The 218,617-nt window shown below is 68.1% G+C and carries 225 protein-coding genes and 2 tRNA genes (2 of these 227 cut by a window edge); 137 read left to right on the top strand and 90 right to left on the bottom strand.

Features of this window, described 5'->3' with window-relative positions; all coding sequences use genetic code 11:
- On the bottom strand, positions 1–137 hold the 5' end (the start) of the coding sequence (locus CPCC7001_RS15865) for an HD domain-containing phosphohydrolase (protein ID WP_006909305.1). Its footprint begins 2,890 nt before the window's first position; 137 of the gene's 3,027 nt are visible here — the first part of the coding sequence; its start codon is at positions 135–137; the stop codon falls past the left edge of the window.
- 93 nt (positions 138–230) lie between these two features.
- On the opposite strand from CPCC7001_RS15865, the gene CPCC7001_RS13690 reads away from it, so the two are divergent.
- The gene (locus CPCC7001_RS13690) at positions 231–1,259 is read left to right on the top strand and encodes an alpha/beta fold hydrolase (protein WP_225867256.1); all 1,029 of its coding nucleotides are present in this window, start codon (positions 231–233) and stop codon (positions 1,257–1,259) included.
- Positions 1,256–1,786, top strand: coding sequence for an acetolactate synthase small subunit (gene ilvN, locus CPCC7001_RS13685; protein WP_006910483.1), 531 nt, complete (start codon positions 1,256–1,258; stop codon positions 1,784–1,786). Before CPCC7001_RS13690 ends, ilvN begins: the two co-directional genes overlap by 4 nt.
- Positions 1,787–1,842: 56 nt before the next feature.
- Here ilvN and CPCC7001_RS13680 read toward each other — a convergent pair whose 3' ends face one another.
- Positions 1,843–2,583, bottom strand: a complete 741-nt coding sequence (locus tag CPCC7001_RS13680) for a peptidylprolyl isomerase (RefSeq protein WP_006911681.1) — start codon at positions 2,581–2,583, stop codon at positions 1,843–1,845.
- Positions 2,580–3,152: a photosystem I assembly protein Ycf4 gene (locus CPCC7001_RS13675; protein ID WP_006911652.1), complete on the bottom strand. Its 573-nt coding sequence runs from the start codon at positions 3,150–3,152 to the stop codon at positions 2,580–2,582. The genes CPCC7001_RS13680 and CPCC7001_RS13675 overlap by 4 nt, the downstream gene beginning before the upstream one ends.
- A gap of 168 nt (positions 3,153–3,320) precedes the next feature.
- On the opposite strand from CPCC7001_RS13675, the gene psbD reads away from it, so the two are divergent.
- The 3 genes from psbD to CPCC7001_RS14165 all read left to right on the top strand — a co-directional run bounded on the left by psbD (position 3,321) and on the right by CPCC7001_RS14165 (position 6,762).
- Complete coding sequence (gene psbD, locus CPCC7001_RS13670) at positions 3,321–4,379, top strand: photosystem II D2 protein (photosystem q(a) protein) (protein WP_006909677.1); 1,059 nt, start codon at positions 3,321–3,323, stop codon at positions 4,377–4,379.
- The gene (gene psbC / locus CPCC7001_RS13665) at positions 4,363–5,751 is read left to right on the top strand and encodes a photosystem II reaction center protein CP43 (RefSeq protein ID WP_006911394.1); all 1,389 of its coding nucleotides are present in this window, start codon (positions 4,363–4,365) and stop codon (positions 5,749–5,751) included. The genes psbD and psbC overlap by 17 nt, the downstream gene beginning before the upstream one ends.
- Before the next feature lie 252 nt (positions 5,752–6,003).
- The gene (locus CPCC7001_RS14165) at positions 6,004–6,762 is read left to right on the top strand and encodes a YcgJ family protein (protein WP_006909572.1); all 759 of its coding nucleotides are present in this window, start codon (positions 6,004–6,006) and stop codon (positions 6,760–6,762) included.
- A 7-nt stretch (positions 6,763–6,769) separates the two neighbouring features.
- Here the strand turns inward: CPCC7001_RS14165 and CPCC7001_RS13655 are convergent, their stop codons facing one another.
- Positions 6,770–7,336: a nucleoside triphosphate pyrophosphatase gene (locus CPCC7001_RS13655; RefSeq protein WP_006909177.1), complete on the bottom strand. Its 567-nt coding sequence runs from the start codon at positions 7,334–7,336 to the stop codon at positions 6,770–6,772.
- Between the two features lie 30 nt (positions 7,337–7,366).
- Between CPCC7001_RS13655 and CPCC7001_RS13650 the strand changes: the two genes are divergently transcribed.
- The 3 genes from CPCC7001_RS13650 to CPCC7001_RS13640 are packed head-to-tail and all read left to right on the top strand — an operon-like array spanning position 7,367 to position 9,509.
- Positions 7,367–7,762 (top strand): Npun_F0494 family protein, encoded by a 396-nt coding sequence (locus CPCC7001_RS13650; protein ID WP_050757154.1) that lies wholly within the window; start codon positions 7,367–7,369, stop codon positions 7,760–7,762.
- A gap of 8 nt (positions 7,763–7,770) precedes the next feature.
- Entirely contained in the window at positions 7,771–9,264 is a 1,494-nt protein-coding gene (locus CPCC7001_RS13645) for a cobyric acid synthase (protein ID WP_006911061.1), read from the top strand.
- The gene (locus CPCC7001_RS13640; protein ID WP_006909558.1) at positions 9,264–9,509 is read left to right on the top strand and encodes a 2Fe-2S iron-sulfur cluster-binding protein; all 246 of its coding nucleotides are present in this window, start codon (positions 9,264–9,266) and stop codon (positions 9,507–9,509) included. Before CPCC7001_RS13645 ends, CPCC7001_RS13640 begins: the two co-directional genes overlap by 1 nt.
- Positions 9,510–9,517: 8 nt before the next feature.
- Here CPCC7001_RS13640 and mnmA read toward each other — a convergent pair whose 3' ends face one another.
- A complete protein-coding gene (gene mnmA, locus CPCC7001_RS13635; RefSeq protein WP_006910131.1) occupies positions 9,518–10,717 on the bottom strand; it encodes a tRNA 2-thiouridine(34) synthase MnmA in 1,200 nt (399 codons plus the stop codon).
- Positions 10,718–10,779: 62 nt separating this feature from the next.
- On the opposite strand from mnmA, the gene CPCC7001_RS13630 reads away from it, so the two are divergent.
- The 3 genes from CPCC7001_RS13630 to CPCC7001_RS13620 are packed head-to-tail and all read left to right on the top strand — an operon-like array spanning position 10,780 to position 14,537.
- On the top strand, positions 10,780–12,546 hold the full coding sequence (locus CPCC7001_RS13630) for an NAD(P)H-hydrate epimerase (RefSeq protein WP_225867255.1): 1,767 nt from the start codon (positions 10,780–10,782) through the stop codon (positions 12,544–12,546).
- A gap of 52 nt (positions 12,547–12,598) precedes the next feature.
- The gene (locus CPCC7001_RS13625) at positions 12,599–13,594 is read left to right on the top strand and encodes a sigma-70 family RNA polymerase sigma factor (protein ID WP_006911819.1); all 996 of its coding nucleotides are present in this window, start codon (positions 12,599–12,601) and stop codon (positions 13,592–13,594) included.
- Between the two features lie 28 nt (positions 13,595–13,622).
- Positions 13,623–14,537: a histone deacetylase gene (locus CPCC7001_RS13620; protein ID WP_006911218.1), complete on the top strand. Its 915-nt coding sequence runs from the start codon at positions 13,623–13,625 to the stop codon at positions 14,535–14,537.
- Positions 14,538–14,561: 24 nt separating this feature from the next.
- Here the strand turns inward: CPCC7001_RS13620 and pdhA are convergent, their stop codons facing one another.
- Positions 14,562–15,692 (bottom strand): pyruvate dehydrogenase (acetyl-transferring) E1 component subunit alpha, encoded by a 1,131-nt coding sequence (pdhA, locus tag CPCC7001_RS13615; protein WP_006909495.1) that lies wholly within the window; start codon positions 15,690–15,692, stop codon positions 14,562–14,564.
- 150 nt (positions 15,693–15,842) lie between these two features.
- Here pdhA and CPCC7001_RS13610 point away from each other — a divergent pair, with 150 nt between their 5' ends.
- The 5 genes from CPCC7001_RS13610 (at position 15,843) to CPCC7001_RS13590 (ending at position 21,860) form a co-directional block, all read left to right on the top strand.
- Positions 15,843–17,897 carry an ARC6/PARC6 family protein gene (locus tag CPCC7001_RS13610; RefSeq protein WP_006911686.1) on the top strand — a complete coding sequence of 685 codons (2,055 nt, stop codon included), beginning with the start codon at positions 15,843–15,845 and terminating at the stop codon, positions 17,895–17,897.
- Between the two features lie 92 nt (positions 17,898–17,989).
- Positions 17,990–19,474 (top strand): signal recognition particle protein, encoded by a 1,485-nt coding sequence (ffh, locus tag CPCC7001_RS13605; RefSeq protein ID WP_006910973.1) that lies wholly within the window; start codon positions 17,990–17,992, stop codon positions 19,472–19,474.
- Between the two features lie 102 nt (positions 19,475–19,576).
- The gene (gene rpsP, locus CPCC7001_RS13600) at positions 19,577–19,987 is read left to right on the top strand and encodes a 30S ribosomal protein S16 (protein WP_006909236.1); all 411 of its coding nucleotides are present in this window, start codon (positions 19,577–19,579) and stop codon (positions 19,985–19,987) included.
- On the top strand, positions 19,984–20,988 hold the full coding sequence (locus tag CPCC7001_RS13595) for a PhoH family protein (RefSeq protein WP_006910390.1): 1,005 nt from the start codon (positions 19,984–19,986) through the stop codon (positions 20,986–20,988). The genes rpsP and CPCC7001_RS13595 overlap by 4 nt, the downstream gene beginning before the upstream one ends.
- Positions 20,989–21,122: 134 nt before the next feature.
- Positions 21,123–21,860: a Bax inhibitor-1 family protein gene (locus CPCC7001_RS13590; RefSeq protein WP_043370199.1), complete on the top strand. Its 738-nt coding sequence runs from the start codon at positions 21,123–21,125 to the stop codon at positions 21,858–21,860.
- 105 nt (positions 21,861–21,965) lie between these two features.
- Here CPCC7001_RS13590 and CPCC7001_RS13585 read toward each other — a convergent pair whose 3' ends face one another.
- Complete coding sequence (locus CPCC7001_RS13585; RefSeq protein ID WP_043369171.1) at positions 21,966–22,493, bottom strand: hypothetical protein; 528 nt, start codon at positions 22,491–22,493, stop codon at positions 21,966–21,968.
- 92 nt (positions 22,494–22,585) lie between these two features.
- Here CPCC7001_RS13585 and era point away from each other — a divergent pair, with 92 nt between their 5' ends.
- Genes era through CPCC7001_RS13565 form a run of 4 tightly spaced genes read left to right on the top strand, consistent with a single transcriptional unit; the run spans position 22,586 to position 25,354 of the window.
- The gene (era, locus tag CPCC7001_RS13580) at positions 22,586–23,647 is read left to right on the top strand and encodes a GTPase Era (RefSeq protein ID WP_006910473.1); all 1,062 of its coding nucleotides are present in this window, start codon (positions 22,586–22,588) and stop codon (positions 23,645–23,647) included.
- Positions 23,648–23,685: 38 nt separating this feature from the next.
- On the top strand, positions 23,686–24,255 hold the full coding sequence (locus CPCC7001_RS13575; RefSeq protein ID WP_043369170.1) for a phycobiliprotein lyase: 570 nt from the start codon (positions 23,686–23,688) through the stop codon (positions 24,253–24,255).
- 5 nt (positions 24,256–24,260) lie between these two features.
- Positions 24,261–24,986, top strand: coding sequence for a tRNA (guanosine(37)-N1)-methyltransferase TrmD (gene trmD, locus CPCC7001_RS13570; protein WP_006910675.1), 726 nt, complete (start codon positions 24,261–24,263; stop codon positions 24,984–24,986).
- On the top strand, positions 24,980–25,354 hold the full coding sequence (locus CPCC7001_RS13565) for a YbjQ family protein (RefSeq protein WP_006910677.1): 375 nt from the start codon (positions 24,980–24,982) through the stop codon (positions 25,352–25,354). The genes trmD and CPCC7001_RS13565 overlap by 7 nt, the downstream gene beginning before the upstream one ends.
- A gap of 70 nt (positions 25,355–25,424) precedes the next feature.
- Here CPCC7001_RS13565 and CPCC7001_RS13560 read toward each other — a convergent pair whose 3' ends face one another.
- Positions 25,425–26,306, bottom strand: a complete 882-nt coding sequence (locus tag CPCC7001_RS13560; RefSeq protein WP_006911494.1) for an SPFH domain-containing protein — start codon at positions 26,304–26,306, stop codon at positions 25,425–25,427.
- A 62-nt stretch (positions 26,307–26,368) separates the two neighbouring features.
- Here CPCC7001_RS13560 and CPCC7001_RS13555 point away from each other — a divergent pair, with 62 nt between their 5' ends.
- The 5 genes from CPCC7001_RS13555 (at position 26,369) to larB (ending at position 29,486) form a co-directional block, all read left to right on the top strand.
- Complete coding sequence (locus tag CPCC7001_RS13555) at positions 26,369–26,821, top strand: NfeD family protein (protein ID WP_006910632.1); 453 nt, start codon at positions 26,369–26,371, stop codon at positions 26,819–26,821.
- A gap of 33 nt (positions 26,822–26,854) precedes the next feature.
- Complete coding sequence (ispF, locus tag CPCC7001_RS13550; protein ID WP_006909726.1) at positions 26,855–27,340, top strand: 2-C-methyl-D-erythritol 2,4-cyclodiphosphate synthase; 486 nt, start codon at positions 26,855–26,857, stop codon at positions 27,338–27,340.
- A gap of 176 nt (positions 27,341–27,516) precedes the next feature.
- Positions 27,517–27,885: a TIGR03792 family protein gene (locus tag CPCC7001_RS14160; protein WP_225867303.1), complete on the top strand. Its 369-nt coding sequence runs from the start codon at positions 27,517–27,519 to the stop codon at positions 27,883–27,885.
- A gap of 6 nt (positions 27,886–27,891) precedes the next feature.
- On the top strand, positions 27,892–28,773 hold the full coding sequence (locus tag CPCC7001_RS13540) for a methyltransferase domain-containing protein (protein WP_006911102.1): 882 nt from the start codon (positions 27,892–27,894) through the stop codon (positions 28,771–28,773).
- Positions 28,767–29,486, top strand: a complete 720-nt coding sequence (gene larB, locus CPCC7001_RS13535) for a nickel pincer cofactor biosynthesis protein LarB (RefSeq protein ID WP_006911703.1) — start codon at positions 28,767–28,769, stop codon at positions 29,484–29,486. Before CPCC7001_RS13540 ends, larB begins: the two co-directional genes overlap by 7 nt.
- Here the strand turns inward: larB and CPCC7001_RS13530 are convergent.
- The 4 genes from CPCC7001_RS13530 to CPCC7001_RS13515 all read right to left on the bottom strand — a co-directional run bounded on the left by CPCC7001_RS13530 (position 29,455) and on the right by CPCC7001_RS13515 (position 33,034).
- On the bottom strand, positions 29,455–30,426 hold the full coding sequence (locus CPCC7001_RS13530) for a DUF1517 domain-containing protein (RefSeq protein WP_006910017.1): 972 nt from the start codon (positions 30,424–30,426) through the stop codon (positions 29,455–29,457). The genes larB and CPCC7001_RS13530 overlap by 32 nt on opposite strands.
- Positions 30,427–30,451: 25 nt before the next feature.
- On the bottom strand, positions 30,452–30,700 hold the full coding sequence (gene thiS / locus CPCC7001_RS13525; protein WP_006909813.1) for a sulfur carrier protein ThiS: 249 nt from the start codon (positions 30,698–30,700) through the stop codon (positions 30,452–30,454).
- A 116-nt stretch (positions 30,701–30,816) separates the two neighbouring features.
- Positions 30,817–31,911: a thiamine phosphate synthase gene (locus CPCC7001_RS13520; RefSeq protein WP_006911570.1), complete on the bottom strand. Its 1,095-nt coding sequence runs from the start codon at positions 31,909–31,911 to the stop codon at positions 30,817–30,819.
- Positions 31,912–32,044: 133 nt separating this feature from the next.
- A complete protein-coding gene (locus CPCC7001_RS13515) occupies positions 32,045–33,034 on the bottom strand; it encodes a bifunctional riboflavin kinase/FAD synthetase (RefSeq protein ID WP_006910004.1) in 990 nt (329 codons plus the stop codon).
- Between the two features lie 77 nt (positions 33,035–33,111).
- Here CPCC7001_RS13515 and CPCC7001_RS13510 point away from each other — a divergent pair, with 77 nt between their 5' ends.
- Complete coding sequence (locus tag CPCC7001_RS13510) at positions 33,112–33,693, top strand: DUF3611 family protein (protein ID WP_043369168.1); 582 nt, start codon at positions 33,112–33,114, stop codon at positions 33,691–33,693.
- On the opposite strand, the gene surE is transcribed toward CPCC7001_RS13510, so the two are convergent.
- Positions 33,678–34,469: a 5'/3'-nucleotidase SurE gene (gene surE, locus CPCC7001_RS13505; RefSeq protein WP_043369167.1), complete on the bottom strand. Its 792-nt coding sequence runs from the start codon at positions 34,467–34,469 to the stop codon at positions 33,678–33,680. The two genes, CPCC7001_RS13510 and surE, sit on opposite strands and share 16 nt — an antisense overlap.
- A 59-nt stretch (positions 34,470–34,528) precedes the next feature.
- On the opposite strand from surE, the gene pheS reads away from it, so the two are divergent.
- The 4 genes from pheS to CPCC7001_RS13485 all read left to right on the top strand — a co-directional run bounded on the left by pheS (position 34,529) and on the right by CPCC7001_RS13485 (position 37,729).
- Positions 34,529–35,557, top strand: a complete 1,029-nt coding sequence (gene pheS / locus CPCC7001_RS13500; protein WP_006910418.1) for a phenylalanine--tRNA ligase subunit alpha — start codon at positions 34,529–34,531, stop codon at positions 35,555–35,557.
- A 68-nt stretch (positions 35,558–35,625) separates the two neighbouring features.
- Complete coding sequence (locus CPCC7001_RS13495; protein ID WP_043369166.1) at positions 35,626–36,543, top strand: NAD(+) kinase; 918 nt, start codon at positions 35,626–35,628, stop codon at positions 36,541–36,543.
- Entirely contained in the window at positions 36,540–37,208 is a 669-nt protein-coding gene (locus CPCC7001_RS13490; protein WP_006910925.1) for a response regulator transcription factor, read from the top strand. Before CPCC7001_RS13495 ends, CPCC7001_RS13490 begins: the two co-directional genes overlap by 4 nt.
- A complete protein-coding gene (locus CPCC7001_RS13485; protein WP_006911215.1) occupies positions 37,208–37,729 on the top strand; it encodes a DUF192 domain-containing protein in 522 nt (173 codons plus the stop codon). Before CPCC7001_RS13490 ends, CPCC7001_RS13485 begins: the two co-directional genes overlap by 1 nt.
- Here the strand turns inward: CPCC7001_RS13485 and CPCC7001_RS13480 are convergent.
- Positions 37,701–38,990, bottom strand: a complete 1,290-nt coding sequence (locus tag CPCC7001_RS13480; RefSeq protein ID WP_006909219.1) for a bifunctional cobalt-precorrin-7 (C(5))-methyltransferase/cobalt-precorrin-6B (C(15))-methyltransferase — start codon at positions 38,988–38,990, stop codon at positions 37,701–37,703. The two genes, CPCC7001_RS13485 and CPCC7001_RS13480, sit on opposite strands and share 29 nt — an antisense overlap.
- A 26-nt stretch (positions 38,991–39,016) precedes the next feature.
- Between CPCC7001_RS13480 and CPCC7001_RS13475 the strand changes: the two genes are divergently transcribed.
- From CPCC7001_RS13475 to CPCC7001_RS13455, 5 genes are read left to right on the top strand one after another with little or no spacing between them, the layout of a single operon-like run.
- On the top strand, positions 39,017–39,247 hold the full coding sequence (locus CPCC7001_RS13475; RefSeq protein WP_006909097.1) for a hypothetical protein: 231 nt from the start codon (positions 39,017–39,019) through the stop codon (positions 39,245–39,247).
- Between the two features lie 56 nt (positions 39,248–39,303).
- The gene (locus CPCC7001_RS13470) at positions 39,304–41,817 is read left to right on the top strand and encodes a GH116 family glycosyl hydrolase (protein WP_006910376.1); all 2,514 of its coding nucleotides are present in this window, start codon (positions 39,304–39,306) and stop codon (positions 41,815–41,817) included.
- A complete protein-coding gene (locus tag CPCC7001_RS13465) occupies positions 41,814–42,293 on the top strand; it encodes a DUF3122 domain-containing protein (protein ID WP_006909167.1) in 480 nt (159 codons plus the stop codon). Before CPCC7001_RS13470 ends, CPCC7001_RS13465 begins: the two co-directional genes overlap by 4 nt.
- A 10-nt stretch (positions 42,294–42,303) precedes the next feature.
- Entirely contained in the window at positions 42,304–43,455 is a 1,152-nt protein-coding gene (ribD, locus tag CPCC7001_RS13460; RefSeq protein ID WP_156796802.1) for a bifunctional diaminohydroxyphosphoribosylaminopyrimidine deaminase/5-amino-6-(5-phosphoribosylamino)uracil reductase RibD, read from the top strand.
- Positions 43,410–44,483 (top strand): mechanosensitive ion channel family protein, encoded by a 1,074-nt coding sequence (locus tag CPCC7001_RS13455; protein ID WP_006910553.1) that lies wholly within the window; start codon positions 43,410–43,412, stop codon positions 44,481–44,483. Before ribD ends, CPCC7001_RS13455 begins: the two co-directional genes overlap by 46 nt.
- Here CPCC7001_RS13455 and CPCC7001_RS13450 read toward each other — a convergent pair.
- Genes CPCC7001_RS13450 through CPCC7001_RS13440 form a run of 3 tightly spaced genes read right to left on the bottom strand, consistent with a single transcriptional unit; the run spans position 44,449 to position 45,846 of the window.
- Entirely contained in the window at positions 44,449–44,943 is a 495-nt protein-coding gene (locus CPCC7001_RS13450; RefSeq protein ID WP_006909306.1) for a DUF427 domain-containing protein, read from the bottom strand. The two genes, CPCC7001_RS13455 and CPCC7001_RS13450, sit on opposite strands and share 35 nt — an antisense overlap.
- A 13-nt stretch (positions 44,944–44,956) precedes the next feature.
- Positions 44,957–45,202 carry a Nif11-like leader peptide family RiPP precursor gene (locus CPCC7001_RS13445; RefSeq protein ID WP_006909875.1) on the bottom strand — a complete coding sequence of 82 codons (246 nt, stop codon included), beginning with the start codon at positions 45,200–45,202 and terminating at the stop codon, positions 44,957–44,959.
- On the bottom strand, positions 45,199–45,846 hold the full coding sequence (locus CPCC7001_RS13440) for an SOS response-associated peptidase (protein WP_006910292.1): 648 nt from the start codon (positions 45,844–45,846) through the stop codon (positions 45,199–45,201). The genes CPCC7001_RS13445 and CPCC7001_RS13440 overlap by 4 nt, the downstream gene beginning before the upstream one ends.
- Before the next feature lie 147 nt (positions 45,847–45,993).
- Between CPCC7001_RS13440 and ftsH the strand changes: the two genes are divergently transcribed.
- The 8 genes from ftsH to CPCC7001_RS13400 all read left to right on the top strand — a co-directional run bounded on the left by ftsH (position 45,994) and on the right by CPCC7001_RS13400 (position 54,344).
- Complete coding sequence (gene ftsH / locus CPCC7001_RS13435) at positions 45,994–47,877, top strand: ATP-dependent zinc metalloprotease FtsH (RefSeq protein WP_006909345.1); 1,884 nt, start codon at positions 45,994–45,996, stop codon at positions 47,875–47,877.
- Positions 47,878–47,969: 92 nt separating this feature from the next.
- Entirely contained in the window at positions 47,970–48,980 is a 1,011-nt protein-coding gene (gene argF / locus CPCC7001_RS13430) for an ornithine carbamoyltransferase (protein WP_006910527.1), read from the top strand.
- An 86-nt stretch (positions 48,981–49,066) separates the two neighbouring features.
- Positions 49,067–49,684, top strand: a complete 618-nt coding sequence (lexA, locus tag CPCC7001_RS13425) for a transcriptional repressor LexA (RefSeq protein ID WP_043370182.1) — start codon at positions 49,067–49,069, stop codon at positions 49,682–49,684.
- A 94-nt stretch (positions 49,685–49,778) separates the two neighbouring features.
- A tRNA-Ala gene (locus CPCC7001_RS13420) sits at positions 49,779–49,851 on the top strand.
- Positions 49,852–50,047: 196 nt separating this feature from the next.
- On the top strand, positions 50,048–51,241 hold the full coding sequence (locus tag CPCC7001_RS13415) for a hypothetical protein (RefSeq protein ID WP_050757153.1): 1,194 nt from the start codon (positions 50,048–50,050) through the stop codon (positions 51,239–51,241).
- A 181-nt stretch (positions 51,242–51,422) separates the two neighbouring features.
- The gene (locus CPCC7001_RS13410; protein ID WP_006910938.1) at positions 51,423–52,148 is read left to right on the top strand and encodes a MauE/DoxX family redox-associated membrane protein; all 726 of its coding nucleotides are present in this window, start codon (positions 51,423–51,425) and stop codon (positions 52,146–52,148) included.
- Between the two features lie 251 nt (positions 52,149–52,399).
- Entirely contained in the window at positions 52,400–52,780 is a 381-nt protein-coding gene (locus CPCC7001_RS13405) for a DUF411 domain-containing protein (RefSeq protein WP_006909339.1), read from the top strand.
- Positions 52,781–52,784: 4 nt separating this feature from the next.
- Positions 52,785–54,344 (top strand): multicopper oxidase family protein, encoded by a 1,560-nt coding sequence (locus CPCC7001_RS13400; RefSeq protein WP_006910310.1) that lies wholly within the window; start codon positions 52,785–52,787, stop codon positions 54,342–54,344.
- A gap of 6 nt (positions 54,345–54,350) precedes the next feature.
- Here CPCC7001_RS13400 and CPCC7001_RS13395 read toward each other — a convergent pair whose 3' ends face one another.
- Complete coding sequence (locus CPCC7001_RS13395) at positions 54,351–54,779, bottom strand: cupredoxin domain-containing protein (protein WP_006909547.1); 429 nt, start codon at positions 54,777–54,779, stop codon at positions 54,351–54,353.
- Positions 54,776–56,953, bottom strand: coding sequence for a copper-translocating P-type ATPase (locus tag CPCC7001_RS13390; RefSeq protein WP_006910974.1), 2,178 nt, complete (start codon positions 56,951–56,953; stop codon positions 54,776–54,778). Before CPCC7001_RS13390 ends, CPCC7001_RS13395 begins: the two co-directional genes overlap by 4 nt.
- Before the next feature lie 147 nt (positions 56,954–57,100).
- Here CPCC7001_RS13390 and CPCC7001_RS13385 point away from each other — a divergent pair, with 147 nt between their 5' ends.
- Positions 57,101–58,723, top strand: coding sequence for a tetratricopeptide repeat protein (locus CPCC7001_RS13385; RefSeq protein ID WP_006911192.1), 1,623 nt, complete (start codon positions 57,101–57,103; stop codon positions 58,721–58,723).
- A gap of 362 nt (positions 58,724–59,085) precedes the next feature.
- On the opposite strand, the gene CPCC7001_RS13380 is transcribed toward CPCC7001_RS13385, so the two are convergent.
- Positions 59,086–59,493 carry a MerR family DNA-binding transcriptional regulator gene (locus CPCC7001_RS13380; protein ID WP_006911815.1) on the bottom strand — a complete coding sequence of 136 codons (408 nt, stop codon included), beginning with the start codon at positions 59,491–59,493 and terminating at the stop codon, positions 59,086–59,088.
- A 56-nt stretch (positions 59,494–59,549) separates the two neighbouring features.
- On the opposite strand from CPCC7001_RS13380, the gene CPCC7001_RS13375 reads away from it, so the two are divergent.
- Genes CPCC7001_RS13375 through CPCC7001_RS13365 form a run of 3 tightly spaced genes read left to right on the top strand, consistent with a single transcriptional unit; the run spans position 59,550 to position 60,775 of the window.
- Positions 59,550–60,266, top strand: coding sequence for a DUF305 domain-containing protein (locus CPCC7001_RS13375; protein ID WP_006910758.1), 717 nt, complete (start codon positions 59,550–59,552; stop codon positions 60,264–60,266).
- 6 nt (positions 60,267–60,272) lie between these two features.
- Positions 60,273–60,494: a DUF3721 domain-containing protein gene (locus CPCC7001_RS13370; protein ID WP_043369164.1), complete on the top strand. Its 222-nt coding sequence runs from the start codon at positions 60,273–60,275 to the stop codon at positions 60,492–60,494.
- Positions 60,491–60,775 carry a hypothetical protein gene (locus CPCC7001_RS13365; protein WP_006911594.1) on the top strand — a complete coding sequence of 95 codons (285 nt, stop codon included), beginning with the start codon at positions 60,491–60,493 and terminating at the stop codon, positions 60,773–60,775. The genes CPCC7001_RS13370 and CPCC7001_RS13365 overlap by 4 nt, the downstream gene beginning before the upstream one ends.
- A 66-nt stretch (positions 60,776–60,841) precedes the next feature.
- On the opposite strand, the gene CPCC7001_RS13360 is transcribed toward CPCC7001_RS13365, so the two are convergent.
- The 3 genes from CPCC7001_RS13360 to CPCC7001_RS15400 form a co-directional block, all read right to left on the bottom strand.
- Entirely contained in the window at positions 60,842–61,261 is a 420-nt protein-coding gene (locus CPCC7001_RS13360; protein WP_006911319.1) for a type II toxin-antitoxin system VapC family toxin, read from the bottom strand.
- The gene (locus tag CPCC7001_RS13355) at positions 61,248–61,481 is read right to left on the bottom strand and encodes a hypothetical protein (protein WP_006909294.1); all 234 of its coding nucleotides are present in this window, start codon (positions 61,479–61,481) and stop codon (positions 61,248–61,250) included. The genes CPCC7001_RS13360 and CPCC7001_RS13355 overlap by 14 nt, the downstream gene beginning before the upstream one ends.
- Positions 61,482–62,455: 974 nt before the next feature.
- Entirely contained in the window at positions 62,456–63,259 is an 804-nt protein-coding gene (locus CPCC7001_RS15400) for a hypothetical protein (protein WP_156796801.1), read from the bottom strand.
- Between the two features lie 333 nt (positions 63,260–63,592).
- Here CPCC7001_RS15400 and CPCC7001_RS13345 point away from each other — a divergent pair, with 333 nt between their 5' ends.
- The 6 genes from CPCC7001_RS13345 to CPCC7001_RS13320 all read left to right on the top strand — a co-directional run bounded on the left by CPCC7001_RS13345 (position 63,593) and on the right by CPCC7001_RS13320 (position 71,997).
- Positions 63,593–64,150 (top strand): hypothetical protein, encoded by a 558-nt coding sequence (locus CPCC7001_RS13345; protein ID WP_156796800.1) that lies wholly within the window; start codon positions 63,593–63,595, stop codon positions 64,148–64,150.
- Positions 64,151–64,417: 267 nt separating this feature from the next.
- A complete protein-coding gene (gene hsdR, locus CPCC7001_RS13340) occupies positions 64,418–67,777 on the top strand; it encodes a type I restriction-modification system endonuclease (RefSeq protein WP_006909284.1) in 3,360 nt (1,119 codons plus the stop codon).
- A gap of 2 nt (positions 67,778–67,779) precedes the next feature.
- Entirely contained in the window at positions 67,780–67,971 is a 192-nt protein-coding gene (locus CPCC7001_RS13335; RefSeq protein ID WP_043369158.1) for a hypothetical protein, read from the top strand.
- Positions 67,971–69,434, top strand: a complete 1,464-nt coding sequence (locus tag CPCC7001_RS13330) for an N-6 DNA methylase (RefSeq protein WP_006909847.1) — start codon at positions 67,971–67,973, stop codon at positions 69,432–69,434. The genes CPCC7001_RS13335 and CPCC7001_RS13330 overlap by 1 nt, the downstream gene beginning before the upstream one ends.
- Positions 69,434–71,074, top strand: a complete 1,641-nt coding sequence (locus tag CPCC7001_RS15395) for a restriction endonuclease subunit S (protein WP_156796799.1) — start codon at positions 69,434–69,436, stop codon at positions 71,072–71,074. Before CPCC7001_RS13330 ends, CPCC7001_RS15395 begins: the two co-directional genes overlap by 1 nt.
- The gene (locus CPCC7001_RS13320; protein ID WP_006909716.1) at positions 71,071–71,997 is read left to right on the top strand and encodes a restriction endonuclease; all 927 of its coding nucleotides are present in this window, start codon (positions 71,071–71,073) and stop codon (positions 71,995–71,997) included. Before CPCC7001_RS15395 ends, CPCC7001_RS13320 begins: the two co-directional genes overlap by 4 nt.
- Positions 71,998–72,150: 153 nt before the next feature.
- Here CPCC7001_RS13320 and CPCC7001_RS15390 read toward each other — a convergent pair whose 3' ends face one another.
- A complete protein-coding gene (locus tag CPCC7001_RS15390) occupies positions 72,151–72,342 on the bottom strand; it encodes a hypothetical protein (RefSeq protein ID WP_006910620.1) in 192 nt (63 codons plus the stop codon).
- 821 nt (positions 72,343–73,163) lie between these two features.
- On the opposite strand from CPCC7001_RS15390, the gene CPCC7001_RS13315 reads away from it, so the two are divergent.
- On the top strand, positions 73,164–73,472 hold the full coding sequence (locus tag CPCC7001_RS13315) for a hypothetical protein (RefSeq protein WP_006909307.1): 309 nt from the start codon (positions 73,164–73,166) through the stop codon (positions 73,470–73,472).
- Between the two features lie 119 nt (positions 73,473–73,591).
- Here the strand turns inward: CPCC7001_RS13315 and CPCC7001_RS13310 are convergent, their stop codons facing one another.
- On the bottom strand, positions 73,592–74,239 hold the full coding sequence (locus CPCC7001_RS13310) for a hypothetical protein (protein WP_006909861.1): 648 nt from the start codon (positions 74,237–74,239) through the stop codon (positions 73,592–73,594).
- Positions 74,240–74,350: 111 nt separating this feature from the next.
- On the opposite strand from CPCC7001_RS13310, the gene CPCC7001_RS13305 reads away from it, so the two are divergent.
- From CPCC7001_RS13305 to CPCC7001_RS13280, 6 genes are all read left to right on the top strand, one after another.
- Positions 74,351–74,971, top strand: a complete 621-nt coding sequence (locus CPCC7001_RS13305; RefSeq protein ID WP_006910672.1) for a sigma-70 family RNA polymerase sigma factor — start codon at positions 74,351–74,353, stop codon at positions 74,969–74,971.
- Between the two features lie 223 nt (positions 74,972–75,194).
- Positions 75,195–77,666: an AAA family ATPase gene (locus tag CPCC7001_RS13300; RefSeq protein WP_006911728.1), complete on the top strand. Its 2,472-nt coding sequence runs from the start codon at positions 75,195–75,197 to the stop codon at positions 77,664–77,666.
- A gap of 1,604 nt (positions 77,667–79,270) precedes the next feature.
- On the top strand, positions 79,271–80,224 hold the full coding sequence (locus CPCC7001_RS13295) for an orange carotenoid-binding protein (protein ID WP_043369152.1): 954 nt from the start codon (positions 79,271–79,273) through the stop codon (positions 80,222–80,224).
- Positions 80,221–80,982 (top strand): fatty acid desaturase, encoded by a 762-nt coding sequence (locus CPCC7001_RS13290; RefSeq protein WP_006909635.1) that lies wholly within the window; start codon positions 80,221–80,223, stop codon positions 80,980–80,982. Before CPCC7001_RS13295 ends, CPCC7001_RS13290 begins: the two co-directional genes overlap by 4 nt.
- Positions 80,983–81,036: 54 nt before the next feature.
- Positions 81,037–81,363 (top strand): hypothetical protein, encoded by a 327-nt coding sequence (locus CPCC7001_RS13285; RefSeq protein WP_006909258.1) that lies wholly within the window; start codon positions 81,037–81,039, stop codon positions 81,361–81,363.
- 545 nt (positions 81,364–81,908) lie between these two features.
- Positions 81,909–82,322: a Crp/Fnr family transcriptional regulator gene (locus tag CPCC7001_RS13280; protein WP_006911814.1), complete on the top strand. Its 414-nt coding sequence runs from the start codon at positions 81,909–81,911 to the stop codon at positions 82,320–82,322.
- Here CPCC7001_RS13280 and CPCC7001_RS13275 read toward each other — a convergent pair.
- On the bottom strand, positions 82,298–82,717 hold the full coding sequence (locus CPCC7001_RS13275; protein ID WP_043370173.1) for a DUF1499 domain-containing protein: 420 nt from the start codon (positions 82,715–82,717) through the stop codon (positions 82,298–82,300). The genes CPCC7001_RS13280 and CPCC7001_RS13275 overlap by 25 nt on opposite strands.
- 140 nt (positions 82,718–82,857) lie before the next feature.
- On the opposite strand from CPCC7001_RS13275, the gene pdxH reads away from it, so the two are divergent.
- Both pdxH and CPCC7001_RS13265 read left to right on the top strand, forming a co-directional pair.
- On the top strand, positions 82,858–83,514 hold the full coding sequence (gene pdxH, locus CPCC7001_RS13270) for a pyridoxamine 5'-phosphate oxidase (protein WP_006911272.1): 657 nt from the start codon (positions 82,858–82,860) through the stop codon (positions 83,512–83,514).
- Between the two features lie 19 nt (positions 83,515–83,533).
- Positions 83,534–83,971, top strand: coding sequence for a hypothetical protein (locus CPCC7001_RS13265; protein ID WP_006909452.1), 438 nt, complete (start codon positions 83,534–83,536; stop codon positions 83,969–83,971).
- Here the strand turns inward: CPCC7001_RS13265 and CPCC7001_RS13260 are convergent.
- The gene (locus CPCC7001_RS13260) at positions 83,931–84,599 is read right to left on the bottom strand and encodes a methyltransferase domain-containing protein (protein ID WP_006909704.1); all 669 of its coding nucleotides are present in this window, start codon (positions 84,597–84,599) and stop codon (positions 83,931–83,933) included. The two genes, CPCC7001_RS13265 and CPCC7001_RS13260, sit on opposite strands and share 41 nt — an antisense overlap.
- A gap of 161 nt (positions 84,600–84,760) precedes the next feature.
- On the opposite strand from CPCC7001_RS13260, the gene CPCC7001_RS13255 reads away from it, so the two are divergent.
- Entirely contained in the window at positions 84,761–85,333 is a 573-nt protein-coding gene (locus tag CPCC7001_RS13255; RefSeq protein ID WP_006909266.1) for a peroxiredoxin, read from the top strand.
- Between the two features lie 161 nt (positions 85,334–85,494).
- Here CPCC7001_RS13255 and CPCC7001_RS13250 read toward each other — a convergent pair whose 3' ends face one another.
- On the bottom strand, positions 85,495–87,051 hold the full coding sequence (locus CPCC7001_RS13250) for an apolipoprotein N-acyltransferase (RefSeq protein WP_006910787.1): 1,557 nt from the start codon (positions 87,049–87,051) through the stop codon (positions 85,495–85,497).
- A 50-nt stretch (positions 87,052–87,101) separates the two neighbouring features.
- Between CPCC7001_RS13250 and CPCC7001_RS13245 the strand changes: the two genes are divergently transcribed.
- From CPCC7001_RS13245 to CPCC7001_RS13235, 3 genes are all read left to right on the top strand, one after another.
- Positions 87,102–87,452, top strand: coding sequence for a phasin family protein (locus CPCC7001_RS13245; RefSeq protein WP_006910024.1), 351 nt, complete (start codon positions 87,102–87,104; stop codon positions 87,450–87,452).
- A 28-nt stretch (positions 87,453–87,480) separates the two neighbouring features.
- Positions 87,481–88,107, top strand: coding sequence for an FKBP-type peptidyl-prolyl cis-trans isomerase (locus CPCC7001_RS13240; RefSeq protein ID WP_006909239.1), 627 nt, complete (start codon positions 87,481–87,483; stop codon positions 88,105–88,107).
- A gap of 143 nt (positions 88,108–88,250) precedes the next feature.
- Positions 88,251–88,850, top strand: coding sequence for a superoxide dismutase (locus CPCC7001_RS13235; RefSeq protein WP_006909411.1), 600 nt, complete (start codon positions 88,251–88,253; stop codon positions 88,848–88,850).
- Positions 88,851–88,860: 10 nt separating this feature from the next.
- On the opposite strand, the gene queA is transcribed toward CPCC7001_RS13235, so the two are convergent.
- The 5 genes from queA to lipB form a co-directional block, all read right to left on the bottom strand.
- Entirely contained in the window at positions 88,861–90,039 is a 1,179-nt protein-coding gene (gene queA, locus CPCC7001_RS13230) for a tRNA preQ1(34) S-adenosylmethionine ribosyltransferase-isomerase QueA (protein ID WP_006911682.1), read from the bottom strand.
- Positions 90,040–90,121: 82 nt separating this feature from the next.
- Positions 90,122–91,501 (bottom strand): dihydrolipoamide acetyltransferase family protein, encoded by a 1,380-nt coding sequence (locus CPCC7001_RS13225; RefSeq protein WP_006909264.1) that lies wholly within the window; start codon positions 91,499–91,501, stop codon positions 90,122–90,124.
- A gap of 29 nt (positions 91,502–91,530) precedes the next feature.
- The gene (locus CPCC7001_RS13220; protein WP_006911733.1) at positions 91,531–91,974 is read right to left on the bottom strand and encodes a YlqD family protein; all 444 of its coding nucleotides are present in this window, start codon (positions 91,972–91,974) and stop codon (positions 91,531–91,533) included.
- 77 nt (positions 91,975–92,051) lie between these two features.
- The gene (locus CPCC7001_RS13215) at positions 92,052–94,043 is read right to left on the bottom strand and encodes an AMP-binding protein (protein WP_006910198.1); all 1,992 of its coding nucleotides are present in this window, start codon (positions 94,041–94,043) and stop codon (positions 92,052–92,054) included.
- A gap of 46 nt (positions 94,044–94,089) precedes the next feature.
- On the bottom strand, positions 94,090–94,770 hold the full coding sequence (gene lipB, locus CPCC7001_RS13210) for a lipoyl(octanoyl) transferase LipB (RefSeq protein WP_050757151.1): 681 nt from the start codon (positions 94,768–94,770) through the stop codon (positions 94,090–94,092).
- Between the two features lie 54 nt (positions 94,771–94,824).
- On the opposite strand from lipB, the gene hpf reads away from it, so the two are divergent.
- The 5 genes from hpf to CPCC7001_RS13185 are packed head-to-tail and all read left to right on the top strand — an operon-like array spanning position 94,825 to position 99,579.
- Positions 94,825–95,412, top strand: coding sequence for a ribosome hibernation-promoting factor, HPF/YfiA family (hpf, locus tag CPCC7001_RS13205; protein WP_006910455.1), 588 nt, complete (start codon positions 94,825–94,827; stop codon positions 95,410–95,412).
- The gene (gene deoC, locus CPCC7001_RS13200; RefSeq protein WP_006909052.1) at positions 95,409–96,083 is read left to right on the top strand and encodes a deoxyribose-phosphate aldolase; all 675 of its coding nucleotides are present in this window, start codon (positions 95,409–95,411) and stop codon (positions 96,081–96,083) included. The genes hpf and deoC overlap by 4 nt, the downstream gene beginning before the upstream one ends.
- Positions 96,084–96,090: 7 nt before the next feature.
- Positions 96,091–96,885: a DNA repair protein RecO gene (recO, locus tag CPCC7001_RS13195; RefSeq protein ID WP_006910355.1), complete on the top strand. Its 795-nt coding sequence runs from the start codon at positions 96,091–96,093 to the stop codon at positions 96,883–96,885.
- 26 nt (positions 96,886–96,911) lie between these two features.
- Complete coding sequence (locus tag CPCC7001_RS13190) at positions 96,912–98,270, top strand: MFS transporter (protein ID WP_006911187.1); 1,359 nt, start codon at positions 96,912–96,914, stop codon at positions 98,268–98,270.
- 25 nt (positions 98,271–98,295) lie between these two features.
- Positions 98,296–99,579 (top strand): glycosyltransferase family 4 protein, encoded by a 1,284-nt coding sequence (locus tag CPCC7001_RS13185; RefSeq protein WP_006911201.1) that lies wholly within the window; start codon positions 98,296–98,298, stop codon positions 99,577–99,579.
- 29 nt (positions 99,580–99,608) lie between these two features.
- Here CPCC7001_RS13185 and CPCC7001_RS13180 read toward each other — a convergent pair whose 3' ends face one another.
- From CPCC7001_RS13180 to CPCC7001_RS13165, 4 genes are read right to left on the bottom strand one after another with little or no spacing between them, the layout of a single operon-like run.
- Positions 99,609–100,991 carry a 1-acyl-sn-glycerol-3-phosphate acyltransferase gene (locus CPCC7001_RS13180; RefSeq protein ID WP_006909158.1) on the bottom strand — a complete coding sequence of 461 codons (1,383 nt, stop codon included), beginning with the start codon at positions 100,989–100,991 and terminating at the stop codon, positions 99,609–99,611.
- Between the two features lie 15 nt (positions 100,992–101,006).
- Entirely contained in the window at positions 101,007–101,717 is a 711-nt protein-coding gene (pyrF, locus tag CPCC7001_RS13175) for an orotidine-5'-phosphate decarboxylase (protein ID WP_225867252.1), read from the bottom strand.
- 38 nt (positions 101,718–101,755) lie between these two features.
- Positions 101,756–103,063: a tyrosine--tRNA ligase gene (gene tyrS / locus CPCC7001_RS13170; protein WP_043370167.1), complete on the bottom strand. Its 1,308-nt coding sequence runs from the start codon at positions 103,061–103,063 to the stop codon at positions 101,756–101,758.
- A gap of 54 nt (positions 103,064–103,117) precedes the next feature.
- Positions 103,118–103,441 (bottom strand): DUF1825 family protein, encoded by a 324-nt coding sequence (locus CPCC7001_RS13165; protein WP_006911025.1) that lies wholly within the window; start codon positions 103,439–103,441, stop codon positions 103,118–103,120.
- Positions 103,442–103,770: 329 nt separating this feature from the next.
- Between CPCC7001_RS13165 and CPCC7001_RS13160 the strand changes: the two genes are divergently transcribed.
- From CPCC7001_RS13160 to CPCC7001_RS13140, 5 genes are read left to right on the top strand one after another with little or no spacing between them, the layout of a single operon-like run.
- Positions 103,771–104,472: a response regulator transcription factor gene (locus tag CPCC7001_RS13160; protein ID WP_043369146.1), complete on the top strand. Its 702-nt coding sequence runs from the start codon at positions 103,771–103,773 to the stop codon at positions 104,470–104,472.
- 45 nt (positions 104,473–104,517) lie between these two features.
- Entirely contained in the window at positions 104,518–105,222 is a 705-nt protein-coding gene (locus tag CPCC7001_RS13155) for a hypothetical protein (RefSeq protein ID WP_006909960.1), read from the top strand.
- A 3-nt stretch (positions 105,223–105,225) separates the two neighbouring features.
- On the top strand, positions 105,226–105,810 hold the full coding sequence (locus CPCC7001_RS13150) for a hypothetical protein (RefSeq protein ID WP_006910752.1): 585 nt from the start codon (positions 105,226–105,228) through the stop codon (positions 105,808–105,810).
- Positions 105,811–105,844: 34 nt separating this feature from the next.
- Complete coding sequence (locus CPCC7001_RS13145; protein ID WP_006909891.1) at positions 105,845–107,395, top strand: leucyl aminopeptidase; 1,551 nt, start codon at positions 105,845–105,847, stop codon at positions 107,393–107,395.
- A gap of 31 nt (positions 107,396–107,426) precedes the next feature.
- Positions 107,427–107,681 (top strand): hypothetical protein, encoded by a 255-nt coding sequence (locus tag CPCC7001_RS13140; protein WP_006910567.1) that lies wholly within the window; start codon positions 107,427–107,429, stop codon positions 107,679–107,681.
- A 35-nt stretch (positions 107,682–107,716) separates the two neighbouring features.
- On the opposite strand, the gene CPCC7001_RS13135 is transcribed toward CPCC7001_RS13140, so the two are convergent.
- The 9 genes from CPCC7001_RS13135 to CPCC7001_RS13095 form a co-directional block, all read right to left on the bottom strand.
- On the bottom strand, positions 107,717–107,926 hold the full coding sequence (locus CPCC7001_RS13135) for a hypothetical protein (protein ID WP_006909604.1): 210 nt from the start codon (positions 107,924–107,926) through the stop codon (positions 107,717–107,719).
- Between the two features lie 137 nt (positions 107,927–108,063).
- Entirely contained in the window at positions 108,064–108,666 is a 603-nt protein-coding gene (msrA, locus tag CPCC7001_RS13130; protein ID WP_006910545.1) for a peptide-methionine (S)-S-oxide reductase MsrA, read from the bottom strand.
- Between the two features lie 110 nt (positions 108,667–108,776).
- Positions 108,777–109,982 carry a lipid-A-disaccharide synthase gene (gene lpxB, locus CPCC7001_RS13125; protein ID WP_006910352.1) on the bottom strand — a complete coding sequence of 402 codons (1,206 nt, stop codon included), beginning with the start codon at positions 109,980–109,982 and terminating at the stop codon, positions 108,777–108,779.
- A complete protein-coding gene (gene lpxA, locus CPCC7001_RS13120) occupies positions 109,982–110,788 on the bottom strand; it encodes an acyl-ACP--UDP-N-acetylglucosamine O-acyltransferase (protein WP_006911223.1) in 807 nt (268 codons plus the stop codon). The genes lpxB and lpxA overlap by 1 nt, the downstream gene beginning before the upstream one ends.
- Positions 110,788–111,216 carry a 3-hydroxyacyl-ACP dehydratase FabZ gene (fabZ, locus tag CPCC7001_RS13115; protein WP_006909895.1) on the bottom strand — a complete coding sequence of 143 codons (429 nt, stop codon included), beginning with the start codon at positions 111,214–111,216 and terminating at the stop codon, positions 110,788–110,790. Before fabZ ends, lpxA begins: the two co-directional genes overlap by 1 nt.
- Positions 111,217–111,281: 65 nt before the next feature.
- On the bottom strand, positions 111,282–112,145 hold the full coding sequence (gene lpxC, locus CPCC7001_RS13110) for a UDP-3-O-acyl-N-acetylglucosamine deacetylase (RefSeq protein ID WP_006911485.1): 864 nt from the start codon (positions 112,143–112,145) through the stop codon (positions 111,282–111,284).
- Complete coding sequence (locus CPCC7001_RS13105) at positions 112,145–114,406, bottom strand: outer membrane protein assembly factor (RefSeq protein WP_006911069.1); 2,262 nt, start codon at positions 114,404–114,406, stop codon at positions 112,145–112,147. The genes lpxC and CPCC7001_RS13105 overlap by 1 nt, the downstream gene beginning before the upstream one ends.
- A gap of 44 nt (positions 114,407–114,450) precedes the next feature.
- A complete protein-coding gene (gene purC, locus CPCC7001_RS13100) occupies positions 114,451–115,218 on the bottom strand; it encodes a phosphoribosylaminoimidazolesuccinocarboxamide synthase (protein WP_006909865.1) in 768 nt (255 codons plus the stop codon).
- Positions 115,215–116,174: a hypothetical protein gene (locus CPCC7001_RS13095; RefSeq protein WP_006911726.1), complete on the bottom strand. Its 960-nt coding sequence runs from the start codon at positions 116,172–116,174 to the stop codon at positions 115,215–115,217. The genes purC and CPCC7001_RS13095 overlap by 4 nt, the downstream gene beginning before the upstream one ends.
- Before the next feature lie 190 nt (positions 116,175–116,364).
- On the opposite strand from CPCC7001_RS13095, the gene purD reads away from it, so the two are divergent.
- Positions 116,365–117,663, top strand: a complete 1,299-nt coding sequence (gene purD / locus CPCC7001_RS13090; RefSeq protein ID WP_043369142.1) for a phosphoribosylamine--glycine ligase — start codon at positions 116,365–116,367, stop codon at positions 117,661–117,663.
- Complete coding sequence (locus CPCC7001_RS13085; RefSeq protein WP_006911150.1) at positions 117,660–119,702, top strand: ATP-binding protein; 2,043 nt, start codon at positions 117,660–117,662, stop codon at positions 119,700–119,702. The genes purD and CPCC7001_RS13085 overlap by 4 nt, the downstream gene beginning before the upstream one ends.
- An 11-nt stretch (positions 119,703–119,713) precedes the next feature.
- Here the strand turns inward: CPCC7001_RS13085 and kaiC are convergent, their stop codons facing one another.
- Genes kaiC through CPCC7001_RS13070 form a run of 3 tightly spaced genes read right to left on the bottom strand, consistent with a single transcriptional unit; the run spans position 119,714 to position 122,630 of the window.
- On the bottom strand, positions 119,714–121,252 hold the full coding sequence (gene kaiC, locus CPCC7001_RS13080) for a circadian clock protein KaiC (RefSeq protein WP_006909204.1): 1,539 nt from the start codon (positions 121,250–121,252) through the stop codon (positions 119,714–119,716).
- A gap of 45 nt (positions 121,253–121,297) precedes the next feature.
- Positions 121,298–121,708 carry a circadian clock protein KaiB gene (gene kaiB / locus CPCC7001_RS13075; RefSeq protein ID WP_006910069.1) on the bottom strand — a complete coding sequence of 137 codons (411 nt, stop codon included), beginning with the start codon at positions 121,706–121,708 and terminating at the stop codon, positions 121,298–121,300.
- 19 nt (positions 121,709–121,727) lie between these two features.
- Positions 121,728–122,630, bottom strand: coding sequence for a circadian clock protein KaiA (locus CPCC7001_RS13070; RefSeq protein WP_006909510.1), 903 nt, complete (start codon positions 122,628–122,630; stop codon positions 121,728–121,730).
- 176 nt (positions 122,631–122,806) lie between these two features.
- Here CPCC7001_RS13070 and rplU point away from each other — a divergent pair, with 176 nt between their 5' ends.
- Positions 122,807–123,205: a 50S ribosomal protein L21 gene (rplU, locus tag CPCC7001_RS13065; protein ID WP_006911335.1), complete on the top strand. Its 399-nt coding sequence runs from the start codon at positions 122,807–122,809 to the stop codon at positions 123,203–123,205.
- Between the two features lie 49 nt (positions 123,206–123,254).
- Positions 123,255–123,518: a 50S ribosomal protein L27 gene (gene rpmA, locus CPCC7001_RS13060; protein WP_006910207.1), complete on the top strand. Its 264-nt coding sequence runs from the start codon at positions 123,255–123,257 to the stop codon at positions 123,516–123,518.
- A gap of 142 nt (positions 123,519–123,660) precedes the next feature.
- Here rpmA and CPCC7001_RS13055 read toward each other — a convergent pair whose 3' ends face one another.
- On the bottom strand, positions 123,661–124,422 hold the full coding sequence (locus CPCC7001_RS13055) for a bifunctional 2-polyprenyl-6-hydroxyphenol methylase/3-demethylubiquinol 3-O-methyltransferase UbiG (RefSeq protein WP_006910372.1): 762 nt from the start codon (positions 124,420–124,422) through the stop codon (positions 123,661–123,663).
- 49 nt (positions 124,423–124,471) lie between these two features.
- Positions 124,472–125,173, bottom strand: a complete 702-nt coding sequence (locus CPCC7001_RS13050; RefSeq protein WP_006911699.1) for a queuosine precursor transporter — start codon at positions 125,171–125,173, stop codon at positions 124,472–124,474.
- A 42-nt stretch (positions 125,174–125,215) separates the two neighbouring features.
- On the opposite strand from CPCC7001_RS13050, the gene truB reads away from it, so the two are divergent.
- Positions 125,216–126,103, top strand: coding sequence for a tRNA pseudouridine(55) synthase TruB (gene truB, locus CPCC7001_RS13045; RefSeq protein ID WP_006909251.1), 888 nt, complete (start codon positions 125,216–125,218; stop codon positions 126,101–126,103).
- Between the two features lie 36 nt (positions 126,104–126,139).
- The gene (locus CPCC7001_RS13040; RefSeq protein WP_006910944.1) at positions 126,140–126,976 is read left to right on the top strand and encodes a YebC/PmpR family DNA-binding transcriptional regulator; all 837 of its coding nucleotides are present in this window, start codon (positions 126,140–126,142) and stop codon (positions 126,974–126,976) included.
- Here the strand turns inward: CPCC7001_RS13040 and CPCC7001_RS13035 are convergent.
- A complete protein-coding gene (locus tag CPCC7001_RS13035; protein ID WP_050757248.1) occupies positions 126,973–127,755 on the bottom strand; it encodes a glucosamine-6-phosphate deaminase in 783 nt (260 codons plus the stop codon). The genes CPCC7001_RS13040 and CPCC7001_RS13035 overlap by 4 nt on opposite strands.
- Positions 127,755–129,140, bottom strand: coding sequence for a SpoIID/LytB domain-containing protein (locus tag CPCC7001_RS13030; protein ID WP_225867251.1), 1,386 nt, complete (start codon positions 129,138–129,140; stop codon positions 127,755–127,757). The genes CPCC7001_RS13035 and CPCC7001_RS13030 overlap by 1 nt, the downstream gene beginning before the upstream one ends.
- A gap of 92 nt (positions 129,141–129,232) precedes the next feature.
- Here CPCC7001_RS13030 and CPCC7001_RS13025 point away from each other — a divergent pair, with 92 nt between their 5' ends.
- Together CPCC7001_RS13025 and psbV are read left to right on the top strand one after the other, a co-directional pair.
- Complete coding sequence (locus CPCC7001_RS13025; protein ID WP_006909489.1) at positions 129,233–130,210, top strand: ribonuclease Z; 978 nt, start codon at positions 129,233–129,235, stop codon at positions 130,208–130,210.
- Between the two features lie 128 nt (positions 130,211–130,338).
- Positions 130,339–130,872: a photosystem II cytochrome c-550 gene (gene psbV / locus CPCC7001_RS13020; protein ID WP_006910074.1), complete on the top strand. Its 534-nt coding sequence runs from the start codon at positions 130,339–130,341 to the stop codon at positions 130,870–130,872.
- A gap of 139 nt (positions 130,873–131,011) precedes the next feature.
- Here psbV and CPCC7001_RS13015 read toward each other — a convergent pair whose 3' ends face one another.
- The 4 genes from CPCC7001_RS13015 to serA form a co-directional block, all read right to left on the bottom strand.
- The gene (locus CPCC7001_RS13015; RefSeq protein ID WP_006911597.1) at positions 131,012–131,434 is read right to left on the bottom strand and encodes a hypothetical protein; all 423 of its coding nucleotides are present in this window, start codon (positions 131,432–131,434) and stop codon (positions 131,012–131,014) included.
- 308 nt (positions 131,435–131,742) lie between these two features.
- Positions 131,743–132,042: a ferredoxin gene (locus CPCC7001_RS13010; RefSeq protein WP_006909701.1), complete on the bottom strand. Its 300-nt coding sequence runs from the start codon at positions 132,040–132,042 to the stop codon at positions 131,743–131,745.
- 165 nt (positions 132,043–132,207) lie between these two features.
- Positions 132,208–133,110 carry a 50S ribosomal protein L11 methyltransferase gene (gene prmA, locus CPCC7001_RS13005; protein ID WP_006909463.1) on the bottom strand — a complete coding sequence of 301 codons (903 nt, stop codon included), beginning with the start codon at positions 133,108–133,110 and terminating at the stop codon, positions 132,208–132,210.
- Between the two features lie 57 nt (positions 133,111–133,167).
- The gene (gene serA, locus CPCC7001_RS13000; protein ID WP_006909090.1) at positions 133,168–134,754 is read right to left on the bottom strand and encodes a phosphoglycerate dehydrogenase; all 1,587 of its coding nucleotides are present in this window, start codon (positions 134,752–134,754) and stop codon (positions 133,168–133,170) included.
- 69 nt (positions 134,755–134,823) lie between these two features.
- Between serA and CPCC7001_RS12995 the strand changes: the two genes are divergently transcribed.
- The 6 genes from CPCC7001_RS12995 to CPCC7001_RS12970 all read left to right on the top strand — a co-directional run bounded on the left by CPCC7001_RS12995 (position 134,824) and on the right by CPCC7001_RS12970 (position 139,128).
- The gene (locus CPCC7001_RS12995) at positions 134,824–135,342 is read left to right on the top strand and encodes a hypothetical protein (protein ID WP_043369139.1); all 519 of its coding nucleotides are present in this window, start codon (positions 134,824–134,826) and stop codon (positions 135,340–135,342) included.
- Positions 135,342–136,127, top strand: a complete 786-nt coding sequence (locus tag CPCC7001_RS12990) for a photosystem II S4 domain protein (RefSeq protein ID WP_006909148.1) — start codon at positions 135,342–135,344, stop codon at positions 136,125–136,127. The genes CPCC7001_RS12995 and CPCC7001_RS12990 overlap by 1 nt, the downstream gene beginning before the upstream one ends.
- A gap of 188 nt (positions 136,128–136,315) precedes the next feature.
- A tRNA-Val gene (locus CPCC7001_RS12985) sits at positions 136,316–136,387 on the top strand.
- A gap of 33 nt (positions 136,388–136,420) precedes the next feature.
- The gene (gene murD / locus CPCC7001_RS12980; RefSeq protein ID WP_006909819.1) at positions 136,421–137,842 is read left to right on the top strand and encodes a UDP-N-acetylmuramoyl-L-alanine--D-glutamate ligase; all 1,422 of its coding nucleotides are present in this window, start codon (positions 136,421–136,423) and stop codon (positions 137,840–137,842) included.
- 60 nt (positions 137,843–137,902) lie between these two features.
- Complete coding sequence (locus CPCC7001_RS12975; RefSeq protein ID WP_043370156.1) at positions 137,903–138,358, top strand: EVE domain-containing protein; 456 nt, start codon at positions 137,903–137,905, stop codon at positions 138,356–138,358.
- The gene (locus CPCC7001_RS12970) at positions 138,358–139,128 is read left to right on the top strand and encodes a hypothetical protein (RefSeq protein ID WP_006909711.1); all 771 of its coding nucleotides are present in this window, start codon (positions 138,358–138,360) and stop codon (positions 139,126–139,128) included. The genes CPCC7001_RS12975 and CPCC7001_RS12970 overlap by 1 nt, the downstream gene beginning before the upstream one ends.
- A gap of 70 nt (positions 139,129–139,198) precedes the next feature.
- On the opposite strand, the gene CPCC7001_RS12965 is transcribed toward CPCC7001_RS12970, so the two are convergent.
- Complete coding sequence (locus CPCC7001_RS12965) at positions 139,199–139,438, bottom strand: DUF2811 domain-containing protein (protein ID WP_050757148.1); 240 nt, start codon at positions 139,436–139,438, stop codon at positions 139,199–139,201.
- Between the two features lie 455 nt (positions 139,439–139,893).
- On the opposite strand from CPCC7001_RS12965, the gene CPCC7001_RS12960 reads away from it, so the two are divergent.
- Positions 139,894–140,811 (top strand): NAD(P)-dependent oxidoreductase, encoded by a 918-nt coding sequence (locus CPCC7001_RS12960; protein ID WP_050757246.1) that lies wholly within the window; start codon positions 139,894–139,896, stop codon positions 140,809–140,811.
- On the opposite strand, the gene CPCC7001_RS12955 is transcribed toward CPCC7001_RS12960, so the two are convergent.
- Both CPCC7001_RS12955 and CPCC7001_RS12950 read right to left on the bottom strand, forming a co-directional pair.
- Positions 140,747–141,166 (bottom strand): DUF1818 family protein, encoded by a 420-nt coding sequence (locus CPCC7001_RS12955; protein WP_071778322.1) that lies wholly within the window; start codon positions 141,164–141,166, stop codon positions 140,747–140,749. The genes CPCC7001_RS12960 and CPCC7001_RS12955 overlap by 65 nt on opposite strands.
- A 61-nt stretch (positions 141,167–141,227) precedes the next feature.
- The gene (locus tag CPCC7001_RS12950; protein ID WP_043369135.1) at positions 141,228–141,458 is read right to left on the bottom strand and encodes a DNA-directed RNA polymerase subunit omega; all 231 of its coding nucleotides are present in this window, start codon (positions 141,456–141,458) and stop codon (positions 141,228–141,230) included.
- Between the two features lie 72 nt (positions 141,459–141,530).
- On the opposite strand from CPCC7001_RS12950, the gene CPCC7001_RS12945 reads away from it, so the two are divergent.
- From CPCC7001_RS12945 to CPCC7001_RS12935, 3 genes are all read left to right on the top strand, one after another.
- A complete protein-coding gene (locus CPCC7001_RS12945; RefSeq protein WP_006910066.1) occupies positions 141,531–143,090 on the top strand; it encodes an Hsp70 family protein in 1,560 nt (519 codons plus the stop codon).
- 124 nt (positions 143,091–143,214) lie between these two features.
- Positions 143,215–144,006 (top strand): hypothetical protein, encoded by a 792-nt coding sequence (locus CPCC7001_RS12940; protein WP_006911484.1) that lies wholly within the window; start codon positions 143,215–143,217, stop codon positions 144,004–144,006.
- 68 nt (positions 144,007–144,074) lie between these two features.
- Positions 144,075–144,305, top strand: a complete 231-nt coding sequence (locus tag CPCC7001_RS12935; protein WP_006911672.1) for a ferredoxin-thioredoxin reductase variable chain — start codon at positions 144,075–144,077, stop codon at positions 144,303–144,305.
- Here the strand turns inward: CPCC7001_RS12935 and pyrR are convergent.
- Positions 144,302–144,886 (bottom strand): bifunctional pyr operon transcriptional regulator/uracil phosphoribosyltransferase PyrR, encoded by a 585-nt coding sequence (gene pyrR / locus CPCC7001_RS12930; RefSeq protein ID WP_006911449.1) that lies wholly within the window; start codon positions 144,884–144,886, stop codon positions 144,302–144,304. The two genes, CPCC7001_RS12935 and pyrR, sit on opposite strands and share 4 nt — an antisense overlap.
- A gap of 382 nt (positions 144,887–145,268) precedes the next feature.
- On the opposite strand from pyrR, the gene gpmI reads away from it, so the two are divergent.
- From gpmI to CPCC7001_RS15385, 6 genes are all read left to right on the top strand, one after another.
- The gene (gene gpmI / locus CPCC7001_RS12925; RefSeq protein ID WP_043370146.1) at positions 145,269–146,843 is read left to right on the top strand and encodes a 2,3-bisphosphoglycerate-independent phosphoglycerate mutase; all 1,575 of its coding nucleotides are present in this window, start codon (positions 145,269–145,271) and stop codon (positions 146,841–146,843) included.
- 36 nt (positions 146,844–146,879) lie between these two features.
- A complete protein-coding gene (secG, locus tag CPCC7001_RS12920) occupies positions 146,880–147,110 on the top strand; it encodes a preprotein translocase subunit SecG (RefSeq protein ID WP_006910548.1) in 231 nt (76 codons plus the stop codon).
- A 156-nt stretch (positions 147,111–147,266) separates the two neighbouring features.
- The gene (msrB, locus tag CPCC7001_RS12915) at positions 147,267–147,749 is read left to right on the top strand and encodes a peptide-methionine (R)-S-oxide reductase MsrB (protein ID WP_006911743.1); all 483 of its coding nucleotides are present in this window, start codon (positions 147,267–147,269) and stop codon (positions 147,747–147,749) included.
- 77 nt (positions 147,750–147,826) lie between these two features.
- Complete coding sequence (locus CPCC7001_RS12910; RefSeq protein WP_050757147.1) at positions 147,827–148,960, top strand: GSCFA domain-containing protein; 1,134 nt, start codon at positions 147,827–147,829, stop codon at positions 148,958–148,960.
- Positions 148,957–149,661, top strand: coding sequence for a hypothetical protein (locus CPCC7001_RS12905; RefSeq protein WP_006911693.1), 705 nt, complete (start codon positions 148,957–148,959; stop codon positions 149,659–149,661). Before CPCC7001_RS12910 ends, CPCC7001_RS12905 begins: the two co-directional genes overlap by 4 nt.
- Positions 149,662–149,790: 129 nt before the next feature.
- On the top strand, positions 149,791–150,111 hold the full coding sequence (locus CPCC7001_RS15385; protein WP_006909846.1) for a hypothetical protein: 321 nt from the start codon (positions 149,791–149,793) through the stop codon (positions 150,109–150,111).
- Between the two features lie 85 nt (positions 150,112–150,196).
- Here CPCC7001_RS15385 and groL read toward each other — a convergent pair whose 3' ends face one another.
- Together groL and groES are read right to left on the bottom strand one after the other, a co-directional pair.
- A complete protein-coding gene (gene groL, locus CPCC7001_RS12900; protein WP_006911407.1) occupies positions 150,197–151,831 on the bottom strand; it encodes a chaperonin GroEL in 1,635 nt (544 codons plus the stop codon).
- A gap of 116 nt (positions 151,832–151,947) precedes the next feature.
- Entirely contained in the window at positions 151,948–152,259 is a 312-nt protein-coding gene (gene groES / locus CPCC7001_RS12895; RefSeq protein ID WP_006910546.1) for a co-chaperone GroES, read from the bottom strand.
- Between the two features lie 242 nt (positions 152,260–152,501).
- On the opposite strand from groES, the gene atpD reads away from it, so the two are divergent.
- Positions 152,502–153,962, top strand: coding sequence for a F0F1 ATP synthase subunit beta (gene atpD / locus CPCC7001_RS12890; protein WP_006911300.1), 1,461 nt, complete (start codon positions 152,502–152,504; stop codon positions 153,960–153,962).
- Positions 153,963–153,992: 30 nt separating this feature from the next.
- On the top strand, positions 153,993–154,403 hold the full coding sequence (gene atpC / locus CPCC7001_RS12885; RefSeq protein WP_043369132.1) for an ATP synthase F1 subunit epsilon: 411 nt from the start codon (positions 153,993–153,995) through the stop codon (positions 154,401–154,403).
- Positions 154,404–154,691: 288 nt separating this feature from the next.
- Here the strand turns inward: atpC and CPCC7001_RS12880 are convergent, their stop codons facing one another.
- Positions 154,692–155,168: a 30S ribosomal protein PSRP-3 gene (locus CPCC7001_RS12880; protein WP_225867250.1), complete on the bottom strand. Its 477-nt coding sequence runs from the start codon at positions 155,166–155,168 to the stop codon at positions 154,692–154,694.
- Positions 155,169–155,269: 101 nt separating this feature from the next.
- Here CPCC7001_RS12880 and CPCC7001_RS12875 point away from each other — a divergent pair, with 101 nt between their 5' ends.
- On the top strand, positions 155,270–156,022 hold the full coding sequence (locus tag CPCC7001_RS12875) for a TIGR01548 family HAD-type hydrolase (protein WP_006911231.1): 753 nt from the start codon (positions 155,270–155,272) through the stop codon (positions 156,020–156,022).
- Here the strand turns inward: CPCC7001_RS12875 and CPCC7001_RS12870 are convergent.
- Entirely contained in the window at positions 155,994–157,301 is a 1,308-nt protein-coding gene (locus CPCC7001_RS12870) for an aminopeptidase P N-terminal domain-containing protein (RefSeq protein WP_006909630.1), read from the bottom strand. The two genes, CPCC7001_RS12875 and CPCC7001_RS12870, sit on opposite strands and share 29 nt — an antisense overlap.
- 116 nt (positions 157,302–157,417) lie before the next feature.
- On the opposite strand from CPCC7001_RS12870, the gene CPCC7001_RS12865 reads away from it, so the two are divergent.
- From CPCC7001_RS12865 to CPCC7001_RS12835, 7 genes are all read left to right on the top strand, one after another.
- The gene (locus CPCC7001_RS12865; RefSeq protein WP_006909490.1) at positions 157,418–158,434 is read left to right on the top strand and encodes a CNNM domain-containing protein; all 1,017 of its coding nucleotides are present in this window, start codon (positions 157,418–157,420) and stop codon (positions 158,432–158,434) included.
- Complete coding sequence (locus CPCC7001_RS12860; RefSeq protein ID WP_043369130.1) at positions 158,431–159,789, top strand: DUF697 domain-containing protein; 1,359 nt, start codon at positions 158,431–158,433, stop codon at positions 159,787–159,789. Before CPCC7001_RS12865 ends, CPCC7001_RS12860 begins: the two co-directional genes overlap by 4 nt.
- Entirely contained in the window at positions 159,786–160,370 is a 585-nt protein-coding gene (locus CPCC7001_RS15380) for a nicotinate-nucleotide adenylyltransferase (protein WP_043369128.1), read from the top strand. Before CPCC7001_RS12860 ends, CPCC7001_RS15380 begins: the two co-directional genes overlap by 4 nt.
- A complete protein-coding gene (locus CPCC7001_RS12850; protein WP_006911629.1) occupies positions 160,370–162,073 on the top strand; it encodes an NAD+ synthase in 1,704 nt (567 codons plus the stop codon). The genes CPCC7001_RS15380 and CPCC7001_RS12850 overlap by 1 nt, the downstream gene beginning before the upstream one ends.
- A 30-nt stretch (positions 162,074–162,103) precedes the next feature.
- Complete coding sequence (gene ald / locus CPCC7001_RS12845) at positions 162,104–163,255, top strand: alanine dehydrogenase (protein WP_006911741.1); 1,152 nt, start codon at positions 162,104–162,106, stop codon at positions 163,253–163,255.
- Between the two features lie 15 nt (positions 163,256–163,270).
- Positions 163,271–163,705, top strand: a complete 435-nt coding sequence (locus CPCC7001_RS12840; protein WP_043370140.1) for a 23S rRNA (pseudouridine(1915)-N(3))-methyltransferase RlmH — start codon at positions 163,271–163,273, stop codon at positions 163,703–163,705.
- Between the two features lie 110 nt (positions 163,706–163,815).
- Entirely contained in the window at positions 163,816–165,051 is a 1,236-nt protein-coding gene (locus CPCC7001_RS12835) for a serine hydrolase (protein ID WP_043369127.1), read from the top strand.
- Here CPCC7001_RS12835 and CPCC7001_RS12830 read toward each other — a convergent pair.
- From CPCC7001_RS12830 to CPCC7001_RS12770, 13 genes are all read right to left on the bottom strand, one after another.
- Positions 164,933–166,096 (bottom strand): DUF3326 domain-containing protein, encoded by a 1,164-nt coding sequence (locus tag CPCC7001_RS12830; protein ID WP_156796796.1) that lies wholly within the window; start codon positions 166,094–166,096, stop codon positions 164,933–164,935. The genes CPCC7001_RS12835 and CPCC7001_RS12830 overlap by 119 nt on opposite strands.
- A complete protein-coding gene (locus CPCC7001_RS12825) occupies positions 166,093–166,320 on the bottom strand; it encodes a hypothetical protein (RefSeq protein ID WP_006910890.1) in 228 nt (75 codons plus the stop codon). The genes CPCC7001_RS12830 and CPCC7001_RS12825 overlap by 4 nt, the downstream gene beginning before the upstream one ends.
- A 10-nt stretch (positions 166,321–166,330) precedes the next feature.
- Positions 166,331–166,660: a 2Fe-2S iron-sulfur cluster-binding protein gene (locus CPCC7001_RS12820; protein WP_006909281.1), complete on the bottom strand. Its 330-nt coding sequence runs from the start codon at positions 166,658–166,660 to the stop codon at positions 166,331–166,333.
- Between the two features lie 51 nt (positions 166,661–166,711).
- Entirely contained in the window at positions 166,712–167,425 is a 714-nt protein-coding gene (locus tag CPCC7001_RS12815; protein ID WP_006909636.1) for a TIGR02466 family protein, read from the bottom strand.
- Between the two features lie 141 nt (positions 167,426–167,566).
- Positions 167,567–168,520, bottom strand: a complete 954-nt coding sequence (locus tag CPCC7001_RS12810; protein ID WP_006909832.1) for a F0F1 ATP synthase subunit gamma — start codon at positions 168,518–168,520, stop codon at positions 167,567–167,569.
- Positions 168,521–168,533: 13 nt separating this feature from the next.
- Positions 168,534–170,051: a F0F1 ATP synthase subunit alpha gene (atpA, locus tag CPCC7001_RS12805; RefSeq protein WP_006909873.1), complete on the bottom strand. Its 1,518-nt coding sequence runs from the start codon at positions 170,049–170,051 to the stop codon at positions 168,534–168,536.
- 69 nt (positions 170,052–170,120) lie between these two features.
- Positions 170,121–170,669, bottom strand: a complete 549-nt coding sequence (atpH, locus tag CPCC7001_RS12800) for an ATP synthase F1 subunit delta (protein ID WP_006909590.1) — start codon at positions 170,667–170,669, stop codon at positions 170,121–170,123.
- Entirely contained in the window at positions 170,669–171,199 is a 531-nt protein-coding gene (locus tag CPCC7001_RS12795; protein WP_006910844.1) for a F0F1 ATP synthase subunit B, read from the bottom strand. The genes atpH and CPCC7001_RS12795 overlap by 1 nt, the downstream gene beginning before the upstream one ends.
- Complete coding sequence (locus tag CPCC7001_RS12790) at positions 171,196–171,702, bottom strand: F0F1 ATP synthase subunit B' (protein WP_006909470.1); 507 nt, start codon at positions 171,700–171,702, stop codon at positions 171,196–171,198. The genes CPCC7001_RS12795 and CPCC7001_RS12790 overlap by 4 nt, the downstream gene beginning before the upstream one ends.
- A 74-nt stretch (positions 171,703–171,776) precedes the next feature.
- A complete protein-coding gene (gene atpE / locus CPCC7001_RS12785; protein ID WP_006911576.1) occupies positions 171,777–172,025 on the bottom strand; it encodes an ATP synthase F0 subunit C in 249 nt (82 codons plus the stop codon).
- Between the two features lie 145 nt (positions 172,026–172,170).
- Entirely contained in the window at positions 172,171–172,899 is a 729-nt protein-coding gene (gene atpB, locus CPCC7001_RS12780; RefSeq protein WP_006911604.1) for a F0F1 ATP synthase subunit A, read from the bottom strand.
- 15 nt (positions 172,900–172,914) lie between these two features.
- Positions 172,915–173,214, bottom strand: coding sequence for a hypothetical protein (locus CPCC7001_RS12775; protein WP_225867249.1), 300 nt, complete (start codon positions 173,212–173,214; stop codon positions 172,915–172,917).
- A gap of 189 nt (positions 173,215–173,403) precedes the next feature.
- Positions 173,404–174,603, bottom strand: coding sequence for a bifunctional 2-polyprenyl-6-hydroxyphenol methylase/3-demethylubiquinol 3-O-methyltransferase UbiG (locus CPCC7001_RS12770; protein ID WP_006909555.1), 1,200 nt, complete (start codon positions 174,601–174,603; stop codon positions 173,404–173,406).
- Between the two features lie 137 nt (positions 174,604–174,740).
- Between CPCC7001_RS12770 and CPCC7001_RS12765 the strand changes: the two genes are divergently transcribed.
- The 7 genes from CPCC7001_RS12765 to CPCC7001_RS12735 all read left to right on the top strand — a co-directional run bounded on the left by CPCC7001_RS12765 (position 174,741) and on the right by CPCC7001_RS12735 (position 182,985).
- Positions 174,741–177,752 (top strand): phycobilisome rod-core linker polypeptide, encoded by a 3,012-nt coding sequence (locus tag CPCC7001_RS12765; RefSeq protein WP_006911742.1) that lies wholly within the window; start codon positions 174,741–174,743, stop codon positions 177,750–177,752.
- A gap of 394 nt (positions 177,753–178,146) precedes the next feature.
- On the top strand, positions 178,147–178,632 hold the full coding sequence (locus CPCC7001_RS12760; protein WP_006911806.1) for an allophycocyanin subunit alpha: 486 nt from the start codon (positions 178,147–178,149) through the stop codon (positions 178,630–178,632).
- Between the two features lie 42 nt (positions 178,633–178,674).
- Complete coding sequence (apcB, locus tag CPCC7001_RS12755; protein WP_006909433.1) at positions 178,675–179,163, top strand: allophycocyanin subunit beta; 489 nt, start codon at positions 178,675–178,677, stop codon at positions 179,161–179,163.
- Between the two features lie 35 nt (positions 179,164–179,198).
- Complete coding sequence (locus CPCC7001_RS12750; protein WP_006911188.1) at positions 179,199–179,399, top strand: phycobilisome linker polypeptide; 201 nt, start codon at positions 179,199–179,201, stop codon at positions 179,397–179,399.
- Between the two features lie 231 nt (positions 179,400–179,630).
- A complete protein-coding gene (locus tag CPCC7001_RS12745) occupies positions 179,631–180,869 on the top strand; it encodes an FtsW/RodA/SpoVE family cell cycle protein (protein WP_006910526.1) in 1,239 nt (412 codons plus the stop codon).
- Between the two features lie 9 nt (positions 180,870–180,878).
- Positions 180,879–181,607 carry a cytochrome c biogenesis CcdA family protein gene (locus CPCC7001_RS12740; RefSeq protein ID WP_006910815.1) on the top strand — a complete coding sequence of 243 codons (729 nt, stop codon included), beginning with the start codon at positions 180,879–180,881 and terminating at the stop codon, positions 181,605–181,607.
- 10 nt (positions 181,608–181,617) lie between these two features.
- Complete coding sequence (locus CPCC7001_RS12735; RefSeq protein WP_006909094.1) at positions 181,618–182,985, top strand: cytochrome c biogenesis protein ResB; 1,368 nt, start codon at positions 181,618–181,620, stop codon at positions 182,983–182,985.
- Between the two features lie 41 nt (positions 182,986–183,026).
- Here the strand turns inward: CPCC7001_RS12735 and queF are convergent, their stop codons facing one another.
- Positions 183,027–183,401 (bottom strand): preQ(1) synthase, encoded by a 375-nt coding sequence (gene queF, locus CPCC7001_RS12730; RefSeq protein WP_043370132.1) that lies wholly within the window; start codon positions 183,399–183,401, stop codon positions 183,027–183,029.
- 246 nt (positions 183,402–183,647) lie between these two features.
- Here queF and CPCC7001_RS12725 point away from each other — a divergent pair, with 246 nt between their 5' ends.
- Positions 183,648–183,986, top strand: a complete 339-nt coding sequence (locus CPCC7001_RS12725; RefSeq protein WP_006909858.1) for a P-II family nitrogen regulator — start codon at positions 183,648–183,650, stop codon at positions 183,984–183,986.
- Positions 183,987–184,015: 29 nt separating this feature from the next.
- On the opposite strand, the gene CPCC7001_RS12720 is transcribed toward CPCC7001_RS12725, so the two are convergent.
- Positions 184,016–184,900, bottom strand: coding sequence for a TlyA family RNA methyltransferase (locus CPCC7001_RS12720; protein WP_006910608.1), 885 nt, complete (start codon positions 184,898–184,900; stop codon positions 184,016–184,018).
- 233 nt (positions 184,901–185,133) lie between these two features.
- Between CPCC7001_RS12720 and CPCC7001_RS15635 the strand changes: the two genes are divergently transcribed.
- Together CPCC7001_RS15635 and purB are read left to right on the top strand one after the other, a co-directional pair.
- Positions 185,134–185,307: a hypothetical protein gene (locus CPCC7001_RS15635; protein ID WP_198006492.1), complete on the top strand. Its 174-nt coding sequence runs from the start codon at positions 185,134–185,136 to the stop codon at positions 185,305–185,307.
- A gap of 91 nt (positions 185,308–185,398) precedes the next feature.
- Positions 185,399–186,694, top strand: coding sequence for an adenylosuccinate lyase (purB, locus tag CPCC7001_RS12715; RefSeq protein WP_006909661.1), 1,296 nt, complete (start codon positions 185,399–185,401; stop codon positions 186,692–186,694).
- 62 nt (positions 186,695–186,756) lie between these two features.
- Here the strand turns inward: purB and CPCC7001_RS12710 are convergent, their stop codons facing one another.
- The gene (locus tag CPCC7001_RS12710; RefSeq protein ID WP_156796795.1) at positions 186,757–187,995 is read right to left on the bottom strand and encodes a polysaccharide biosynthesis/export family protein; all 1,239 of its coding nucleotides are present in this window, start codon (positions 187,993–187,995) and stop codon (positions 186,757–186,759) included.
- 227 nt (positions 187,996–188,222) lie between these two features.
- On the opposite strand from CPCC7001_RS12710, the gene CPCC7001_RS12705 reads away from it, so the two are divergent.
- From CPCC7001_RS12705 to CPCC7001_RS12695, 3 genes are all read left to right on the top strand, one after another.
- Positions 188,223–189,380 (top strand): GNAT family N-acyltransferase, encoded by a 1,158-nt coding sequence (locus tag CPCC7001_RS12705; protein ID WP_156796794.1) that lies wholly within the window; start codon positions 188,223–188,225, stop codon positions 189,378–189,380.
- Between the two features lie 9 nt (positions 189,381–189,389).
- Complete coding sequence (locus CPCC7001_RS12700) at positions 189,390–189,752, top strand: acyl carrier protein (RefSeq protein ID WP_006909045.1); 363 nt, start codon at positions 189,390–189,392, stop codon at positions 189,750–189,752.
- A gap of 140 nt (positions 189,753–189,892) precedes the next feature.
- The gene (locus tag CPCC7001_RS12695; protein ID WP_006909829.1) at positions 189,893–191,143 is read left to right on the top strand and encodes a beta-ketoacyl synthase; all 1,251 of its coding nucleotides are present in this window, start codon (positions 189,893–189,895) and stop codon (positions 191,141–191,143) included.
- Between the two features lie 28 nt (positions 191,144–191,171).
- Here the strand turns inward: CPCC7001_RS12695 and CPCC7001_RS12690 are convergent, their stop codons facing one another.
- Positions 191,172–193,193, bottom strand: a complete 2,022-nt coding sequence (locus CPCC7001_RS12690) for a 1-acyl-sn-glycerol-3-phosphate acyltransferase (RefSeq protein ID WP_225867248.1) — start codon at positions 193,191–193,193, stop codon at positions 191,172–191,174.
- 234 nt (positions 193,194–193,427) lie between these two features.
- On the opposite strand from CPCC7001_RS12690, the gene CPCC7001_RS12685 reads away from it, so the two are divergent.
- From CPCC7001_RS12685 to CPCC7001_RS12635, 10 genes are all read left to right on the top strand, one after another.
- Positions 193,428–195,509 (top strand): capsular polysaccharide biosynthesis protein, encoded by a 2,082-nt coding sequence (locus CPCC7001_RS12685; protein WP_006911198.1) that lies wholly within the window; start codon positions 193,428–193,430, stop codon positions 195,507–195,509.
- A 34-nt stretch (positions 195,510–195,543) separates the two neighbouring features.
- On the top strand, positions 195,544–196,299 hold the full coding sequence (locus tag CPCC7001_RS12680) for a cytidylyltransferase domain-containing protein (RefSeq protein ID WP_006909329.1): 756 nt from the start codon (positions 195,544–195,546) through the stop codon (positions 196,297–196,299).
- Positions 196,296–197,594 carry a DUF6716 putative glycosyltransferase gene (locus tag CPCC7001_RS12675; protein WP_043369124.1) on the top strand — a complete coding sequence of 433 codons (1,299 nt, stop codon included), beginning with the start codon at positions 196,296–196,298 and terminating at the stop codon, positions 197,592–197,594. Before CPCC7001_RS12680 ends, CPCC7001_RS12675 begins: the two co-directional genes overlap by 4 nt.
- The gene (locus CPCC7001_RS12670; protein WP_156796792.1) at positions 197,591–198,652 is read left to right on the top strand and encodes a DUF6716 putative glycosyltransferase; all 1,062 of its coding nucleotides are present in this window, start codon (positions 197,591–197,593) and stop codon (positions 198,650–198,652) included. The genes CPCC7001_RS12675 and CPCC7001_RS12670 overlap by 4 nt, the downstream gene beginning before the upstream one ends.
- Positions 198,649–199,965 carry a DUF6716 putative glycosyltransferase gene (locus CPCC7001_RS12665; protein ID WP_006909301.1) on the top strand — a complete coding sequence of 439 codons (1,317 nt, stop codon included), beginning with the start codon at positions 198,649–198,651 and terminating at the stop codon, positions 199,963–199,965. The genes CPCC7001_RS12670 and CPCC7001_RS12665 overlap by 4 nt, the downstream gene beginning before the upstream one ends.
- 84 nt (positions 199,966–200,049) lie before the next feature.
- Positions 200,050–202,374, top strand: coding sequence for an N-acetylneuraminate synthase family protein (locus tag CPCC7001_RS12660; protein ID WP_083782649.1), 2,325 nt, complete (start codon positions 200,050–200,052; stop codon positions 202,372–202,374).
- Positions 202,374–203,258 carry a sulfotransferase gene (locus tag CPCC7001_RS12655; protein WP_198006490.1) on the top strand — a complete coding sequence of 295 codons (885 nt, stop codon included), beginning with the start codon at positions 202,374–202,376 and terminating at the stop codon, positions 203,256–203,258. The genes CPCC7001_RS12660 and CPCC7001_RS12655 overlap by 1 nt, the downstream gene beginning before the upstream one ends.
- A 40-nt stretch (positions 203,259–203,298) precedes the next feature.
- Positions 203,299–204,414 (top strand): glycosyltransferase 61 family protein, encoded by a 1,116-nt coding sequence (locus CPCC7001_RS14670; protein ID WP_006910989.1) that lies wholly within the window; start codon positions 203,299–203,301, stop codon positions 204,412–204,414.
- Positions 204,415–204,427: 13 nt separating this feature from the next.
- Complete coding sequence (locus tag CPCC7001_RS14665) at positions 204,428–205,066, top strand: sulfotransferase family 2 domain-containing protein (RefSeq protein ID WP_006909593.1); 639 nt, start codon at positions 204,428–204,430, stop codon at positions 205,064–205,066.
- A 92-nt stretch (positions 205,067–205,158) separates the two neighbouring features.
- Positions 205,159–205,890, top strand: coding sequence for a sulfotransferase domain-containing protein (locus tag CPCC7001_RS12635; RefSeq protein ID WP_083782648.1), 732 nt, complete (start codon positions 205,159–205,161; stop codon positions 205,888–205,890).
- 111 nt (positions 205,891–206,001) lie between these two features.
- On the opposite strand, the gene CPCC7001_RS12630 is transcribed toward CPCC7001_RS12635, so the two are convergent.
- On the bottom strand, positions 206,002–207,246 hold the full coding sequence (locus CPCC7001_RS12630) for a class I SAM-dependent methyltransferase (protein WP_006909110.1): 1,245 nt from the start codon (positions 207,244–207,246) through the stop codon (positions 206,002–206,004).
- Between the two features lie 11 nt (positions 207,247–207,257).
- On the bottom strand, positions 207,258–207,782 hold the full coding sequence (locus CPCC7001_RS12625) for a dTDP-4-dehydrorhamnose 3,5-epimerase family protein (RefSeq protein WP_225867247.1): 525 nt from the start codon (positions 207,780–207,782) through the stop codon (positions 207,258–207,260).
- Between the two features lie 91 nt (positions 207,783–207,873).
- On the opposite strand from CPCC7001_RS12625, the gene CPCC7001_RS12620 reads away from it, so the two are divergent.
- Positions 207,874–208,887 carry a hypothetical protein gene (locus CPCC7001_RS12620; RefSeq protein ID WP_043369114.1) on the top strand — a complete coding sequence of 338 codons (1,014 nt, stop codon included), beginning with the start codon at positions 207,874–207,876 and terminating at the stop codon, positions 208,885–208,887.
- Here CPCC7001_RS12620 and CPCC7001_RS14155 read toward each other — a convergent pair.
- Genes CPCC7001_RS14155 through rfbF form a run of 3 tightly spaced genes read right to left on the bottom strand, consistent with a single transcriptional unit; the run spans position 208,851 to position 211,717 of the window.
- On the bottom strand, positions 208,851–209,849 hold the full coding sequence (locus tag CPCC7001_RS14155; RefSeq protein ID WP_050757145.1) for a hypothetical protein: 999 nt from the start codon (positions 209,847–209,849) through the stop codon (positions 208,851–208,853). The genes CPCC7001_RS12620 and CPCC7001_RS14155 overlap by 37 nt on opposite strands.
- A 3-nt stretch (positions 209,850–209,852) precedes the next feature.
- Positions 209,853–210,947: a CDP-glucose 4,6-dehydratase gene (gene rfbG, locus CPCC7001_RS12610; RefSeq protein WP_006911040.1), complete on the bottom strand. Its 1,095-nt coding sequence runs from the start codon at positions 210,945–210,947 to the stop codon at positions 209,853–209,855.
- Positions 210,944–211,717, bottom strand: a complete 774-nt coding sequence (rfbF, locus tag CPCC7001_RS12605; protein ID WP_006911126.1) for a glucose-1-phosphate cytidylyltransferase — start codon at positions 211,715–211,717, stop codon at positions 210,944–210,946. The genes rfbG and rfbF overlap by 4 nt, the downstream gene beginning before the upstream one ends.
- An 88-nt stretch (positions 211,718–211,805) precedes the next feature.
- Here rfbF and CPCC7001_RS14150 point away from each other — a divergent pair, with 88 nt between their 5' ends.
- Positions 211,806–213,443, top strand: coding sequence for a glycosyltransferase family 2 protein (locus CPCC7001_RS14150; RefSeq protein ID WP_006909519.1), 1,638 nt, complete (start codon positions 211,806–211,808; stop codon positions 213,441–213,443).
- On the opposite strand, the gene CPCC7001_RS12595 is transcribed toward CPCC7001_RS14150, so the two are convergent.
- Together CPCC7001_RS12595 and CPCC7001_RS15630 are read right to left on the bottom strand one after the other, a co-directional pair.
- Complete coding sequence (locus CPCC7001_RS12595) at positions 213,400–214,302, bottom strand: hypothetical protein (protein WP_156796791.1); 903 nt, start codon at positions 214,300–214,302, stop codon at positions 213,400–213,402. The genes CPCC7001_RS14150 and CPCC7001_RS12595 overlap by 44 nt on opposite strands.
- Positions 214,303–214,799: 497 nt before the next feature.
- The gene (locus tag CPCC7001_RS15630) at positions 214,800–215,855 is read right to left on the bottom strand and encodes a sulfotransferase family protein (protein WP_006910627.1); all 1,056 of its coding nucleotides are present in this window, start codon (positions 215,853–215,855) and stop codon (positions 214,800–214,802) included.
- A gap of 333 nt (positions 215,856–216,188) precedes the next feature.
- On the opposite strand from CPCC7001_RS15630, the gene CPCC7001_RS15375 reads away from it, so the two are divergent.
- Together CPCC7001_RS15375 and CPCC7001_RS15370 are read left to right on the top strand one after the other, a co-directional pair.
- On the top strand, positions 216,189–217,340 hold the full coding sequence (locus tag CPCC7001_RS15375) for a hypothetical protein (protein ID WP_006911625.1): 1,152 nt from the start codon (positions 216,189–216,191) through the stop codon (positions 217,338–217,340).
- A 447-nt stretch (positions 217,341–217,787) separates the two neighbouring features.
- Positions 217,788–218,090 (top strand): hypothetical protein, encoded by a 303-nt coding sequence (locus CPCC7001_RS15370; RefSeq protein WP_156796790.1) that lies wholly within the window; start codon positions 217,788–217,790, stop codon positions 218,088–218,090.
- 28 nt (positions 218,091–218,118) lie between these two features.
- Here CPCC7001_RS15370 and CPCC7001_RS14145 read toward each other — a convergent pair whose 3' ends face one another.
- Positions 218,119–218,617 carry the 3' portion of a glycosyltransferase gene (locus tag CPCC7001_RS14145; RefSeq protein WP_006910699.1) on the bottom strand. 356 nt of this gene lie beyond the right edge of the window, so the window shows 499 of its 855 coding nt (coding positions 357–855); the start codon falls outside the window, past its right edge — the gene reads right to left on this strand; its stop codon occupies positions 218,119–218,121.

Genomic DNA, 218,617 nt, shown 5'->3' with positions numbered 1-218,617 from the left:
TCGCGGTTCGCCTCCACCACGATCGTGCGGGCCCGCCCGTAGGCCCGAAGCGCCACGGTGATGCCAGTGGCCAGCACCACCGTGAGCAGCAGGCCAGAGAGGCCGACACTCAGCCGCAGTTTCCGGCGCTTTCTCATCCGTGGATCCAGACCCGTTACGGTCAACGTAATCAGGGTGCTCCGACCTGAACGCACCTGGCCGATCGCGCTCCGGCCCCTTCACCGCTCCCGATGCCTCCAGCGGACTCCCATGGCATGCCCCCGGCCGGCGATGGTGGCATCGACTGGGGTGAGCACAGCACCTGGACCTGGCAGGGTCTGGCCGTGCACTGGCGCCATCTGGCACCGGCGGATGGGGGTTCGGCCACGGCGGGCACTGTGGTGCTGCTGCATGGCTTCGCGGCCGCCAGTGGCCACTGGCGGCGCAACGCGATGGTCCTGGCCGGGGCCGGATGGCACGTGTTTGCCCTGGATCTGATCGGTTTCGGAGCCTCCGACCAGCCGGGGCCGCACCGCCGCCGCCGGCTCGACAACCGGCTCTGGGCCCGCCAGGTGCAGGCGTTCCTGGCCGAGGTGGTGGGCCATCCGGCGGTGCTGGTGGGGCACTCACTGGGGGGTCTGGTGGCTCTCACCTGCGCCACCCTGTTCCCGGGCTGGGTGGGCGCCGTGGTGGCGGCCCCCCTGCCGGATCCGGCCCTGCTGCTGGGGCCGCGGTCCTGGCCGCCGCGGCGACGCCCGTGGCGGCGGCGTCTCAAGCGCTGGGGGGTGATCGTGCTCTGCCGCCTGCTGCCGCTGGAACTGCTGGTGCCGCTCCTGGCCCACTCCCCCCTGCTGGCCCTGGGCATCCAGTCGGCCTACGCCCGCCCGGTGATCGGCGACCAGGAGCTGCACCGGCTGATCGCCCGGCCGGCCCGCCGGCCCGGGGCGGTGCGCTCCCTGCGGGCCATGAGCATCGCCATGGCCCTGCGGCCCCACGCCGCCACGGCCCCCACCCTGCTGCAGCGGCTGCAGCGGCCCCTGCTGCTGATCTGGGGCCAGGGGGACCAGCTGGTGCCCATCCAGGTGGCCGAGCAGATCCAGCGGCTGCGTCCGGACCTGCCGGTGGTGGATCTGGAGCACTGCGGCCACTGCCCCCACGACGAAGTTCCCGAACACTTCAATGCCGCCCTGCTCCGCTGGCTCGCGGCCACACCGGAGGTGAGGGCCGAGGGCCGAGCGGTAGTTTGGGCGGATCAGCCTGGCCCGCTCCCCAAGCCATGAAGCACACCCTGTCGGTGCTGGTGGAAGACGAATCGGGCGCCCTCAGCCGCATCTCCGGCCTGTTCGCCCGCCGGGGCTTCAACATCGAGAGCCTGGCGGTGGGTCCGGCCGAACGGGAAGGCATGTCCCGCCTCACCATGGTGGTGGAGGGGGACGATCGCACCCTCGCCCAGATGACCAAGCAGCTGGACAAGCTGATCAACGTGCTCGGGGTGATCGATCTCTCCAGGCTCCCCTCGGTGGAACGGGAGCTGATGCTGCTCAAGGTGGCCGCACCGGCCGAGCAGCGCAGCGCCATCCTCGATCTGGTGCAGGTGTTCCGGGCCAACGTGGTGGATGTGGCCGATGACGCCCTCACCCTGGAGGTGGTTGGCGATCCGGGCAAACTGGTGGCCCTGGAACAGGTGATGGAACCGTTCGGCATCCTTGAGATCGCCCGCACCGGCAAGGTGGCGCTGGAGAGGGCTTCAGGCGTGAACACCGCCTTCCTGCGGGTCACCGCCTCCAACAAGCGGGTGCCGGCCTGAGCCGTCGCCGCCATTCAGCCGACGCCTTCGAGCCGACACCTGCGAACCGCTCCGGTTCAGACCCCACCTTTGACCAGCTTGCCGCCGGACACCAGGCTCGCCTTGGTGATCTTGTCCCCCTGGCGGATCGTGTCGATCACCTCCATCCCCTCACTCACCCGGCCGAAGACGGCGTAGCGACCATCCAGTTCCGGCAGGGCCTCCAGCGCCACATAGAACTGGGCGCTGGCGGAATTCGGATCGGCGGAGCGGGCCATCGCCACAGCTCCCCGCTGGTGGGCCAGGGCGAGCTGGCGGGTCACCCCCGGAGCCGTGAGGGGCTCGCCGTAGCGCGGGCTGGGCTCGTCCTGCAGCTTCACCTCAAGGGGGATCAGCCGCGCTTCACCGGTGTCGGGATCGATGTAGCTGCCGGTGCCGTACTGGCTGGGCGGCACCACCGGATTGGCGCTGGTCGGGTCGCCGCCCTGCACCACGAAGGGGGTGGGATCACGCACCACCCGGTGGAACACCGTGCCGTCATAGGCACCCCGCTTCACCAGGTCCACGAAATTTCCCGCCGTCAGCGGAGCCGCCTCCCCGTCCAGTTGGATCGTCACGGCCCCCTTGCTGGTCTGCAGGGACACGGTGGCCGGGCCGTTCAGGCAGGGGGTGGCGGCGGTGGCGCAACCGAGGGCTCCCTGGTTGGCCCGGTTCGCACTGCAGGCCGCCAGGGCGATGGGGGCCAGCAGCAGCACCAGGCCGAGGGCGCAGTGCCGGCCCAGCCGTCCCAGCCTGAAGCCGATGCCAGGAGTCTTCATACCCCCTCCAGGGGCACACCGAGAAACCGGGCCAGCTGGGCGCCGGAACTCTCCAGATCGGCCAGGGGCATGGGCTCACCGACGCGGGTGAGAGGCAGATCCCGGCGCCCCTGCAGCTTCAGCGCCAGTCGCCGGCGCGGGTTGAGTCCGTCCCGGACCTCCACCTTCACCGCCTGGATCTCCCGCAGAGGAATGTCCACATCGATCACCTGGCGGAAGCCGCGGCGGCGGATCCTGGCCGAACCGGCGGCACGGTCGAAGCGGTTGCTGCCGGCGCCCACATCCAGACCGATCACAGTCCACAGGTAGGACGCCAGCAGCACCGCGGCCACGCCGTAGAGCCCCATCACCAGCCCCTGGGGCACATAGACCAGCTCGGCCGGGTGGCCGATCGGCAGCAGATCCATCCCCAGGTAGCTCGAGAGGCTCGTGAGGAGGAAGCCCACGCCGCCGAGGCTCACCACCACGGCCATGGCCAGATTGGAGGGTCGGCGGGAGCCGAGCACCGGCTGCTCGAGCACGGCGGACTGGTCCTGCGCATCAGAGGCCTTCACGTCGGAGGGAGGCATCCAGGAATGGGGTGAATGGCGCCCATCCTGGCTCTTGGCCCCCCGACTGGGGGCCAGGATTGGAAGAAATACCTAAAAGCCAGTTGCGACAAGGGATTTCAGCCCGTTGCAACCTGCCTCGCGATCCCCGGGAACATTGTTACCATCGCCCGGTATCCCGCTTCCTCCATGACGATCGCTGTAGGGCGCGCGCCAGCGGCACGGGGATGGTTCGACGTCCTCGATGACTGGCTCAAGCGCGACCGTTTCGTATTTGTCGGGTGGTCCGGCCTGCTGCTCTTCCCCTGCGCCTACCTGGCGCTGGGCGGCTGGCTGACCGGCACCACCTTCGCCACCTCCTGGTACACCCACGGCATTGCCAGCTCCTACCTGGAGGGCTGCAACTTCCTCACCGCGGCGGTGAGCACCCCGGCCGATGCCATGGGCCACAGCCTGCTGCTGCTCTGGGGCCCGGAAGCCCAGGGTGACTTCGTGCGCTGGGTGCAGCTCGGTGGCCTCTGGCCGTTCGTGGCCCTGCACGGCGCCTTCGGTCTGATCGGCTTCATGCTGCGTCAGTTCGAGATCGCCCGTCTGGTGGGCATCCGTCCCTACAACGCCATCGCCTTCTCCGGTCCGATCGCGGTGTTCGTCAGCGTGTTCCTGATGTACCCCCTGGGTCAGAGCAGCTGGTTCTTCGCGCCCAGCTTCGGCGTGGCGGCCATCTTCCGCTTCCTGCTGTTCCTGCAGGGCTTCCACAACTGGACGCTGAACCCGTTCCACATGATGGGCGTGGCCGGCATCCTGGGCGGTGCGCTGCTGTGCGCCATCCACGGCGCCACGGTGGAGAACACCCTGTTCGAGGACGGCGAGCAGTCGAACACCTTTAAGGCGTTCGAGCCCACCCAGGAGGAGGAGACCTATTCGATGGTCACCGCCAACCGCTTCTGGAGCCAGATCTTCGGGATCGCCTTCTCCAACAAGCGCTGGCTGCACTTCTTCATGCTGTTCGTGCCGGTGATGGGTCTGTGGACCAGCAGCATCGGCATCATCGGCCTGGCCCTGAACCTGCGCGCCTACGACTTCGTGTCGCAGGAGATCCGCGCGGCGGAGGACCCCGAGTTCGAGACCTTCTACACGAAGAACATTCTTCTGAATGAAGGCATCCGCGCCTGGATGGCACCGGCTGACCAGCCGCACGAAAACTTCGTCTTCCCTGAAGAGGTACTGCCCCGTGGAAACGCCCTTTAATTCCGGCCTGGTGAGTGTCGGGGGCAAGGACCTCGACTCCACCGGCTACGCCTGGTGGGCCGGCAACGCCCGCCTGATCAACCTCTCCGGTCGCCTGCTCGGCGCCCACGTCGCCCACGCCGGCCTGATGGTCTTCTGGGCCGGCGCCATGATGCTCTTCGAGGTGAGCCACTTCACCTTCGACAAGCCCATGTACGAGCAGGGGCTGATCTGCATGCCCCACGTGGCCACCCTCGGCTACGGCGTGGGTCCTGGCGGTGAGGTCACCGATCTCTATCCCTTCTTCGTGGTGGGGGTGCTCCACCTGATCAGCTCGGCCGTGCTCGGCCTGGGTGGTCTGTATCACGCCCTGCGCGGTCCTGAGATCCTGGAGAACTACTCCTCCTTCTTCTCCCAGGACTGGCGCGACAAGAATCAGATGACCAACATCATTGGTTATCACCTGATTCTTCTGGGCGTCGGCGCCCTGCTGCTGGTCTTCAAGGCCATGTTCTTCGGCGGTGTCTACGACACCTGGGCACCGGGCGGCGGCGACGTGCGCCTGATCACCAACCCCACCCTCAACCCCGGTGTGATCTTCGGCTATCTCACCCGCGCTCCCTTCGGTGGTGAGGGCTGGATCATCGGGGTGGACTCGATGGAAGACATCATCGGCGGCCACATCTGGATCGGCCTGATCTGCATCTTCGGTGGCATCTGGCACGTGATCACCAAGCCCTTCGGCTGGGTGCGCCGTGCCTTCATCTGGAACGGTGAGGCCTACCTGAGCTACAGCCTCGGCGCGCTCAGCCTGATGAGCTTCATCGCCTCGTCCTACATCTGGTTCAACAACACCGCCTACCCCTCGGAGTTCTACGGCCCGACCAACGCCGAAGCCTCCCAGGCCCAGAGCTTCACCTTCCTGGTGCGCGACCAGCGTCTCGGCGCCAACATCGGCTCCGCCATGGGTCCCACCGGTCTGGGCAAGTACCTGATGCGCTCCCCCACCGGCGAGATCATCTTCGGGGGTGAGACCATGCGCTTCTGGGATTTCCGCGGTCCCTGGCTGGAGCCCCTGCGGGGCCCCAACGGCCTGAGCCTCGACAAGCTCCAGAACGACATTCAGCCCTGGCAGGTGCGCCGCGCGGCGGAGTACATGACCCACGCCCCCAACGCGTCCCTGAACTCGGTGGGCGGCATCATCACCGAGCCCAACTCGGTGAACTTCGTGAACATCCGCCAGTGGCTGGCCTCCACGCAGTTCGTGCTGGCCTTCTTCTTCCTGGTGGGACACCTCTGGCACGCCGGCCGCGCCCGCGCCGCCGCCGCCGGTTTCGAGAAGGGGATCGACCGTCAGGCCGAGCCCACCCTGGCCATGCCGGACCTCGACTGAGTCCCCATCGGGGTTCTTCCCCATCGGAATCCCTTCCCTGGACCTCCGCCTTCCGGCGGGGGTCTTTTTTTGGCTTCGACCCCACGGCTAAGGCCCCAAGGCTTCAGGACCTGCCAGGTTGCTGGGGCGGGCCTGTCAGATCTGGTCAGATCTCGCGGGCTGCCGGTCATGGCTGGGACAGACAGGCTCCATAGCGTCGTGGGCGCGCCGCAGGACGTCCTGCCGGTCGCCACTCCCACACACCTGTCCACCATGACCACCCCCACTCCAACGATTCGCCAGCTGCTGCCGGAGCTGCGCGAACGGAGCCTCACCGCCCTGGCGGCCGGGGCGGCCGCCATCGCCGGCCTGCTCTGCACGGCTGCCCCGGCCGATGCCCTCCCCAGAGGCGTGTCCAGCCCGAGCGACGGCGTGATCTGTGATGCGGCGGCCCAGAGCTGCTACACCCGCGACGGCGTTTCGCTGCAGGACACCCGCCGCTACTTCGGGCCCCAGGCCGAGCGGCGGCTGTGGGTCGACCTGATCGGCCGCAGGCCCTCCCAGGAGTTCAGCCTCAGCAACGGCACCCGCTGCGATCTCAGGGAGGAAACCTGCTGGAGCGACAACGGCGGCCGCCGACGCCCGGAGCAGACCATGACCCGCGATCTGTTCGCCAAGGTGTCACGCCCTGACCGGGACGTGACCTCCTACCAGGGGCGTTGCAGCCTGGTGGATGGCACCACCGTGCTGCACAACGGCGACTGCGCGCTGCGGCTGGTGGAGCGCCGCAATGGCGTGACCCGCTACGTGGTGACCCAGCCGGATGGACGCCGCTTCAATTTCACCGACCGCAGCGGTCGCCTGGAGGTGACCGATGCCACCGGCACCTCGGCCGTGACCTTCATCGACCACGGCTACACCGGTGTGTTCCGCTGGCGCACGCTCACGCTGGTGGCCACGCGGGAGAACCAGGGGCTGCAGCGGGCTCGCAACGCCAGCGACGGCATCGGGGAGCTGTTCAGCGATCGCTGAGGGCCGCTCAGTCGAGCAGCCAGCGGCGCAGCAGCGGCAGGCTGAGGCCGATCACGTTGCTGAAACAGCCTTCCAGCCGCTCGATCAGCATCCCCCCGCGACCCTCGAGGGCGAAGCCACCCGCGCAGCGCAAGGGTTCCCCGCTGGCCACATAGGCGGCGATGGCCGCCTCCCCCACCGGGGCAAACACCACCCGGGTGGTGACCACCTCCAGCAGAGTGTTGCCACCCGGGCGGAGCAGACAGTGGCCGGTGTGGAGCTCCCCCCAGCCTCCGGCCATGCGGCGCCAGCGCGCCGTGGCCTCGGCGGCGTCCCGCGGCTTGCCGAAGGTCTCCCCCCCGAACACCAGCACCGAGTCGCAGCCGAGCACCGGTGATGCCACCGGCTGAGCCGCCTCGTCGGCGGCCGCCCATACGGCCTGGGCTTTCGCCTGCGCCAGCTGCTGCACCAGCTGGCGCGGATCGGGCTGGTGGATGGCCTCCTCATCCACACCGCTCACCTGAACGCGATGGGGAATGCCCGCCTGCTCCAGCAGGCGCCGGCGTGCCGGGGAGGCGGAAGCGAGAACCAGCATCGGCCGTGGCGGGTCAGGGAGAATCCCCCCATGAAACGACGGCCGCCCAACGGCACCCCTGCCCCCCATCAGGACGGCCGCTCGTGGGTGCGGGCCTCCCAGGCCCTGCGCTGCCTGCCGTTCCGCCGCGCGTTCTACGAGCTGGTGGCCTCCACCCCCCTGAGCAGCAGCGCCTTCTGCCGGCTGCCCGAGGCCGGCCGCCTCTGCCGCCGCCCGATGGGGGTAGCGCGGGTGGAGCAGCACTGGCTGTGGCTGATCCGGCTGGGGGTGCTGCGACGGGAGGTGGATGGCCAGGGCCTCACCGAACGGGTGCGGCTCACGCCGATGGGCCGCGACCTGCTGGATCAGTGGCCCGGAGAGATCCCGGAGGCCCCCCTGCTGGAGCGCCTCCACCACCAGCTGCGGCGCAGCCGGCCGCGCCTGTGACGGCGCTCATGGTGCTCGGAACCAGCAGCGGTGCCGGCAAGTCGCTGATGACCGCGGCCCTCTGCCGGGCGCTGCGGCGGCGGGGGGAGCAGCCCCTGCCGTTCAAGGGGCAGAACATGAGCAACAACGCCTGGGTGGACGAGGGCGGCGGCGAGATGGCCTACTCCCAGGCCCTCCAGGCCTGGGCCGCTGGGCTCGAGCCCCGCTGCACGATGAATCCCGTGCTGCTCAAGCCCCAGGGGGACAGCACCAGCGAGGTGATCCACCTGGGGCAAAGCGTGGGCATCGCCCGGGCCGAGCACTACTACCGCGACTGGTTCCGGCCCGGCTGGGCGGCGATCCGTCAGGGGCTGCGGGAGCTGCAGGCCGGCCATCCAGGCGGGCGGCTGGTGCTGGAGGGGGCCGGCAGCCCGGTGGAGGTGAACCTGCAGGCCCGCGACCTCACCAACCTGCGCCTGGCCCAGTTCCTGCGGGCCCGCTGCCTGCTGGTGGCCGACATCGAGCGGGGCGGGGTGTTCGCCCAGCTGGTGGGCACCCTGGCCCTGCTCTCTCCCGTGCAGCGTCCCCTCATCCGGGGGCTGCTGATCAACCGCTTCCGCGGCCGCCGCGAACTGTTCGACAGCGGACGTCAGTGGCTCGAGCAGCACACCGGCATTCCCGTACTCGGTGTGATGCCCTGGCTGGATGAACTCTTCCCCCCCGAAGACTCCCTCGACCTGCTGGAGCGGCGCGGCCGCAAACCGCAGGCGGATCTCCAGATCACGGTGCTGAAGCTGCCCTCCCTGAGCAACTTCTCCGATCTGGACCCCCTGGAGGCCGAACCCAGCGTGCAGCTGCGCTGGCAGAGCCCCGAGGAGCCGCTCGGCCAGCCCGATGCGGTGATCCTGCCGGGAAGCAAGCAGACCCTGCGCGACCTGGCCGCCCTGCACCGCCACGGCTGGAAGGAGCAACTGCAGGCCCATCTGCAGCGCGGCGGCCAGGTGTTCGGCCTGTGCGGCGGCCTGCAGATGCTGGGGCAGGAGCTGCAGGATCCCGAGGCCCTGGAAGGCAGCGGCCCCCAGGTGGGGCTCGGGCTGTTGCCCCTGCGCACCCGCTACGGCCGCAGCAAAGCGCTGCGGCAGCGGCACAGTCTGGCCCTGTGGCCCGCCGGCCCCGGCGCGGCGCAGGAGCTGCAGGGGTTCGAGCTGCATCGGGGCCGCACCACCACGATCCCCACCGAAGCCGAAGCCCGGCTCCCCCATCCTCTGGCGGCAGAGGGTGGACTGGGCTGGTGGCAGCCGGTGGGCACGCAGGGGGGCGTCGTGGCCGGCACCTACCTGCACGGCGTCTTCGACGCCGGACCCTGGCGCCGCCGCTGGCTGAACCTGCTCCGGCAGCGCCGCGGACTGGCCCCCCTGAGCGAACATCAGCCCAGCCATGCCCAGCAGCGCGATGCCCTGCTGGATCGGCTGGCCGATGCCTTCGAGGCCCACGTGGATCTGACTCCCCTGCTGAACCCCTGATGCCCCCAGGCCCCATCCCCATCCACTGGCCCGATGGCTCCTGCACCTCGGCGCAGCCCGGTTGTCCCTGGCTGGAGGCGGCCCAACAGGCCGGCATGATGATCCCCACCGGTTGCCTGGGGGGCAGCTGCGGCGCCTGTGAGATCGAAGTGAATGGGCGCGTGGTGCGGGCCTGCATCGCCACGGTGCCCTCGAGCCGCTGCGGCAGCCTCACGGTGGAACTGGCCACCGACCCGTACTGGTGAAACCGGCCTCAGGCCTGGATCAAGCCGCCGCCCAGCAGCACCTCGCCCGCGTAGAACACGGCCGCCTGGCCTGGGGTGATCGAAAACTGCTCCTCGGCGAACTCCAGGCGCACCCGGTGCGGGCGCTGGGCAGCCTGGTCCACCTCGGTGGCGGGCAGGGGGGTGAGCAGGGCCCACTCCGGCGCGCTGCGGTAGCGCACCTGAACCATCACCTCCAGAGGCGCGTCCGGAGCGGCCATCGACACCCAGTTCACAGCCCCCACCACGCAGTCGCCGCGGGCCGCTTCCCGCCGTGGCGCCACCACCACCCGGTTGAAGGCCGCATCCAGCCGCACCACGTGCAGCGGTTCGCTCCAGGCCACGCCAAGCCCCTTGCGCTGGCCGATGGTGAAGTGCTCGATGCCGTCATGCCGGCCTACCACCCGGCCGTCCTGGAGCACGATCTCGCCGTCGCGAGGGGGCAGGTGGGCATCGAGGAAGGCGCGCATCGAGCCGTGGTGATCGGCCAGGCAGAGGTCCTGACTCTCGGGCTTGTGGGCGGTACGCAGCCCATGCCGCTCGGCCTCCTGGCGGGTGTCGGGCTTGGTGAGCTCCCCGAGGGGGAACACGAGGCGCCCCAGCACCTCCTGGGGCAGGTCGTAGAGGAAATAGCTCTGGTCCTTGCGGGCATCGAGCCCCCGCAGCAGCTGATGCCGTCCCCGGCCATCGCCCGGCACGGGCAGAGGGTCGGCGGCATCGGCGCGGCGCACGCGGGCGTAGTGGCCTGTGGCCAGCCGCTCCAGACCCCGCTGCTCCCGGGCCCACGCCAGCATCGGAGCGAATTTCACCTCCCGGTTGCAACGGGAGCAGGGCAGGGGCGTGACCCCGGCGGCGTAGCCGTCCACCAGGAAATCGACGATCTGGGCGCGGAAATGGTCGCGGAAATCGACCACGTGGTGGGGTACCCCCAGCTGCTCGCAGATGCCCGCGGCATCCACCAGCCCTTCGGCGCAGCAGGCTCCCTTGCCGCTCATCAGCCAGAGGGTGAGCCCCTCCACCTCCCAGCCGGCCTCCACGAGCAGGGCGGCGGTGAGGGAGCTGTCCACGCCGCCGGAGAGCCCCACCGCCACCCGGTGCTCACCGGGCCAGTGGCGCAGCCGCTCCAGGGCCTCGGCGCCAGCGGGCGTGGCCGCACGGGCTGGGGCGGGCGCAGCGGCGCGGCACGGCACTTGGGCGGCGCTGGTCAACGGGCGACGGCAGGGGGGGCTCCCTCCATCATGAAGGGACGTCCGTGCGGGTTGCCGTGCCTGCCCCCTCCTCCCGCACCCCCGGGCCGCCTCGGGCGGCGATGGCCAGGGACTGGCCCGGCCGCGATGCCGCCCACCTGCTGGTGCGCGGGGAGCAGATGGCCGCCCTGGAGACCCAGCTGTTCGCGCAGGGCATGCCGATGGAGGCCCTGATGGAGAAGGCGGGGCTCGCCCTGAGCCAACGGCTGCTCACCGGCGACGCCCCGAGGCTGCGAAGCGAGGGCGCCGTGGTGCTGGTGGGCCCCGGCCACAACGGCGGCGATGGCCTGGTGGTGGCACGGGAGCTCCACCTGGCCGGCATCGCCGTGCGGGTGTGGTGCCCCTTCGAGCGGCTCAAGCCCCTCACCGCCGCGCACCGCCGCTACGCCGCCTGGCTCGGCATTCCGATCGCCGCCGAGCCGCCCGATCCCGGCGACCCCTGCCTGTGGGTCGATGCCCTTTTCGGCCTCAACCAGAGCCGACCGCCCGGGGAGAGCCTGGAGTCTCTGCTGGCGGCGCGGGAGCGGGAGAGACCAGGGGGCCTGGTGGCGATCGACGTGCCCACGGGCCTCTGCAGCGACAGCGGCCGCTGCCTGGGGGCGGCGGCGGCCCGGGCCAGTCGCACCCTTTGCCTGGGGCTGGTCAAGCTCGGCCTGATCCAGGACCTCGCCCTGCACTGGGTGGGGGCCCTGGAGATGGTGCCGCTGGGGTTGCCGGCGCCGCTGCTGGGGGCCTTGCCGCCCGAGCAGCCCCTGGGCCTGCGCTGGGAGGACCTGGCCGGCGCCCCCTGGCCCCGCCCGCCGGTGGCGGCGTCGAAATACGAGCGCGGGCGGGTTCTCCTGGTGACCGGCAGCCTGCGCTACCCAGGGGCGGCCCAGCTGGCCGTGCTGGGGGCCGGCGCCAGTGGCTGCGGCAGTCTGCGCATGGCAGCCCCGGCGGCCCTGGCTGAAGCCCTCACCGCCCGGGCCCCCCACCTGGTGCTGGAGCCGCCCCTCGACTGCGATCCCCATGGAGCGCTGCTGCTGGGCGGCCTGGCCGACCGTGACCTGGAGAGGCTCGATGCCGTGCTGGTGGGCCCCGGTCTCGGCCGGCTTGGGCTGGGGCAGGACCACCCCGCAGCCGCCGAAGAACGGCGGGCCTGGGGGCAGCTGCAGCGCTTCAGCGGCCTGCTGGTGCTGGATGCCGATGGTCTCAACCGTCTCTGCGTGGCGGGGGCCGGCGGCCCCGACACCGCGCCAGAAGCCTGGCTGCGCGGCCGGTCAGGCCCCACCTGGCTCACGCCCCATGGGGGGGAATTCGGCCGCCTGTTTCCAGCCCTGGCCGCGGCATCCCCGCCCCAGGCCGCCTGCCGGGCGGCGGCGACGGCAGGCGTGAGCCTGGTGCTCAAGGGCGCCCACAGCGTGGTGGCAGCCCCCGATGGCCGCTGCTGGCAGCTGTGCGAGGCCGAGCCGAGCGCCGCCCGCAGCGGGCTCGGGGATGTGCTGGCGGGCTACACAACAGGCCTCGGAGCCGTGGCGATCGCCGCGGGGCCAAAGGCGGACGCGGCGTTGCTGGCAACCGCCGTGCTCGCCCATGCCGCGGCGGGCGGACGGGTGAGACAGGCCCTGGGACCGGGGAGCTGCACGCCGATGGCGGTGGCCCAGGCGCTGGCAGAACTGGATCCCGAGCTGATGACAGCGGCACGCAACACGGAGACGACAGACGGAACGTGTGTAATCAGCCACATTGATCGTGTGCTTTTGCAAGCAAAAGCTGAAGGGTTATGGAAATAACATCGGATCTAGCCATTTCGAGCAGATAGTATTACTCCTCGACTGCTGACCCATGAAATCCTCGTCCCTGGGCGCCAGTACCAACGAGAGCAGTTCCAGCCAGAGCACTCCCATCAGGGGCGGAACCAGCCAGAGCAGTCGCACCAGCGAGAGCAGTCGCAGGCGCAGCAGTGATCCGATCAGCTGGTACCTGGCCAGCATCGGCCGGGAACCTCTGCTCACTCCCGCGGAGGAGATCGAGCTGGGCAATCAGGTGCAGGCCATGATGCAGTTGCTGGAGGCCGCCAAACCCAGCTACAGCGACCACGAGAAGAAACTGCTGCGGATCGGCAAGCGTTCCAAGCAGCGGATGATGAAGGCGAACCTTCGTCTGGTGGTGAGTGTCGCCAAGAAGTACCAGGGCAAGGGCCTCGAACTGCTCGATCTGATCCAGGAAGGATCCCTGGGTCTGGAGCGGGCCGTGGAGAAATTCGACCCCACCCGCGGCTACAAGTTCTCCACCTACGCGTTCTGGTGGATCCGCCAGAGCATGACCCGCGCCATCGCCTGCCAGTCGCGCACGATCCGCCTGCCGGTGCATCTGAGCGAACGGCTCAGCGCCATCCGCAAGGTGAGCCTGGATCTGGCCCACAAGCTGGGCGCCATGCCCAGCCGCCACGAGATCGCTGAGGCGATGGACATGCCCCTCGACGAGCTCGACGGCCTGCTGCGCCAGGCCCTCACCACCTCCAGCCTCGATGCGCCGGTGAACGGCGACGAAGGGCGCAGCTTCCTGGGTGACCTCATCGCCGACTCCAGCGAGGAGGAGCCCCTGGATCGGGTGGAACGGGGGCTCAACCACGAGCAGCTCGACCACTGGATGAACCACCTCAGCGAGCAGGAGCGCCATGTGCTCCAGCTCCGCTTCGGTCTGGAAGGCCGGGACAGGCACACCCTGGCGGAGATCGGCCGCCAGCTGGACGTGTCGCGGGAACGGGTGCGGCAGGTGGAGCTGAAGGCCCTGCGTAAGCTGCGCAACCTCACCCGCCGCCTGCCCAGCGGCATCTGACGCTCCCCCGGCGGAGCCCTCCGGCCTGGTGCGTCCGCCGCTCGTCTACCACCCCGCCTACTCCGCCCCGCTGCCGAGCAGCCATCGCTTCCCGATGGCCAAGTTCCGGATGCTGCTGGAGCGGTTGCTGCAGCTCGATCTGGCGACTCCCGCCGCGCTGCATCAGCCGCTGCCGGTGCCACGCCGTTGGCTCGAGGCCGTGCATCCCCGTGCCTACCACCAAGCCTTTGCTCGGGCCGAGCTCAGCCATGCCGACCAGCGGCGGATCGGCCTGCCGGCCACCCAGCCCCTGGTGCGCCGCACCTGGCTTTCGGTGGGGGGCACCCTGCTCACCGCACGCCTGGCCCTGCGCCACGGACTCGCCTGCCATCTGGCGGGCGGAACCCACCATGCCTTCCCCACCTACGGCAGCGGCTTCTGCATCTTCAACGATGTGGCCGTGGCCTGCTCGGTGCTGCTCCAGGAAGGGGCCGTCAGGCGCCTGCTGGTGGTGGACCTGGATGTGCACCAGGGCGATGGCACCGCGGCGATCTTCGCGGCAGAGCCCCGCGTGTTCACGCTCTCGGCCCATGGGGCCAGCAACTTCCCCCTGCGCAAGCAGACCAGCGACCTCGACATCCCGCTGAGCGACGGGATGGAAGACCAGGAGTACCTGGTGGCGATCGGCAGCCATCTGCCGGATCTGCTGGATCAGCTTCAGCCCGATCTGGTGCTCTACAACGCCGGTGTGGACCCCCACCGCGACGACCGGCTGGGCCGGCTCTGCCTGAGCCATGCCGGACTGATCAACCGCGACCGGCTGGTGCTCGAGGCCTGCCTGCGCCGCCGCATCCCGGTGGCCACGGTGATCGGCGGTGGCTACGGACCTCTGCAGGAGCTGGTGGAACGCCATTGCCTGGTGTTCCGCGCGGCCGCGGAACAGGCCCGGCTCCACGGCCTCTGATCTGGTCCCGGATCGCTCCTCGGCTCAGTCTTCGGCCCAGATGTAGCGGGTGAGCTCGGCGGGATCGGGCTCCGGAGCCTCGAGGGCGAAACTCACGCAGTCGGCGATCTCGGCATCGATCTCCTTGTCGATGGCCTTGAGCTCATCGGCCGTGGCCAGACCCTGCTCCACCAGGCTGGCCGCCAGGCGCTTGATCGGGTCGCGCTTGGCCCAGAACTCCTTCTCGGCCTCGGCCCGCAGCTCGTCGGGATCGGCCAGGGAGTGGCCGCGGTAGCGGTAGGTGAGGCACTCCAGCAGGGTGGGGCCTTCACCGGCCCGCGCCCGCTCGATGGCCCGCTGGGCAGCGGCGCGCACCGCCAGCACGTCCATGCCGTCCACTTCTTCGCCCGCCATGCCGAAGGCCGCGGCCTTGCGCCAGATCTCGGGATCACTGGTGGCACGGTTGTGGTCCATGCCGATGGCCCACTTGTTGTTCTCCACCACGAACAGGATCGGCAGCTTCCAGAGGGCCGCCATGTTGAGGCACTCGTAGAACTGGCCGATGTTGCAGGTGCCGTCGCCGAAGAAGGCGGCGGTCACGGCATCGCTGCCGCTATCGCCGAGGGCATCGCGCTTGTAGCGGCTGGTGAAGGCCGCGCCCAGAGCCACCGGGATCCCCTCGCCGATGAAGGCGTAGCCCCCCAGCAGGTGATGCTCCCTGGAGAACAGGTGCATGGAGCCACCGCGGCCCTTGCTGCAGCCGGTTTCCTTGCCGAACAGCTCGCTCATCACCTGGCGGGCCGGCACACCGCAGCTGAGGGCATGCACGTGGTCGCGGTAGGTGCTGCAGAACCAGTCGTGCTGGGCCCGCATGGCCTTGATCACCCCCGTGCTCACGGCTTCCTGGCCGTTGTAGAGGTGCACGAAGCCGAACATCTTGCCGCGGTAGTACATCTCCGCGCACTTGTCCTCGAAGCGGCGGCCGAGCACCATGTCCCGGTAGAGCATCAGGCCCTCGTCCCGGTTCACCGTGGCCGGAGTGGCCGGATAGAGGTTCTCGAGGCGCTCGGCATGGGGACCGGCCCCGAAGCCAGCGTCGGCGGAACAGCCCGGTGCGCCGCTTGCGGCGAGGCCTGAGGCCGCCGTGATGTCGCGACTGGTGTCAGCCTGGGTCATGTCGGAAAGCGCCTCAGAAACTCCCGCGAAGGGGCCTTTGGTCGTGGTGGATGCTGCCTGAACTGTACGGGGTCTGGCCGCAGGAACTGTTGGAAGGGCAGCCAACACCGAAGACCCTGACTACAGTCAACCTCCAGTGGCCAGCCCGGGTTGGAACTGCCGATCGATCACTTCCGGTTGCTCGGTGTTAGCCCGACCACGGATGCCCAGACCGTTCTCCGGACCCTGGAGCAGCGGCTCAACCGTCCGCCTGACCACGGGTTCACCCCCGAGACCCTGCAGGCCCGGGAATCGTTGCTGCGGCTGAGCGCCGATCTGCTCACCGACAGCGCCAGGCGCGAGGCCTACGAATCTGAGCTCACGGCCCTGGCCACCAGTGGCACGCCCCTCCAGGCCGGCCTGGAGATCCCCACCAGCCGGGAACTCGGCGGGCTGCTGCTCCTGCTGGAGGCGGATCAGCCCCTGGAGTGCTTCAACCTGGCGCGGCGGGGCCTCCAACCTCCCCAGGCGCCCACCCTCGGCAGTGGTCGCGAGACCGATCTGAGCCTGCTGGCGGGCCTGGCCTGCCTGGCCGGCGGGGAAGAACTGCAGCGCCACCGCCGCTACGAAGCTGCCGCCCACACCCTGCGGGAAGGCCTGCAGCTGCTGCAGCGGATGGGGCAGCATCCGCATCTGCGCCAGCAGATCAGCGACGAGCTCCGGCGGCTTCGGCCCTTCCGGGTGCTGGACCTGCTCAGCCGCAGCCTGGCAGCCGCCGATGAACGGGCCGAAGGCGTCACCCTGCTCGAGGAACTGGTGCGGGAGCGGGGCGGTCTGGAAGGCCGCGACGACCCCACCCTCACGCCGGAGGAGTTCCAGGCCTTCTTCAAGCAGATCCGGGCTTACCTCACCGTGCAGGAGCAGGTGGATCTGTTCAGCCGCTGGGCCGACAACTCCCCGGCTGCCGATTTCCTCGCCAGCACGGCCCTCACCGCCTCGGGGTTCGCCCAGCGGAAACCGGATCGCATCGCCGCAGCCATGCAGCGGCTGGAGGCCACGGGCCAGGAGGGGGTGCAACCGTTGCTGGCCTGTCTTCATCTGCTCCTGGGGCAGGTGGAGGCGGCCCAGCACGCCTTCCGGCAGGGGGCCAGCCCGGAGCTGCAGGAGTGGGCGGAGCAGCAGAGCAGCGATCCCCTGGCTCAGCTCTGTGCCTACTGCACCGACTGGCTGGCCCGGGATGTGCTGCCCGGCTACCGCGATCTGGAGGCCGATCCCGACCTGGAGGCCTACTTCGCCGACCGCGACGTGCAGGCCTACATCAACCGCCTGGCACCGCCCCCCCTGCCGTCCTCCGGCCCGGAGGCCTCTCCCTTCCCGGAGACCTGGACCCTGGACAGGGACGATCCGGGCGGTGTGCCCCCATTCACCTCCCAGGTCTGGAGCAGCACCGAGGAGCTCACCGGGGCGGGATCCGGGGGCGGATCCGAGGCGGAATCCGGGGCCGAATCCGAGAACGAACTGCTGGACGACGACGAGCCCTGGATCGGCGGCTGGTGGCCGCGCCGCTGGCGGCTGCCGGAGTTCCCGGAGCTGCCCTGGCCGCCCCCCCTCGTCCCTCGCCAGTGGCGGATCACCGCTGCCGCCACCGCCATCCTGCTGGCCGGTGGAGCCTGGCTGCTGCTCCGCCCCCAGCCGCAAGCCACCCCGATCCCGGTGGAGCCCAGCCCTGACGCCGAGGCCCCCCAACCCCCCGCTTCAGGCAGTCCAGACGCGGCCGCCGGCACACCCGCGCCAGGCGGCACCAGCCCCTCTGCGGCGCAGGCCACCGTGCCGCTCACGACGGCCGCTCCCACCGAGGCCGACCTGCAGGGCCTGCTGGAAACCTGGCTGGCGGCCAAGGCGGCGGTGCTGGCGGGCCAGCCGGGCCCACTCCCGCTCGAGCAGCTGGCCCGTCCCGTTCAGATCGACCGGCTCCAGCAGGAACGCCGGCAGGATGAGGCCCAGCAGCAGACCCAGAGGGTCGAGGCCAAGGTGGAGGGCCTCACGATCGAGGCCCGCAGCTCCGGGCGCATCGCCGTGCTGGCGACCATCAGCTACCGCGACCAGCGCCTGGATGCCGAGGGCAAGCCGACGGAATCCAGCGCCGCCCTCACCCTCCGCAACCGCTACGTGTTCGGACGTGATGGCGAGGCCTGGCGCCTGGCGAGCTTCGGCCCCGTGCGCTGATCCTCTCCCCAGCCACTCCCCCGGCGGCGCGGGTTTTTACGATCCGGGGCTGCGGCCACCGCCGCCCCACCCTCCCCTGCGCCCCCACCGCGATGTTCGACGAGCTTTCCCAGCGGTTTGAAGACGCCGTCAAGAACCTGCGCGGCCAGGGGGCGATCAGCGAGAGCAATGTCGAAGGCGCCCTGAAGGATGTGCGCCGGGCCCTTCTGGAGGCGGACGTGAGCCTGCCGGTGGTGAAGGACTTCGTGGACGAGGTGCGCCGCAAGGCCGTCGGCGCCGAGGTGGTGCGTGGCATCAGCCCGGATCAGAAGTTCATCCAGGTGGTGCATGAGCAGCTCGTCGACACCATGGGGGGCGAGAACGCGCCGCTGGCGGCGGGGGGCAAGCCCGGCGAGCCCTCGGTGGTGCTGATGGCCGGCCTGCAGGGCGCCGGCAAGACCACCGCCACCGCCAAGCTGGGCCTCCATCTCAAGGAACAGGGCCGCCGGGCCCTGCTGGTGGGGGCCGACGTCTACCGGCCGGCGGCCATCGAGCAGCTCAGGACTCTGGGAGGGCAGATCGGAGTGGAGGTGTTCAGCCTCGGCACCGAAGCCAGACCGGAGGACATCGCCGCCGCCGGAGTGGAGAAAGCCCGGGAGGAGGGCTTCGACACGGTGCTGGTGGACACCGCCGGCCGGCTCCAGATCGACACCTCGATGATGGAGGAGATGGTGCGGATCCGGGAGGCCGTGCAGCCCGATGAGGTGCTGCTGGTGGTGGATTCGATGATCGGCCAGGAGGCCGCCGAACTCACCCGTGCCTTCCACGAGCAGGTGGGCATCACCGGCGCCGTGCTCACCAAGCTCGACGGCGACTCCCGCGGTGGCGCCGCCCTCTCCATCCGCAAGGTGAGCGGCGCCCCGATCAAGTTCATCGGCACCGGCGAGAAGGTGGAAGCGCTGCAGCCGTTCCACCCCGAGCGGATGGCCAGCCGCATCCTCGGCATGGGCGATGTGCTCACGCTGGTGGAGAAGGCGCAGAAGGAGGTGGAGCTGGCCGATGTGGCGCGGATGCAGCAGAAGCTTCAGGAGGCCAGCTTCGACTTCTCCGACTTCGTGCAGCAGATGCGGCTGATCAAGCGGATGGGGTCCCTGGGGGGCCTGATGAAGATGATCCCGGGGATGAACAAGATCGACGACGGCATGCTCAAGCAGGGGGAGCAGCAGCTCGGAAAGATCGAGTCGATGATCAGCTCGATGACCGCCGCCGAGCGGGAGAATCCCGACCTGCTGGCTTTGATGCCGTCGCGACGGCGCCGCATCGCCAAGGGGAGCGGCCACACCCCCGCCGAGGTGGACAAGGTGCTGGCCGATTTTCAGCGCATGCGGGGCTTCATGCAGCAGATGACCAAAGGCGGCGGCATGCCGGGGATGCCCGGGATGGGGGGCATGCCCGGGATGGGCGGCGGATTCCCCGGCATGGGCGGCTTTCCCGGCATGCCGGGGATGGGCGGTCCGGCGGGCGCTGGCGGCCGCGGTGGTGGAAGCCGCAAGGCCAACAGGCCGCCCAAGAAGCGGAAGGGCTTCGGCGAGCTCTGACTGGCAAGCTCTGGATGGTGACCCCTGGATGCCGACCTCCGAACCCGAGCCTGTACCCCAGCAGGTACATTGGTTGTTTGGACACCTAACGGCACAGCCACGATGATCAAGCTCCGCCTGAAGCGGTTCGGCAAGAAGCGGGAAGCGAGCTTCCGCCTGGTGGCCACCAACAGCACCTCCCGCCGGGATGGGCGTCCGCTCGAGGAGCTGGGCTTCTACAACCCCCGCACCAAGGAAACGCGGCTGAACACCGAGGCCATCCGTGCCCGGCTGGCCCAGGGCGCCCAGCCCACCGACACGGTGCTCACCCTGCTCGAGCGGGGTGGCCTGGTGGAGAAGACCGTGCGCGCCTCGGTGACGGCAGGTCAGGCCAAGCAGGCCGCGGCCCGCGACGCTGCCGCCAAGCAGGCGGCCAGGGAAGCGGCCCAGGCCAAGGCCGCCGCTGAGGCTGAAGCTGCAGCGAGCAAGGCGGCTGAGGAGGCTGCGGCCGCCGAGCCCGCTGCCGAGGCTTGAGCTCCAGCGCCACCGCGGACCCTGGAGGGCGCAGCAGCACCTCCATCGCCCTGCCCAACTCCGCCGCCGCGCTGGCCCTGGCCGGCCCGGCCGAAGCCACTCTGCGCCAGGTGGAGGCCCTCACCGGTGCCTCCCTGGTCCTGCGGGGACTCGACCTCTGGATCGCCGCCCGCCCACGCCAGCTGCAGCGCGCCACGGCGCTGGTGGAAATGCTCAGGCCCCTGTGGGACCAGGGCCAGGCCATCGGACCGGTGGACCTGCAGACCGCGCTCCAGGCCCTCGACACCGACCGGGGCGAGGAGCACCGCGCCCTCGGTGAGCACGTGCTGGCCCGCAGCCAGAGCGGCCAGCTGCTGCGGCCCCGCACCCTGCGCCAGAAGACCTACGTGGAGGCCATGGAGCGCCACGACCTCACCCTGGCGCTCGGACCGGCCGGCACCGGCAAGACCTTCCTGGCCACGGTGCTGGCGGTGCGGATGCTGAATGAACGCAAGGTGCAGCGGCTGATCCTGACCCGGCCCGCCGTGGAAGCCGGCGAGCGGCTCGGCTTCCTTCCCGGCGATCTGCAGCAGAAGGTGGATCCCTACCTGCGCCCCCTCTACGACGCCCTGCACGCCCTGCTGGGGGCTGAGCGCACCTCCGCCCTGCTGGAGAAGGGGGTGATCGAGGTGGCGCCGCTGGCGTACATGCGGGGCCGCACGCTGGCGGACGCCTTCGTGATCCTGGATGAGGCCCAGAACACCACCAGCGCCCAGATGCGGATGGTGCTCACCCGGCTCGGCGAAAACTCCCGGATGGTGGTCACCGGGGATCCCACCCAGCTGGATCTGCCCCCCGGTGTCACCAGCGGCCTCAACGAAGCCGCCGAAGTGCTGGAAGGCGTGGAAGGGGTGGCCATCTGCCGGCTGAGCGCCGCCGACGTGGTGCGCCATCCCCTGGTGCAGCGCCTGGTCACCGCCTATGCCCAGCGGGACGCCCGCCGCCAGCCCAGGCGCCCCTGAGCAGGGGCGAGCGGATCCCCAGGCCGTGAGCCGCCGGTTCCCAGGGGGAGATCCGCACCTCAGGCGGGCCCTGAGGCTCTGTCAGGCCCCCTCCGCCACTGGCAGGATGGATGGAGTTCGAAACCTGGTGCGCCATGCCGGCCAGCAGCAATTTTCAGGAGGCCATCCGCGAGGCGCAATCCAGCGCCCTCGTGGGGCCCAACGTGGTCAACAAGGCCCTGCCCTACGTGGGTGGAGGCATGGTGCTCACCGCCGGCGGCGTGCTGGGCGGCCTCACCCTCATGGCCAGCAGCCCCGGGCTGTTCATGCCCCTGTTCTGGGTGGCCCTGATCGGCAACTTCATCCTCTTCTTCGTGGCCCAGAACGTGGCCAGCAAGGGGAACAACAGCACTGCGCTGCCCCTGCTCGCCGCCTACAGCCTGATCACCGGCTTCACCCTCAGCGGCATCGTGGCCTACGCCCTCAGCGTGGCGGGTGTCGGCGCCATCGGCACCGCCACCCTGGCCACGGGCATCACCTTCGTGGTGGCGTCGTTCACCGGCCGCCGCATGAGCGACAGCGTCGGTCAGGCCCTCACCGGCGTGGTGGGTCTGGGGATCGTCGGCCTGCTGATCGCCATGGTGGTGCAGATCGTGGGCAGCCTGTTCGTGCCTGGCATGTTCGGCGGCAACGGCTTCGAGCTGCTGATCGCCGGCTTCGGCACCGTGCTGTTCATCGGTGCCGCCTTCGTGGACTTCTACACGATGCCCCGCACCTACAGCGACGACCAGTACCTGGCCGGAGCCCTGGGGATGTACCTCACGTACATCAACCTGTTCATCTTCATCCTGCGCCTGATCATCGCCCTGCAGGGCGGTGGTCGTCGCGACTGACGACTGACCATTGCGGCCTGGCCTCAGCCGGCACCCGTGCATCAGCGCCCTCCGGGGCGCTTTTTTCATGGGTGACCGCGGCAGCCCGAGCAGCCGCTCGGAACCTCAGCCTTCCGCCACCGCCTCCACCGCCGCAGCGATCGCCCGGCGCTGGTCGGCGTCGTACCCCCAGCGATCGAGAAACGCCACATCCTCCCCCTCGCCACGGCCGGCGGCGGCCAGGAGGACTTCCAGCCGCTGCTTCACCGCATGGGGATCGAGCAGGCGCAGCAGTTCGGTGCAGCGGCTGGCCACCCGCTCCGAGGCGCTCTGCTGGGCCGCATCGCCACCACGGCCATGGTGCAGGGCCATGGCCGTGCTCATGGCCAGGTTGCGGGCCGAGAGATCCACCACCCCCTCGCCGGCCGCCCGCAGCTGCAGCACCAGCGGCTCGGGCAGCCGGTCCATCAGCGGGCAGTCGCCGGCAAGGCTCACCACGAAGAAGCCCCGGGCCCCATCGCGGGCGGCCACCAGTTCCGCCACCCGATCCGCCAGCACCTCGTCGCTGAGCTCGCCGTTCTCCCACAACCCCAGCCACTGGGCCGTGATCTCCATGGCCTGCTGGAAGGTGGGCTCAAGGGGCGTGGTGGTCATGGCGCCGGGACTGGGGAGAAGAAAGGACACGCTGCCCTAGAGGTTATGGACCCGGCGGCCCCCAACGGCCAGGGGCTGACAATCTGGACCCCATGCAGTCAACCGAGCCACCCGCCAACTCCCGTTCCGACGAGCCCGCCGCCGAGCGGGCTGGGGAGGGGGTGCTGCTGCCCGTTCCCGATCCGGCCGAATCGGCCCGCCTGCTCGGCGACAACCCAGCCGCTGCAGCGTTCCGCTCCGGCTTCGTGGCCCTGATCGGTCGGCCGAACGTGGGCAAGTCCACCCTGCTCAACCAGCTGGTGGGCCAGAAGGTGGCCATCACCTCCCCGGTGGCCCAGACCACCCGCAACCGGCTGCGGGCCATCCTCACCACGCCCACGGCCCAGCTGGTGCTGCTCGACACGCCGGGCATCCACAAGCCCCACCACCTGCTCGGCGAGCGGCTGGTGAAGACGGCCCGCGGCGCCATCGGCGAGGTGGACGTGGTGCTGCTGCTGGTGGACGGCAGCCAGAGGGCCGGCCGCGGCGATGGCTTCATCGTCGAACTGCTGCGCCACTGCCGCGCCCCGGTGCACGTGGCCCTCAACAAGCACGATCTGGTGTCTGGCGATCAGGCGGCGGCCCTGGCCCAGAGCTACCGCGACCTGCTGGGCGGTCGGGGCGATGTCGCCATGCCGGAGCGAAGCGAACCCCTGGACTGGCCCCTCCACCCGGTGAGTGCCCTCACCGGCGAGGGCACCGCCGAACTGGTGGAGGCCCTGAGCAGCGACCTGCCGCCGGGCCCCCACCTCTACCCGGCCGATGCGGTGAGCGATCAGCCCGAGCAGCTGCTGATGGCGGAACTGATCCGCGAGCAGGTGCTCAGCCACACCCGCGAGGAAGTGCCCCACTCGGTGGCCGTGAGCATCGACCGGGTGGTGGAGGACGGCCCCCGCACGGCCGTGCTGGCCACCGTGCTGGTGGAGCGCTCCAGCCAGAAAGGCATCCTGATCGGCAAGGGCGGACGGATGCTGAAGACGATCGGCCAGGGTGCCCGCCTGCAGATGGAGAAGGTGTTCTCCGGGCCGGTGTATCTGGAGCTGTTCGTGAAAGTGGTGCCGGGCTGGCGCCGCAGCGCCGCCCGCCTGGCCGAGCTGGGCTACAGGGGCGATTGAGGGAGGCGACTGAGCCAGGCGGCTGAGAGAATGGCCCCATGAGCGACACTCCTGCCTTTCCGCCCGAGGAGATCGGGGCCTTCCTGCGCTTCTGCGCCGGGGAGTGGATGAGTCTGCGCAGCGAATTCGCCCTGGGGGCGATCGAGGCGCAAGCCAACGGGGGCGAGGACGGCACGGCCCTAGGCGACGAAACAGCCCAGAGCGACGAAACAGTCCAGGGCGACGAATGGCACAGCAGCGAGCGGGGCGAGCTGCTGGTGACCTTCCTGGAACCCGCCGGCGGCCACGGCCCCGGTGGCCTGCGGGTGGGCCCCAAAAACAGTCCCCAGCGGGATCTTCACTTCCGCCCGGATGGGCGCTTTTCCAGCGGTGAGGCCGGCACCCCGGCCGGGGCCGCACCCCTGGAGGGCGACTGGGAGCTCTGGCCCGACGGGAGCCTTGAACTGCGGCTCGAGCAGGAGGGCCGCGAGGTGCGGGAGCGCATCTGGTTCACCAAGCCCAACCTGCGGCTGCGCAGCACGGTGGAGCGGCAGGGCGACGGCAGCCCGGGACGGGCCAGCTTCAGCTCCGAGATCCGCCGGGTGAGTCGCCCCGCCACCGGCAGCTGATGGCCATGCGGCTGGACGTGGTGAGCCTCACGCCCGAGGCCTTCACCCCGCTGCTGAGCCTTGGGGTGATCGGGCGTGCCTTCGCCGCCGGCATCGCCGAGCTGCATGTGCACAATCCCCGCGATCACGCCACAGACCGCTACCGCAAGGTGGATGACCAGCCCTATGGCGGCGGCGCCGGCATGGTGCTCAAGCCCGAGCCGGTGTTCGCCGCGGTGGAGGCGATTCCGGTGCTGCCCAGGCGCCGGGTGCTGCTGATGAGCCCCCAGGGGCAACCACTGCGCCAGGCCGACCTGCGCCGCTGGGCCAGCGAGGCCGACCAGCTGGTGTTCCTCTGCGGCCACTACGAGGGCTTCGATGAACGCATCCGCTCCCTGGCCGACGAGGAGGTGTCGATCGGTGACTTCGTGCTCACCGGAGGCGAGCTGCCGGCCGCCGTGATCATCAACGGCGTGGTGCGGCTGCTGCCGGGCACGGTGGGCACCGCGGCATGCCTTCAGGAGGAGAGCCACAGCACCCTGCTGCTGGAGCATCCCCACTACACCCGGCCGGCCAGCTTCCGGGGCCTGGAGGTGCCGGCCGTGCTGCGCAGCGGCGACCACGGCGCCGTGGCCCGCTGGCGCCAGGAGCAGCAGCGGCAGCGCACCGCCGAACGTCGCCCGGATCTCTACGCCCGCTGGCAGGGGGAGCAGGAGGCTGGCCCATCTGCAGGCAGTCCCCCACCATGCTGATCACCACCACCCCCAGCCTCGAGGGCCGGAGCATCCAGCGCTACCTGGGTCCGGTGCACGGCGAGGCGATCCTGGGCGCCAACATCTTTCGCGACCTGCTCGCCTCGGTGCGCGATGTGGTGGGCGGCCGGGCCCGGGCCTACGAGAAGGCGCTCCAGCAGGCCCGCCAGGAGGCCATGGAGGAGCTGGCCCGCAGGGCCGAGCTGCTCGGCGCCGACGCCGTCGTGGGCCTGCAGCTCGATACCGAGGTGCTGGGCCAGTCGGGCGGGATGCTGATGGTGTGCGCGGTCGGCACGGCGGTGCGGCTGGACGCGGAGGCAGGCAGCGCCCTGCCCCTGCCTCCGCCGCCCCTGCCGCCCCAGGCCTGAAGCCCCGTTGAAGCCCCCAGGCGGGGGCCGGGGAGGTGGGCTTGAGGAGCCGTCTGAGGAGCCGAGCGGCTCAAGTCTGGCCCTTCTGCAGCCCCTTCAGGGCCGCCAGCAGCGATGCCGGGCTCTGGGGGTCCACCATCAGCACGCTGCCCCCCTGGGCCCGGGCCATCTCCTGGCCCATCGCCATCCACTCACTGGCCAGCAGCAGCCTCAGGGCTTCGGCCGCGGCGGGATTGGCCTCGATCGCCTCGGCCAGCCGGGTGGCGGCCGCGGCCTTGGCCTCCGCCTGCAGGGTCTGCTCCTTGGCCTCCGCCTCGGCCTGAAGCAGCAGCGCCTGGGCCCGGCCGCGGGCGGCATTGAGCTCGCTGTCGCGCACCCCCTCCGACCGCAGGATGGCGGCCCGCTTCTCCCGCTCGGCGGTCATCTGCTGCTCCATCGCCTGCTGCACGCCGGCCGAAGGGTGGATGTCCCGCAGCTCCACCCGGGTCACCTTCACGCCCCAGGGGTCGGTGGCCTGATCCAGCTCGCGCAGCAGGGCCTCGTTCACCTCCTGGCGGGTGGTGAAGGTCTGGTCGAGGTCGAGCTTGCCCATCTCGGCGCGGATCTGGGTGAGCACCAGGTTCACCATCGCCGCCTGCAGGTTGTCCACGGCGTAGTAGGCGCGGGCGTGCTCCAGCAGCTGCCAGTACACCACCGCATCCACCTCGATCGACACGTTGTCGCGGGTGATGCACTGCTGCGGGGGAATGTCGAGCACCCGCTCCTTGAGGGATTCATGGCTCACCACCTTCTCCACCACCGGCAGCACGAAGGAGAGACCCGGCTGCAGCTGGCGGTCGTACTTGCCGAGCCGCTCCACCAGCCGCGACTGACCACCACTGGTGACCTTGATGCTGTTCACCCCGAGGAACGCCATCACCACCAGGGCCGGCAGACCGAACAGGGTTTCCATCGCCGGAGCAGCAGCAGAGGCCTCAAGCTAGGCAGCATGGAGCCTCCCCACCACCCGACCCGATGGCCCTGGCGTCCCTGATCTGGCTGGCGGTGGGTCTGGGCCTGCTGGCGATCGAATGGCTCGGGGCCGAATTCGACGGCCTGCTGGAAGCGGCGGTGGCGGCTCTGGTGGTGTCGGTGCTCAGTGCCTTGCTGCCCTGGCCGCCGCTGCTGCAGGTGGCGGCCTTTGCCGTGCTGAGCGGCCTGGGGCTCCTGGCCCTGCGGGGCTGGGAGCGGCGCAGCCGGGAGCGGTCGATTCCCGCCAGCAGCCGCAGCCAGCGGGCCGAGGTGATCGGTGGCTTCGACGGCAGCCCGGAGGGACGGGTGCGCTGGCAGGGCCAGAGCTGGGCCGCCATCTGCCTGGAGGCCGGCGCCCCGCTGCCGCCCGGCTCCGCCGTGACGGTGATGGGACGGGACGGCAACCATCTGCAGGTGCTGCCGGACGCCCGCGGCACCGGCGCTGCAGGACACTGAGGACCGCACCGGAGACCCAGAGCGGAACGTCCCATGCAGCTGCGCATCGGCAATGGCTACGACATCCACCGGCTGGTGAGCGGCAGACCCCTGATCCTCGGCGGGCAGCAGCTGCACCATCCCGAGGGGCTCGGACTCGACGGCCACAGCGATGCCGACGTGCTGGTGCATGCCCTGATGGATGCCCTGCTCGGTGCCCTCGCCCTGGGCGACATCGGCAAGCACTTCCCGCCGGACGATCCGCGCTGGAAGGGTGCCGACAGCCTGGTGCTGCTGGAGCAGGTGATGGCGCTGGTGCGACAGCGGGGCTGGAGCGTGGTGAATCTGGATGCGGTGGTGGTGGCGGAGCGGCCGAAGCTCAAGCCCCACATCCCGGCCATGCAGGCGGCCATCGCCCAGCGGCTGGAGCTGGAGCCCGATCAGGTGGGGGTGAAGGCCACCACGAACGAACGCCTGGGCGCCGAGGGACGCGAGGAGGGCATCTCCTGCCATGCGGTGGCCCTGCTGCAGCGGCCATGACCCTGCTCCGCCGGCTGGGGATCACTGCCCTGCGGGGGGTGCTGCTGCTGTTGCTCCTGGGCGTGGTGGGGCTGCAGGCTGGCCCCGGGGCGATGGCCGCGGCCACCGGTCCAGCCGCCGTGATGCGCCCCGGCGGGGCGGCCCCTGCCCCCAGCACCCCTGCCCTGCGATCCCCCATGGCCGAACCCCGAGCCGAGCAGCCACCCAAGCAACCACCGATGGACGCGCAGAGCGAGGTGGTGGAGGTGCTCCGGCTGCAGGTGCCTGCCCGATCCCGGCAGGCCTGGCTGGAAGCCGAGCAGGCCAGCTGGGAGCCCTGGCTGGCCAGGCAAGAGGGTTTTCTGGGCCGCCAGCTGTTCTGGGATCCCCAGCGGGAGGAAGGGCTGCTGCTGATCCGCTGGGCCAGCCGGGGCCAATGGAAAGCGATCTCCCCTGAGGCCGTGGGCGCCGTTCAGGAACGGTTCGAGCAGCACGCCCGCCAGCTCACCGGCAGCCGCACCAACCCCTTTCCGCTCCTCGACGAGGCGGAGCTGCAGCCGCTCTGAGCCGCGATGTCCGCCCACCCCCACCAGAGCGACACCGTCCAGAGCGACCTCCACCCGAGTGACAGCTACGTGCTCGGCTGTGATCGCGAGGAGCTCGAGCGCCTGGGCCGCCAGCACGCCATCTGGCGCGACGACTGCCGGCGGGTCTGGCGCCAGGCGGGCTTCGGCTCGGGCCAGCGGCTGCTCGACCTGGGCTGCGGGCCAGGCTTCGCCAGCCTCGATCTGGCGGACCTGGTGGGCCGCCACGGTCTGGTGCTGGGGATCGACAGCGCCGCTCCCTACCTCCAGCACCTGCGCGAGCGTGCCAGGCACCTGGACCTGCCCCAGCTGCAGGCCCTGCAGCGCGATCTCGGCGCTCCGGCACCGGCAGGCTCCATGGGCCTGGACCACCCGGCCCCCGGCGCCTGGGATGGGGCCTGGTGCCGCTGGCTGGCCATGTTCCTGCCGCAGCTGGACCCCCTGCTGGATCTGGTGCAGCAGGCCCTGCGGCCTGGCGGTGCGCTGGTGCTGCACGAATACGTCCGCTGGGACACCTTCTCCCTCCACCCCCAGGGGGCGATGCTGCAGCGGTTCGTGGCCTGCTGCATCCGCCACTGGCGGGACCACGGCGGCGACCCGGACGTGGCCAGCCGCCTGCCCGCCCTGCTGGAGCGGCGGGGCTTCCGGCTGGCCCATGGCAGAAGCCTGATGGCCTGCTCGGCCGGCACGGCGCCCAAGGCGCTGTGGCTGCAGGATTTCCTGGCCTCCTACCCGTCCCAGCTGATGGCCGCCGGTGTCTGGAGCCCCAGCGAGCAGGAGGCCCTGCGCAGCGAGCTGGAGCAGGCGCAGCGCCACGCCAGCCTCTGGGTCACGCCCGCCCTGGTGGAGATGGTGTGGATCCGGTGCTGAACTCTCCCTCGCCGGCACCGTCGCCATCCCCCGGCCAGGGGCCGGAGCACCGGCTCGATCTGGAGCGCCGCCAGCGCCTGGGCATGGTGGAGGCAGTGTGGGGCGAGACCAAGAGCGCCGGGCAGATCGCGGCGATCGCGCTGCGGCTGCACGAGGCCGGCGAGCTGCTCCTGGCCACGCGGGTGTCCGAGGAGAAGGCCCTGGCCGTGCTGGAGCAGGTGCCCGAGCTTGGCCTGCGGCACCATCCCCGTGCGCGCTGCCTCACCAGCGGGCGGTTGCCGCCGGAGCCCCCCAGCGGCGGCGGTGTGGCGGTGCTGGGCGGCGGCACCAGCGATCTGGGGGTGGCCAGCGAGGCCTGCCTGGCCCTGCGCTGCCATGGCATTCGCACCAACCTGCTGCTGGATGTGGGGGTGGCTGGCCTGCATCGGCTGCTGGGCCAGCTGGAGCCGCTGAGGCAGGTGGAGGTGCTGATCGCCTGCGCCGGCATGGAGGGGGCCCTGCCCACCGTTCTGGCCGGACTGCTGCCCCAGCCGGTGATCGGCGTGCCGGTGTCGGTGGGCTACGGCGTGAGCGCCGGCGGCATGGCGGCCCTGCACGGCATGCTCGCCAGCTGCGCCCCGGGGCTCACGGTGGTGAATGTGGACAACGGCTACGGCGCCGCCATGGCGGCCCTGCGCATCCTCAGAGGTGCTGGAGCTGGGGGTAGGCCGTGAGCAGCTCCTCGGTGCTGAACACCTCGCCGACGCCATCCGGCTGCCAGATCACCTCGATGGCCAGCAGATCGGACGCGGACACACCGCCCAGCACCTGCAGGGAATCGCGCAGCTGTTCCGCCGAACCGGCCCCCTTGATCGAGAGGCGCTGGCGGGTGGCCACCAGCAGGGTCACGGCGATGTAGTCGCTGCTGGCGTCGCTGTCACCGGCGGAGTCAGCGGCGGAGCGCCGGCCGGCCACGTTGGTGGTGAGCTCGGCGTCGAGCTTGCTGCGCTCGGCCATGCTCAGGCGGTTGAAGGTGGATTCGGCGCTGGCGAAGGGCACCTGGCCCACCTCGGCGCTGGCGTAGACCCAGAGATCGGGGTGACGCAGCAGGGCCAGGGTGGTTTCCTGCAGCACCATCTGCAGACCGCTGCTGCTGCTGGTGTCGGCCCGGGAGGCCAGCATGCGCAGGTCGTTCTGCACCTCACGGGCGGCGGCAAGCAGCCCCACCTGCACCTGGCTGATGGTCACCGGACCATCGGGCCGGGGCGCATAGCCGCCGCCGTTGCCGGGCAGGGATGGAGCACCGCCGGCTCCGCGCAGGGCGTTGCCGATCAGGCCGATCACGGCCATCAGGATCAGGAAGCCGAAGAGGCCTCCACCCCCGAAGCCGAAAATGGGGATCAGGAAGGGGAAGCCGAGCCCGCCACCGCCGAACCCGCCGCCCCCACCGCGGTAACCGCCGCCGCCGTAGCTGCGCGGCATCGAGGGGGCCGAACGGAAACTGCCCCCACCGATCCTGCCGCCCCTGGCGGCCAAGGCGGGGCCAGGAGCCCACACCAGCAGGGTGAGCAGCAGAGCCGGAAGAATCACGAGACTCAGGCTGCGGCGCCACCAGCGGGGGCGTTGTGGCTGCTGAGGGGTGGCGTTGGGGATCGGGGCTTCGGGGAGCGGCAACAGGGCCGGTGCGAGTGGAAGAAATCTAGGAACCACCTCCCACGATGGTGACCACTTCGAGCACGTCGGATTCCACCACCGCCTGGGTGGGCCAGCTCTGGCGCGGCAGGATCGTGCCGTTGAACTCCACCACCACCAGGCGCGGCTGGTAGCCCAATCCCTCCAGCACCCGATCAAGACTCAGGCCGGCCCGGCAGGGGCGGAGCTCCCCGTTCACCTGGATGAGGATCTCGCTCTCCGGGGCCGAGGCGGGTGGCTCCTTAGGGGTGGACATCGCTGGGTGAACGGTGGCGGGGTCCGCGCTTGCGGGCATCTGCCCTCAGGGTTGCACAGGCCGGTGGAGTGCCGGCGGGGTGCCGGCGGGGTGCCTGTGAAGCTCAGCTGCTGCAGTCAGCTGCTGCGGCCAAGGGCCGAGAGCAGCTGCCGGCTGGCAGCCGCCGGGTCGTCCGCCTCGGTGATCGCCCGCACCACCGCCACCCTCTCTCCACCGGCCTGGCGCACGGCGGCGATGCCCTCCGCCGTGAGCCCGCCGATGGCGAAGAACGGAATCGGACAGGCCTGGGCCGCCTGACTCACGTAGGCCAGTCCCACCGGCTGGCGGCCCGGCTTGGTGGGGGTGGCCTGCACCGGCCCCACCCCCACGTAGTCACAGCCGTCCTGGATGGCCTGCTGCAGCTGCGGCAGGGCGTGGGTGCTGCGGCCGATCAGCCGGTCGGGGCCCAGCAGCCGCCGGGCCAGGGCCGGCGGCAGGTCGCCCTGGCCGAGGTGCACGCCATCGGCATCCACCGCCAGGGCCAGATCGATGCGGTCGTTGACGATGAACAGGGCGCCCGCCTGGGCGCAGAGCTCGCGCAGGGCTCCGGCCTGCTGCAGCCGCTCCCGATCGGTGAGGGGAGCACCCCCAGGGCCGGTGCTCTCGGGCTTGGCCCTGTACTGCACCAGCCGCACCCCACCGGCCAGGGCGCCGGCCACCACCGCGTCCAGATCGGGCACCGGGCTGGTGACCAGGTAGAGGTGGCAGGCCTCCAGCCGGCGGCGGCGGGCCGCAGCGCCCTGGCCGGCGCGCAGCAGATCGGCATCGAGGTCGTAGAGGGTGTAGCGGATGGCGGCGGCCTCGGACGCCAGAACCGGATCGATGCCGCGCCCGAATTCCTCCAGCACCCGCAGCGCCTCCTGCACCCGGGAGGCATTGGCCGCCACCACCTGCTGGGGCCGCTGCCGTTCCGCCTGGGCCGGATGGGTCAGCCCCGCCCCGGCATCGGTGGCGGTGTGGCGCGCCAACTTGTAGGCCTCCCCATGCAGGCGACCCAGGCGCTGGCGCAGGTCCTTGCAGCGGGATACCAGATCGGCCCGCTCCAGGCCGAAGCGGGCCCAGTCCTCCAGCACCCGCAGGCCCTCGCGGGCACGGTCGAGATTGGCATCGAGCAACCGCCGCAGCGCCGGGGTGTCGGCAGCGGCTTGCGGCGAGAGGGGGGGGAGCACCATGGCCGGACGGCGAGGGATGAAAACGGACGGCACCGCCAGGACTGTCTAGGTTGGAGCGCAATCCCGGGGGCCGCGGCCCGTCAGCAAGGCCATGGAACAAGGCGGTCCGGACAACCCGATGCTGGTGCTGGTGTCAGGGATTCTGCTGCTCGGGGGCATCGCCACGTTCATGGCCTGGGGCCTCACCCACGCCTACCCCGGCGGTTAGGCAGCGCGCCCGCGCCGCATCCCTGGCGATCTGCGCGCTCAGGGCCTCCACGCCATCGAAGCGCTGCTGACGGCGCAGCAACGCCACCGGCTCCACCTGGAGCTGGCGGCCATGGAGCTCCAGATTGCGGTCCAGCAGATGCACCTCCACGGCGGAGGGGGCGAGGGGATCCACGGTGGGCTGGGGGCCGAGGTTCATCACCGCCGGCAACCAGGGTCCAGCCGCATCCACCTGGGCCCGGGCGGCGTACACCCCTTCCATCGGCAGGAACTTGCGGCCGTCCACCTGAAGATTGGCGGTGGGCCAGCCCAGCTGACGACCCAGACCCCGACCCTGCACCACCGCGCCGCGGAAGCGGTAGGGACGCTGCAGCAGCCGCTCGGCCTCCAGCAGATCTCCCGCCGCCAGGGCCCGCCGGATGCGGCTGCTGCTGAGCCGTTCCTCCCCATCGGTGAGCATCGGCACCACGGCCACCTCGATCCCCCGGGCGGCCGCCAGCGCCACCAGGGTGCCGGTGTCGCCCTGACGGTTCACTCCGAAGCGGAAATTGGTGCCCACCGCGATCCGGCGGCTGTCGAGCTGGTTCACCAGCACCCGGTCCACGAAGGCCTCAGGATCCAGCGCCGCCAGCTGCCTGTCGAAGGGCACCAGCACCAGCTGGCGGACGCCGAGCGGTTCGAGCAGCTCCAGTTTTTCGCTGGGCAGATCGAGCCGCAACCGCGGTTCGCCGTGCAGCACCTCGCGGGGATGGGGCCAGAAGCTCACCACCGTGGGCACCAGCGGCACCCCGTCCGCCACCGCGGGCTCGGTGACCGCCGCGATCACGCGCCGGTGGCCGCGATGCAGACCATCGAAACTGCCGAGGGCGATGGCGGTGGGGCGCTGGGCCTCCTGGGGTGTTCGCAGGGGAATCAACGCGACAGATCCCAACGCCGGTGCGGGCCTGGGCGATCTTCCCATGGCACCTTTGGGGGGTCGTTCACGCCGCCGCCATGGCCGACCGCCTCGATCTGCAGCTGATCTCGGCGGCGCTGCGGCGTCTGGGCTGGGTGCGCTTCTGGATCCAGCTGGTGCTGGCGGTGGTGGTGGTGGGCGTGCTGGTGTTCAACAACATCGGCGGGCGCCTGGCCGCCAACTCCTCCCGGGCCCTGGGGCTGGGGCCGGGCATCTCCCTCACCACCCTCTCGTTCCTGCTGCTGCTCTGGTGCCTGTGGCAGAGCTGGCTGGTGGTGCGCTGCGGCCGTGCCCTGGCCAGCCCCGTGCGCCCGAGCCGGGGGGAAACCGCCCGGCTGGTGAAGCGGGGTCTGCTGGCCGACCTGGCGGGACTCACCCTGGCGGCCGTGGGCTACCAGGCCATGGCCGGCAGCCTGTTCGTGCAGGCCTCCCAGCAGGTGCCGGGGTTCTTCGGTGCCCAGATCCAGTCCCAGCCCGGCACCGGCGGACGGGTGATCGGCCTGCCGATCACCTCGATCGAGATGTTCTCGGTGCTGGGCAACACCCAGGTGCTGTTCGCCCACCTGATCGGGCTGGCCATCAGCCTGTGGCTGCTGCAGCGGATCTACAGAACCAGCTGAGGCAGATCGCGGCAGGCGCCGCGCCAGAACAGCTCCGGCTGCAGCGGCGTGAGCGCCACCCCGCCGCCATGCACGTGGGCCACGTCCACGGGCCAGTCGGCCGGGCCGGCCACCTTGGCCTCCAGATCGTTCGCCACCTCACCGGCCAGCCAGTAGTAGGTGCGCCCCCGCGGATCCACCCGCCGGTCGAACTGGTCGGTGTAGCGGCGCACCGCCGTGCGGCACCAGCGCAGCTCGCCGATGCTCTCGGCCGGCAGCGGCGGCACGTTGAGGTTGAGCAGCATCCCCGCCGGCCAGCCCGCCTCCAGCATCTGCTCGGCCACATCCAGGGCGATGCCGGCGGCGGGAACGAACTGGCGCCACTGGAAGTCGGCGCTGCTCACCGCCAGCGACGGCAATCCCTCGATCGTGCCCTCCATCGCCGCGCTCACGGTGCCGGAATAGAGCACGTCGGTGCCCAGGTTGGGGCCATGGTTGATGCCGGAGAGCACCAGATCCGGCCAGGTGTCGAGCAGGGAGAAGAGGGCGAGCTTGACGCAGTCGCTGGGGGTGCCGCTGCAGGCCCAGGCCGTCACGCCGTCGTCGAAGAGTTCATCGGCCCGCTCGGCCCGGATCGGCGTCTGCAGGGTGAGGCCATGGCCGGTGGCGGATCGCTCCTGATCCGGGCACACCACCGTCACGTCGTGGCCGCGGGCCAGGGCGGCGTTGGCCAGGGTGCGGATGCCGCCGGCGAAGACCCCGTCGTCGTTGCTGATCAGGATCTTCAGGGGGGCCATCGGCACGCCGGGGTCTGCTCCGTACAGTCTCCCCCTTGCCCTCCGCAGCCGCGACCGCGATGAGCGCCGCCTCCCCCACGGGGTCCAGCCCCCTCACCCTGGAGCAGCTCGCCGGCCAGCTCGAAGCCCTCGAGGCCGAGGCCGCCGCCGCCATCGCCGCCGCGGCCACCGCCACGGAGCTCGAGGAGCTGCGGGTGGGGCTGCTGGGCAAGAAGGGCCGCCTCTCGGCCGTGCTCGGCGCCATGGGCAAGCTGCCGGGCCCCGACCGGCCGGTGATCGGCCAGCGGGCCAATGTGCTCAAGGAGCAGGTGCAGGGTCTGCTGGCCGAGCGACTGGCGGCCGTGAAGGGCGCCGCCATGGCCGCCCGGATCGCCGCCGAAACGCTGGATGTCACAGCTCCCTGCAGCTACGTGCCGCCGGGCCGCCGCCACCCCCTGATCAGCACCACCGAGGAGATCGTGGACATCTTCTGCGGCCTCGGCTACCGGGTGTCGGAGGGCCCCGAGATCGAGACCGACTACTACAACTTCACGGCCCTGAACATCCCCGAGCACCATCCGGCCCGGGACATGCAGGACACCTTCTATCTGGAGGACGGCCGGCTGCTGCGCACCCACACCTCACCGGTGCAGATCCGCCACCTGGAGAACAACCCGCCGCCGGTGCGGGTGATCGCTCCGGGGCGGGTGTACCGCCGGGACGCGGTGGATGCCACCCACTCGCCGGTGTTCCACCAGGTGGAGGTGCTGGCGATCGACGAGGGGCTCGACTTCACCCATCTGCGCGGCACCGTGACCACCTTCCTGCAGCGGTTCTTCGGCGATCTGCCGGTGCGCTTCCGGGCCAGCTACTTCCCCTTCACCGAGCCCAGTGCCGAGGTGGATGTGCAGTGGCGCGGCCGCTGGCTGGAGGTGATGGGCTGCGGCATGGTCGATCCGGCCGTGTTGCAGGAGATGGGACTGGATCCGGAGCGCTGGAGCGGCTTTGCGGCCGGCCTCGGGGTGGAGCGGTTCTGCATGGTGCGCCACGGCATCGACGACATCCGCCGGCTCTACACCAGCGATCTGCGCTTCCTCGAACAGTTCTGAGCGGACCGCGAGGCCGGAGGCTTCCGGGGGCGCCCCATAAACTCCAAGGGCCCCCTGCCCCTCGATCGGTGCCCTGTGTCGGACTGATCGTGAACGACGGCAAGGACCTGGCCGTCTCCACCGCCGACGCCATCCAGTGCCGCCTCGAGGCCCATGGGCGCGCCGTGGTGCGGGTGAGCAGCTCCGGGGGCATGGTGGGCTTCGCCAACCCTGACCAGCACCTGCGGGCCAAGGGCTACGCCGCCTGCGTGCCCAGCACCTTCACCGAGGAACTGGAGCTGGCGATCGTGCTCGGCGGTGACGGCACCGTGCTCTCCGCCGCCCGCCAGACCGCACCGATCGGGGTGCCGATCCTCACGATCAACACCGGCCACCTGGGGTTTCTGGCCGAGGCCTACCTGCACCAGCTGGACGCGGCCCTCGAGCAGGTGATCCGCGGGGAGTGGAGCGTGGAGGAGCGCACCTTGCTGGTGGTGAGCGTGCTGCGCAGCGAGCAGCGGCGCTGGGAGGTGCTCTGTCTCAACGAGATGGCCCTGCACCGCGAGCCGCTCACCTCCATGTGCCATTTCGAGATCGCCATCGGCCGCCACGCCCCGGTGGACATCGCCGCCGACGGGGTGATCCTCTCCACCCCCACCGGCTCCACCGCCTATGCCCTCAGCGCCGGCGGACCGGTGATCACGCCCGATTGCCCGGTGCTGCAGCTGACGCCGATCGCCCCCCACTCCCTGGCCTCCCGTGCCCTGGTGTTCAGCGACCGCGAACCGGTGACCGTGTTCCCCGCCACCCCGGAGCGGCTGATGATGGTGGTGGACGGCAGCGCCGGCTGTTACATCTGGCCGGAGGACCGGGTGCTGATCCGCCGCAGCGACCATCCGGTGCGCTTCGTGCGGCTCAACGACCACGAATTCTTCCAGGTGCTGCGCAACAAACTGGGCTGGGGCCTGCCCCACGTGGCCAAACCCGGCAACGGAGCGATGCCATGACGCCGGCGGGGTTGGTGTGGCTGCTCGGGCCGGAGCCGGAAGCCCTCGCCGCCCGGCTGCGGGCCTCGGGCTATGCCCTCTGGCAGGACACCGGGCAGGAGACGCCCCCCCCCGATGTGGTGGTGCTCTCGGCCTGCCAGGAGGAGCGCATCCCGGAACTGCGGCGCCGCTTCGGGGCCACGCCGCTGCTGCTGGATGTGCGGGACGACACCGTGGAAGCCCGGGCCCACTGCCTCAGCTCCGGCGCTGATGACTTCTGGCTCTCCAGCCTCGGGCCCAGCGATCTGCTGATGCGGCTGCGGCTGCAGCTCGGGCTCAGCCGCAATCTGGCGGTGCCCATCCAGCTCCTGCAGTTGGCGGATCTCACCCTCAACCCCACCACCCGCCAGGTGCGGCGCGGCAACCGTGCCGTGGCGCTCACCGCCCGGGAATACCAGCTGCTGCTGCTGCTGCTGGAGCGGCGCGGCACCGTGGTGAGCCGCGAGCAGATCCTCAGGCAGGTGTGGGACGACCGCCAGGCCACCAGCAGCAACGTGATCGAGGTGTACGTGCGCTACCTGCGCCAGAAACTGGAGGAGGGGGGCGAACGGCGGCTGATCCAGACGGTGCGGGGCCAGGGCTACTGCCTGAGCGAGCGCCTGCCCCCCCTGGAGAGCCGCGGCTGATGCCCCACGCCCTGCATCGGCACCGGCTGGCGGCTGCCCTGCTCGGCCTGGGGCTCACGGGCGGGGCCGTGGCCCTGGCCGACCCCCCGCCGTCACGCCAGCCGCCGCCCCAGTGGCTGCCCCTGGAGGCCCGCTGGTGCCCGGAGCCCGGGCGTTGCATCGCCCTGGAGGTGGCGGATGAGCCCCATGAGCAGGCCAAGGGTCTGCAGCTGCGGCCGGCGCTGCCACCATTGCGGGGCATGTGGTTCCCTTTCCCGAGGCCCACGGTGGCGCGGTTCTGGATGCACCGCACCCCCGAACCGCTCGACATGCTGTTCGTGGCCGGAGGCCGCGTGGTGGCGATCGAGACGGCCGCCCAGCCCTGCCCGCATCTTCCCTGCCCCAGTTACGGCCCGGCCCAGCGGGTGGAGGGGGTGCTGGAACTGGCTGCGGGCCAGGGGGCGGCCCAGGGGATCGCCGTGGGCACGCCGGTGGTGATCGAGCCGCTCCAGATCAGCCCGCCGCAGGGCGCTCACCCCTGAGCACCAGCACCGGGTTCATCGGGGCCAGGCGGGTGCCGTCCGCCAGGGGAGCGCCCCGCCAACTCTGGTGCTGACCCACCGCCACCCCCAGCCCGGCCTGCTCCAGCAGGGGCCGCAGCTCGGCGAGGCCCTCCACCGTGGCCAGGGGAACCACCACCACGCCACCCGGCCGCAGCCGCGGCAGCACGGCCGCGAGGATGGCGAGCCGGTCCCGGCCGCCGCCCCCCAGGAGCACCCGGTCCGGATCGGGCAACTCCGCCAGCACCTCCGGGGCCCGGCCCTCCAGCACGGCCGCGGGCCGCACCCCCAGCCGCTCGGCATTGGCGCTGATCACAGCCCTGGAGCCGCCGCGGCTCTCCACGGCCCAGAGCCGCAGCCCCGGCCTGAGCCGCAGGGCCTCCAGGCCGATCGATCCCACCCCCGCCCCCACATCCCAGAGCACACCGCGCTCCGGCAGGGCCAGATCGGCCAGCAGCTGCACCCGCACCTCCCGTTTGGTCATCAGCCCGGGGCGATCGGCATGCTGCAGGAAGACCCCATCGGGCAGCCCGAACAGCGGCAGCACGGCCGGATCGGGCGGCGGTGGCGGCTCAGCGATCAGCAGCACCAGGTGCAGGGGGTCGAGATCGGCTGGAAGCGGGGCCTGGGGGGCGAGCCGCTGCACCCGCTCGCGGGGATGACCCAGCCGCTCGCACAGCCAGAGGGCATAGGCCGCCTCCAGGCCCGAGGCCCGCAGGATCCGCCGCACCGCATCGGCGCCGCCGCGGCCGGGATCGGTGAGCACCGCCAGGGCCGAGGGGCGTTTCTGCAGCGCAGCGGCCAGCGGCCCGGGATCGCGGCCGTGCAGGCTGATCCAGCTGGCGTCCTGCCAGGGGCGGCCCAGCCGGGCGAAGGCCAGCTGCAGGCTGGCGGGGGCGGGATGGAAGCGCAGGGCCTCCCGCCCCAGCTCCTGCAGCAGCATCCGGCCGATGCCGAACCAGAGGGGATCACCGCTGGCCAGCACCACGGCCCGCTCGCCGGCCGCCAGGGCCTGGCTCAAGCGGGGCAGCAGGGCGGCCGGTCGATCGGTGGGCACGCAGCAGGCCGCCGGAAACGCCGCCGCGAGCGGCTCCAGCAGGCGTCGGGGGGCCGCCAGCAGCCCGGCCTGCTCCAGCAGGGCCCGGCGCTCCGGGGCCAGGGCCTCGAAACCGGCGGCATCGCAGCCCACCACATCGATCCAGCCGCCGGTCGTGGTCAGCGGGGTTTCCTGCACTGAAGCCATGATGCTGAGCCGCGTTCCCCACCGCCGTGAGCGATCGCCGCCAGCGTCTCCACGAACTCGTGCTTGCCCTGGTGCAGCGGCAGAACGATCTGGACCTGCTCGATGGCGACGGCGCCGCCGTCAACCCGGCGGAAGCCGCCAGCTGGCTGGAGCGCAACCGCCGGGTGCTGCAGCGCTACCAGGCGCTGGTGCGCACCGCCGTGACCCTCGATGCCCTGATCGACCAGGAAGCCTCCGGACCCGGGAGTCCGCTGTGAGCAGGCCATCCCCGTCGGGCCGTTTCTGACAAGCTGGCGCCACTTCCCACGGCTCCATGGCTCCCCTCGGACTGTCCGCGCTCAAGAGCCTGCTGCAGGACCGGGGGTCCGCCGCCACGCCACCGGCCAGCTGGTCACGGCCGTTCGGCCTCGGCTGGGAGCAGCCGTACACGGTGCGCTACGCCAGCAATCTCGATGACGGCCCCAACCACGGCATGCCGCTGGGCGGCTTCGGGGCCGGCTGCATCGGCCGCGCCCCCGACGGCAGCTTCAACCTCTGGAATCTCGACGGGGGTGAGCACTGGTTCGGCACGCTGCCCGACTGCCAGTTCGCCCTGTTCGAGCGCGACGGCAACGGCAGCCGCGCCCATGCCCTCGCCGTGGCCCCCGAGGCCGATGCCTCCCGGCCGGACGCCGGCCCGCCCCTCAGCGCCTGGAGCTGGTACCCCGCCAGCACCGCAGACACGAGCACCGGCACCTACGCGGCCCGCTACCCCCTCAGCTGGACCAGCTTCAGCGGCGTGTTCAGCGCCCGGGTGGGCTGCGAGGCCTTCAGCCCGATCCTGCCGGGCGACTACGAGCGCAGCAGCTATCCGGTGGCGGTGTTCACCTGGAGCCTCAGCAACCCCACCCGCCGGCCCCTTGAGCTCTCGCTGCTGCTGAGCTGGCGCAACACCACGGGCTGGTTCACCAACACCGATCCCGCCGCCGCCGTGCACTTCCGCGACGACGGCAGCCCCGAGCACAACTACGTGCCCGCCATCGGCCGCAGCGAGGGGCAGCGCAACCGCTGGGTGGACGACGGCCCGCTCAAGGGGGTCCTGCTGGAGGGGCCGATCTCCGACCCCATCGCCGAGGGGCAGGGCCAGTGGTGCATCGCCACCGATGCCGGCCTGGAGGCGCGCCATCCCGGGCTGCGCATCCACCGCTGCAGCCGCTGGAATCCGGCCGGCGACGGAGCCGAGCTGTGGGAATCGTTCGCGCGCGACGGCTCCATACCCGACAGCAACAATGACCGCCACAGCGGGGCGAACGACCCGGCCAGTGCCGCCCTGGCCGTGCAGCTGCGGCTGGAGCCGGGCGCCTCGATCGACATCCCCCTGGTGATCAGCTGGGACCTGCCCGTGACCGCCTTCGCCACCGGCAGCCGGGCCCTGCGGCGCTACACCGACCACTTCGGCGCCGACGGCACCAACGCCGCGGCCATCGCCGCCGAGGCTCTGGGGTCGTGGCCCAGCTGGCGGGAGCAGATCGCGGCCTGGCAGCAACCGGTGCTGGAGCGCACCGACCTGCCCGAACCCCTGCGGATGGCCCTGTTCAACGAGCTCTACGACCTGGCCTCCGGCGGCACCCTCTGGACCGCCGCCAGCCCCGAGGATCCGGTGGGGCGCTTCGGGGTGCTGGAGTGCCTCGACTACGCCTGGTACGAAAGCCTCGATGTGCGGCTGTACGGCTCCTTCGCCCTGCTGCAGCTCTGGCCCGAACTCGACAAGGCCGTGCTGCGCAGCTTCGCCCGGGCCATCCCCGCCGCCGATCCCACGCCGCGGCCCATCGGCTGGTACTTCACCCAGGGCAAGGGCCGGGTGGAGGCCCCGCGCAAGGTGGCCGGCGCCACCCCCCACGACCTCGGCGCCCCCAACGAGCGGCCCTGGGACGCCACCAACTACACGGCCTACCAGGACTGCAACCTCTGGAAGGACCTGGCCAGCGACTTCGTGCTGCAGGTGTGGCGCACCTTCCGGCTCGCCCCCACCGGCGAGGACCTGCGCTTCCTGGCGGACTGCTGGCCGGCGGCGGTGGAGGCCCTGCGCTACCTCAAGGGCTTCGATGCCAACAGCGATGGCCTGCCGGACAACGGCGGTGCCCCCGACCAGACCTTCGATGACTGGCCCCTGAAGGGCGTGAGCGCCTACTGCGGCGCCCTCTGGATCGCGGCCCTGGAGGCGGCGCTGGCCATGGGCCAGCGGCTGCAGCTGGAGCTGGGCCTGGACACCTCCAGCCAGCAGCGGGACTTCAGCAGCTGGCTGGAGCAGTCGCGCGCCAACTTCGACCGGTTGCTCTGGAACGGGGAGTACTACAACATCGATGCGGACAGCGGCACCCCGGTGGTGATGGCCGACCAGCTCTGCGGCGACTTCTACGCCCGCCTGCTGGAGCTGCCGCCGGTGGTGGCGGAGGAACGGGCCCGCAGTGCCCTGCGGGCGATCCGCGAGGCCTGCTTCGAAGGATTTCAGGGCGGTTCGCTGGGCGTGGCCAACGGCCTGCGCCGCGACGGCACACCGCTGGATCCCGACGGCACCCATCCGCTGGAGGTGTGGACCGGCATCAACTTCGGCCTGGCGGCCTATTACCGGCTGATGGGGGAGACGGACACGGCCCTGGCGATCACGGGCGCCGTCGTGCACCAGGTGTATGGGGGGGGCCTGCAGTTCCGCACCCCCGAAGCGATCACGGCGGTGAACACCTTCCGCGCCTGCCACTACCTGCGCGCCATGGCGATCTGGGCCCTCTGGGCCACCCACACCGGCTGGCAGCCGATTCCAGGCGCTGATCGGGAGGCCCTGGCATGAGCCGCATGCTCGGTCTGGTTCTGGCCCTGCTGGTGGCTCTGGCCGGTGGAGCGCCGGCCCTGGCCCAGCTCCACGCCCATCCCGATGAGAACGGCACCCCGGTGGTCCGCAGCCTCGAGAGTCTGCGCGACCTCGACTACCAGAGCTGGCAGCTGGTGGCGTACCGAGAGGGTCCTCCGGGCGGCCCCCTGCGCCTGCGGGTGGTGGGCTACCCGGGCAAGGTGCGCCTCGACCACCCCACAGCCCTGCGGGTGCGCAGCGGCCGTGGCCGCTGGGAGCTGGCCGACCGCACCCTGGAGAACCCGAAGCTGGCGGCCGATGGCCGTGCCGCCGCCGCCGAGTTCGATCTGGCACCGCTGCTGGCCGATCTGCACCAGGACCGGCCCCTGCGGCTGCAGCTTCCCGGGGTGTTCGTGGAATTGCCGGTGCCCCCCTTCGTGGTGGCTGAGTGGCGCAGCCTTGCCACCTCCCCGTGAGCCCCATCCCATGAGCCCAGCCCCGTCCGACTCCTGGCGACCGTGGATGCAGCGGGCCCTGCAGCTGGCGAACCTCGGCTGCGGCCGCACCAGCCCCAATCCGATGGTGGGCTGCGTGGTGCTGGATGCCGAGGGCCGGCTGGTGGGGGAGGGCTACCACAGCCAGGCCGGCGAGGCCCATGCCGAGGTGGGCGCCCTGCGCCAGGCGGGGGAGCGGGCCCGCGGCGGCACGGCGGTGGTGACGCTCGAACCCTGCTGCCACCACGGCCGCACCCCCCCCTGCAGCGATGCCCTGCTGGCGGCCGGCATCCGCCGCGTGGTGGTGGCGATGGCCGATCCCGACCCCCAGGTGGCCGGCGGCGGAATCGCCCAGCTGCGGAGCGCCGGGGTGGAGGTGATCGAGGGGGTGGCTGCCGAGGAGGCCCGGGCCCTGAACCGCGCCTTCCTGCACCGGATCGCCCACCGGCGCCCCTTCGGCATCCTCAAGTGGGCCATGGGGGTGGATGGGCGCACCGCCCTGCCCAACGGCGCCAGCCAGTGGATCAGCGGGCCGGAGGCCAGGAACTGGGTGCACGCCCTGCGGGCCCGCTGCGACGCCGTGGTGGTGGGTGGCGGCACCGTCCGGGCCGACGACCCCCTGCTCACCAGCCGGGGACGGCGCCACAGCGAGCCCCTGCGGGTGGTGCTCAGCCGCAGCCTGGCGCTGCCGGAGCGGGCCCGGCTCTGGGACACGGCGCAGGCTCCCACGCTGGTGGCCCACGGCTACGAGGCACCCGCCCGGCGGCGTTTCCAGCTGGATCAGCGCGGCATCGAGCGGCTGGTGCTGGAGGCCTGCGAACCCTGGGCGCTGATGCAGGAGCTGGCCCGCCGCGGCTGCAACCAGGTGCTGTGGGAGTGTGGCGCCGAACTGGCCACCGCTGCCCTGCGCCAGAGCTGTGTGCAGGAGGTGGCGGCGGTGATCGCACCCAAAGTGATGGGCGGCACCCTGGCCCGCACACCCGTGGGCGATCTGGGGTTTACTGGCATGCAGCAGGTTCCTGCCTGGCAGACCACCTGTCCCCAACAGCTCGGGGACGATCTGCTCTGGCAGCTGCACGCCCCCGAGCTTGATCGTCGATGGACTTCCCCACCGCTGCCGGCGCAGCGTTGCCCTTCGCCCTGAACATTCCTCTGCTGGGCCTGGGCCTGGCCATCGCCCTCTGGCTGCTGCTGGAGGTGGTGGGGCGGCGCTTCCGCAGCGGCTCCCTGACGCGGGCACTGCTGCTGCGGAGCCGCCTGAGCATCGCGGTCACCCTGGTGCTGGGCTCGATCGCCTGGTGGCTGGCGGTGCTGGCCGATCCCCGGCTGCTCGATCTGCCCCGCGACGGCGCCGAGGTGCGCGACGTGGCCCTGATGGTGGGCCTGTTCTGGACGCTGCTGCGCTGGAAGGGGGAACTGCACGCCAAGGCGGAGGGCTATGCCGCCCAGATGCTGCCGCGCATGGCCACCAAGGACCGGCTGTTCCTGTTCGACGTGCTCGACAAGCTGTTCGGCACGCTGATCGGCCTGCTGATCGTCTTCCAGGTGCTGCAGCTGCTGGGGGTCTCCGCCTCGGTGCTGATCGCCGCCGGTGGCTTCGGTGCCGCGGCCCTGGGCTTCGGGGCCCGCACCATCGTGGAGAACGGCCTCAGTGGCCTCAGCATCTACATCAACCGGCCGTTCACGGTGGGGGAAACCATCAGCCTGCCCGGCCTCAGCCTGCTGGGCACGGTGGAGCAGATCGGCTGGTTCTACACCCAGCTGCGCGATCCCGACCGTCAGCGCCTCTACGTGCCCAACGGCGTGTTCACGAGCCAGCCCGTGCAGAACGTGGCCGAGATCGACAACCGCCGCCTGATGATCCCCTTCAGCGTCAGCTACGACGACCGCGAGCGGATCCCGGCCATCAGCCAGGCCATCGAGCAGCGGGTCGTGGCGGTGGAGGGACTCGATCCCGCCAAGGATCACCTGGTGCATTTCATGGGCTACGGCGCCTCGAGCCTGGATCTGCGCCTGATGTGCTTCGCCAGCAGCGGCGACATCAAGGCCGCCTGGGCCCTGCAGCACCGGCTGCTGCTGCTGATCGGGGAGGTGGTGGCCGAGCACGGGGCCAGCATGCCCTTCCCCACCCGCACGCTCATACCAGCTCCGGGTGCGCCGGATCTCCCTTGAACGGTCCCTGCAGCCAGGGCAGGATCCAGCCCCCGTAGAAGCCTCCGGGCTGGGGCTCGACCGGGGCTCCGTTCACCCGGCAGCCGTCCGTCTGCGCCGGGTAGAGCGAGAGCCAGCCCGCCAGGGCTGCAAAGCCCGGGGTGGGCTTGGGGTAGCTCCAGGCGGCCCGTCGCCGCCGGCGGCCATCGCCTGGCGACACCAGGTCCCAGTAGCTGGCCAGGCCCTTCCACTCGCAGAACGAGCGTCCGTCCGCGGGCTGCAGCAGCTGCCGGTTCAGAACCTCGGGCGGTAGATACACCGTGGGGGGATGGAAGGTCTCCAGCACCCAGAGGCTCTCCTCGGTGGCGGCGAGGGTGTGTCCGAACACCTCCACCCGCACCGGCAGGGTGCAGCGCACCAGCGCCGGTGGGCGGGGATAGTCAGCCACCCGATCGGGCCGCCGGGAGCTGATGGTGTCCATGGCGCGGCAGAGCTCAGGCCTGGATGAAGTGACGCAGCCGCCGGGCCTCCTCTCCCGCCCGCCGCTGCAGTTCGGCATCGCTCAGCTGCGCTTCCTGCCGCTGCTGGGCCGCCAGCACATCGGCCTCATCCACCCCGTAGCCGCTGCCGCGGGCCAGGGCCAGGAAGTCGGCCAGCTCCAGGGGCTCCGCCAGCCGCTTGGCCAGCTCCTCCCGGCTGCGGGCCAGGGCCAGGAAGGCATCCAGTTGCTCGAGGCTCACCAGGGCAGCTCCAACTGGCTCTGGTCTAACCGGGCCTGCGGCTTGGGCAGCGGCTCCGCCAGCCATTCCGCCGGGTCCCAGGGCTCCAGCATCGGCTCGAGCGCCCGCAGCTCCGCCCCATCGCCGGCGGCCAGCCAGGGCTGCTCCAGCCCCTCGGGGATCACCGCGGGCATCCGGTCGTGCAGGGTGGCGATCAGGGCATTGGGGGCGGTGGTGATCACGCAGCAGGTCTCCAGCTCGGTGCCATCGGCCCCGATCCAGCGCTCCCACAGTCCCGCCAGCCAGAAAGGGGCCCCATCCCGCCGCCGGATGCGGTGGCCCTTCTCGAAGAACCCATCCGCCGGGATCAGGCAGCGGTGGTGGCGCCAGGGTCCCCGGAAGCTGGCCTTCTGGGCCAGGGTCTCGGCGCGAGCATTGATGGGGCGGCCATGGGAGGAGGCTTCCTTGACCCAGGCCGGCAGCAACCCCCACAGCGCCAGATCCACCCGGTTGCGGGCATGCTCACGGCGCAGGAGCAGCACCGGCTCCCCCGGCCGGATCAGCGGTCGTGGCCTGTAGTGCTCCAGCAGCCCCTGGGGCAGGGCTCCCTTGAGGCGAGGCAGCAGGCGATCGAGCTGGCTGGTGAGGGAGTAGCGGCCGCACATCGGGGCAGCGGAGGGGCCGGGAACAGGCGCGGGCGGGAGCTGCAGGAGGCGCGAATCCTGCCGGTGGAGGATCGGTTCTCCACCCTCTCAAGGGTCCGGGCTCCAACCCGACAGGCCTAGTTTGGGCACACCTTTGGCTGCCGCTCCATGCCGATCCGCCAGGACGACAACCGGCCCACGCGGCGCTTCGGCCTGATCAATCTGATTCTGATCGGCTTCGGCGTTCTGCTCCTGTTCAGCAACTTCCTGCCCAACGGCAACTCCCAGGTGCCGCGGGTGCCTTACTCCCTGTTCATCGACCAGGTGAACGACGACGGCGTGAAGCGCGCCTACATCACCCAGGAGCAGATCCGCTACGAGCTCAAGGAGCCTCCGGCGGAGGGGGCCCCCACGGTGCTGGCCACCACCCCCATCTTCGACATGGAGCTGCCCCAGCGTCTGGAGCAGCACGGCGTGGAGTTCGCCGCGGCTCCGCCCCAGAAACCCAACTTCTTCACCACGCTGCTGAGCTGGGTGGTGCCGCCCCTCATCTTCATCCTGGTGCTGCAATTCTTCGCCCGCCGCAGCGGCATGGGCGGAGGCGCCCAGGGGGCTCTGAGCTTCACCAAGAGCAAGGCGAAGGTGTACGTGCCGGATGAGGAATCCCGGGTCACCTTCGCCGACGTGGCCGGTGTCGATGAGGCCAAGACCGAACTCACCGAGATCGTCGACTTCCTCAAGACCCCCGAGCGCTACGCCGCCATCGGCGCCCGCATTCCCAAGGGCGTGCTGCTGGTGGGTCCTCCCGGCACCGGCAAGACACTGCTCTCCAAGGCCGTGGCCGGCGAGGCCAGCGTGCCCTTCTTCATCATCTCCGGCTCCGAATTCGTGGAGCTGTTCGTAGGCGCCGGTGCGGCCCGGGTGCGTGACCTGTTCGAGGAGGCCAAGAAGAAGGCCCCTTGCATCATCTTCATCGACGAACTCGACGCCATCGGCAAGAGCCGTTCCGGCTCGATGGGCGTGGTGGGCGGCAACGACGAGCGGGAGCAGACCCTCAACCAGCTGCTCACCGAGATGGACGGGTTCAGCGCCCAGGACAAGCCGGTGATCGTGCTGGCCGCCACCAACCAGCCGGAAACCCTCGATGCCGCCCTGCTGCGGCCGGGCCGTTTCGACCGCCAGGTGCTGGTGGACCGTCCTGACCTCTCCGGCCGCAAGAAGATCCTCGACATCTATGCCGAGAAGGTGAAGCTGGCCGAGGGCGTGGACCTCGAGAAGATCGCCCAGGCCACCAGCGGCTTCGCCGGCGCCGATCTGGCCAACCTCGTCAACGAGGCGGCCCTGCTGGCGGCCCGTGCGTACCGCACCACCGTCGAGCAGGGCGATCTGAACGAGGCGATCGAGCGGGTGGTGGCCGGGCTGGAGAAGAAGAGCCGCGTGCTCCAGCCCGATGAGAAGAAGGTGGTGGCCTACCACGAGGTGGGCCACGCCATCGTGGGACACCTCATGCCCGGTGGCGCCAAGGTGGCCAAGATCTCGATCGTGCCCCGCGGCATGAGTGCCCTGGGCTACACCCTCCAGCTCCCCACCGAGGAGCGCTTCCTCAACTCCAAGGAGGATCTGGAGGGTCAGATCGCCACCCTGCTCGGGGGCCGCAGCGCCGAGGAGATCGTGTTCGGCGAAGTGACCACCGGCGCCGCCAACGACCTGCAGCGGGCCACGGACATCGCCGAGCAGATGGTGGGCACCTACGGCATGAGCGACACCCTCGGCCCCCTGGCCTACGACAAGCAGGGCGGCAGCCGCTTCCTGGGCGGCCCCAGCAACCCGCGCCGGGTGGTGAGCGATGCCACGGCCCAGGCGATCGACAAGGAGGTGCGCTCCCTGGTGGACCGGGCCCACGACCGCGCCCTCTCGATCCTGCGGCACAACCGCTCCCTGCTCGAGAGCATTGCCCAGCAGATCCTCGAGAAGGAGGTGATCGAAGGCGACAACCTGCGCAATCTGCTCGCCGAGAGCGTGATGCCGGAGGAGGCCAGGGCCCTGGCCTGAATGCTGTCGGCCCGCTGACGGCTTTCCGCAACGCCAGCCCCCTTGACTGGGGGGCTGGCCATCTCCGATAAGGGTTCTTTGAGACGGGCCCGATGGTCAGCCAGCCCCAGTCCCAGCCTCACGCTGCCGCTGGTGTCAGCGACCCCGCGGCCCCCTTAGCCGCACTCGGCTCCCTCCGGGGGGCCGATCTGCTGTCCTCGGCCGACCTCGATGCGGCCCAGACCCGGGCCCTGCTGGAGCTCGCCAGCGCCCTGAAGCACGGGGAGCGCCGGATCGATCTGGGCGGAAGGGTGCTGGGGCTGATCTTCACCAAGGCCTCCACCCGCACCCGCACCAGCTTCACGGTGGCGATGGCTCGCCTGGGGGGCCAGACCATCGACCTCAACCCCCAGGTGACCCAGGTGGGCCGCGGCGAGCCCGTGGCCGACACGGCCCGGGTGCTGAGCCGCTACGTGGACGCCCTGGCCGTCCGCACCTTCGGACAGGACGAGCTCAAGGAGTACGCCCACTGGGCCTCGGTGCCGGTGATCAATGCCCTCACCGACCTGGAGCATCCCTGCCAGGCCCTGGCCGACTACCTGACCCTGCAGGAGGCCTTCGGGAGCGGCCCCCGGGATCTGGCCGGTCTCACCCTCAGCTACGTGGGCGATGGCAACAACGTGGCCCACTCGCTGATGCTCTGCGGCGCCCTGCTGGGGGTGAACGTGCGCATCGGCTGTCCCGTGGGCTTCGAGCCCGATGGCGGTGTGCTGGAACGGTCCAGGGCGATCGCGGCGGAGCAGGGCTCCACGGTGGAGGTGCACCATGAGCCGGTGGCGGCCGTGCGCGGCGCCCATGCCCTCTACACCGACGTGTGGGCGTCCATGGGGCAGGAAGAGGAAAAGGATTCCCGCGATGCCGCCTTCGCCGGCTGGTGCCTCGATGAGGAGCTGATCGCGGAGGCCGACAGCCGCGCCATCGTGCTGCACTGCCTGCCGGCCTACCGGGGCAAGGAGATCAGCGCCGGGGCGATGGAGGGCAGCGCCAGCCGCATCTTCGATCAGGCGGAGAACCGGCTGCATGCCCAGCAGGCCCTGCTGGCGGCCCTGCTGGGCATGGGCTGAAGCCCGTCGGCACCGGATCCTGGGTCGCGACACCCTGGACAAACGCCCCAAGGGGCGGTACATGTGTATCAGTGCTCAGCCTCCTGGTGCCCCAGTCCCTGCCCTCGGCCCTCACCTCCGCCCAGCAGGAGCTCTACGACTGGCTGGTCGACTACATCGGCCAGCACCGCCACAGTCCTTCGATCCGCCAGATGATGCAGGCGATGGGTCTGCGCTCGCCGGCGCCGATCCAGAGCCGCCTGCGGCACCTGCAGCAGAAGGGCTGGATCACCTGGCAGGAAGGCCAGGCCCGCACCCTGCAGCTGCTGGGAGCCGCCAGCAGCGGCATCCCCGTGCTCGGCTCGGTGGCGGCCGGTGGCCTGGTGGAAACCTTCGACGATGTGCAGGAACGCCTCGACCTGGCACCGCTGCTGGAAACCCGGGGCCTCTTCGGCCTCACCGTGAACGGTGACTCGATGGTGGACGCCCACATCGCCGACGGAGATGTGGTGCTGCTCGAGCCGGTGACCGACCCGGCGCGGCTCCGTGCCGGCACGATCGTGAGCGCCCTGGTGCCCGGCAGCGGCACCACGCTCAAGCACTTCCACCGCAACGGCGCCACGGTGACGCTGGAGGCCGCCAACCCGGCCTATGAACCGATCGTGCTGCCGGCTGAACAGGTCACGGTGCAGGGCAAGCTGGTGGCGGTGTGGCGGCAGGTGTGAGGGCCCGTGACGTTGTAAGCTCATCCAGCGCCAGGCAAGGCCCAACGGCCAACTGGATGAACGGCCAGCGTTCATTCCGCCGAGCGTTCACAACGGGGCCATAGCTCAGCTGGTAGAGCACCTGCATGGCATGCAGGGGGTCAGGAGTTCGAGTCTCCTTGGCTCCACTTGAAAGTCCTTGCGCTGCAAGGCATTTCATTCCAAGGGTGTCAGCACTGCTGCCGCTTACACCTCCTTGCAGCCTCAATTCTGCGCACCTTTCTGCGCACCTCCCCTTAGCGTTGGGGGATGCCTGCCTCGTCTCCACCCTGGGTCAAGGACCTTCGGCGCCAGCTGAAGCGGAACCATGGCTTCGGGTGGAGTGTGCGTGAAATCCGCGGCGAGGTGCAGCTCACCCGTCGCTGGGAAGACGGCAGCCGCTCCTCAGTGATGCTGGGGATCCTCTGGAACTCAGCCTGCGGGCTGGACGTGCTGAACACCGTGGCGGCCATCCGGGAGCGGGTGGAGGCCGAGAACCTCTCACTCCAGGAGGCTCATGAACTGGTGCGCAGCCATCAGAGCCATCTGGATGGGCCTGCCATGCGCGGCAGCATCAACTGGGAAGCAATTGTGGAGGCCTACCTGGCCAGCAAGGCAGACCTGCGGCCAACCACCTTGCGGGATCTGCGCTGCCGGCTGAATCGGCTACTGAGCAGCCTGCGCAAGCAGCCGATGCCCAGGAGCGGGCCAGAGCTGATGCGCCGCTACGCAGCCGAGCATTTCGATCATTGCCCACCCGGAGGGCAGGGGCGAAAGCGTCAGCTGCTGGATGTGGCGGCCTTCCTGCGGTTCGCCGTGCAGCGCCATGGCGTTCCCTCGCGCTGGAACCCACTGGGGGCGGAAGGCATGGCCGAACTGGTGGGAACCTCAGACCGCCACGCGGGAGATGCGCTCACACCCCCCATCAAGCCCGAGCAGCTCGCCCGACTGCTGGATGAGCTGGCCGAGGCTGGGAACAACGAGCTGCTCCTCGCCGTTGGGTTGGTGAGCCTCTACGGCCTCAGGCCTGCCGAACTCGCCGTCCTTCGCGTGAACGATGGCCGGCTGTACGTGGGGCAGGTGAAACGCAACCAGCGCACCCTCAACCAGCGACATCCCCCTCGGCTTGTGCTTGCGTTACCCCTGACGGGAAGGGAAGCAGAGGCCGAGCAGTTCCTGGAGGATTACTCCACTGGGGCGATCTCCCTGCCCAGAGCAATCCGCAGCGCCATCGCCAGTGGCTCCTACAAGGCCGTCGGGGATGCCTTCCGCCAGCTGCTGGACCGCAACCCCACCTGGCAACGCCTGGCGGCGGAGACCCCAGGGCTCACCCCCTACTCCCTGAGGCATGGGTATGCCTGGCGAGCTCACAAGGGCTATGAACGGCCCTTGAGCGTGCGGGACGCCGCAGCCTTGATGGGGCATTCACCAGCCACCCATCACAGGCACTACGGCCGCTGGACCGATGAGGCAGGGCTCCTGGATGCGGTCCATTCCCTCACCGGGAGGGTTGCCGCAGCCGCGGCAAATGCCGCCTGATCGGCATCCATCGCAGGCAACAAGGCGGAGTCCAACACCAGCATCTGGGCGTGCTTCACCCCATGAAGAACCGTCCTTCGACACGCCCGGCATGGGAAGCGGCGGCCCCGCGTCCGAACTCTTGACTCTCCATCAACTAGAGACTCCAGAGTTGAGGTGAACCCCCCTTGCCCCGATCGCCATGGCCACCCCCTCCCTCCATCACGTGCGCCTCTGCCGCATGGATCTGCCCGACCACGCCTGCCCCTGGGGCTTGAAGGCGCTGCGGCTGCTGGAAGAGCACCACATCCCCTTCGAAGACCATCCCCTCCACAGCACCGAGGAAGTGGACGCCTTCAAGGCGGCCCAAGGCGTCGCCACCACCCCCCAGGTGTTCGCAGGGGCCGAGCGCATCGGCGGCTACACCGACCTGGCCGTGCGGCTGGGGACGCGGCCGGAATCGGCGGAGTTCTCCTACGTGCCGGTGATCGCCGTGTTCGCCACCGCGGCCCTGATAGATCTCGCTCTGGCCGGGGGCATCTCCGGGTTCATGGGCATTGCAATCTGTCTGCTGGCGATGCTCAAGCTGATGGATGTGGCGGCCTTCGCCGCCAGCTTCCGCAAGTACGACCTGCTCACCCAGCGCTGGGGTGCCTGGGGCCGCCTCTATCCCGGCGTGGAACTGCTGGTGGGCCTCGGCATCCTGCTGCAGCCTGAGATTCCGGCGGCAGCGCGGTTGATTGGCGCCACGGCCCTGCTGCTGGGGGCCATGGGCATGGTGTCGGTGGGCAAGGCCGTGTTCATCGACAAGCTGGCACTCAACTGCGCCTGTGTGGGCGGCAACGCCAAGGTGCCGCTCGGCGTGGTGAGCTTCTCCGAAAACCTGATGATGGCGCTGATGGGGTTGGCGATGCTGCTGGTGGGCTGACGCCAGGCGCTTGACCCTCCCCCTGCTGGAGCCTTTACGGTGAGATCAGCCCCCGCGATCCACCCATGGGCCTCACACCACAGGATCAGCAGCCGACACCCCAGCGCGGAAGCTGGCTCAGGGCCCGCTCCGCCATCGCTCTCGTGGCTGTGCTGGCCTCACTCGGAACGGCGGGAACCCTTTGGCACAGTCACCGTGCCCCGGGTGCAGCCGGGGCCAAGGCAGAAACCACAGCCCCTCCGCAGCCCAGCGTGCTGCCCGCGCTCAACGCCTACCGCTCAGCCAGCTGCGGCTGCTGCAAAGCCTGGCTCGATCACGTCAAGGCCGCAGGCTTCCCGGTGGTGGACCATGTCGTCGCCGACATCGAGACGGTCAAGGTGCGCCATGGCGTGCCCGGCGAGCTGGCCTCCTGCCACACCGCAACGGTGGCTGGTTACGTGATCGAGGGCCATGTGCCGGCCGTTGCCATCCAGAGGCTGCTGAGGGAAGGACCGGCCGTGGCCGGCATCGCCGTGCCTGGGATGCCGTTGGGTTCACCCGGCATGGAATCCGGCCGGCTCCGGGAGGCCTACACCGTCGTGGCCTTCACGGCCTCCGGTGAGAGAAGCCCCTTCCAGCACTTCGGAGCCTGAAGCGATGACTGCACCTCGGCTGGGCCGGCGAGCTTTTCTCGCCCTGGCAGCCGGGGCTGGCGCCGCCGCGGCCGGCGCAGCCCTGCTCGGCCGCCGCCTCGGTCCGGCTGGGCCGAATCCTCTCTATGCCTCCACCTCGGCCCGCCTGCGCTCCGGTGCCGGCTTGCTGGAGCTCGATCTCACCGCCGCCGAAACCGCCATCGCGATCCCTGGCGGGCCGGCCAAGGCCCTCACTTACAACGGCCTGCTGCCCGGCCCGTTGCTGGAGCTGGAGCCGGGGGATGCCGTGCGCCTGCGCCTGCACAACCGCCTCGATCAGCCCACCAACCTGCACTACCACGGCCTGCACATCCCGCCCGGCGGCGCGGCCGACAACGTCTTTCTGAGCGTCCCGCCAGGATCCAGCCAGACCTACGACTTCCGCCTGCCGGCCAACCATCCGGCCGGCACCTTCTACTACCACCCCCACCGCCACGGCACGGTGGCCGATCAGGTGTTCGGCGGGCTGGGCGGCGTACTGATCGTGCGCGGCGCCCTCGACCGGATCCCCGAGGTGGCCGCGGCCCGGGAGCAGGTGCTGTTCCTCAAAGACCTGCCTGCCGGCGGCGGCAATCCGCTGGGCATCGGGATGGGGATTGGGATGGGAGGGATGATGCTGGGCCGGGAAGGGGCGGTGCTCACCGTCAACGGCCAGTTGAACCCGGAGCTGCTGGTATCGGCCGGCGGCCTGTTGCGGCTGCGGATCATCAACGGCTCCAACGCCCGCTTCTGGCGGCTTGCCCTGGAAGAACATCCCTTCCATTTGATCGCCACCGACGGCGGCGCCCTCGAGGCGCCGGTGGAGCTCCAGGAGCTGCTGCTGGCCCCCGGCGAACGCGCCGAGGTGCTGGTGCAGGCCAACCGCGCCGATGGCCGCTACCGGTTGCTGAACCTGCCCTACGCCCGCGCGACGGGTGGAATGATGGGTGGCATGGGCCCCGGCCGCGGCATGGGCATGGGTCCGCGCGGTGGCATGGGCATGGGCCGTGGTCCCGGAGCCAGGTTTGGTCCGGGATCCGGGTTTGGTCCGGGATCAGGCCTGGAGCCGCAGGGTCAGGTTTCGATCGCCACCCTCGCCTACGCCGGATCGGTCACCCCCATGCCCCTGCCGCAGCGACTCCTGCCGGTGGTACCCCTGCCGGAGCCGGTACTCACCCGCCGCTTCACGCTGAACCACGGCATGGCCCCCGGCATGGGGATGGCGTTCCTGATCAACGGCCGCCCCTACGACCACCACCGCACCGACACCCGCGTGCGACTGGGGGACACCGAGGACTGGGAGGTGACCAACACCGGCGTGATGGATCACCCCTTCCATGTGCACGTCAATCCCTTCCAGGTGATCAGCCGGGATGGCCGCCCCGAGCCCTTCCGCGCCTGGAGGGATGTGGTGGTGGTCAGGCCCGGGGAGACGGTGCGGATCCGCACCCGCTTCACCGACTTCCCCGGCCGCACCGTGTACCACTGCCACATCTTCGACCACGAGGAGCTGGGGATGATGGGCAACCTGCAGATCGAGGCCTGACCCGGTTCAGTTGTTCACCACCTCCAGTTCGCCGCGCACCATCGCCATGCCGCAGTGGAACGGGTAGCGGCCCGGGGCCAGGGGCGGCAGATCAAGGCTCACCTCAGCGTCGAGCGGCAGATCGAGGCTGCGCTGGAGGTCGGGCACCACCACCTTGGCCACGCAGGCACTGGGATCCAGGCGGTGGAACACCAGACGCACCGGTTGCCCCGCCCGCAGCCGCACCCGCGCGGGCGAGTAGCCCCCCTGCACCGTGATCCGAACCGTCTGCATGCCGCTCTCCGCCGCCGCAGAGGCCGCTTCACCGTGGCGGCCGAGGAACCACCACAGTTCCAGGGCGATCAGCCCCACGCCCCCAAGTGCTACCAGGACCTTCACGACGAGGGGCTGGGCGATCGTGCGCCAGGCCGGATCGGCCATCTCCATCGGGGTCATCGGGCCGCAGGCAGGGGACGGGGCTGGAAGCGGCGCAGCCGCAGGGCATTGCTCACCACCGACAAGGAACTGAACGCCATCGCCGCCCCGGCCAGCATGGGGTTGAGCAGCCAGCCGGTGAACGGGAACAGCAGCCCCGCAGCGATGGGAATGCCCGCCACGTTGTAGGCGAAGGCAAAGACGAGGTTCTGGCGGATGTTGGCCAGGGTGGCGCGGCTCAGCTCGATCGCCGCCACCACCCCCGCCAGCCGGGCGGCCAGCAGGGTCACGTCACTGGCGGCGATCGCCACGTCGGTGCCGGTGCCGATCGCGAAGCCCACGTCGGCCTGGGCCAGGGCGGGGGCGTCGTTGATGCCGTCCCCAACCATCCCCACCAGGCCATCCCTGCGCTCCTGCAGCTCGCGGATCAAGGCGGCCTTGTCGGCGGGCTTCACTTCGGCGATCACTCGCTCGATGCCCACCTGGGCGGCGATGGCCTCGGCGGTGCGGCGGGCATCGCCGGTGAGCATCACCACCGCCAGCCCCAGACGCCTGAGGGCGGCCACGGCGGCGGCGGCCTCCTGCCGCGGCGGATCAGCGATCCCCAGCAGCGCCTCAGGCCGCCCGTTCACCTCCACCACCACGGTGCTGCAGGCCCGTGCCTCCAGCTCAGCGGCGAGGCGCGCCAGATCGCTGCTGGTGCCGTCCTCCGCGCGGGCAGTGTCAGGGGCGGGCTCCTCAGCGAGCCAGCGCGGCGTGCCGATTCGCACCTGGCGCCCCTGCACCCGGGCTCGCACCCCCCGGCCGGCGACGGCCTCAAAGTCTTCGACCGGCAGCATCGCCAGATCCGGGTGCTGCTGGCGCACGTAAGTCACCACTGCTTCGGCGAGGGGGTGCTCGGAACGCTCCTCCACGGCAGCAACAATCGCGAAGAGGCTGGCTGCATCCAAAAGCCCCCCGCCAAGTCGCTGCACATCGGTGACCTCCGGGCGGCCTCGGGTGAGCGTTCCGGTCTTGTCGAGCACGAGCGTGCGCAGACCCGCCGCTGTTTCAAGCGCTTCGGCACTGCGGAAGATCAGGCCGTTGTCCGCTCCCTTGCCGGAGGCCACCATGATCGAGGTGGGCGTGGCCAGGCCGAGGGCGCAGGGGCAGGCAATCACCAGCACGCTCACCAGGAACAGCGTGGAGAGCAGGGCATTGCCGCTCACCAGGAACCACGCCACGAAGGAGCCGATGGCGATCGCGATCACCGCCGGCACGAACCAGGCCGTCACCTGATCGGCAAGGCGCTGCACACGGGTGCGGGAGCTCTGGGCCTGCCGCACCAGCTCCACGATCTGGGCCAGCAGCGTGTCGCCGCCCACCCGCGTGACCCGGAACGCGAAGCTGCCGCTGCGGTTCAGGGAGCCTCCCACCACGGCATCGCCGGGCTGCTTGCGCACCGGTGTTGCTTCACCGGTGAGTAGGGCCTCCTCCACCCAGGACCCACCCTCGACCACATCGCCATCGAGCGGCACCGTCTCGCCTGGACGCACCAGCACCAGCTCGCCCCGTCCGATCTGGGAGACCGGCAGCTCCACCACCACCTCGCCCCGCTGCACCCGGGCGGTGGGGGGTTGCAGCTGCAGCAGCCGGCGGATCGCCTCGGAGGTCTGGCCGCGGGCGCGGGCCTCCAGAAACTGGCCCAGCAGCACCAGGGTGAGGATCACCGCGGCTGTCTCGAAGTAGAGGTCGGCCGGCAGACCCTGCGCCCGCAGCCACCCTGGTGCCACCGTGGCCGGCAGGGAGGCGAGCCAGGCGATGCCCACACCGGTGGCGACCAGCGTGTTCATGTCGGCTCGGTGGCGCAGGAAAGCCTGCCAGGCGCCATGGAAGATCGGCCCGCCGCTGCCGGCCAGCACCAGGGTGGCCAGGATCAACTGGCTCCAGGCGCCGGTGAACCAGCCCGGCAGCCAGCTCAGGTGCAGTCCCAGCATGTGCGGCAGGCTCGCCAGCACCAGCAGGGCGGTCAGCAGCACGGCGCGGCGCAGCTGGCGGCGCAGGCCACTGAGCTCGCGCGCCAGCTCTCGGTCGATCGCCGACGCGTCAGCAGAGGCTGCGCCTGACGGTGACGTGTCATGGCCGCCATCCGTCGCTGCGTCGCCCGTGCCGGTGGAGCAGCAGGTGGGCTGTGCAGCGGAATCAGGGAAGGCCATCCGGAGAGGCAGCTTATGAACTGCAAGCTAGGTGCGCTTTCTCACCAGGTTGGTCAGCAGAGCGCAGGCCTCCGCCCTTGGAAGCGTTGCCCCTTTCTGCAGCCATGGCTACAGGAAGGGGAAGGACTGACGCTGTGGAGAGACGACATGAATCGATTGCCGCTGACCTGTCTGGCCGGCCTGCTCTGCGGCGGCTTGCTGCAACCCCTGCCCGCCGCGGCGGAAACAGGCAACGATCCCTACGGCGAAAAGCTGGGAACCGTGCAGTGGCCCACGTCCTGTACCTCCGCGGTGCAGCCTCAGCTTGAGCGGGGCTTGGCGTTGCTGCACCACATGACCTATCGCGGCGCTCGTGCAACGTTCGAGGCCGTCGCTATGCAGGAGCCGGACTGCGCCATGGCCTACTGGGGGCAGTCGATGACGCACATCCATCCACTCTGGTCGGATCCGCCCAGCGAGGAGAGCTTCCAGCAGGGCCTCAGCCTGGCGGAGAAAGCTGCGATGCAAACCGACCTGACGGAGCGCGAGGAAGCCATGGTGGCGGCCCTTCAGCGCTACTGGGCGGTGGGGAGAGGCAAGGATGAGAGTACGAATCTGGAGGCGTTCGCCGACGGCTGGGAACAGGCCTTAAAACAGTTTCCGGGCGATCCAGAGATCCGCAGTTTCACGGCCCTGGCGGTGCTGGCCACAGCAGATCCCGGCGATAAGAGCTATCGGGTGCAGAAGCAAGCTGCAGCTATCGCGGCGCCGGTGCTGACGCAGGTGCCTGACCACCCAGGTGCACATCACTACATCATCCACGCCCATGACCTGCCCACCTTGGCGGGGGATGCCCTGGAGACGGCCCGCAGCTACGGAGACATTGCGCCCAACGTGCCGCATGCGCTCCACATGCCCTCCCACATCTTCACCAGGCTGGGGTTGTGGGAGGAATCGGTGGAAATGAACATGCGCTCAGCCGAGGCAGCGCTGCAGCACCCGGCGGGAGATGCCGTGTCGCTGCACTATCTGCACGCTCTCGACTACCTGGCCTACGCCTACCTGCAGCAGGGCAATCCTGAGGCCGCCGCGGAAGTGGCTGCAGTGATGGAAGGCCTCGAGGAACCTCTGCAAACCCATCTGGCCTCTGGCTACACCCTGGCCGCAGTGCCCGCACGAATTGCACTGGAGCAACAACGCTGGCAGGAGGCGGCCGATGTGGCGGTCGGGAGTCCGGAGCGTTTCCCATGGCAGAAGTTTCCTGCCATGGAGGCGATCAGCCACTTCAGCCGCTCCCTCGGCGCCTCCCGCAGCGGCCAGTACGACCGCGCCGCAGCGGAACTGCAACGGCTGGTGCAACTCGAGGCGGCAGCCAAGGAGGCCTCACCCTATTGGGGGAAGCAGGTGGCGGTCATGCAGCAATCCGCCCGGGCCTGGTTGCTGTTCAGCCAGGGAGATGAGGAAGGGGCATTAGCGGCGATGAAGGCGGCGGCAGCACTGGAGGCTTCCACCGAGAAACATGCGGTGACACCTGGAGAAGTGCTGCCGGCGCAGGAACTGCTGGGGGACATGCTCATGGAGCTGGACAGGCCCGCAGAGGCTTACCAGGCCTACGCGGCCGTTCTGGACAGAAGCCCAAGACGTCTGAACAGCCTTTACGGAGCCGGACGCTCAGCAGAAGCGCAGGGGAACAAGGCGCTGGCGCGCATCCATTACACAGATCTTGTGACCATGGTGGACAGCAACTCCAGCTCACCGCGTATCGAGCATGCCAGGTCATTTCTCCAATAAGAGTAGAGGCCTGCGGGCTTAGAAAGCCGCGAAAAGACTACAGTTCCCATCTTGATTAATTCCCACACAACCTCTTGGAAAACTGATTCTGGAACTTCCTTCCATGGATCAAAGGTGCAAGGGCGCCACATTACCTGCTCTACATGAAAAGCCCATCAGTCGTAGCTGAAAAGATGTGACTGAAGAATAAATCGATAGGCAGTTCCTGAATAAGCACCTAGTCGTCGGCACCCCGACCCTGGCGACCTCACACCCGCTTGTCAGCCAGAACAACCTGGTGGCACTACACAGCAGGGAACGGCTGCCCACTGCCTCCACGACCATCAACAGTGGTCAGGGATGCAGGGTCCCAATGATCCGGCTCAGGCCTTGGCGAGCTCAGGCCTGCGGCCACCACAGGCCTCCCAGTGCCTCAGCATGCCGCTGAGTTCAGCCTCCAGCTCCTGGAGATCAGCGATCCGCTGCTGGATCTCGCTGGCCTTGTGCCGCAGTGTGGCCTGCAGGTTGTCACAGGTGCAGATGCCGGACCGCCGCGCCTCCAGCACGGAACCGACCGTTTCGAGGGGAATGTCCATGGCCCTCAATGTGCGGATCAAGGACAGGTCCCGGTAGACGGACTCGTCAAACAGCCGGTAACGGCCTTCGGTGCGGGAGACCGGGCGCAGCAGTCCCTGGTCGCTGTAAAAGCGGATCGTCTTGACCGACACGCCGGAACGCTTCGCGACCACACCGATCTGCTGACCGGCCGCCGCCTCAGGCACCACCGCCACCCTTGACTCTCCACTGAGGGGAGACCCGATCCTAGAGGTGTTGCGTCCTGTCTCCCATGCATCGGCTGTCCGCCATCGCTGCCGCGCTGACGCTGCTGGCCCCTGGTCAGGCCTTGGCCCAGACCCACTCCCCCATGCCCGGCATGGACCACGGGGATCATGGTGGGCATGGCGCCCCGGCCCCTGCTGCTGATGGCCCCGCAGCCCACGGCAGCCATCGTCATGACGTCGGCCCCGCCGGCGCCACCTATGACCTGCGCTTCCTGGACGGGATGGTGCAGCACCACATCGGCGCCCTGCGCATGAGCGAGTTCGTCTTCGACGTCGGCGCTCCCGGCGTGGGCGCCCTGGCCAAAGACATCTGGCGCGACCAGGCCCAGGAGATCAGGGCCATGGGCCAGTGGCGCAAGGCCTGGTATCCCGAGGCCCCGGTGTATCCCGTGGTGCTGCCCCCGGGGGGCAACCCCGACGCCATGGAGGCTCTGGTGCGCATGAGCACCGCCGAGAAGCTGGCCATGCAGATGATGACCACCATCCCCACGCGGGACACGCGGGTGGTGTGGTTTCTCGAAAGCATGATCCAGCACCACGGCGGCGCCCTGGAGATGGCCCACGACGCCCTGGACAAATCCACAAACCCCACCATCAGGAGGCTCGCGCGCCAGATCATCGTGGCCCAGCGTCAGGAGATCATCCAGTTGCGGCGCATGCTGCAGAGCGATGGATTCAACAAGCCGGAGTACTACCGGTTTGACCCGCTGTTCCGGTTCTGAGGCAGCATGAATCCCTCCCCGATCCGCCTCTTGGCCGCGGCCACCTGCCTCCTGGCAACCCTCGCGCCGGCTGCCACCACCGCCCACAGCAAGGGGCTTTACAAGACCAAGGCCGAGGCGCAGCAGCGAGCCCGCGAGCTCGGCTGCAGCGGCACCCACCAGAACAACGGCTCCTGGATGCCCTGCAGCAATGAGGCCCACCTGCATCAGGAGTTGCGCAAGCAATGAATCCTCGGCAGCTCCCCCTCCACCGCCACGGCCGCCGGCTGCACCGCTGGGTGGTGCCGATCGCCGCAGCGCCCCTGCTGGTCACCGCCCTCACCGGCTCGCTCTACAGCCTGCTGCTGGAGTGGAATGTGGATGCCTTCTGGCTGCTCAAGATCCACACGGGGCGGTTCGGGCCCGTCAACCTCCAGCCCGTCTACCCGGTGCTGCTGGGCGCACTCACACTGACCGCCATCGGCTCCGGGGTGATGCTGCTGTGGCCACGCTCACCTCGCCAGGGCTGAGCATCGCCACGCGTCGCCCTCCTCACGCCGTGGGGATCTCCCGAGGATCGAAGCTCTGACAGAGCATCAGCGCCAGAATGGATTGAGCAATGGAACGCCACTGGAGGCGAAATCCGCTGTTTTGCGGGTGACCACCGTGAGTCCATGCAGCAGGGCGATCGCCGCGATCTGCTTATCCAGTGCATGCTCAGGATGGGGAGCCTGAAGCCGGCCCCAGAGCTGAGCCGCCTCCCCATCCAACGGCAGCACCCGGTGCCCATAGTCCTGGAGGAGCTGCACCAGCCAGGCCTCCAAGGCACCAGCCTGGTCTTGATCACCGCGGTAGCGGATCAGATCAACACCCCGCCGCAGCTCACCAATGGTGATCGTCGAAAGGAACAGGGGGAGATCCTGCTGGCTGGCTTCCGAGAAGAAGGCCTGCACACCCGGGTTGGCCCGCCGGCCTTTGCGGGCTTCGCTGATCACATTCGTGTCAATCAAATACATCGGCGCTGCCGCCCTCCAGATGCCGGGCGAAATCGGCATCGCAACCCACATCGGGCATGGCGGCCAGCAGATCCGCCAGCTTGCGCCGTGGCGGGCTCAGTAAAGCGTCCGCCAGAATGGCGCGGTGCTCGGCCTCGGCACTGCGGCCATGGGCGCCGGCGCGCTTCTTGAGAGCCAGCACCACGGCTTCATCAACGCCGCGCACCAGAAGATCGGCCATACCCCCTTCCAGGCTGCTAGCAACGCTAGCGCTGGCATCAAGGCCCATCCGGCGTGTCACCCAGGTTTTTCCAGGGATTCAGCAGCTTGCGACCAAGGGCATGGTCTGACGGGGGCTGTCCCCCGGAGCGATGGCCCCAGGGGACAGCAGCAAGGGCCTCAGGAACGCCGGGCGCGCGCCAGCCGACCGCAATGGATCAACGCCTCGCGGATTTCACGCACATTGAAGGTGTAGGGGCAGCCTTGATGGGCCATTCACCAGCCACCCATCACAGGCACTACGGCCGCTGGACCGATGAGGCAGGGCTCCTGGATGCGGTCCATTCCCTCACCGGGAGGGTTCCCGCAGTCGCGGCAGATGCCGCCTGACCGGCGTCCATCGCAGGCACCAAGGCGGAGTCCAACACCAGCATCTGGGCGTGCTTCACCCCATGAAGAACCATCCTGGGGGCTTCCAGGGGATGGCAGCTCAGGCATCTGGAAAAAACGTCCATACCCTCGTCCCATAGCTTGCTCAAGCAGCCCATGCGCGCCCAACGCTCCTCCTCGTCACAGCTGTCCGATCAGTGGTTGCCGACTGGACAGGCAGCCCGGGCAGTGGGCTGCAGCACCCACACGTTGAAGCGGTATGCCTACCGCGATGAATTCCTGGTCGAAGGCACGCACTGGCGTCGGGGGCCGTATGTCAACAGCCCGCTGGTCTGGAACATCCCGAAGTGCCTGGAGGCCATTAGCCGGCAAGGGCGCTGCCGTTGATGGTCTGACCTACGGGCAGGACGAGGCCCATCTATCCCCAGATCGATGGGAACTGACAATGCTTGGGAATCGATCGACAATCAGACACCGACTCTGGCACGTAGATCTCATGAATAACACAACATTTCAATTGAGAGCTATGCGCAGAGTTCAAACGCGCCATGACTCATCCATGACCCCAGCCAGCCCAAGCTGGTTTTCGGAGTCACAACATACCGACTAGCTGTGATACGGCAATCTCAGACTCCTTTCATTCTTTGCGATTGTTTCAACCATGGCCAACGCCGGCGGAAAAAAGATCCGATAGTCCTCATTCGTAGGCCGTTTCCACGGTTGTAGTTTGCCACGCTTGACCAACCCCTCAATCTGTTGCAGGTCGTTGAGCGTCCTATTCGCCAGCACTCGAATTTCACTGCGACGTCCAGTAAACTCACTCATGCGCTGATTCAGCGTTGTGGCCGAAGTAGATTGAGTTTGCTGGCGTGAAGCGCAAAGGCAAAGAACACCGGCGGCCGGCAGGGCAACTGCCATTCCGCCAATTGACAAGGCCAACGGCAAGCCAGCCACCAGAAGCGAGGCGCCGGCTATTGCCATGAGACCGTTGGCCTGCTGCTCGATGTGCTTGGCATGACCAATCGCATTGCTGAGCTCACGAATGTGAGTCACCTCGCCTGTCAATGCATCAAATTGTTGACGCAAAGATCGGGCCGACTGATCAGCCCTGAAAACACGCTCCGCAAGACGCCGAGATGTTTGCTCGTCAAACTCGAGAAGGTCCCAGACCTTCCAGTCAGGATACTTAGGATTCAAGTATGGATAAACCTCGCACAAGATCGTATCACCGACGCCGTACCGGTCAAGGCTCGCGGCAATCGCACTGTCATCCCAGTACGCCACCTCACGAGCGATTCTGTGATCAGTGAGAATTGTCAGCACCGTGTACCAGCCATGATCGCGCTTACACGTGATCTTCCCCGCCATCAGAACTGCATTATCCATTGCCCTCTGCAGATCTGCGTCCATGCCTGAGGACGCAACAAGTTCATGTGACATGGCTCGCTGAATACCGGAAATTCTCTGAATCTCCAGGACAGAATTGGGCTGCCTGGCTGCTTCTACAGACGACATAGCAAGCCTTTAGAGAGCACATGCCAAAATTTCCACTTCTTTTAATCAAGAAGATAGGTTGCGGAAAGTCCACCTGGGAAAGCCCTCAATCCCCGCCCTGCAACAGCTAGGCATAGATCGATGTCCTGCAAGCAAGACTGTCATGAAGGACCAGGCATGCGGTGGCCTGGGGGGCAGCACCACTGCCGCACAGATTGACAGCAGCTCCACACTTACCTCGTCGCAATCATGACCCAGCCCAATACACAAGAATCCCTTCCGGAAGGAGTGCAACGCCTCTTCACTGTTGCCACGCAGATGCTCGGCGACCCCGCAGAGAGGCTCCGGCAGCAGTTCCTAAATGGCCATCCAAAGCTGATGGTGATTTACGAGAGAGGAGCATATACCAGCGAAGAGACTGTATCAGACGAAACACAGAGCTCTTTTGCAGGACTGAGCCTCTTCCAACAAGATGATCCTGGCTTTTTCCTGCCGCCGGATACACTGCGTTTTCAGCATGAAATGAATTGGTGGCAGGAGGTTCCATTCTGGCTGCTCACCATGGATGACAACTTTGTCCTGGCCCACGGCTTGTACTACCCATTGTTCAACGCATTTAGCCTGGCGCACTACCAGCCCTTCGGTGACCAGAGAAGTGTGGAAGTCTATGTCAGTGACAGCCGGGGAAGTGATGGCAAGATTCTGGACAGGACTCCCATTCTGCGCATCCTTGGTGAGCGCCAACGCCTGAAACGGATGGGTCTGCACAGCGCCTCGGCGCAGAGCTCGCGACCCACCTACGGTTGATCACCAACAGGTGGCAGCCCCTCCTTGCCAGAACCTGGACTTGCTCGTAGGGGTGACTGCAGTTGGCGACAGCTGACCAGACAGGTGATCATGTGCTGACTAAGCAGCTGCCCTGAACGTGGCTCTGGGATTGAGTCGCCGCATCCAGCCCGTGCTGTCTCTCTCGCCAGTTGGTGGATCGCACCAGGCCGTCAACAGTCTTAAACGGTACCAATCCCCTCCCACCTACCAGCTCAAGGCAGAGGCCCGGGGGAGTGTTCTGATTCCATGAGCACCAACTTCCTCCACCTCCGCCCCTACGACGAACAGCTGTTCCGACTGGGCGTGCTGGCCGAGCGCTACTTCCCGGAGGATCCCAACACCTGTCTGATCAAGCTCAGGCAGCTGGGGGAGCGGCTGGCCCAGGAAGTGGCCTCCCGCTTTGGCGTCTACGGCGGCCTCGAGGAAACCCAGCAGGCCCTGATCCGGCGCCTGCAGCTCGACGGCCAGATCGAGCGGGACGTAGCGGATCTGTTCCACAACCTGCGCCGCAGCGGCAACCGCGCCGCCCACGACCTGGCCGGGGACCATGCCATGGCCCTCTCCAACCTCAAGATCGCCTGGCAGCTGGGGCTGTGGTTCCACCGCACTTTCGGGGATCCGGCGTTCCGCAGCGGCCCATTCCGCCCGCCCCAGGCTCCGCTGGATGAAAGCGAGGCCCTGCGGCAGGAGCTAGCGGCTTTGCAGGCCGCCGTGACGGCGTTTCAGGCCGACGACGCCGCCCAGGCCCAGCAGCTCAAGGCCATGGAGGAGCAGCTGCAGGCGGCGCTGGCGGAACAGCAGCAGTGGGAGCAGCTGGCCGAGCAGGTGGAGGCCGACAAGGCGGCCCTGGCGGAGCGGCTGCAGGAGCTGCAGAACGCCGCCAGCCAGCAGACCCCGGCAGTGATGACCGGGCTGCGGCAGGCGGCCCAGCAGGCGGCCCAGGCCATCCATCTCGATGAGGCCGCCACCCGCCAGCTCATCGATGAACAGTTGCGCGCGGTGGGATGGGAAGCCGACACCCAGCAGCTGCGCTACAGCCAAGGCACCCGGCCCCAGAAGAACCGAAACCTCGCCATTGCCGAATGGCCCACCAGCAGCGGCCCCGCTGACTACGTGCTGTTCGCGGGGCTCACGCCCCTGGCAGCGGTGGAGGCCAAAGCCATCCACAAGAACGTGGCCGGGGTGCTGGCTCAGGCCGAGCGCTACTGCCGTGACCTCCAGCCGAGCGGGGATGCCGAGCTCAGCAGCGGCGGCTGGGGGCCGACGGGTGAGTTTCGTTTGCCCTTCGCCTTCTCCACCAACGGCCGGCCCTTCCTGCCGCAGCTGCGCACCGGCAGCGGCATCTGGTTCCGCGATCTGCGCCGGGCCCAGAACCTCGCCGGCCCCCTGGATGGCTGGTACTCCCCGGATGGACTCAGCCAGCTGGCGCGCCAGAACGCCGCCGAGGCCGATGCGCAGCTGCAACGGGAGCCCTTCACCTACGGCTTCGGGCTGCGGCCGTACCAGCGGCGGGCCATCCAGGCCGTGGAAGGGGCCATCGCCGCCGGACAGCGGGAGCTGCTGGTGGCCATGGCCACCGGCACCGGCAAGACCAAGACCTGCGTGGCCCTGATCTACCGCCTGCTTAAAACCGGCCGCTTCCGGCGGGTGCTGTTCCTGGTGGATCGCTCCGAACTGGGCAACCAGGCCGCCGATGCCTTCAAAGACACGCGGATGGAGAGCCTGCAGACCTTCGCCGACATCTTCGGGATCAAGGAACTGGGCGAGCGCGAGGCCGAATCCGACACCCGCGTGCACATCGCCACCGTGCAGGCGATGGTGCAGCGGGTGCTGCTGGGCGACGACGACACCAGGCCCACAGTGGACACCTACGACCTGATCGTGGTGGATGAATGCCACCGGGGCTATCTGCTCGATCGGGAGCTGAGCGATCGGGAGCTGCGCTTCCGCGACTTCAACGACTACGTGTCCAAGTACCGCCGCGTGCTGGAGCGCTTCGATGCGGTGAAGATCGGCCTCACCGCCACCCCGGCCCTGCATACCGTGGAGATCTTCGGGGAGCCGGTGTTCGTCTACAGCTACCGCGAGGCGGTCGTGGACGGCTATCTGGTGGACCACGAACCCGCCCAGCGCATCCACACCGAACTCTCCCGCGACGGCATCCACTGGCAGGCGGGGGAGCAGGTGCCGGTGCTGGATCCGCAGACGGGCCAGATGGCCCTGTTCCACACCCCCGATGCCCTCGATTTCGAGGTGGAGGCCTTCAACCGCCGGGTGCTCACCGAACCCTTCAACCGGGAGGTGTGCCGCGCCCTGGCGGATCAGCTCGATGTGCTCTCCCCCCACAAGACCCTGATCTTCTGCGCCAGCGATGCCCACGCCGACCTGGTGGTGGATCTCCTCAAGCAGGCACTGCAGGAGCGCTATGGCGACATCGACGACGACGTGGTAGCCAAGATCACGGGTGCCAGCGACCGCCCTCAGCAGCTGATCCGCCGCTACAAGAACGAAGCGCGCCCCAACGTGGCCGTCACGGTGGATCTGCTCAGCACCGGCGTGGATGTGCCGGCGATCAGCACGATCGTGTTCCTGCGGCGGATGAACAGCCGCATCCTCTACGACCAGATGGTCGGCCGGGCCACCCGGCTCTGCCCGGAGATCGGCAAGACCCTCTTCCGCATCTTCGATGCGGTGGGCATCTACGAGGCGCTGCAGGACTACACCGCGATGAAGCCGGTGGTGCAGAACCCCCAGATCCCCCTCAGCCAGCTGGTGCGCGAGCTGATCGAAACGCCCGGAGAAGGAGAGCGGGAGCTGGTGCGCGATCAGCTGATCGCCAGGCTGCGCCGCAAGCTGAGCGGGGCCACCGAGCAGGCCGAGGCCCACTTCCGCGAGCTCACGGGCGAGGAACCCGAGGCCTTCCTGGAGCGGCTGCGCACGCTGCCGATCACCGAAGCCTCGGGGTGGATCGGGCGGCTGCCGGGGCTGGGGGAGCTGCTGGATCAGAGCTGGAGCGGGCCGCCCCAGCCGGTGTTCGTGGCCGACCAGGAGGATCAGCTGCTGGGCGTGGAGCCGGCCTACGGCGAGGGCCAGCGGCCGCAGGACTACCTGGAGGGCTTCACCGCCTTCATCCGCGATGCCGGCAACGACCTGCCGGCCCTCACCACGGTGCTGCAGCGCCCCTGGGAACTCAGCCGCCAGGATCTGCGCGCCCTGAAGCTGGCCCTCGATGCCCGGGGCTACAGCGAAACCAGCCTGGCCGCGGCATGGCGGCACACCACCAACCAGGAGATGGCCGCCTCGATCATGGGCTACATCCGCCAGGCCGCCCTGGGCGATCCGCTGGTGCCCTACGCAGAGCGGGTGGAGCGCGCCCTGCAGCGGATCCTGGCCTCACGGAACTGGACCGCACCCCAGCGGCAGTGGCTGCAACGGATCGCCAACCAGACCAAGGCGATCACGATCGTGGACCGGGAGGCGATCGATGACGACGCCCTGCTGTTCCGCCGCGAGGGCGGCGGCTGGCCGCGGCTGAACAAGCTGTTCGGCGGCGAGCTGGAGCAGGTGCTGCAGCGCTTCAACGAAGCGGTGTGGGAGGCGGCCTGAGGATGGCCAAGCGCACTACGCTCACGAGCGATCAGCTGGATCTGATGCGCGCCAAGTGTTTTCGCAAGGGCCGCAGCCAGCCGGTGCGCCTGCCGGCCCAGGTCCGCAGCCACACCCTCAGCGAAGGCTGTGCACTGGGGACGCCTGATCGGGCCTTCTCCCAGGTGGAGGCCCTCAACGTGGAGAGCTGCTGATGGCGGGCCACACCACCGGCGACATCGTCGCCAAGCTCTGGAACCTCTGCAACGTCCTCAAGGACGACGGTGTCACGTACCACCAGTACGTGAGTGAGCTCACCTACCTGCTGTTCCTGAAGATGGCCAAGGAGACCGGCACGGAGGCCGGGATCCCGGAGGAGTGGCGCTGGGACGAGCTGGAGACGCGGCAGGGCCTCAAGCAGCTGGAGCACTACAAGCTGCTGCTGCTGGAGCTGGGCAGTTCGAGCAGCGGCAGCTCGGCGCTGGTGCAGGAGATCTTCGCCAACGCCAGCTCCTTCATCCGCAAGCCGGTGACCCTCAACAAGCTGGTGGAGGAGATCGACAAGCTCGATTGGTACAGCGCCCGCCAGGAAGGGCTGGGGGATCTGTACGAGGGCCTGCTGCAGAAGAACGCCGAGGAGAAGAAGTCCGGCGCCGGCCAGTACTTCACGCCGAGGCCTTTGATCGATGCGATGGTGGCCGTGATGCAGCCCCAGCTGGGGGATGTGATCCAGGATCCCGCGGCCGGCACGGGTGGCTTTCTGATCGCCGCCCAGCGCTGGATCCGCGAGCATCAGGACATCAGCGAGCTGGATGAGGCGCAGCAGCAGCGCTTCTACCAGCGCACGTTCTACGGCATGGAGCACGTGCAGGACACGCACCGCCTGGCGCTGATGAACCTGATGCTGCACGGCCTCGATTCGGTGAGCGGCGAAGGCGGCATCCGCTATGGCGACACGATGAGCAGCGACGGCGAGGGCCTACCGAAGGCGAGCCTGATCCTCACCAATCCACCCTTCGGCACCAAGAAGGGTGGCGGCCTGCCCGGCCGCAACGACTTCACCTTCCCCACCAGTAACAAGCAGTTCTGCTTTCTGCAGCACATCTACCGGGCCCTGGTGCCCGGCGGCCGGGCGGCGGTGGTGCTGCCCGACAACGTGCTGTTCGAGGGCAACGTGGGCAAGCAGATCCGGGCGGATCTGATGGACAAGTGCAACCTGCACACGATCCTGCGCCTGCCCACCGGCATCTTCTACGCCCAGGGCGTGAAGACCAACGTGCTCTTCTTCTCCCGCGGCACGAGCGCGAAGGGCAACACCAAGGCGGTGTGGGTGTATGACCTGCGGGCCAACATGCCGGCCTTTGGCAAGCGCACCCCCCTCACCCGCGAGCATTTCGCGGTGTTCGAGGAGGCTTACGGCTCTGATCCGCTCGGGTTGGCCCCTCGCACAGCAACCGGGCCCGAGGGCCGCTGGCAGTGCTTCTGCCGCGAGGAGATTGCCGAGAGGGGCGACAGCCTCGATCTGGCCTGGCTGAAGGACGACTCCGCTGAAGATGGCGCCGATCTGCCGGAGCCTGCAGTGCTGGCCCAGGAGGCGATGGTGGAGCTGGAAGGGGCGCTGGAGGATCTGCGGGCGATCCTGGCGGAGCTGGGGGAAGAAGTAGAGGAGTTGGTTTGATGGAGGAACGGGAGTTGCCGGTTGGGTGGGCAGTCGGCGCAATCTCAGAGATCTGTAGCAAAGTTGTCGACGGATCACACAATCCACCAAAAGCAAGCACTAGCGGCTTGCCAATGCTCAGTGCTAGAAATATTGAGAGACGGAATATATCCTATGAGGCCGATTACAGGCTTGTCAGCTTAGAAGATTTTGAAAGAGAGAATAGGAGGACTTGCATCGCCGCAGGAGATGTCCTGCTTACAATTGTTGGGGCAATTGGCAGGACAGCAGTTGTGCCCAAAGGGGCGGCTTCATTGACCCTTCAGAGAAGTGTGGCCGTGCTTAGGCCTGCAACAGGCATTGCAAGCGCCTTCCTGGCCTACGCACTTGAATCCCCTGAGGCTCAGCAATACATGCTGGATAACGCTAAGGGAACGGCACAGAAGGGTATTTACTTGAAGACCTTGAGTGCTATGTGTTTAGCCATAGCCCCAACAACTGAACAACTACGCATCACCGCCAAGCTCGACACCACTCTCGCTGCTGTCGATGCCTGCCGCCAGCGGCTCGATGGCGTGGCGGCGATCCTCAAGCGCTTTCGCCAGGCGGTGCTGGCGGCGGCGACCTCGGGGGAGTTGACGCGGGAGTGGAGGGAGGCGAGGGGGATAGAGAGCCTGCCAAGAAAGATCCCCCTAGGTGAAGTCATACATGAGATGCGGAATGGACTGTCTCCAAAGCCATCGCTTAATCCACCAGGCGTGAAAATACTAAGGATCGGGGCCGTAAGACCTGGCACCATTGACTGGACAGATCACAGATACCTCGAACTAAGCGACAAAGATCTCGCGGCTTTCAGGCTAGAAGCAGGAGATCTGATTTTCACCAGATACAATGGCACACTAGAGTTTGTTGGAGCCTGCGCGAATGCAACCAGTATCCCAGACGTTTATGTTTACCCAGACAAGTTGATCAGGGTGCGCTGCGACACCAGCAGAGCACTGCCTGCTTATGTAGAAATCTCATTTTCCTCTGTCGAGATTCGCGATCACATAGAAGGCTTAGTTAAATCATCGGCCGGGCAAAAAGGCATCTCAGGCACAGACCTGAAAAACATATTCTTTCCCTTGCCATCCATTGAAGAACAAATTGAAATTGTGCATCAAGTTCAGGCCCTATTCACACTCGCCGACCAACTGGAATCCCGCCTAAGCGCCGCCCGCAAGCTCGTCGATCGCCTCACGCCAGCGCTCCTGGCCAAGGCCTTCCGCGGCGCGCTGGTGCCCCAGGACCCCAACGACGAACCGGCCAGTGTGCTGCTGGAGCGGATCCGGGCAGCCCGGCAGGCGGAGGCCGCGGCGGGCAAAGCCTCGCGGCGCGGCCGGTGCAAGGCTGCAGCCAACCCGAATCAGCTCCCTCTGGCCGCCGCCCCTGTGCCCCCCGATCTGCTGAGCGGCCTGCTGCGTGAATGCGGTGCCCTCAGTGAACGGGCCCTGCTGGCCGCCTCAGAGCTGGATCCCGATCAGTTCCGTGTCCAGCTCATCCGAGAACAGGACGCAGGAGCGATCCGGCGGGCTGCCGATGGCGAGCGGGTGATGCTGGAAGCGACCACCTCCCGCTCCGACACTGCTTCATCCATGCGGTACCAGGCGACAGGGAAATGACCGACATTCCCAAGTTCCATCAGTTCTTGAGACCGCTGCTGGAGGTTCTCCATGAGCATGGCGAGCTTCCACGTCGAGCCGCCATCGACGCTGTTGTCGAGAAGACAGGGATTACCAAAGAGCAACTTGCGATCACGCAAGAAAGCAACGGCAAGAGCCTTGTTCGCGGAAGAATCGGCTGGGCGTCGTCCTATCTCCGTGTTGCCGGGGCGCTGACTGGGCCAAAGCGCGGATACTTTGCCCTGGGGCCGAATGCTTCAGCACTGCTGTCCCTGAATCGGCCCATCAAGGTGTCCGATCTCAAAGGATTCAAAGAGTGGCAAGACCACCATGCACAGAAGCAAGCCAAGCAGGAATCGGCATTGCAATCCAGCATTGCCGTCAACGCAGAAGACAGCACCCCGGAAGACCTGATTGACGCCGGCGTCAAGCTCATCAAGGAGCAGCTGGTTGCCGACCTGCTCGAGCAGATGAAGAAGATGGACCCCCATGGCTTTGAAGGCCTCGTCCTCGATCTCATGGCAGCCATGGGCTATGGCGGCGGCTCCAGACAAGCCATGCAGGGCGTGGGGCGAGGCCCCGACGGAGGCATCGATGGAAGGATCAACGAAGATCACCTGGGCCTCGACCAGGTCTACATGCAGGCGAAACGCTATTCAGAGCATTCAGTCTCCAGCGAGAAGGTCCAGGCTTTCGTCGGCGCCATGACCTCCAGCGGCTGCCGCAAGGGCGTGTTCGTGACCACCAGCCGCTTCACAGCCACGGCCATGCAATTCGCCAGGAACATCCCAGATCCGCGACTCATCCTGATCGACGGGGAACAGCTCGCGGATCTGATGATCCAGCATGGCGTGGGGATACAGACCAAGGAAGTGATCAAGATCTGCAAGATCGATGCCGACTACTTTGGCGACGAGGACTAAGGCCTAACCACTGTTCATTCCGGGATCCCATCCCCCCGATTAGATCTCCCCATTCGAGCTATCCGGATGTGCTCTCACGAGCTGTGTTCATAACACCTCTCCAACCTGCTGGGTGACTGTGGCGCCCTTTCCGAGCACGCCCTGTTGGCCGCCTCAGGGCTGGATCCCGATCAGTTCCGTATCCGGCTCCTTCTTGAGCGGGATGCAGGAGCGATCCGACAGGCCACCGATGGCGAGCGGCTGATGCTGGAAGCGACAACCTGAAGCCCCGGCCATCCCGCAATCGACCATTCCCCCTGCCAGTCTCAGGCAGCAGGGGCCGTTGAGGCCGCCCTCGTCAGCCATCAGAGCGCAATGAGCGCGGCCACGGCCTTTCAATCGGGACACCGGCAGCGCAGACGTGCAGACGATTCAACCCTGCGCCCCTGTCCCTGGAATCTCTTGATCGCAGGCGCTTCAGCACCAGTGTCACGGGAAGAGCCGTAACGGAAGCCCTGACCGCAACTCGCAGCCCGCCTGAAGCGTCGGCCCCGGATCCTCCTCATCTTCCAGTTGCATGTCGATGCTGCTGACTCAGCCCTCCCTACTCGGTGGCAGGGCTGCCCTCACGTGCGCGTGATCAGCGCCAGAAAATTTCGGAGGCCCACCCAATACCCCCTTGGGATCAGACCCCCTGGGAGAAAAGGCCTCCCCGGGGTAGGTGGCAGCAGTGAGAACTTCACCCCCAACCAGGTCATCCTCTCCATGCACGTGTGCAGACCTGGCGCGGGCTCCTCACCAAGCCTCAATCCTTGGCGACAGTGAACAGGCACAGCGTCGTCTGCGTGGTCCGGAACAGCAGCCGCAGTCCAGGCTCTGCTGCGGCCATCCAGCCCAGAAGCCAGGACAGCACTGGGTTGTTGTCGTCCTGCCCTGGCACCAGTCACGCCCCGGCGATGACAGGTGCCATTCGCGCCCTGGTGATCTGCCTGTCCTAAGGCTCCCCGCATAACAGGCGGCCAACCGGGGAGGATCCAACGCCTGGAACCTCCAATCTGGGATCTTCTGCCACTGGTCTTCCCGGGGGCGAGATCGGCACCACGGTGCTGCCACCCGTCTTCCCTCCACGACTGGCACGGGGATCTTCCCGGGGGAGATGGGTGCTGCGTCCACTCTTGGTGTTCCCCATGCAGAACCCCTCCGCCCTGATCCAGTCCCCGCCGGCCGTGCAACCCATGGCGGGCGATGGCAGTGCCGCCATCACCCCTGGATCGGATGCCAGCCAGCCGGGCCTGGCCGCCATCGCTGCTGCCGAATGCAACGGTGCCTATCGCACCTACGGGCCGGCGTACGTCGGCACCGGCATCGCCGGCGATCTCTCGCTCGAAGTCGGCTTCTCCACCGGCCGCGGCGATCAACAGCAGCGCTCCGGCATCGGCATCTACCTGCGCAGTGATCACATCGCGCATCGCTATGCCGCCAACCTGCTGATCTGATCGCTCGGCCACCTCCAGCTCCAGCGCATCGGCACCTCCTCCGGGGGTGCCTTTTCCCGTTCTGCCCCCAACCCCCACGGCGGTGCCGCGGGCAGCCAGGCCAAGGCTCCTTGATGCCGTCATGCCCATGGCATCCCCCCTGGAGCAGCAGGGGGTTGCTCCCCGGCTCGGGCCTGCGGCGCATCCTCATGCAGAGCCGCGGCCGCGGCCAGCAGCCCCGCCGCGGCCACTCCAGCCGCGCCGTAGGCCGCCAGCGGTGAACCCAACCCGTACTGGCGCACCAGCTCTCCCGTCGCCGTGCTCGCCCGCCGGGGTTGGCCCGCCAGCACCGCCTCGCGCAGCTGCCGCGTCCGCCTGGCGTCCACATCGCCCCGCTCCACCAGGCCGGGCCGGTACCTCCCCTGGGCCAGCAGCGTGGTCAGCTGCACCACCCTCTCCTCCCCCTGCAGGCCGGCGGCATCCATCACGGCACTGGCCCGGTCCAGCCGCGCCAGATCCACCGCCGGATCCACATGCTCCTGCAGCAGCCGCTGCATGCCGGCGGAGAGCACACCGCCGTGGGCGGCCAGATCGGCCTCCACCGCACGGGCCAGCCGCATCTGCGTGTCCCGTGATTGAGCGGCCTGCCCCAGCAGCAACCGTTCAGCCGGAGCGATCAATCCGTCCGTCACCGCATCGTTCCAGCTGTGCGTGAAGCGGTTGTTCGCCACCTGGGCCATCAGGGCGTTCCAGCCAGCTGGGTTGGCGGCGTGTCGTTGTCGTCCCATCACCTTCTTGGTGCTCCTGCAGGTGAGGGTATGGAGCCCAATTCGGGAACGTCCCAACCCCTCCCCGCACTCTTCCCGGGGGCTGTCTTGCACCGCCTTGACACCCCTTCCATGGCTCCCCTCCTCTCCCGTTCACGGCGTGATGCCCACAGCCGTGACGCCCTCATCCGCCGCTTCCTCCCCCTGGCCGATGCCAGGGCCCGGCGGTTCCACCACCGCATGCCGGATCTGCTGGAGCAGGACGACTGCATCCAGGTGGCCCGCCTTGCCCTGGTGCAGGCCACAGCCCGCCTGCGGGAGGAACGCACTGCACCGGCCTACCTCAAGCGCTGCATCGACGGCGCCTTGAGCCATCACCTGCGCGATCGCGCTCTGATGGTGCGGCTGCCGGCCCGGGCCCGAGGCCATGCCCCCTGGCGCCACCTCAGCCTCGACGCCCCGGCGACCAGCGCCCACTCCGACTCTGGCCCTGCGCCCAGCTGGCTGGACTGCCTGCCAGCCCCAGCCCCGATCCAGCCGGCGCTGGAACCGGAGAAGCCGATCGTCCAGCTGCTGAAGGCGCTGCCGCAGCGCCAGGCTGCCGTCCTGCGCCTCACCGTGCTCGACGGCCGCTCGCTGCGCCAGGCCGCCGAGTTCCTTGGCCTCAGCCCCATGACCGTCAGCCGCGATCGCCAGCGCGGCCTGGAGCGTCTGCGGCAGCTGTTCCTGGAGCAGCCCGCAGCGCCGTGCTGAACAGCGGCTGATCGACCGCCAACGGCCAGAGGACAAGGGCTCCGCAACGGCGCCCTCACCACCCTCTGGCCATCCGCGCTGGGCGGCTGAGGCGGGCGCTCCGGCCCGCCATGCCATTACTGGCAGGGCATGCAGCCACTTGTGGAATTGGCCCCAATCGGGCCCCGATTCAGTCAACCGCAACCGACTCCACATACCCCCGATGTAGCGAAGGCCATGCGCCATGACCCCGATACTCCTCGTCTCCCTGCACCAGGGCCATCACAACAAGACCCCCAAGGATGCGTTCTCCGAGGTGGAGAACAGCTGCTCCTGGATCCCCGCAGAACTCACACCAGAGGAGCTGGTCAACCACATCAAGGCCGGCAAGGCCTGGACGAGCTGCCAGTTCCAGGGCGAGCGCTGCAACGAGAACTATCAGCGCAGCAACCTGATGGCCCTCGACATCGACGGCGATCTCGATCTGGAGGACTGGTGGGCCCACCCGATGGTGCAGCGCCACTGCGCCTTCACCTACACCACCCCGTCCCACGGCTCGCTCGAGAAGCAGCAGAGCACCGGCAGCCCCAGCGCCCACCGCTTCCGGGCGGTGTTCATCGCGGAGCCGATCGACGACCCGGAGCTGCACCGCGCCCGCACCGAGCTGCTGGTGCAGCGCCTGGACCTGAAGGTCAGGGATGCCTGCGGCGCCAAGCCGTTGCAGATCTGGTTCGGCAATGACGCTGCTGACTTGCAGTACGGCGACGCCGAGCCCTTCGGCTGGGAGTTCACCGAAGACGCCCGCGAGCTGCTCAAGCGCAAGGAGGCTGAGGCCGCCGCGGCCAAGGTGGACGTCAGCCCCGAAGATCACCGCCGCGACTGCGCCCGCGCCGCCTGGGCCCTGCGCACCCCCGGCATCCTCCGCCCCAGCGAGGACGGCGAGTACGAGTACTGGCACAGCGTTTTCCAGGCCGCGGCCGGCGCAGCTGATGAGGACGTCAAGCTGGCCTTCCAGCTCTGGCATGACCGCTGCCACCACAGCAAGACCCAGCAGCTGAGTGCTGGCCGCTGGGCCAGGAGCGGCCGCCGCTCAGGCCCCGGCAAGATCCTCAAGCTGGTGGCCGAGCAGCACGGCAAGGGCTGGTGGCGACTGATGCCCGAGGAGCTGCGCGGAGGCGGCGGCCCCACCCGCAAGCTGCCGCGCAGCTTCTACAGCTCCCGGCCGCCGGAGGCGCCGGTGCTGGGCGAACCCGACCCGATGCCCCGCCCCGCGGCGCCGGAACCTCAGGAGCCACGGCCCCGCGGCCGCAGCCTGATGGGCGATCGGGCCCCTGATGCGATCTCGACCTCAGAGCTGCAGAAGCTCAAGAACGACCGCTCCACCCAGCCAGGCGGCTCAGCCGGTGACCGCCCTACCCACCTGATGCTCTGGCGGCTCTACCGCCTGACGGTGGACCAGGTGCACGTCACCGATCGCGGCGAGCGCAAGGTAAGCGCCCAAGAGGCCGAGCAGCTGATCGATGACTACCGCAGCAACCTCTTCGAGTGGAACCTCTACAACCGCGAGCCGTGGCGCATCGATGCGGCCCTGCTCCGCTTCTTCTCCGATGACCAGGGCCTGCCGCGCCTGGATCAGCACGCCTTCCCGGTGGTGAAGCTGGCCGACATTCCCGAGACGGTGACGCGCCCCCTGATCCCGGGCCTGCTGGACCAGGGCCGCACCTACATGATTCACGCCAAGGCCGGCGCCGGCAAGACGACCATGGCCCTGTTCATCGCCAGGGCGGCGCTGGGAGCACCCGGCTACACCCAGTTCATGGACTTCGGCGCCGTGAGTCCAAACCACTACCGCCACCGCCGCGCCCTGATCATCGCCTCCGATGGCGCCTCTGATGCGGCCCGCGACATCCGCAACTACGCCCGCAGCCACGGCATGTTGACCCAGGAGTGGGCCCAGCAGTACGTCGATGTTCGCTTCGAGAGCATCAGCGCTGGCGTTGGCTCCTGGCGCATGACGCTGGCGGGCCTCAAGCGGCTGATGGACACCATCCATGCCGCCAGGGATCGAGGCGAACCCTACGACCTGCTGGTGATCGACTCGCTCAAGACCATCCTCCCGCCCGGCGTCCGTGTCGGCGAGCAGGTGGTGAGCGACTACGTCGACCTGCTGATCCGCCTCTGCTCAGCCCAGGGCATCACCTTGCTGATCGTGCACCACAGCGCCAAAGGTGCCGACCACGCCCAGGGCGTTGCGGCCCTGAGCGAACTCACGGCCGGTGTGTTCCGCCTGGAAGTGCGCGACGGCCAGCGCTTCTTCATTGTCGAGAAGTCCCGCCTTGGCCCGCAGCGCGAGATCCCCTACAGCATCGAGATGGGCGAGGTGAAGACCCTCCACGACGAGGACCAGCAGGACGAAGCCCGCAGGCTGCTGCTCGGCTTCATGCAGGAGCACTACGAAGCCCACAAGGCCAAGGCCAATCCGGGCCCCTACCAGGGCCTGAAGCGTGATGACCTCCGCCGCTTTCTGGGACGGCACGGCCATCCCAATGCCATCAAGGTGAGGGCCGGCCGCAATGACCTGATCGAGGAACTCAGGGGCGAAGGCCTGATCGACAGGATGCCCAAGGCCAACCGCTTCGCCGTGCTGAGCGCCATCCTCGATGCCGATCCCGACCGGCAGAGCGAAGCGAACCCGTCCATCTGGGACGACCTCTGATCCTGATTCGGATCACGATCCCGGGCGACCTTCATCCTGCTCCGATGGATCTGAACCCCGTGGATCGAGGTTCATCCTGAACCGAGATACACCTTCACCCTTGCTATTCTCTGCTTACGCAGACGGGCCCAGCCACACACCCCTCCATCCGGATCATACGTCCCCGTCAACGCCCCCCTGATCTCCTTCTGAGACAGCCCTGCGACTGTGCGGGCTAAACCGTTCCAGGCACAGGGTTTAACATTTGCTACTGATTCCAGTCTTCCGCTTTGTGCAGGCTAAACCCTTCCGCCGCAAGGGATCTGAAACGCCCTGCCAAATCGTCTTTCCAGCCCGCACACCCCGAGTGCGGGCTTAACCCTTCCAGTGCAATGAGTCTCGTAGCCCGCACACCTCCACACGGCACTTCACGCGCGCGCGCATAGAAACACTGGGTTCTTGGCGCCTGGCGACCTGTTGAACTCGAATGGCAGTGAAGAGGATTTTGAACACGGCCTTGGCGGCTCCAAAAGGCGGTTGTGATGCTCGGAGCAGTGCGCCGAGGTGCTGCCATCACTCCCACCCGCTAGGCATGGCGCAGAGGTGAGCTTCGAGCGTCGCCACCCCACCAGGGGCCACCAGCCGGTGCGCTTGCGGAGCCGGGCAGGCCAACAGGATCTGCCTCTCAGTGGGAGGCCGTCCATTGAAAGGGCCTGGCCGCTTCCGCCGGAAGGCCATCAGCAAAGCACTGATGGGCCTGATTGCCGCAGCCAGCTCCCAATTGAGACAGCTCACTGGAACAGGTGCCACGACAAAAGTGCGCACATTTCTGCGCACTCCAGGAGGACTTAAAACTTCAGGCCACTGCAGCAGAAGGCTTGTTGCAGAAATCTTTCTTGCATGGCATGCAGGGGGTCAGGAGTTCGAGTCTCCTTGGCTCCATTCACCACACTGTCTCTGTCTCACTCCGGCTGCAGCAGTGTTGCGTTGTATTTGGTTGCGTTGTGCTTGCCGCAATGCCTCTGAGTGGCGATGAACATGTTGACTGCTGGCCACGCCTCCGGTCGGGAGAGAAGCTGATGACGCCTCCCCCGCCTCACCGCGACCATCCGGACTGCGGCCTGCCAACAGAGCACGACGACATGCCCGAGGAACGGGGCCTGCCTCTGGGCCTGCGAATCCTTGCCCTGGTGGGTGCCCTGTCCTTCGTGATGCTTGGGGTGAACAGCCTGTTGCCCCTGTTGCGCTGGCCCCTGCCCCCACCGGCCCCGCCTGGCCCACGGCATGACACCGCAGCGGCGGCCCTGCAGGCAGAGCCGAAACCAACGACTCCAACAATTCAGGTGCCTGAATGGTTAGCCGTGATCCGTGAAAACAGCCCAACCCCAGTAACTACGAGGCAGCGTTGACGCGCCGACGTCACACACAGACGTCTCGCACAGACCACGATGAAGACCGGAATACCCACAGGCGTCCCCAGCCTCTGGCTACCATTCAGCACCTTACTCAGAGACACCCTCAGCACGGTATAGCCACGCCAGTCTGTTGAAGAATTGAGAATCCCTCGTCAGTGCGCTGCCTTGCCTGGCTAGACCGTTATTGATTTGCCCTTGCGAGAGCAGCCCATGTTCACGCTCCAGAAAGCCAGCCAGATCTTCCCGGAAACTCTCCGCGCTGATGTGGTTCCAGCCATCACGGCACGGTTCCTGCTTCTGAGCGCCGAAGATCAACTCGCCCTGATCTGGTTTGCCTATCTGGAGATGGGCAAGACCATCACCATTGCCGCTCCGGGTGCCGCCAGGATGCAGTTTGCCGAGGGCGTGCTCCAGCAGATCCGGGGGATGAGCTTTCCCGAGCAGAGCCAGGTGATGTGCGATCTGGCCAACCGCACCGACTCCGAGATCTGCCGCACCTACGCCCAATGGTCGGTGAACATCAAGCTGGGCTTCTGGTATCAGCTCGGCGAGTGGATGGCCGAAGGCATCGTGGCACCGATCCCCGAAGGCTATCAGCTGTCCGCCAATGCCCTGGCCGTGCTCGACTCCCTCAAGGCCGTGGATCAGGGCCAGCAGATCACGCTGCTGCGCAACTTCGTGGAAGACATGGGCTTCGACCCGGCCAAGGGTCTGGGCCAGCAGGTGATGGAGCCCGTGGTGGCGCCAACTCCTGAGGAAAAGCGCACCAAGGTGTTCATCGAGGGGGTGATCAACCCCACGGTGAACAACTACATGGACCTGCTCAATGCCAATGACTTCGATGAACTCATTGAGCTGTTCCTGCCCGACGGCGCTCTGCAGCCTCCCTTCCAGAAGCCGATTGTGGGCAAGGATGCGATCCTGAATTTCTTCCGTCAGGATTGTCAGAACCTCCGGCTGCTGCCGGAGCGGGGCTATGCCGAACCTACCGAAGGAAACTTCACCCAGATCAAGGTGACCGGCAAGGTGCAGACCCCCTGGTTCGGGGCTGGCGTGGGCATGAATGTGGCCTGGCGCTTCCTACTCGATCCGGACGGCAAGATCTACTTCGTGGCCATCGACCTGCTCGCCTCCCCGGCCGAACTGCTGAAGTTTCGCCGTTGAGTGCAACCCCCTGGCGCGGAATCATTCTGGCCACCGGGATCGTTCTGGGCTGGCTGCTCACGTTGACGGCCGGGCTGCTGCAGCCGTTGCAGCAGCTCTCTCCTCACCTGATCGTGCTGGCCGTTCTGGTGCGCACCTTCCTGCAGACCGGGCTCTTCATCGTGGGCCACGACGCCATGCACGGTGTGCTGCTTCCCCGGCAAAGGGGTCTCAATGACAGCATCGGCACCCTGGCCCTGGGGCTGTACGCAGCCCTTCCTTACCGGCAATGCCGGCGCAACCATCGGATTCACCACCAGGCGCCGGCGACCACTGCCGATCCCGATGTCCATCCAGACCCAGGGGCCGGGGTGCTGGCCTGGTACGCCCGCTTCATGGCGGGCTATCTGAGCCTGGCGCAGATGGGAGTCCTTCTCGCTGGCTGGACCCTGCTGGCAGCCGCGGCGAGCCTGGTGACATCGGCGGGGTGGGGCAACGTGCTGGTGTTCTGCACCCTGCCCCTGATCCTCAGTTCCGCCCAGCTGTTCACCTTCGGCACCTACCTGCCCCACCGCTGCAGCCACTCCGGCGATGGCCGGCACCACATTCAGAGCCTGCGGCTGCCGCCCTGGCTGTCGCTGCTGGCCTGCTACCACTTCGGCTACCACCAGGAGCACCACCGGGCTCCCCAGCTGGCCTGGTATGACCTGCCCCGCATGGTGGCCAGCGCCGGGCAGGACGGGCCACCGCCAACATTCGCAACAGCGCGCTCTCGTTGACCTTGGGCCTCCCCCTAGTTTCGAGAGGGGATGACATGGAGGGGCACGCAGCCCATGGACACGATGGTTGACAGCTGGACCGACCGCGAACAGGTGATCGCGCGGGCTGCTCTCGAGCGCGCCAGAACCCGAGCTGTGGACGTCCTGATCGCACGGCTGCGCACCAGCATCGAGGCGCTCGCCTCCGCCGACGAGGTGTGGCAGCTGCACGACTTCCTGAGCATCGAACGGCACACGATGGAGGGGCGTTTCGATTTCCGCCTCGGCGGCATCCTGTTCGTGCTCGCGGGGCTGGTGAAGGACGAGCTGCTGGCGATGGAGGAACTGGAGGGCCTCGAAGCCGACAAACTGGCCAAGGTGAAGGCCATGTCCCGCTTCTGAGGACTGAACAGTTGTGCAGTTGCTGAGCCGTTGCCGACGCACGTGAGGTCGAACCTGTCGTCGCACGGGTCGTCTGAGAGGTCGTCGGAGATGTCGTCAGGTTCACCAGAGAACCTCGAGGACGCGACTCTCCGATGACGTGAAGGTGCTGTTAGGGGCATCGTTGGTTGACCGACTGCATCGCGTCCGAAGTGTCAGACAGCTCGTTGAATCCGCAGCCAAATCGATGATTCAGGTGGATGAGTCAGGCCGAAGACGTGGCCGATCTCATCGATGATCGTGTGGCGCTCACTCCGGCCCAGACGGGGCACGAACCTGTTCTCCCCGAACACCTTGAACCACCCGCGCCGAACCCTGGCGAGACCGATGGTGAAACCCAGAGATCCGCAACGTCGCTCCCATGGATGTCGGACCTGCGCCAGGAGCGTTTCTCCACCAGCCGCAGGCCTGTCAAGGCCGCTCCAGGCCGGCCCCGCTCCTTTACCCCTGTCCTTAACCCTTGCTTGGCAAGCTGGAACGTCAGGGCCTCGCCTCCAGCCGCCTCCATGCATCTCACGTCGAAAAACGCTCTGGACACCATCCAGGCCCTGGCACGGCACCAGGCACTGCTGACCATCGAACCTGGCCAGGTGCTCTTCCGCAGCGGCGACCGCGGTGACTGCCTCTATGGGGTGCTCGAAGGCACGGTGGAACTGGAGTGGAATGCCGGAACCATGACCGAGCGGATCGGCCCTGGCGAAACCTTCGGCATCGGCGCCTTCCTCGATCCGGAGCACCGGCGCTTCGGCACCGCCCGGGCCCTCACCGAGGGGAAGCTGCTGGTGATGAACCAGCAGCAGTTTCTGTTCGCCGTGCAGGAAACGCCGATGTTCGCCCTGGAAATGCTCCAGTCGCTGGGGGCGCGCCTGCGGGATCTCAAGCGGCGCGTGCAGGATCAGCTCGGCTCGGCAGGCCTCTGAGCAGCGGCAGCCAGGGCCTCCAGCCGGTGCGCGTTCACGCCCAGATCGGAATCCCCCAGCCGGGACACCGATCGGGCCTGAAGGACGCCACCACCGACATCGGCGTAAATCTCCACATCGTCCACAAACCCAAAGAAGGCGCTGCTGACCGTGGCGTGGACGTAGCCCGGGGTCTGCTCCACCACGTTCACGCGGGGCTCGGCCGTCAACGCCGCCAGCGCCGCGGCCAGGGCCGCCTCGGGCTCGGCCACCGGCCAGTCGACCCGCGCGCAGTGGGCCGGGGACGGGCAGGAAGCCAGCCCCCCCTGGTGCACCCCCAGCTCCGTCGGCACCGGACCGATGAGGTGAAACAGTCCGAGGCACAGGGCCAGGAACCAGGACTGCAGGAGCACCATCACCACCAGCGCGATCGGGGAGTTCCATCCTCGGGGAACCGGTGGGCGGCGGGCAAAGCCTGGCGAGCCGGGGCAGGATCGGGCCAGGCCGGTCGCCTCGCCTCTCCGGCAGCCATGTCCTCACGCAGGATTCCCCGCCCATGACGGACCCCCCCGGAGCACAGGCCGACCTGGCGACCCTGCGGCGCAACTACAGCCGCGGCGGCCTGCGCCGCGCCGACCTGGCCGACGATCCCGTGGAGCAGTTCCGCCTGTGGTTCGAGCAGGCCAGGAGTGCCGCCCTGCCCGAACCCAACGCCATGGTGCTGAGCACCACCGATGGGGAACGCCCCAGCTCCCGCACGGTGCTGCTGAAGGCCTACGACCAGCGCGGCTTCGTGTTCTTCACCAACTACGGCAGCCGCAAGGCCCGGCAGATCGGGTCCCATCCGTGGGTGGGTCTGCTGTTCCCCTGGTACCCCCTCGAACGCCAGGTGGCGATCGAGGGCCGCGCCGAGAAGATCTCGGCAGCCGAATCCCTGGCCTACTTCAGCTCCAGGCCCTGGGGCAGCCGCCTCGGCGCCTGGGTGTCGCAGCAGAGCGCGGTGATCAGCTCCCGCCGGATCCTCGAGATGCAGTGGGAGCAGATGAAGCGGCGCTTCGCCGATGGGGAGGTGCCCCTGCCGCCCAGCTGGGGAGGATTCCGGGTCGTGCCCGAGAGCATCGAGTTCTGGCAGGGCCGCGAGAACCGGCTGCATGACCGTTTCCTCTACCGCCGCCGCGAGGGCTGCTGGCGGATCGAACGGTTGGCACCCTGAAAGCAGCGGCGGCAGCACCATGACCCAGGCGGTCCACCATGGTCAACGGTTGATCGTGCTCTGGCTGGCCTGGCTTCTGGCCATGCTCTTCCACGTGGATCTCGGCCTGATGCCGCTGTTCCACGGGCAGTCGGCCGAGATCCACGGTCACGTGCCCACCGAGCTGCTGCCCTGGCTCTACGGGGCGATGCTGGGTTACTTCCTGCTGCCGCTGCTGGCCCTGGTGCTGATCGGCTATGCCGCCAGCTCAGCCGAACCGCAGCGGAGCTGGAGAGCCTGGCGCCGGCTGCACTTCTGGTTCAGCGTGGTGTATTCGGTGACCAACGTGCCGCACCTGCTCGCCGACATCCTCGTGCCGGATGCCCGAGCCGATCAGATCGTGCTGATGGCCGTGCTCACCGCCATCGGGCTGGCGATCAACCTGGAGGGCTGGCGGTGGTGGCGTCAGGCCCGCTGAGGAGCTCGCGGCGCCACAGGCCGATCCACTCGTCCTGGCGCTGGGCCACCGAGCCCTCCGCGGGCTGCCACAGCTGCTCCACCAGACCCGCCGCACGGCAGAGGGCCGCCACGGCCTCGGGGTCGCTGCCCCAGGGGGGACCGCCGGGCCGCCCATGGCACCAGAACAGGCCCAGCAGCCAGCCGCCGGGTCGCAGCAGCCTGCTCACGGTGGCGATGTAGTCGGGGCGCTGGGCAGGCTCGATCGCGCAGAAGCACGTGTGCTCCAGCACGCCGTCGAAGCTGCCTGGGCCCAGCCCCTGCCGGTGGAGACCCTCCGTATCAAAGAGATCCTGCTGCAGCCAGCGGATGGCGGGATGGCGCGACGCGTGCAGCTGCCGCGCCCGGCGGACGGCCTCGCCGCTCACATCCAGCCCCACCGCCGCGAAGCCCAGCTCCGCCAGCAGCGCCGCCTCATGGCCCCGGCCGCAACCGGGCACCAGCACCCGAGCGGGCGGCAAGGGCGCCAGGGGATGGCGGCGCAGGAAGGCCTCGAGCGGCGGAGCAGGCCGGCCCAGTTCCCAGCCGTCGCGCTGCTCGCGGTAGCGGGCATCCCAGGCCTCGGCAACGGCGGCGGTATCACGGTCCATCGGACCAGGATGCCGGAGCAGCCGCTGGCGTGCGCCGGTTTCCGCCGCATCCAGTGAGCAGAAACACCTATTGCCAGTTAATGCAAGGCGGAGTCATTATGAGTTACAAGCGGTGGCCGGCACTCCGGCCCCGACCGTTGTCCTGAATCACCAGAGTTTCCATGGCCGTGATCGAACGCGTTCCCAGCGTCACCTTCAAGACCCGGGTGCGGGACACCTCCGTGCCCGGCCCCAACCCCTACCGCTGGCAGGACCTCACCACCGAGGACATCTTCGCGGGCAAGCGGGTGGTGGTGTTCTCCCTGCCGGGGGCCTTCACCCCCACCTGCTCCTCCAACCACCTGCCCCGCTACGAGGAGCTCTACGAGGACTTCCGCGCCGAGGGCATCGACCAGATCATCTGCCTCTCGGTGAACGATGCCTTCGTGATGTTCCAGTGGGGACGGCACGTCGGCGCCGACAAGGTGTTCCTGCTGCCGGATGGCAACGGTGAGTTCACCCGCAAGATGGGGATGCTGGTGGACAAGTCCAACCTCGGCTTCGGGCTGCGCTCCTGGCGCTACTCGATGCTGGTGAACGACGGCCGGATCGAGAAGATCTTCGTGGAGCCCGACTTCGGCGACAACTGCCCCCTCGACCCCTTCGAGGTCTCCGATGCCGACACCATGCTGGCCTACCTGCGGGGGCAGCAGCCCCAGGGGGTGAGGGAACCGGCCCTGGCCTTCGAGGGCTGAGCAGCTGAGGGCTGAGCAGCCGACGGCCGGCTTGTAACGATTGCCGTGCCCGTAGCAACCGCCACGGGCACGGCCTTAAGGATTTCGTCAGAATTGCGCGAACAACCCTTCCGGTTCACCCGCCGCGCCGCTGGCGCGTCTGACAGATGAGCAGCTTCGGATCACTCCTCGCCCTGGTCGGGCTTCTGGGCTTCACCCTGGTGGAGTTGGCCCTCAGCTTCGCTGGCTGACTCCGCTCTGCCGCCTGGTCGGCCGGTTCTCCAGCGCAGCAGCGCCGACACCCCCACCAGGCCGATGAGCAGGGCTTCCCCGAAGCGCCCATAGGGGGTGAGTCCGGCCCTGAGCCGCGGTTCGAACAGCGCCATCCCCGCACGACCCGGAGCCAGGCTGCTCGTGACGCGGCCCTGGGGGTTCACCAGCAGGCTGGGCCCCGTGTTGGCCGCGCTCACCAGCCAGCGCCCCGTTTCGATGGCGCGCAGCTGAACGAGCGCCTCGAACTGCCGCTGCAGCATCAGCGGATAGGGGTCGAGATTGGCGCTGGCCAGCAGCCAGATGGCCCCTTGCCGGCTGGCGGCCGCGAGGGCGTGGCCATCGGAGATCTCGTAGCAGATGGCCGCAGCCACGCTCCCATCGGGCCGCGGCAGCAACCGGGACGGCGCACCGGGCTCGACCCCGCCCACGGCCGACAGGCCGCTCCAGCGCCACCAGCCCCCCAGCGGCACCCACTCCCCCAGGGGCACCAGGCGGTGCTTGTCGACGCCGCCGCTGGCCTGCTGCTCGCCCGGTGCGAACCGCAGCAGGGCACTGCGCTGTTCGGGTCCGCCGGGGCCTTCGTGCCAGCGGAAGCCGCCGCTGAGCAGCTCCACCGGCGCCGGCCGGGCCAGCCGGGGTTCAAGCCCCAGGGCCCCCTCGGGCAGCACCACCACGGCCGCCTGCCGGCGAACGGCCTCCTCCATGGCCCCCTGCAGCAGGAGCTCCAGGCGCCGGCGAGCGGCCGCGCTCTGCTTCTCGCGGGTGGGGATGGCGGGCTGCAGCACCAGCACGCGCTCGCTGGCCTCGGCGGCTGAGGGTTCGCCGGCCAGCAACGCCGCACCGGCCCCGTGGAGCACCAGCACCAGCAGCAGCCAGCCGGCCAGGCGCCTCAGGCGCCTGGTGGGTGGGACCACCACCCGCCACAGCCCCCAGCCCAGCAGCACCTGCACCGCCGCCAGCAGACCGCCACCGCCCAGCACCGCCAGCCCGGCCAGGGGACGGTCGTGGGGCAGGGGCGCGGCACCGAGACCCAGCCAGAACAGGGGGCCCTGGGCCAGCAGCACCTCCGCCAGGCCCCAGACCCCGCTGAGCAGCAGGACCGTGCTGCCCCGGTGGGGTCCCAGCCAGGCCGCCAACCAGGCCCATCCCGCCACCAGCAGGCCCCCGAGCGCGGCGCAGAAGAGCAGCAGCAGCCCGCAGAGCGGCAGGCTGAGGGGCAGGGGCACGCCGATCCAGTCCAGCGGGTGCAGCCCCAGCAGCCAGTGATGGCTCAGCAGCACCGCCAGCCCGCCCCAGAGGCCGGAGCCCAGCAGCAGCGGCCGGGATGGCCCCTGGGCGCAGGCGGCCCACAGCACCGCCAGGGCCAGCCAGGCCAGGGGCGGGCAGCCCAGGGGCGGCAGCGCCAGCCCCGCCAGCAGGCCGGCTCCTCCCACCACGATCCAGGCCAACCGTCCTTCGACCGCCATGGCGATCCAACGTAGGAAGCGCCAAGGTTGAACCAGACCCGACCACTGCGATGGACTCTTCCAACCCCCTGCACCAGCTGCTGCTGCGGGGCCTGGGCACCACCTCCCTGGTGAGCGACCGGCTGCGCTACGTCACCCAGGAGTGGGTGCGCAGCGGCAAGCTGGACCCCAGCCACGCCTCCGCCCTGGTGGAAGACGTGCTCAGGGCCCTGCGGGGTGACACCCCGGGCCTGGAGGAGCAGGCCGGCCGGCAGCTGGAGCGCAACCGCGACCAGCTGCTCCAGGATCTCGGCATCCCCCTGCAGCGGGAACTCGACGAACTGCGGGGCCGCATCGACCGGCTGGAGCAGGCCCAGCGCCAGCGCAATGGCGAAGCGTCCGTCGAGAGATCGGGCGAGTAGGCAGAATCGAGCCCCCCGCGGGTCCGACATGCGCGACATCCTGATCAGCACCACCGTCTGCGTGGCCTGCCTGCTGCTGGCGCTGGTGAGTCAGCTCGTGCACCCCACCACGGTGGAGGCCGCCGCACCCGCAGCCGCCACCCAGGCCGCGGCCCCTGCAATGTCCCCTGCCATGGCCACCCCGGCCCCGCAGCAGGCGGCCAGCTTTGAACTCGACCCCGACGACCCCAACCCCACCCTCTTCGCCATGGCTCCCGACTCCGGCACCGACATCGCCCAGGCCAGCGCCCTCGGCGGCGACATGGTCGCGGCCAAGGAGCGGGTGACCCCCAGCGGCCTGCGCATCACGGATCTGGTGATCGGCGATGGCCCCGAGGCCGCATCCGGCCAGACCGTGAGCGTGAACTACCGTGGCACCCTGGAGAACGGCAAGGAATTCGACAGCAGCTACGGCCGCGGTCCGTTCTCGTTTCCCCTCGGCGCCGGCCGCGTGATCAAGGGCTGGGACGAAGGGGTGGCCGGCATGCAGGTGGGCGGCAAGCGCAAGCTGGTGATCCCACCCGACCTCGCCTATGGCGAACGCGGCGCCGGCGGCGTGATCCCCCCCAACGCCACCCTGATCTTCGAGGTGGAGCTGCTCCAGATCGGCCGCTGATCGAACCCTGATCGGCCCCTGGTCCAACGCCTGCCGGCCTGCCCCCGTTCCCACGCCCGTTCCAGGGATTCTGTAGCGATCGTTAGGATCGCCCCACCCGCCAGGCACACCGGCGGGCAACATTCAGTACGTCAATCACATCCATGGCCCACACGCTGCCCGCGCTGCCCTACGGCCTCGATGCGCTCGAGCCCCATATCTCCCGTCAGACCCTCGAGTTCCATCACGGCAAGCACCACAACGCCTACGTCACCAACCTCAACAAGCTGGTGGAGGGCACGGACCTCGACGGCAAGAGCCTGGAGGACACCATCACAGCCGTGGCAGGGGACGCGGGCAAGGCCGGCGTGTTCAACAACGCGGCCCAGGTGTGGAACCACAGCTTCTACTGGCAGTGCATGAAGCCAGGTGGCGGCGGCCAGCCCACCGGAGCCCTGGCCGAGAAGATCAACGCCGACTTCGGCAGCTTCGAAGCCTTCGTGGAGCAGTTCAAGACTGCCGGCGCCACCCAGTTCGGCAGCGGCTGGGCCTGGCTGGTGCTCGATGGCGGCACCCTCAAGGTGACCAAGACCGCCAACGCCGATCTGCCCCTGGCCCATGGCCAGAAGGCCCTGCTCACCATGGACGTGTGGGAGCACGCCTACTACCTGGATTACCAGAACCGCCGTCCCGACTACATCACCACCTACCTCGAGAAGCTGGTGAACTGGGACTTCGTGGCCGCCAACCTGGCTGCCGCCTGAGCAACGGCCCTCACCCCAGGCCTGTGCTCCGCCACACCGCGGGCCTGGCCTGGGCCAGCACCGCCTCCGGCGCGATCCACATGGCATCGCCGTAGGAAAAGAAGCGGTACTCCCGCGCGATCGCCTCGGCGTAGAGCGCCAGCAGCCGCTGACGCCCCAGCAGGGCGCTCACCAGCAGCAGCAGCGAGCTCTTCGGCAGGTGGAAGTTGGTGAGCAGGCCCTGCACCACCGCGAAGCGGAAGCCGGGCTGGATCACCAGGTTCACCGGCCCGGTGTGGGGCTTGAGCTCGCCGCCATGCAGCGCCGCCACCCCCTCCAGGCTGCGCACGCTGGTCGTGCCGATGGCGATCACCCGGCCGCCGCGGGCACGGCAGGCCTGCACCGCCGCCACCAGCTCGTGGCTCACCTCCACCCACTCGCTGTGGAGCTCCAGGCCGCGCAGGTCTTCCGTTTCCACCGGCCGGAAGGTGCCCAGTCCCACGTGCAGGGTGGTGGTGGCGATTTCCACGCCGCGGCGGCGGATGGCCGCGAGCAGCTCATCGCTCAGGTGCAGGCCTGCCGTGGGAGCGGCCACAGCCCCGGGACGGGAGGCATAGCGGGTCTGGTAGCGGTCGCTGTCGGACGGGTGGTGCTCGTGGATGTAGGGCGGCAGCGGGATGGCCCCGTAGCGCACCAGCAGCGGCTCGAGCGTCGCGGCGTGGTCGCAGTCCGGCGGGAACTGGATCACGCGCCCGCCCGTGTCTCCATCCCGGGCCACCACCGTGACGGTGAGGGGAGGCTGGCCCTCCGCCACCACCTCCAGGCCATCGCCGGGATGGAGCCGCTTGCCGGGCCGGGCCAGACAGAGCCACTGTCCGGCTGCCGCACCGGGCCCGGTCCAGGGTTCCAGCACCAGCAGTTCCACGGCACCACCGCTGGGGCGGCGGGCCTGCAGCCGGGCGCGCAGCACCCGGGTGTCGTTCACCACCAGCAGGTCACCCGGCCGCAGCTCCTGCTGCAGATCCCACACCTGCCGGTGGCGGCAGTCGGGCTCCGGATCCACCACCAGAAGCCGGGCCGCATGGCGGGGCTCCACCGGCCGCTGGGCGATCCGCTCCTGAGGCAGCGGGAAGTCGTAGCTGGAGAGCTTCAGGTCATCGGGATCCCCGAGGCCGGCGGCAGGCGAAGGGGGTGCGCAATCGCTGGACAAGCACAGCGGGCCGGGGATGGCCGATCAGGCAGGCCAGTACTAGCGCACTGACGAGAACCGCCGGTGGTGCTGCCGGCCCGCTTCAGAGGGCGAGGCTTTCGGGGCTGGTTTCGATCAGCTGGGCGAGATCCTTGAGGAAGGCGGCCGCGTGGGCCCCGTAGATCGTGCGGTGATCGCAGGTGAGGTTCACCTGCATCTGGTTGGCCACCCTGATCGATCCATCCTTGCCTGCCACCAAGCAAGGCCGGGAGGCGGCCACAGCCAGGATCGCCCCGGTGCCGGGGGGCAGGATCGCGTCGAAGCGATCCACGCCGAACATCCCCAGATTCGAAAGGGTGAAGGTGCCGGTGCTGTACTCCTCGGGCTGCAGCTGCTTGCTGCGGGCCCGGGCCACCAGATCGGCCCAGCTGCGCGCCAGGGCATAGATGTCAGTGCTGTCGGCATTGGCGAGCACCGGGGTAATCAGGCCCCCGTCCTCCATGGCCACCGCCACGGCCACGTTCACGGCCGTGGGATAGGCCATGGCACTGCCGTCGGCGGCGGTGGCCGCGTTCACCTGGGGGTGGCGGGCCAGGGTCACCGCCACCGCCTTGGCCAGCAGAGCCGTCATCGTGACCCCCTTGCTCTTCACCTGCTTGTAGAAGGCATCCAGCTTGGTGGTGGTGATCGTGTAGCCCACGCGGAACGTGGGCACCGCCAGGCTGGCGAGCATGTTGCGGTTGACCGCGTTCTGCAGGGTGTTGAAGGCGACGGCCTCACCCGGGCGGCCGAAGGTCTGCCCGGCGGGGGCGGGGGCCGGAGCAGCGGCACCGTTTCCAGACGCCGCGGCAGCCGGCGCCGACCCCTCGGCCACCCGGGGCACGGTGATGGGCTGGCCGGTCGCGGCCAGCACGTCCTCGGCCTGGATGCGGCCGTGGGGGCCGCTGCCCCGCAGGGCTCCGAGATCCACCCCGAGCTGACCGGCCAGCTTCCTGGCCCGTGGGGTGGCCACCACGCGGCCGCTGGCGGTGGAGGCCGGGGCCATCGCCGGGACCGCCAGCGGGGCTGGAGCGGCCGGAGCCGGAGCCGGAGCCGGAGATGGTGCAGGGGTGACGGCGGGTGTGGGCACCGGAGCCGGGGGCGCCGCCGGGTGAGCCGCGGGCGGCGGCGTGGTGGCAACCGGCGCCGGGGCGGCGGCCGGCGCTGCAGGAGCTGCCGCGGCGGCGGCGGCGATCTCCTCCTCGGTCTCGACGATCAGGCCGATCGTCTCGCCCACGGGGGCGGTACCGCCGGCCGGCATCAGCACGGCGGCGAGGAAGCCCTCCTGAAAGGCCTCCACGTCCATGTCGGCCTTGTCGCTCTCCACCACCAGCACCGACTCACCGCGCTCGACGCGGTCGCCGGGCTGCTTGAGCCATTCCACGATCTTGCCCTCCGTCATCGTGGAGGAGAGGGCGGGCATGAAGATTTCGTGGGTGGCCAACGGAGTGCGCCGCGCGGTTTGGGCGGATTTTACGAGGCGCCTTCGATCGCCTCGATCACGCCGTCGCGCACCAGCACGGAAGCCTGCAGCTTCTGCACCAGGTTGTCGCCCACCTGCACCTCGCAGAAGCTCTCCAGCTGCCCCTGCTCCACGATCTGCTCCATCTCCAGTTCGCGCACCTGGCGCTGCTGCTCGAGGATCTGCCGCTTCTGATCCTCGAGCTCGGCGCGCTTGGCGGCCACCTGCTGCTGCACCGAGGCCACCTGGTCCTGCACCCGCGGATCGAGGGGGTTGATGCTCTGGCGGCGGATCTCGTCCACCAGCTGCTGGCCCTCCTGCTCCAGCTGGGCCAGCTGGCCATCGCTGGCCACCAGGGCGTTACTGAGCTCGCGCTCGGCATCCTCCTTCCAGCGGGGGGTGACCACCGCCCGCACGGTGATGGAGCGCTTGATCGACAGACTGCCGTTGGCCATGCGGGGAGAAAAGCAATGGTCAGGCTCTCAGCGGCCGGGGTGCAGGTCAACCGGCGGTTGCCCGCACCCCCGCCAGCTCAGCTGTAGAGAGCCTCGATCACGGCCGCATCACGGCTGGCAATCCGGTCGCGCCGCTGCTTGAGGGTCTGTGTGAGCAGACCGTTCTCCAGGCTGAAGGGCTCCACCAGGGCCACCCCGCCCAGGCGCTCATCGGGCCGGGAGCCGGGTCGGTCCGCCAGCAGCCGGTTGCACTCCCGGGTCAGGGCCCGCAGCAGGGCAGGCTCGGCAGGGGCCTCGGCGTTCCAGCCCAGACCGGCGGCCGAGGCGAAGGCCTCCAGAGCCTCGGGCCTGGGCACCAGCAGCCCCCCAAGCTGCTTGCGGTCCTGCCCCACCAGCATCACCTGCTCGATCAGGGGGCTGGCCACCAGGGCGTCCTCGAGCGGCCCCGGCTCGATGTTCTCGCCACTGCTGAGCACGATCGTGTCCTTGGCCCGACCGGTCAGCACCAGGGAGCCGTCGGGAAGGAGATGGCCGAGATCGCCGGTGTCGAACCAGCCCTCCCCATCGAGCACCTTGGCGCTGGCCTCGGGCTTGCGCCAGTAGCCGCCCATCACCTGGGGACCGCGGGCCAGCACCAGGCCGCGCCGGCCGACCGCCACGGGCTGATGGGTTTCGGGATCGGCGATGCGGATCGCCGTGCCGGGCAGGGGCTGGCCCGCACTGCCGCGCCGGTTGGCCCAGGGGCGCCGGCAGGTGAGCACCGGGCTGGTTTCGGTGAGGCCGTAGCCCACCAGCAGCTCGATGCCGATCGCCTCGAAGAAGGCGTCCACGTGCAGGGCCAGGGCACCGCCGCCACTGATGGCCGTGCGCAGCCGCCCCCCCACCAGCTGGCTGCGCACCTTCGGCCAGAGCACGGCCTCCGCCAGGCGGTGCAGCGGCCAGCGCAGCAGCGCCTCCACCGCGGCGCACACCCGGGTGGGCAGGGGCTCATGGCGCAGGGTGAGATCCCGGGCCCGTCGCCGGGCCAGGGCCTGGGCGCGGCTGTTGGCGAGCGCAGCGCGCAGCAGACGCTGGCGGGAAGTGGGCATGGCCCGGAGGGCGTCCTCGAAGCCGGAGAGGATCGCCTCCCACAACCGGGGAACGCTGATCAGGTAATGGGGCCGCACCCGCTGCAGATCGGGGCGCAGGTGCTTGAGGGTGGTGTAGCTCTGATGGCAGCCGCAGGCCAGCAGGAAGTACTCGGCACTGCGCTCGTAGGAATGCCAGATCGGCAGCACGCTCACCACCCGGTCGCCGGGGTGGGGGGTGACCGCCACGCCGAGGTGGCGCAGCTGGTGCAGCAGGTTGGCGTGGGTGAGCGGCACGCCCTTGGGCTGGCCGGTGGTGCCCGATGTGTAGAGGATGGTGGCCAGCTGGCCGGGGTCGGCCGGGGGCTGGGGAGCGGCTCGACCTGCCGCCAGCGCTGCCCGGCCGCGCTCCATCAGCGCCTCCCAGTCCAGCAGCACCAACCCCTCCGCCCCCTCAAGCGCGGCAGCGGAGGGGAGGTCACCCTCCAGCACCAGCACGAAGGCCAGAGCCGAACGCTGGGCCCCATCGAGCTGGAGCCTCTTGAGCAGGGCAACGGTCTCCACCACCAGACCCATCGCCCCGGAGTCGTCGAGGATGTAGCGCAGTTCTTCCACCGGCGCGGCACTGCCCCGCACGGCATCGGCGGCACCGCAGCGCATCACCCCCTGGTCCACCTGCAGCCAGCGGGGGCTGTTCTCGGCGAAGAGGGCCACCACCGAACCGGGGCCGACCCCAAGGGCCGCCAAGCCAGCCGCACTCTGCTCGATGGCCTGGTGCAGCTGGCGGAAGCTCAGCGTGGCTGGCGTGGGGACATGGGGCGCCTCCAGCGCCGGGGCATCGCCGTAGAGCCGGGCCAGGGGAGCCCAGAGGCCATGGATGGCTGTGAGCCCGCTCCAGTCGGTGCGCAGGGCCAGAGCCTGCTGGTCGCGGTGACTGCCGCTCCAGTGGATCTCAGCCAGGCCCCCGGCGCCGGCGAGGCGCCGGGGGGCGGAAGCGGCCACAGCGGTGTCTGGCGCCACGACAGGGATGGGGAGATTGCCACCACGGTTACCACCCTTCCAGCTGCTCGTGGTGCCGGGGGGGCCGCAGCGTCAGATGGAACTGCCGGGCGAAGGCCTGCAGCAAGGGAACCCGCAGCTGCTGGGCCGTCAGTCCGGGGCGGACATCCACCAGGCGGCCCACCGGCCGGTCCGCCAGGCCGCAGGGCACCACCGCCTGGAACCCCGACAGGTCGGCCTCCACGTTGAGGGCGAGGCCGTGCTGGCTGATCCAGCGGCGGGCGCCCACGCCGATCGCCGCCACCTTGCGCCCCTGCAGCCACACCCCGGTGAGACCGTCGATGCGCTCTCCCTGGAGTCCCAGGCCGGCCAGAAGGTCGATCACCACCTGTTCGAGCGCCCGCAGGTAGAGGTGCAGATCCTCCCCGTGGCGCCGCAGGTTGAGCACCGGATAGAGCACCAGCTGGCCCGGAGCGTGGTGCGTCACCTCACCGCCCCGGTCGATCCGGTGCAGCGGCAGGGGCGAGGCCTGGGCAGGAAAGCGGAGGAAGGCCTCGGAGGCGCCGCGGCCCAGGGTGTAGCAGGGCAGATGCTCCAGCAGCATCACCGCATCCGGCCCCTGGGGAGTGGCGAGGAGGCGCTGCTGAAGCTGCCGCTGGGCCTGCCAGGCGGGCTCGAAGGCCACGGGCCGCGGCGCTTCGAAAAGGATTGCGTCGAGCTGGGAGACCACGGGCCGGCGTTCCTAGCGTTGGATCAGGCCAGCAACGGAGGTAGCTGCCAACTGATGAAACTGCTGATTCATGGCCGCAATCTGGAGGTGACCCCCGCCATCCGGGAGTACACCGAAACCAAACTCACCCGCGCCATCACCCACTTCGAGGGGATGGTCAAGGAAGCTGACGTGCACCTGTCCGTGGCCCGCAATCCGCGGGTTCCCCAGCAGATCGCCGAGGTCACCATGTTCGCCAACGGCACCGTGATCCGGGCCCAGGAGCACAGTGACAACCTCTACGCCAGCATCGATCTGGTGGCGAGCAAGCTCACCCGCCAGCTCAACCGCTACAAGGAACGGGTGCACGAGCGGCACCAGGGTCCGGTGCACCGCTCGGCGCGGGATGAGGAGGCCGGCGCCGCCAGCCTGCCGCCGCCCGGCAGCAGCCTCACCGATGGCAAGGAGCCCGAGCTGCCCAGCCGGGGCGTGCGACGCAAGTACTTCGCCATGCCGCCCATGAGCCTGGATGAGGCCCTGCACCAGCTGGAGCTGATCGACCATGACTTCTACGTGTTCCGGGAGGCCGAGAGCGGACAGATCCAGGTGGTGTACCACCGCAACCATGGAGGATTCGGGGTGATCCAACCGAAGGATGCGTGACCCGCGACCTCCCCGACCTGGCTCCCCTGATCGACCACGCCCTGCTGGACCCCCTGCAGGGGGCCGAGGCCATCCACCGCTGCTGTGATGAGGCCCGCCACTACGGCTTCGCCGGGGTGTGCGTGGCCTCCCGCTGGGTCGCCGAAGCGCGGCGACGCCTGCCGATCGAGGCCCAGGGCCGGGGCACCACGCCCCGGCTGATCAGCGTGGTGGGATTCCCGTTCGGAGCCGTTCCCAGCGCGGTGAAGCGGGCCGAGGCCGAGGCCGCCGCCGACGCCGGGGCCGATGAGCTGGATGTGGTTCCCGATTTCGGCGCCCTGGTGGACGGCAACAGCACGGCGGTGCTCGATGAGCTCGCCGCCATCTGCGAACTGGGCCCGGCCGTGAAGGTGATCCTGGAGGCCGGACGGCTGGAGCCGGAGCCGCTGGCCCTGCTGGTGGAGATCAGCATCGATGCCGGGGCCCGCTTCCTCAAGACCGGCAGCGGCTTCGGACCGCCCGTGACCATCGATCAGGTGAAGCACCTGCAGGAGCTGGCCCGGGGCCGGGCCGGGGTGAAGGCCTCCGGTGGCATCGCGGCGCTGGAGCAGGCTCTGGAGCTGGTGGAGGCAGGCGCCAGCCGGCTCGGCACCAGCCGCGGGGTGGCGCTGATGCAGGCCCTGCGGACCTGATGCCCCGGTGCCCGAGACCCAGCTGGAAGGATTGGCGCTGAGCTGCAGGCCCCTCGGGGAGAGTGACCGGCTGCTCACCCTGTTGAGCGAAGAGGACGGGTTGACCCGCCTGGCGGTGCCGGGGGCCCGCAAGCCCCGCAGCAGCCTCGCCGCGGCCGTGCCTCTGGCCCACCTCCGCCTGCAGGTGGGGGGACGCTCCGGGCTGCGGCGGGTGCGCCAGCTGCGGGTGGTGCGCAACTACAGCCAGCTGGCGGAACGGCTCGAAACCCTGGCCGCCGCCCAGGCCCTGGCCGAGCTCTGTCTGGGGCTGGTGCCGGGCGACGCCCCGGCCCCGGGGATGCTGGGCTCGATGCTGATGCAGCTGGGCAGGCTCGAGCAGCAGGTGCGCGAACGCTCCGACAGCCTCGAGGCCCTGGCCCTGGCCGTGCAGGGGTCGGTGCACCTGCTGGCCCTCGGCGGCTACGCGCTGCCGCTGGTGCAGTGCAGCCGCACAGGCCAGAGGCTCGATCCTCCCCTGGGCAACTGGGACTGGCGGTGCAGCCTGGTGCCCAGCGAAGGGTTCGTGCTCGGTGCCGTGGCCGGAGCGCGGGTGGTGCTCAATGCCTCGGAACTGGCCCTGCTGCAGCGGCTGCCCCGGCCGGCCCTGCCCCGCCGCCGCGACGGGTCCCTGATGGGCCCGGAGGCGGTGTGGCTGCATCTGCTGGAACTGGTGGAGTGCTGGTGCGGGGAGCACCTGCAACGGCGGCCGCGCGCCTTCCGTCTGCTGCGCCTGGGGCTGCAGTCCGCCCCTGCGTCATCATGAGCACCCCTTCCCGTGGCAGGTCCAGGTTGTCCGGCCGTCCTCAGGGCTCCGCACCCGCAGCGGCCAGCGGCCTGCAGGCCGTGCTGGCCCTGCCGGACTTCCGCCTGCTCTGGCTGGGGCAGATCTTCTCCCAGCTGGCGGACAAGTTCTACATCGTGCTGATGGTGTTCCTGATCGCCCAGACCTGGGTGCAGGGAGTGCCGGATGCCAATCCCGCCCTGGCCGAGGCCGCCTCGGCGATCCGCATGGATCTTCCCGAGACCCGGGCCCAGATGATCACTCTGCTGGCCACCGGCATCTACGTGGCCAACACCGTGCCGGCCATGCTGCTCGGCACTGTTGCCGGCGTCTGGGCGGATCGCTGGCCCAAGCGCACCGTGATGGTGGCCTCCAACGGCCTGCGGGCCGCTCTCGTGCTGGCCGTGCCGCTCTGCCTGGTGCAGAGCCCGCTCTGGCTGGGACTGAGCGTGGGCTACTGGGGGCTGGTGCTGATGACCTTCCTGGAGTCGGTGCTCACCCAGTTCTTCGCGCCGGCGGAGCAGGCGGCCATCCCCAAGCTGGTGCCACCCCAGCATCTGCTCGCGGCCAATTCGCTCTACCAGGCCACCAGCATGGCCGCCACGATCGTGGGGTTCGCCCTTGGCGATCCGATCCTGCGCCTGTTGCGCAGCGCCCTGGCGGGTCTCGGCATCGACGGGGGCGAGTTCCTGCTGCTGCCGGCCTGCTACGGCCTGGCCGCCGTGACGATCTCGCGAATCCGCTGGCAGGAATCTCCCCGCCAGACCAGCCGCAGCTCGGTGTGGGAAGAGATCCAGCAGGGTGTGGCCGTGCTGCGGGAGCGCCCCAGGGTGGCGAGTGCCATGGGACAGCTGGTGCTGCTCTACAGCCTGCTGGCGGCCCTCTACGTGCTGGCGATCAGCCTGGCCTCGGCGGTGCAGGGCCTGGGTCCCACCCGGTTCGGCACCCTCCTGGCCATGAGTGGGCTGGGCCTGGCCGTCGGGGCCGTGGCGGTGGCCCAGCTGGGGCAGCTGCTCAACCGGCGACACCTGGCGGCAGCCGGGCTGGCCACGATCGGCTGGAGTCTGCTGCTGCTGGGCCAGCTGCGGGGCAATCTCACCTTCACCCTGCTGCTCTGCGCCGTGCTGGGGGTGGGGGCCGCCATGCTGGCCATCCCGGCCCAGACCACCATCCAGGAAGACACTCCTGAAGCGATGCGGGGCAAGGTCTTCGGCCTGCAGAACAACCTGATCAACATCGCCCTGAGTCTTCCCCTGGTGCTGGCGGGCACGGTGGTGAGCCGCTGGGGCCTGCTGCCGGTGCTCTGGGCCCTGGCCTCCATCGCCCTGCTGGCGGCTCTGGCGGAGCGTCCATGGCGGCGCTGTTAGCGTCGGACTGGTCGCACGAGGCTGGGTGGCTCACATTGCCTGGCTAGGCAAGAAATCTCCTTTCTGCGGCAACGTCACCTACGGCCTCACCACGACGCACGCCCTCAGGGAGCGGGGCCACAGCATCAGCTTCATCCACTTCGACACCCCCCCCGGCCAGATGGGGCGCCAGCCGGTGGAGGTGGCGGCCAGCGGTGGAAAGGGTCGCCCGCGCCGGCTGCGCCAGGGCGCCGGCTCCAGCTCCGGCCCCGGAGCCGGCACCCTGCGGCGGCGCAGCCGGACCGACGCGCCGGCCACCGAGTCGGCCGACCCGGAGGTGACGCTGCCCTACCTGGTGAAGTCGCAGGTTTACACCATCCCCTCCCCCGGGGCCCAGCGGGAGCTGCGGGAATCCCTGGAGCGCCTGCGGCCGGATCTGGTGCACGCCAGCCTCACCCTCTCGCCGCTCGATTTCCGCCTGCCCGATCTCTGCCAGCAGCTGCAGCTGCCGCTGGTGGCCACATTCCATCCCGCCTTCGACGCCGGACTGCGCAACCTCACAGCCGGCACCCAGCAACTCACCTACCAGCTCTACGCCCCCACCCTGGCCCGCTTCGACCGGGTGATCGTGTTCTCAGAGCTGCAGGCCGACGTCCTGCTGCGGCTGGGGGTGCAGGCCGAGCGCCTGGCCGTGATTCCCAACGGCGTGGACACGGCCCTCTGGCAGCCGGCCAGCGGGCCACCCTCGGCGGAACTGGCGGCCCTCCAGCAGCGGTTCGCCGGGCGACGGGTGTTTCTCTACATGGGGCGGATCGCCACCGAGAAGAACGTGGAGGCCCTGCTCAAGGCCTGGCGGCTGGTGCGGCCGGCCGGCTGCGTGCTGGTGATCGTGGGCGATGGCCCCCTGCGCTCCGCCCTCCAGGGCAGCAGCGAGGAGTCGGATGTGGTGTGGTGGGGCTACGAGCCGAACCTGGCCACGCGGGTGGCCCTGCAACAGCTGGCTGAGGTGTTCCTGCTGCCCTCGCTGGTGGAGGGCCTGTCGCTGGCCCTGCTGGAGGCGATGGCCAGCGGCACCGCCTGCGTGGCCACCGATGCCGGAGCCGACGGCGAGGTGCTCGAGGGGGGAGCCGGCATCGTGATCAGCACCCAGGGCGTGACCACCCAGCTGCGCACCCTGCTGCCGGTGCTCCATGACCAGCCGGTGCTGACCGCCGAACTCGGGCGGCGGGCCCGGGCCCGGGCCCTGGAGCGCTACACCCTGGAGAACAACCTCAACACCCTCGAGCAGCTCTACGCCGAGTTGGTGGGCAGCCGCACCGTGGCGGCTTGAGCCAGCGCCAGGCACCTGCGGCACTGGGGCTAGGTCAGGCCCCGGTCCAGGGTGTCCTGCAGGCCATCGGCCACCGCGGCGGTGAGGGCCTCCACGGCGGCGCGTCGATCCTGGCGGTAGGCCCCATGGCGGCCGGTGACATCGATGGCCGGCCCCACCTGCAGCACGGCCCGGCAGGGGCCCAGCGAAGGAGGGCGGGCATCCGGGCGGCCCTCGAGCCAGGCCACCGACTGCCACAGGATCTGCAGCAGCTCGGCGTAGCGATCCGGCGTGGGCCTCTCCGCCACATAGCGTCCATTGATGGCGGTGAACGGTTCCACCAGCCGCATGTGGTCCAGGCAGAGGCTCGCCTCGGCCGCGGTCCAGTCGGCCAGGCCCCGACCCACCGGGGAGAGGGCCGGCAGGTCGCCCCGGTAGATGCGCTCCCAGCCAGCCTGCTCGATGCGACGGCAGCGCTCCTGCAGGGTGCCCTGGGAGCGGAGGCCGAAGCGGGCCTCCACCAGCTCCAGCACCTGATCGCGCAGCCGCGCCATGCGGTCCTGGAAGGGGGCGGCAGCATCGAACTGGAGGCCGTGGGCCTGCCGGTAGAACCGCTCCAGCTCGCTCAGCATCACCTCGGCCAGGGCCACCAGCCGGGCGTAGCGGCGGTCCTCCTCGCGCGTCGCCTCCGTCCGGGACTCGGGCCCCGGCCCGGGTGACACCGGGACCGGGGCAGGCAGGCCGAGCCGCCGCTCCAGGAGCGTCAGGATCCGCTCGATCCGCGGCCAGCTGGGGCGCAGCAGCGGGTAACGCAGGCCGATCGGCACGATCACCACCCGCTCGCAGCGGCGGGCGGACTCCAGATCCTCACAGGCCCAGAAGGCGAGCTGGGCCAGGCCAGGCTCCAGCGGGCTGATCAACTCCCCATGGCCATTGGTGGCCCCTTCCGGGGCGATGGCGAGGGGGAAGGGGCCGTCCACCGCCAGCTCACGGGCCATGCGAAGCGCCTGGCGGTCGAGCTTGCCGCGCTGAATCGGCACCCCGCCGAGGCTGCAGAGCACCCATCCCACCAGGGCGCCGGCCCAGAGGGGGATGCCGCGGTCGTAGAGGAACTGGGCATGCACCGGAGGCCTCAGGGGCCGGCCCAGGCGGCGGGCCAGGCTCGGCACCGCGCACCAGAACAGCCAGGCCAGCACCAGGGGATCCCGGGTGCTGGGGTGCCGGAAGGCCAGAAACAGCCGCACCCGACCCTGCTGCTGCGCCTCGAACCAGCCGGCCAGCTCAGCGACACCCTCGGCCTGCAGCCGCGCCACCCCATGGCTGCGCAGCAGCACGGGCAGCAGCAGACGCACCAACCAGCGCACCCAGCCCCGCCGGGCCGGGGGGATGAAGCTGAGGGGGGGCTGGGCCTCCGCCAGACGCAGGCGCGGCATGGCCGGGTACCTCCTTCAGCCCAGCTCGGCGCAGCAGGCCGCGAAGGCCTCCGCCGGATCGGGCGCCGCCGTGATCGGCCGGCCCACCACCAGCTGGCTCGCCCCGGCGGCCAGGGCCTGGCCGGGAGTCATGGTGCGCCGCTGGTCGCCGCTGGCGACGCCGGCCGGCCGGATCCCCGGGGTCACCAGCCGGAACGGCTCGGGATGGGCCTGGCGCAGGAGCGCCACCTCCAGCGGTGAGCAGACGGCACCTCCGATTCCCGCTTCCGCCGCCAGGGCGGCGAGGCGGGGCACATGCCGCTCCACCGGTTCCTGCACAGCCAGTTCCGCCTGGAAGCGGTGGGGATCCCAGCTGGTGAGCACGGTCACGGCCAGCAGGCATGGGCAGGGGAGTCCAGCCTCCGCAGCCCCCTGGTCGGCGGCGGCCTGGGCGGCCGCCAGGGCCTCGCTGCCGGCCGCGGCATGCACGGTGATCAACTGGGCACCGAGGGCTGCCGCCCGGCGGCAGGCCCCGGCCATGGTGGCCGGGATGTCGTGGAACTTCAGATCGAGGAACACCTGCAGGCCCGCCTCGCGCAGCCGGAGCACCACGGAGGGGCCTGCGTTGACGAACAGCTCCAGGCCCACCTTCACCCAGCGCAGGTCGGGGATGGCCGCCACCAGCCGCCCCGCTCGGTCGGGCTCCATGCCGTCGAGGGCCAGGATGAGGCGATCGGCGCTATCCAAGGCCCCCGGCACCGGCGCAGCTGAGCGCACCCTAGGTGTCACCCCCCGACCAGACGGCGAAAGGTCTTCTTACCCAGCTGAATCACCTTGCCCTCCAGGTCGGCGGCCGAGGCGAAAGTCTGGTTCGGGTCCACCAGCTTCACTCCGTCCAGCCGCACCCCGCCCCCCTGGATCTGGCGGCGGGCTTCGCTGCTGCTGCCACAGAGACCGAGGGCACTGAGCAGGTAGAACGCCCGGGCCGGGAAGTTCACCGCCGCCAGGGAGGCCTCCGGCACCGCCGCCGCCGCTGCGTGCTGCCCGGCGGCGGCGCCCACCAGCGTGGCCGCATCCCGCTGGGCCTGGTCGGCGGCGCTGGCGCCATGGCGCTGGCGGGTGATGTCGAGGGCCATCGCCTTCTGGCGCTCGCGGGGATTGGGGGGCAGGGCACGCAGATCGAGATCCGTCAGCAGCGTCAGATAGGTGTCCACCACCGCATCAGGCACCTTCTCCAGCTTCGAATACATCGAGAGGGGATCCTCACGCAGCCCCACGGTGTTGCCGAGGCTCTTGCTCATCTTCTGCACCCCATCGAGGCCCGGCAGGATCGGCAGCAGCAGGCCGAACTGGGGCCGCTGGCCGAAATGCCGCTGCAGGTCGCGGCCCATGGCCACGTTGAACTTCTGGTCGGTGCCACCCAGTTCCACATCCGCCTGGATCGCCACCGAGTCGTAGCCCTGCAGCAGCGGGTAGAGAAACTCATGCAGGGAGATGGGCGTGCCGGAGCCGTAGCGTTTCGAGAAATCGTCCTTGGCCAGCATCTGCCCCACCGTGGAGGTGCCCAGCAGCTCGATCACCTGCGGCAGGGCCAGGCCCGCCAGCCACTCGCTGTTGCGGCGCACCTCGAGCCTTCCAGGGGTTTCGAAGTCGAGCAGGGACTGATCCCTCGACTGCCCCAGGCCCAGTTGCAGCAGATAGGTTTCGGCGTTGGCCTCCACCTCGGCGGCGCTCAGCTGCACCCGGGTGGAGCTCTTGCCGGTGGGGTCGCCGATGCGGGCGGTGAAGTCGCCGATGATCAGCACGGCCGTGTGGCCGGCATCCTGGAAGGCCCGCAGCTTGCGGAACAGCAGGGAATGGCCGAGGTGGATGTCGGCGCCGGTGGGATCGATGCCCAGCTTCACCCGCAGCGGGCGGTCGTTCCTGCTGGCTTCCGCCAGCCGGGCCGCCAGGGCGGAATCGCCAGGGTCGGCGACGCCCATAACCTCCTGCCCGGCGGACTCACTCTCCAGCGGCGGGGGGTCGGCGTCGGGGAACAGATCGGCGATGCCGCGCTCCAGCCAGGCCGGAAGATTCGCTCTGCCCTCTGCCATCGGCATGCCCTGCTCAGCGGCGGATCGTAGGCAGGGGAGGGCCGACGGCCCCGTTCAGGGCTGGGCTTCCAGCTGCCCCTTCATGCGCTCCAGGGTCTGCTCCATCTGGGCGAACATCGTTTCGGGGGTGAGGCCGAACTGTCCGAGCTGGGTGCGCAGCTGCTCGATGGTGAGCTTGGCCTGGAAGTCCTCGGAGAGTTCGAAGCGTTTCATGAACACGCGGTAGCGCTCCATCATTTCCTCCATGCGCTCGATGTAGAGCTTCTTCCCCTCCCGATCGAACTTGCCGTAGTCGCTGCCGAGCTGCATCAGCTGCTGATAGTCCAGGAACAGCCGTTTGGCTTCGTCCTGCACGATCTCGGAATCGAAGAAGGCCATCAGCAGGCGACCACCACAAGACTGCACAGGATCAATTGTGAGCGGCCGCTCACGGCTGCGGGAGTGCGGATTGGCGTAATCGGGGCGTGATCAGGGCGTCATCAGGGCGTCCTTGGAGCGCGGTCAGAGCGGGTGAACCGGCGGCGGATCAGCCATTGGATCAGCCATTGCACGGGGCCGGCCCAGGGAACCATGCCAGCCATGGCGTCCGGCACGGTTGGCCCTGCGGATCCGGGGGTGCGGTCATCCGCGGCGATCGCAGCCACCATGGGCGCAGTGGCCTGGGCGGCAGTTCCGGGCCTTCGCCTCCGGTTCTGCGCCCAGCCACCGTGAACTACACCCCCCTGCTGACGGCGCTCCGGGATCGGGGCCGCCAGACCGCCGCCCTGCTGAAGAACCGGCGGATGGTGCTCTGCCTCGGCAACCGGGTGAGTCTGGGGGCCTTCCTGGCCGGTTCCCTGGCCCAGGATGCGGTGGTGGGAGCCGCCACGACGGCGAGCGAGGGGCTGGAGCTGGTGGAGCGCCTCTCGCCGGATCTGCTGGTGGTGAGCGACGCGCTGGAGCAGGGCAACGGCATCGACCTGCTGCTGACCTTGAAGGCCCGACGCCCGCAGCTGGCCACGGTGCTGCTGGTGAGCCGCGAGCAGCGCTGGCATCGGCTGCAGGAGGCGGTGGCGGCCGGCTGCGAGAGTCTGGTGGCCGAATCCCGTTTCGGCCAGGGCTGCGGGCTGGCCGCCGTGCAGGCCGTGTGCTGCGGTGGGGTCTACATCGACCAGACCCTGCGCACGGTGGTGCAGGGCATCCCCCAGAACCAGCGCCCCCTGGAGCCGCTCACGCCACGGGAGCTGGAGGTGCTGGCCCAGGTGGCCCGGGGCTGCAGCAACGTCGAGATCGCCGGCAGCCTCTACCTGAGCGTTGACACGGTAAAGACCCATCTGCAGAACGTTCTGCGCAAGCTGCCGGCCAGGGACCGGGCCCACGCCGCCGTGCTCGGGGTGTGCTGGGGGCTGATCGGCTGGCCCGACCCCTGAAGCTGCCGCTAGCTTCGGCCCCACGACCCCAGAGCGTTTCCACCCATGGCCCGACGCCACTGGCTGGACCCCCTGGCGCGGCAGCTGCTCGTGGCCACAGGGCAGATTCCACCCAGCCCGCGACCCGCCTCAGACAAGACCTTGGCGGACGGGAACGCCGCAGACGAGGCGGCGGCTCAGGAGGGCAGCACAGAAGAGGCCGTGGAGCTGGAGCTGCTGGCCCTCAAGCTGCGCCAGGACCCGCATCGGCCGCTCCTCGATGCCGTGGAGGTCCGGCGGGCGGCGGCCCTGGGCTGGCGGCTGGATGTGAACCGGGCCACCGCGGCCGACTGGGGGCGGCTGCCCGGCATCCAGGCCCAACAGGTGGACCTGCTGCTGCGTCTCCAGGCCGGCGGGATTCAGCTCAGCGGCCCGGACGATCTGCATGAGGCCCTCGAATGGCCGGCCGATCGGGTCGCCGCCTGGCTGCCGGTGCTGGAGTTCCGCTGGTACGGCGAAGCCCCCCCGGCGGCGGGGGCCTCGCCGATCGATGTGAACCGGGCGACGGGCACGGCCCTGGAGGCCCTGGGGCTCAGCCCGGACCAGCGCCTGCGCCTGCAGCGCGAGCGGGCCCGCCGCCCCTTCCGCGATCTGGCCGAGCTGCAGCAGCGCCTGCAGCTGCCGTCGTCCCTGGTGGAAGGCTGGATCGGCCGGGTGCGCTTCAGTGCAGGCCCCACCGGGCCCGTGCTGCCCCTGGCCAGGCGCAGCTGAGCGATGGCACGTCAGGGCGATCTGTTCGCGGCGGCGACCCCGCTCGGGGGCGCGGTTCCCGGGGAGTCGCTGCCGATCCAGCAGCACCAGCTGCAGGCCTGGCGGCTTCAGATCGCGGCCTTCCAGGCTCCGCTCTTCCAGCAGGCGGCGCCTGCCCTGGCCCAGCCCTCACTGTTCGGCGGAGAGCCCGTTGCTGCGCTGCCCGATCCGATGCGGCTGCAGCCGCAATCGCTGCAGTTCTGGCGCTGGCCCGAGCCGCCCCAGCGGGGGGCCGCCCTCTACTTCGTCACCGATGCGCCGGCGGATCTTCCCGCGCCGCTGCTGCTCTACGTGGGGGAAACCGGCCAGGCCGGACGGCGCTGGAAGGGGGATCACGACTGCAAGGGCTACCTGGCGGCCTACGGCGAAGCCCTGGCCAAGGCCGGGCTTCACGGGGTGCTCAGCATCCGGTTCGACCTCGATGTGCCCGCCGCGGTCCGCCCCCGCCGGGCCCTGGAACAGGCTCTGATCCGGCACTGGCAGCCACCGTTCAACAAGGAGACCCGCAGCCGCTGGGCCACCCCGTTCACGGCCGGATCCCAGTCCTGACCCTGGCTACGATCGGCGTTCCCAAGGCCGATCCATGGAGTTTCGCTGCATCCCTGACCCACTGAGCAGCCTGCTGAAAGGGATGGGTGAGGGGGCGGGAACCGAGGGAGCCCTTGGCGAAGGCCTTGCGCTGGATGCGCTGGTGGTGGGGCTGTTCGCCGCGGCCGAGGCTGCCCCGGCCATGCCTGAGGGCCTGGGCGAGGCGCTGGGTGCGGATCTGGCCGGCTGGCTGGAACGGCGCGGGTTCAAGGCCAAGGCGGGAGAGTGCGTCAGCCTGCAACGCTTTGGCCAGAGCCCCGGCACCGTGATTCTGGTGGGACTCGGAGAGGAAGCGTCCTACGGGCTTTCCAGCCTGCAGGAGGCCGCCGCCGCAGGGGCCCGTGCAGCCGCCGACAGCCGCGCCACGACGATGGGGCTGGCCATTCCCGCCGGTCCCCTGCCGCTGGAGGCCGCAGCCCAGGCCATCGCCGGAGCCGTGCGCCTCAGCCTCTATGAGGACCAGCGCTTCAAGAGCGAGCCCAAGCCCGGCCGGCAGCCCGAGCGGGTGGTCCTGGTGGGTCTGCCCGCCGACGCCGCGGCTGGCCTGAGCGCCATGGAGGCCACCTGCGCAGGGGTGGAACTGGCCCGCCAGCTGGTGGCCGCGCCCCCCAACGTGGCCACCCCCCAGCACCTGGCGGACACCGCCGGGGCCATCGCCAAGGACTTCGGCCTCAGCCTGCAGGTGCTGGAGCGGGCGGACTGCGAAGCCCTCGGCATGGGGGCCTACCTGGGGGTGGCCCAGGGGTCCGATCTGCCGCCCAAATTCATCCACCTCACCTACCGCCCGGAAGCCGGCGCCAGCCGGCGGGTGGTGCTGGTCGGGAAGGGACTCACCTTCGATTCCGGCGGCTACAACCTCAAGACCGCCGGCTCCCAGATCGAGATGATGAAGTACGACATGGGAGGCAGCGCAGCGGTGCTGGGGGCGGCTCGGGCGATCGCCCAGCTGAAACCCGCGGACGTGGAGGTGCACGTGATCGTGGCCAGCTGCGAAAACATGATCAGCGGCGGTGCGGTTCACCCCGGTGACATCCTCACCGCCTCGAACGGCAAGACGATCGAGATCAACAACACCGACGCGGAAGGGCGCCTCACCCTGGCCGATGCCCTTGTGTACGCCTGCCGGCTTGAGCCCGATGCGATCGTGGATCTGGCCACCCTCACCGGAGCCTGCGTGATCGCGCTGGGCGATGAGATGGCCGGCCTGTGGAGCAACCACGACGGCCTGTCGGGCGCCCTCGTCGAAGCGGGCGAGGCCAGCGGCGAGAGCCTGTGGCCGATGCCGCTGCGTTCCTCCTACAAGAAGGGCCTCAAGAGTGGCGTGGCCGACCTCAAGAACACCGGCCCCCGCCCGGGTGGCTCGATCACTGCAGCCCTGTTCCTCCAGGACTTCGTGAGTGGCGCCATCCCCTGGGCCCACATCGACATCGCCGGGACCGTCTGGACCGACAAGGGCCGCAGCCTGGACCCCTCCGGAGCCACCGGCTTCGGCGTGCGCACCCTGGTGGCCTGGGTGTGCGGCGGTGCTCCCCTGGAGGCCACCTAGGTTTGGGGGCCATGTCCGGAGGCTGGCCCCCATGGCCGTGAAGAAGATTCGCTGGTACGTGAAGGCTCAGCTCGGCGTGCTCCTTCTGCCGGCCGGCCTCTGTCTGTTCGGCGAAGCCGTGATTCGCCGGGGCATCCAGGTGCTGGCCGCCACCAGCCGGGTTGAAGGCATGACCGACCCCGGGCCATGGTTCTGGTACGGAACCCTGGGCCTGGTCCTGATCAACGCCGGCGTGGGGCTGATGGTGGAGAGCGGCCTGCTCCGGGGCTATCCGCGCCAGCCCTGAGGGGAGCCTCCGATGAGGACTCCCCAGGCCAAACCTCAGGCTGCGATCGGCCCGGATGCGGCCATCACAGCGGAGCCATGGGCGCCGCGCAGGGCCTGCGGCGACTCGAGGGCATGGATCTGCCAGCGGGCCCGCTCGCTGCAGAGGGGCAGCAGGCGATCGAGATCGTCAGCGGCCTGCTTCGGACTCTCGTAGGGGCCGATGTGGCGGGTCTGCAGGCCTTCGCGAATGGTCAGCAGATACATACAGGGCTCTGCTCGGCTGCGCGTCTCACGGTAAGGCGGATGCATCGGTCTGGGAACCTACCTTCATTTTCGGGGCGCTTGGTTCGCTCTGGACCACCGCCGGGAAAACTGCAGAATCTGCTCCGATTCCAGGGCCCTCACCAGGGCGCCGCGCTGCGGGCCGCAGCTCCCCACACCTGATCGAGGCGGCGATCGCGGCCGCAGGCCCAGCGGTAATAGCCGTAGTTCACCGGATGGCGCTCCGCGTAGTTCTGGTGGTCGTCCTCGGCTGGCCAGAACCGTTCGAGCGGCTGGATCACCACCTGCAGGGCCTCGGCGGGTTGCCGCAGAACCTGGGCCGCCGCCGCCAGGCTCGCTTCAGCCTGCTGGAGCTGCTCCGGCCCGCGGGGGAAGATCACCGGGCGGTAGGAGGATCCGCGGTCGCAGAACTGCCCGCTGCCATCGAAGGGATCAACGTTGCGCCAGTAGGCCCGTAGCAGCGTGGGGTAGGGCAGCAGCTCCGGATCGAAGCGCACCCGCACCGCCTCCTGGTGGCCGGTGCCACCGGCAGACACCTGCTCGTAGCGAGGGTTCTCCAGGTGGCCGCCGCTGTACCCGCTCATCACCTCCACCACCCCAGGCAGGGTCTCGAGGTCATGCTCCAGGCACCAGAAACAGCCGCCGGCGAACACGGCCTCCTGCGGGGCAACGGCCAGGGCCGGCCGTGGGGTGAGCACCACGCCCAGCAGCAGCCCCGCCAAGAGCAGCCACGCCAGCCAGACCCGCCAGCGCTGCGGGGGGCGACCAGGCGCCGGAGGAGCCGAGGCTGCGGGGGGCCGGCCCGGAGTGGCCGCATGGCCCGTGGCGTTCTTCATGGAGGCGGCTCCTGCACCGGCGGTTCCTGCACCTGGTTGAGGATCGCCGCGGCGGCCCGCTGGGTCACGCCGGGTGGTCCCAGGGCCTCCCGCAGACGGGCATAACCCTCGAGCATGGCCGTCTGGGCGGCGCTGCCGGGCTGCAGCAGCGGCAAGGCTTCCCGCACGATCGCCTCGGCGGTGAGGTCGGCCTGGAGCAGCTCCGGCACGAGCCGCTCACCCAGCACCAGGTTCACCGGCGAGATGTGGGGCACACTGAAGCGGAGGAGATGGCGGGCCACAAAGGCCGTGAGCCCACTCACCCGGTACACCACCACCTGGGGAACCCCCCGCAGCGCCAGTTCCAGGTTGACGGTGCCGGACTTGGCCAGGGCGAGGTCGGCGGCGGCGCAGAGGGCCGGCTTGAGCCGGTCGGCCTCGGCGGCCGGGATCACGAGGGCCCTCACACCGGCCTGATCCAGCTGGCGGCTGAGCGGGCCCTCGAACCCGGAGAGGCCGGCCGGCACCACCACCTGCAGGTCAGGACGGGCCCGCTGCAGGGCGGCGGCCGCCGCCACGATGTGGGGCAGCATGTAGCGCAGCTCCTGGCGGCGGGAGGCGGGCATTAGCAGCAGCACCGGAGCCCCCGGCTCGAGCCCCAGCTCGGCGCGGGCCTGGCGGCGCTGGGGCAGGTGCTCCACCGTGTCCACCAGCGGGTGGCCCACGTAGATCACGTTCGCCCCACGGGAGCCGTAGAAGCGGGCCTCCTCCTGGAAGATCGCCAGAATCTGGTTCGAGAAGCGGATCAGGTTGGTGCGTCCTTCGGCGCCGAACTTGAAGGCCCACTCCTGCGGAGCGATGTAGTACGTCACGGGCACCTGGGGGAACCGGCGCTTGAGCCGCAGGCCCAGGTTCACGTTGGGGCCCATGTAGTCGATCAGCACCACCCCATCGGGCGGTGCCAGGCGGAACCAGCGTTTCAGACGCCGCTGCAGGAGCAGGGTGGGCACCACGAATGGAATGGCCTCCAGCAGGCCGATCGCCCCCATGCGGGTGGTGTTGGCCAGCAGTTCGGCGCCCGCCCGTTCCATGCGTTCACCCCCCAGGGCCACCACCTGCAGAGCCAGCCCCCGTCGGCGGGCCTCCTCATGCAGGGCCTGCACCAGCAGAGCCCCCTGCAGATCGCCGGACACCTCACCGGTGCTGACCAGCAACCGGAGCATCAGCGGGCTCCTGGAATCGGGCCCCGCCGGGAGGGCTCCAGCGAGGCCTCCAGGAAGGCCACCAGCGTTTCGGCCGCCGCCGTGAGGGGAGCGGCCCGAAGCTGCAGCAGGGCCTCCGCCAGGGTGCGTCGCTGCCGGTAGAGCACGGTCCAGGCCTGTTTGAGGTCGGCATACTGACGCCCCCCATCCAGTTCGGTGAGCCCGCTGCGGCGCAGGCCGATGGTGTTGAGAGCCCGCACCCGGGAGGGATGGCCCTCCACGAGCGTGTACGGGGGCACATCCCGCTCGATCCGGCTCATGCCGCCCACCATGGCAAGGGTGCCGATCTGCACGAACTGGTGGATGCCCAGCACCCCGCCGACCACGGCCCGGTCACCGATCACCACATGGCCCGCCACCGCCACGCCGTTGGCGATCACGATGCGATCCCCCAGCTGGCAGTTGTGGCCCAGATGGCTGTAGGCCATCAGCAGATTGCCGTCGCCGATCCGCGTCTGCTGGCGGCCGGTGGTGGCGCGGTTGATGGTGACGCACTCGCGGATGGTGTTGTCGTCTCCGATCACCACCTCGGTGGGGTCCCCGGTGTACTTCAGATCCTGGGGCTCGAGGCCGATGCAGGCGCCCGGAAAGATCCGGTTGCCCCGTCCCATCCGCACCCTCCCGTCCAGCACCACATGGGGGCCGATCCGGCAGTGCTCGCCGATCGTCACCTCGGGCCCCACCACGGCATAGGGCCCCACCTGCACCCCGGCGGCCAGCTCAGCCCGCGGATCGACCACCGCCGTGGCATGGATGGTGGTGGCCATCAGTCCACCAGTGAGAACATCAGTTCACCGGAGCAGGCCAGTTCCCCGTCGACCGTGGCCTCGGCCGCCACCTTGCCGAAGCGCTTGCGCTTGAGGCTGATCAGCTCGCAGCTGATGCGCAGCTGGTCGCCCGGCACCACGGGGCGGCGGAAGCGCACGCCGTCGATGCCGGCAAAGACGAACAGCCCCTTGGGCAGATCGGGCATCTGGGTGACGATCAATCCCCCCACCTGGGCCATCGCCTCGACGATCAGCACCCCGGGCATGAGCGGGCGACCCGGGAAGTGCCCCTGGAAGTGGGGTTCGTTGAGGGTCACGTTCTTGATCGCCACCGCGCGCCTGCCGGGCTCATGCGCGATCACCCGGTCCACCAGCGCAAAAGGGTAGCGGTGGGGCAGCAGACCCTGGATCTGCTCCGCCTGGAGCACACAGGCCGGAGGGGCAGGCGGAGCGGAGGAATCGGGGCCGGAGGGTGCGATGGGAGGCAAGACGATCAAGCAGGGTGGGAGGCCGGGCAGGGCAGCTCCGCCAGGGCGGCAGCCAGGGCGATGTGAAGACCATGGGAGCCGCGGAAGGCAAACACCTGGGCCCTTGGCAGACCGACCAGTGCCAGGTCGCCCAACAGATCCAGGATTTTATGGCGCACCGGTTCATCGGCAAACCGCAGCGGTGGATTCAGCCACCGGTCGCCGTCGCAGACCAGGGCATTGTCGAGACATCCCCCCCGGATCAGGCCGGCGGCCCGCAGCTGATCCACCTGGGAGCGCAGGCCGAAGGTGCGGGCCGGGGCGATCTCGGCCACGAACGTGGCCGGAGTGAGCGCCAGCGACAGCATCTGCCTGCCGATCGCCGCATCGCTGAAGTCGATCGCGGCTCCCAGGCGCAGGCCGGAACCGGGCAGGGCCGTGACGAATCCGTCCCCCTGGTGCAGCGTGAGCGGCGCCTGCGGTGCCGGTGCGGCCACTGGAGAGGAGAGGGCCTCCAGGCCCGCTTCGGCGATGGCCTCCACCCAGGGCAGGGCGGAACCATCCAGCAGGGGAATCTCCTCCCCCTCCACCAGCAGAACCGCCTGGCTCACCCCCGTGCCCGCCAGGGCCGCCAGCAGGTGCTCCACGGTGGACACGTGACGGCCACCCAGCTGGAGCGCCGTGCACAGGGTGGTGCTGTGCACGGCGGCCGGGGTGAGGCGCACCAGCGGCAGGGAAGGTTGATCGAGCCAGCCGAGCCAGTAGCCCGGCCGCTCCGAGGGCTCGAGACGCACCCGCCCGGTGCTGCCGCTGTGCAGCCCCACGCCGCTGCGGTCCACGGCGGAGGCCAGAGTCCAGGCCTGAGAGTAATCAGCTGGCCAGGGCCCCACTAGAACTTCCAGCCCACACCGAGATTGAAGCGCCAGTTGTCGGTGAAATCCTCGGTGGCGACCTCCAGCCGCAGCGGGCCCACCGGCGTGGTGACGATCAGGCCGATCCCCGGGGAGAAGCCCTCGCCCTTCTTGCCCAGCAGACCACCCGGATTGCCGGGGATGTCGCCCTGGGTGCCGAACGTGGTGCCGGCATCGAAGAACACCGAGCCGCTCACGATGCTGAACAGGGGGAAGCGGTATTCCGCCGTGAATTCCCCGAAGACCTTGCCCACGCCCAGATCGCAGTCGGCATAGCCGCGCACGGAGTTGCCGCCACCCAGGCAGAAGGCCTCGTAAGGAGGAATCTCGTCACCGATCAGAGCCCCGCCCGACACCTGGAAGGCCAGCGCCTGCTTGCAGTCGCGCGTCTCGCCCGGCTTGGGCCGGCAGCCCTTGTAGATCTTCAGCCAGTCCACCGGGATGTAGTGGGTGAAGGTCGAGCGCACCCGGTTGAAAGTGGGCGAGTCGTTGCCCACGGAGAGGAACTGCTCGGAGCCGATGCTGAAGAAGTTGCCGCGGGTGGGGTTGCGGGGGTCGTCCAGGCTGCTGTAGGTGGCCCCCACCCGGAAGCTGAGCAGCTGGTTCTCGGAGGCGCAGTTGAACGCGAGACAGATCACGTTCTCGCTGGGCACCCTGACGGGCTGGCGGTCGTCGTTATCCACACCAACCACGGCCTGGGAATATTTCGTGCCCGAGAAGTTCATGGGGGTCACCTCCTGGCCGCCGAAGGCGAGGATGAGGTTCCACGGCGCCTTCTTGTAGGGGTCGCCGCCATTGAGGGGACGCACGAACTGCACGTTGGCGCCGATGCGCTGAATCGCGACCGAATCGAAGTTGGTGCGCACCTCCGAGAAGGGGCCCGAGGTGTTCACCGGACTGTTGGTGACCACGTCGAAGTCGGCCCCGTCGAAGTCCTTGCCGTTGAAGGTGGTCTCGGTGTTCTCGCTCTGGAAGATCTGGGGCACCTCCCGGCTGAAGAACACGCGGGTCCGGAAGGAGGTGCGGAAGCGGTCCCCCTTGATCCAGGGATCGGTGAAGGTGATGTCACCCAGGCCACCGAACTGGCCGTAGGAGAAGTTGGTGCCCAGGCTCCAGGCACGGCCGAGCAGGTTGCTTTCCTGCAGCTGAATCTGACCGAACACGCCCTGGTTCTGGCTGTAGCCCACACCGCCGGACACCGAGCCGGTGGACTGCTCCACCATGCCGAGCACGATCACCACCTGCCCCGGTTCGGCCGGCACGGGACGGAGGGTCACCTTGACATCGCCGAACAGACCCGTTCCGTAGAGGCGGCGGATGTCCTCCTCCAGCTTGCGGCGGTTGAAGACATCACCGGGCTTCATCGAGATCTCCCGGGTCACCACCCATGGCTTGCTCTTGCCGCGGATCGGCTCGCCCTTGTCGTTGGTGGCGGATCCCTCCTTGTCGAGGAACTGCACCTCGACACCGTTGACGATCCCCTCCCGCACCAGCAGTTCCACGGTGCCGTCAGGGCTCACCCGGCTGGGGCCGGTGACGCGGGCCAGAGAGTAGCCCTCGTCCGCATACCAGCGCTGCAGCTCCTGCATGCGTGTCTGCAGGGTGTTGAGGTTGAGCGTCTTCTCGTAATCGGGCGCGAAGGTATCGGTGACCACCTGCTCGGGCACCTTGAGGTCCGCCGGCTCGAGGCTCACCTGGCGGAGCACCGGGTTGGGAACCACCGCCACGATCAGCCGAACGCCCAGGGGGCCATCCACGGGCTGGATCCGCACATCGGAGAACCAGCCGGTGGCGTAAACCGCCGAGAGATCGGTCTGCAGCTCGCTGCGGGTCACCCGGGTGCCGGGCCGCACCGCCATGGCGTCATAGGCGGCCAGCTCGAGACGTTCCTGCTCGGGATGGCCGTCCAGTCCCTCGACCACGATCTCGGCGATCTGCACTCTGGGCTCCTCGGGAGCCGCCGATTCCTCCGGAGCAGAGAAGGCGCCGGGGTCGGGGGTGGCTTCCGGCGCGGGGGTGGGGAAGGCTTCAGAGCCCGGCGCGGGGGCATCAGCAGGCTCGGATGGCTCCTCGGACGGCTCCGCAGGATCAGGCTGCTCCACAGGGGCAGGCTGATCGGCCGGAGGGGATTCCGCGGACGGATCGGGAGCAGGGGACTCCTGCGCCAGAGCAGGAGCGCCGGCCAGGAGAGCTACGCCCAGCAGTGGCCACACACCCTTCAAGCCGAGCGAACCCACCATGCCTGTGACGAATGGGGCGGATGAACCGCCAATGTGCGGTGACCTTACCGGTAGATCAAGGGTTCGGGACACACCCCTTGGAGCCGTTTGAGAACCTGCCCATAGGCTTCGACGACTCCTCCGAGGTCCTGCCGGAAGCGATCCTTGTCCAGGATCCGTTCGTTGACATCCTCGACGGCCCGATCCCACAGCCGGCAGGTGTCGGGGCTGATTTCATCGGCCACCACCAGCTGCCCGTCCGCCGTGTAGCCCAGTTCGATCTTGAAATCCACCAGGATCAGCCCCACCCGATCGAACACCTTCACCAGGGCCGTGTTCACCTCCCGCGCCAGGCGCTCCACGTCTGCGCGCTCCTCCGCGGTCAGCAGCGCGAGGCGCTCCAACCTGGCTTCGGTCAGCAGGGGATCTCCCAGGCCGTCGTCCTTGTAGTAGAGATCGAGCAGCGGGGGCTCCAGAGGGGTGCCCGCATGGATCGGCATCTGCCGGCACAGCGATCCGGCGGCGCGATTGCGGATCACCACCTCGATGGGAATGATTCGCACCGGCCGCACGAGCATCCAGTTGCCGCCGTGCTCTGCTTCCGCCAGGCCCCGGTAGTGGGTGGGAATGTCCTGGCTCGCCAGCTGCTCGAACAGCAGGGCGGAGATCTGGCAGTTGTGCCAGCCCTTGCCGCTCAGCTGGGCCTTCTTGAGCGCATTGAAGGCCGTGGCGTCGTCCTTGAACTCCACGGCCACCAGATCGGGACGGTCGGTGGCGTGGACCCGCTTGGCCTTGCCTTCATGCAGGAGGGAAGCGAGGGCGTAGGCGCTCATGGCTGGGTGCTGGGGTCAGGGGTGGTGGCATGGCCACCGGGATCGCGGGGCGAGCGCAGCTGGCGTTCGAGCTCAGCGGCCCGCTCGGGATCCACGCCGAAGCGGCGCTGCAGGAGCCATTCACCGTAGGCATCGTCGATGCGGCCACTGAGCCGCAGCCGCCGCCGCAGGGCCTGCGCCGCCGCGGGCGACAGGCTGGATCCCGGTCCGGCCGCCACGGCCGCCAGCTGCTGATCCAGCAGGGCAGCCACCAGTCCCCAGGCACCACTGGCGGCCGCCTGATCCAGCGCTTGCTCCAGCAGGGCCTCTCGTGTGGAGGCGTCCAGGCCCTCGGCCAGGGCGACCGCCCGAGCCCAGCGGCGGGCCTGCGGCTCTCCGGGCGTGCGGCCTGCCAGGAGCACCTCGGCGGCCTCGTCGTTGCGCCCCAGGCTCTCGAGGTGGTCGGCCAGCTGATCCAGCGCCGGGCGGGTGAACGCAACTCCGGACTGGCCGGACTGGCGCGGCAGCGCGATCGACTCCAGGCGGGCCAGGTCGCCGGCCGCCATCCAGCGCAGGGCGCGGGCGGCCCGTTCGTGGTCCTGCCCGGCATCGGCCGCCCGCCACTGCAGCAGCAGCCAGGCCTGCCGGTCGGGGCCCGGGGCCGGGCTGTGGCGCGCCAGCACCGCCAGGGCAGCATCGGGAGCCTCACACACCAACAGGGCCTCGGCCGTGGCGAGCACCGCCTCGGTGCTGCTGGGACCGGCGGGGCGCTGAGCCAGCAGCTCGTCCTGGAGCAGCTGGAGCTGGCCGGTGTCCCCGGCGGCCCGCGCCGCCCGGCAGCGCCGCTCCACGCTCTCCGGATCCGGCCGCAGCCCGATCGGCGCCGCCGTGGCATGGCCGAGGGCGGCCGCCCAGGTGGTGGCCGCAACGGCAGCCAGTGCAACCCTCCAGGGATGGGCGGCCCGCAGCGGCGTCATGACGTGGTTGCAGGGAAACGGGCTCCCATGGACAGGGCAGGCGTGAAGGAAGATTGGCGGGGCAAACCGCTGCTGGGTCGAGCGCCGGGGCGAGCATCGGCCGGCACCATCTTGGTTCAAGCTCAACCGAGGCGGCACTCCCGGTCCGGGCACTGCCACGCCCCCGTCCCCTTCCACCCGTCCTGTTCCGATGGAGCCAGAGGTCTCACGCCAAGCCCGCCACATCCTCGTGGTGGGCTCCGGTGGCAGGGAAAACGCCCTGGGCTGGGCCCTGGCCCGCAGCACCGGCGTGACCCAGGTGTGGGTGACACCCGGCAACGGCGGCACGGCTGATCTGCCCGGCTGCCTGCAGCTGGCGGTGAGCGACAGCGACCCGGAGGGCCTGCTCCAGGTGTGCCGCGAGCTCGCCATCGATCTGGTGGTGGTGGGACCGGAGGCCCCTCTGGCGGCGGGGCTGGCGGACCGGCTGCGCCAGGCAGGCCTGGCGGTGTTCGGGCCGGGGGCCGATGGGGCCCGCCTCGAGGCCAGCAAGCAGTGGGCCAAGGCCCTGATGCAGGAGGCCGGGGTGCCGACGGCGGGCTTCTGGCCGGCCGACAGCCTCAGCCGGGCCCTCGCGATCCTGGAGGAGCAGGGCCGGCCGCTGGTGGTGAAGGCCGATGGTCTGGCCGCCGGCAAGGGGGTCACGGTGGCGGAGACCCTCGAGGAGGCCCGCCATGCCGTCGAGGAGATCTTCGCCGGCCGCTTCGGGGGCGGCGCCTCCCTGGTGCTGGAGGAGCGCACCCACGGCCCGGAGGTGTCGGTGTTCGCCCTCACCGATGGCAAGCGCCTGGTGCTCCTGCCCCCCGCCCAGGACCACAAGCGCATCGGCGAGGGGGACACCGGGCCGAACACCGGCGGCATGGGGGCCTACGCGCCTGCGCCCCTGCTGGATGAGGAGGCTCTCGATCGCGTGCGGCGGGACGTGCTCGAACCCACCCTGCGGGCCCTGCAGAGCCGTGGCATCGACTACCGCGGCGTGCTGTACGCCGGGCTGATGCTCACCGACGCCGGCCCGAGCGTGATCGAGTTCAACTGCCGCTTCGGCGACCCGGAGTGCGAGACCCTGATGCCGCTGCTCGGTCCGGAACTGGCGGCCGTGCTGCTCGCCTGCGCCCAGGGCCGGCTCGATGCCGCACCCCCGCTCAGCATCCGCCAGGGCTGCAGTGCCTGCGTGATCGCCGCCGCCGAGGGCTATCCCGGCACGATCCGGCAGGGTGACGTGCTCCAGGGGGTGCAGCCCCCCGCCCCGGACCTGCAGATGTTCCACGCCGGTACCCGCCGCGAGGCGGACGGCAGCTGCGTCAGCAGCGGCGGACGGGTGCTGGCGGTGGTGGCCCAGGCCGAGGATTTCGATGCCGCCTTCGATCGGGTCTATACCGGGCTGGAGCAGGTGCAGTTCCGCGGCATGACCTACCGGCGTGACATCGGCCACCAGGTGCGGACGCGATGAGTGAGCACCCATACGGCTCCGGCACCCTGGCAGCCTGGCGCCGGGCCCTGGACCGCTGGTGGGCGGAATTCAGCCTCCAGACCAAGCTGCTGGCGGTGGCCACCCTGGTGGTGAGCCTGTTGATGACGGGCATCACCTTCTTCGCGCTCAACGGGATCCAGCGGGATGCCCGCATGAGCGACACCCGCTACGCACGGGATCTGGGCCTGCTGCTCTCCGCCAACGTCACTCCCCTGGTGGCGGAAGGGAACGACAGGGAACTGGCCTCGGTGGCGGAACGGTTCTGGCGCTCCAGCCGCAGCCTCCGCTACATCTTCTTCGCCGATCCCGATGGGGTGATCTATCTGGGCATTCCGATCGGCGGCACCTCCGGGAGCAGCGAGCTGCTGCTCAGCCGCCGCCTGGAACTGCCGCCAGACATCCAGAAGCGTCCGGACAATCCCCTGATCCGTCATCACCTCACCCCCGACGGACAGGTGACGGACGTGTTCGTGCCGATGGTGAGTGAGGGCCGCTACTTCGGCGTGCTCGCCCTCGGCATCAATCCCAACGAAACCCTGCTGGCCAGTGCCGCCCTCACCCGGGAGGTGACCGTGGCCGTGTTCATCTCGATCTGGGTGCTGGTGATCCTGGGGGCCGTGTTCAACGCCCTCACCATCACCCAGCCGGTGAAGGAACTGCTGCGTGGCGTGCGCCAGGTGGCCGGCGGCAACTTCGGCGCCCGCATCGCCCTGCCGATCGGCGGGGAGCTGGGGGAACTGCTCGAAGGCTTCAACGCCATGACGGCCGAGCTGGAGGTCTACAAGGCCGCCAACATCGAGGAGCTCACCGCCGCCCAGGTGAAGCAGGAATCCCTGATCGCCACCATGGCCGATGGGGCCGTTCTGCTCGACGCCAATGGCGCCATCGTGCTGGCCAACCCCACGGCGCGCCGGTTGTTCCGCTGGGAGGGCCGCAAGCTGGAGGGCCAGGAGCTGATCACCGAGCTGCCGGAGCGGCTGGCGATTGAACTCCACTCCGCCCTGGAAAACGTGATGATCGGCCAGCAGGAGGCGGCCGATGTGCGCTGCAACGTCGGCGAGCCGCCCCGCACCCTGCGCATCGTTCTGCAACCCGTACGGGATGCCAGCGGCGAATCCCTCAAGGGGATCGCCATGACCGTTCAGGACCTCACGCGGGAGGTGGAACTCAATGCGGCCCAGAGCCGCTTCATCAGCAACGTGTCCCACGAGTTGCGCACGCCGCTGTTCAACATCAAGAGCTACGTGGAAACGCTCCACGACCTGGGCGATCAACTCTCCGAGGAGGAGAAGAAGGAATTCCTGGGCATCGCCAATGCGGAAACCGACCGGCTCACCCGGCTGGTCAACGATGTGCTCGACCTGTCCCGACTGGAATCAGACCGTGCCTGGAGCTTTGAACCGCTCGAGGTGGGCCCCGCCATCGAACAGACACTCCGCACCTACCGGCTCAATGCCGAGGACAAGGGGGTGAAGCTGCTGTTCGAGTCCGAGGAACCGCTGCCGCGCGTGCTCGCCAACTGGGATCTGCTGCTCCAGGTGTTCGACAATCTGGTGGGCAATGCCCTCAAGTTCACAGCGGAAGGGGGTCAGATCGTGCTGCGGGCCTATCCCTGGCCAGACCGCTGCCTGATCGATCCCGATGCCCTGCCCAGCGGGGATCTGCCCCACTGCGATCTCACCTCCCCACTGCCACGGCTGAGGATCGAGATCGGCGACAGCGGCTGCGGCATCTCGGAAGCCGATCAGGACCGGATCTTCGAACGGTTTTTCCGCGTGGAGAACGCCGTGCACTTCGAAGCGGGCACCGGGCTCGGTCTTTCGATCGTGCGCGGCATTCTCGACAAGCACGGCACCCAGATCCGGATGGTCAGCGAGCCGGGCATCGGCACGAGCTTCTGGTTCGAGCTTCCCCTGGAGGACTCCGACCAGGATGAGCTGCGACTGACGGCGGAACGGCGGGCGGATGCGGCCGAACGGGCCACCCAGGCCATGGCCGAAGCCGCTCTACCTGGCTGAGCCAAGGGCGCTCAGCGGTCGTCCGACACGCCGCGCACGATGCGGGAAAGCTCGCTGCGCTCGTCGGTGGTGACCCGATGGGGAACGCCGCTGATGATGCGCTCGAAGTTGGAGAAGGAATCCTTGATCTCCGGGCCGTTGCCCGTGATCACGAACTCACGGATGCCTTTGTCATGCCAGGAGCCCCGCATCTTGAACACATTCAAGGCACGGGCCATTTCCCCACGGATCTCCACATACTGCAGCAGAAGGATCGTGTCGGTGATCGTGGAGATGTGGGAGTCAGTGATCGAGTGACTGCCCATGAACTCCTCTGAGGTGTTGGTGAAGAAACCGGCGATCTCCTCCTGCTTGGCATAGCCGGTCACCCCGATCACGAACTGCCGGAAGGCGTTGTGGCTCACCCCTCGGGCCAGGGCACTCAGGGAATCGATGGCCATCCGGGAGGGCTTGAACTGGCTGATCTCCGTCTTGATGATCTGAAGGTGATCTTCCAACCCGGTGGACTCCGGATAGGCACAGATGATCTTGAGCAAGCCATCCTGCTCCATCTGCTCGAAGTCGATGCCCCAGCTGGTTGCGTTGCGCAGCAACTGGGCCCGGGATTCCTCGTAGGCGAACAGAATGGCCCGCTGCTTGCTGCGACAGGCGTCTTCCACGAACTTCGAGACCAGCAGGGTCTTGCCGGTGCCGGTGGCACCCGTGGCCAGGATGATGGAGTCCTTGAAGAAACCGCCGCCGCACATCTCGTCGAGCTTGGGCACACCCGAACTGATCCGGATGTTGGAGGAGCGCTGGGTGAGCCGCATGGCTCCCAGGGGGAACACACTCATCCCATGGCTTCCCATCGTGAAGGGGAACTCGCCCTTCATGTGGGTCGTGCCCCGCAGCTTGAGGATTTCCACCGTGCGGCGCCTGCGCTCGCCCTCCAGAACGTTGCGCAGGATCACAACATTATCGGACACGAACTCCTCCACGCCATAGCGCGCAACAGGCCCGTATTCATCAATGCGCTCGGTGGTCATCACAGTGGTGACGCCGATTTCCTTCAGTCTGGCGATCAGCCGGAAGATCTCGCGGCGCACCACGGAAACGGCGTCGTACTGCTGAAAGACGGCCGTGATCGAATCGATCGCCACCCGGCGTGCCTTGTACTTGCGGATGGCGTAATTGATTCGCTCGATCAAGCCGGACAGATCAAAGCTCCCGGCCACATCCTGCCCGTCCGGATCGGGAGAGGCATCCAGAATGAACAGCTTGTCCTGCTCCAGCATCTCCTGGAGATTCCAGCCAAAGCTGGCGGCATTGCGGAGGATGTCCAGGGGAGACTCTTCGAAGGTCACGAAGATCCCAGGCTCTTTGTACTGGCGAATGCCGTTGTAGAGGAAGTTCAACGACAACACCGTCTTGCCGGTTCCCGAGGTGCCACTGATCAGGGTGGAACGGCCGATCGGAAGCCCCCCGTGGCACACATCATCAAAGCCCTCGATGCCCGTGGGCAGTTTCTGCACCTGCATCAAGGGAGTATCGGGGGAACTGGGTTGCTGCATCGCCGTGGAACGAGAGGAGAACGGTGAAGAATTCAGGCGCAGGGCTCAGGCTGGAGGGTTGAGCCCATCCACCGAACGGGCTCCCTCCGAAGGAACGGCGGGAAGGCTGGCATCGGGCTCTGAGGCCGGAGATGCCAGAGGGAGAGCATCGAAGCCCTCATCATCAGTGAGTTCGTCGTAGAGAAGATCGAGGCCGATCAGCACCCGCTCACGATCACTCAGATCACCGATGATGCGCCGCACGGGAGGCGGAAGGATCTTGGTCAGCGTGGGGGTGGCGAGGATCTTATCCTCCTCCGCCAACTGGGGATTCACAAGCACATCGATCACCTTGAGAGCATAGACACCCTTGAATTCCATTTCCAGAATATTGCGCAAGGTCTTGAGCGCACGCATGGAATTGGGCGTATTTCCAGCCACATAAAGCTTCAGGATGTAGGTTTTTCGTGGTGACATAAGACTGAGAAGAATGGATTCAAGTTGATGCGGAAAAGCGAATCAATGGCACGTCGGGAGGTATGGAGCGCCGATACATCTCACACAGGTGGGCCATCACATCCAGCAACGCCAGGCGGTAGTCCTGCAGGAAGTCCGTCTTGTGGCCCTCCAGACGTAGCCGATCGGAAAAGGAGTCGATCAGATCCATGTGGATCTGAACCGTGGTGGTGATCGAAAGATCGCTGAAGAAGGCAGTGTTCACAAAGCTCTCCAGGGCCTGGTTGGCTGCGGATGGATTGCGGAAGTAATTGAGCAGGAGATCGCGATAACTCCTCTCCAGTGAGCGCCTGAGTTCGTTCTGCTCCGTGAGCGGCAGGTTGCGCAGGAAGCGGGAGGGATCGCGCTTGTAGAACACCCCCAGCAGACCGAGCCGCTCCCTGAGGCGGTCATCGAGCCGCCAGGGCATGGGCACGGGGGCACCGGTCTCCCCTGCCTCGCCAGCTTCGCGTCCGGCGGCCGCGTCGCCGGACGCCGGCCCCGCCTCGGCGGCCTCCTCACCATCGGCCGGGTTCATCACCCCCCGGCGCAGAAACCGGGACAGGGCCGCATCGAGGCTGTAGGGCAGCTGCTCGAGCTGGTCGGGGGGCAGGCGCACCTCCGCCTCGTGCACGGTCACCTCCCCCGTGACCGCGCCGATCACCACGGCTGGCAGCACCAGCCCCCGCTGGTTCAGGCCGGCGAACACGCTGGGATCCACGCTGCCCTCCTCGATGAGCAGGGCATCGAAGTCCTCCCGCAGCCGCTCGAGGGCAGCCACCGGGTCGTCACTGGGATCGACCCGCACGAGGGCATACCTCCCACCCGCCAGCCAGCGGGCGACGGCGGCCTGGAGTGCGGGGTCATGGACGAGAGAGGCAACGGTGAGAACCGATTCGGGCATGGAACAGCCCCGCCGGCGTGGACAGCCCGACGGAAACGTGCCCCAATGTTGACGAAAGGCAGCTCGAAATCGGAGGATTTGGCATTGTCTTTCGATTGTGAGCCAGGCGTAATCGGTGATCTGCAGACCTTCGGGTCCGCATCTCGAAACCACCAGCCTGTCCACGCACCACCGCCATGACCCCGACCACTACCGCTGCCAGCGGCACCGGCGCCGCCCCTGCCGCGGCCACTCCTCCCGCCGCTCCCTACGCCATCGTGGAGGCCTCAGGCCAGCAGTTCTGGCTGCAGCCCAACCGGTACTACGACCTGGACCGGATCGGGGCCGAGGTGGACGAGACCGTGACCCTGGAGAACGTGCTGCTCGTCAACGACGGCAAGGCCACCACCCTGGGCCAGCCCTACGTGAGCGGCGCCAGCGTGGAGCTCAAGGTCATGGCCCACCGCCGCGGGCCCAAGATCATTGTCTACAAGATGCGCCCGAAGAAGAAGACACGCCGCAAGAACGGTCACCGTCAGGAGCTCACCCGCGTGATGGTGCAGTCCATCACCGTGGCCGGCAAGCCTCTGGCCTGAGGCTGCTTCAGTCCCTTCCGCATTCCCCCTCTCCTTCAACCTCCGAACCATGGCCCACAAGAAAGGCACAGGCTCCACCCGCAACGGCCGCGACTCCAACGCCAAGCGCCTGGGTGTCAAGGCCTACGGCGGCGAGGCCGTGAACGCCGGCTCGATCCTGGTGCGCCAGCGCGGCACCTCCGTGCTTCCCGGCGTGAACGTGGGGCGCGGCTCCGATGACACCCTTTTCGCCCTGGTGGACGGCGTGGTGAGCTTCGACTCGATCAAGCGTGGCCTGCGCAACCGCAAGCGCATCAACGTGGCCCTGGGCTGAGCTGGCCATCGGCTGACAGGGCCCCAGGCCCCTGACAGCTCGGACGGCATCGACTCAGACGGCACCGAGTCAGACGGCACCAAGTCAGCCGGCATCGAGCCCCTCCCCGCAGCCGCTGTCGGGAGGGGCTTTGCCTTGGGCCTCAGGCCAGGCGATAGGCGCGAGTGGTGATCAGGAAGGGGTGAAACACCTCCAGAAACCTGGCGTGGAGCGTGCGGAAGAAACGCTCCACCAGCACCGGGTCATCCACATGGAAGGGGTACTCGCCCCGGTGCCCCTTGAAGAAATACCAGTTGAGCAGGGCCGTGCCAGCGGGGGCGAGGCGCTGGGCGAACTGCTCGAGCTGACCTGCGGGATCGGGCAGGTGCTCCAGAACATCCAGGCACACCAGGGTGTCGAAGCGCTCGGGCAGCTGGCGATCCTCCAGGTCGCGATGGCAGGAGAGCTTGTCGGCCAGGCCCAGGCGGGCCGCCCGGGCCCACACACAGCCGCGGTTGTGGGGGTTGAGATCCACGAACCACACCCGCTCCACCTGCGGCAGCGCCGCGGCCGCCAGGGCATGGCTGCCGATGCCGCCACCGAAATCGAGCACCTGGCCATGGGCGAAGCTCTGCTGCAGCCGCAGGGTGTCGGCGATGTACTCGGCACTGCCCAGATGCCAGGCGGCCAGCTCGAGCAGATGGGCCGTGCCCACCATGTCCTCATAGAAGCGACCGGCCTGCTCCAGCTCGAAGACCCCGGGGTGGAGCGCCGCCAGTTCGGCGGTGCTGGAGGGCAAGCGCCGCTCCAGTTCGGCCAGGTCGATGGCGAGGTAGTCGGCCAGGTGCTGCCGGAGATCGAAACCATCCGCCAGGAAATGGTCCACGTCGAGGATTCCCTGCCTGGGTTCTGCTGCCGTGACCACTGACCGTCCGAATCGTTCGGGCCAAACCTAGGGCGTGCCAGAGGAGAGCTCAGCCGAGCTCACTGCCCGGACCCGGCACCTCCAGCCACTGCCGCAGCCAGCCGGTGAGGGCATAGAAGGGCAGGGTGTCCACCAGGGCGGCCAGGGCCTTGAACAGGTAGCCGCTGGCGATGTAGCTGGCCAGCTGGGGCAGCACCGCCTCCCCGGGGCGGATGGGCAGCAGGTGGTTGGCGTAGTGGCTCACCAGCACCACGGCGGTGGTGTCCACCAGCTGACTCACCAGGGTGGAGCCGTTGTTCCGAAGCCAGAGGGCCTTGCCGCCGCTGAACCGCTTCCAGAAATGGAAGAGCCGCACGTCGGTGAACTGGGCGGCGAGGTAGGCCAGCATCGAGGCTCCCACCGCGCCGAAGGCGAGCCGCTGCACCTCGAAGAAGGTGGCCTCCGGCGCTCCCGCCAACCCCGGCAGCGCTCCACCCAGCCAGAGCACCAGCACCACCCAGCCGTTCAGCGCCAGTCCCACCCAGACCAGCTGGCTCGCCTTCTCCTCCCCCCAGATCTCGCTGATCAGGTCGGTGCACAGGAATGTGACGGGGTAGGGCAGGGCCCCCACGGCCACGACGATCGGCCAGGAACCGATGGCCCCCAGCTGCAGGAAGCGGGTGAGCCCCAGGATGTTCAGCATGGCCATGCTGCCCAGGAACAGGCCCGCCAGCACCAGAAACGCCAGATCGCGACGCTGCTGCAGGGTCATCGGGGCGGAACATGGGACGCTTCCAGGCTGATGGGTGGGGGCATGGCTGACCAGTGCTGCGGGTTCCTGGTGCTGGACAAGCCAGCCGGGCTCACGTCCCAGGCCTGTGTGGCCCGGGCCCGCCGTGCCTACGGCCTGCGGCGCGTGGGCCATGGCGGCACCCTGGATCCGGCGGTCACCGGCGTGCTCCCCCTGGCCCTGGGGCCGGCCACCCGGCTGCTGCCCTACCTGGCCGGCGCCAAGCGCTACGAGGGCACGCTGCAGCTGGGGGTGCGCACCGACAGCGACGATCTCACCGGCAGGCTGCTGGAGAAACGGGCCTGGCCCGCACTGGAGCGGGACCAGCTGGAGCAGGCCCTGGCTCCGTTCCGCGGCGCCATCACCCAGGTGCCGCCGCAGATCTCTGCGGTGCATGTGGCCGGCGAGCGGGCCTATGCCAGGGCCCGCCGCGGCGAAGAGCTGGTGCTGGAGCCCCGCCCCGTGACGATCGAATCCCTGGAGCTGCTGCACTGGGATGCCACCACTGGCCGGCTGAGGCTGGGGGTGACGTGTTCGGCCGGCACCTACATCCGTTCCCTGGCTCGGGATCTGGGCGCAGCTCTGGGCTGTGGCGGCTGCCTGGCGGAGCTGCGGCGCACGGAGGCCCTCGGCTTCACGCTGGCCCAGGCGGTGCCCCTGGACGCCATCGACAAGCCGCCAGCCCCGGCCCTGATCGACCCCCTCGGACCGCTGGGACACCTGCCCCGCCGCCAGCTGCAGCCCGAGGAGCTGGCGGGCTGGCGCTGTGGCCGCACCCTGGAGGCCACCAGCAGCCATCCGGCCGGGCAGCCGGTGGCCGTGCTGGGCCCGGATGGCAATCTGGCTGGGGTGGCACGGGCCTCCGAGGACGGCCTGCTGCAACCCCGGCTGGTCTTCGATGCGGCCGGCTGATCCAACCCTTCCGTTCCTGAGCTGCTTCGCGTTCCGATGGCCGGCCACAGCAAATGGGCCCAGATCAAACGCACCAAGGCCGTGGTCGATGCCAAGCGCGGCGCGGTGTTCACCCGCCTGGGTCGCGAAATCACCGTGGCGGCCAGAGCGGGCAGCGATCCGGCGGGGAACTTCCAGCTGCGCACCGCCATCGAGAAGGCCAAGGCGGCCGGTGTGCCCAACCTCAACATCGAGCGGGCGATCCTCAAGGGCTCCGGCCAGCTGGGCAGCGACGGCGACCAGTTCGAGACGGTTCGCTACGAGGGCTACGGGCCGGCCGGGGTGGCCGTGCTGATCGAGGCCTTCACCGACAACCGCAACCGCACCGCCGCCGATGTGCGCCTGGCCTTCAACAAGCACGGCGGCAACCTGGGGGAGACCGGCTGCGTCAGCTACCTGTTCGACCAGCGCGGGGTGGTGCGCCTGCAGGGCCAGGGGGATCGGACCTGGCACCCCTGGGCAGGGGGAAGCCCTGCCGGCACGCCGGCTGCCAGCGCCGAGGAAGGCCTGCTGGAGGCCCTGCTCGCGATCGAGGCGGAGGGTGGCCCCACGGCCCTCGGCTACGAGCTCCTGGGCGACGCCGCCGAGGTGCAGTGCGGCTACACAGATCTGGAGGCCTTCCAGGAGTGCCTGCGCCAGAGGGGTTTCGCCGTTTCCGAGTGGGAACACCGCTGGATTCCCCACACGAGCTGCCCGGTGCAGGATCCGGAGGCGCTGCGCCAGTGCCTGCGCATGCTCGAGGCCCTGGAGGATCTGGACGACGTGCGCAGCGTGACCTCCAACCTGGACGCACCGGACGACCTGCTCGAGGCCGTGATGGCGGCCCCCACCTAATCCGGCCGCTCGGGCAGGGCAGCCCGGTCCGCCAGCACCGTCACGGCGCCGTGGCGCTGCAACCAGCTGGCGGGCAGCTCGGGCGTCGGGGGATCGGTGAGCAGGCGCCGCAGCACAGGCGCCTTGGCGGCGCCAGTGACCACCAGCACGATCCGCTGCGCGGCCAGGATCTCCGCCATGCCGAGCGTGATCGCCCGCTGGGGCACGGCGAGGGGATCCCCGCCGAAGGACGCGGCGTTCTGGCGCCGGGTGATGGCGCTCAGCTGCACGCAGCGGCAAGGGACCTCCGGGCCGCAGGGCGGCTCGTTGAAGCCCACATGGCCGTTGAGCCCCAGTCCCAGGATCTGCAGCCCGATGCCACCGGCGCGGGCCACAGCGGCGCCATAGCGGACGGCCTCGCCCCAGGGATCGCAGGCCAGGCCGTCCGGCAGGCGAAGCTGCGCGCCCTCCAGCCCGAGCGGCTCCCCCAGCCAAGTGCGCATGAAGGCGGCGAAGGAGCGGGGGTCGCTGCCGGGCAGGCCCACGTACTCGTCCAGGTTGAAGCTCAACCAGCGCTGCCGCAGGGCCTGCAGCGCCTGCCCGGAAGCCGCCTGAGCGCGTTGCACCAGGGCGGCATACACCGGCTCCATGGTGCGGCCCGTGGCCAGGCCGAGGGGCCGCAGGGGCCTGCTGTTGGCCAGCTCCTCCCAGATCAGGGCCGCCACCGCCCCGGCCACGGCCTCGGCGTCATCGAGCTGGATGAGCCTGGGCCTTGACGGGGGCGTCGGGGCGGGAGGGATCAAGGGGGGCTGTAGCGGCGCAGTTCGGTTCCTCGGAAATAGTGGCTCAGGATCCGTTCATGGCTCTGGCCCTGCTCCGCCAGGGCCAGAGCCCCCCACTGGCTCATGCCGACCCCATGGCCGAAGCCGCGGCCGATCGCCACAAGCGAGGGAAGAGCGGACGGACGCGAAGAGGCAGGGCGGGAGCTCCCGGCCAGCGCCGGAACGGGCTCGGCGAGGGCACCGCTGGCGGAGTCGATCACGGCCATCACCGGGGGAGGTGGGGTGATCGGCCCCCAGGGCCCCTGTCCGGGCTGCTGCAGCCTGCTCTCCGGTGCTGCCGGTCGGCGGGACGGGGGCTCGAGCACCTCGAAGCGCACCTGGGTGCTGCGCAGCCCCAGGCGGCTGCGCAGTTCGGGGCCGGTCACCACCAGCGTTCCCACCGGCCCGATCACCCGGGCCTGGCGCACCCGCCCCGTGGCCGTTGTGGCCACCACGTCGATGCGCTTGACACCGCCGATCTCCCGGAAGGCCTGCCGCAGCAGATCCGGAGGCAGGGGCTTCTCCCACTGGTGCACCGGACTGCGCTGGTCGAAATCGGGCACGCTCACCAGGTAGGGCAGCTGCTGACTCCAGATGTCGCCACTGTTCTCGGTGCGGCCGCCACTGCTGCTGTGGAACACCGTGTTGGCGAGGCTGCTGCGGTACATCAGCACCTGCCCGCGGGTGCTGGCCACGGCCTCACGGGTGGAGTCCGTCTCCGATTCCACCCCCTTGTAGACCTGGCTGGTCACCGTGGCGGTGAGGTCAAAGGCCGCCCGGGGCTTGCGTTGGCGCAGGGCGTAGGTGCGGGCGGCCACCGCCTGGGCCCGCAGCGCCGCCTGGGGCCAGCGCGGCGGCATCTCACTGCCCACCACGCTGGGCAGATAGGTCTCGAGGGCGATGTGGTTGATGGCCTGCAGCGCAGCTCCCTCGGGGCGCACCTGCAGGCGGCCGCGGTAGTGGCGCTGCTGCAGCTGGAACGTGCCGGTGTCGGCCGGTGACTGCCCTGGCTTGAGCTCCAGCCAGTAGGAGCGCGCCACGGGCAGGATCCGATCGACACCGCTGGCGGTGAGCCGCACCCGCCCCTTGGTGAGTCGCAGCTGCAGGACGCCGGTGGGGGGCAGCTCCAGCAGCGCGGGGCTGGCGCCACCCTCAGCCCGCAACACCAGGGGCCGCTGCAGGGAGCGCACGCTGATCTCCGCGGCGCTGGCCAGCAGCACCCGCACCTCAGGATCCCCCTGCTGGGCCAGCGACGCGGCGCCACTGCCGGCCAGGGCCACCACAGGCGCGGCCAGCACCACGGGCAGCAGCACTGAGGGCCGCCACGCCGATGCCTGCCACGGGGTCACAGAGGAGAACGCCACGAGGAACGCCGGTCCAGGGCGCCTCATTGTGACGAGCGTCCTCCGGGGATGCCAGCGCCGACGTGGCACCATGCACGGGAGGCACAGGGCCCGTGCAGGTCACATTTCTCGGCACCAGCTCCGGTGTGCCCACCCGCAGCCGCAACGTCTCGGCGGTGGCCCTGCGTCTGCCCCAGCGCAGCGAGCTCTGGCTGTTCGATTGCGGCGAGGGCACCCAGCATCAGTTTCTGCGCAGCGACCTGCGGGTGAGCCAGCTGCGCAGGATCTTCGTGACCCACATGCACGGCGACCACGTGTTCGGCCTGCCGGGTCTGCTGGCCAGCCTGGGGCTGGCCGGCAACTGTCCCGGCATCGATCTCTACGGGCCCGACCGGCTGCGGGATTACCTCGAGGGTGTTCTGCACACCAGCTCGACACGGATCGGCTACACCATCCGCCACCATCGGGTGAGGGGAGCCGCCGAGGCCGGCACCCTGCTTCTGGACGACGGGGAGCTGACGGTGCGCTGCACAGCGCTGACCCATCGGGTGCCGGCCTATGCCTACCGGATCGACCAGAAACCCCGGGCGGGACGCTTCGATGTGGCACGGGCCCAGGCCCTCGGCATTGCCCCGGGACCGGTCTACGCCGCGCTCAAGCAGGGGAAGACCGTGACCCTCGAGGATGGCCGCATCATCCGGGGTGCCAGCCTGTGCGGGCCGACGCGGCCCGGCGCCAGCGTGGTGTACTGCACCGACACCGTGTTCTGCGAGGCGGCGGTGGAGCTGGCCCGCGGAGCCGACCTGCTGATCCACGAGAGCACCTTCTCCCACGGGGAAGCGGAGCTGGCCTTCCAGCGCCAGCACTCCACCAGCACGATGGCTGCCCAGACGGCGCTTGCCGCGGGGGTGCGGCAGCTGGCGCTGACCCACCTGAGTCCGCGCTACGTGCCGGGCACCGCGATCAGCCCTGACGACCTGCTGGGCGAAGCGCGCGCGATCTTTCCCAACACCGTGCTGGCCAAGGATTTCCTCACCCTGGACGTGGTGCCCCAGGAGCCGGCCACCAACGGCGACGACCATCCCGCGTGAGGGGCGGGTGGACGGGCCTGCAACAGTTCGCCCGATTCCGTACCGGTGGCCCCGTTGCCCGTGATACAAGGTCTCCGATGCGGTTTCCGTCGCCACACCTCCCTCCGCCACACCGCCGGCTTAACCCAATGGCCTCCACCCCCTCCCCATCGGCTCTTCGCAGAGCGTCACGGGCCGTCGCCCGCACCCTGCTGGCCCTGCCCCTGGCCCTGCTGCTCTGCCTCGGCTTCGGTGGCGAGGCCATCGCCGCCCAGTGGACGGCTGAGCAGCTCACGGTTCCGGCCTCTCCAGACGGCGCCACCGTGACCTTCACCGAAACGGAGATCAAGGCCGGACGCAAGCTGTTCAACTCCAGCTGCGGAGAGTGCCACGCCGGCGGCATCACCAAGACCAACCAGAACGTGGGGCTGGATCCCGAGACCCTGGCCCTGGCCACCCCGGCCCGGGACAACGTGGAAGCCCTGGTGGACTACATGAAGGATCCCACCAGTTACGACGGTGAATACAGCATCGCGGACATCCACCCCAGCATGCGCAGCAGCGACATCTTCGTGAAGATGCGCGACCTCGATGACGACGACCTGCGGCTGATGGCCGGCTACATCCTGGTGGCTCCCAAGGCCCAGGGGGTTCAGTGGGGCGGCGGCAAGATCTATTTCTGATCACGCTCGGGCTGACCGCCTTCCGGCCGATCGCGCCTACGGGCTGATCCCCAAAGGCCTGAAGGCCTTCAAGAGTTCAGACCAACCCTGAACCCACCCTCGAGCACCTTTCCAGCCGGTGTCCCGGACACCGGCTTTCTCAGTGCCCGTCCTCCGGCTGAGGGGGCTGGTGGTTGGCGGGGTCCAGGGAGGCCGGCAAGCGGCTGTACCACCACTCCTGCAGGGCTGGACTCAGACGCACCGGGAACAGCGTGATCACCGACGGACTGGGGCGCGCTCCGGGCTGCAGGAGCTCCACGGCATAGGACGGACAGCGACGGGCCGCCAGATCGGCCACGAAGCGGCGACCGACGCGTCGCCAGCTGGGTTCCTTGCTGCGCCAGGCAAGCCTGCAGCAGGGCCAGGGCAGCTCCTCCCGATCAAACAGTCGGCAGCAGGCCCCCAGCACCCGGAAGCTGTACTGCCCGCCGGCACTGGCATGCTCGCTCCCGGGTTCCAGCAGCTCCCGGTCCGGTCGGGGAAGCAGGCCTGCCGAGGGAACACAACCGGTGCCAGACGTCACGGAAGAGGGTGCGGGAATGCCATGAAAAAACCACCCCGCAGGGTGGCAGAGCCGAAAGCCGGGAACAAGCCTGGGGGAGCCTGGCGGACGATCCGCGAATTGGGTCTCCGGCTCGGGTCTCCGGATCGGGTCGCAGCCGGTCCCAGGATGTGGGCTGACGGGACACCCCGAGAAAAAGGGAGCCCGGATCTCAGGAGCGACTCAGAGGCTGGAGATCTGGCCGTCGGGACGCAGACCGCCAATCCCAGGCTCGATACTGCTGCCGCCTCCGGACTCGACGTCCGAAGCTGGCAGCGCAGGGACAGAACTCAGTAGAGCTCTTCTTCGGCGTGGGTCTTGATGGTGCAGTCGCTGGTGGGGTAGGCCACGCAGGTGAGCACGAAACCAGCTTCGATCTGGTCGTCGTCGAGGAAGCTCTGGTCCGACTGATCAACGGTTCCGGAGCTGAGCTTGCCGGCGCAGGTGCTGCAGGCACCGGCACGGCAGGAGTAGGGGAGGTCGATGCCCTGCTCTTCAGCGGCGTCGAGGATGTACTGGTCGTCAGGAACCTCGATGGTCTTGTTGAGGCCTTCGCTCTCGTTGATGAGGGTGACCTTGTAGGAAGCCATGGAAGGGATTGGGGCTCACAGGCACCCGGGCAACCGGGCCTGTAGGACCCGCCCTTCATACATCCGCCACAGGCCCTTCCTGCCGATTTCCAGGTCCGAGGGCCGGAAGGCCAATCAAAGGGCAAGCACAGATCAGCGTGCCTTATGCGACATCCGATGGTCGCCTCAGGCCCGCCGGATCCGCAGCAGCCCCCAGGCGCTCTGCTGGGCCACCAGCTCGCTCCGCCACCCCTCGTCGGCCAGAACCGCCTCCAGCCGGGGCGCCTGATCCACCAGCAGGCCACTGAGCAGGCCCACGCCAGCGGGCGCCAGCACCGAGGTGAAGGCGGGGCAGAGCGCCTCGATGACCGGCGCCAGGATGTTGCAGAGCAGCAGGTCGGCCGTCTGGCCCCCCAGCAGCTCCGCCAGGGACTCCACCGACCCCTGCACCACCTGCAGCCGCTCCTGGCAGCCACTCACCAGCGCGTTCTCCCGGGTGGCGCCCACGGCAAGGGAGTCGGTGTCGGCCGCACAGACCCGGCCAGCCCCCTGCAGCAGCGCCGCCAGGCCCAGGATGCCGCTGCCGCAGCCCAGATCCGCCACGGTGCACCCCTCCAGGGCGCTCCCGGGCAGGGCCTCGATCGCCTCGAGGCAGAGCCGCGTGGTGGGGTGGCTGCCCGTGCCGAAGGCACTGCCGGGATCCATGCGGATCACCAGCCGCTCGGCATGTTCGGGCGGCAGCTCCAGCCAGGCCGGCAGGATCAGCAGGCGCCGCCCCACCGGGTCGGGCTGCCAGTGCTGCTTCCAGCTGAGGCTCCAGTCCTCCTCGGGCTGCTGCTGCCAGCACGCGGGAGGCAGCACCAGGGCAAAGGGCTCGGCCAGCCCCTGCAGGGCAGCCTCGAGGGCCTGGCGCTCGGGCTCGGGCCAGTCACTGTCCGGCAACCAGGCCAGCAGCGTCCGCTGGCCTGGCGTTTCCGGCCGGTGCTGGATCGCCACCCGGCCGATGCCGAGCTGCTCCAGCTTCCACAGCAGCGACTCCTCCAGCTCGGGGGGCACGGGGAGCTCCAGCCGCCACCAGGACAGGGCCATCAATTCAGCGGGCGAAGGTACGGGGGTCCGGGCTCGACGCGGCGCGGCGCCAGCCCGTCAGAGGGTCACGGGGTGGGCTTCCTGGATGCCGTCGATGTCATTCACGCAGGCCAGCAGGCTGGTGGGGATGGGGTCATCGAGGCTGAGCACCATCACCGCATCCCCCCGCACGATGCGCCGCCCCACCTGCATCGAGGCGATGTTCACGTTGTGCTCGCCGAGCACCGAACCGATCTGGCCGATGATCCCGGGCATGTCGCGGTGCCGGGTGAACAGCATGTGGCGGCTGGGAGTCACGTTCACCGGGAATTCGTCGATGCTGGTGACCCGCAGCTCGCCGTCGGCGAACACTGCACCGGTGACGCTGTGGTTGCCCAGGCTGCTGCGGGAACTGAGCTGGAGCGAGCCACCGGCGTAATCACGGGCGGCGCCGTCTTTCACCTCGAGCACATGGATGCCCCGATCCTTGGCCTCGAGGCTGGCATTCACGTAGTTGATCGAATCGCCAAGCGCGGTGGAGAGCAGGCCCTTGAGCGCGGCCACCACCAGGGGCTGGGCCGGATGCCCGGCGAATTCACCCTGCAGGCGCACCTCCAGTTCACTGATGGCGCCGCCGGCCAGCTGGCTGAGCAGCTGCCCCAGGGTCTCGGCCAGCTGCAGATGGGGCTTGAGCTGCTCCATCACCTCGGCATTGAGGCCCGGAATGTTCACAGCGCTGCGGGCCGGCAGGCCGAGCAGCACGTCACGGATCTGCTCGGCCACATCGATGGCCACGTTCTCCTGGGCCTCGGCCGTGCTGGCCCCGAGGTGGGGGGTGAGCACCAGCCGCTCCTTCACGCTCCGCAGGGGGGAATCGGCCGCCAGGGGCTCCTTGGCGAACACATCGAGGGCGGCGCCGGCGATCACCCCGGCCTCGACGGCCTCGGCCAGGGCCGCCTCATCGACGATGCCGCCGCGGGCACAGTTCACCAGACGCGCCGTGGGCTTCATGCTGCGCAGCAGCTCGGCATCCACCAGGTTCTCGGTGTCGGGCGTGCGGGGCAGATGAAGGCTGATGTAGTCGGCCTCGGCGAAGAGGTCAGCCAGGGGCAGCAGCTTCACCTGCATCGACTGGGCCCGCTCCGGCGACACGAAGGGGTCGTAGGCCAGCAGCTCCATCCCCATCGCCTTGGCGACCCGGGCCACGTGGGAGCCGATCTTGCCCAGACCGACCACGCCGAGCTTTTTCTTGTAGAGCTCGTTGCCCACATAGGTCTTGCGGTCCCAGCCGCCGGCCATGGTGCTGCCATGGGCATGGGGCACGTGACGGGAGAGCGAGAGCATCAGCGCCAGGGCATGCTCGGCGGCCGCGATCGTGTTGCCCTCCGGTGAATTCACCACCAGCACGCCGCGCTTGGTGGCCGCCGGCACATCCACGTTGTCCACGCCCACGCCGGCGCGGCCGATGATGCGCAGCTTGCCTGCCGCCGCGATGATGTCGGCGGTCACCGTGGTGCCGGAGCGGATCATCAGCGCGTCGTAGTCGCCGATGATCTGGACGAGCTCCTCGGGGGCGAGACCGGGCCGCAGGTCCACCATGGCCACCTGGGACAGGATGTCGATCCCCGCCTGGTCGATGGGATCCGAAACGAGAACCTTGGTCATGCCCGGCGGGTCGGAGGAAAAGCCGGAGGTGCAGTGTAGTGAGCAGCCAGAATCGCTCCGATCGCGTTCATGAGGCAAGGCGGCGTGGGTACGAGCGTGGTGGTGGTGTTCAACGACCGCAAGCGGCTGCGCCAGCTGCAGGAGCGTCTGGCGCAGCAGCAGCCGCCGATGCGGGAACTGGTGGCGATCGGTGAAGGGGAGACCCCGCTGAGCGCGGTGGATCGGCTCAATCCGGCCGCCGGCCGCCGGCTGCGGCAGCGCGGCATGGCCCGCTGGCTGATTCCCTTCGGCTTCTTCGCCGGGCTCACCTTCACCTTCATCACCGATCTGGACACCTTCGCCTTCGCCGGTGCCTGGAGTCAGCACCTGATCGGCGGCCTGCTCGGCATGGGCTCGGGCTGGATGGGCAGCTTCGCCGCCGCGGCCAGTGTCACCTCCGAGGAGGACGACCGCATCCGCGGTCTGCGCAACCGGCTGGAGGAGGGCAGCTGGCTGCTGCTGGCCGAAACCCCCAACGGCCTGGACATGCCCTGGCGCACCGTGCAGGAGGCGCGACCCCAGGCCGTGGTGCGGCTGGCGGAAAGCTGATGCTGCCCCGCACCGACCTGCTGGCCGGCAGCCGCCACCCCGATCAGCTCGTGGAGGTGATCGAGGCGGCGGAGCGGGCCCTGCACACCTGGCAGCCCCAGTGGACAGGCTTCCTCGAGGGCGCGGTGCTGGAGGAGGCCATGGCACGGCTGGGACAGCTGGCCGAACTGGAGCTCCGCGCCGCGGGGGGACATGCCGGCGCGGAGCGTTGCCGGCTGCTGCTGACGCGCCGCGAGGCGGGACTGGATCCCGAGCCCCTGGACACCGGTCTGCTGGGGCTGCTCCTCAGCGGCAATTTCCTGTTCGATCCCGCCGAGCCCGACGAATTCAGAAGCGCTCTGATCCAGCAGGGCTGGGCCGACGGGGCCATCGGGGATGTCTGGCTGCGGGGGGATCGCGGAGCCCAGGCCATCGTGGTCGCCAAGGCTGCCGAGCCCACCGCTGCGCTCACCCTGACGGTGCGCAGCGTGCCGGTGACCGGTGAACTGGTTCCCCTGGCACTGCTGCAACCACCGGCGCGGCGCCAGCCCCGCCAGCTCCACACGGTGGAGGCCTCCACCCGCCTGGATGCGGTGGCTTCGGCGGGGTTCGGCATCTCCCGCAACCGGATGGTGACCCTGATTCGCGACGGAGCCGTTCGGCTCAACTGGGTGGTGGCCAGCCGCCCTGGCCAGGAGCTGCAGGCGGGGGATCGGGTGCAGCTGAGCGGCCGGGGGGAGCTTGAGGTGCGGGCCATCACCGCCACCAAACGGGAACGCTGGCGGATCGAGCTCTCCAGGCGGTGAGAACCCACAACGCCGCAGCCCACTCGGGGATGGGCCGACACCTCGGCTGCTAGGTTTCCAGCCATCCGGGCACCAGTCGCTGGTCGCCGGTCCTCTCCCCTGAGATTTCTTTCCTGAGATTTCTTGAGGTGGCAGGAATCCATGACCATCTTCATGACCATCCCGTCGATGCTCATGACCCTGCAGAAGGGCGATTAGCTCAGAGGTAGAGCACTACCTTGACACGGTAGGAGTCACTGGTTCGATTCCAGTATCGCCCACTTCCCTTCAGCGCTCGACCAGCGCCGCGCTTGATGCCCACCCCGGCCCTGGATGCCTCGGTAGTCGTTGGGATCGGCCGGTCGGGTTCCGGAGCTGCGCGGCTCCTCCGCAGCCTGGGGCAGCGTGTCTGCCTGATCGACTCCTCCGACACCCCCGAGGCCCAACGGCGGGCGGAGGACCTGCGGCAGCTGGGCATCGACGTGCGGCTCGGGGTGCCCCTGGACGCCGTCAACCTCGCCCAGCTGCAAGAGCAGCTGCCGGGAGGACTGCAGCGGTTGATCATCAGTCCAGGCATCCCCTGGGATCTGCCGGCGCTCACCGCCCTCAGAAGCCGGGGCGTGAGGGTTCAGGGAGAGATGGTGCCGGCCTGGGAGGCCAGCCGCCCCGTGCCCTGGATCGGCATCACGGGCACCAACGGGAAAACCACCGTGACCCATCTGGTGCACCACCTGCTGGAGGCCAGCGGGCTCGATGCGCCGATGGCCGGCAACGTCGGCTACTCCGCCGCGGAACTGGTGCTCGACCGCCGCGGCAGCGGGGCTGAACTGCCGACCTGGATGGTGGTGGAACTGAGCAGCTACCAGATCGAGGCCGCGCCGGAGGTGGCCCCGCGCGTCGGCATCTGGACCACCCTGACCCCGGACCACCTCGAGCGGCACGGCACCCTGGAGGCCTACCGCGCCATCAAGCGCAGTCTCCTGGAGCGCAGCCAGGTGCAGGTGCTCAACGGCGACGATCCCGACCTGCAACGGCACGCCGCCAGCTGGCCCGGCGCCTGCTGGGTGACGGCAGGTCCCAGGCAGGAGCTGCCCGAAGCGATCAGGCCCCACCTCTGGGTGGAGGCTGGACGGGTGATCCGCGATCACAACGGCACCAGCCAGGACCTGATGGCCGCGGACTGTCTCGCCATGCCGGGCGAGCACAACCGCCAGAACATGATGCTGGCCATCGCCGCTGGCCTGGAGGCTGGTCTCACCGGGCAGCAGATGGAGTGCGCCTTTCGCAGCTTCCCGGGGGTTCCCCATCGGCTGGAGCGGATCGACCAGCAGGCCGGTGTCAGCTACTACAACGACAGCAAGGCCACCAACTACGACGCCGCCGAAGTGGCGGTGCGGGCTCTGGCGGGTCCGCTGGTGGTGCTCGCCGGAGGGCAGGCGAAGCGCGGCGAGGCCAGGGGATGGCTGGAGGCCCTGCACCAGAAGGCCCGGGCCGTGGTGCTGTTCGGAGCGGCCCAGGCCGAATTTCAGGCGTTGCTGGAGGGAGCGTCCTTCGCAGGCGCCATTCACCGCTGCGATGGGCTGAACGAGGCCGTCCCTCTGGCCAGGGCCCTGGCCGCGGAGTTGCACTGCAGGGCCGTGCTGCTCTCACCCGCCTGCGCCAGCTTCGATCAGTACACCGACTTCGAGGCCCGCGGCGAGCATTTCCGTTCCCTCGTGCTCGCGCTCAGGCCCTGACCAGCCCGCCGGGATGGTCAGGGGTTGCTCCGTAGCATGACCACCTGGCAGGCGATCAGCATGGCCTACTGGTTGATGAAAAGCGAACCCGAGGTCTACGGCATCGACGACCTGGAGCGGGAAGGCAGCACCCTGTGGGATGGGATTCGCAACTACCAGGCCCGCAACTTCATGCGCAGCATGGAACCGGGTGACCTTGCCTTTTTCTATCACTCCAACACCCAACCACCGGGCATCGTCGGCCTGATGGAGGTGATCGAAACAGGGTTGATCGATCCCACCCAGTTCGACCCCGCATCCAAGTATTTCGATGCCGCCGCGAAGCGGGACTCACCCCGCTGGGACTGTGCCCGCCTGCGCTACCGGCGGACGTTCCCAGCCCTGCTCAGCCTCGATGTCCTGCGGGAGCGGTTTGACCCGGAGCAGCTGGGCGTGGTGAAGCGCGGTAACCGCCTCTCGATCCTGCCGGTGCCCGACGCCACGGCCCAGACCCTCCTGCAACTCCTCGAGGGCTGATGGCGGAGCCCGGGGTCGCCGCGCCGTCCGCCATCGCCATCCGGCATGCCGTGGAAGAGGGTTGGGCCGCCTTCCGGGCAGCGCCGGTGCCATTCGTGCTCTTCACCCTGCTCACCGGCGGCGTCAACCTGCTGGCCCAGCTCACGATTCAGTCCCAGCAGGACCAGCTGCTCACCCCCTTCGGCCAGCCCGATCGCTGGGCTGCGCTGACTCTGCTGCTGGCCTGGATCATCTGGTGGCTGAGCAACCTCTGGCTGGCGCTGGGTCTGCTGCAGGGGGCGCAGACGGCGCTGGGCCATCACCGCCCGCGGCTGCGCCGCATGCTGCGTCCGGACGGTCGGGCGATGCTGCGGGGCGGCGGCACCCTTGCCCTGGTGCTGCTGGTGCTGAGCCTGATCGCCCGTCTGGCCCAGGCCAGTGCCTGGCTGATCGCTCTGATCCAGCCGGCCCTGGCCTGGCTGCCCCTGCTGGCCGGATGGGCCGTGGGGATCTATCTGGTCACCGACCAGCTGCTCTGTCTGCCGATCAGTGTGCTCGGCCCGGCAGCCCCGCTGAAGGCGTTCCGGTTGGGACGGGAGGCGATCGACCCCCACTGGCTTCAGGCTCTCGGGCTCACCCTGGTGCTGGGCCTGGTGGTGCTGGCGGGGTTTCTGCTGCTGCTGGTCGGACTGGCCATCACCCTGCCCGTGGCCACCTGCATCCAGGTGGCGGCCTACCGGCAGTTGTTTCCCGAGCCCGTCAGCGGACCGCAGGGCGGACGGCAGGGCTGAGGGAGGCCTGAGCCGGCGGCCGGCTGAGCGCCCCGCACCTGCGCCCACACCCTCGCCCACCTCCGCGCTCTCAGAAACCGCGGAAATCGGGCTGGGAGGGGAAGAGGTTGGCCAGATAGCAGCGGGTGAGGTCGCGGTTCTGCACCCCGTTCTGCACCAGGAACCCCGCCAGGGCCGCCTGCACCAGCCGGTACTGGTCCCAGTTCGGATGGCACTCGAGGAAGCGCCGCATCGATTGCACCAGCTCCTCGGGAACCCGGGCCTGGAGGCTCACCGTGCCGGAGTCCGGCAGGTCGCCCGCGGCCGCCATCACCGGGCCTGCCGGGGGTTCCCCAGCTTCAGATCCTCGCTGCCCTTGGCTGTCGGACATCACCAGCCGATTCCGTGTGGGCACCAGTACTCCACAGGCGACGGCCCACGTCAAATCGCGCCCCATGGGACCGCCGCGCCCTCTCCCATGCTGAGATCCCGCACCGGATCAGCAGGGTGGGGGGCTGCAGCGCAGCGACATGCCCTCACAAAGCGCGGGCCCGGAGCTGTCAAGGGCCGATGCTTTTCCCCACCGCTGGCCGTGCCTTCTCCCCAGCGGCGGGCAGGCCCCTGCCCTGGCCCCATCCTGGGCTGGGAAAACCTGGGGAAAAGCCCGGGCGCCTCTGGGGAAGGGGGGACCGGGCAAAACGATCAGCAATGCTGATTCCTGGGCTGCGGCGGACTGGGACTCAGCTGAGCACGCTGTCGGAAGCTGGGGGCATCCGCCAGGCCCTCATGTCCTCCTCGCCGCCGATCGCCCTGCTGGGCACGGGCCTGCTGGGCTCGGCCATCGGTCAGCGACTGCTCCAGAGGGGCCTGGGGCTGCGGGTGTGGAATCGCCATCCCGAGCGGCTGCAGCCTCTGGTGGCCCTCGGTGCCGAGGCCTGTGCCACGGCAGCCGAGGCGGTGCAACCCTGCCGGTGGGTCATCGCGGTGCTCGCTGATGGGCCGGCCTGCCGCGAGGTGCTGCTGAGCGCCGAAAACCTGCGGTGGCAGGGGCAACGGGTGGTGCAGATGGGAACGATCGCTCCCGAGACCAGCCGCGAGCTGGCGGTGGCACTGCAACGGCAGGGCGCCGCCTACCTGGAGGCCCCCGTGCTCGGCAGCCGGCCGGAAGCCCTCACCGGAACCCTGCAGATCATGGTGGCGGGGGACGAACAGCTGTTTCAGGAAGCCCTGCCCCTGCTGCTGGCGCTGGGCCCCAACCCCGAATGGTTCGGGGCCATCGGCAGCGCGCTGGACACCAAGCTGGCGCTGAACCAGCTGATCGCCAGCCTCACCCATGCCTTCAGCCTGTCGCTGCAGCTGGTGCAGGCCGCCGGGGTGAACGTGGAGCAGTTCATGGCGGTGCTGCGCGGCAGCGCCCTGCATGCCCCCACCTTCGAGAAGAAGCTGCCGAGGCTGCTGGCCGATGACTACCGCCACCCCAACTTCCCCACCGCGCACCTTCGCAAGGATCTGCTGCTCTTCCTGGCTTCGGCGCGGCAGCACGGCCTGGACACGATGGGGCTGAGGTGCCTGGCGGATCTGCTGGAGCGGGCGCGCGACACACCGCTGGATCAGCTCGACTACAGCGCCCTCCACCGACTCACCGGGCCGGTTCCGCCTCCGGCAGATCCGGCGCCTCCAGCTGCAGCGCCTCGCAGTGGGTGAGGGCAGCCGCCAGCGGGCTGCTGGCCTGTTCACTCCAGCTGCCTTCCAGGCCACGGGCCCCGGCTCCCGGGTCCAGCACGAAGCGAAGCCGCCACGCTGCGCAGTGGCCCTCGAGCTCCACCCAGAGCGAACCGGGAGGGCAGGGGAGCTCGACCTCCAGGGTGATGGCCTCCTCGGCCATGAGCTGGTCGGCGATCGCCTCCAGCTGCTCCACCAGGCGGAGCACACACCGCCGCAGCAGACGAGCCTCCAGCAAGCTGAATTCCGCGGCCCAGCCATCGCCGCCGATCAGCACCGGCCAGTCGCCCTGGGCCGCAACGGCCAGGCGCCAACCGGGTCCCTCAAGAACACGCATTGACGGCAGCCGGGGTGAGGTCAGGCAAGTGTGAACGTCGCCGCTCGCCGCCGGCGGAACCTCAGCCGGGGAGCAGGGCGGGCTGGTCCTGTTCGTCGCTGAGCTCGACGATCGCCCGCTGCACCGGCTTGATCATCGACTCATCCAGCAGCCCGTCGAAGTCGTCGAAGCGGCGCTGCTTGGCGCGGAACGCGATCCGCACGGTCGTGAGGTAGCGATTGCTGGAGTGACGGATCAGGCTTTCGGCACGCTGGGCCAGATCCTTGGCGTTGACATCCAGGCCGCGCTGCATCTGATCCACTGAACACTCACCTCACCGTAGGTGACCGCCGCAACGGTTCAGGCGAGGGATTAGAAGGGCGCGATGGCAGGCACGCTGGCCATCGACCTGGGCAGCACCACCACGGTGGTGGCGTTCCAGGCGCCGGGAGCACAGCCGGGCCTGCTGGCGCTGCCGCCCTACTGCCTGGACGAGCCCCCGGTGGTTCCCTCCCTGGTGTGGATCGCCGCTCCCGACAGCCCGAGCCCCCTGGTGGGCCGCCAGGTGCTGGATGCCGGCCTGGCGTCCGGCAGCGGCCCGGAACTGCACAGGGATTTCAAGCGACGGATCGGTGAGCCCGCCGCACCATGCTCCGGTCTGCCCCTGCCACCTGAAGCGGCTGGAGCCCTCCTGCTGCAGCGCATCTGGCGATCGCTCCCCCCGGGGCTCGCACCGAGCCGGCTGGTGCTCACCGCCCCGGTCGAGGGCTACCGCCACTACCGCCGATGGCTGGTGGAGGCCTGCCGGGAACTGGAGGTTCCCGAGCTGGCCCTGGTGGACGAACCCACCGCAGCGGCCATCGGTGCCGGACTGGCCCCGGGGAGCACGGTGCTGGTGGTGGATGTGGGCGGCGGCACGATCGACCTCTCCCTGGTGCGGCTGGAGGGAGGTGAAGGGCGGGCGATGCCGATCGCCCAGCTGCTGCGCTTCGCCGGCAGGGATCTCCAGGACAGCCGACAAACGCTTCGCTGCGCCCAGGTGATCGGCAAGGCGGGGATGGCGATCGGGGGGCGTGACATCGACCGCTGGATTGCCCGCTCCCTCGGCTCGCCAGCCTCGGCATCGGGCTGGGACTCGCCTGCCCTGCTGGATGCGGCCGAGCGGCTGAAGTGCCGTCTCAGCGAGAGCGACGAAGCCCGCGTGATCGTGGCGCCCGCCGGGGAACAGCCCCGGGAGTGGCGCCTCAACCGCCGGGAGCTCGATGCCCTGTTGCTGGAGCGCGGTCTGCTGGAGGAGCTGGATGCCCTCCTGGAGCAGGTGCTCGCCGCCGGGCGCCGCGCCGGGATCAGCCTGGCCCAGATCGCCGCCGTTCTGCCGGTGGGTGGCGGCAGCAGGCTCGGTGCGATCCAGGCCTGGCTGGAGTCGCGCTGTGGCGGGCTGGCCATCCGGGCTCAGCGTCCGGTGGAGGCGGTGGCGCTCGGTGCCCTCGCCCTCACACCGGGGGTGCAGGTGCGGGACGTGCTGAGCCGGGGTGTGAGCCTGCGCTGCTGGGAGCAGCGCAGTGGGAGGCACCATTGGCATCCCCTGTTCATGGCGGGACAGAGCTGGCCCACCGAACAGCCTCTGGAGCTGGTGCTGGCCTGCAGCAGGGAAGGGCAGTCGGCGCTGGAGCTGGTTCTGGGCGAACCGCTGGATGAACAGCGCCGGGAGGTGGTGTTCGAGGGCGGCCTGCCCGTGCTGCGCCAGCGGCAGGCCGGCAGCGCCAGCGTGGAGCCCTGGCCCGTTCAACCCAGGCCCCTGGAGCTGAATCCGCCCGGACGCCCCGGCGAGGACCGGCTGCGCCTGGCCTTCAGCATCGACGCCCAGAGCCGGCTGATGCTCACGGTGACCGACCTGCTCACGGGCGAAGGCTCGGCTCCTCTGGAGCTGGGCAGCGTTCGCTGACGACGGGCTGGATCGGGATGGGCCTGCGGCTGCAGTCCTCCCACCCGGACGCTTACATAAGGATGGTCTACAGGCGGACTGCTTCCCCTTGGCGCTGCGTCAGCACCGACTGCCTCGATTCTGGTTGGGCATCACCCTCGGGCTGGTCGCTACCGCGCTTGGAGCGGCCTACTGGTGGGAGCAGCAGCTGCCCAGTCGGCTGGAGGCCGCCTCGGCCCGCGGCGATCTGGACGCCTGTCTGCGGTACAGCGAGCAGCTGCAGGCCCTGCGCTGGCTGGGGGGCGGGGCCCCCAGCGAACAGGGCCGCTGCCGGAGGCGCAAGGCCGGGCAGCTCTGGGAGGGCGAGCAGTGGGGCGAGGCCCTGCGGCTGCAGCTTCAGCTGGTGAATTCCGAAGCCGGCACGGCCGAAGACCGCCAACGGCTCGACGACTGGCAGCAGGACCTCAAGACCAGGGCGCTGGCACGCTTCAACGCCGGGGATCTGGAGGGCAGCCTGGCCCTGCTCGAGCCCATGGGCGAGCACCGGCGGCCCGATCGGCGTGCCCTGGGCAACCGGCTCCAGGAGATCTGGACCCGCAACCAGCAACTGCTGGGCCGCGCCGAGCGCCTCAGTGCCGAGAAGCGTTGGTGGGAAGCTCTCGAGGCCCTCAACCGGATCGACCATCCCTGGTGGAAACAGCAGAGTGAAGCGGTGAGAGCCACGGTGCAGCAGGGCATCAGCACCCTGCGCGGCCCCGACCGGGAGCGGGATGGCCACGGCTCGCTCCCCCACACCGTGCCGATCGATGAGCTCGACCGGGAGGTGCAGCGGCGGATCGCCAGCGGCATGGATGAATGGGCCGCCTTCCAGGCCGCCTGCGCGGCCCTCGGCGGCAAGGTGGTGGAAGCGGGTCCCGAAAGCGGCTGTCAGCGCTGACCATCGCCCGCTTCCGAGGCGATGCGACCGCCCATGACAAGATTGGGGCCCAGACAGCGCACGCGTTCATGCAGCCAGGGGATCAGGTCAAGGTCTGCCAGAGCGTGGTGGTGTACCACCATCCCCAGCACCGCGGCGAAGCCTTCGATCTGATGGGTCAGCAGGGCGAGGTTCTCAGCGTGCTCGACTCCTGGAAGGGCCGGGTGATCAGCCCCACCCTGCCGGTGGTCGTGGCCTTCGGGAAGTTCCGGGCCCACTTCCGCGCCGATGAGCTCGAAGCGGTCCAGAACGGGACCTAGGACCTGGCTGAGGCTGCTGTGGATGGGTCCCATGCGCCGGGGTCCGCATCCCCCGGCGTGAGCAGGAACACGCCCTCCTCCTCGTCGATGCCGCGCAGGCAGAGCTGAATCGAATCCTGGCGGCGGGTGGGAACAACCCGCCCGCAGAAGTCCGGCTGGATCGGCAGCTCCCGATGGCCGCGGTCCACCATCACCAGCAGGCTCACCCGGCGTGGCCGCCCCCAGGCCTGCAGGGCCTCCAGGGCAGCCCGCACGGTGCGCCCCGTGAAGATCACGTCGTCCACCAGCAGCACGTGGCGGCCCTCCAGTCCCACCGGCATGGCCGTGGGCTGTACCAGCCGGGTGCCGACCCGTTCCAGATCATCGCGATGGAAGGTGGGATCGAGGGAGCCGCAATCCACGCTGCGACCGCAGAGTGCCTCAAGACGGTGGGCCAGGACCTCGGCCAGGGCCACCCCCCGGGTGGGGATCCCCAGCAGCAGCAGGGCCGCGGGATCGGGCTCCATCTCCAGCACCTGGGTGGCCAGACGGTCCAGGGTTCTGGCCAGCTCGGCACTGGAGAGCAGTTCCAGCCGGGCCATGGGCGGAGGTGCGGGAGGCTTGGAGGCTCAACGGGGGGTCCTTCCTTGCGGATGGTAGGTGTCTGCTGGCGCACGCTCGCAAGGGCCGGGCCGCAGGAGCCATGAGTCCAGGATGTGACCAAAGGCTGACGCGGCCGGCGGTTGGGACAGAGGCATCACATCCGCGCTGTAGGTTGGCATTGGAAGGTGCTTTCCAGCGTGTGAGGTGAGTCGGGTGAAAGCAAATTCCTCCCAGCCAGATTCCTCCCAGCCTTTGTCTTCCCCATCGTTGATGTCCCAGCCGTCGTCTGGAGTGATGGGAAGTTCAGCCTCTGGATCCGGAGCCCAGGCCGCCGGGACGGCCTTGCAGGATCGCCCCCCCACCCAGGGTTCGGTGGCTCCGGTGGTGCTCGCCATCCTCGATGGCTGGGGCCATCGCCACGACGGCACCCACAACGCCATCCGCATCGCCGACACCCCGGTGATGGATGCCCTGTGGCACGCCTACCCCCACACCCTGATCGAAGCCAGCGGTGCTGCCGTCGGCCTGCCGGACGAGCAGATGGGCAACTCCGAGGTCGGCCACCTGACGATCGGATCCGGCCGCATCATCCGCCAGGAGCTGGTGCGCATCAGCCAGGCGGTGCAGGACGGCTCGCTGGCGAAGAACCCAGCCATCAACACCCTGGCCGACAACCTCAGCAGCCGTGGTGGCACCCTCCACCTGATCGGGCTGTGCTCCGACGGTGGCGTGCACAGCCACATCAACCATCTCGGTGGCCTGCTCCGCTGGGCGGCGGCCCGAGGCCTGAGCGATGTCTGTGTGCATGTGATCACCGATGGTCGCGACACCGCCCCGAACAGCGCACCCGGTTTCGTGGCCACCATCGAGAAGCAGATCAGGGCTGCCGGAGTGGGGCGCATCGTCACCGTGTGCGGGCGCTACTGGGCGATGGATCGCGACAACCGCTGGGACCGCACGGAAAAGGCCTACCGCCTCCTCACCGACGATCGTCAGCCCCGCGGCCTCTCCCCCACCGAGGCCATCGCCGCCTCCTACGCCGCCGACGTGGAGGACGAGTTCCTTGAGCCGATGCGCCTCCAGGAAGGCCGCCTGCGCGACGGGGATGGGGTCATCTGCTTCAACTTCCGCCCGGACCGGGTGCGTCAGCTGATCAAGGCTCTGGTGGAGCCCGAGTTCACCGCCTTCGAACGCGACGCCCATCCCGCACTCGATGTGGTCACCTTCACCCAGTACGAGAAGGGGCTGCCCGTGAGCGTGGCCTTTCCCCCCGAGTCCCTGGACGGGCTGCTGGGGCAGGTGGTGTCGGAAGCCGGTCTGCGCCAGCTCCGCACCGCGGAGACAGAGAAATATCCCCACGTCACCTATTTCATGAACGGGGGCATCGAGCAGGCCTTCCCTGGGGAAGACCGCCATCTGGTCCCATCACCGCGGGTGGCCACCTATGACCAGGCCCCGGCCATGTCAGCTGAACAGCTCACCAGCAGTTGTGTTTCGGCCATTCAGAAGGGGATCTATGCCCTAGTGGTGATCAACTACGCCAACCCCGACATGGTCGGCCACACGGGTCAGATCGCTGCCACCACCGAAGCCATCAGCACGGTGGACCGCTGCGTGGGCCGCCTGATGGAGGCCACCAACCGGATGGGAGGCACCCTGCTGATCACAGCAGACCATGGCAATGCCGAGGTGATGGTCGGCCCCGACGGCAGACCCTGGACTGCCCACACCACCAATCCCGTTCCGGTGATCCTGGTGGAGGGGGAAAAGCGCAAGCTGCCGGGCCATGGCAACGCCGTGGAACTGCGAGAAGGCGGCGGCCTTGCCGACATCGCCCCCACGCTGCTGGAGATCCTGGGCCTGCCCAAACCAGCCACCATGACCGGCACCTCCCTGGTCCAGCCCGCTGCGGTGGGTGCTCCGCCGAGCCGCGTGCGTCAGACCCTCAGCGTCTAGCCTGAGCTGGCCCGAGCCGCCCCCGTCGCCGCTGCCATGCTCTCCTCCGTTCTGGCCTGGGTCTGGGCCGCCAGCGGCGTTCTCCTGATTCTCAGCGTTCTGCTCCACAGCCCCAAGGGCGATGGCATGGGGGGGCTCGCCTCCAGCGGTGGTTCGATGTTCACCAGTGCCCGCAGCGCCGAACAGACCCTGAACCGCATCACCTGGACCCTGCTGGTGATCTTTCTCGCCCTCGCCGTGATACTCAGCGCTGGATGGCTGTCGTGAACTGGACGTTGTGCGCCGAATGGAGTGAGTTGAACGTTGTGCGCTGACTGTCGCAATCTCACTGTCGCAATCTCACTGGCACGATCTAACTGTCACGATCGCGGCCAAGGCCGCCTGAACGACCCTCCGACCCGGATCCACCACCAACCCATGCCCATGTTCCGACGCCATCTCCTGGCAGGCCTGAGCACCGGCCTCGCAGCCCTGGTGTCGAAGCCTGCCGGTGCCGATGCCGCCGCTGCCGCCACCGACCCCCGCTGGGCGCTGAGCAAGGCCGAATGGAAGCGGCGGCTGAGTCCCGAGGCCTTCACGGTGCTGCGCGAAGAGGGCACCGAGCGTCCGTTCTCCAGCCCGCTCAATGCCGAGAAGCGCCGTGGCACCTACCTCTGTGCCGGATGTGCCCTGCCCCTGTTCAGTTCGGACACCAAGTACGACAGCGGCACGGGCTGGCCCAGCTTCTGGCAGCCCCTGCCGCAGGCGATCGCCAGCAAGATGGATTTCAAGCTGATCATTCCCCGCACCGAGTACCACTGCCGTCGCTGCGGAGGACACCAGGGGCACGTGTTCAACGACGGCCCCCGACCCACCGGCAAGCGGTACTGCAACAACGGCGTCGCTCTGCGCTTCCAGCCCGCCTGATTCTCACGGGGTCCTGCAGGCACCCGCTGCTGTCCGGCCTGCAGATGGCATCCATGTCCCTCAGCCGCTGATTCGTCGTGCGCAATCCCTACAGCGATCTCCCCACAAGGGCCTTCTGGCGTCGGGCCGTGGTCGAGAGTTCGCCCTTCACGGCCGAGGAGCTCTACACCCCCAAGTGGATCCTGAGCCCCAACACAAAGATCGCCACCGCTGGTAGTTGCTTTGCCCAGCACATCACCACGCACCTCAGAGATGAGAAGTTCAATGTGCTGGACCTGGAAAAGCCTCCCTGTTCGCTTGCCGAGCCAGACCATCAGCGCTTTGGATTCTCGCTCTACAGCTGCAGGTATGGGAATATCTACACGGCGCAGCAACTGCTTCAGCTCGCCCGGGAAGTGCAGGGACGCTTCCGGCCAGCCGATGTTGTCTGGCAACGTGAAGGGCGGTTCTTCGATGCCCTGCGTCCGGGTGTGGAGCCCGAAGGCCTCAGCAGTGCCGCGGAGGTGATGGAACACCGCCGTTATCACCTCTCCCGGGTGAAGCTGATGTTCAAGCGAATGGATGCGTTCATCTTCACCCTCGGGCTTACCGAAGCCTGGGTGCGTTCCGACGGGCGGAGCCAGACGGTGTATCCCACGGCGCCGGGTACCATCGCTGGCCACTTTGAGCCTCAGGTGTATCAGTCACAGAACTACCGTTGCTCCGAGGTCGTCAGTGCCCTGCAGGAATTCAGGCGCGTCGTGGGACGCCTCCGCCGCGGCAGACCGTTCCGGATGCTGCTCACCGTGTCGCCCGTGCCACTCACCGCAACGGCCAGCGGCAACCATGTGCTGGCAGCCACCACGTATTCCAAGGCCGTGCTTCGCGCCGCTGCCGGAGAACTCTGTGCAGGCTCCGACGACATCGACTACTTCCCCTCCTACGAGATCATCACCAACCCGGCAGCCCGAGGCCTGTTCTATGCAGCCAACCTCCGATCGGTGCGTCCCGAAGGGGTGGCCATCGCCATGCAGACCTTCACGCGGGCGCACCGCCCGGAGGCGCAGCCGGAGGCTGGTGGAGGCGGCCAGCGTCAGCGGGGACACAGCGTGGCCCGGCTCAGGCGCCAGCGCCACAAGGCTGCCCTTCAGGGCGCTGCCCCTCAGACCCCCGGGCGGGCCAGAGCCGATCTGCAATGCGAGGAGGCCTTGCTGGAGGCGTTCGGCGAATGAGCAGGATCCTCTGGTGTGGGGGGTCCCATCTTGCCAACGCCAAGTGCTCAGCCATCGAGGAACTGCACGCCGGACTCCTCAAGGCCTACGTGCCCGATTACTACATCACCGCAGCGCCTGCCAATCGCAACTGGAGTGCGGCGGGAGGCCGTTATCGCGTCGAGGGAACCACGGTGACCGGCAACAGGACCATGTCCATGGCACGTCGGAATCTTCAGGAGTATGCCGCCATCATCTTTGTGGGGCAGTGGATTCAGCCTTGGTTCGCTTTTCGCGATGGGCTGCCCCTCTCCGAGGCTGTGCTCAGGCTGAGTCTGGAGAGTCTGCCGCTTCACCCCATGATCACGCGTCGGGGCAGGGAGCTGCGGTGGTACAACGAGCCACTCGCCCTGTTCCCCACGCTGACCAGCGCCAAGGTCATTCTCATTCGTGACCCCGAAGCCTGCATGGACTCCTACCGCCTGGTTCCCAAGCCGGTGAAGCAGCGGTTCGGCGAGCATCTCGAGGCGTTCTGCCGAAGCTCTGGTCTTCTGCTCTGTCCTCAGTTCACAGACGTGCTCGATCGTGATCATGTCACGCAACGCCGCTACCTCCGCAGCAGCGATGGCCAAGACCCGGTCCACATGTCCGACACCTATTGGCGGCTGCTGTTTGATCGTCTCCTGGCCCCCCTGCTGAAACGGCATCTGGCCCTGGAGTGAGAACCCCAGGTCAGCACGGCACTCCGCCATGGCTAGAGTGCGGCGCCATGGCGGAGTGCCTTGCATGGTTGGGAGGCAGCTTCGCAGGCCGAACGTTTCGTCTGACACCTGATCTGAAAGTTCAGTGCAATGAGCCGATTTCAATCGACGATCTCAACCTTCGCTGCCATCGGAACGATCGGCCTCACGGTGGTCGCGGTGTACCGAGCTGTGGATGAGCAGAAGCAACGGGAGCTGAAGAATCAGCAGGAAATTCAGACACTGCGCCAAGAGCTCGAGGAACAACGCCGCAAGGAGAACGCCAACGAACCGCTCGTTGTGCCCTCGATTGGCTTGCCCGGCGCCGAGTCAACCCCGACTTCGCCCCAGTCCAGCCAGGCCCCGCCGAGCGAATCCAGCTTCCCCCTGCCGCCACCGCCTCTGCCGGCCCCCGGGAGCGCTACCGAATGAACACGATCCTGGCCAGAGCCAGGATCTGACGAGACAAAAAAAGCGCCCCCGAAGGGGCGCGCTGGCTGCGAAGGATCGAGGGTGATCAGTAGTCGAAGTCTCCGCCCATGCCACCACCACCGGCAGGGGCCGCTTCCTTCTTCTCGGGCAGGTCCGCCACGATGCACTCGGTGGTGAGCACCATGCCGGCGATCGAGGCGGCATTCTGCAGGCCGGAGCGGGTCACCTTGGCGGGATCCACGATGCCGGCGGCCAGCATGTCCACGTACTCACCGGTGGCGGCGTTGTAACCCTCGTTGAAGGGCTTGCTCTTCACGTTTTCGGCGACGACGGCGCCGTTGGCACCGGCGTTCTCGGCGATGCGCTTGAGCGGCGCGGTGAGCGCGGACGCCACGATGGTGGCCCCGATCAGCTCTTCACCGGTGAGATTGGCCGCTGCCCACTCTTCGAGAGCCGGAGCCAGGTGGGCCAGGGTTGTGCCACCACCAGGAACAATGCCCTCTTCGACCGCCGCTTTGGTGGCGTTGATGGCATCCTCGAGACGGAGCTTCTTGTCCTTCATCTCGGTCTCGGTGGCGGCACCCACCTTGACCACGGCCACACCACCGCTCAGCTTGGCCAGACGCTCCTGCAGCTTCTCCTTGTCGTAGGAGGAGTCGGTTTCGTCCATCTGCTTGCGGATCTGCTCGCAGCGGGCCTTCACGGCCACCTCGTTGCCCTCGGCCACGATGGTGGTGGTGTCCTTGTTGATGGTCACCCGGCGGGCGGTGCCGAGCATCTCGAGCTTGGCGTTCTCCAGCTTGAGGCCGGCATCCTCGGTGATCAGCTGGCCATTGGTGAGAACGGCGATGTCCTCGAGCATGGCCTTGCGGCGGTCACCGAAGCCGGGGGCCTTGACGGCGGCCACATTGAGCACACCACGCAGACGGTTCACCACCAGGGTGGCGAGGGCTTCCTTCTCGATGTCCTCGGCGATGATCAGCAGGGGCTTGCCGGTGCGGGCGATCTGCTCGAGCACGGGCACCAGGTCCTGCACCAGGCCGATCTTCTTGTCGGTGAGCAGGATGTAGGGCTCCTCGAGCACCGCTTCCATGCGCTCGGTGTCGGTGGCGAAGTAGGGAGAGATGTAGCCCTTGTCGAAACGCATGCCCTCGGTGACCTCCAGCTCGGTGGTCATCGATTTCCCTTCCTCCAGGGAGATCACGCCTTCCTTGCCGACCTTGTCCATGGCGTCGGCGATCATGCGACCCACCTCTTCGTCGTTGCCGGCGGAGATGGTGCCCACCTGGGCAATGGCGCTGGAGTCGGAGATCGGCTTGGCGTGCTCCTCGATCTTCTTGACGAGGAAGTCGGAGGCCTTGTCGATGCCCTTCTTGAGGGTGATCGCGTTGGCGCCGGCGGCCACGTTGCGCAGACCGGCCTTGACCATGGCGTGGGCCAGGACGGTGGCAGTGGTGGTGCCGTCACCGGCAGCGTCGTTGGTCTTGGAGGCCGCCTGACGGATCAGGGCCACACCAGTGTTCTCGATGTGATCCTCCAGCTCGATCTCCTTGGCGATGGTGACGCCATCGTTGATGATCTGTGGAGCACCGAACTTCTTCTCCAGCACCACATTGCGGCCCTTGGGACCGAGGGTGACGGCCACGGATTCGGCCAGGATGTCAATGCCTTTTTCGAGCGCGCGGCGGGCTTGCTCGTTGTAGATGATGCGCTTAGCCATGGGAGGCGTACGTCTCGTAGGGAAACTGTTGGTTGATCAAGACACTGAAGGGATGGGCTACAGCTCGAACACAGGAAGTGAGACTTCCAGGCGATCAGAGCGCGCGCATCAGCACTTCAGTTGACGACAGCAAGGATGTCTTTCTCAGACAGCAGCACGTACTCGTCGGTGCCGAGCTTGATGTCGGTGCCGGCGTACTTGCTGTAGAGAACCTTGTCGCCAATGCTCACTTCAGGAGCCTGGCGGGAGCCGTCCTCATTGCGCTTGCCGGGGCCGACCTGCACCACTTCGCCCACTTGGGGCTTCTCTTTGGCGGTGTCCGGCAGCAGGATGCCACCGGCGGTCTTCTCTTCGGACTCCGACACCTTGATGAAGATGCGATCTCCGAGCGGCTTGACCGTGGAGACGCTGAGGGAAACAGCAGCCATGGATAGATGCGATAGCAACGACATGGCGCCCGAGACGCCACAGGAAGAAGGGAATTGGCACTCCCCTCTCACGAGTGCCAACCTATGCGCACGGGGTCCTCGGCAGCCAGCCTGCGCCTGTGCGGGTGACCGAACCGCGGGAGGAGCGGGAGGGGCGAGTGTTAAGGTTGCCCGGCTCCCCAGAGGTCAGGGATCGTTCCAGCACCCCTGTCCCCACAAGCGCTCTCCCCAATCCCATCCATATGGCTGCTGCTACTGCCACCGGCACCAAAGGCATCGTCCGGCAGGTGATCGGCCCGGTGCTCGACGTCGAATTCCCGGCCGGCCAGCTGCCCAAGATCTACAACGCCCTCCGGATCGAGGCGAAGAACTCCGCCGGGCAGTCCATCGCCCTGACGGCCGAGGTGCAGCAGCTGCTCGGTGATCACCGGGTGCGGGCCGTGGCCATGAGCAGCACCGATGGCCTGGTGAGGGGCATGGAGGCCCTGGACACCGGCGCCCCCATCTCCGTGCCCGTCGGCGAGGCCACCCTCGGCCGCATTTTCAACGTGCTCGGTGAGCCCGTGGACGAGCAGGGGCCTGTCAGCACCAACCTCACCGCCCCCATCCACCGCGCAGCTCCCAAGCTCACCGAGCTTGAGACCAAGCCCCGGGTGTTCGAGACGGGCATCAAGGTGATCGACCTGCTGGCTCCGTACCGCCAGGGCGGCAAGGTGGGGCTCTTCGGCGGTGCCGGGGTCGGCAAGACCGTGCTGATCCAGGAGCTGATCAATAACATCGCCAAGGAGCATGGCGGTGTGTCCGTGTTCGGCGGTGTCGGCGAGCGCACCCGCGAGGGCAACGACCTCTACGAGGAATTCAAGGAGTCGGGCGTGATCAACGCCGACGACCTCTCCAAGTCGAAGGTGGCCCTCTGCTACGGCCAGATGAACGAGCCCCCCGGTGCACGCATGCGGGTGGGTCTCTCGGCGCTCACGATGGCCGAGCACTTCCGCGACGTGAACAAGCAGGACGTGCTGCTGTTCATCGACAACATCTTCCGCTTCGTGCAGGCCGGCTCAGAGGTGAGCGCCCTGCTGGGCCGCATGCCTTCCGCCGTGGGTTACCAACCCACCCTCGGCACCGATGTGGGTGAGCTGCAGGAGCGCATCACCTCCACCCTCGAGGGGTCGATCACCTCGATCCAGGCCGTCTACGTTCCCGCGGACGACCTCACCGACCCGGCCCCGGCGACCACCTTCGCCCACCTCGATGCCACCACCGTGCTGAGCCGCGGCCTGGCCTCCAAGGGCATCTACCCGGCCGTGGACCCGCTCGATTCCACCAGCACCATGCTGCAGCCGGCCGTGGTGGGTGATGAGCACTACCGCACCGCCCGCGCCGTGCAGAGCACCCTGCAGCGCTACAAGGAGCTTCAGGACATCATCGCCATCCTCGGCCTCGATGAACTCTCCGAGGATGACCGCCGCACGGTGGACCGCGCCCGCAAGATCGAGAAGTTTCTCTCCCAGCCCTTCTTCGTGGCCGAGGTGTTCACCGGCATGCCCGGGAAATACGTGAAGCTGGAGGAAACCATCAAGGGCTTCAACATGATCCTTGCCGGTGAACTCGATCACCTCCCCGAAGCCGCGTTCTATCTCGTGGGCAACATCGACGAGGTGAAGGCCAAGGCCGAGAAGATCCTGGCGGATTCCAAGGGTTGATCCCCTCCCTGCCAACCCTGAGGATTCACGATGTCTTTGACCCTGCGAGTTCTGGCCCCTGACCAGAGCGTTTTTGACGGCAGTGCCGATGAGGTGATTCTGCCCAGCACCACCGGCCAGGTGGGCATCCTGCCCGGCCATGTCACCATGCTGGCCGCACTCGACACGGGCGTGATGCGCCTCCGCGAGGCCGGAGGCTGGACATCGATCGCCCTGCTCGGCGGTTTTGCCGAGGTGGAAGCCGATGAAGTCACTGTGCTGGTGAACGGCGCCCAGTTAGGCAGCAGCATCGACGCCGCAGCCGCCCAGGCCGACTTCGAGGCAGCCCAGCAGGCTGCCGCCGCTTTCGAAGGGCAGAGCCCCAGCACCGAGAAGCTCAAGGCGCAGCAGGCCCTGGCCAAGGCTCGCGCCTGGATGCAGGCCACCCGCGGCCAGGCCTGACGCTCAGTCGGGCATCCAGATCGCTACACGAACACCTCTTCAACGCTGCGGCGCCTCTCTTTGGGCCATGGATTCCATGGCCCTTTTTTGTGCGTGGGCTTGTGCCTCGGATTGATGTCTTGTGGCAGGGAATTGGAATTGTTGCCCCAGTTGTTGCCTCAGTTCCGTAGGCCATGAAAAAGCCCCCGGACAGGGGGCTGAGCAAGCAAGGGGTGCACCTGACCGAAGACGGAGGCTCTGAACACGAGTGCTCTGGAAAGCGTGAAGATCCCTCCACGCGCGGCGGACTCAGGCGGTACCGCAGAAGGTGACATCGGGGAACTTGAGCTTGGCCTCATCCAGGCTCTTGCCCTTGCCCTCTTCCTGCCAATAGTTGATCACCTCGGTGGCCTTGTTGAGGATCTCCACGCGTTCGTTGTCGGTGATCCAGCTCTTGCCTTCGAGCTCGGTCTTGAGGGTTTCCCAGGCATCTTCCCGGGGCCAGAAGAAGTAGGCCGTGAGGGGGCTGGGACCACCGCCCACGATCTGGTCCACGGCCAGCGCCACGTTCTCGGGCAGCCAGAGAATCTTGAGCAGGAAGCGTCCCTCGTCCGCCTTCGGGGTGTAGCCGGAGGGAACGCCGTCCTCGTCGATGGTGGCCGAAGCCAGGGCGGCACTGCCACCACGCATCACCGGGCGCCCCTGGGAGGCGCTTGCTTCAGTGGCGGACGCCACCTCAGGCGCATCGCTCACGGCAGCGCCGGCGGCGCTTTCGGTGGCTGTCATGGTGTCGGCGCTCAAGGCAGAAAGTCAAACAACTAACCTATCAGCCGAGCCGCACCCACCCCCTGAATCCCCGCGCTGTCCTGCTGTTCGACATCGACGGGGTGATCCGTGATGTGGCAGGCAGCTACCGGCGGGCACTGGCTGAAACCGTGCGTCACTACTGCGGTTGGCTTCCCGATGCGGCCACGGTGGATGCCCTGAAGTCGGAAGGGTGCTGGAACAACGACTGGGACGCCTCCCTGGAGCTCCTGCGGCGCCACGGCCATCGCCCTCTGCCCGATCGTGACGCCCTGATCGCGGTGTTCAGCCGCTTCTACTTCGGCGGTGACCCCCTGGGTGACCCAAGCCAGTGGAGGGGTTTCATCGGCCAGGAGCCCCTGCTGGTGGAGCCGCGGCTGTTCGAGCGGCTCAGCCAGGCCGGCGTGGCCTGGGGCTTCGTGAGCGGGGCCGAACCCCCTTCGGCGCGCTACGTGCTGGAGGAGCGCCTCGGGCTGGCGGCCCCGCCCCTGGTGGCCATGGGCGATGCGCCGGACAAGCCCAATCCCACCGGTCTGCTGCGCCTGGCCCAGACGCTGGCGGGCACCGAGCTGGGAAGCCCCGCCAGCCCACCGGTGGCCTACCTGGGCGACACGGTGGCCGATGTGCTCACGGTGGTGCGCGCCCGCCAGGCTCAGCCCCAGCAGCGCTTTCTGGCCCTGGGGGTGGCTCCTCCCCACCTGCATGGGGCAGGCCAGGGGCGCCGCGCCTACGAGGAAACCCTGAGGGCCTCCGGAGCGGACGGGGTGATCGCCAGCACGAACTCCGTGCTCGCCAGCCTGGAGCGGCTCATCGCTCCATCGCCGCCAGGCTCTTGAGGGCGGCGGCGGTGAGCACGTCATGACCCCGATCGCTCACGGCCACGTCGTCTTCGATGCGGATGCCGATGCCCTTCCAGCGCTCCTCGATGGCGGGCTGGCCCTCGGGCACCGGCAGGCGATCGCTCACGTAGAGCCCGGGCTCCACGGTGAGCACCATGCCGGGCTCGAGCTCCACCGGGTGCTCGCCCAGCCGGTAGGCCCCCACGTCATGCACGTCCAGTCCCAGCCAGTGGCCGGTGCGGTGCATGTAGAGGTGCCGGTAGGCCACCTGCTCCACAACCCCGTCCACGCTGCCGCTGAGCAGGCCCAGCCCGATCAGGCCCTCCACCAGCACCCGCACCGCCGCCAGGTGCACCGCCTCCGCGGTGACGCCCGGCGCCACGGTGGCCACGGCGGCCTCCTGGGCGGCCAGCACCAGGGCGTAGAGCTCACGCTGCTCGGCGCTGAAACGGCCATTCACCGGAAACGTGCGGGTGATGTCGCCGTTGTAGTAGTCGCTGAGGCTGCAGCCGGCGTCGATCAGCAGCAGATCCCCGTCGCGCAGCCGGGCGTTGTTGGCGGTGTAGTGGAGCACGCAGGCGTTGTCGCCTCCGGCCACGATCGAGCCGTAGGCCGGTCCGCGAGCTCCCTGCTCGAGAAAATGCTGTTCGATCACCGCCTGCACCTGCCGCTCATTGAGTCCGGGCCGGGTCACCTGACGGGCGAGTTCGTGAGCCTCCGCCGAGATGCGGGCCGCCTCGCGCAGCCGCTCCAGCTCCTCCGGACCCTTGCGCAGCCGCAGGGCGTGCAGGATCGGGCACGGCGCCACCAGCCCCAGGGCGGCGGAACCACGGCGGGGAGCACGGTCGAGCTGCTGGGCCCAGGCCTTCAGCACCAGCGGCTCCACCGCCGGATGGCGACCCACGCGGAAGGCGATCCCCTCGGCTCCCTCGAGGTAGTGGGGCAGCCGCTCGGCCAGTTCGGCCAGCGGGTGGGCCACGGCCGCCCCGAAGCGCTCCACCGCCCCCTCGGTGCCGCAGCGCACACCGTGCCACACCTCGGCCGTGGGGTCCTTGGGGTGCACGAACAACACGAAGGGAGCGTCCTCCCGGTGGGGCAGGAACAGCGCCACCGCATCGGGTTCATCGAAGCCGGTGAGGTACCAGAAGTCGCTGTCCTGGCGAAACGGGTACTCGCAATCGGCGTGGTGGGTCACCAGGGGTGCCGCAGGAATCACCGCCGCCGCTCCACCCAGCTGCTGCAGAAAGCGCGCGCGACGCTCGGCGTAGATCTCCATTCCAGGCCGTCCGGCTGTGCCAATCCTGACGGCCACTGTGGGACAGCCGCGGCCCGGGCCGATTTAATGGAGCGATGCCCGCCACCAGCCCGCCGACTCTCCGGCCGACCTTCTGAATGAATGACCTGCTGGTCCTGGTCCTCCTGGTGGCGGTGGTACTGGTGGGTTCGGCGGCGTGCTCCGGGGTGGAGGCGGCCCTGCTCACCGTCAATCCGGTGCGGCTCCATGAACTGGCGGACCGCCCCAAACCCGTGCGGGGGGCTCGCCGGCTGGCCCAGCTGCGCCAGCGGCTCGGCCGCACCCTTTCGGTGCTGGTGGTCGCCAACAACGGCTTCAACATCTTTGGCAGCCTGATGCTGGGGGGCTATGCCGCCCATGTCTTCGGCCGCTACGGCGTGGAGGGGCCCGCCCTGCCCCTGTTCTCCGTGGGGCTCACCCTGCTGGTGATGCTGCTGGGGGAGATCCTGCCGAAGGCCCTCGGCAGCAAACTGGCCTTGCCCGTGGCCCTGGCCGCGGCACCGGCACTGCATCTGCTCGGTCAGCTGATGTTCCCCCTGGTGCTGCTGCTGGAGCGCGTGCTGCCGGCCATCACGGCCGAGAACGAGATCAACACCGACGAGGAGGAGATCCGCCTGCTGGCCAGGCTCGGCTCCCAGAAGGGCCAGATCGAGGCCGATGAGGCCGCCATGATCGCCAAGGTGTTCCAGCTCAACGATCTCACCGCCCGCGACCTGATGACCCCGCGCGTGGCGGCGCCCACCCTGCGCGGTGCCAGCCGGCTCTCGGAAACCCGCGAGGTGCTGCTGAGCACCCCCGACCCCTGGTGGGTGGTGCTGGGGGAGGAAGTGGATGAAATCCTCGGTGTCGCCAGCCGGGAACGGCTGCTCGCCGCCCTGCTGGAAGGCCATGGCCAGCGCACTCCCGCCGATCTGAGTGAGCCTGTGGAGTACGTGCCGGAGATGATCCGGGCGGATCGGCTGCTCACCGGGTTTCGCCGCAACAGCGGCGGCGTGCGGGTGGTGGTGGATGAGTTCGGGGGCTTCGTGGGGGTGATCGGCGCCGAGGCGGTGCTGGCGGTGCTGGCGGGCTGGTGGCGCCGTCCCCAGCCCGCCGAGGGGGAGGCCGGGGCATGAGCAGGGCTCCGACCCATCGCCCGGTGCCTCCGGCGGCGGCCGAACGGGCTCGGCTGCTGCTGGAGCGATGGCGCGCGTCCCTGCAGCTCAGTGGCAAGGAAGCCGGCCTGCTGGGGGGGGAGCTGGCGGCGGTGGACCGCCAGCTGTCGCGCCTCACCCGGCGCCGGCCCAGGGTCGCGGTGTTCGGACGGGTGGGCGTGGGCAAGTCGAGCCTGCTCAACGCCCTGCTGGGGGAGGAGGTCTTCGCCACCGATGTCGCCCACGGCTGCACCCGTCATCAGCGGGCCGCGGCCTGGCACCAGCCCCTGGCGGGCCTGCAGGGGGCCGAACTGGTGGACACGCCCGGCACCGACGAGATCGCCGCCGCCTCCCGGGCCCGGCTGGCAGGGCGGGTGGCGCTGGGTGCCGATCTGGTGCTGATGGTGCTGGACGCGGACCTCAGCCGCGTGGAATCGGAGGCCCTGGAGGTGCTGCTGGCCAGTGGCAAGCCCCTGCTGCTGGTGCTCAACCGCAGCGACTGCTGGCCGCAGCAGGAACTGCCCGCACTCCTCGCCAGCATCCGACGTCGTCTGCCGCCGCAGGCCAGGCCGCTGAAGCTGATCGCGGTGGCCGCGGCCCCGCGCCAGGCCGCGCTGATGCCTGACGGGCGGGTGCGCTCCGAACAGCGGCCGCCGCAGATCGCCCCGCTGCGGGAGGCCCTGATCGATCTGCTGGAAGGCCAGGGCGAACTGCTGCTGGCCATCAACAGCCTGCGCAGCGCCGAGCGTTTCCATCAGGTGCTTCAGGAACACCGTCTGCGCCACAGCCGCCGGGCGGCCCAGGGGCTGATCGGCCGCTTCGCCGCCGTCAAGGCCACGGGGGTGGCGGTCAATCCACTGGTGCTGCTGGATCTGGCCGGGGGGCTCGCCTGCGACACCGCCCTGGTGATGCAGCTATGCCGGCTGTACGGCCTGCCGATGGGAGCCGGCGCCGCCAGGCAGCTGCTCACCCGCCTGTCGGGGCACAACGCCCTGCTGGGCGGGGCCCAGCTGGGAATTCAGGCCCTGCTGAGCGGTCTGCGCCAGGTGCTGCTGGTGGCCGCCCCCTTCACCGCCGGCCTGAGCCTCGCCCCCGCCGCGCCTGTGGCCATGGCCCAGGCGGCCCTGGCGGTGCACACCACCCGCCGCACCGGCGAACTGGCGGCCCTGGAACTGATGCGGGACGCGCGGCGCGGCGGTCGCCCCGGGGCCCTGCTGCGGCGCCTGGCTGTCAGCGACCCCACGGTGCGCCGCTGGCTCGGCAGCTGGCCGGAGCTGACAGGCAGCGGGGCGGCCTCGGAGCACGTCAGCGGTCTGGGCGAAGGGTTGCTGCCGTGACGACCCCCGATGGCGTGATCGCCCTGTTCGGCACGAGCGCCGATCCCCCGACGCTGGGCCATCAGGCCCTGCTCCAGGGGCTCCTGGACCATTTCCCAACCGTGGCCACCTGGGCCAGCGACAATCCGCTCAAACAGCACGGTGCCCCCCTGGCGGAGCGGGCCGCCCTGCTGGGGGCCCTGGTGAACGGGCTGGCGGATCCCCGCCTGGAGCAGCACCAGGAACTGAGCAGTCCCTGGGCGATCACGACGCTCGATCGGGCGGGCCAGACCTGGCCGGGCCGGGAGCTGGTGTTCGTGGTCGGCAGCGATCTGGCTCCCCAGATTCCCCGCTGGAAGCAGGGCCAAGCGGTGCTGGGGCGCTGCCGCCTGGCGATCGTGCCGCGGGATGGCTGGCCCATCGACCGGGCCGCTCTGGAGAGCCTCGAAAGCCTGGGTGCCCGGCTGGAGGTGCTGCCCCTGGCCATCCCGCCCACGGCCAGCTCCGCCCTGCGCCGGCAGCCGGACCCCCGCCAGATTCCAGCCAGCGTGTGGCCGGTGCTGCTGCACCACAATCTCTACGGCCTTGCCGATCCCTCCTGATGCGCCTCGCCCTGGCCCAGCTGAACCCGCTGGTGGGAGACCTGGCTGGCAACGCAGAGCGGATCCTCCGGGCCTGGCGGAAGGCAGCGGCGGCCGGGGCCGATCTGGTGCTCACCCCCGAACTCTCCCTCTGGGGCTACCCACCGCGGGACCTGCTGCTCCATCCCGCCCGCCTGGCCGCCCAGACCACCGTGCTGGACCAGCTGGCCGGTGCGCTGGCCGGCCAGGCGAACGCCCCTGCACTGCTGGTGGGGATCGCCGAGACGAGCGGCAGCCGGGAGCTGCCGAATCTCCACAACGCCCTGGCGCTGGTGGACAGCTGCGGCTGGCGGGTGGTGGCGCGCAAGCAGCTGCTGCCCACCTATGACGTGTTCGACGAACAGCGCTACTTCCGGCCCGGCTCGGAGCCGGCCGTGCTCGAGCTCAGGCGAGGGGAACGTCCGTGGCGCCTCGGACTCACGGTCTGCGAGGACCTCTGGGTGGAGGAGGAACTGCAGGGCCAGCGGCTGGCCGGTCCCGATCCGGTGGCCGCCCTGCGGGGCCTGCAGGTGGAGCTGCTGATCAACCTCTCCGCCTCACCCTTCAGCCCGGCCAAGACGGAGCTGCGCCACGCCCTGGCCGCCAGGGCAGCCCAGCGGCTGGGCTGCCCGGTGGTGTACGTGAACCAGGTGGGGGGCAACGACGAGCTGGTCTTCGACGGCGCCAGCTTCGTGGTGGAGTCCAGTGGGGCGGTGGCCTGCCAGCTGCCCAGCTGCCGGGAAGGGCTCGAGATCTGGAGCCCCACCACGACGTCCCCAGACCCGAGCCTCCCCGCCCCGGCCCTGCCGCCACCGATGGAGCAGGTGTTCCGGGCTCTGGTGCTGGGCGTCCGCGACTACGCCCGCAAATGCGGATTCCAGTGTGGCCTGCTGGGGCTCAGCGGCGGCATCGATTCGGCTCTGGTGGCGGTGATCGCCACCGCCGCCCTGGGACCCGCCGCCGTGCGAGCCCTGCTGATGCCCTCGCCCTGGAGCTCGGCCGGCTCGGTCGATGATGCCAGCGCGCTTGCGCAGCGCCTCGGCCTGCGCGTCAGCACCGTGCCGATCGGGCCGCTGATGGCCGGCTTCGATGCGGCCCTGCAGCCGGCCCTCGGCCATGCCCCCACCGGGCTGACGGCGGAGAACCTGCAGTCACGCATCCGCGGCACCCTGCTGATGGCCGTGGCCAATCAGGAAGGCCAGCTGCTGCTCTCCACCGGCAACAAATCCGAGCTGGCCGTGGGCTACTGCACCCTCTACGGCGACATGAACGGCGGGCTCTCCGTGATCGGCGACCTCTACAAGAGCACCGTGTTCGCCCTGGCGGCCTGGCTGGACAGCCCCGAAGCCAGCGCCTGCCGCCTGGAGCTCGGCCTGCCCGCGGAGGGGGAGCTGGTGGGCAGGGCGATCCGCGCCAAACCCCCCAGCGCCGAACTGCGCCCGGATCAGCGCGACAGCGACTCCCTGCCGGAGTACGACCGGCTGGATCCCCTGCTCGAAGCGCTGGTGGAAGAGCGCCGCAGCGTCGAGGAGCTGGCCGTGGACCCCCGTTTCGGCCCGATGGCAGAGCAGGTGGCCCGCCTGTTGCGGCGGGCTGAGTTCAAGCGGCGCCAGGCTGCGCCGGTGCTGAAGGTGAGCGGTCATGCCTTCGACAGCGGTTGGCGCATGCCGATCGCCGCCGGCTGAGCCAGGCTGGAGCAGCACCTCCTGCGTTTGATGGCCTCCCAGGCTTCGGCTCCGCCGCTCACCGCCCCCATGGCGAGCATCGGGGTGCCCCGAGAGATCAAGCGCGACGAGCGCCGGGTGGCCCTCACCCCCGACGGGGTGCGGGAGCTGGTGTCCCAGGGCATGGAGGTGCGGGTGGAGGCCGGCGCGGGGCTGGGGGCGGGCATCGCCGACACCGACTTCACCGCCGCCGGTGCCCGCCTGGTGGATCAGGAGGAGGCCTGGGCGGCCCATCTGGTGGTGAAGGTGAAGGAACCCCAGCCGGAGGAATTCGGCTTCCTGCGCAGTGATCTGGTGCTGTTCACCTACCTGCACCTGGCCGCCTACCCGGATGTGGGCCGGGCTCTGCTGGAGGCCGGCACCACCTCCCTCGCCTATGAAACGGTGCAGCTCGAGGACACCAGCCTGCCCCTGCTGGCCCCGATGAGCGAGATCGCCGGCCGTCTGGCCGCCCAGGTGGGTGCCCACCTGCTGGAACAGCCCCATGGCGGTCGGGGCATCCTGATGGGGGGCTGCACGGGCGTGCGACCGGCGCGGGTGGTGGTTCTGGGTGCCGGAACGGTGGGTTGGAACGCCGCCCGCATCGCTGCTGCCATGGACGCGGAGGTGTTCCTGCTCGATCGCTCACCCCAGCGGCTGCGCCAGCTGGAGGCGGACCGCCGCGGCCGGCTGGTGAACCTGGTGAGCAGCCGCAGCCTCGTGGAACGCCTGGTGCCAGGGGCAGATCTGGTGATCGGCGCCGTGCTCACCCCCGGAGGCCGTGCCCCCACCCTGGTGGAGGAGGCCCTGGTGGAGACGATGAAACCGGGCTCGGTGATCGTGGATGTGGCCATCGATCAGGGGGGCTGCATCGCCACCAGCCGGGAGACCACCCACACCGAACCGGTGCACGCGGTGCACGGTGTGCAGCACTACGCCGTGGGCAACATGCCCGGTGCGGTGCCCTTCACCTCCACCGAGGCCCTGGTGAGCGTCACCCTGCCCTACATCCTGGTGATGGCTGGGCGGGGGCTGGCCGAGGCGGTGACCGACCGGCCGGAACTGCTCTCGGGTCTCAACACCGTGGATGGCGCCGTGTGCCACCCGGGCGTGGCCAAAGCCCTGGGGGTGGCGCCTCGCCACCCGATGGCCTGCCTGCGCTGAGCCCGGCGAAGCGTGCTGAATCCCGGTCGCATCCGCATCATCGCCGTAGGCAAGGTACGCAAGGGCTGGGTGCGGGAGGGCGTCGAGGTCTACCGCCGCCGGCTGCCCGGGCTCACCATCGTGGAGCTCAAGGACAGTGATCCCGCCCGGGAAGCCCAGGCGGTCCGAGCCGAACTGCGCAGCGATGAACAGCTCATCACCCTCAGCGAGGAGGGGCGCCCCTTTCGCTCGGTCGAGCTGGCGGCGCATCTGGGCCACTGCGGCTCCGATCGCCTGGCCTTCGTGATCGGCGGCGCCGATGGCCTCGACCCGGCCCTGCGGGCCAGGGCACGCTGGCAGCTCAGTCTCTCGGCCCTCACCTTTCCCCACGAGCTGGCCAGGCTTCTGCTGCTGGAGCAGCTCTACCGGGCCCAGACCATTCTTCAGGGGGGGCCCTATCACAGGGAATAAAATGATTTTCTGGGGTGATTTTCTGGGGATGTTCGCGGCTGCACTGCGTTGATGGGCGTCATGTCCCGCCGTTGTTCCCCTGACCCTCAGCCTCGGCCCGCCCGGTGACCATGCCCCTGTCACGCCGCTGCCGACCCCTCCTGCTGGTGCTGCTGCTGAGCCTGATGCCCCTCCCCGGCAGGGCGGCGGCCGATCCGGCCGAGCTGCGGGCCGCCGTGGACGATGCGCGACGCCAGGGCCATCTGCGCGCCGTGCTGGTGCGGGTGAGTGTGAACGGACAGGACCTGCTCCGGATGGTGAGCGGCGAGTCGTTGCCGGGGCAACCCGCCACAGCGGCGATGCGCTTCCGCAATGGCTCGGTGGCCATGGCCTACCTCGCCACGCTGCTGCTGCGGATGGCGGAGCAGGGCGTGGTGGACCTCGACGCCCCCGTGCGGCGCTGGCTGCCGGAGGTGCCGCATGCCGAGCGGGTGAGCCTGCGTCAGCTGGCCCAGATGACGGCCGGCTACCGCGACTATGTCCAGAACCCCGCGTTCATCGCGGCCTTCGAGCGGGACCCCTTCCGGCGCTGGCGGAGCGAGGAGCTGCTGGCCTTCGCCGAGCCGGCCAGCCTGCTCTATCCGCCAGGCACCAACTGGAACTACTCCCACACCAGCATGCTGCTGCTGGGGATGGCCCTCGAGCGGGCCGGCGGCGAACCCCTGGAGCAGCTGCTGCAGCGGCAGGTGCTCAACCCCCTGGGGCTGAAGCACACCAGCGACGCCAAGACAGCGGCGATTCCCCCTCCCGTCCTGCACGCCTACTCCGGGGAGCGGCGCAGCGCCCTGGCGCTCCCGCCCCAGCAGGGCTTTCTCGAGGAGAGCAGTTTCTGGGATCCCTCCTGGACGCTGCCGGCCGGGGCGGTGCAGACCACCACGCTCGATGACCTCCACACCACGGCGGTCGGCATCGGGGGCGGAGCCCTGCTGACGCCCGCGTCCTACCGGGCCATGGTCAACACCGACCTGCGCGGACGCACCACGGCCCTGCCCGGCTGCGGCACCTGTTTCCCCCAGAGCGAGGGTTACACCTTCGGCATGGGGATCATCACCACAGGGCGCTGGCTCACCCAGACACCCCTGTTCGGCGGCTACGCCGCGGCCTTCGGCTACCACCCGGAGCGACGCATCGCCATCGCCGTGGCAGTGACGTTCCAGGAAGAGGCCTTCCAGCCGGATGGAAGTTACGTCAACGAAGCTGAGCGGCTGTTTCGCCGTCTGGGTGCCCTGCTCCTGCCCGAGGATCCCCCGCCCTTTCCCCCCCGTCCCAAGCCTGCAAAGGGGGCAGAGGCAACAGCGGCCGACTGAGGGCGCCTGGATGGATGCCTTCCCGCAGGGCCAGCAGCAGGCCCGCCGCTTCGCTGTAACTGGCTGCGGAGAGGGCCGTCAGACCCAGGGCGGCGGCATCCACCTCCAGCACGCCGGGATTGTGCACCGCGATCAGGGGAATCCCCCGTTCGGCTGTGGCCAGCACGGCGGAGCCCCCCAGAGCCGTGTGCGGGGCCACCACAGCGCCGATGCGGCTGGGGTGAAGCCAGCCGGACGCCAGGGCATGGGCTGTGGAGGACGCGCGAGCCCCGGCGTCGATCGGCACCAGATCGGGGGCCTGGCTCAGCCCCACCAGCACGCAGGGGAGGAAGGTGTGGCCGATCTCCTCGGCGGCAGCCCGGGGATCGAGCCTGGGATCCAGGGGCAGGGCACGCAGGGCGGGGGCATGGGCACAGGGCAGCTGCAGGGCGTCGGTGAGCAGATGGCTGATCACGGCCTCGGCCCCGGCCAGGGCATCCACCCCGCACCCGCTGCGGTAGGCCGCCAGGGCCTCACTGGCCGGATCCTCCGGGAACCGTGCCACCACCGCAATGGCCGTAGCCCCGGCATCCCGCAGCCGCTCCCCGGCCCGCAGCAGGGCATCGGGCCGCTGCAGCCGGCCCCAGCTGGAGCCGCTGGGTCCCTGCTCGAGCGTCACCTCCAGTGGGGCATCCGTGAGCAGCACCGGGCCGAGATCCAGCCCCAGCGTGGCCCTGCAGGCCTCGATCAGCTGCAGGTGCCGCAGCCGCAGGTCGGCTTCGATCCCCGCATCGAGCACCACCCCCACCCGCTGCGAGCGCACCGGACGCAGGGCCAGCTCCCCTGCCGCGAAGCGATCGAGCGCCGCCCCCTCCACGTAATGGATGCGGGAGTCGCGCCAGTAGAGCGACGCGCCGTTCATCACGTTGGGATGGGTCACCAGACAGCCGCTGGCTGCCGCCAGCAGGCGGGCCGCCGGCAGCGCGTCGCCGGCATAGCCCCCCACCTGGCAGCCGATGCCGGTGGGAATCAGCATCAGGGTCAGCAGGGGCTCCGCTGTGCTCATCCCTCGCCTGCGGGCTCCTGCATGGGATCCAGGCCCCACACCACCGCCTCCACGGTGAGGGTGGCCCCGTGGCAGCCATCCCCGGCCCCACGCTCGACGGCCGTGATCGCCCAGCGCAGCGGCCGGCCGTGAGCTTCAAGGGCGGCCAGCACCTGCGGCCGGAGGGCACCCGGCTGGCGCCGCAACCGCAGCAGCAGCGGTCGCAGACGCAGCGAGCCACTCATCGCGATGGCCTCACTTCTGGTACTGGCCGAACTGGGCCTCATAGAGGGCATCCTCCATGCCGGCCGTGAGGGTGAGATCGCTGGTCGGGAAGGCGACGCACAGCAGGGCGTACCCGGCCTCCTTCAGGTCATCCTTCACCCCCATGGCATCGGGCTGGTGCACGGTGCCCTCGCTGATGCGGGCGGCGCAGGTGGTGCACACCCCCGAGCAGCAGGAGCTGGGCAGGGGGACACCAGCGGCCTCCGCCGCAGCCAGCACCGTCTGATCGGCGCGGCAGGGGAAGCTGTGGGATTCCCCCTCGTAGACCGCCGTGATCGTGAAGGTCTGGGGTTGAGTCACTGATGACGCCGTCTGGTAGTGGCAGCCCGCCCATCTTCCCAGTTGACCGGTTCAGCAGGCCTGCCAGGAGCTGGGGTGGGGAGCCAGGTATTCCGGAGGAGGCTCACCGTCTGGAGCCGTGAGCACAAAGTCGATGCTCAGGGAGCAGCAGAGATCGTCAGGATCGAGGTTGGGGAGCACGGCATGATCCAGGCAGGAGGGGAACAGCACGAACAGCCCCGCCCGGGGCGCCACATCCCAGTGCGGCCCGCTCCAGACGGAAGGCCGCAGGGGGCCGTCATGGCCCACCGCCATGCCAGGCACCAGCTCGTTCAGCTGGCGGATCGGGAACAGGCGCAGACACCCCTGGCGGCCGGATCCATCCCCCGTGAAGTAGTACACACCGCTGAGGTGGGCGTTGGGATGGTGATGGCGTCCCACGATCTGATCGGGCTCACTGATCACGGGCCAGCAACGCTGAATCTGAAGGGCGACCCTGTCGCGCTGAAACCCCAGCTGATCCAGAAAGCTGTGGGCGTGCCGGCTGAGCTCCGCCACCAGCGGCGCGAACGTGGCATGGGACTGCAGCTGCCACACGCCGTTGAGATCGCCGGTCCAGGCACAACCGGGGTCCGGGTTGCTGCGCAGAGCGCCCCGGAGCTGATGCAGCGTCTGCAGCTGCACCGCCAGATCGAGTGGATCGGGCTGGAGCTGCACCTGGCCCAACGCCACAGGAAACAGCGGCTGAATCCGCAGGATCGGATCCGCTGGCGTGCTGGCATCCATGGAGCTGCCCGGGGTGGAGTCAACGCAGAAACCTGGTCCACCAGCCACCCTCGAGGGAACACCGGAGACCAGGTCTGTTGGACAACGGCCGTCGATGAGGAGGCCGTTGTTGGCTTGAGCTGCAGGCCGCCCGCTCAGGCCTCAGGACATCGCGGCGGCGCCGCCGACCACCTCGAGGATCTCCTGGGTGATGGCCGCCTGGCGGGCCTTGTTGTAGTCCAGGGTCAGGGTCTTGGCCAGAGCCTTGGCGTTGTCGCTGGCATTGTTCATGGCCGTCATGCGGCTGGCCAGCTCGGAGGCGGCGGCTTCCTGGAGGGAACGCAGCAGCTGGTTCTGGAGGTAGAGCGGGAGGAGGGCGTTGAGCAACTGCTCCGGGCTCTGCTCGAACACGATGTCCGAGGGAAGGTTCGGAGCAGCATTGGCCGAGGACCCCGGCTCCACCACCAGACGGCCTTCGCGGGTGGTGAGCCGGAAGATCTCGTCCTCGGGGGTGGCAATGCCCTGCGGATCGAGGGGCAGCAGAGTCTGGATCACGGGACGGGAGCTCACCAGGTTGATGAACTTGGTGAAGATGATTTCCACCCGGTCCGTCGAACCGGACACGAACTCCGCCAGAACCTCATTGGCGATGTCCCGGGCCTCATTGGCACTGGGCACCTGCTCCAGACCGGTGAAGGTGGCGCGGATCTTGTAGGTGCTGGAGCGGTTCTGGAAGTAGGTGATCGCCTTGCGGCCGATCAACACGAGATCAACGGCATAGCCCTGCTCGCTCAGTTCGGAGAAGCGCTGCTCAGTCCGTTTGATGATGTTGGCGTTGTAGCCGCCGCAGAGACCGCGGTCGCCAGTGATGGCGAGGAGGGTGATCGAAGCGACCGGACGCTCCTCCAGCAGGGGAGCGTCCACGTCTTCGAATCCCATCCGCGACTGGAGATTTTCCAGAACGCGGGCCAGCCGATCGGCAAAGGGGCGGCTGCGGAGCACCTGCTCCTGAGCGCGGCGCACCTTGGCGGCCGCGACCAGCCGCATGGCCTCGGTGATCTTGCGAGTGTTCTTGACCGAACTGATGCGGTCGCGGATTGCCTTGAGGTTTGCCATGTGCCCAGCCTCCTCAGATCGAAGCCAGCATGGTCGACTTCACCTCAGCAATGGCATCCTTGAGCATGGCCTCAGCCTCATCGCTGAGCACCTTCTCGTCCTGCACTTTCGAGATGTAGTCAGCCTTGTTGGTCTTGAGATACTCGCGCAGCTCACGGCAGAACTGGGCAACGGACTCGACGGGCACCTCATCGATCAGGCCCTTCACACCGGCATACACCACGGCCACCTGCTCAGCCAGGTTCAGGGGACTGAACTGGGGTTGCTTGAGGATCTCCCTCAGCCGCTTGCCCCGGGCCAGCTGGGCCTGGGTGGCAGCGTCCAGATCGGAGGCGAACTGGGAGAAAGCGGCCAGTTCGTCGAACTGGGCCAGCTCCAGCTTCAGGGTGCCGGCGATCTTCTTGATGGCCTTGGTCTGGGCGGCTCCGCCGACCCGGCTCACGGAGATGCCCACGTTGATGGCCGGGCGGAGACCCGAGTTGAACAGGTCGGAGCTCAGGAACACCTGACCGTCGGTGATCGAGATCACGTTGGTGGGGATGTACGCGGACACATCACCAGCCTGGGTCTCGATGATCGGCAAGGCGGTCATGGAGCCTTTGCCCATGGCGTCCGAGAGCTTGGCCGCACGCTCAAGCAGGCGGCTGTGGCAATAGAACACGTCGCCGGGGTAGGCCTCACGACCGGGGGGGCGGCGCAGCAGCAGGGACATCTGGCGGTAGGCCTGGGCCTGCTTGGTGAGGTCGTCGTAGATCACCAGGGTGGCCTTGCCCTTGTACATGAAGGATTCAGCCAGGGCTGCACCGGTGTACGGAGCCAGGTACTGCATCGCAGCAGCCTCGGAGGCACTGGCACAAACCACGATCGTGTAGTCGAGGGCTCCTTTTTCCCGAAGCACGTCAACCACGTTGGCGACGGAGGCATTCTTCTGGCCGATCGCCACATAGACGCAGACGACGTCCTGGCCCTTCTGGTTGATGATCGTGTCGATCGCGATGGCGGTCTTGCCGGTCTGTCGGTCGCCGATGATCAGCTCGCGCTGGCCACGGCCGATCGGGATCATGGCGTCGATGGCGGTGATGCCGGTCTGCATGGGCTCATGCACCGACTTGCGCTGAATGATGCCGGGTGCCATCGACTCGATCAGGCGCGTTTCGCTGGTGGCGATGTCACCCTTGCCGTCAATCGGCTGACCGAGGGAATTCACCACGCGGCCGAGCATCGCATCGCCCACAGGCACGGAGGCGATCTTGCCGGTGGCCTTCACCGTGCTGCCCTCCTGGATGCCGCCGCCCTCACCCATCAGCACCACACCGACGTTGTCGTCTTCCAGGTTGAGCGCGATGCCCTCGGTGCCGTCCTCGAACTCCACCAGTTCCCCGGCCATGACCTGCTGGAGTCCGTAGACCCGGGCGATGCCATCACCGATCTGGAGCACGGTTCCAACGTTGCTGACCGAAACCGATTTGTCGTAGTCCTCAATCTGCTGCTTGAGGATGGCGCTGATCTCGTCGGGGCGGATGGAAACCATGGTGGGAAGTCCCTGCGGGGGAGCTGATGAAAAGAGTGCGGAGAAGGGAAAAGGGCGTGAACGGAGTGGCTAGCCCACGCGGGCCAGGGCCAGACCCAACCGACGCACCTGACCGGAGAGGCTGGCGTCGATCACCTGGGAGCCCATGCTGACGATGAAGCCACCGATGAGGGACGGGTCGATCTGGATCTCGAACTCAACGGAGTCCGTGCCGGCAATGGCCTTGACCCGCTCGTTGAGCTGGCTCTGCTGATCGTCAGAGAGCGGGGTGGCCGCAGTGACCCTGGCCAGGGTGATCTGACGCAGGTCGCGGTAGAGCTCAAGGAAGCGGAGCAACACAGCGTCCAGCACCGTGATGCGTTGACGATCGGCGAGCAGCTTCAGCAGGTTCTGCAGCGACGCCGTGAGGTCGGCTCCAAAAAGAGCGGCCAACGCCGCCTTCTTGGCCTCGGGCTCCAGCACAGGAGAGGCCATGGCGGCCCTGAGCTCGGCACTGGAGTTCCAGACCCGGAGCAAGCCACGCACCTGGTCGGCGACCGTGTCGGTCTCCCGGCGGGATTCAGCCACCTGAAGCAGGGCTTCGGCGTAGGGCGTGGCGATGGTGTTAAGGAGAGGCATCAGGCGTTCCCCAGATTGCGGATGGACTGATCGATCAGTCGACTCTGGGCCGCCGCATCGAGCTTCTTCGGCAGGGAGGCCAGAGCTTTCTCGATGGCCTGCCGGGCGGCTTCGCGGCGCAGCAGGTCAGAGACACGGGCCGCCTCGGCATTGAGATCGGCCACCGCATCTTCCTTGAGCCGGGCCATTTCCTCGATGGTGCGCTTTTCGCTCTCCTCACGCACGGCCGCCGCCCTGGCGACGCCGTCGCGGCGAATGGTTTCGGCCTTCTGCTGAGCGGCGGCCAGATCACCCTGGGCGCGGGTGAGCTCAGCGGTGGCACGGGTGAGACGGTCCTCGGCGTCGGAGAGGTCGGCGAGGATCGCCTGACGACGGCGTTCCAGCATCCCCCCCAGAAATCCGCGCAGGAACCAGACCAGCACACCGATCACGATGATCAGGTTGATCAGGTTCGTTTCGAAGGGATTGACGTTGATGCCGAACCCGCCGTGGTGGGCGAACAGGGCGGTGGCAGAGAACTGGAGGGTCATGATGCAGCCAGCAGACGATCGACGATGAGGGAACCGAGTCGTTCGGCCTCGGTCTTGATGGCGCTGAGAGCGCGATCCTTCTCGGACTCGATGTCGCGGCGGGCCTTCTCGCGGGTGGCGATGGCTTCGGCCTGAGCCGTCGCCAGCGCCTCGCGGTACAGCTTGTCGGACTCCTGTTCGGCCTCGACGATCAGCTTCTGGGCATGCTGACGGGCCTCCTTGAGCTGCTCGGTGAGATCCGCCTCGAGGCGCTGCACCTGGGCCAGCTTCTGCTTGGCCTCCGCGCGGCTGGTGGCAATGAAGCCCTCGCGTTCCTCCACGGCCCGGCCCACGGGCCGGAAGAACAGGGCATTGAGAATGAAGGTGAGGATGACGACCTGAACCGCCATCAGCGGCAGGGTGGCATCGAGGTCGAAGAGACCTCCCTCCGGAGCACTGGCAGCGGCACTGGCAGCGGCACTGGAGGCGGCATCAGCTGCGGTGAGCAGAAGCCAGCTGGTCATGGGGAAAGAGCGCCGGGGTGGACAGGAGAACCGTCACCGCGGGGAGAGGGTGGCCAATCCCCGCGGGTCGATGATCAGCCTGCGAAGGGATTGGCGAACAGCAGCACCAGAGCCACGACCAGGCCGTAGATGGTGAGGGCTTCCATGAAGGCCAGCGACAGCAGCAGCGTGCCGCGGATCTTGCCTTCGGCCTCAGGCTGCCGGGCAATGCCTTCCACAGCCTGACCGGCTGCGGTGCCCTGGCCGATGCCAGGACCGATGGCGGCGAGACCCACGGCCAGAGCGGCGGCCAGAACGGAAGCGGCGGAGGTCAGATCACTCATTGGTGGAAAAGAGGTAAGAGAGCGCAGGGAGAGCGCGGGAAGGGCTAGGCGCGCCCGGGACACCACAGGGGTGGGCCCGGTTCCACCCGGACCTGCGCGCGACGAGTTTGCCAGACCGTGGGGACCGGCCTGGCAGGACCAGGGCTCAGTGGTGCTCTTCGTGCACGGCCTCGCCGATGTAGTTCGCGGCGAGGGTGGCGAAGATCAGGGCCTGAATGGCGCTGGTGAACAGGCCAAGGAACATGGCCGGAAGCGGCACGATCACCGGCACGAGGAAGGCCAGAACGGCCACCACGAGCTCATCGGCCAGGATGTTCCCGAACAGACGGAAGGAGAGGGAAAGAGGCTTGGTGAAATCCTCGATGATCTTGAACGGGAGCATGATCGGGGTGGGCTCCACGTAGTACTCGAAGTAGCGAAGACCCTTCCGGCTCAGTCCGGCATAGAAGTAGGAGAGCGACACCAGAAGGGCCATCGCCACGGTGGTGTTGATGTCAGCCGTCGGAGCGCCGAGTTCACCGTTGGGAAGCTCGATCAGCTTCCAGGGGATCAGGGCCCCGCCCCAGTTGCAGACGAAGATGAAGAGGAAGAGGGTGCCGATGAAGGGAAGCCAGTCCCGGTAGGCCTTCTCGCCGATCTGCTCACGGGCCAGGTCGCGGAGGTAATCCCACAAAAACTCGAGCAGGTTCTGGACCCCTCGCGGGTCTCGCTCCATCTTCCGGGTTCCCACCACGACGAGCGCAAGAAGAGCACCGATCACGACCCAGGAGCTGATGAAGACCTGGCCGTGGAGCTGAAGGTTGCCGAGGTGCCAGTAGAACTGCTGGCCAACCTCCAACTCAGCGAAGGGAAGGTGAAGGGGCAAGGGAACCATGGAGGTGTGGTGGTTCTAGGGATTCAGGAAGGCCTGCAGGAGCAGGGCGGGCTTGTAGAGAACGAAGCCGGCCAGCGCCGGCAACAGCTCAATGGCCGGAACCTTGGCGGCCGCAACCACCAGCAGAGCGGGCACCACGATCTGAAAACGACCGAGGGAGCGCGACTCCGGACCGAGCCGGCCGACGCTCCTGGCCAGCAGGCGCATGTAGAGGAGCCCACAGGCTCCCCCCAGGGCCAGGCTGCGGGCCGCTGAGCCGCTTACCAGCAGCCAGGTGACGAGAGCCACGGCGACCGTGACCGCCGCCGTTGCCACCAGAAGGCGGCGCTGGAGACGGGCGTAGTCATCAGTTTCAGTCCTCTCCTGAGCAGGGAGAAGCGAGGCGGGAGCCGCGACCTGGGAGCCTGCTTCGGACCCTGCGGCGGGGGAGGAGCAGGAATCCATGGGGACGGTGACCTGCAAGCGCGCCGTAGGGCAAAAGCCCCGGCAACTTATCACGCAGCGTTAAGCGACCAGATGGAGCACTCCCAGGCCTGACAGCTGACGGGCCCGGCGGCAACGTTCCCTGGACTCCATGGCGAGGGGCAGCGCGCCGAGGGTCTTGCCCGGGTGGCCCTGCCAGGCCTGGAGCAAGGCCAGGTCCTCAGCCTCGATGCTGAGGGGCATCAGATCCGGACCGAGCAGGTCGCGCGAGGGCCAGCCCCAGAGGCAGCGGTTGACCTCCCCCCGACACTGCAGCAGCCCGCTGTCCTCCGTCCAGGACTGGCGCTCGACCGGCCCCTTGGTCAGGAAGAACTCGAAGTGGCTGATGTCCGGATCCAGTTGCTCCACCAGGGCCCACTGCTGCGGCTTGGGCAGCGCGAGGGCACGGTCCAGCAGCTCACCGCCCAGCAGCCGCGCCGGATCCCAGACCTGCGGGTTGGAGAACCCGGCGAAGCTCAGATCGGCGCTGGCGACGAAGTGCATCAGACCCTCGAGGTCATAGCTGGTTTCCTGGGGATGCAGGTACATGTCGGCGAAGTTGACGTCGGCCGCCGTATCCAGCGCCCAGCGCTGCTCATGGTGCCGCCGTAAGCGGTTGGACTCGGGCAGGGTGCTGAACAGCTGGCGGCCGAGACGCAGTCCCTCCGCCCCGGTGCCAGCCGCCAGCAGCTGCAGCGCCTTCTGCGTGCGGTGGATCTCCCAGCGACCGGCCTCGGCGTAGAGGAACAGGTGAAGCACACCACCCGGGCGCAGCAGGCGGGCCAGGGCCTTGAGGCCAGCCTCGGGCTCCTGCAGGTGGTGCAGCACCCCGACGGAATTGATGTAGTCGAAGGGGCCCTCACCCGCGAGGTCGAGAAGACTGCGCTGCTCGATGCGCAGCTCGGCCGCCTGCGCAAGGGCACCGGATCGCCGGGTGCGCTCACGGGCCACCGCCAGGGATCCTGGACTGATGTCCACGGCCAGGACCCGGCAGCCCGGATTGAGGTGGCAGAGGTAATCGGTGCTCACCCCGGTGCCGCAGCCCGCATCGAGCACGGTCCAGCGGCGGCCGCCCTCAGCCGGGGCCTCAGGCAGGGCACCGTGGACGAAGGCCCAGGCACTGTCCACGCACCAGCGCCAGTTGTATCCGGGCGGTGGACCGTCCTGAAGTGGATCCCCGGGGTAGGGGAAACGGTCGTAGAAGGCACTGACCGTTGGCGTGGCGGCATCGCTGACGGACACGGAGCAGGAGCGGGCAACCCGGCGAGCATTTCATGGCTGAAGCCCGGACCACGGTGGGGCTGCAAACATTTGTTCATGCCCCCCATGGCCGCCACGGGGCCAGCCGTAAGTTGGCCCCGCCCGGTTCGCTCTCGTCAATGACCGTGACCGCCAGCAGCGGCAGCACCAGGGTTGCTCCCCAGCGTTACGACACACTGCCGCTGTCCAGCGTCCGTCAGGCAGAGCAGGAGGATCGCTTCCCCGACGGGGGCGAGCTCGACAACCTGATCACCTTCTTCCAGAGCGGCCAGCGCCGTGTCGCTGCAGCCCAGCGGCTCTCGGAGAACGCCGATTTCATCGTGGCCAAGGCGGCCAATCGGATCTTTTCCGGGGGCACACCCCTCTCCTATCTGGATGCGCCCTTGAGCCCTGGGGCCCGCTCGGGTGACAGCAGCCCGCTCGCCGCTGACCAGGCGGCGTTCCAGCGCTCGGTCCAGACCTTCGCAGGCGCCGCCGGAACCACCGGCAAGGGCAATCTGATCGGCCGCCTGCTGGAAGGTGCCGGGGGCGATGCCGATGTTCGGGTCGTGCTGCCCACCGGATTCGCCCCCATCGCCGTGGGCATCTACGGCACCGCCCGGATGCGGAAATCGATCCGGGATCTGGCCTGGTTCCTCCGCTACGTGGGCTATGCACTCGTGGCCGGAGATCCCAGCATCCTGGCGGTGAACACCCGAGGCCTGCGGGATGTGCTCGAGAAGGCGTGCTCCCTGGCCGCCACCAATGTGGCCCTCCAGGAGATGCGGGCAGCCTCGGCCGGCCTGTTCAAGGCGGAGCCGGAAACCCGCCAACTGGTGATCCAGTATTTCAACGTTCTGCTGAGCGAGCTGGCCATACCCACTCCCTCAGCACGCCAGCGCCTCGGCAGCCCCGTGACGCAAGGGCTGCAGCTTCCGGCCACCTACGCCCTGGGAGCTCAGGGCAAGGTCCAGCGCTTCGTGATGAAGCCGGCGATGACCGGTACTCAGAAGGCCGAGGTCATCCGGGCTGCCTACCGGCAGGTGTTTGAGCGTGACATCGTCAAGGGCTACGGCCAGGAAATCTGCCCTGTCGAGGCCACCCAGGTCCGCCAGGGTCAGATCTCCATGCGGGAGTTCATCCGCGCCCTAGGTCGCAGCAAGGAGTACCTGAAGCAGTTCTATGGGCGCTTCTCCAACAGCCGGGCCGTGGAGCTGGCCTTCCGCCACTTCCTCGGGAGAGGAATCAGCTCCAGGGAAGAATTCACCAAGTTCTTCGACATCGTCAGCGCCCAGGGCCTTCCCGGTCTGGTCGACTGCCTGGTGAACTCCATGGAGTACGCCAGGGTGTTCGGCGAGGAAACCGTTCCCTATCTGCGAGACCTCGGAGAAGAGGCCCAGGAGAGTGCCGGCTGGGGATCCAACCGCAAGCTCTTCCGCTTCAGTGCGCCGTTCGAAGGCGCTCCGCAGTACGTCACGCTCTACGCGTCCTACCGCCAGCCCTTCCCCGACCAGCATCCCTACGGCGGCGGGAATGACCCCCTGGGCCTCACCTATGGGGCCATCTTCCCCTCCGGCACGGCCAGCGTGGCCACCAGGCCTGCCCCCTTCGGCTACGACAGCCGCAGGATTCTGATCGGCAACGGGCTCAACCAGCCCGGCCAGATGGACAGCGCCCAGTTCCGCAAGGCAGCGCCCCGCAGGGTGGGGCCCCGGGTGGTGCGGCTGCAGCAGATCGCCACCGGTGGCAATTCCGTGCCCAGACGAGGCGGCCAGCCAAGCGTGCGGGGAACCGAATCCAGCACCCAGGCGGTCATCAATGCGGTCTACGTCCAGGTGCTGGGAAACACCGGCTATGCCGGCGAACGCAACAAGGTTGAGGAGATCAAGCTCGAAAACGGTGATATCAGCCTGAGAGAATTCGTCCGTCAGGTCGCCCGCTCCAACGCCTTCCGCCGGCGTTACTGGAGTGGCCTCTACATCACCAAGGCCATCGAGGTGATGCATCGTCGGCTGCTCGGCCGTCCCACCTTCGGCCGCTGGGAGATCGACGCCCTCTTCGATACCGCGGCCCGGCTCGGCTTCTATGGCGTCGTCGACGCCATGCTGAACAGCCGCGAATACAACGACTGTTTCGGCGAAGACACCGTTCCTTTCGAGCGTTTCATCACCCCCACCGATCGCACGGCCCGGAAGGTGCCTGGCCTCAACCGACCCTTCATCGCCGCGGCCTACCCCGATCTCACCCCAGCCAAGCGGCCAGAAGTCACCCCTCCGATGGCCGTCCGCACCATCGGCGACATCACCCCGCGCAACCTGCCGGACCGCGCCACGGTCATCCGCGGGGGTTGGAGCGCCAAGATCGCGGGGGGGGAGGTGAACCGTCCTGCGACCGACGCGGTGCAGAGCCAGACCATCCGGGAGAAACCGGCTCCGGCCCGCACCTGGCGCCCCGCCGGCGTGAGCCCCTACTGGAGCACGCCTGGCGGCAAGGGCTTCACCAGTCCTGCCCCGGCGGCGGTCCCCAGCGGCGGCTGGCGCAAGGCCGAGAGCACGAACCTGGCCACTGCGCCTGCCGTGCAACCCGGCGATGCCATGCGCAAAGCCCTGCGTCCCGATCAGCCCCAGGGGTTCAAGCGACGCCAGAGCCTGGGGCGCCCCGTGCGGATCGGCCGCACGGCCACCGAAAGCCAGGTTCAGGAAGCTCTCGAAGCCACCTACCGGCAACTGCTCAACCGGGTCCCCCTGGCTGCCGAGCGTCTCACGGATGCGGAATCCCAGTTCCGCAACACCCAGCTCACGGCCGGCGAATTCGTCGGGCAGCTCGCCACCGGTGAACTCTTCCAGCAACGCCTCAACCGCATGGCTCCCCTGAGGGCCGCCTCCGCGGCCTACCTCGCCCTGCTCGGCAGAGCTGCCCAGCCCGGGGAGGTGAGCCGCTTTCTGGCGATCCGGGGCAAACAGGGCCAGGTGGCCGCCGTTCAGGATCTGCTGAACTCGCCTGAATACGCCAAGGTCTTCGGACAGGACACGGTCCCCTACATCCGTGGACTCAGCACTGCACCCGGTCAGCCGCTGACGACCGTGAACCGAACGGCGGCGCTCTATGCCGGCAATGCCGGTCTCACACCGAGCCCCAAGGGCGCCCTCTGAAGCCCAAGCCACCCGGAGACAACCCGCCAGGCCATCGCCGGGGCTCCGCAACAACCACCACCGCCTTCGATGAAGTTCGCGGGTGGTGGCATTGTTGTTTCTGGAATTAACACTGCTCCACGGAAATCAATCCGCTCACAACAGGCGCGGCCTCAAGATCTCAAATCCACAGTGAACAGACGGAGGGTTTCACCGCTATTGGAAACAACCTTCAAAACCGTTGCGGCACAAGGGCTTTCACAAACCGATGCGCCGTGAAGAACTGTTACCGGAGCAGGAGCCACCGCAGCCCCTTGGCGCAGAATGATTCGGCGATCGGCGCGAGTCGATCTTTCCCTTACCCACCGGATACCGGTCTCCGTCAAGGCGGCCGCTTGTTTCGAGGCAGAACTGCATGAGCATCGTCTCCAACTCGATCATCAACGCGGACGCCGAAGCCCGCTATCTCAGCCCTGGCGAACTCGACCAGATCAAGTCCTTCGTCGCTGCGGGCCAACGCCGCGTGCGCGTGGCTCAGGTCCTCAGCGAGAGCCGCGAGCGGATCGTCAAGACCGCCGGCGGTGCCCTGTTCCAGCGGCGCCCCGACGTCATCTCCCCTGGTGGCAATGCCTACGGCGAGGAGATGACGGCTTCGTGCCTCCGCGACATGGACTACTACCTCCGCCTGGTGACCTATGGCGTGGTTGCCGGCGATGTCACTCCCATCGAAGAGATCGGGATCATCGGTGCCAAGGAGATGTATCGGTCTCTCGGCACTCCTCTCGATGCGATGGCTGAAGCCATCCGTGAGATGAAGAATGTGGCCACCGGCATGCTCACGGGCGCGGACGCCGAAGAAGCTGGCTTCTACTTCGACTACGTCATCGGCGCCCTCTCCTGAGGCTGCTTCCTCCCCTCTCTTCCATCGCCATCAGCAGGATTCATGCAAGACGCCATCACCAACGTCATCAATCAGGCCGACGTCCAGGGCCTGTACCTGGATGGTTCCGCCATGGGACGGCTTGAGCAGTACTTCGCCAGCGGCGAACTGCGCGTCCGTGCCGCCGCCACCATCAGTGCGAATGCTTCAGCCATCATCAAAGAGGCTGTGGCCAAGTCACTGCTCTATTCGGACATCACCCGTCCGGGCGGCAACATGTACACCTGCCGTCGCTATGCCGCCTGCATCCGCGACCTGGACTACTACCTCCGCTACGCCACCTACGCCATGCTGGCTGGCGACACCTCGATTCTCGACGAGCGCGTGCTCAACGGCCTCAAGGAAACCTACAACTCCCTGGGTGTGCCCATCGGGGCCACCGTGCAGTCGATCCAGGCCATGAAGGAAGTCACCGCCTCCCTTGTGGGGCCTGATGCTGGCCGCGAGATGGCGGTCTATTTCGACTACATCTGCTCTGGTCTGGGCAACTGATCCAGCGTCTCTGGACCCCCTCCAAGGATCTTTCCATGCGTCTGTTCAAGGTCACTGCCTGCATTCCCTGTCCGGAGAAATCCCGCACCCAGCGCGAACTCCAGAACACCTACTTCACCAAGTGGGTGCCCTATGAGAGCTGGTTTGCTGAGCAGCAGCGAATCATGAAGCAGGGCGGCAAGATCCTCAAGGTCGAGCTGGCCACGGGCCGCCGTCAGGTGAACGTGGGCAACTGAGACCAGTCCAGCCAGCAGTCTGCTGAGATCCAGTCTCCGCCGTCGGGATCTTACGCAGCGATTTCCATCTGCACAGCGATTTCCAACAGAATTGCATCCAAAAGCCCGGCCCTGACGGCCGGGCTTTTTTGCTGCCAGCCCCCAGCCCAACGCGCCTGGTCTCGGACAGCTCCTGCGGCGGCCCTGAGACTCGACAAAAGGGGCAGGGAAGCGGCTCAATGGGGAGCCCTGATGGCCTCCTTCCGGCCGGGTTCCTCCACCTTGTCCCGCTCTGCCGCCCTCCCCAATCGTCCTGGCCGCCGCCCGCACCAGGGCGACCTCGCCCGCAGCCTGCTGCCCTGGCCATGGGCGCAATGGCCGGCGGAGGCGCGGCTTCTTCTCGCTCTGGTCGGCCTCTGGAGCGTGATGGGGCTGCTGGTGCTCGGCTCGGCGAGCTGGTGGGTGGCGGAGCGGGAGATGGGCGACGGAGCGTTTTACATCAAGCGCCAGATCATCTGGATGGTGGCCAGTTGGGGGCTGCTCTGGATGGCGGTGCGCACCAGCATCCGCCGATGGCTGCATCTGGCCCCTCTCGCGCTTCTGATCGGCACCCTGCTGGTGGCCGCCACCCTGGTGGTGGGAAGCACCGTCAACGGCGCCAGCCGCTGGCTCGTGCTGGGCCCGATCCAGCTGCAGCCCTCGGAACTGGTGAAGCCCTTCGTGGTGCTGCAGGGTGCTGCCCTCTTCGCCCACTGGCGCCGGATCAGCCTCGATCAGAAATTGCTCTGGCTGGGCGTGTTCGGCGGCCTGATCCTGCTGATCCTCAAGCAGCCGAATCTCAGCACCGCCGCCCTCAGCGGTCTCCTGCTGTGGTTGATGGCCCTGGCAGGCGGCGTCGGCTATCCCCTGCTGCTGGGCGCAGCGGGAGCCGGAGGCCTGCTCGGCACGGCCAGCATCCTGATCAACGAGTACCAGCGCTTGCGGGTGATCTCCTTTCTCGACCCCTGGCGGGATGCCCAGGGGGACGGCTACCAACTGGTTCAGAGCCTGATGGCGATCGGCTCCGGCGGGCTTCTGGGTGAAGGCTTCGGCCTCTCCACCCAGAAGCTTCAATACCTGCCGATTCAGACCACGGATTTCATCTTTGCGGTCTACGCCGAGGAGTTCGGCTTTGTCGGCTCGGCCGTGCTGCTTCTGTTTCTGCTGCTGTTCGGCTTCGTGGGCCTGCGGGTGGCCCTGAGCTGCCGCAGCAACCAGCAACGCCTGGTGGCCATGGGGGCCACGACCCTGCTGATCGGCCAGTCGATCCTGAACATCGCCGTGGCCAGCGGCGCGATGCCCACCACGGGGCTGCCGCTGCCCTTGATCAGCTACGGCGGCAATTCGCTGATGGCGAGCCTGCTGATCTGCGGTCTGCTGATCCGGTGTTCGCTGGAATCCGGCGGCCTCACCCCGGAGCCCCGTCGCCGGAGGCTGCAGCCTTCCCGATAGGGTTGGTTCATGTTGGACTTCGGGGCAAACGCGGCCGACTGGGCCCGCAGCAGCGAGTTGCTGCTCCAGCACTCCCTCAGCCATCCAGGCCCCACAACCCTTCTGGTGGTGTTCGCCGGAGGCCTGCTCACCAGCCTGGGGCCCTGCTCCCTCTCACTGCTGCCGATCACGGTGGCCTACCTGGCCGGCTTCCGGGACTCCGAGGCTCCAGCTCTGCCCTGGCTGCGCAGCGCCTCCTTCGCTGGTGGGATCGTCATGGCCATGGTGCTGCTGGGCCTGGCCAGCGGCCTGCTCGGCAGGGTCTACGGCCAGATCCCCGGCCTGGTTCCCACCCTTGTGGCCCTGCTGGCCGTGGCCATGGGGCTCAATCTGCTGGGGCTGCTGCGGTTCTCCCTGCCGGTGGGTCCCGATCCCGAACGCTGGAGGCAGCGGGTGCCTGCTCCCCTGGCCCCCCTGGCTGCTGGTCTTGCCTTCGGCCTGGCCGCCACACCCTGCACCACCCCAGTGCTCGCCGTGCTTCTGGGCTGGCTCACCCAGATGGGTCAGCCCCTGATGGGCATGCTGCTGCTCACCAGCTTCGGGGCCGGCCAGGTGATGCCCCTCCTGCTGGCTGGCACGGCCGCCGCCACCCTTCCCGGGCTGTTGCGCTTGCGCCAGCTGGGCCAGTGGGTGCCCCCGATCAGCGGTGTGGTCCTGCTGAGCAGCGGCCTGATCACCCTGGTGGCCAACCTCGCCTGATGCCGCGGCCATGACACCCTTGCTCCGTCTGGTGGGCTGGATTGCAGACCTGAAGCTGGCCATCGGCCTGCTGGTGGTGATCGCCGCGGCCAGTGCGGTGGGAACGCTCATTCCCCAGCAGGAAAGCGCCAGCTTCTATCACAAGCTCTATGACCCCCAACCGTGGCTGGGCCTGCTGCCTGGTGACGCCGTTCTGGGGCTCGAGCTGGATCACGTCTACTCCAGCCGCTGGTTTCTGGCCCTGCTGGCCTGGCTGGCGCTCTCCCTGGTGCTGTGCAGCTGGCGGCGCCAGTGGCCCGCGCTGCAGGCAGCCCTGCGCTGGGTCGATTACCGCACCCCGAGGCAGCTCAGCAAACTCACCGTCGCCGAAACCCTGAGCTGCACCGATGCCCTGGCGGACCTGGAGCGGCTGGACTCCCGCCTGAGGCAACGGGGCTGGCAGGTACGGCGTCTTGACGAGCGCCTGGCGGCCCGACGGGGAGTGCTCGGCCGGGTGGGGCCGCTGCTTGTGCATGCCGGGATGGTGGTTCTGATGCTGGGGGCCGCCTGGGGCGCCCTGGGGGGCCAGCGGGCCGAGCAGTTCCTGGCCCCGGGGCGCAGCCTCGAACTGGTGGACCGCCGTGGCCACACCACGCTCACCCTGGCCCTGGATCAGTTCGCGATCACCCGGGACCCGGCGGGCCGGCCGGAGCAGTTCAGTTCGTCGCTGCGTCTGCTGCGGGGTAACGGCCAGGTCGACCAGGAGGCTGACCATCCCGATCAAGGACGTGATGGAGCAGACCCCAACCTGCTCAAGGCTGCCACCATCAGCGTCAATCACCCGCTGCGGTTCCAGGGCATCACCCTCTACCAGGCCGACTGGAGTCTGGCGGCCGTCAGCCTGAGACTCGGCAACAGTCCGGTGCTCGAGGTGCCCCTGCAGAGCTTTCCCCAGCTGGGTGATCAGATCTGGGGACTGGTGCTCCCCACCCGACCGGACGGCTCCGATCCCGTGCTGCTGAGCGTCACCAGTGAGCAGGGCCCCGTCGCCGTGTTCGGTGCCGATGGCGCCAGGCTGGGCCAGATCGCCATCGGCGGCGAACCGCTCGAGGTGAACGGCGTGCCGATGCGGGTGAGCGGGATCCTTCCTGCCAGCGGAATCCTGTTGAAACGCGATCCGGGCGTGCCACTGGTCTACAGCGGCTTCGCCCTCACCCTGCTGGGCGGTGGGCTGAGCGTGCTGGCCACGCGGCAGCTGTGGGCGATCGCCGAAGGCGGGCGGTTGCACGTGGGCGGGCTGTGCAACCGCAACCTCACGGCCTTTGCCCAGGAGCTGCCGAATCTCCTGGGCGATCTGGACCCGGCCCAGACGGACGCCCCGATGGGAGAGGCAGCCTGATCGGGGATCGGGTTCAGACCAGCCGGAACATGCCTTGCGGCTCAGCTGGGCTGTCGAACGCCATGGGACGCACGGATCACCGTGTGCACATTGCCACGGGGGTTGAAGTCAGCCTCCAGCTGCATCCACACCGGGTCACAGGCGGCGACGAAGTCATCCAGGAGGCGGTTCACCACTTCTTCGTGGGAGATCGTGCGGTCGCGGTAGCTGTTCACGTACAGCTTGATCGCCTTGAGCTCCATCACCCGGGGGCCCGGCTGGTACAGCAGCTGCAGCGTGGCGAAGTCGGGGTAGCCCGAGAAGGGGCACAGACAGGTGAATTCCGGCAGGGTGATGCTGATCTCGTAGACCCGTCCGGGGCGGGGGTTCTCGAAGCAGAGGAGGCTGGCCTCAGCGATCGCCCGCTCCCCGTACAGGGGAGTGCGCGTCGCGCCATCCGGCTCCGCCTGGGATGCAGCGGCAGCAGGTGCCCCCTGACTCGACGCGGGTGGATGGGAAGCCGTCACGGGAATGGAAGCAGTGCGCAGGTGTGGCGATCCTATGGAGCCCGCCAGAGGTAGCAACCGCTACGACGACACCCCGGGGGCTCGGGCCTAATGGAGAGGTTCCCGCCACCGGCGGGATCCACTGAGAGACTGCATCTTCCAGCCCCAGCCGCTTCCATGAAAAAAGTCGAGGCCATCATCCGGCCCTTCAAGCTTGAAGACGTCAAGATCGCCCTGGTCAACGCCGGCATCGTCGGCATGACCGTGAGTGAGGTTCGCGGCTTCGGTCGGCAGAAGGGCCAGGTCGAGCGCTATCGGGGCTCGGAGTTCACGGTGGAATTCCTGCAGAAGCTCAAACTCGAGATCGTGGTCGACGATGAGAAGGTCGACACCGTGGTCGGAGCCATCCAGGACGCGGCCCGCACCGGCGAGATCGGCGACGGCAAGATTTTCGTGAGCACCATCGACGCCGTGATCCGCATCCGCACCGGCGATCGGGACAGCGGGGCGATCTGATCGGTTCTGTCCCTGGCCGAGACTCCGGATCAGCTGGTGGCCAGGGTGCTGGCCACCAGCTTTTGGATGGTGGCCTCTCGCTCGGCTGGGTCCGCTGACAGGGCCCAGTCGCCTTCAAAGCCCGTGGGCTCCGCCCCTTGGACGTCGCCCTCAGCCACAGAGCGCAGCCAGAGCAGGTATTCATGGTTTCCGGCCGGTCCGGTGAGCGGAGAGGCCACCAGACCCTGGGCCCGCAGCCCAAGCGACGCGGCGGAGGTGATCACGCCGTTGATCGCCTCGGCGTGGGCCTCGGCACTGCGCACCACCCCCCCCTTGCCGACGCGAGCCTTGCCCACCTCGAACTGAGGCTTGACGAGCAGCAGCAGATCCGCTGGAGGCCGGGGAGATGCGCTGGCTAGCAACCCCACCAGGGCTGGGAGCACCAGGCAAAGCGAAATGAACGAGACGTCAGCCACGGCCAGATCGGGCCTGGGATCGCCAGGTTGAAACAGCTGCTCGGGGGTGAGATGACGGAGGTTGGTGCGCTCCTTGAGCACCACGCGCGCATCCGTGCGCAGACTCCAGGCGGTCTGGCCGTAACCCACATCGATGCCGTAGACGCGGGCAGCCCCGTGGCGGAGCAGACAGTCGGTGAAGCCTCCGGTGGAGATGCCGCCATCCAGGCAGACACGGCCCTGGGTCCGGATCGGAAAAGCCTGGAGGGCCGCCTCCAGCTTCTCCCCACCCCTGGAGACGAAGCGGGGCGGCCGCTGAACCTGAAGCGGCAGATCGGCAGTGACATCGGTGCCGGGTTTGTCCAGCACGCGCTCACCGCTTCGCACCATGCCGGCACGGATGAGCTGCTGGGCGCGCTGGCGCGTCTCCGCCAGTCCTCGGGCGACCAGCTCCAGATCGAGGCGTTGCTTACGCGCCAAGGCCCGCCCACCTTGACCATCCGTAGGTGTCTTCCACGACAGCCACGCTGCGTTGCGATTCCCTGATCAAACCACAGGCGAAACCAAACAGATTGCGTGGATGTTCACGCTGGCACCAAAAGCCCCGGGAAGATGGATACCAGCCCTGGAGCGGCAGCATGGAGCCCCGTCGATCCCCTGAACGGCCCGAGCCGACATGGCCTGATCAGGGCCTCGGCCGGCACCCCTCGAACGTGGTCGAGCTGCTCCAGCCGGGCAGCTTCGTGAAACTGCGCAATCAACCGTCCGACCTTCCCCCCTTCCAGCTGATCCAATGCAGGGGAGGGCGTTGCTGGGTGCGCCAGCAGAGCTGGGGACAACTGGTGCAGTGGGAGGTGGCTCACCGGCAGCTCACTGCGGCTGCCTGAGTTCGGCAGCGTCAACTCCAGCTGCCCCCTGCCGCTGACCCATCCATCAGCCGACCCATACATTGGTGGGGCCGTTGCCGCCCACCGGTCCTTGATCGAGCGTTACACCCTGCCCGAGATGGGCGCCATCTGGAGCGAGGAAGCCAAGTTCCAGAGCTGGCTGGACGTGGAGATCGCAGCCACCGAGGCCAACGGCGAACTCGGCCACGTGCCAGCCGAAGCCGTGGACACCATCAAGGCGAAGGCCCGCTTCGAAGTGGCGCGCATCCTCGAGATCGAGGCCGAGGTGCGTCACGACGTGATCGCCTTCCTCACCAACGTCAACGAGCACGTCGGGGATGCCGGGCGCTACATCCACGTCGGCATGACCAGTTCCGATGTGCTGGACACCGGCCTGGCCCTGCAGATGAAGGCCTCGGTCCAGCTGCTGCGCCAGGAGCTGGAGAAGCTGGTGGAGGGCCTGCGATCCCTCGCTGGGGCCCACAAGGACACGGTGATGATCGGCCGCTCCCACGCCATCCACGGGGAGCCCATCACCTTCGGGTTCAAGGTGGCGGGATGGCTGGCGGAGGCGCTCCGCAATCAGGAGCGGCTCGAGCGCCTCGAGACGGTGGTGAGCGTGGGCCAGATCAGCGGAGCCATGGGCACCTACGCCAACACCGATCCCCGCGTGGAAGCCATCGCCTGCGAACGCCTGGGCCTGGTGCCGGATACGGCCAGCACCCAGGTGATCGCCCGGGACCGCCACGCCGAGTACGTGCAGACCCTGGCCCTGGTGGGTGCGGCCCTCGAGCGGTTCTCCACGGAAATCCGCAACCTTCAGCGCACCGATGTTCTGGAGGTGGAGGAAAACTTCGCCAAGGGCCAGAAGGGCAGTTCCGCCATGCCCCACAAGCGCAACCCGATCCGCAGTGAGCGGATCAGTGGCCTGGCCAGGGTGCTGCGCAGCTACAGCGTGGCCGCGCTCGAGAACTGCGCCCTGTGGCATGAGCGGGACATCAGCCACAGTTCGGTGGAGCGGATGATGCTGCCCGACTGCTCGGTGACTCTGCACTTCATGCTGCGCGAGATGACCGAGGTGGTGAAGGGGCTGGGGATCTACCCCGAGAACATGGCGCGCAACATGAACATTTACGGAGGCGTGGTCTTCAGCCAGCGGGTGCTGCTTGCCCTGGTCGAGGCGGGGCTCAGCCGGGAAGAGGCCTACCGCCTGGTGCAGCGCAACGCCCACGCCGCCTGGAACCGGGAGCGCGGCGACTTCCGCGCCAACCTGGAGGCGGATGCTGAGGTGACCAACCGCCTGAGCCCGGATCAGCTGGCGGCCTGCTTCTCCACCGAGCTGCACCGGGCCAACCTGGAGGTGATCTGGCAGCGGCTGGGGCTGTGAGCCCAGACCCGCTGCAGGCCGGCTGATCTGCGGGCCAGAATGATCAGCTGGTCATGATCAGATCAGCGGGTGAGGATGTTGTACAGCGAGGCTGCGTTGAGCAGGGGGCCCAGTGGAGCAACTGCCTGGGAGAGGGTGTCGTTGAAGCGGGTCCAGTTGTTGCGGTAGACCACCACCACATCGCCATTGCGCAACGGGGGATTGGCCTCCGAACCCAACGGTGCCGCTGGATCGAAAGCCACCTGACGCGACAGGATCGAGCCGTCGGCCTCCATCCTCAGCAGGCGGATGTTGGAGGCCTTGGCCCGCTGGGGATCGAGTCCTCCAGCCGCCAGCACGGCATTGGTGAGGGGACTGTTGGACTTCACCTGCTTGACCCCCGGGCTGACCACCTCTCCCACCACGTTCACCGAGATGGCATCGGGGGCGAAATTGGAGGCGGCCGAGGCGATCAGGGCTTCACTGGACTGGACCCCCTCCACCTTGTCGACCTTGATCATGTCCCCGTCATTGATCAGCGGGTTCACGGCGGTGCCGTTCCCCATCAAGACGCTGAGGTAATCGAAGCGGTACTCACGGGACGGTTCTCCGGGGGCATTGCCACGGCGGACCAGCACCAGGTTGGAGAGGTCCCCCAGCGCCGTGATGCCGCCGGCCCTCTGGAGCGCATCCACCATCGTGGGCCAACCAGACGTGTTAACGACCGTTCCCACCCCCTCAAGGCCAGGGCCTGAGGCCCTCAGTGTGGAGGAGGAGGGATCGCGGCTGAGGGTGTAGAAGCCTGGCCGCTCGACCTGCCCCACCAGGGACACCCGCACCGGGCGGGGTGCCATCAGATCGATATAGACGAGGGGGCGCCTGAGGATGGCGCTGTAGAGGGCGGTGATCCGGTTGTTCGCCTCATCGAGGGTCATGCCCCAGACGTTCACCGAGCCGATCCGCGGCAGGTTGATGGTGCCGTCGCTGAGGACCTCGGTTTCAGCTCCATAGCCCTCGACCTTGAACACGGTGACCCTGACCCGATCGCCAGGAGCCAGGCGGTAGCGGAAGCCGCTGTGGCGGGGATCCTGGGACTGGCGCTTCACCACGCTTGTCCCCTCCAGACGGGACGGCCGACCCTCGGAAGGAGGGGCCACCGATGGGGTCGAAGCCTCTCCAGGCATCGGGTAGGCCTGAGGCGCCGAACGCACGGCCGCTGGGACGGCGGTGAGGGCGCACTGGGCGAGCACCAGTCCACAGACCCCTGTTCTCAGCGGTGCCTGCCAGCCGGGCTGCCGGGGGAACAGGGGATTCAGGGACATCGACGGGCAAGCGAACGGACGGGGCCCGGGACCGGGAGAGCCAGGCCCGGCCTGGGGCGCCAACTGTAAGGGGGTCGGGCGTGGCAATCCAGGTGACAGCGGAGCAACCGGCAGTTCGCACAGACCCCGGCGGTTCGTGGCGGCGGCTGTCGAACCGAGACGGTCTTGCCCAGGAGCAGGGTCTCCCCAAGAAAGTGTCTGGGCCTGCTGCCCCTGCCAGGATCGCGATGGCACACTTGCGGCAAGACCATGCGGCCACAGCCACCGGGCATTGCCGCCTCAGCGACCAGTCTCCACGTCTTCCTGACGGCAAGGACGAGGTTCTTGTTCAATCCCAGCAACCTGAGCAGCCGATGATCCCGCTGAGTCGCGTCCTGATTGATGATATCAAGCCTTTTTTCTTTTTTTCCAACTACGGCCTGACTCTCTTTCTCATCCCTGGCAATACGTTTGAGAACTTTGCGGATGAAGTGGGGCTGCTGCGCGAGCTCACCTACCGCCAGAAGCTCTCTGGATCGGGCAACAACAAGGATCTCGACGGTCGCGATCCCTACTACGATCACTTCGTGTTGGTTGACGACACCACCTTTGCCCTGGCAGGCACAGCGAGACTGCAGTTCGTCCCCACTCTGCGCCCTGGCCAGGAAGCACCCTCAACGCCCTCCACGCACAGCTCATCCACCTCGTACCTGGAACACGTCTATCCAGGGATCAAGAATTGCCTGATGGCCAGGGGCAGCCATCTGGAGATCGGACGTGTGGCCATCTCCCCGGCCTTCCAACGGCAGCCCGCTTCGTTGATGACCCTATTTCGAGGTGGTCTGCAAGCCGCCATCGCAGCTGGCTACACAGCTGTCTACGGACTCGTTTCCTACAACCATTTCCAGTACCCAGGAAGCGTCAATGATTTTTTTCTGCGCTCCCTGATGCTGCCCCCATTCAGGAGTCCCGTGGCCGAACTTCCCCCTGCCCGCTACCCACGGGCCTTCCGCGGCGACGAGCAGCATGCCGATGGAGCCTGCCAGACCATCCAGCAGCTGGAGGCAGAAGCGCAGAAGCAGCTGGCCTCCTTTCGGCTTCCGGTGCTGCTGCGGCAGTACATCAATCTGATGGGAGCGAGAACCCATGACATCTCGATTGCCAAGGATTTCAACCAGATCACTGAAATCCTGATGACTGCGGACCTCACCAAGGTCCCCCATCGAAGACTGCAGCACTTCGTGGGCTTTCCCCATGCACCGGTCTATCGAAAGTTTCCCTGGTTCCGTGGCGAGGATGAGGATGAGGTTGCGAAGAACACCAGCAACCTGACTGGACCATCCCCGCAAGAACGTGATGATAAACTAAGGGAGCAAACACTGACAGCCCAGTCCCGTCCGAAATAAGAGGCTCCCTTGGCAGATTCCGTCAACCCAACAGAACCCAACGACGAACCCACCAAGGCTCAGCCGAGTGGTGAAGCCGATGGCAACCCTGCTGTTCGGCGGGCGCTGAGCCGCGCCGAAATCCTGGCCGGGCTGACGGACATTCTCGCCAGAATCGCCGGTGCCGACCCCGAATCCATCACACTCGATGCACTGATCATCGACGATGTTGGCGTGGATTCCCTCGGCTTCTATGAGATCTTGATCGAAGCCGACGAAACGATGGGCATCAAGATTGAAGAGAAGGATCTGCTCACCTTCAAGACGGTCCGCGACATCGTCACCTACATCGAGCAGCGTGAGAACGCGCGGCTCGACGACCTCCAGCTTTGACTGCACGACAAGCACGTCACCACGGGTCAGGCGGCTCCACCGGTGCTGGTCCACCGGTGCTGGCAAGGGCCAGCAGACCTGCCGTCTAGGTTTGGCTGCGTCTCCACGCTCGACCCAACCACTTCCGTGAAGCACGTGCCGTGAGCCAGGAGAGGATCGCCATCACCGGCATGGGCGTGGTGTCCCCCCTCGGCTGTGGTGTTGAGCCTTGCTGGACCCACTACCTGACAGGACAGTCCGGCATCCGGCTGCTGGAGCAGGAGTGGGCAGCGGCACTGCCCTCCCGGCTGGCCGGGGTGGTGCCCGGTGATCCCACCGCAAGTCTGGAGCCGCTGCAGAAACGGCGCCTGGACCGCTATTCCCAGCTGGCCCTGCTCGCCGCTCTGGAGGCGTGGGACCAGGCTCAGCTCAGCCCAGCCGAGCAGGGGGACGGCGCCAGGATTGCCGTGGTGGTCGGCTGTGGCATCGGTGGTCTGGAGACCATGGGGCAGCAGTACCGCACCCTGCTGGAGCGGGGGCCGGCCAGGGTCAATCCCGTCACCGTTCCGATGCTGATTCCCAATGCCGCAGCGGGGCAGATCAGCATCGCTCTGGGGGCCCACGCAGGAGCCCACACCCCCGTCTCCGCCTGTGCGTCTTCCGCGGAAGCTCTGTTGTGGGCCCTGATGCTGTTGCGGGATGACCGGGCCGACGTGGTGATCGCCGGAGGATCGGAAGCGCCGGTGAACCCGCTGGGCCTAGCCGGATTCAGCGCCATGCGGGCCCTCTCCACCCGCAACGCCACCCCGGAGCTGGCCTCCAGTCCCTACGGCCGCGACCGGGACGGTTTCGTGATTGCCGAAGGAGCCGGCATCCTGGTGCTCGAACGGGAGCGGGACGCCCGCAGCCGCGGGGCGCACTGCGCAGGTTTTCTGCTCGACGCGGGCAGCACGGCCGATGCCCACCACATGGTGACCCCCGATCCCCAGGGCACCCAGGCCTGTGCCGCCATGCAGCAGGCCCTGGGCCGCAGTGGCCTCAGTCTCGACGACCTCGGCTTCATCCAGGCCCATGCCACCGGCACACCAATGGGCGACCTTGCCGAAGCCCAGGCCATCTCCTGCTTCCTCGGCCGTCGCCACAGTGAGATTCCGGTCACGGCACCCAAGGGCCAGTTCGGCCACATGCTCGGAGGCGCGGGGGCCGTGGAGACGATCATGGCCCTGCGCGCCCTCCAGAGCGGCCTGATCCCCGTGAGCGTCAACGCCGAACCCCGGGACCCGGCGATCCGGCTCCATCTGGTGACAGAGCAACCGGCCGCTCTGGCGGCGCCATCCCACAGCCGCAGCGCGCTCAAGAATGCCTTCGGCTTCGGTGGCCACAACATCTCGCTGGTGCTGCAGTCAGCCTGAGCGCTGAGCATCCCCGGGAGGGGGCGCGTCAGGATGCCGCGCTGTGGTGGGCCTCAGCCCACCCCGCCGCATCCTGGGAGTAGTACGCGATCACCCGACGGGAAAAGCCGTCGCGATGCCGTTCCTCGGGCTGAAGCTGGAGGTCCTCCGGACGGCCCTGGCGGCAGTGCAGCACGGCCCTGGGAGCGCAGAGGCGCTGGGCCAGAAGCCGGAGGGGCTTGTAGAGGGTGGCGGCGTCGATGCCCTCCAGCCCCCGGTATTCGAACCACCAAGGCACCACGATGGCCTGATGCCGCCTGGCCAGCAGAAAGGCACTGGCGGAGGCCCGGTGAAGGATCGACGTCCGCAGCGACCCGTTGGGCGCGATCATCAGCTGGCCGTGGCGTTCAAGCACCTGGGAGGCCTGCCACAGACTGCTGCGCCGCTGGTCGGGCTGTCGATGGTCGAGCAGCACGTGGCCGGCGTTGCTGGCGGAGCGGTCGAAGAACGGCAATAGCCGGTTGAGGTGCAGCCCGGAGGTGGTGACGGCCGGCATCCGGAGATAGGCCTGGATCGCAAACACATCGAAGGGACTGTTGTGGTTCCAGATGTGAATGCGAGGCCTGTCGTCCTCGGCATTGAGCAAACTGTCATCCACGATGACGTCCAGCCCAAGGGCCCTGAGGCCGAAGCGTGCCACGCTGGTGAGCAGGCGACTGGCGATCCTCCGCAAGCCCAGGGTGAGGGCCAGCAGCTCCAGGGCATAGGCCAGGTACATCAACAGGAAGCACAGGAGCCGATAGGCCACCCTGAAGGGAAGCACCCAGCCTCTGACGTTGGGACGGCCGGCAGTCAGCAGAGCCGTGCTGGATCGTGCCACAGAAGACACTGGCAGGGTGTCCCGAAAGGGAAACTCCCCATCAAAGTTGCCATTGACCTGGGTCGTGGTGACGAGATGGTGGTAGAAGCGGTAGAAGAGCGGGCGATGGCTGGGCTGGGGTGACACCCAGAAATCATCAAGAGACTGCTGATCCGTGAGACCCCGCAGGTTGTAGAACGTCTGCCCCAGCACCTTGGTGGGGGCAGCATGGAACAGCGCCTGAAGCCCCACGGTGCTGTTGACGGTCACCACGCCGCGGCAGGTACGAATGAAGGCACTGAGGGGACCGTCGTGGAAGTAGTGCACCCGGCCGGCCACACCCTCCCGCTCCGCCAGCAGGCGGATCAACCCCTTGTAATTGTTGTAACCGCGGTCACGGGGGTGGTGCTTGAAGGCCAGGTGATCGGACGGATGAGCGTGGGCGGCAAACGAGACGATCACCGTTTCAATGAAGTCGTGCATGCCACGGAATCCCGATCCCATCGTGATCTGGGAATCGCTGGAAACCTGAAGAACTGCAAGGAAGAAGGAAAGGTTCTCCACCAGCAGTCGCTTGAGCTTGCGCTCCTCCAACCTGTACATCCAATAGCGCACGGATCCGCGGACCTGGCACCAGAGAAATCCCGGGGATGGCTGCAGTTTGTGTTCACCCTCAATGATGCGGTAACGGGTGAAGGCATGCTGAATGAATGTGGGCGCCTTCCAGATCTTGCGCCAACGCCAGCCAGGATCCAGTCGCGCCTGCGGCAGACTGGAGACAGGCGGCAGCGCCTCGTAGAATTCAACGGGTCGATTGAGATTGGATCGGCAATTGACACGATCCCGCTCAAGGGTGACGTAGTTGGGTCGGACGTAGCCGAGCTCAAAGACATAGGCATCCACACCCATGTCGTTGGCCACTTGAATGGCAAGACGGTGGGGGTCGATGAAATCGCCATACATGAACAGATGGCGAATCCCTTTCTCCTCGATCACGCCGCGCAGGAATGCCGGCCAGTCCTGCATCGAGCCGCTGTAGGGGATTCGGGCGCGGCCTGGGAAGCCGAACTCGTGGAGCGGAAAGGAGATCTTGTAGGCCGGCACGCCCGAATCGTGCAGGTAGCGCCACAGCCGCGAAAAAAAGAGACCGATCGGACCCATCAGCAGCAGCACGGGGCCTTCGATCTGCACCTGAACGCTGACCAATGCCACACCTGCGGCCGGGCCTCCCCATCTTCCCATGCGTGTGAGGGCAAACCCAGTGGTGACGCGCACTCCCGCCCTGGGTCATCCGGGGCAGGAGCCGTAGGATCCCGCCTTGCCACTGCCATGGGTCCAGGGATGGGGAACAGCCCGCCGCCGGCCGCATCCCCTGCCCTAACTCCCTTGCTTCCGGAGGTCCCGCCCGACGGAGGCGGCACCGCGAGCCCTGCCCGAGACGGCCCAGTGCTCGGGCTGCCGGACCCCCTGGTTCTGGCGCACACCACCCTGAGCGATCTGCTGGCGCCAGCCAGGCTCGTGGTGGGACGGCAGGCCTGCCAGCGGCGGAAGCTGAATGCCCTGCTGGTCTGGGGTCGACGCCCCAGCGGCCGCTGGGGGGAGCAGGCGGCCCGACGCCACAACGTCCCCCTCTGGCGGGTCGAGGACGCCTTCCTCCGGTCCGTGGATCCCGGCCCCGGCGCTCCGCCCCTCGGGGTTCTGCTGGACGATCGGGGCATCCACTACGACGCCTCGCGGCCGAGCCGACTGGAGGCCCTGATCGCCGCCGGACTCGATCACGGACAGCGGCAGCGGGCCCAGGCCCTGGCCAGGGCCTGGCGCCACCAGCGGGTGAGCAAGGTGAATGCGGCAGCCGAGTCGCCCGTGCCCGACGAGGACTTCGTGCTGGTGGTGGACCAGGTGGCCGATGACGCGGCCATCCGCTACGGAAGCGCCTCCGCGGCGAGCTTCAGCGCCATGCTGCAGTCCGCACTGGAGGATTTTCCCCGCCATCGCATCCTGCTCAAGACCCACCCCGATGTGGTGAGCGGCAGGCGGCGCGGACACTTCCCCCAGGAGGCCCTCCAGCATCCCCGGGTGAGCGCCTGCATCGATGGCGGCCATCCCGCCGGGCTGCTCGAGGCGGCGACGGCGGTGTACGTGGTGACCTCCCAGATGGGATTCGAGGCCCTGATCTGGGGCAGGCCGGTGCACTGCTTCGGCATGCCCTTCTACGCGGGCTGGGGCCTCACCCAGGACCGCCTGGCTCCACCAGCCCATGGCGGACGCCGGCACGGCGCCGATGTCGAGAGCCTGATCCACAGCTGCCTGGTGAGCTATGCCCGTTACCTGGACCCCGAAACCGGGCAGATCACCACACCCGAACGGTTGATCGCCCATGTGGGGCTGCAGCGGCGCCAGCGCTCCACCGTGCCCCGCAACCTGGAGGTGTTCGGCATCGCCGGCTGGAAACGCAATGCCGTGCGCCGTTTTCAGCGGAGCCTCACCCCCCGCCGCCTGCGGTTCCGCGGCTTCCATGCCCGCCCCTCCACCTCCGGGGATTGCCGCTCGCTGGTGTGGGGCAAGCGTGTCGGCCGCGGCCTCCGGCAGGCGGGAGTTCCCCTGATCCACGCGGAGGATGGTTTTCTCCGCTCCGTTGGCCAGGGCTGGTGGCTGCGCTGGGTGCCCCCGATCTCCTGGGTGGTGGACCACAGCGGCATCTACTACGACGCCTCCGGCCCCAGCGATCTGGAAACCTTCCTGGCCACGCATCCGTTCAGTGATTCCGAGCGCCGGCGTGCCGCCGCCCTGCGCCACCGGATCGTGGCCTCGCGCCTCACCAAGTACAACCTCACGGCCCCACCCTGGCGACGCCCCGCTCACCTGGGGGAACGGCCCGTGCTGCTGGTGCCCGGCCAGGTGGAGGTGGACCTCTCCATCCGCTACGGCGTGCCGGCGGAGGCCAGTGTGCGCAGCAACCTCCAGCTCCTCTGCGCCGTCCGCGCCGCCCATCCGGAGGCCTTCCTGATCTACAAACCCCACCCGGATGTGATCTCCGGCCGCCAGCGTCCCGGTCCTGGCGAAGAGCAGGCGCACCGGCACTGCGACCTTGTGCTTCCGGATGCTCCCATGGAGGCCCTGCTGGAGGCGGTGGATGGGGTGCACGTGCGCACCTCGATCACGGGCTTCGAGGCCCTGTTGCGGGGCATCCCCGTCACCACCTGGGGAATGCCCTTCTACGCCGGCTGGGGCCTCAGCCAGGATCGGCTGCAATGCCCCAGACGCGGGCGGAGCCTGCAGCTCGATGATCTGGTCTTCGCGGCCCTGATCCACTATCCGGTGTATCTGAGTCTGGCCACCGGCTGCTACACCACGCCGGAGCGGGCGGTCGAGGAGCTGACCCTGCTGCGCCAGGGGCATCGCCGCTTCCCGGCGCCTGAGCCGCGCTGGCTGGAGGTCTTCGGCCTGACACTGCCGCCTGGAATTCGCTTCAGCCTGGCCCAGGCCCGGGCCCGCCTGCGCGTCTGGTTCCCCGATGGCCACTGCTAGGTTCTCGGGATGTGCGGGCCCCGGGGTCCTGGGGATGGAAGCGGAGATCCAACCTCGTGAGCAGCCTGCCCCAGTCATCGATCCGACCCTTCAGGCCCTGGCCCTGATCCCGGCCCGGGGTGGCTCCAAGGGCATTCCCGGCAAGAATCTGCAGCCCGTGGGGGGGGTCCCCCTGGTGTGCCGCACCATCGCTGCAGCTCTGGCGGCGAACAGCGTCGGCCGCGCCGTTGTGAGCACCGACGACCCCGCCATCGCTGACGCGTCCAGCGCGGCTGGCGCCGAGGTCGTTACCAGGCCCGAGGCCCTCGCCGGCGATGCCGCCTCATCGGAGTCCGCCCTGCTGCACGCGCTCGAACAGCTGGCACAGGACGGGCCACTCCCCCCCCTGTTCGTCTTCCTTCAGTGCACATCGCCCTTCACCACGGGCGCGCAGATCGACGCGGTGGTGAGGCAGCTGCAGACCTCCTCCGCCAACACGGCGATGGCCGTGATCCCCTGGCATGGCTTCCTCTGGAGCCGGGATCCATCCGGCTGGGGCCGCGGGGTGAATCACGACGCCAGCCTCCCCAGGCAGCGGCGCCAGGATCTGGAGCCGTGTTATCTCGAGACCGGCGCCATCTACGCGCTGCGCACCGCCCCCTTCCTGGCAGCACGGAACCGCTTTGTGCCCCCTCTGCTGCCCGTCGAGGTGGACGGACCGGCCCCGGAGATCGACACGCCGCTGGATCTGGCGGTGTGCCGTCAGCTGGCCGGGCTGCTCGATCCCGATCCCGCCGGAGGTGCCGCATGAGCCGGCTCGACGGGAGGCAGATCGCGGCGATCGCCAGCTTCGATTCCTTCGGGAAGACAGCAATGACGATGCTCTCGCAGTGCCGCCGCCAGAACGCCCGAACCACCCTGTACCTCCTGGAGATCCAGGGACGGCGCCTCTCGCGCCGCCAGCTGCTGGAGATTCAGCGCATCGATGCGAGGGTCACGATCGTGCGCCAGGAGTGGCAGGCCCTGCGCCAGATGCGCAGCTCCCTGGCGGAGCTCGATGTGCTGGTGCTCGGACTGGATGGCCAGCGCACCCGGGAAGTGCAGCTGCTGCTGCAGTCGGACATCACGGAGGGCCGCTGGCCGCTCACGGTGAGTGCCTATCCCGGCATCCTCTTCCGCCACCAGATCGAAGGAATGATGGACCGCTCCGGCGTCGACCTCCTCTGCCTGAACTCCCCGGTGGATCTGGAGCTCTACCGGCAGGCCTGCGAGGCCCAGGGGCTCAGTGCCGACAACGCGGTGGTCACAGGGCTCCCCATCCTCTGGAACCTGCATCACGGCCGCCGGGGCCCCGGAGAGAACCCCACCATCGTCTTCTTCGAACAGCCCTCCGTACCGGCCAATCCCCTCCAGCGCCACTACATCTGCAACCGTCTCAACGACCTGGCCAAGCGCTGGCCGGAGCACACCGTGATCTTCAAGCCCCGGACCTCCGGCGTGGAACGCACCCTGCACCGCCGGCACGGGGAGATGGCGAGCCGGATCGAGAAACTGATGCGGAAGTCTCCCAATCTCCAGATCAACTACAAGCCCAGCCTGGCCCTCCTGCGCCAGTGCGGCTGTGCGATCACCGTCTCCTCCACGGCAGCCATGGAATCCATGGCTCTGGGCATCAGCACCCGAATCGTGGCGGATCTGGGTGTGAACGAAACCCTGGGCAACCACTACTTCATGGGGTCCAACACCGTCCGCAGCTTCGAGGCGATCATCGCTGACCCCTTCACGCCGATCCACGATGAAGGCTGGCTCGACCGCCACGGCCGCTGTCAGAACGGCGCTGGCCGTTTCGTCGAAGCCCTGGCCGAACGCCTGGAGCAGGGCAACACAACCAGGGGGGCACTGTCCACCGCCTCCCTGGGGCCACCGGGCTGGGGGGCGGAGGCCTGGCAGGCCTATGCCCTGCGCCACGGGGGCCGCCGGATGCTGAGCAGCGCTGGCAACCGCTCACGCCACAAGACCACCAGCCGCGGCAAAAATGCGGTGCGCTATCTGCGGGATCTGCTGCTGGGCCTGCGCTGGGTGGAGAACTTCGTCCGCGGCCGATGAGAGTCCTGCTGGTGGCGGACACGGCCCTGGCACGGACAGGCTGCATGCACCTCGGGGCCAGCCTGCGTCGGCAGGGGGTCGAGGTGCTCGAGGAGCCGCCCCTCGATCTGGAGGCTCTCGCCACCAGCGATCTGCTGCTGCGGCTCGATGCCGTCGGATTGTTCGTGCGGTCCGACAAGCTGCCCCCGTTCCTGCGCCGCCTCCATCAGGCAGCGGCCCTGCGCGGGATCCCGCCGGTGGCGGTGTTCAGCGGCCCAAGCGCCCCCTTGATGGGGGATGCGCTTGTGGCCGACCTGCTGCCTCGACTGGACGTGGACCTGCTCTGTCTGCACGGACAGCACCAGAGTGAGGACCTGGCCGACCTGCTGCGCACCAGCGGGCATCGGGCCCCGGCTTCGGTGGAACTCGGACTCTGGGGAGTGGGACCGCGCCATCCGGGGACCGATGAGAGCGCCGGGGAGCAACCATCCAGGGACCAACTGCCGCGTCCGAGGCACCTGGTGTTTCTGGAGCAGGCCGACCTGCCACCGGCTCCCGGAGCGCGGGAACGCCTGCTGGAGATGCTGGAGCGTCTCAGCGAGGCCTCCCCCAACTGGGTCGTGACGGTCCAGGCGGATCCGTTCCGAACTGATCCTCCAGACCCGCCACCCCAGGATCCCAGCCTGGCGGACCTGCTGCTGCAACGATCTCGCCCCAGCTCCCTCCGGTTCTCCCCGGCGGAAGCCTGGCGGCCATGCCTGGAGAGGGCAGGGGTCTGCGCCACCATCAGCAGCCCACTGCTGTGGCAGGCTCTGGCCCGCTCCTGCCCGCTGCTCCTGCTGGGCGACTACGGCATCCGCACGGACATGGACGGCCCCCTGCTGTTCGGCTCCGGACTCATGCAGCGCCTCAGCAGCTGCGAGCACCTCGACGCCCTGCTGGACCTCCCCCCCCCCAACCCGGCATGGCTGCATGCACTGGGCTGGAGCATCCAGCCGGATGCCGAGCCGTTGGTGCGATGGCTGGCCGGGCGCCCCAGGGGACCTGCAGGCCGTGATGCCCATGGTGAAGGCCGATGAGCTCCGTCCTTCTGATCGCCGATTCCGACAGCCAGCTGCTGTACTGCGAAGCCCTGGCACGGGAGCACGCGGCCCACGGGGTGAACCTGACGATCAACCTGATTCCCCGTGAGGGAACCCCGGAAGCGGTGAAGCGGCGCATGCATCAGCTGGCCGAGGTGCAGGAGCGGAGCATGGGGGCATTGCTTCAGGATCCCGAGCTCAGCCGCTACAGCGCCATCGGGGTCTTCCTGACGGGCAGCAAGATCGCGGCGTTCCGCAGCGCCTATGTGCGCTCCCGTGAGCAACACCCGGCCCGGCAGGCCCTGCTGTTCTGTGGCTTCAACGGGGTGGTGCTGGAGCGCTTTGAAGAGGGCATCACCTGGCGATTGGGCTATGACCTCATCTGCCTCAACGGTCCCCGCGATGAAACCCGGTTCCATCGGCTGGTGCGTCACACCCCTTACCACAGCCAGCGCTGCGTGATCACCGGCCTGCGCCGGTCCGTGGTGACGGCTCCTCCACCCCCGATGGCGCGGAAGCGCCAGCTGGTCTTCGCCGAACAGGTGGCCATGCCGTCGCGGCTGGAGGAACGGGAGCGCCTGACCGCCCTGCTGGTGGCCGTGGCACGCCGCTTCCCGGATTGGCAGATCGTGATCAAGCCCAGGGTCGCCCCCCATGAGGCCACCTTCCATGAGACCGGGGAGCACATCGCCACCACGCTGGGCCGGATCAGCCAGGCCCGGCCTGCCGGCAACCTCACGGTCTCGTACAGGCCCCTTCCGGAGCTGCTGAGGGAAAGCCGCCTGTTCGCCACCGTCTCCTCCACGGCGTTCTTCGATGCCCTGGACCAGGGCTGCACCCCTCTGATCGTGGCCGACCTGGGCGTGCGCAACGATCTGGGAACGGATTTCTTCGGCGGCTGCGGCCTGTTGACCGAGCTGGAGAGCCTCGACAGTCTCGAGGCTCTGGTGGATCGGTCCGTCTGCCCGGACTGGCTGCACTGGGTGGGCTATGACCCGGCCTTCTCGCCGGCCAACCTGTTCGCAACGCTCCGGACGCTCCAGGACTCCGATCCCAGGCCCTGCCCCCCCGAGCTGCAACAACGGGGCTACGTGGTGAACTCCGCCGACCTGTCCAGCAACCAGCTGCGGCTGAACGCGGAGGAGGCCATCGCCGGCCGCGACTACCAGGAAGCGGCCAAGCTGCTGGAGATGGCCGCCCTGCAACGGCCCGACAACGGCAACATCCGACGCAGGCTCAGGGCGGTGCGCACACGCCATCGCCTGTGGCGCAGGATTCTCCTGCTGGCGAGCCCAAGGTTCAAGCTGTAAGCTGGCCCGGCAAAAGCAGGCCAGTCGTTCAGATTCATACCGAGGCGTTAAGAAATTTGATGCTGTCAAGCAACGGGTAAACGCATGCAGATCGAGCGCAACTTCACCCAGTTCGTTGTCTTCGCTGAAGACACAGTTCTGACAGCCCTTTCAAAGATCACGGCCAACAAGTCTCGCCTGATTTTTGTCGTCTCCGAGAGTGGCATTCTCCAGGGCGTGCTCAGCGATGGCGACTTTCGCCGCTGGGTCGCTGACTGCAGCAGCATCGACCTCAATGCGCCCGTGACGCAGGCGATGAACCCTCGCTGTCGAACGGGGGTGATGGGGATGAGCCCAGCGGAGCTCAGTCCGCTGTTCAGCCCGCAGATTCAGCTGATTCCGCTGCTGGACAACCACGGCCGGATTGCTGCCGTGGCCATGGAGAGGGCGAGAGAATTACGCATTGCCGGGCGGATAATCGGGGAAGGGGCGCCTTGCTTCACGATCGCAGAGATTGGCAATAATCACAATGGCAGTCTGGATCTCGCTCTTCAGCTGATCGATGCGGCTGCAGCAGCAGGGGCTGACTGCGCCAAGTTTCAGATGCGCGAGATGAAAAATCTGTATGTCAATGCTGGCAACAGCAACGACATGGCCTCGGATCTGGGAACCCAGTACACCCTCGATCTACTGGAGCGCTTCCAACTCAGCGACGACGATCTCTTCCGCTGCTTTGACTACACAGCACGCAAGGGGATGGTTCCGATGTGTACACCATGGGACGTCAGCAGTCTCGCGAAGCTGAATCACTGGGGGATGGAGGCGTTCAAGGTCGCCTCAGCCGATTTCACGAACCCTGCGCTGCTCAGTGCCATCGCCGCCACGGGCAAACCCCTGATCTGTTCCACCGGGATGGCCACGGAACTGGAAATCACCAGTGGGATTCGTCATCTTCGCAACCTGGGCGCACCCTTCGCTCTCCTGCACTGCAATTCCACGTACCCCACCCCTTACAAGGATGTGAACCTGCGCTACCTCGCGCGACTGCGCGAGCTGTCCGGAGCTCCGGTGGGGTATTCCGGCCATGAGCGTGGCATCGAAGTTCCGATTGCAGCCGTGGCCCTCGGGGCGGCGGTTGTGGAAAAGCACATCACCCTCGATCCCACCATGGAGGGCAATGACCATAAGGTGAGCCTGCTTCCCGCTGAGTTTCAGCGCATGGTCGAAGCGATCCGCGCCGTGGAGGACTCCATGGGCAGCGACGCTGAGCGGGCCATCAGCCAAGGGGAACTCATGAATCGGGAGATCCTGGCCAAGAGCCTGGTAGCCGCCTGTGCGATTCCAAGGGGCACGGTGATTGAGCCCACCATGGTTCGGGTGCAGAGTCCGGGCCAGGGCCTGCAACCCTACCGGCTCGGTGATCTTCTGGGCAAAGCGTTGAGTTGCGACAAGCGTGCGGGTGATTTTTTCTTTGAATCCGACCTTGGTGATGGTGGAGTGAGGGCACGGCAGTACCAATTCCGCAATCCCTTCGGAGTCCCGGTCAGATACCACGATCTGGCTCTGTTCAGCCAGGCCAGCAATCTGGACCTGGTGGAGATCCACCTCAGCTACAAAGACCTGGAGATTCCCATCGAAACAGCCGTGCCGAGCCCGGTGCCGCTTGGGCTGGTGGTCCACGCCCCGGAGCTCTTCGCCGGGGACCACACCCTCGATCTCTGCAGTCCGGAGGCCAGCTACCGGGAACACTCGATTCAGGAACTCCAGCGTGTGATCAACATTGCCCGACAGCTCAAGGAACGGTTCACATGCCCCAACGATGTGCTCCTGGTCACCAATGTCGGCGGATTTTCAGCACATCACCATCTCCGCCATGACGAACGGGACACCATGCTGAACGCGCTTGTCGACAGTCTTGCGCAACTCTCCAGCGACGGGGTTGAAATCATTCCCCAGACCATGCCGCCCTTCCCCTGGCATTTTGGAGGGCAACGCTTCCACAACCTGTTTGTTGACCCGGATTTCATTGAGTCCTTCTGTGTGGAGCATGGCTACAGAGTCTGCCTGGATGCCTCCCACTCCAAATTGGCCTGCAATCATCTTGGCCAGTCGTTCCATGGTTTTCTGGAGCGCATTCTGCCGCTGACGGCCCACCTGCATCTGGCCGATGCCCGTGGGGTTGACGGGGAAGGGCTACAGATTGATGAGGGTGATATTGACTGGCCGATGCTGTTTGCGATGTTGCAGCGTTACGCCCCGCAAGCATCCTTCATCCCGGAAATCTGGCAAGGCCATAAGAATCAAGGTGAAGGAGCCTGGCGAGCTCTCGAGCGGCTGGAAACTCACGACCGAGCCAGTGCAGGGTCGCGACCAACGGTTGAAGGAGCCGCGGCCACCAATCCCACAATCCCAACATCAGTAGGAGCATGATGTCCCTGTCTCTGCTCTTGCCCGGAAAGCCAGACTTCAACCTCAGCATCGATCCTGATCCGAGCATGCGCCCTGTGTTCGATGCCATCGAGCGGGGCTTGGCTGGTGCTGATCGTGACGCAGTCCGCGCGATTCCAACGTCCTCACTTCCGGACTTCATCGTGGTGGGTGCTGCCAAGTCTGCCACCACGACGCTGACCAGAGTCCTGGGCAGGCACCCTGACATCTTCATGTCCAAGCCGAAGGAACCGAAGTTCTTTGGGCGCCACTACGACAAGGGTTGGAGTTGGTATGCCAATCATTTCAGCGATGGGGGCCATGCCAAGGTGCGCGGGGAGGGAAGCACGATGTACACCAGCCCCTTGCCAGGCTTTCAACATACTGCTGCGCTGATCAGCACCTATCTGCCCAACGCCAAGATCATTTATATGGCCAGGCATCCTTTGGACAGGATTGTGTCTCACTGGCGGCATATCAAAGGCAAGCATCCCGATACCAGCGATTTCAATCGTCTGCTGAAGACGTCGAGGTTGAAGCGATTATTGATCGGCTGCTCCCTCTACTACGAACGGGTCAACCAGTTCCGTGCTCATTTCTCCGACGATCGGATTCTCTGCCTGACCTTTGAGGATTTCCTGGGCTCGCCGAGCGTCTCATTGGAACGTGTTCTTGCCTTTCTGGGGGTGGACGGACCTGTGGAACCCTTGTTGAACGACGGCGTCCGCTTACCGATGGTGAACGAAGCCGGACAGCAAGGCCGGCGGTACGTGGACAAGCCCCGCTGGCCGCTGTTGATGAAATGGAAAATCAGCCGACTCCTGCGGGACGACGCCAGACAATTCCTGAACTACATCGGCAAGCCAGCGGACTACTGGAAATTATGATCAGGCGTCCAGCCCACCGGCGTTCCCCCACTGCAGAAGCATGCCACTCGCCTTCAACCTGATCCGCGAGGCCAAGAAGCGGCACCCGTCCTGGTGGGGAAAAGCAAAGGTCGCTGAAAGGGCGACAGTCGTTGTCGAGAGTGATGCGTTCGTACTGGACATCAGCCGGCATCAGCACTATCAGAAACGCTGGTGGCTCAACATGAGCCATGGTGTTGTCGACCGACACGGACAACTTGTTACTGCTCTCAACGACAAGCGTGGAGAGCGGCACTTTTACTACCCACAAGAAGATCGCCTTTCAGAAATCAAGCAGGGACGAGGCATCGGGGCCGAACCGATTGAAAAAGACTTTGTACTCTATGGCGGCACTCTCTTTGACCACTTTGGTCATCTCCTGCTGGATCTCACCCGAACCTATCAGATGCTTCGGCTATTCCGCGATCACGATTCTCCCATCTGGTTTCATTATCATCGGCTTCGCAAAGGCGGAACTCTTGCAGATCGCACGCTGATCACGGCATGGCTGGACTGCCTTGGCATCCGTCAACGGGCGCGCCTGGTCAGGAGACCGATCCGCGCCAGAACTCTGGTGTCCAGCAGCGTTCTCTATCGAGACCGATGCTTCGTCACCGAGGACTTTCATGATGCCTGCCTTGCTGCCCTCCGCCCGGAACTGCGCGATGGCCTGAAGAACACCACGCGGAAGCAAAAGATCGCCTACCTCTCTCGACACAAACTCAGCACGGGCACCACCAGATTCATTGGCGAAACCGAGGTTGTCAATCGCCTCAGCAAAATCGCCACAGTGGATGTGATATGCCCTGAAGAGCTTACCTTTGAACAGAAACTGGCCCTCTACCGCCAATACGACTGGGTCGTAGGTTTTCCGCAGGCCTGCATGAATCTCAAGGCTTTTGTTCCCTCCTCAGCGGGGCATCCTGTGGCCCGACAGGTCATGTTTCTCGCAGGCCCCAAAACCCTGAGCACGAATTGGGTGAACATTGATGCCGCCTGTGGCTTCAATGACTATTACGTTGACTGCCACCCGACGGACACCACGCGACAAAGAGCCGATGAGGGCTTTCAACGCAGCAACTCGTTTGGCATTGACAAGGTTGTTAACAGCATCGACATGATTGCGCGAGAAGGCTAGCTCCCGTGAGGCCATGATTTCCCATGATCATCGATGCATCTTCATCCACATACCTCGAACAGCGGGCACAAGCATTGAGGAGTGGCTAAATCCAACTCCTCAATGGATTCTGGCGCCAGAGCAAAAACATCTAAGCAGCATTCAGGCCAAGATTCTCTACAAGGACTACTGGGATTATTATTTCAAATTCTCAATCGTTCGCAACCCCTACACTCGCTCGGTATCTCTGCTGTCCAGTTTCAGCAGCTTCTATGGAGTGGGACTCAAGAATAACAGCATCTACTTCGGGCGCTACAAGAAAAGATTTGGAAGCCCGATCACCCTTGAGCACGATCTCCGTTACTACAACTACGGGGAACTGCTTGGTCTTGAGCCACAGTGCTCCCGCCCCTACACCCCAAACAGCGTCTACAACAACATTCTCACTGAGGAGCTGGATCGGATTTACAAATTCGAGGAGCTGGACTCCGCCATCAAGGACCTAGCCTATGTGCTCGGCATCAAGACTCCACGGCCGCTGCCGCACCGTGTGCCCGCCAGCAAAGCCACCGACGATCTTGTCTTCAGAAATCCTCGCACAATTAAACGGATCAACAAACTGTACGCCAACGACTTCGTCAGCTTTGGCTATCAGAAATTGCAGCCAGTCTGACATCGGACGCTGGCCATCCCCGTATGAACCAACGTCAAACAGCATCGCGCTGATACGCTAGAATCGACCATTGACCTTGTCGCACTTAATCCATGCTGGTCGTTGTCTGCGGCATGCACCGTTCAGGATCGACACTTGTGGCCCAATTGGCTAAAGGCCTCCTGAGTGGCACGACCCCCTTGAGCGTGAGCAACAACGGCCTTGGAAGTTCCGTGGAAGAAATGCACGCCAGAGCCAAGGATCCCGATCACACCTGGCTGGCCAAGGTTCATATTCCCCGTCGGGTGCTGAGGCGAGCCCTCCCTGATGAGGGCACTCGCTACCTCTACACCTACCGCGATGTCCGCGATGCCCTGGCCTCTGCCTGGCGCAAGAATCGCTTTCTGTTTGGCAGCGACGAACGAGGGCCAGCCATTGCGTCCCAGTTTGTTCGTGAGGAAATTGATATCGGAGCTGTTTTCGAGGACCGGCGACACTGCTGGATCGGTCGTTATGAAACGATCGTGAAAGACCTTCCTGGGCTGGTGACTGATCTCGCCGCCTTCCTGGGTGTGTCCCTTACCCCTGAGAAGCTTCAAGAGCTGGTGACGGAGGCTGCCCCCGACAAACAGCGCCAACGCTCTCTGAAAGTGAGCAGTGGCGACCGTTCCGTGCGGCTGGAGACCTTCATCACCACCAACCACATCACCGACGGGCGATCAGGAGCCTGGAAGGAAACACTCTCGGTTGAGGAGGCCATTGCCGCAGAGCATGCCGGCCGCCACTGGCTGGTGGCCAAGGACTACCCACTGTGTTTTCGCAAAGCGATGTATCCGGCTCAGTAGCTTCCTGAACTCCATCGCAGCCTGGCGTCGGTGGACATCTCGGTGGACATCCGACTCCATCAACGAGTCTGATGGACCCCAGTCTGGAGCTACAGAAGGAGCCAACAGAAATCAGATCCGCTCAAGTCCAGGAATCGCACGGTAAAAGGTCATAGCTGGCTGGTCGCGAAACGCTGACTTCACCTCCTCGGCAAGATTCCAGGGCAGAACGAGAACCTCCTGGGGCTGGAGAGAAAGCCATTCCTCCGGACTGATGACAGGGATGTGGCTGGCCGGCAGAAAGCGACCGATCTTGCTGGCAGCCTTGTCCGCCACGACGGGCAGGAGATCCCTGGACACGCCTGCATAGTTCAGCAGCGTGTTGCCCTTGGCGGCGGCCCCGTAGCCCATCACCCAGGCTCCCCGCTCGCGGGCATTCAGCAGAAAGCGCAGCAGGCCATGCTTGGCGGCTTCGGCGCGCTGCTGAAAACCGGCATAAGCCTGGAGGGACGTCAGTCCCGCAGCCGACTCTGCGCCCAGGATCGCCGCAAGGCGATCCTGGGCAGCGGCATCGCTCTCAAGCCCGGCATCGCAGCGTGCCAGCCAGACGCGAAGGCTGCCGCCGTGGGTGGGGAGACGTTCCACATCCACGAGCTTGAGGCCGGCGTGACCGGCCATGCGCTGCAGAACAGCCAGGCTGATGTAGCTGTAGTGCTCGTGATAAATGGTGTCGAACTGGTTGCCCTGAAGCAACTCCAGCAGATGGGGGAATTCAATGGAAACCTGGCCGGCAGGCTTGAGCAGGATGGCCATGCCTGCCAGGAAATCGTTGATGTCCGGAACGTGGGCCAGCACGTTGTTGGCCACGATCAAATCGGCAGCCTGCCGCCCATCCACCAGCTCTTCGGCCAGAGCCACCCCGAAGAAACGCTCGATCGTGTCGATGCCCTTGGTCCGCGCCACGGCTGCCGTGGCGGCCGTCGGCTCGATGCCCAGGCAGGGAATGCCCCGCTCCCGCACATACTGCAACAGGTAGCCGTCGTTGCTGGCCAGCTCCACCACGAAGCTGTCCGCACCGAGACCGAGACGCTCACACGCCGCGCCCACGTAGCGCCTCGCATGGTCGCACCAGCTGCTGGAGGTGCTGGAGAAATAGGCGTAGTCGGCGGTGAACAACTGGTCGGCAGCGGCGTGGGCCGGCAGCTGCACCAGCCAGCACGCGGTGCAGACATACACCTTCAGGGGATAGGTGATCTCCGGCAGCGACAGCTGCTCTGCCGTGAGATAGGCATTGCTGGGCGGTTGATGGCCCAGGTCGATCACCTCCTGCTCCAGGGGACTCTGGCAATGGCGACAGCAGGGAGAGGACACGGCCATGGGGGGAGGGGTCACAGGGCAGCCAGCAACGGAAGCTGCTGATCGCGCTGGCTGAGATCGAGCGCTGGCAGGGGCCAGGCGATGGCAAGTTCCGGATCATTCCACACCACCCCGACCTGGTCGCCCGGGCGGTAAGGAGCGGAGTGGACGTAGAGCAGCTCGCTGCCGGCTTCCAGCACCTGAAAGCCGTGCAGGACACCCTCGGGGATCAGCCAGGCATTGCCGGCCTCGGGGGTCAACTCCAGAGACCGCCACTGGCCCCGGGTGCTAGAGCCAGGCCGGACGTCGACGGCGACATCGAACACGCGACCACGCAGGCATCGCACCAGCTTGGCCTCAGGGGTGGGGCCCTGCTGACCGTGCAGGCCACGGATCGCCCCGACCCGTTCGGTGCGGCTGACGTTGATCTGATGGACGGCCCGATGCCCCCACCAGGCGTGCATCTCCTCGAGGCGGAAGGCATTGAGAAAGCTGCCGCGCCCATCGGTGAAGGCCGTGGAGCGAAGCTCCACCAGGCCCGCAAGGGGAGTGGCCACGGCCTGGATCACCACATCGGACCTGGCAGAACGGCAGCGTCAGCCTGACAGAAGCGCCCACCCGTAGGCTGCTGCGACCTCAGGTACGGATGTGGCGCAACCCTTCGCAGAGCAGCGCGAACTGGTGATCCACACTGGCCTGGACCCCACGTTGATCAGCGAGCTGGCGCTGGAGGCGTCCTTGAACCGGAAGCAGCTGCGGAAGCGGGGCATCAGTCTCCATCCCGGTGCGGCCCTGGTTCCAGCTGTGCTTCGCAACAACTGGCAAGCCTGGCGCCAGCACGAACGCCTGCGGCTCTGGAAACCCTGGCGCCGGGACGATCATCTCTGGGCTGTGGCACCCAGCCTGGTGAATCCGCTGCTGCAGGAGCGGAGGCTAAGCCGCCTTCAGCACCAGGTGGGCGCCATGGGATTCCGCCTGGCGGTGGTGGTGCACCTGCTGGACGGACGCGAGCAACTCGCCCGCGACTACGTCCGCGCGCTGACCGCCCTGCGCTTCTGCGGCTCACTGGACGACTACGTGGCCCGCCAGCTCGAGCGCCATCCGCAGCGCTATCTGGTGGATCGGCTGTTCGAGCCGCTGCTGGAGTGGCTGGGGGCTCGGGGGCTTCGCTTCGTGCTCCACAGCGCGGCACCCGCCGATCGCCTGGCCACCACGTGGGGAACCCTCGACCATCTCGGCGGTGCGGGCCCCTTGGACAGCACCACACCACCAATCATGGCGCCCGAGACAGCCCGGACCTGGGCAGCTCCGGTCCCGTTGACGGCCGGACTCTCCCTGCATCAGGTGAAGGTCGCCCAGGAGTTGCTCCAGGGCCTCGGCCATCCCCCCCGCGGCCGGCAGCGGGAGCAGCTGCGCAAGAGCCTGGAGGCACGGGTGGCTGCAGCCGCCAGCGATGAACCACCGGTGCACAGCTGGGCGGTGGCCCTCGGCGCGGGGGCCGCTCCCGCTGGCGTCAGCTTGGCCCAGGACAGGCTGGGCCTCAAGGTGTGGGGGATGGGTTGGCCCGCCACGGCGTCCTCCCTGGCCCTGGCCGACTCCATGGCCCTCACCCCGCGTCGACGCCGTCAGGCGATGCGCAGATCGAGAAGGCGTTCGGGGTAGGCCAGCATCAGGGCCCGCTGCAGGCGCGAATTGCGCCATGGCCGGATCTTGCGCAGATAGCGGCCCTTGCGATCTTCGATCAGCACGTTGGTCACCGTGTCCAACCCCCAGCCGTGGCCTGGATCGAAGGGCCAGAAGCTGTACACCGTTTCAGCATGGGCGGAGAGCGCCACCACGCCCTGCATGAAGGTGCCGCGGCCGGCCACGAAGTGGCGGCCGCGCACCAGAAAGGCGATGTCCCGCTCCAGGCCCCAGCTGTGCAGGCTCACGCCGATGCCGAGCTGTTCGCAGCGGCGCTTGAGCGCCAGCACCACCGGATTGCCGAAGTCCTCGAACACCACGTGCACGTGAGACCAGGCCCGCTGCTGCAGCACCAGGCTGTAGAAGGCCAGCGGCGGCTGGTAGTACCCAGGGTGGGGATGCCGGTCAAAGATGTCCCCGCAGCGGATGTGCACCACGAGGTGGTCATCCGGCAGGGGGGCGCCGTCGAGGGCGAGGTGCATGGCTGGACGCAGCTGCTGGAGCAGGGTGCGGAAACCCGGCATCGGATGGGCCAGCGCGCCGAGGGTATGGCAATAGAAGAAACGGCCCTCCAGGCGGGTGTGGCTGGCTGGGAAGTGGTCGGTGCCGTTGATCACCTGCAGCCCATCCCCCAGCCGGGTGGTGCCCCGGCGCAGATACCAGGCATCCGGCACCTCGAGAACACCCGCACCGAGCCGGCGCGCCAGGTGGGACGCATGGCAGAGCTGGGCCAGGCTGTTGGAGAACCGCTCCAGCCGATGGATCCGCAGGGCATCCACCCGGCCATCGAACCCCTCCGGAACGGCGCCGGCTCCCAGATGCACGCCGTAGGGATCATTGCGCTTGCGGTGGGCCGTGGGGGCGGGGATGCGATGCCCGCGCATCAGGTTGAGATCGATCTGATGGCGTTCGGCAAAGACGGCCTGGACATGGTCATTCATGGTTCAGCCCGCTCGGTACGCCTCCAGGTCGGCCTGGCAACAGGCCAGGGGGGAGGCCCCTTCATACACCTGCCTGTACCAGCAGGCGGTGCGGGCCACCGTGGCGGCAAAACCCCAGCGGGGATGCCAACCCAGCCGGCCGACAGCCTTGTCGATGGCCAGGTGCAGCAGGCCGGCCTCATGGGGATGGGCCGGATCGCTGGCATCCACCCAATGCCCCGGCCAGTGGCGATGCAGCGCGTCCACCAGCTCAGCGACTCGGCGGTTCGACTCGAGGGCAGGTCCGAAATTCCAGGCTTCGGCGAACGTGTCCGGATCCCGGTGCAGCGCCTCCGCCAGCATGAGGTAGCCGCCGAGGGGCTCCAGCACGTGCTGCCAGGGACGTGTCGCCTCGGGACTGCGCAGGGGAAGGGCGGTGGACGCCGCACAGGCCCGCATTGCGTCGGGCACCACCCGGTGGTCAGCCCAGTCGCCACCTCCGATCACATTGCCGGCCCGGGCGGTGGCGATGGCCAGCTGGCTCACCTGATGGGGCCCGTGGCCACAGAAGCTCCGGCGCCAGGAGGCGATGGCGAGCTCCGCTCCCGCCTTGCTGGCGCTGTAGGGGTCATGGCCGCCGAGGCGATCGGTCTCCCGGTAGCCATGCACCCATTCCCGGTTCTCGTACACCTTGTCGGTGGTGACCATCACCACGGCACAGGGATGCTGCAGGTGCTTCAGGGCTTCCAGCAGATGGAGGGAGCCGATGGTGTTGGTGGCCCAGGTGCCGACTGGATCCGCGTAGCCGCGCCGCACGAGCGCCTGGGCCGCCAGGTGGAGCACCACCTCGGGCTGGGCCGCCTGCACTGCTGCTCCCACGGCCGCCGCGTCACGCACATCCACCAGCCGTGAGATCAGTCGACGGGGGAACCGCTCCTCAAGAGCCAGCGACTTGTAAAGACTCTCATCGCCCTCAGGAGGCAGGGCCAGCCCGTGCACCTGAGCACCGAGCTGGAGCAGCCACAGGCTGAGCCAGGCGCCCTTGAAGCCCGTATGGCCGGTGAGCAGCACCCGCCGGCCAGCCCAGAAACCGGGGTCGATCCCCAGGGGATCCGTCATGGCCAGTGCTTCCAGGGGGCCCGGCCCCCGTCCCAGAGGGCCTCGAGCCGGTTGCGTTCCCGCAGGGTGTCCATCGGCTGCCAGAAGCCGCTGTGGCGAAAGGCCGAGAGCTGGCCCTGGCTCGCCAACCGGGGCAGGACATCCGCTTCGAAGACGCTGGCGTCATCGGCGATCAGATCGCAGACGGACGGCTCCAGAACGAAGAAGCCGCCGTTGATCCAGGCGTTGTCGCCATCGGGCTTCTCCTGGAACTGCACCACCCGGTCTTCCTCCAGATGAAGCGCCCCGTAGCGGCCGGGCGGCTGGACGGCCGTGAGCGTGGCCTGCAGGCCGTGGCCAGTGTGATGGCGCACCAGGGCCGCCACATCGACATCGGCCAGACCATCGCCATAGGTGAAGCAGAAGCTCCCTTCACCGAGATAGGGACGCACCCGAGCCAGCCGGCCTCCGGTCTGGGTGCTCTCACCGGTATCGACCAGCGTCACTTTCCACGGTTCGGTCTTCTGATGGTGCACTTCCATCCGGTTGCCCTCATCCATATGGAAGGTGACATCACTGGTATGGAGGAAATAATTGGCAAAGTATTCCTTGATCATGTAGCCCTTGTAGCCACAACACACCACAAAGTCGTTGATGCCGAAGGAGCTGTAGATCTTGAGGATGTGCCACAGAATCGGTCTGCCGCCCACCTCCACCATCGGCTTGGGACGAAGCTGGGTTTCCTCGGAGAGACGGGTGCCAAGACCGCCTGCCAGGATGACAGCTTTCATGGGGCGGCACCGGGGCGGCCACACCCTACCGAGCGGCCACTCCCTACAGAGCTGCCACTCCCTACAGAGCCTTAGTACCGGCACCACCATGTCCGTGACAGGCCCCCGACCGGAAACCCGCAACGTCCCGGATCTCGCCTGGTTGCCGTCCCCCAACCGCCGGCTGGTCGCAGCGGCCCATCGGATCGCCACTGGCCGCCCCATCCAGGGGCTGCATCAGCTGATCCGGGTGGCCAACGCTTCAGCCGGACTGCGCTCGTACTGCACGCACCTCGCCCGTCAGGCCCTGCTGGAAATCCGCGAGAGCGCCATCGCCCCGCCCCTGCTGCGGAGCCCACAGCCTCCTCACCAGACACCCGAAGCCCTTCTGAGCTGGGTGGTGGCCCATCCCGCCCGACTGGTCGAACTCACGGAGGCCAGTCCCGCGGCCCTGCGACTCGGACTGCTGTACCAACAGATCTGGGACGCCACCGTCTGGCTCAGCCTGAGTCCTGACGCCCATGAAGCCTGCCAGGAAGAGGCGCTGCATTGCCTCGATGGGTTGCGCGTGGAGCTCGCCGGCCATCCGCCCACACCGTTGAATCCCCGCCAGCCTCCCCAGGCCCGGCTGGAGCGGACCATCCGGCTGAGGCTCGGGCTGGAGCAGCTGCTCGCCTGGCACCCCTGGCCCTGGCTGCCCCGCCTGGTCGACGCCACGGCTCCTGCCAACGCCGCCGCGGGCCCGATGGCCTCCAGGGATCTGCCACGACACTGGCTGGAGGCACGCCGGATCACCCACGGGCATCTTCTGGAGGAACGCCGGCGGATCAACTGGGAGCAGGAGCGGCGGCGGAACCGTCAGGCGGGGTTGGTCAGTGTGGTGATCCCGGTGTGGGGTGCCGGCCGGGAACTGGCGGCTTGCCTGGAGAGCCTGCGGCACATGGAGGGCCGTGATCGCCTGGAGATTCTGCTGGTGGACAATGGCAACACCGATGCCACCACCTGCGCCGTGCTGGCGGAAGCCCCCCGGCAGGATCCGCGGGTCCAGGTGCTGCGCCAGAGCCGCAATTTCGGCTTTGCGCTGGGATCCAATCTCGGTTTCGCAGCCAGCCGGGGACAATGGGTGCTGTTCCTCAACAGTGATGCCCGCCTGGAGGGGGATGCTCTGTCCCCGCTGCTGCAGGCCCTGAAGGATCGTCGCTGTCGGGCGGTGCAGCCGGCACTGCTCACACCCACTGGGGACGTGCAGTGCCTGGGCATTGTGTTCGGCTCCGCCAGCCCCCTGGGCATCGCCCTGCATGCGGGTTCTGCACCGGATGCGGCTCTGCTGAGGCCGCGGCGGGTGCCAGCCGTGACGGCAGCCTGCGTGCTGCTGCGGGCCGACGAGTTCGCGGCCGTGGAGGGATTCGACGTGGGCTATCTCAACGGCCAGGAAGACACGGATCTCTGTCTTCGGCTGCAGGAGCGCTTCGGGGGCACCTGCCTGGTGGTGGGGCAAGCCACGGCCATCCATCCGGAGGGCTCCAGTCCCGGGAGGTACCGCTTCATCGAGGCCAATCGCAGCCGCCTGATTGCCCGTTGGCCCCATCCGCCGCAAGGGTGGCTCGAACGCACGGCCCGGCAGGATGGATTGGCCCTGGTGGGCTTTCTGAACCAGGACCGTCCGGGTCGCCCGGCATGGCTGCGATCACCGCGGCCGGTGTTCAGGCCCCACGGGTGCGGGACAGCTGGCGCAGGAGAGCGCTGATCACCCCCAGCGCCGCGCCCTGCATCGCGCCCTGGCTGCGGGAGTGCTGCACGGCCTGCTCGAGGGTGGACTGGATCATCTGCTGGTTGGCCTGGAGATCGGCATGGCGGAGCTGGGCTTCAGCAAGCTCCTGCTCCAGCCGCTTCACCTCGACCTGGCTGAGCTCAAGATCGTCCAGGGCGGCCTGCATCTGATGAAGCTGGTCGCTGAGCTGTTGGCGGATCCAGGCCGCGTCGATCAACTCGGCACGGGCCGCCCCAAGCTCGCCACCAAGCAGCCGCAGGTCTGCATCCGCACGAGCCGATGCATGGCGCTGAGCGAGCAGCCGTTCCAAGCCGGCCGCCTGACGCAGGCGCTCCGGATAGTGGCGATCCGGATTACGACCTTCGGCGGAAGCCGCCAGGGGGTGCGCCTCAAGGGCCAGGTAGGCCGCCAGGATGGCCGGATCGGCCTCCAGCAGATCCAGCGTGAGGCGTGCATCGAAAGGCTCGGGCCTCGGCTGAAACCAGAGATCGGGGCACTGTTCCGCCGCCCCTTCGACTGGTTCGCCCTGAATCAGCGGCTGGAGCCTGTCCACACTCCAGCCGATCAGGCGCGGCGCCGAGGAGAGGGCCAGATTCACGAGCCGAACTTCAGCACCAAAACCGCCCGCTGCAACAGCTTCCAGCTGGGCAAGCAGCCGGTGATAGGAGCCGGCCAGCCCTCCACCTGCCTCCTGCAGCCACTCAGGGGTGAGGGCCTGGTCCGGTGGCGGGTAGAGCACCAGGAGGGGAGCTTCCGTAGCGACGCCGAAGTCCCAGTCGGGCAAGAGCTGGATGGGGATCGCGGCGTCCTGGAAGGCCTCTTGGAGCCGCTGCACCACTGGAGCCAGCACAGGTCCGCTGGAACCGGGGGGCGTGGCGATCCGGACTGCACTCACGCTGAACTCACGGAGATTCCATAGGGATCGTGCCATCTTGGTCGCCCGACCCATCGACACTGATCCCCATGGGGAAGCAGCAGGAGCGCAGCAGGCTTGAACCGTCAACGAACATCGGGATCACGGACCATGACGTCAGCGACGTGGCCACGTTGCGGCAGAGGACGCAGAGCTGCTGCAGTACGCCGGGCTGCCAGCGCCGATTCTTGACTCCGGCGGTGAAACCCTCCTCAACCTGAGAACAGACTCCAACTGCCGCATGAAGTTGATTGAACTGATCGCGGTGGAGACGAAGGTTGACACATCAGTCAACTTCACGGCAAAGCCAGCAACGGGGTTGTCGTGCACAGCGCCGACAGAATGGGCAGGGCCACCATTCTGTGACATGAGATAACCCAGACTGCAGTCTGCAACTGATGGAAGTGAACGGAGAGAGCCTAGGCCTCTGAGCCCCGCCGAGAAAGGGAACGGCTCTGGAGTTGTTCCCGTTGGAGGCGGTCCTGGGCCGTGTTGGAGCGGGGGAAGGGAACGTCCGGAATGGAGTGACCGAGAAAAGGGCATAACTTCTCCCAGCCATCGCCGGCCGTGAGATCCAGCACCAACAGATCGGACGGTCGGTCGTGGAAGTACTCAAGAACCTCTTGGTTGTGCTGGTTGAAGCGATCGCGATAGATGTCCTCATGACCCAATGGAGAGCCAACCCCATAGATCAACTGCCGCATCTGTGACGACTTTGCGCCAAAGTGTTTGAGCTGGCTGCGCAGCCATTCATCGGGAGAACGAACCGTAAGAATGAATTTACTGCCAGGATACCGAGCATCGAGATCCTTGAAGAAGATGGGCCAGGGATTATCTTGAAAAGCATTGTAGCGTGGAACAAGCTCACAGCAGCTGGCGAAAAGTTCTTCCAGCGAGCGCGCTCTGCTGAGGCGCCTACGCCCGATCACGCGATACCCCAGGTATTCAAGAGCGCGCTCCAGGCTTGTGGTGCCGGTCTTGTGAAACCCAATGCAGAACACTTTCGTTCTCGCCCGTTCGCGACGCTGGCGCCTCAAGCGTCTGGTCGCGAGGTCTGACCCAGGGGATGGCGAAACTTGCGGTTCAGGAAGCTGCAGGAAACGTTTGAGTGCAACCCTGCCCTCCTGACTGGGGAGCTGCACCGTCAGCAACCGCTCAGGCTGATCAGCAAAAAAGGCTTCGACCTCCTGACCCAGGGCCACCAGGCCTTCACTGGTGTCCCTTTCGGATCCTGCATGACCCATGGCCGATTCCAACGGTCGGGGCACGAGGAGGATGAAACGGCTGGTGGGGAAGCGATGCGCGAGGTCGCGGTACCGCTCGATCAGCCCGGCTCCCATGAACACGGTGTGACCGGATGCCCGCTCCGAATCCGGCGAAGCCTCGGTGACGGCTAGGCCGAGTCCTTTGAGGACGCGGCGACAGATCTTCTGGCCCTGTGGGGAGGGCCTGAGGACGAAGACAAGAGGGGCCATGGGGTGATCATCGCATCTTCAAGGAGGGGAACCAAGAGAGGAGAGCACCAAGGCAGAGCCTGGACAGTATGGCTAGAGAAAGCCCTGCCAATTGATCACTCATGACTGGGGCAATAGGCCTATGTCCTGGACAAACTCGTGGAACAGGACCACCATGCGAGAACCCAGGAGAACAGCGAAGCCTCAGCGACGAGAGGCAAAAGATTAGACCGCATGATAAACTACCGCCGATTCAATCAATAGAATATTCAAAGTCACGGCCATGGTGGCGTCAAGTCACTCGCCTTAATTCCCACCTCCCAAGCCCAAGGAAACCTTTCAGCAGTCGCCAGCATGCCCGGCAGTCGTCAAGCCATCGTCCACATTGGAGCCCCTAAAGCTGGTTCAACCGCAATCCAGTCTTTCCTCAAAGCCAACTACCAGCACTGGCAGCAGTTTGGGATTCTTGCCGCAGGAATGACTGGAGCCAAGTCTGGCCTGAATCACCGCAGTCTCTATTTCGCCTTTCACAACGGCAACATCAGCAGGGTGGATCGCCTGCGATTCAGATCAGAGGCTGACTATGCAGAGCATCGCGCCCTTCAGAAGCAGTTGATCGCGGAAGAACTTGAAGTTCATCAAGCCTGCAAGACGCTGGTATTCAGCGACGAATATCTCACGCGTCTTGATCGTTCTAGCATAGCGGAACTTCGAGAGTTTCTTGAATCCCATGGCGTGGGAAAAGTATGCATCCTGGCCTACGTGCGCGAGCCTGGATCCCTGTTCCTCTCCAGCGCTCAGCAGTCCATCAAGGCCCACCATGAGCTGCCCTCCCCGATCGGCTGGAAGCATGAGTTTTCAGGCGTTCTGAGAGCCTGGAAATCGGTGTTCCCAGAGGGCACACGCTTCACCGCCTTTGAGCGAGAATCGCTGAAATCCAGTTCAGTGGTCGACGACTTTGTTGGCGTGGTTCAAACGCATGCATCGGGAGTGGATCTTGCACAGGTTTCCTTGCCCACCAGTGGTGCTCAGAACCAGTCACTCACGGCTGAGGGGATGGCGATGCTGCTGACCTATAGGCGAATGTTCCACAGAGATCTCGCCCACACGTTCACGCCTGACACACGGCAATTGATTCTCGCGCTTCAGGAATGCGCCGCAAGCGGTGACTTCGAGCCAGCCAGACTCAAGCATGAGTGGAGAGACTATCTGAGCTCAACCCATGCCCAGGAGTTGCTGACCCTGCAAACGGAGTTCGGTATCAGCTATGCCGGCATCAACTATGACCATCTGTATGCCCTGGAGAATGGAACTCCGCCAGCTCCACCTGCTGTCCCAGAAAGTGACCTTCCGGATGGCCTTCGCGAAGTGTCCAACCTGGTCGAAGCTGTATCCCCCGATGCCTACGCCAGAATTGCGCTCATGGTGATTCACAAGATGGCGCGAAAAGCTTCCGAAAACAGCAGATTAAAGCGCCAACTCAAAGAGCTTGGCGCTGCCACCTAAACTTCCGCACAAGAAGAATATTTCGGAACCAAGCACTGAAAGAAGAAGTGAACATCCACTCATCTGAGGTTCGCCACCCAACCCACGAGATGAGAACGAAGACCACGATCCATCCTGAGCAAATCGTTGTTCCACACTGAGAGGAAGCAGGGTAAAAGGGTAAACTTTGTTTGATGCCCCCACTGAGGCCGCTGGCCGGTCATCAACGGCGGCCCATCCCCCTCTCGCTCCATGCCTGATCTTGCCAAGACACCCCGCAGAGCTCCTTCAAAGGGTGGATTCCTGAAACGGATCCTCCGAAGCCTCGGCCTATCTCGCCGGCCAGCCCCCAGACGGAAGCTGGCCGGCCTGCTGGGCAACCCCGAACAGCGCACGCCCAGCGAATGGCGGGCCTGGCGCAAGGCCACCACTGTTCGGGTCAAGGAACTGCTGGCCAACAAAAAGGGCGTGGTGGCGGCCAGGGAACTGAGCCGTGCTCTGCTGCAGGACCCGGACTTCCCGGAGTTCCACAGCCTGCTCAAAGAGGCTGCTGCCCTCAAGCTCAAACGTGATGCGAAGGCGGGCAAGGCAGATCCCTGGGCCGATCTGCCAGCCGATCTCAGGGAACAGGCCCTTGAGCTTGAAGGGTTTCAGCTCTACGTCGATGAAGTGGAGCAGTTGCTCGATCAGGCCGGCTTCGGCGCCCTCCCAGCTCCACCGGCGACCGCCAAAGCCAAAGCGTCCTCCGCGACTGGCAAAACATCCCGCTGAACGAACCCCCGAAGAAACCACCAGAGCTTCACCGCACCATTTCTGCGACCTCCCCTCGGCAGATGCGCAACATCACCTCGGCCCGGGCTTCAAACCCATGCTCCGAAGCCACACAGGCTGCGATCTGCGCCATCAGACCCGCCTGGTCACGACGAGCCATCACCTCCCGGAGTGTCTGCCATGGATCGTGATCCGGACCATGCACCACCACGCCGGGCAACAGGGCGTCGGGACATCCCGGTGCCATGTCGGTGATCACCGGAACACCGCAGGCGAGCACGTCGAAGACGCGGTTGTTGAGATAGCCGAAGTCGCGCATGGCGCCATGGTGATCGTTGAGCACAGCCAGGCTCTGGGCATACAGCTTGGGCAATTCGTGATTGCTGATGCTCTCGCGCTCAGCCTGGATGCCATACCGATCCCAACCGGCCCCGATGATGGTGAGAGGGATGCCACTGCGGGCAAAGGCAAGAATCAAGGGACGATCCACGCCGCGGGTGTTGCCGACGAACAGCAGGCCCCTGGAG

The sequence above is a fragment of the Cyanobium sp. PCC 7001 genome (assembly GCF_000155635.1).
Lineage (GTDB): Bacteria > Cyanobacteriota > Cyanobacteriia > PCC-6307 > Cyanobiaceae > NIES-981.
This window is presented reverse-complemented; position numbering and strand designations above follow the sequence as displayed.

Excerpts from the sequence above, each read along its gene's own strand:
- CPCC7001_RS13335 (WP_043369158.1), top strand. The coding sequence starts at position 67,780 with ATGGCCAAGCGCACTACGCTCACGAGCGATCAGCTGGATCTGATGCGC.
- CPCC7001_RS13050 (WP_006911699.1), bottom strand. The coding sequence starts at position 125,173 with ATGACCCTGCAGCAGCGTCGCGATCTGGCGTTTCTGGTGCTGGCGGGC.
- CPCC7001_RS12965 (WP_050757148.1), bottom strand. The coding sequence starts at position 139,438 with ATGGCGGCCGCGGGCGACCTGCCGGACTCCGGCACGGTGAGCCTCCAG.
- CPCC7001_RS12905 (WP_006911693.1), top strand. The coding sequence starts at position 148,957 with ATGAGCAGGATCCTCTGGTGTGGGGGGTCCCATCTTGCCAACGCCAAG.
- CPCC7001_RS14155 (WP_050757145.1), bottom strand. The coding sequence starts at position 209,849 with ATGAATGACCATGTCCAGGCCGTCTTTGCCGAACGCCATCAGATCGAT.
- CPCC7001_RS13040 (WP_006910944.1), top strand. The coding sequence starts at position 126,140 with ATGGCCGGCCACAGCAAATGGGCCCAGATCAAACGCACCAAGGCCGTG.
- ald (WP_006911741.1), top strand. The coding sequence starts at position 162,104 with ATGGCCTCCCAGGCTTCGGCTCCGCCGCTCACCGCCCCCATGGCGAGC.
- atpD (WP_006911300.1), top strand. The coding sequence starts at position 152,502 with ATGGCTGCTGCTACTGCCACCGGCACCAAAGGCATCGTCCGGCAGGTG.
- CPCC7001_RS12680 (WP_006909329.1), top strand. The coding sequence starts at position 195,544 with ATGGAAGCGGAGATCCAACCTCGTGAGCAGCCTGCCCCAGTCATCGAT.
- CPCC7001_RS13690 (WP_225867256.1), top strand. The coding sequence starts at position 231 with ATGCCTCCAGCGGACTCCCATGGCATGCCCCCGGCCGGCGATGGTGGC.
- CPCC7001_RS14160 (WP_225867303.1), top strand. The coding sequence starts at position 27,517 with ATGGCCGAACCCCGAGCCGAGCAGCCACCCAAGCAACCACCGATGGAC.
- CPCC7001_RS13220 (WP_006911733.1), bottom strand. The coding sequence starts at position 91,974 with ATGGCCAACGGCAGTCTGTCGATCAAGCGCTCCATCACCGTGCGGGCG.
- CPCC7001_RS13105 (WP_006911069.1), bottom strand. The coding sequence starts at position 114,406 with ATGGTGGGTTCGCTCGGCTTGAAGGGTGTGTGGCCACTGCTGGGCGTA.
- CPCC7001_RS13395 (WP_006909547.1), bottom strand. The coding sequence starts at position 54,779 with ATGACCCCGATGGAGATGGCCGATCCGGCCTGGCGCACGATCGCCCAG.
- CPCC7001_RS12675 (WP_043369124.1), top strand. The coding sequence starts at position 196,296 with ATGAGCCGGCTCGACGGGAGGCAGATCGCGGCGATCGCCAGCTTCGAT.
- hsdR (WP_006909284.1), top strand. The coding sequence starts at position 64,418 with ATGAGCACCAACTTCCTCCACCTCCGCCCCTACGACGAACAGCTGTTC.
- CPCC7001_RS12655 (WP_198006490.1), top strand. The coding sequence starts at position 202,374 with ATGTCCCTGTCTCTGCTCTTGCCCGGAAAGCCAGACTTCAACCTCAGC.
- CPCC7001_RS12710 (WP_156796795.1), bottom strand. The coding sequence starts at position 187,995 with ATGTCCCTGAATCCCCTGTTCCCCCGGCAGCCCGGCTGGCAGGCACCG.
- CPCC7001_RS12765 (WP_006911742.1), top strand. The coding sequence starts at position 174,741 with ATGACCGTGACCGCCAGCAGCGGCAGCACCAGGGTTGCTCCCCAGCGT.
- CPCC7001_RS12735 (WP_006909094.1), top strand. The coding sequence starts at position 181,618 with ATGACACCCTTGCTCCGTCTGGTGGGCTGGATTGCAGACCTGAAGCTG.
- psbV (WP_006910074.1), top strand. The coding sequence starts at position 130,339 with ATGGCCTCCACCCCCTCCCCATCGGCTCTTCGCAGAGCGTCACGGGCC.
- CPCC7001_RS13245 (WP_006910024.1), top strand. The coding sequence starts at position 87,102 with ATGGACTCTTCCAACCCCCTGCACCAGCTGCTGCTGCGGGGCCTGGGC.
- CPCC7001_RS13520 (WP_006911570.1), bottom strand. The coding sequence starts at position 31,911 with ATGGTGCTCCCCCCCCTCTCGCCGCAAGCCGCTGCCGACACCCCGGCG.
- CPCC7001_RS13540 (WP_006911102.1), top strand. The coding sequence starts at position 27,892 with ATGTCCGCCCACCCCCACCAGAGCGACACCGTCCAGAGCGACCTCCAC.
- CPCC7001_RS13155 (WP_006909960.1), top strand. The coding sequence starts at position 104,518 with ATGGCCCGACGCCACTGGCTGGACCCCCTGGCGCGGCAGCTGCTCGTG.
- CPCC7001_RS12850 (WP_006911629.1), top strand. The coding sequence starts at position 160,370 with ATGCGCCTCGCCCTGGCCCAGCTGAACCCGCTGGTGGGAGACCTGGCT.
- rfbF (WP_006911126.1), bottom strand. The coding sequence starts at position 211,717 with ATGAAAGCTGTCATCCTGGCAGGCGGTCTTGGCACCCGTCTCTCCGAG.
- CPCC7001_RS12880 (WP_225867250.1), bottom strand. The coding sequence starts at position 155,168 with ATGACAGCCACCGAAAGCGCCGCCGGCGCTGCCGTGAGCGATGCGCCT.
- CPCC7001_RS12635 (WP_083782648.1), top strand. The coding sequence starts at position 205,159 with ATGCTGGTCGTTGTCTGCGGCATGCACCGTTCAGGATCGACACTTGTG.
- CPCC7001_RS12670 (WP_156796792.1), top strand. The coding sequence starts at position 197,591 with ATGAGAGTCCTGCTGGTGGCGGACACGGCCCTGGCACGGACAGGCTGC.
- CPCC7001_RS13375 (WP_006910758.1), top strand. The coding sequence starts at position 59,550 with ATGCATCGGCTGTCCGCCATCGCTGCCGCGCTGACGCTGCTGGCCCCT.
- CPCC7001_RS14165 (WP_006909572.1), top strand. The coding sequence starts at position 6,004 with ATGACCACCCCCACTCCAACGATTCGCCAGCTGCTGCCGGAGCTGCGC.
- CPCC7001_RS13260 (WP_006909704.1), bottom strand. The coding sequence starts at position 84,599 with ATGGACCGTGATACCGCCGCCGTTGCCGAGGCCTGGGATGCCCGCTAC.
- CPCC7001_RS13310 (WP_006909861.1), bottom strand. The coding sequence starts at position 74,239 with ATGGGACGACAACGACACGCCGCCAACCCAGCTGGCTGGAACGCCCTG.
- CPCC7001_RS13095 (WP_006911726.1), bottom strand. The coding sequence starts at position 116,174 with ATGACGCCGCTGCGGGCCGCCCATCCCTGGAGGGTTGCACTGGCTGCC.
- CPCC7001_RS13370 (WP_043369164.1), top strand. The coding sequence starts at position 60,273 with ATGAATCCCTCCCCGATCCGCCTCTTGGCCGCGGCCACCTGCCTCCTG.
- atpA (WP_006909873.1), bottom strand. The coding sequence starts at position 170,051 with ATGGTTTCCATCCGCCCCGACGAGATCAGCGCCATCCTCAAGCAGCAG.
- psbD (WP_006909677.1), top strand. The coding sequence starts at position 3,321 with ATGACGATCGCTGTAGGGCGCGCGCCAGCGGCACGGGGATGGTTCGAC.
- rplU (WP_006911335.1), top strand. The coding sequence starts at position 122,807 with ATGACCCCGACCACTACCGCTGCCAGCGGCACCGGCGCCGCCCCTGCC.
- CPCC7001_RS13590 (WP_043370199.1), top strand. The coding sequence starts at position 21,123 with ATGCCGGCCAGCAGCAATTTTCAGGAGGCCATCCGCGAGGCGCAATCC.
- CPCC7001_RS13295 (WP_043369152.1), top strand. The coding sequence starts at position 79,271 with ATGTTCACGCTCCAGAAAGCCAGCCAGATCTTCCCGGAAACTCTCCGC.
- CPCC7001_RS13440 (WP_006910292.1), bottom strand. The coding sequence starts at position 45,846 with ATGTGCGGCCGCTACTCCCTCACCAGCCAGCTCGATCGCCTGCTGCCT.
- ftsH (WP_006909345.1), top strand. The coding sequence starts at position 45,994 with ATGCCGATCCGCCAGGACGACAACCGGCCCACGCGGCGCTTCGGCCTG.
- ilvN (WP_006910483.1), top strand. The coding sequence starts at position 1,256 with ATGAAGCACACCCTGTCGGTGCTGGTGGAAGACGAATCGGGCGCCCTC.
- CPCC7001_RS15375 (WP_006911625.1), top strand. The coding sequence starts at position 216,189 with ATGCCCGGCAGTCGTCAAGCCATCGTCCACATTGGAGCCCCTAAAGCT.
- CPCC7001_RS13315 (WP_006909307.1), top strand. The coding sequence starts at position 73,164 with ATGCAGAACCCCTCCGCCCTGATCCAGTCCCCGCCGGCCGTGCAACCC.
- CPCC7001_RS12760 (WP_006911806.1), top strand. The coding sequence starts at position 178,147 with ATGAGCATCGTCTCCAACTCGATCATCAACGCGGACGCCGAAGCCCGC.
- CPCC7001_RS12665 (WP_006909301.1), top strand. The coding sequence starts at position 198,649 with ATGAGCTCCGTCCTTCTGATCGCCGATTCCGACAGCCAGCTGCTGTAC.
- CPCC7001_RS12955 (WP_071778322.1), bottom strand. The coding sequence starts at position 141,166 with ATGCGTGTTCTTGAGGGACCCGGTTGGCGCCTGGCCGTTGCGGCCCAG.
- murD (WP_006909819.1), top strand. The coding sequence starts at position 136,421 with ATGCCCACCCCGGCCCTGGATGCCTCGGTAGTCGTTGGGATCGGCCGG.
- CPCC7001_RS13650 (WP_050757154.1), top strand. The coding sequence starts at position 7,367 with ATGAAACGACGGCCGCCCAACGGCACCCCTGCCCCCCATCAGGACGGC.
- CPCC7001_RS12995 (WP_043369139.1), top strand. The coding sequence starts at position 134,824 with ATGAGGCAAGGCGGCGTGGGTACGAGCGTGGTGGTGGTGTTCAACGAC.
- CPCC7001_RS13555 (WP_006910632.1), top strand. The coding sequence starts at position 26,369 with ATGGCCCTGGCGTCCCTGATCTGGCTGGCGGTGGGTCTGGGCCTGCTG.
- CPCC7001_RS12790 (WP_006909470.1), bottom strand. The coding sequence starts at position 171,702 with ATGACCAGCTGGCTTCTGCTCACCGCAGCTGATGCCGCCTCCAGTGCC.
- CPCC7001_RS13165 (WP_006911025.1), bottom strand. The coding sequence starts at position 103,441 with ATGGCCTTCTTCGATTCCGAGATCGTGCAGGACGAAGCCAAACGGCTG.
- CPCC7001_RS13450 (WP_006909306.1), bottom strand. The coding sequence starts at position 44,943 with ATGGACACCATCAGCTCCCGGCGGCCCGATCGGGTGGCTGACTATCCC.
- CPCC7001_RS13275 (WP_043370173.1), bottom strand. The coding sequence starts at position 82,717 with ATGGTGCTCCTGCAGTCCTGGTTCCTGGCCCTGTGCCTCGGACTGTTT.
- CPCC7001_RS13560 (WP_006911494.1), bottom strand. The coding sequence starts at position 26,306 with ATGGAAACCCTGTTCGGTCTGCCGGCCCTGGTGGTGATGGCGTTCCTC.
- CPCC7001_RS13135 (WP_006909604.1), bottom strand. The coding sequence starts at position 107,926 with ATGTATCTGCTGACCATTCGCGAAGGCCTGCAGACCCGCCACATCGGC.
- CPCC7001_RS12990 (WP_006909148.1), top strand. The coding sequence starts at position 135,342 with ATGCTGCCCCGCACCGACCTGCTGGCCGGCAGCCGCCACCCCGATCAG.
- CPCC7001_RS13330 (WP_006909847.1), top strand. The coding sequence starts at position 67,971 with ATGGCGGGCCACACCACCGGCGACATCGTCGCCAAGCTCTGGAACCTC.
- pdxH (WP_006911272.1), top strand. The coding sequence starts at position 82,858 with ATGACGGACCCCCCCGGAGCACAGGCCGACCTGGCGACCCTGCGGCGC.
- purC (WP_006909865.1), bottom strand. The coding sequence starts at position 115,218 with ATGAGCGCCTACGCCCTCGCTTCCCTCCTGCATGAAGGCAAGGCCAAG.
- CPCC7001_RS13070 (WP_006909510.1), bottom strand. The coding sequence starts at position 122,630 with ATGCCCGAATCGGTTCTCACCGTTGCCTCTCTCGTCCATGACCCCGCA.
- CPCC7001_RS12935 (WP_006911672.1), top strand. The coding sequence starts at position 144,075 with ATGCAGCCAGGGGATCAGGTCAAGGTCTGCCAGAGCGTGGTGGTGTAC.
- CPCC7001_RS13255 (WP_006909266.1), top strand. The coding sequence starts at position 84,761 with ATGGCCGTGATCGAACGCGTTCCCAGCGTCACCTTCAAGACCCGGGTG.
- CPCC7001_RS13360 (WP_006911319.1), bottom strand. The coding sequence starts at position 61,261 with ATGTATTTGATTGACACGAATGTGATCAGCGAAGCCCGCAAAGGCCGG.
- CPCC7001_RS13300 (WP_006911728.1), top strand. The coding sequence starts at position 75,195 with ATGACCCCGATACTCCTCGTCTCCCTGCACCAGGGCCATCACAACAAG.
- CPCC7001_RS12970 (WP_006909711.1), top strand. The coding sequence starts at position 138,358 with ATGGCGGAGCCCGGGGTCGCCGCGCCGTCCGCCATCGCCATCCGGCAT.
- CPCC7001_RS12705 (WP_156796794.1), top strand. The coding sequence starts at position 188,223 with ATGGCACACTTGCGGCAAGACCATGCGGCCACAGCCACCGGGCATTGC.
- CPCC7001_RS13355 (WP_006909294.1), bottom strand. The coding sequence starts at position 61,481 with ATGGCCGATCTTCTGGTGCGCGGCGTTGATGAAGCCGTGGTGCTGGCT.
- CPCC7001_RS13150 (WP_006910752.1), top strand. The coding sequence starts at position 105,226 with ATGGCACGTCAGGGCGATCTGTTCGCGGCGGCGACCCCGCTCGGGGGC.
- CPCC7001_RS13320 (WP_006909716.1), top strand. The coding sequence starts at position 71,071 with ATGACCGACATTCCCAAGTTCCATCAGTTCTTGAGACCGCTGCTGGAG.
- rpmA (WP_006910207.1), top strand. The coding sequence starts at position 123,255 with ATGGCCCACAAGAAAGGCACAGGCTCCACCCGCAACGGCCGCGACTCC.
- CPCC7001_RS13565 (WP_006910677.1), top strand. The coding sequence starts at position 24,980 with ATGCTGATCACCACCACCCCCAGCCTCGAGGGCCGGAGCATCCAGCGC.
- prmA (WP_006909463.1), bottom strand. The coding sequence starts at position 133,110 with ATGGCCCTGTCCTGGTGGCGGCTGGAGCTCCCCGTGCCCCCCGAGCTG.
- atpC (WP_043369132.1), top strand. The coding sequence starts at position 153,993 with ATGTCTTTGACCCTGCGAGTTCTGGCCCCTGACCAGAGCGTTTTTGAC.
- CPCC7001_RS13640 (WP_006909558.1), top strand. The coding sequence starts at position 9,264 with ATGCCCCCAGGCCCCATCCCCATCCACTGGCCCGATGGCTCCTGCACC.
- CPCC7001_RS12725 (WP_006909858.1), top strand. The coding sequence starts at position 183,648 with ATGAAAAAAGTCGAGGCCATCATCCGGCCCTTCAAGCTTGAAGACGTC.
- CPCC7001_RS12835 (WP_043369127.1), top strand. The coding sequence starts at position 163,816 with ATGCCCCTGTCACGCCGCTGCCGACCCCTCCTGCTGGTGCTGCTGCTG.
- CPCC7001_RS12795 (WP_006910844.1), bottom strand. The coding sequence starts at position 171,199 with ATGACCCTCCAGTTCTCTGCCACCGCCCTGTTCGCCCACCACGGCGGG.
- CPCC7001_RS12810 (WP_006909832.1), bottom strand. The coding sequence starts at position 168,520 with ATGGCAAACCTCAAGGCAATCCGCGACCGCATCAGTTCGGTCAAGAAC.
- CPCC7001_RS13655 (WP_006909177.1), bottom strand. The coding sequence starts at position 7,336 with ATGCTGGTTCTCGCTTCCGCCTCCCCGGCACGCCGGCGCCTGCTGGAG.
- CPCC7001_RS13385 (WP_006911192.1), top strand. The coding sequence starts at position 57,101 with ATGAATCGATTGCCGCTGACCTGTCTGGCCGGCCTGCTCTGCGGCGGC.
- CPCC7001_RS13675 (WP_006911652.1), bottom strand. The coding sequence starts at position 3,152 with ATGCCTCCCTCCGACGTGAAGGCCTCTGATGCGCAGGACCAGTCCGCC.
- thiS (WP_006909813.1), bottom strand. The coding sequence starts at position 30,700 with ATGTCCACCCCTAAGGAGCCACCCGCCTCGGCCCCGGAGAGCGAGATC.
- CPCC7001_RS12960 (WP_050757246.1), top strand. The coding sequence starts at position 139,894 with ATGTCCTCCTCGCCGCCGATCGCCCTGCTGGGCACGGGCCTGCTGGGC.
- groL (WP_006911407.1), bottom strand. The coding sequence starts at position 151,831 with ATGGCTAAGCGCATCATCTACAACGAGCAAGCCCGCCGCGCGCTCGAA.
- CPCC7001_RS13365 (WP_006911594.1), top strand. The coding sequence starts at position 60,491 with ATGAATCCTCGGCAGCTCCCCCTCCACCGCCACGGCCGCCGGCTGCAC.
- CPCC7001_RS13480 (WP_006909219.1), bottom strand. The coding sequence starts at position 38,990 with ATGGCTTCAGTGCAGGAAACCCCGCTGACCACGACCGGCGGCTGGATC.
- atpH (WP_006909590.1), bottom strand. The coding sequence starts at position 170,669 with ATGCCTCTCCTTAACACCATCGCCACGCCCTACGCCGAAGCCCTGCTT.
- CPCC7001_RS12630 (WP_006909110.1), bottom strand. The coding sequence starts at position 207,246 with ATGGCCGTGTCCTCTCCCTGCTGTCGCCATTGCCAGAGTCCCCTGGAG.
- CPCC7001_RS12740 (WP_006910815.1), top strand. The coding sequence starts at position 180,879 with ATGTTGGACTTCGGGGCAAACGCGGCCGACTGGGCCCGCAGCAGCGAG.
- surE (WP_043369167.1), bottom strand. The coding sequence starts at position 34,469 with ATGGCCCCCCTGAAGATCCTGATCAGCAACGACGACGGGGTCTTCGCC.
- CPCC7001_RS13510 (WP_043369168.1), top strand. The coding sequence starts at position 33,112 with ATGGCCGACCGCCTCGATCTGCAGCTGATCTCGGCGGCGCTGCGGCGT.
- CPCC7001_RS12945 (WP_006910066.1), top strand. The coding sequence starts at position 141,531 with ATGGCAGGCACGCTGGCCATCGACCTGGGCAGCACCACCACGGTGGTG.
- CPCC7001_RS13490 (WP_006910925.1), top strand. The coding sequence starts at position 36,540 with ATGACGCCGGCGGGGTTGGTGTGGCTGCTCGGGCCGGAGCCGGAAGCC.
- secG (WP_006910548.1), top strand. The coding sequence starts at position 146,880 with ATGCTCTCCTCCGTTCTGGCCTGGGTCTGGGCCGCCAGCGGCGTTCTC.
- atpB (WP_006911604.1), bottom strand. The coding sequence starts at position 172,899 with ATGGTTCCCTTGCCCCTTCACCTTCCCTTCGCTGAGTTGGAGGTTGGC.
- CPCC7001_RS13010 (WP_006909701.1), bottom strand. The coding sequence starts at position 132,042 with ATGGCTTCCTACAAGGTCACCCTCATCAACGAGAGCGAAGGCCTCAAC.
- CPCC7001_RS13285 (WP_006909258.1), top strand. The coding sequence starts at position 81,037 with ATGGACACGATGGTTGACAGCTGGACCGACCGCGAACAGGTGATCGCG.
- CPCC7001_RS15390 (WP_006910620.1), bottom strand. The coding sequence starts at position 72,342 with ATGGCTGACGAGGGCGGCCTCAACGGCCCCTGCTGCCTGAGACTGGCA.
- CPCC7001_RS13470 (WP_006910376.1), top strand. The coding sequence starts at position 39,304 with ATGGCTCCCCTCGGACTGTCCGCGCTCAAGAGCCTGCTGCAGGACCGG.
- CPCC7001_RS13280 (WP_006911814.1), top strand. The coding sequence starts at position 81,909 with ATGCATCTCACGTCGAAAAACGCTCTGGACACCATCCAGGCCCTGGCA.
- CPCC7001_RS12950 (WP_043369135.1), bottom strand. The coding sequence starts at position 141,458 with ATGCAGCGCGGCCTGGATGTCAACGCCAAGGATCTGGCCCAGCGTGCC.
- msrB (WP_006911743.1), top strand. The coding sequence starts at position 147,267 with ATGTTCCGACGCCATCTCCTGGCAGGCCTGAGCACCGGCCTCGCAGCC.
- CPCC7001_RS12830 (WP_156796796.1), bottom strand. The coding sequence starts at position 166,096 with ATGAGCACAGCGGAGCCCCTGCTGACCCTGATGCTGATTCCCACCGGC.
- CPCC7001_RS12870 (WP_006909630.1), bottom strand. The coding sequence starts at position 157,301 with ATGGAGATCTACGCCGAGCGTCGCGCGCGCTTTCTGCAGCAGCTGGGT.
- CPCC7001_RS13575 (WP_043369170.1), top strand. The coding sequence starts at position 23,686 with ATGAGCGACACTCCTGCCTTTCCGCCCGAGGAGATCGGGGCCTTCCTG.
- CPCC7001_RS13625 (WP_006911819.1), top strand. The coding sequence starts at position 12,599 with ATGAAATCCTCGTCCCTGGGCGCCAGTACCAACGAGAGCAGTTCCAGC.
- CPCC7001_RS12745 (WP_006910526.1), top strand. The coding sequence starts at position 179,631 with ATGGCCTCCTTCCGGCCGGGTTCCTCCACCTTGTCCCGCTCTGCCGCC.
- serA (WP_006909090.1), bottom strand. The coding sequence starts at position 134,754 with ATGACCAAGGTTCTCGTTTCGGATCCCATCGACCAGGCGGGGATCGAC.
- trmD (WP_006910675.1), top strand. The coding sequence starts at position 24,261 with ATGCGGCTGGACGTGGTGAGCCTCACGCCCGAGGCCTTCACCCCGCTG.
- CPCC7001_RS13265 (WP_006909452.1), top strand. The coding sequence starts at position 83,534 with ATGACCCAGGCGGTCCACCATGGTCAACGGTTGATCGTGCTCTGGCTG.
- pheS (WP_006910418.1), top strand. The coding sequence starts at position 34,529 with ATGAGCGCCGCCTCCCCCACGGGGTCCAGCCCCCTCACCCTGGAGCAG.
- CPCC7001_RS14150 (WP_006909519.1), top strand. The coding sequence starts at position 211,806 with ATGTCCGTGACAGGCCCCCGACCGGAAACCCGCAACGTCCCGGATCTC.
- CPCC7001_RS12825 (WP_006910890.1), bottom strand. The coding sequence starts at position 166,320 with ATGAGTGGCTCGCTGCGTCTGCGACCGCTGCTGCTGCGGTTGCGGCGC.
- CPCC7001_RS13240 (WP_006909239.1), top strand. The coding sequence starts at position 87,481 with ATGCGCGACATCCTGATCAGCACCACCGTCTGCGTGGCCTGCCTGCTG.
- CPCC7001_RS15400 (WP_156796801.1), bottom strand. The coding sequence starts at position 63,259 with ATGGACGCAGATCTGCAGAGGGCAATGGATAATGCAGTTCTGATGGCG.
- CPCC7001_RS13305 (WP_006910672.1), top strand. The coding sequence starts at position 74,351 with ATGGCTCCCCTCCTCTCCCGTTCACGGCGTGATGCCCACAGCCGTGAC.
- purD (WP_043369142.1), top strand. The coding sequence starts at position 116,365 with ATGGAGCCAGAGGTCTCACGCCAAGCCCGCCACATCCTCGTGGTGGGC.
- CPCC7001_RS13645 (WP_006911061.1), top strand. The coding sequence starts at position 7,771 with ATGGTGCTCGGAACCAGCAGCGGTGCCGGCAAGTCGCTGATGACCGCG.
- CPCC7001_RS15630 (WP_006910627.1), bottom strand. The coding sequence starts at position 215,855 with ATGGCCCCTCTTGTCTTCGTCCTCAGGCCCTCCCCACAGGGCCAGAAG.
- rfbG (WP_006911040.1), bottom strand. The coding sequence starts at position 210,947 with ATGACGGATCCCCTGGGGATCGACCCCGGTTTCTGGGCTGGCCGGCGG.
- CPCC7001_RS12660 (WP_083782649.1), top strand. The coding sequence starts at position 200,050 with ATGCAGATCGAGCGCAACTTCACCCAGTTCGTTGTCTTCGCTGAAGAC.
- tyrS (WP_043370167.1), bottom strand. The coding sequence starts at position 103,063 with ATGGCAGAGGGCAGAGCGAATCTTCCGGCCTGGCTGGAGCGCGGCATC.
- pyrR (WP_006911449.1), bottom strand. The coding sequence starts at position 144,886 with ATGGCCCGGCTGGAACTGCTCTCCAGTGCCGAGCTGGCCAGAACCCTG.
- CPCC7001_RS13455 (WP_006910553.1), top strand. The coding sequence starts at position 43,410 with ATGGACTTCCCCACCGCTGCCGGCGCAGCGTTGCCCTTCGCCCTGAAC.
- kaiB (WP_006910069.1), bottom strand. The coding sequence starts at position 121,708 with ATGTCACCACGAAAAACCTACATCCTGAAGCTTTATGTGGCTGGAAAT.
- CPCC7001_RS14665 (WP_006909593.1), top strand. The coding sequence starts at position 204,428 with ATGATTTCCCATGATCATCGATGCATCTTCATCCACATACCTCGAACA.
- lpxA (WP_006911223.1), bottom strand. The coding sequence starts at position 110,788 with ATGGCCACCACCATCCATGCCACGGCGGTGGTCGATCCGCGGGCTGAG.
- CPCC7001_RS13345 (WP_156796800.1), top strand. The coding sequence starts at position 63,593 with ATGACCCAGCCCAATACACAAGAATCCCTTCCGGAAGGAGTGCAACGC.
- CPCC7001_RS13390 (WP_006910974.1), bottom strand. The coding sequence starts at position 56,953 with ATGGCCTTCCCTGATTCCGCTGCACAGCCCACCTGCTGCTCCACCGGC.
- atpE (WP_006911576.1), bottom strand. The coding sequence starts at position 172,025 with ATGAGTGATCTGACCTCCGCCGCTTCCGTTCTGGCCGCCGCTCTGGCC.
- CPCC7001_RS13400 (WP_006910310.1), top strand. The coding sequence starts at position 52,785 with ATGACTGCACCTCGGCTGGGCCGGCGAGCTTTTCTCGCCCTGGCAGCC.
- CPCC7001_RS12815 (WP_006909636.1), bottom strand. The coding sequence starts at position 167,425 with ATGGATGCCAGCACGCCAGCGGATCCGATCCTGCGGATTCAGCCGCTG.
- CPCC7001_RS13680 (WP_006911681.1), bottom strand. The coding sequence starts at position 2,583 with ATGAAGACTCCTGGCATCGGCTTCAGGCTGGGACGGCTGGGCCGGCAC.
- CPCC7001_RS13250 (WP_006910787.1), bottom strand. The coding sequence starts at position 87,051 with ATGGCGGTCGAAGGACGGTTGGCCTGGATCGTGGTGGGAGGAGCCGGC.
- kaiC (WP_006909204.1), bottom strand. The coding sequence starts at position 121,252 with ATGCAGCAACCCAGTTCCCCCGATACTCCCTTGATGCAGGTGCAGAAA.
- CPCC7001_RS15385 (WP_006909846.1), top strand. The coding sequence starts at position 149,791 with ATGAGCCGATTTCAATCGACGATCTCAACCTTCGCTGCCATCGGAACG.
- CPCC7001_RS13465 (WP_006909167.1), top strand. The coding sequence starts at position 41,814 with ATGAGCCGCATGCTCGGTCTGGTTCTGGCCCTGCTGGTGGCTCTGGCC.
- ribD (WP_156796802.1), top strand. The coding sequence starts at position 42,304 with ATGAGCCCAGCCCCGTCCGACTCCTGGCGACCGTGGATGCAGCGGGCC.
- ispF (WP_006909726.1), top strand. The coding sequence starts at position 26,855 with ATGCAGCTGCGCATCGGCAATGGCTACGACATCCACCGGCTGGTGAGC.
- pdhA (WP_006909495.1), bottom strand. The coding sequence starts at position 15,692 with ATGACCCAGGCTGACACCAGTCGCGACATCACGGCGGCCTCAGGCCTC.
- CPCC7001_RS13085 (WP_006911150.1), top strand. The coding sequence starts at position 117,660 with ATGAGTGAGCACCCATACGGCTCCGGCACCCTGGCAGCCTGGCGCCGG.
- CPCC7001_RS12750 (WP_006911188.1), top strand. The coding sequence starts at position 179,199 with ATGCGTCTGTTCAAGGTCACTGCCTGCATTCCCTGTCCGGAGAAATCC.
- CPCC7001_RS13145 (WP_006909891.1), top strand. The coding sequence starts at position 105,845 with ATGGAGTTTCGCTGCATCCCTGACCCACTGAGCAGCCTGCTGAAAGGG.
- CPCC7001_RS12860 (WP_043369130.1), top strand. The coding sequence starts at position 158,431 with ATGAGCAGGGCTCCGACCCATCGCCCGGTGCCTCCGGCGGCGGCCGAA.
- CPCC7001_RS13410 (WP_006910938.1), top strand. The coding sequence starts at position 51,423 with ATGGCCACCCCCTCCCTCCATCACGTGCGCCTCTGCCGCATGGATCTG.
- CPCC7001_RS14670 (WP_006910989.1), top strand. The coding sequence starts at position 203,299 with ATGCCACTCGCCTTCAACCTGATCCGCGAGGCCAAGAAGCGGCACCCG.
- CPCC7001_RS13585 (WP_043369171.1), bottom strand. The coding sequence starts at position 22,493 with ATGACCACCACGCCCCTTGAGCCCACCTTCCAGCAGGCCATGGAGATC.
- groES (WP_006910546.1), bottom strand. The coding sequence starts at position 152,259 with ATGGCTGCTGTTTCCCTCAGCGTCTCCACGGTCAAGCCGCTCGGAGAT.
- rpsP (WP_006909236.1), top strand. The coding sequence starts at position 19,577 with ATGATCAAGCTCCGCCTGAAGCGGTTCGGCAAGAAGCGGGAAGCGAGC.
- CPCC7001_RS13180 (WP_006909158.1), bottom strand. The coding sequence starts at position 100,991 with ATGCCGCGCCTGCGTCTGGCGGAGGCCCAGCCCCCCCTCAGCTTCATC.
- CPCC7001_RS12975 (WP_043370156.1), top strand. The coding sequence starts at position 137,903 with ATGGCCTACTGGTTGATGAAAAGCGAACCCGAGGTCTACGGCATCGAC.
- CPCC7001_RS15395 (WP_156796799.1), top strand. The coding sequence starts at position 69,434 with ATGGAGGAACGGGAGTTGCCGGTTGGGTGGGCAGTCGGCGCAATCTCA.
- hpf (WP_006910455.1), top strand. The coding sequence starts at position 94,825 with ATGAAACTGCTGATTCATGGCCGCAATCTGGAGGTGACCCCCGCCATC.
- lpxB (WP_006910352.1), bottom strand. The coding sequence starts at position 109,982 with ATGCTCCGGTTGCTGGTCAGCACCGGTGAGGTGTCCGGCGATCTGCAG.
- era (WP_006910473.1), top strand. The coding sequence starts at position 22,586 with ATGCAGTCAACCGAGCCACCCGCCAACTCCCGTTCCGACGAGCCCGCC.
- ffh (WP_006910973.1), top strand. The coding sequence starts at position 17,990 with ATGTTCGACGAGCTTTCCCAGCGGTTTGAAGACGCCGTCAAGAACCTG.
- CPCC7001_RS13485 (WP_006911215.1), top strand. The coding sequence starts at position 37,208 with ATGCCCCACGCCCTGCATCGGCACCGGCTGGCGGCTGCCCTGCTCGGC.
- argF (WP_006910527.1), top strand. The coding sequence starts at position 47,970 with ATGGTCAGCCAGCCCCAGTCCCAGCCTCACGCTGCCGCTGGTGTCAGC.
- CPCC7001_RS13235 (WP_006909411.1), top strand. The coding sequence starts at position 88,251 with ATGGCCCACACGCTGCCCGCGCTGCCCTACGGCCTCGATGCGCTCGAG.
- apcB (WP_006909433.1), top strand. The coding sequence starts at position 178,675 with ATGCAAGACGCCATCACCAACGTCATCAATCAGGCCGACGTCCAGGGC.
- truB (WP_006909251.1), top strand. The coding sequence starts at position 125,216 with ATGGCTGACCAGTGCTGCGGGTTCCTGGTGCTGGACAAGCCAGCCGGG.
- CPCC7001_RS12865 (WP_006909490.1), top strand. The coding sequence starts at position 157,418 with ATGAATGACCTGCTGGTCCTGGTCCTCCTGGTGGCGGTGGTACTGGTG.
- CPCC7001_RS13140 (WP_006910567.1), top strand. The coding sequence starts at position 107,427 with ATGGCCGTGAAGAAGATTCGCTGGTACGTGAAGGCTCAGCTCGGCGTG.